This window comes from Bacillus sp. FJAT-25509 (genome assembly GCF_001420605.1).
Classification (GTDB): Bacteria; Bacillota; Bacilli; order Bacillales; family Bacillaceae_G; genus Gottfriedia.
Window position 1 is genome coordinate 115,344 of the sequence record NZ_LJIZ01000003.1, and the last position, 230,686, is coordinate 346,029.

Consider the following 230,686-nt stretch of genomic DNA (forward strand, 5'->3'; position numbering starts at 1 on the left):
AATACTAAACTTTCTTTTCGTCAAGCAGTACTTATAGAAGTATTAAACCCTAAAACAGCACTCTTTTTCTTAGCCCTTTTACCTCAATTTGTTCAACATAATGGACATCCGGTATTCTACCAACTTTTAACGCTTGGGTTGACTTTTGTATTACTTAGTATTTTGTACACAACTTTACTTGTGCTTTTATCAAGTGTAATCGGCAAAAAAATCTTTAGCAAGAAAACCAAAGGACCAAAATGGATGGGGAAAGCGATCGGTTTAGTTTATATTGGGTTAGGTTTAAGAGTCGCTCTTCAAACACAATCATAACAGTTTAATACTATGCAATTTAAAAAAGGAGGCCGACTGGCTTCCTTTTTTGCATAGAAATTTAATCAATTCGTTAAAAATATCATTTTAAAATAACGTACTAAAAAAGAATGGAAAGAAAGAAGAAAAGTCCGATAAGATAACAGAAGAAGAAGCAACAATGGTTAAAGAAATAAACTAAAATAGCTAGAATTTACATTAAACTTAAAAAAAGGAGCTGTACACTCAGCTCCTATTACATATTTACTCAAAATACAAATGGTAATGGTTTTTACACCCTGGATTAAAATCGGATTCACATTTCGGACATTTGTAGTGACAATCTTGATATTCTTGAATTGTTAATTCCTCATGACAGTTACCACAAAGAATTGCTTTTGTTTGCCATTCATCTTTGCCCCAGACTTTTGGTTCATGGTTTGTACTTTCCTCATGGCAAAAATAACATCCAAAGTATGTATCACAGCACTTGAATTTGATGGCAATGATATCTCTTGCTGTATGGTAATGTTTACAGCGTGTATGCAGGTCGATTGAACCGATTACTTTCATATTTTTACCTCTCTTTATACTTCTTACTACATTATGATTTGTTATTTTTGTTTTACGATTTCGAATAAGACAGCTAATCCAATTCCACCACCACTTCCTATTGCAGCCAATACATAATTTGATTCTAAGTTTTTTCTTCTTTGAACTTCATAAAAAAGTCTAGTGACCATGATGCTTCCAGATGCTCCATACGGATGGCCGATCGTTAATGCTCCACCACAATTATTTAACTTGGAAGTAGGAATGGAAAGCTCCTTAGAACAGGCTAGTACTTTTGAAGAAAAAGCCTCATTTATTTCAAAAAGTTCAATATCTGCAACTGTTAGATTGTTTCTAATTAGTAATTCTTGTATAGCAGGGATAGGTGCTGCACCTGGAAAATTAGGATGAACACCAGAAACTTGACTATCCACAAATCGTAAAACTGGTTTAAAACCGTTTTTTATCGCTTCATTTTCTTCCATGATGAGAACAGCGGAGGCTCCATCATGAATTCCACAACTATTTGCAGCTGTGACTGTACCGTTCTTTTTAAATACAGGTTTTGCTCTTTTTAAAAGTTCTTCCATTTTTCTTTTTTTGAAAAATACTTCATCTTGGTCGAAATTTCCAACTGGAATAATCTCTTCATTGAAGTATCCATTATGATAAGATTCCCAGCTTCGTGTATAACTTAATAATGCATATTGATCTTGAGCTTCTTTTGAGATACCGTATTTTTCAGCTACATTTTCCGCTGCAACCCCCATATCTGGATCACCAATTTTGTCAGGAGCAAATCTCGCTCTTGCAGGAAATGGGGAGGTACTAGTACTCTCAACGCCTCCAGCGAGATAGCAATTCCCAGCACCACCCTGGACTAGGTAACAAGCCATTCGAATCGCTTCTAATCCAGCGCTACATTGTCGATCAATTGTGATACCTGGGACTGTGAGAGGAAGATCCGCTTCTAATGCAGAAACTCGAGCGACATTTCCACCTGGTCCTACAACATTTCCTAAAATGATGTCCTTAATTTTGTCTTCTAACCCAATTGCCAAATGCTTGAGCAATGGGGCAGCAAGCTCATTTGGTTGAATGTCTCGTAATATTCCACCTTTTTTTCCGATAGGTGTTCGCTTTGCTTTGACAATGACAGCTCGTTTAATTGTTAGTCACCTGCATTTCGATTTGTTTAATTAATTCTGCGCGTGCGATCTTTCCGCTCGTCGTATACGGCATTTCATTTTGAAAAAACCATTTACGAGGTATTTTAAAAGCTGATAAGTGTGTCTTACAAAATCTTTTTAGCTCAAAAGAATTACTATTACCTTTGATAACTGCAGCAACAATCTGACCCCAATACGGATTTGAAAGACCAACTACTGCAACTTCCTCGACATCCGGATGAAGAGATATAACCTTTTCGATTTCTTCAGGGAATATATTAATCCCTCCGTATAGAATCATATTTTTTTCACGACCGTTTATTGTTAAAAACCCATCTTCATCAATAAAGCCCATATCATGTACAGTAGCCCAACCGTCATTATCTTGAATTGAATGAATAGTTCTTTCATTTTCTTCAAAATATCCATCTATTAAATACTTACTTTTCACATATATTTTTCCAGTTTCATTCGGTTTAGCTAACTCTTGGTCTGGAAGGCGAATTTGTAACTCGACACCATAACAAGGTTTCCCAACAGTTTTTGCCTTATGGTCACCGTCTCGATCAGACAAAACGGTAATAAAGCTTAATTCACTAGCGCCAAAAAATTCGTAAATCGTCATAGCAGGAAACAAATGTCGAAATTCGATTTTGGATTTTTCGGTCCACTTAGCACCGGACGAAAGGATTTTCATCGATTGATCGACTTGAATACCTTCTTTTATTAATGCTTCAATCATTGTCGGAACAACATAAATTGTAGTAATCGGAAAAGAATTGATTCGCGATATTACGTTTAAAGGAGAAAATTTTTCTAAAAGAATAACTGTTCCTCCTAAATATAAAGTACTTATCACACCATATAGAAAATGTGAATGGATTAAAGCTCCAGGTATAAGAGTTTGATCCGATTCATCTAATCCAAAGTCAAAGCGATTGCAATCAAAACTAGCAACCCATGAATCTTGTGAACGAATAAATGCTTTCGGGCTACCGGTTGTACCTGAAGTAAATCCCACATAGAAAGGTAGGTTCTCATTTATTTCGATTGAAGATAAGGAATCAAATTTAGCAATTTCTAGTAAGATATCATCTAAAACCTTAACATTTGGAATGATCGGATTTATCTTATTGTACATTTCTTTTGTTGTAACAATGATAGAAGGATTCGAAAGCTTTACCCTTTTTTCTAAATCCGCTAGATTCCATTTCATATCATACGGAACAGCGATCCAACCCGCTTTAGAAGCTCCTGCAAACATCTGCAAAAACGGGATACCATTTGGTAAAAGGATACCTATTGTTTTAGATTGGTGAGAGTGAAGCCAATTAGCTGTTTGATTAATTAATTGATTCCATTCCTTATAACTGATTTGTTGATTACTCGTATGTATCGCAATTTTGTCAGGCGACAATATAGCGTTTTTTTGATATGATTCTGTAATATTTGCCATTTAAAATCACCCCTATAAAAAAGAGACACAACAAGAGTGTCCCAAAAGATTTACATATTTTTAGCTGATTGATTTGAATAGTTTTTTGTCAATGAGCTTGAAAAAACTGGTTGCTGTCTTAGTTTGAATACTAAAATTGAAGCAAGAATAGCTTTTAAAATATCTCCTGGAATATAAACTAAACTTAATTTAACCGCTGTCATAACTGGAATTCCCATAATAACCGCTTGAATTGGGATACCGATTAAATAGATTAATAGAATTCCAACAGTCAAGTTAATCAATAAGACATGCTTTAATTTTAACGTTTTAAATCGAGATAATAAATACCCAATTACAAAAGCCGTAATTGGCCATGAAATTAAATAACCAACACTTGGTCCCGCAAATACACTAAAACCACCACGACCACCGGATAGAAGCGGCATTCCTACTGCAACTAGTAATAAAAAGATGGTTTGGCTTAGTGCACCTAATCTAGCACCTAAAACACCACCAGTTAAAATAACGCCAAGTGTTTGTAATGTAATAGGAACTGGTGTAAAGGATAACATAATCGGAGGAACTTGTCCAAGGACACCCATAACTGCTGCAAACATTGCTACAAATGTAATTTCTTTGATTTTCATTTTAATTCTCCTACTGTCAATTTTCTGATAACTATTATCATATTAATGAAACTTAAATTATATGTCAACTAAATATTTATTTTAGTTAACATATATTATATTAAGATAAAAAACTAAAAAAATCTAATAAGAGGAAAGATTTAAAGACAATAGTAGGAATAGTAAGATTTTATAAATTGGTGGCCTAGGTTTAATTTTAAAAAATTAAAAGTTAATGATAGAGGGAAATCATGAGGATAATCGTAGTATAGGTACAGGTGGAGCATCATGTTTTTAAACGATGTATTCAATATAGGAACCATGACAGACCGGATATGAGAGAAGGATGCGAAAATAGATTTGAATTAAACGATTTTTAGAGGAAAGTAGATAATTAACGTAATGATGATTATGGGGCGCATTTGTGGCTCACTATTTATTTTAGTAAGGACATGCATAATAGTTTATCAACAAATCACAATATAACTTTTACAAATTTTCTACAATTCATATAAAAATATTCCAAATTTGTAATAAAATGTTAAAATTTGAAGTGTTAAGTTATATAAACAAAATGATAGGTTATTTGGCATTCTAAAAAATAATTATATATATTTATAAACGTTCAAAAAAATACCGTTTGATTTGAAGGAGATACACTTATATGGAAAAGGCATTTTTTTTTAATGGTTGGATTATGTATGGATTCATAATTATATTTTTAATGATATTATTTGTTTTAAAGATAAAATTCAAAAAGGATATTGTATATTTACTTTTTTTCTCTATTATGTATATTTATTTATGTACTGTTTTAAACTATACTCAATTTCCAATCTATGTATCTCAAACTTATAAAGATATCATCGGATTACATTTATCGATTAATCTAGTTCCTCTTATAAATCTTACAATGGAGGATTTTGAGACTTCTTTACTAAATGTTTTGATGACAATACCATTTGGTTTTGGACTTCCTTTTATTACAAAAAGTACATTTAAAAAAATAGTCCTATCTGGATTATTAATAGGAGTCACAATTGAGTCTTTACAAGGAATTATTGGACTACTTAATGGTTTCACTTTTAGAGTTGTTGATATTAATGACGTCCTATTTAATTTTACAGGAACGTTAATTGGATATAGTATATTTAAATTGTTTTCTTATTTATTTAAGTTATCAATTAAAAAAGCTAATGTAAAAGTAAACTCACTATTAAAACATATATATGATGCTTAAGAAATGATTTAATTTGAAGACCGCCAAGAATGTTTTTACTAAGATTCTAAGTCGTTTATTTTAAATGTCGACTCTCTAAAGAAATTTAGATGAAATCAAAAAGACAGTTAGCTAGTAATAGCCAACTGTCTTTTAATTTTTTATTACATTCATTATTTTTTAATTGAGTTATTCGATCGGTCAATATCCTGGAATATTTACTTTCTGACCAATTCGCTCAATTACATCATCCAATTCGTCCGGCTTCAGAAACTCAATCGGAGAAAATCCCTTCTCAAATTGCAATGTATCTGCTTCTAAAATAACGACATATCGACCGTTTACTTTCGCTATATGGAGGTTATCACCAAAATCAGCTAGTAATCCTTTAACAGAAAAGTGATCCGCTTTAAATGATAATTCAATTTCTGGTGTATGTTCCACGATTTGTGCCGCTGCTTCGATTACTTCATTGGGTGTAAAATGCTCTTGAATTTCACGTTTAGGACTTGCTGCCCAAACTTCCATTGCTGCATCGAATTGTTGTCTTTCAACACTTTCCTCTTCAAAAACGTCCTCAATTTTGTCGTAAACCATTTCCATTACTTGAGATTTTACAATTGTAGGCATTGATTCGGAATAGGAAACAAATTTTAAAAAGTCTTCAAAATATCTTGCGTGAGATGCTTGGTGTATTTTCAATTCACTCTCTGAGATCATCCCTAATTCTTCCATATAAGGGTATTGAATCGATTTCATATTTTTCGTTGTAATCGCCATTTCAACTGTTTTAATGAGAGTAGATTCATCTGCAATGGATGCAACTTTCGGTTCAAAATCACATTTTAGTACAAATAAGAATGGATCATCAAAATATTTTCTTAGCTTTGCCTGAATCACTAAAAATGCTCCTCCGCGAACTGCACTTGTATCAATGTAATTTATGACTAAAGTCTCATTTTCTGCTTTAAAATCTTCAATCGATTTAGCATCACGTATTCGCTGGAATAAATTATAATTTGGATTTGAATCTAAAGAGTGGCCTTCTTCGACGATAAAATGACCTAACTTTGTTGGTACAGAATCAGATTTTGGATGTCTTTCAACTTTTCGATTTACAATTCGTTCAAGTTCCCCTTCTAAAAAGCCTTTCAATGCGCTTTCTTCAAACATTGATTCATCTAATGTTTGGAAATGTTTATATCGTTTATCGGATTGTTCACCTTTACCTTCAACAGTAACAACATAAAACGATAAATATGTAATTTCAAAATCCATCCAATCACCTTTTCCTATTTTTCTGTATTTAAGTATATGGATGAGGATTCGTTGAGTCAATCATAAACAAATCAAGTTTTGGACAAAATTTCCATTAAAACTATCATAAGATAGAGAAATTTTACAGTTATAAGACAAATTCATTACACACTATGATAAAATAAAAATATAATTTAATGTGGAACCTATAAAATTTAAAGTACTTGGATGTGTAAATATCACATCTTTTTTTAGGTTAAGTGGGAATAAATTGGCAACAATGAAGTGATTTCAAAGTAGTTGTCAATTAAACTCGTCAATCAACGAGTTTTCTTTACTTCCAATTTTATGGTACCAACTATATGGAGAGGGGATGAGAGACCTGAGAATAGATAGAATAGCTACCATCTCATTAATTATCGTAACATTACTTTGGGGCACAACATTTGTAGTAGTCCAAAATGCGATTGCATACGTTGAACCGTTTGCATTTAACGCATTTCGATTTATCCTCGCAACTTTAGTCCTTTTACCATTTCTAGTAAAAAGAAAACAAAAAACTAAAGTAACGGTAAAGCAAATCGTTATTACTAGTGGTATTGGATTCATGTTGTTTTTAGGATATTTACTTCAAACATTTGGATTGAAGTATACAACTTCATCAAAATCAGGTTTTATTACTGGTCTATGTGTTGTATTAGTACCTGTTCTTTTATATTTAGTCTATAAAGAACGGTCAAACTGGTCTACTGTCATTGCATGTTTAATTGCATTACTAGGACTAAGTTTCTTAACTTTAGGTGATTCATTCTCTATTAATCTTGGAGATGTACTAACACTAATTGGGTCGATTGCGTTTGCATTCCATATTATTTTATCAGGTAAATATACGAAGCAAATGGATCCGCTCACCTTTACAACGATTCAACTAGCAACAGTTGGCATTAGTAGTACGATTTTCTCTCTAATTTTTGAAGATACTTCCGTTTCTTTTTCAAAAGAACTTTGGGTCAATCCGACATTCATCTTTGCAGTGGTTGTCACTGCAATCTTCTGTACGAGTATCGCGTTTTGGGTTCAAATGTTTGCTCAGCAACATATTTCTTCTACGAAAGCAGCACTAATTTTTATTTTCGAACCTGTTTTTGCAGCATTTACAGCAGTACTTTTTGCCAATGAAACATTATCGATCCAAACAATTATCGGTGGGACTTTTATTGTAGGCGGGATGCTGCTATCTGAAGTTCCCTTACCCAAGAAACGAACAAAAGAAGTAAAAAATGAGGCAATATAGTAAGAAATGTAAGAAATTTTAAAAAAATGGGTATAATACACATTGACAGATATAATTTGTTCACGTATTATAACTTTAAATTAATAAACGACTTAGAAAAGGAATAGTAAGTTTATAAGCTTTTTAGAGAGGGAATGGTCGGTGCAAATTCCTAAAGCAAGTATTCTGAACCAGCCTTGGAGTCTCTGTACCGAAATAAAAGTAGGCTACAGCGGTTTTCCCGTTAAAGATGTTAAGAGATTATGTAGAGCTTTTACATAATAAGTAGGGTGGTAACGCCATGAATGGTCCCTTTTGATCATTCATGGCGTTTTTTGTTTATCATTCGCTTATTTCGTATTTTCTATATAGTAATTAGGGTGGTAACGCCGAGAATGGTCCCTTCTAGATTATTCTCGCGCGTTTTTTATTTTCTAAAAAATGATTAGGAGTAGAGAAAATGACTACAAAAAAATTTGTTGAAGCAATTACTGATATGGATGTTGATTTTGCACAATGGTACACAGATATCGTAAAAAAAGCAGAATTAGTCGATTACTCAAGTGTTAAAGGCTGTATGATTATAAGACCTTATGGTTATGCATTATGGGAAAATATCCAAAAAGAATTAGATTTTCAATTTAAACAAACAGATCATGAAAATGTATATATGCCATTATTTATCCCTAAATCTTTATTACAAAAAGAAGCTGATCATGTAGAAGGATTTGCACCTGAAGTGGCTTGGGTAACGCACGGTGGTCACGATGAATTAGCTGAACCATTAGCAGTTCGTCCTACATCAGAAACACTATTTTGTGAGCATTTTTCAAAAACAGTTGAAAGCTATAATGACTTACCAAAATTATATAATCAATGGTGCTCAGTTGTACGTTGGGAAAAAACAACAAGACCATTTTTAAGAACGACTGAATTCTTATGGCAAGAAGGTCATACAGCACATGCAACCGCTGAAGAAGCACAAGCAGAAACAATCCAAATGCTAAATGTTTATGCTAATTTCTTAGAAGACTTCTTAGCAATTCCTGTTATTAAAGGTCAAAAAACAGAAAAAGAAAAATTCGCTGGTGCAAAAGCTACTTATACAATTGAAAGCTTAATGCACGATGGGAAAGCATTACAAAGTGGTACATCTCATAACTTTGGAGATGGATTTGCAAAAGCATTTGATATTCAATACACAGATAAAAACTCTAAAAGACAATATGTACACCAAACTTCTTGGGGTATGACAACAAGAGTAATCGGCGCATTAATTATGGTTCACGGTGATAACAGCGGATTAGTATTACCTCCAAAAGTTGCTCCAACTCAAGTAATGGTCATTCCAATTGCTCAACATAAAGAAGGCGTTATTGAAAAAGCAACTGAATTAAAAAACCGTATTTCAAAAATTGCTCGAGTAAAAATTGATACTTCTGATAAGATGCCAGGCTGGAAATTTAACGAATATGAAATGAAAGGAATTCCAGTTCGTGTTGAAATTGGCCCAAAAGATATCGAAAAGAATCAAGCAGTTTTAGTAAGACGTGACACGCGAGAAAAAACGATCGTTTCATTAGACGCTTTAGAAGAAAATATTACAAAATTACTTGAAGAAATCCAAATAGCTCTATACGAAAAAGCATTAAACAACCGTACAGAAAAAACATTTGAAGCTACATCTATGGATGAGTTAAAACAAATCAGTGAAGAAAAACAAGGCTTTATTAAGGCAATGTGGTGCGGGGATCTTGCATGTGAAGAACAAATTAAAGAAGAAGCTGGGTTAACATCTAGATGTATACCATTTGAACAAGAACAAATTTCTGATACATGTGTATGCTGTGCAAAGAAAACGGATGTAATGGTTTATTGGGGTAAAGCTTACTAATTAAAAATCAATCTATATAAAACGAAGAAGGTGAATGAATGATGGAAGGTTTACATTTTTTAAAAGAGCATCTATGTATGTTAGAAGAAAAATTGCTTAAACCAGAGATTCGCACTTCACAAACTGAATTAAAAAATTTACTAGCTGATGAATTTTTTGAATTCGGGAGTTCAGGAAGAGTTTTATATAAAGATGATCAATTAGAAAATGGCATTGGAATCGTAAAAATGACATTAAGTGATTTTGAAATTCATCCATTATCAGAAGAAATTACCTTAGTGACTTATCGAATATTTAATGAAGTAAAAAAACAACATTCCTTACGTAATTCAATTTGGAAGTTTAAAGATGGTCAATGGAAGATGTATTTCCATCAGGGTACACCAACAGAGTTTTAGGTAAATTTATAAGTAAAATAATCAAAAGAGCACGAATCCTTCGATTTGTGTTCTTTTTGTTAGATAGATCATTTAATTTTCTCTAATTTCTCAATATCAAATTATTTCCAAGTTTGTGGTAAGATAATGTAAGAATGATTAGGTAAGGAGAACAAAATGTATTTAACAATTAAAGAAACAGCGGAATACTTAGATCTTGAAGAATCCTATATAAACCAATTAATTCAAGAACGAAAAATAAGAGCAGTCCATGATGGTGAGCAATATTTAATCTACAAAGAGCAATTTAATAATCATTTAGAACAAATGGAAAAAGCAAAAAAAATGATTGCTGATTACTATAACGAACCAATTCCTGAAGACCCAGACGTAAAAGACGAAGACTAACATAAATTCAGATTGTAAGAGGGTTGCTATTACAAGTTACTTTTTTCGATCTGATTTTTTGCGTTTTTATGTTTTAAATGAAATTCAACAAAAATTTATTAACTGGAAATAATTCACAATTGATTACTTCATACAAATTGTATACATTATTATCATAAGTATTTTTTAAAACTTTCTGACTTATATTTAATGAAAAATTCAAAAGTTACTTTAAGGAGTGTTATACAGTGAAAAAGGGAGTAATGATGATTGTCCCCATCCTTATAACAATATCGATCGGTTTAAGTATGAATAATGCTTATCACGAAATGATCTATTCAGGAGTAGGAGAAGGTTTTACTGATTTTGTTAAATATTTAGTACATGGACTTTTCTAGTAGTTATTCTATATTGATTTTAGTAAATAAATTCCCTGTCTCCATAATGGATACAGGGATATTTTTTTGTATTTAGTTGTTCTAAATTTGTAACATTTATAGACGTCCAAAAAAATAAATCAATGTTATTATACAAATGAAAGGACCTCGTTCAAGTCTTTTCCCTTTTGTTTAGCCCTATTGTACTTGCTCGTAAATATTAGTGCGCTTTTTTCTCATTATTTTATTTTTCCTTAATAAAAAAAAATTTTATTAAAAAAGTGTTGTAAAATTAAATGTATCATGAAGCGAGTTTTAATAATTAAGTATAGAACTTTTTATTTGTTGGACAAAATTCAACCTAAGATTTTAAAAAGTTGTCACAAATTACTTTTTAACATTGTGTACAATAAATACACGATACCCTTATGCACTACATAGCTGAACTCTTTATTCAGAAATAAAAGGAGTGTTTAATATGTCCAATCTGTTTGACGATTTTTTTAGAGGCGGTTTTAAAGAGAGTGATTTTGGCAATATATTTTCAAAAGTTATGATACTTGAAGATGTTCATCAAAATTCAGAAGATGAGGATTTCTTCAAATTAAATAACTACGTAGATAAATCTCTTTTTACTCAAGAAGTCTATGACAAGTTGAATCATAACGAAGTAGAATGTAAACCTATAGACCTTTCTCCAAGATTTGGAAAAGATCTTATTTGGGCAAAATGGCTATTGAGAAAGTTAAGGGAAATAAATCAAAAAGAGTATAAGAATATTTAATACTAATGCCCCTGAATTCATAATTGGATCAGGGGCATTTTCATTTAAGCGATTAAACAACAATAAGCTTACTAGTTTTGACCAAATTACATGTGAGAAAGTAATTAAAGTGTATTTACAAACTTAAAAATTTGTTATTCAACTGTCGCATGCATTATTTCAACAAGAAATAGCTTAGAGTGATGAATTTCGAGGTACTTAAAAAGCAGTGTGAATTCGTATTTGAATTCCACTGCTTATTTTATAGGTAGAAAACAGCTACATCAAGCTTTAGAATTATTTGCTTCTATGTACAGAAAATGATTTACCAACTGCTTCAAGAAGTTATTAAAAGAATGTCTTCAGGAAGTGAAAAAACTGGGTTTAATTCAATCAATGTCTAGACGTGGAAACTGTTGGGATAACGCACCACAAGAATTATTCTTTGGCCATTTTAAAGATGATGCCTCTATTAAGTCATGTCAAAAATTTGATGAGCTCAATAAAGAAATAAAACATTATATGAAGTATTACAATCATTATAGATATCAGTGGAAATTAAAGAAGATCACCCCTGTACAATACAGAAATCATCTCCTTAAAACAGCATAAACTTTTTTTCAATGTCCTTTACAAAGGGTACATTTTAAAATTTAGATATCCTTTATTTATAGTGATGAATTATTTTTGGACTTTACATCAACGTTTATTCAAATTCTCCTGAGCCATCCTAACTAATTCCTTCACCATACTCCCACCAATACGCCCGCCAACTTTACCATTTTCATGAGACGTTAAATTACCATTATATCCTTTCGTTAAAGGAACCCCTACTTCTTCAGCAGCTTCGAACTTAGCATCTTCAGGATTAGATGTATGCATCACTTTAGCTTTTAAAGCATCTAATGCTTTTCTAGATTCAGGAACTAAGATTTTATTTTTTCTACTCATCAAACCCACTCCTTTTAGTTGTAGATTTCCCGTTTATTGATTTTTTTAATTATGGAAATAATTGCTATAAAATAGGGAATGTTACATAATGAAGACATGCGTTGATTAATCGATCTAAAAGGAGAATGATGATGAAATCTTTTAATGTAACTTTTCACAAAGAAGATAATGTAGATAATATGTTAATCCAAAAATTGAATGATGAGGAATACCATAAGTCTACTGAAGGTGGAACTAGACATTTATTCGAAATCGATACGAATATAGGCTTTTTTGTGTTTCTAGATTCAGAGGATACTGAAGGAAATGTATCTCATTTAGTCCTTCAATATAATGAAGAAGATGAAGAACCAGTTGCTTGCTATTCTTTTGCGATGAAAGATTTTTATGAATTCATGGCTTTATATTTAAATGATTTAGAATTCGTTGATGAAACTTCTGAAGAAGAAGAAGTTGAACTGGATGCTTCTAGTTCAATTCATCATTTAGTTCATCTTTTATTCCATGTAATTGAAGAAGGCGAAGATTTAGAAGTATAAACTTCCAAATAAATGTATATCCTTCCAAAAAATACCGTATTTGTATATTTGTAATTGAGTATTTATGCAAAAAAATGGAAGTTTCACGATTTTCAATTGGTTATTAATTTAAGACAATCGTTTTAACAAAAAGCTCTTGATATTTTTATCAAGAGCTTTTTTTATTTTAAAGATTCTACTCAATCTATCATAAATAACTTTCGACTCAAGTAGAATTTATACAAGGATATTTACAGAGGAACTTGTTTAAAAAATAAAAAGTAGAATAGGAGTCGATCATATTGAACCTACCACAGTCTGTATTTATAAAAGAAATTGGACCTCGTATTAATTTTCAATATGGATCACGATTATCTATTGACCAAAAATTACAATGGATTAATTATCTTATTGATAGTGGATTAAATCACATCGAAGTATCCACTCTAATGAATTTTCCGAATAAACAACAGTTTAGTGAAGCTACCGAATTAGTATTGAAGCTAAAAAGAGATCATCATATTACATATGGAGTATTAGTACCAAATAAAAGAAGTTTAATGAGAGCATTTGTAGTAGATGCAGATGAAATAAACTTTTTTATATCAACAAGTGAAACATATAATGTTAATATTAAAAACTGCTCGATCAATCAATCACTGAAAGATATAAAAGAGATGACTAAAGTAACAAAAGATTATGAAAAGCTTACTCGAGCTTATATTACAACGGTATTTGGCTATCACGATGAAAAAGTAAGTCATCAAAAAGCAATCGACTTGGCATTGCGATTATTAGATGATGGAGTGGAAATGATATCGTTTGTTGATACTGCAGGCAAAGCAACACCTCTTCAAGTTAAGTTGTTTTTGGAGGATTTATTAATAAAAATACCGAAAGATCGTTGTTCGATGCAATTTTATAATACTTTTGGGAATGGCATTTCTAACATTTATACTTCTCTTTCATATGGGATTCAGCGGTTTGAATCAGCAAATGGAGGGTTCGGAGGGTGTTTTCCATCTAATGAACAAAATAGAATGATTGAAACGGAAGATTTAATATCATTTTTACATCGACTTGAGATAACGACTGATGTTGACGAAGTAAAACTATTAGACGCTACAAACTATATTTCAAACGAATTAAAAGAAGAGCCTACTAGTAAGTTATTTTCAAGATTACCATCCAAAAAGCATCTAACATGATGCTTTTTTATTTTGTTTTTAATAATTAGGACAAGAATTGAAATTTTTTCGCATATAATTTACTAATTTGAATGAAAGGAGAATTGATTATGTCTAACATTGAAGCAATTATATTAGGCATCATTCAAGGGCTAACTGAATTTCTCCCGATCAGTAGTACAGGTCATTTATATATTGGTAGACATTTATTCGGGTTAGATGAGGCGGGCTTATTATTAGATACTCTAATGCATATTGGTACTTTATTAGCGGTGTTTGTTTTTTACAGTAAAGAATGGAAAGGTTTAATAAAAAAACCTTTTTCAAAATTAACTTTATTACTTTTTGTAGGAACATTACCCGCTGTAATAGTAGGCTTATTATTTAAAGATTTTTTTGATGAAATATCTGTTTCAGGTAAAACGATTGGGTGGGAGTTCATTTTTACTGGTATTATTTTGTTTATTGCTGATAAAAGGAGAAAAGGGAAGAAAACAATGGAGGAGTTAACATGGGTTGATGCCTTATTCATCGGTTCATTTCAAGCACTTGCTATTTTCCCAGCGGTTTCTCGTTCAGGATTAACAATTGCTGCTGCATTATTTAAAGGAATGGAACGTAAAAGCGCTGCTTATTTTTCGTTCTTACTATCTACCCCTGCAATCTTAGGTGGAATCATCTTCCAAGGAAAAGATCTACTTGGCGGAAACGCGGAGCAAATTCCGTTTTTCCCTCTATTTCTTGGAACATTGGCTGCCGCTATATTCGGTTATTTAGCAATCAGTTGGATGATCAATTTATTAAAAAAACAATCACTGAATATTTTTGGCTATTATGTTATTTTTTTAGGGGTTAGTATTGTAGTGCTTCAGTATTTGAAGATATTTTAATACAAGTTATTGATACATAAAAGAGCAGAATCTTCTGCTTTTTTTTATTAAATTTGTGCCTTATTTATTCTGTTTATATTATTGGATACTTTTAATAATTATTAGATTTCAAGTTACCAACTATTCGACTAAAATTAAAGTATCACCTTATAGGAGAAAAGACATATGCAGATTTTTATTACTTTAAAAAGTTTATCTAGACGAAAAGGATTTTTAGAAAAAACACCATTTGAAATTGAAAATAAACCAATAAACCTAGAAAAATTAATTGAGGAACTAATCTCAATTAATGTAAATTCATTTAATCAAAAAGAAATTGGAATTCCTTTTCTTCCTTATCTAACTGAGGACGAAATTAATTTGAAATCAACAGTCGGTAAGATTGGATTTAATACGATCAATAATGATACGAATGCGAATGTCATTGAAGCAATTTCTACTGCATTACTAGCATTCCAAGACAGCCTATTTAAAGTATTCTTAAATGATAAAGAAATAGAAAGCCTTCAAGAAAACATTGACTTACATGAAAATGACGAGTTTACATTTATAAAACTAACGATGCTGTCAGGCCGTATGTGGTAGAAAGGAATTTAACATGAATCAATATAAAGAATATTATCAAAGATTAGAAGAAAAATTACATTTACTTGATGAAGATCATTTAAAAATTGCTAGATTAATGATTAATGGTGCAAAAAATAGTTCTTATTACAATCGTGATTATGTTAGACCAATCGAAAAACTGATTTCCGCAAATCCAAACTTAACTAATAATCAATGCTTTGAACCGATTCGATTCATTATAAAATCCTTATTAGGTGAACAAGAATTAAACAAATTTGATTATATTCTAGCTCATGTTATTGATTATCCATATTCAGAAAGTTACTATAGAAGACCTTTTCGAACGAAGGATCTGACAGTACATACGAAAAGAGTGATCGAAAAATCATTTGAATTAGTACGATGGAATGAGCACGATGTAACCTTAAATACGCTTCTAACCTCATCCTCTGAACTAAAAGAAGACTATGATTACCATTCTATATTAAGTGATTTGATTGCTTATGAACTTGACCATGAAAATGAAGAAATAAAAAATACACTAAAAGAAATTATATACGGTGAAAATAATACAGCTTTGCTAAGTAGATGGATGATTAAAGGGATGTTTAAATCTCATAAACAGGAAAGCTATGAAGATTTGGGTAAGCTGCTTTTAGCTGCGGGTCTGCAAGAAGGCTTAAGACAAAATATAGTTGAAACAATGGATGAAGGTACCATCGATGGAATGAAGTTTTTGCTTCAAATAATCATAGAGAATAATCTAACACGTTTTAGTTCGATTGTAAGAGCACTAGGTGTTTGGACCGGTGTTGAATTGGAGTCGAATAATAAAAGAATCGTGAATCAAATTATTACCTATATCTCTTTAGCATTAAATAACGAAGATTTACGAAATGATTGGACTTCTCAAAATAATGTAGATAAGCTGTATATTTCTTTATGGGCTAAAGGTGTATATGAGGAAGCTGATTTAATCAATGAAATTAGTCTTATTTTAACGAATGGCTTACATTATCAAAAAGTAGTTGTACATTATTTAATTGGCCAATTAGAAAATAAACCACTTATTTATTCTCTACTATCTAATCATTTCGAACAGACAGATATAGAATTGCAAGCCTGGACGATTAAAAATTATCCCTATCATTGTTCAACAAGTTATAACATTTTAAGTGAGAAAGAAAATAAATTTTCATATTATAAAGAACCGCTTTTACAAGATAAAGATGTCCGAAAAAAGCAATTCATTTATTTTAGTAATATGCTAGAACATGGTCCTAAGACAAATAAAGTGATAAATTCCAACGTTTTTAAACAAATGGAAATAACTTTTTCACCTGATACGATTATTCAAATTTTAATCTATTTAACAGCGTATGATTTAGATCATAATTGGATTGCTCAACTAATGGAGTACAAAAAATATATGACCGCTGAAACTAGGTCTCAGTTTTTAGAATATTTTATCGTAAATATTGATGATCCAACTCAGAAGGAATATCTTTTTAATGCGTTGGCAGAAAGAAGTGTATTAATTAGAGAAGAAGCTATAGCTAAAATAAAAAAAATAACTTCTTTAAACGACTCTGATATTCCACGAATTGAGGCATTGCTTATGCTTAAAACACCATTAATTAGACAAGAAGCAATCCATTTACTTTTAAAGCTTAAGCACGAACAGTTAACAGAATCGCTAAAACGATTATTGAGTAGTAAGAAAGCTCAACAACGACTTGGGGCATTGGATATTGTAAACCAAACGAAAGAACATAAAGTACATAAATCCAACTTTGATCAATATATGGAATTACTCCATTTAATCTCTAATCCTACGGAAAATGAGCGGTTGCAGATTGATAAATTAACAAAGCAAGAGTGGAATGAAAAAAATGGATTTGGTTTATATGACCCTAGTAAAATTAGGCCAGTTCGTAAACTTGAAATTGAAAAATCTTACCAACAAAAAGAATGGTATACACTTAACAAGGCTAAAATTCCAGCTTTTTTAAATGGTTTATCTGAACTAGTACATGAAAATAAAGATTATGAATTTGAAATAGAATACTGGAATGGAGAGAAAGAATCTGTTTTATTAGGTAGTCAGATAGAAATGATAAGGCATTATAAATCAGATGACTTAAAGATGGTTGACCAATTACCTTTACCAGATGTTTGGAAAAACTATTTAATTTCTAGTGGGCTTCAGACGAACCAAATAATTGAATTATGGTTTTATTTGAATAGCTACTACTTAGTAAATTACTACGAAAATACAATTAGTCCTTGGGATTATAAGTATCGAAATTATGATTTAACTGATGAAGAAAGTCTTACTTCATTAAATGACTGTCAGAAAGACTTACTCATTTCATTTTTCCCAATCTCAAGCCTAAAAGAAGTAAGCAAAATGATAGTTGACCAGAAGTATAAACAGCAAATTAGAAGTATCATCGAAGCATATTTTGATGATCTTCCAAAAGAAGATAAATTCCATTATCTATTAAATCAATTAAAGTCGTTTTCAATACTCATTGCCGATGGATCAAATTGGCTTAAGATTTATGTTTATTTGTCGGAGACTTTAATTGAATGGTTAGAACAATCAATCTATGACGATGAATCATTTATCGAGTACTTTGAATATAAAAATTATCTTTATCATTACTGTAAAAAGCGCTTGTTTAAACACTCACCAGAGGAATTAATACGTGCTTACACGTTAAATGTAATAGATGAAAATGAGCTTCTTAAAGAAACTCTGAGTGATTCAAAACGAAATAAATTCTTTAGAGAACTCTATATTGAAAACAGTGAATTAGTAAAGGAATACCCTGAAATTACTCAAATAGCACAAAAAATACTACACAGGGTTTTAGAAATTGAATTAAAGCGTGGAGATTTACCTACAAATGTATCTAATTTTGCTAGTGGGATTAATTATTTTGAAGGTACTTCTTACTTTGTTCAAATTCTTGAGAGAATTGGCGATGAAGGGTTTATTCGAGGATATTTTTACGCAAGTGGAGAAGATATTTCAAAGAAAGAATCGTTTAGTTCATTGTTAAAAGCCTGTTATCCGAATGAAAATGATCATGTTAAAATCTTATCTAACTTATTAAATGAAAAAGAGATATCAGAAAAGCGTTTACTTGAAGCTGCAATGTATGCTCCGCAATGGCTTGATCTTGTTTCTGATTATTTAAATTGGAGCGGGTTAAATAGTGCTGCATGGTATTTCCATGCACATATTAACGAGGATTTTGAGGATAAAAAGGCTGCGATCGTCGCACATTACTCTCCAATTGAGCCGAATCAATTTAATGATGGTGCATTTGATATTAATTGGTTTACAGAGGCGTATAAAGAGCTAGGATCAGAACGGTTTGAGATCCTTTACGAATGTGCCAAATATATTTCAGGTGGAGCAAACCACCGTAGATCACAATTATTTGCTGATGCTGTATTAGGCAAGTTGAAAATAGATAAACTGAAGAGCTCTGTAGTCGATAAGCGAAATAAAGAGCATTTATTATGCTATAGTTTAGTTCCTTTAGATCATTCAACTAAGAAAGACTTAGTAACTCGCTATGAATTTATTCAGCAATTTTTAAAGGAAAGCACACAGTATGGAGCCCAAAGAAGAGCAAGTGAAGCGAAAGTAGTCGAAATTGCATTAGGAAATCTAGCTAGAAATGCAGGCTATTCAGATACGATTCGAATGACATGGGATTTGGAATCTAAAAAGGCAGAGGAATTTAACACTTATTTTGAGCTCAAAATGATTGATGATCTAATGATTAGACTTGAATTAAATGAAAAAGGAACAGTTCATTTCCTCATTCATAAAAATGACAAAGTTTTAAAATCCGTTCCAACTAGGTATAAAAAGAATGAGTATATTTTGAAATTGACTGAAGTAAAAAAAGAAATTAAAAATCAATTAAGAAGAGCAAGAATAGAGTTAGAAAAATCGATGGTTTTAGAAACGGTATTTACAGTTAAAGAGATAGACAATTTGACTAAAAATATGATCGTAAATCAACTACTCAGTAAGCTTTTATTTGTTTCTGAAAATAAAGTTGGATTTTTTGAAGATAACAAGCTGATTAGTCCGAATGGTCAAGAATATCAACTAAATGATTCTGACCTCTTAAAAATTGCACATCCTACACACTTATATGAGAGTGGTACGTGGAGTGAATGTCAAAGATTTATTTTTGAAAATAAAATCATTCAACCTTTTAAACAAGTTTTTCGAGAATTATATTTACCAAATATTGATGAATTAGCAAATGGAAAAATTTCTAGAAGATATGAAGGGCATCAGGTACAACCAAGAAAAACCGTGTCGTTATTAAAGAGCCGTTTATGGACAGCAAGTTACGAAGAGGGATTACAGAAGGTTTATTATAATGAGAATATTATTGTTAAGATTTATGCTGCAGCGGATTGGTTTTCGCCATCTGATGTTGAAGCACCTACTTTAGAGACTATTGAATTTATTAATCGTAAAACATATGAAAACATTTCAATTGAGCAAATACCACCTATTATTTACTCTGAGGTCATGAGGGATGTTGATTTGGTTGTAAGTATAGCGCATGTTGGAGGAGTCGATCCTGAGGCAAGTTTATCAACTATTGAGATGCGAAAAGCAATCATTCACGAGTCAATTAGATTAATGAAAATCTCTAATGTTGATTTCTCTCAAAATCATGCAAAAATTTATGGGAAACTCGGTGAATATAACGTACATCTTGGAAGTGGAAACACTTATAAGAATGCGAAGGGAGCATTACATATTATCCCAGTTCATTCACAGCATAGAGGGAAAATCTTTTTACCGTTTATTGATGAAGATCCAAAAACAGCAGAAATTTTATCAAAAATTGTTTTATTAGCTCAAGATCAAAAAATTAAAGATCCGAACATATTAATGCAATTACATTAAATCGTTTTTAACACAAAAAAGCACAGGAAGTAATAAACCTGTGCTTTTTATGCTATTACTTAAAGTTTTTTAACTTTTTCTTCATCACCAGTCGTTGCATTTATAAAGATATCATATGTATCGTGATTATATGTACCTAAAAATTCATAAGTGAGAACTTCTTTATTAAAATCATTTAAGATGACAGCTAATCGTTCTTCTTCTACTTTAACATTTTTATTAAGCTTTGCTTTTGCTTGCTCAAGTGTCAGCTTAGGAGTAGGGACTTTACGTACATGGTTAGATGTAATATAGTTTTTAGCATTAAATCCGATTATTTGACCGTTATCTAATGCAACCTTTAACTGAATTGCTTCTGGATAGATGCGCACGTCATCAATTGCTTTTACCATTTGAAGTACACCAATCGTATCGTATTGTGAACTATCATATAATTCCATGTTCTTATAGTTTTTTGAATTTAAATAACTTAACCCTTTTTTCACTGCATCGTCTAAACTGATTTGCTGTTTAGCTATGGGTCTATTTGTAATAAAGAAGATCGGCAAACCTGCAGTTTCTGTTACTTCCATATACGTATCAGCTGTTGGGTTAGTGTGTGCCATTGTAACTGAGTAAAAAGGTTCAAATCGATCATTATCGCTTTTACTTCTAGTAACTGTTATTTTAGTAACATTTTTGAGCGGTACAGCGTCTTCAGCTATTTTTTTTGCTTCATTTTGATCAATTTTTTTACCAGTTAGCTTCTTTAAGCCTTTAGATTCTTCTTGGCCATTCGAAAACGTAGGACCAAAATCATTGTCTGTAGTTGCTTTTACTTGTTCAATATGTTTAAAACCATCCACGATACTATTGTCTCGTGGTGCTTTTTTTTCTTCGGACATTTGGCCAACATCCATCCAAGTTAAGTTTTTATTCATGATGTTTGTTTGTACATTCCGTAGTCCATCTTGAATTTTTTCAGCAGTTGAATACATATTACGTAAATTACTATATTCCTTTGCAGTTAGTGGTTCTTTATTTAAATCCCGAACCGCTGTTTTATAGCTAAAGTTTCCAACTCCAGTTAAAAAGGCCTGCGTTTTATCAAATGGCACAAATTTTAATGGAAGCTGTGCAATATCCGATTTAGATTGAATCGAAAGACGCCATACATCTGCTAAAGCAGGGGAGAGAGACGTTCTTGAATTCATTGCTAAAGTCGTACCGATTTTATCGTGTAATAAATCCATATCAAATGTTAGTTCATTAAAAGCTCTTTGATAATTATTTTCGGCTTTTAAATTCATTTCTTTCAGATCGCGATTTTGCGTATATCCCCAATAACCAGTACCGATTAGAGCGGCTGTTAAAGCACCTACAACAATCCAACTACCTTTCATCATTACACCTCACTACAATTATTTACAAAAAATATGTTGTCCTATTGTAAGAATAATAGGGCGGCCACGAATCCATTGGTTTGTTGCTGTTTTAGGATTGTAGTAATAAATACATCCTGTGGTTGGATCCCAGCCATTTATTGCATCAATTACTGCTTTTTTAGCCTGAGCATTAGGGGTTAAATTAATTTGACCGTCAGCTACTGCCGTAAAAGCACCTGGTTGATATATGACACCAGCTATTGAATTTGGGAAAGATGCATTTGTTAAACGGTTTAATATAACGGCAGCAACTGCAACTTGCCCAATATATGGCTCACCACGTGATTCTCCATATACTGCATTTGCCATTAATTTAATGTCATTATCTGTATAACCATTTGGTGCGTTTGCAATTGGTTTATTATTTGGTTTTGAATTCGAATTATTAGGTTTATTTGTATCCGGTTTAGCCGGCGTATTGTTTGAAGTATTATTATTTGCTGTACTACCTTTATAATTCTTAGTTGCTTTTGTCAACTTTTCCTTTAATTTTGTTCCTGCGATACCATCAACCTTCATACCAAATTCCTTTTGAAAATTACGAAGAGCCCAGTATGTATTCCAGCCAAAAACTCCATCAGCTTTGTCGTCAAGAAACCCTATAAATATAAGGCGCTCTTGAAGCTCCTTAACATCATCGCCCGTTGAACCACGGCTGAGTACTTGACTACTAAAGGCATCAACTTCTTTTTTAGGTAAGTTGATATTTAAAGTAATTAGTGAAATACATATTATGCATAAGATAATAAATGCAGTTTTAAAATGAAAATTTTTTTGCAAAATAAATCCTCCTTAATCAAATACATATAGGATTACTATTTGTAAAAAATTTCTTTTTATTAGTAAAAAGCGTAAAAACTGATATAAATTGCACAAACAAGTAACGGATAGATAGAGTAGAGGGGTCGAATAGTAAGGATAGAAGCAAAAAGGAGGAGGTATTATGAAAAGAACATACAGAGCAATTTTCATTTTCTCATTCTTATTTTGTATTTTTTGCAAAGTAAACCCAACTGCTGCAAAACCAGTTTATGAGCCTCCATATGCTAAATGGGGGAAAATTGCAGTTGAAAAAACAATCCAAAGATACCCACAATCGGATGTTATAGATTACTTACACATTGGGAGAGAACAAAAAACACCAACAGTCTCAGTAGAAAAATTCAAGTTATGGTTAAGATTAAAAGATGGAAGTAAGGAATTCGGGGTATTTGTAAATGTAGAATTTGATCCAAGAACAGAAAGATACTTAGGAATGACCTTTACTGAGACGGATCGATAATAAATAACTTTAAAAAACATCGCTTAAATTGTGATGTTTTTTATTGAAACACATATTGTGAGGGAAATCACATGAAAAAATTTTAAAAGAAAGTATTAGTTTAAATAAGGGATTTATGATTTTTAAAATAGAGAAAATTGATTATTTCAAAATTAATTTTTAATGTTGGAATGGTAATTGAAATCAAATAAAAAACTAAACACAATCAATGAGTGCAAATAAACAATAAACAGATTGAATTGTTGTATAAAATAAAATTACTAACAATTTAAGATTTTATTTTTTATTGAAGAATTTTTAATTAATTTTTTTACTCAAGTTTTAAATGATTAAATTACTATGTAAATTTGAGTTTTAATAAATTAGTTGGTTTTTACATCAATTGGATTATTTGATCTGATTAACTAAATTAGATGATTTTTTCGCTTCATCTCAAAACACTAAGAATACTTTTCAATTGAGATGGATTATAGTGTTTTTACCTCAACTTCCTATAATATATATTATGTAAACTAGCAGAAAAATCAATAACAAGGATGAAAATTTTTTCTAACCTACTTTTTAAAGAAAACACTTTGTTTACTTCTATAACTTCAATTGATTACCTGAAAATATTAAACCTCAAAAATAAGATTACTTTAAAGATAACTTCGACACGCATATATATCCTCTCTAGGTTTTTACGACACGAATTTAATTACTTCACTAGTTTAGTACTTCAATTGATGATATAATTCTCAAATCATGAAAAAAGCTCCCAAAATTGGGAGCTTTACTAAACAACAAAAATCTTTCACGTCAACTTTACAAACAACACAAGCCAAAGCATTAATTCTCTTCAGCCAAATAAAAATACTCCCGATCTAGCACTTTAAAATAAATCCAATAAGGAATCTGCCGATGCCCTGGAAGCAATGCATCTACCGCCTGCTGCTGTGTTTTGTATCCCTTTGCTAACTTATCTATCTGCTTACCATATGCTTTAACAATCACAGCATTAGTTGGTTCCGGTGGACTTTGATTCTCCCTAAGCGGATATTTTTCCTGAAGTTTCTTTCCAAACTTCAAAATACCATCCCAGACTTTCGGGGGCAGTGTCACCATGTATAATCTTTTAGCAGAAAAAGACGAATCGTCCTTATGCTCACGAAACACTTCTCGAACTATTTTTGCAGCAAAAATATGATCTGGGTGCCCATAATATCCCACAACATCATCGTAAGTGAGAATCGTCGTCGGTTTATATTTTTTTATTTGTTGATAAATGTAGTTTTTCAACTCAATTGGATTGACTTCAGAAAGCTTGGAATCTGGGAAAGTTGCTTGAACAGGTGTTACGCCTAGCGTTTTTGCTGCAAACTCCCCTTCTTTCTCGCGTGCTTTTCCGAGCTCATCTTTCGAGACTACACCACCTGTTTTTCCCGCTTCTCCTTCCGTCAAAACAACCATCGTTACCTTGGCGTTTTCTTCGTGAATCTCACGAAAAACTTCTCCAGAAACGGTAATCTCGTCATCTGGATGCGGAAAGATCAGCATCATTCGTTTTGGTGAATCTTTCGGAAGCAGAGAATTTGTCACAACTGAATTTTTATCTAAAATTAGGTTATGTACGAACCCGAGTCCGACAGTCAGTATTATTAAAATAGTGAACAACACAATCAAAATACGTCCAATGAATTTTTTTAGCATATAACTGTTACCTTTCTTTCGACTTTGAAACATTAATTCAGCGCACTTTTCCATAGAAATAAGCGAATCGTCTAGCTTGATTCGCCTAATTCATAAAAATTTTTAATCATAGTATTCTGAATGATTTTACGTTTTGCTAACTTTTTGACGTTTCTTTGTTTTTTCAAATACCCACTCGTTTTGAATTTTGAAACTACTGAAAGAAAGCAATAAGTCCACAACTATTTTTAATATACTCGCTCCCCCGTGGAAGGCATTTTGTAGGAAAGTAACTCCATACGCTGAAACGATCATTTGAATCCCTGATAAAATATAATAGCGTACGACAGACCTTGCAGAAGAATGTTTAAAAACTGTTTTTGCATTTAATATGTAATTAACGATTGATGAAATGACACGTGAGATAATGCCAGCCCATAACACAGCTGCATTTGTGCCAATCCTATGTTCTAATAAAAAAATAAATAGCACAAATAACCCATAGTCAACGACAAAAGAAATAAGAGATGATGATAAAAACTTAAAGAACACAAAATAAATTTTAATAGAATCCACTAGAGGATTAAAGTGTGAACTGCTGTTTTTATCTAAATAGATTGTTTCAATCATTGTCTCCTTGATGTCAATCCCCTGCTGTTTACAGGCCAGGAGCATATTCAACTCATATTCAAACCGCGCACCAGACAAATTAAGTAAAAATTTCATATATGAAACGGGAATTCCACGTAAGCCCGTTTGTGTATCCGTAATAGACAAACCTGTTAGATATTTAAAAATTGAGCGGGTTAATGTGTTTCCAAATCGACTACGGAATGGTATGTTTTCTTCAGAAAAATTTCGCACCCCTAAGATTAAATTATCTGGCGATGCCATCAAAGCTCTTGCCACTTGATCAATATCCTTCGGTGTATGCTGTCCGTCACAGTCTGCTGTCACAAGACCAGCCGAATTCGAGAAATTTTTTAAAAAATATGAAATCCCTGTCTTGAGCGCCATCCCTTTTCCTAAATTGTGAGGGTGGTCAAGAACGGTACATTGGTCTATTTGACGTAAATTCTGAAAAATTCCATTGTACTGTGGATCGCTACCATCGTTAACGACTATAATATGTGGATTAAATTTAGACTTCAATTCCTTAACCAAATGGATCAATCGTTCATCTGGACTAAGTGCTGGTATTAAAATAACAGGAAAGTGATACTGCATTGATTCGCGTCCTCTCAATCATTTCCATTAGTAATTCTAGTATCTCACACATTTATACTGAATTGAACATTAATTTTATATTGTAAATAAGTTTAACCAATCGCAAAACATATAATTAAAAATTTAATGGGTATAAATAGCAAATTTGTGTCTCACTTTTATCGATTAAACACATTTTTGTCACAAATCAATGACAAAAATATGTTACCATCCCTTGTCATATCAACGTTATTAGATAATTAAGAGTAAATAGAAATATGAGGATGGACATTTATGCGATAAACATCACACACATATCTTTCCAAAATCAATGGCAAAAATATGTTACCACCCCTTGATATATCAACGTTATTAGATAATTAAGATAAATAGAAATGTGTGGATGGACATTTATTCGATAAACATCACACACATATCTTTCCAAAATCAAAAACAGCCTATCTTAAAATAGGCTGTTAATAGATTGTTGAAATATTGATGAATCACTACATAAAAATAAGGTTGGTTTGTGACCTTGGCTTTATAAGAGATAAATGTGGTTCGATTTGTGTTATAAAAGCTTAAAAGTTGATATACTTTGCTGGATTAACTGCGTTTGATTTTGCTTGATTCCATTGTCCATCATGCAATTCAAAGTGAAGATGCTTACCAAAAGAATGCCCCGTATTTCCCATCATTCCAATTTTTTGTCCTTTTGAAACAGTTTGCCCTGCTGAGACTTGATAATTTTGCATATGAGCATAAACTGATGTAAATACTTTTCCATTAATATTATGTGTAATAAAGACAACATTACCATAACTAGATGAATGGTAAGCTCGTATTACAACGCCATTTGCTACTGAGACAATCGGTGTAGTTCCTTTTTTAGCAATATCTACGCCATAATGCGTTTCATGATCAAATGATCGATAGCCAAAACCTGAAGATACATACCCTTCCGCTGGTCGAGTAAATTTACCACCTGAAATACTTGAAGCGACTTTTATAGCTTTTTCCTGTTCTTTTAAACTCAAAATATCCTGTTCCTTATCAGAAACATCATCCTTAAGTTTGCTTAGAATAGCATTCATTTGAGTTTCTTGATTAACAAGTGAACCTTCTAAATTTTGAAGTTCTTTTTTATCATTTTCCAACTTATATTGAGTTGTCATTATGTCTTTCTTTTTAAATTCAACTTTTACAATATCGTTCTGTTGTTCCTTAACTATGTCTTGATCAGTATTCATAAATTTACCAATAGCGTTTATTCGTTGTACTAAATCACCAATACCTTTTGCATCAAAAATAACGTCTAAATATGAATTATTTCCACCCGATTTTTGTATTGTAATTAAACGATTATTTATGATTACTTGACGTTGATCTAAACGTTTTTGAAATTCTTCTATTTCAGCTTGTAAATTTTCTATTTCTTTTTGGCCATTTATTAATTCTGCCTCTTTTTGGCTCTTCTTTATTTTTGTATTCTCAATTGATGTGTTAATTGTATCTAAAGAATTTAATAACAATTTTTTCTGATCTTTTAATTGATCCATCTCATTTTTTGCTTTTTGTGTTTCTTCTTGAACTTTTACTCGTTTATCTTGTATACTCTTAATCTTTGAATTTCCTATATTCTCTGCAAATACACCATTTGGAAGTATAGTAAATGATAAACCTGCAGCTACTAATATTAATTTATGAATAATTCGTTTCATCGTTATCTCCCTAAGTTTGACATATACTTATATATGTTAACTTAGAAATGTAACAATTTTATGCAAATTAGACTACACTCTTTTTACAAGTTTTTTACAAGATCTTTGCAACACTATAAAAAATAAGCAGTAAACTAATACTTATTTAACTTTTGATTTGATTGTGTTTTATGAATATGCTTTTGCTTTCATGTAGGTTTACTTCTTATAATTTATAAAAAATTTCACAATTTATTTGCTGGAAAATGAGGTATTACCTCTTCTCCCAACTCTTGAATGACTTCATCAGCAGGTCTTATACTATCAAATAAAGCAAAAAACAAATGATTGACACCTGCTTCTTTATAAATATTTAGTAATTGAATTAGATAGTTTCTTCCTAGTCTAAACCCTAATCGAATAGGTTTTGGCATTTCATTTGGATCATCGGATAAATCTAAATGCATTGGTTGACTAAATGGTTTAAAAACACCAGGATGATGAATAGCGACCATTTCTCTCCATCTTTTTATCGTTTCTTCTTGATCATGTGGATGACGTGGATAATACATCCATCCATCACCATTCTTAGCAAACCATTCCATATCTTGCTGTGCATACCCGGTAATGAAGGTTGGAATATGTTTAGTTGGTTTTGGAACTAAATTTGCACCAGATATAATACCGTTTGAAGATTTAATTATAGGAAAATCTTCATATAAAACTTTATTTAAAAATTCGAATGCTTCAACAAATGCTTTCCCTCTATTTGGATGAGAAATATTTAATCCATCAAAATCAGCTAGACGATCCCCTGAAGAAACCCCTAATAAAAGACGCTCAGGAAACAATTGATGAATAGTTGCTATTTCTTTGGCTAATTGTAATGGATGTCTTAAAGGTAAAACTGCTGCAGCTGTACCCAAACCAATTTCTTTGGTTTGGCTCGCTAAATATGTTAAGTAAATCATCATGTCATATATTTGCCCTACCGCTGGATCACCAAAATTTGGATCCTCTAAAATTACATCTCTTAACCAAAGTGCTGTGAATCCATAGTTTTCAGCCATTTGCGATAGTTCAACTTGTTTTTTCATTGTCGGTGAATCGAATTGAAAATTCTCAAGAGGAATATGAAGACCTAATGTCATCTCGCCCTCTTTGTAAACACGATTGTATGTTTTATGATTATTAAAATTGTTCATATGATTTAATTCCCTCCCTTAGACAAACTAAAATTACCATTGAATTTTTACTTGTTTTTGCGCTAACTTTAAAATTTGAATTTTTGGTGTGCCCTTTTGAACAATAACATTTGTTAAATAGTGTTTACCTTTATAATTAATGTTCACTGTGACCTCAAGCATGTTTTCCCCTCCCTCTTTTGCATATAATAAATGCTAGTAATTTTATACTAAAATATTTCTAATTCAAGATATTTTACAGTTAACATAGTGACTATCATCAGTTCTCATATATAAATTATTGTCCTCTTCAGATAGAAGAAAAGTTAACGAATAAATAGTGTTGTCCCCAAATTTTATATAGTCCTTTTTTTGGAAATGAAATCATAAACTTCGCATCAGGACCTGTAATATTTTCTTCCATAGGATGAACATGTAATAGGTTTCTGTGTCACCACTAATTGCTACTAGATGACCAATTGTACCTAAATAGGTTGTAGGTTCGTAATGGGTTTCTTCGTTTTTACATCTTTTATCGTAAATGTCATAGTGATATCATTATTTTCAATTAACAATTTCGCAAATTCTGAGTTTAGTATTGCGGTGGAATTTAAGAATTTATGAATGTATACGTACTATCCTTGGCTACCATTTTTAATATTATTTGGTGAATCGCTAACTTAGCTGATAAATTATCCCTTGATTTCCCATCGGAATAGTATGATAATTAATTTGTCATACTAGTTTCATAATTTTTCTTTGTTTTCTTTAAAGCTAATGCAAAGAAAGATTTCATCTAGTCAATATACACAAAGGGGAATATGAAGATGAATCAAAAAGTAGGATATACGGCCTTATCTGTACTACTAACTACCAGCTTATTTACTACAGCCTGCAGCAACAAAACGGAAGAAACGCAAACAGCTGCTTTATCAAAAGCATCGAAACAGATTGTAAATGTAACTCAAACAGCGGAAATTTCCACTTTAGACACTACGTTAGCAACAGATTCTGTATCGATTTCTGCCATGAATAACGTATTCGAGGGCTTGTATCGCGTGGACAAGAATAATCGACCGGAACCAGCCTTAGCAAAGTCCTATACTCTTGCCCCAGATAAAAAGACCTATACTTTTAAACTTCAGGATGCAAAGTGGTCCAATGGCGATCCGATTACGGCCGAAGATTTTGTTTACGCTTGGAAGCGTGCTGTAAATCCAGAAACAGGTGCAGAATACGCATATTTACTAGATGATGTGAAAAATGCGAAAAAAATTAACGAAAATCAGCTGTCTGTTGATGAACTAGGTGTCAAAGCAATTGATGATCATACATTTCAAGTTGAGTTGGAGAATCCTGTTCCATATTTTATTGATTTAGTTTCTTCTTCAACTTTCTTTCCATTGAACCAAAAGTTCGTTGAAGGACAAGGGAAAAAATATGGTTTAGAAGCAAATGCTGTATTATATGATGGTCCATTCATCATCAAAAAATGGACTCATGAAGAGAAGCTTCAACTTGTAAAAAATCCTAATTATTGGGATAAAGATAAAGTGAAACTGCAGGAAGTTAATATTAATGTCGTAAAAGATGCATCCACCGCTCTAAACTTATACACAACAAAGCAAATTGACCGTGTGGACTTAACTGGTGAATTTGTGAATAAATATAAAAATGATGCAACCCTGAAAACTTATTTGAATGGCAGAACAAACTTCTTACGTTTGAATGAAAAAAATAAAATGTTAGCAAATCCTAATGCCAGAAAAGCAATTAGCTTAAGCATCGACAAAAAAGGAATTGCAGATGAAATTCTTAACAACGGCTCTGTACCTGCTGATTACTTAGTCCCTAAGGAGTTAGCTTTCGGTCCAAACGGAAAAGATTTCCAAGAATCAACTTCTACATATGAACATCTTGATCTAAAAAAAGCAAAAGATTATTGGGAAAAAGCAAAAAAGGAACTTGGTGTCACAAATGTAACGTTAGAGATGTTAAATTACGATGATGACAGCTCTAAACTGATTGCAGAATATATAAAAGAGCAACTCGAGAAAAACTTAAGTGGATTAACGATTAATATTAAACAACAACCTAATGCTCAGAAATTGAAGCTAGAATCGGCTATGGATTATGATATCTCTCTTTCCAGTTGGGGAGCGGATTACCCAGATCCAATGACTTACTTGGATATGTTCCTTACAAACGGTGCATTTAATCAAACTGGATACTCCAATCCGAAATATGATGATTTAATTAAACACGCTAAAACAGATTTGCTATATAATTTACCAAAACGTTGGGAAGCGTTGAAAGAAGCCGAGAGGATCTTGTTGAATGATGCTGCAGTTGTGCCTCTATATCAAAAAGGGACTTCTTATCTTCAACGTCCATATTTAAAAGACTTCTATGTATACGGTCCTAATACTTATAAATATGCCTATATTAAAAAATAATCTCATCTGATGCCAGAAAGAAAATCGAAACAGTAAATAATGTCCTCCCCTCGTTTTAAAAAAGAAACTTACTCGCGTAAGCTTCTTTTTTTTATGAGGTCATAAATTAATTGTGATAACTTCGATCCTCTTTTGACATCCCTATATTTTTGGTGCATTTCCCACAAATTTTTTCCATTGAGACACCACCTACTCTATTAATAACGTAAATATCCTTTTATTTCATGCTATTCTATTTTGCGCCTTAATTCTAAGGTTACATTTTATAGTTCGGAATCTCGACAAAAGTTTTTTCTTTTTCGTAGACTTTCTTCTTATATAGTCTCTCCCTAATATTCTTCTAGCACTTTTCACTACAATACTTTTTGTGGAACTTATGTATAACTTCTTCCCGCACTCCATACAAGTTAATTTTATACGAATTAGAAGTCATATGTTAATAGTTACATTCATCTCTGTCAGAGTTTCATTTATAACAGGAAAATTCCGAAAGTAGTTAATGTGAATATGATGTAACGTTGAAAATAATAGTTAAAAATTCATATTCATCGTTTAAAAATCATATTTAGTAATGATTAATGGAAAATGAATTTTGGAGGCCATGATAATGAATGAAAAAGATTCAAAACTGAAACGAACTTTTTCAGAAAAAGACTATAATGATAGAAAAAAGTTAGATAGAGCCCTCTCCAAATGGACTAATGATGAGTCAGCTGAACTTCATTCACAAACAGTAGGCCCTAGTGGACCTGTATTGGAACAAGATAGTGTACTTCATGAGTCCTTACAAGAGTTGATTCATGAGAAAATATTAGAAAGACCGCTTCATGTGAAAGGATTTGGTGCATTTGGTTATTTTCAAACGATACATTCGATGTCCGAATTCACAAAACTGAACTTTTTACAGAACCCTGGTCATAAAGTACCTGTTATGGTTCGCTATTCATTGGCTGTCGGTACGAAAGGAACACCTGATACTTCCAGAAACGTACGTGGTTTCGCTACAAAATTTTATACAGAAGAAGGTGTTTTTGACCTTTTATGTAATCACATCCCTGTCTTTTCTGTTCGTGATGCGATGCGTTTCCCAGAATTTATTAAAGCATTATCACCTTCACCTAAAAATAACTTAATTGACCCTGATCGATTTTGGAGCTTCGTAGCAAGAGCACCTGAATCTATTCATTTTGTTGTACGTCTATACTCAGACGAAGGTACAGTAAAAAGTCTTCGTCACATTCTAGGTCATAGTGTTAGTACATATGTTTGGAGAAATGATCAAGGTATTAGAAAGTATGTTAAGTACCTTTGGTATCCATTAGAGGGTGTACAATACATTGGTAGCGAGGAAGCAAATAGACTTGCAGCTGAAAACCCTGATTATGCTGGTAAAGATCTATTCGATGCTATTGAGGGTGGTAAACCAGTAGAATATGGCTTATATGTTCAGCTCATGGATCCTGCAGACGGAGGACATCTTCCTTATGATCCCTTAGACGATACAAAAGTATGGGATGAGAAAGAATATCCTTTTATACCAGTAGGTAAGATGGTATTAAATACGAATCCTGATAATTATATGGAACAAGTAGAAAAAGTCGCCTTCTCTCCTTCAAATTTACTTGATGGTGCAGAATTATCGAATGATAAAATACTGCAGGGCCGAGCCAATATTTATTACGATTCTCAAAGAAGAAGACTTGGGCCAGGATTTCGTAAAGTTCCTATCAATCAACAGCAAAACTGGACTCCAGCTAACCAAATTACAAGTGGTGATGGAAGTTATGCTGAAGGACAACTCGAAAGAACTTCAATAACAAAACATGATGATTTTGTGCAGGCTAGTGAATTCTATATGAACTTAACTCCTTTAGAAAAAGAACATCTAGTAGAAAATTTAAGTAGCGACTTGATCGTCATATCCCAAGATATAAGAATGAAAGTTATGGAGTATTTAAATAAGGTATCATCTGACTTGGCAAAAAGAATAGAGATCCAACTAAAAAAACAATAAAGATATAATAATCAAAAGCATAAAAAGGTCTAAAGTATAATCTATAAATTGTAAAAAGGGTGAAATCTTTTCTACTTGCTAAAGAACATGTAGAAGATTTTTCACCCATTATCAGTATCCTATTTAATTTGAGACATTCCTTAGGGAATTATTTCAAATACTCTCCAAGGATCAATGTAATCTAATAGTTTCAACTCATTTTCCGGTATCCTGCCAACTATATTTTTGCGACCATCATTTGGCATGTCCTTTAAAATAATATGGAGTTCACCTTTATAACGACCATATTCATTATTAATAATAACGATGTCGCCACGTTTTAACTCATGAGTATGATGAGGTTCTATGTTTGCATCTTTATATGAAATACGTGACATCGTTGATCTTGCCATGTATTCACTCATGTCTCCACGAACAAAATGAGGGAAATTAAAAATAATTTCTTTTTCCACATCGGTCACTTTGTCCGTTAAATCGATCTTGAAAGATAACTTCGCTGGATTGATCTTACTAAGTGATTTTAGTTCTTCTTCGCTTGCATAGGCATTTGCTACGATCACATCATCTACCAAACCAGTTGCGAATAGGTGACGCGCAGCTACATCAATTGGAAGAAAACGATGCTCCTCTAACGTACAAAGTCCCTCATTCACTGGCCAAGGTCCAAATGTTGAATCACTCTGAGTAGAAACAAACACAGCAACCTTTAAACCGAGCTCTTTTACATCCTTACTACATTTTTCAAAATGCTTGAAGCTTAATCCTGAATACATTTGGGGGTAAAAATTATGACAAGTAATAATATTATCTTTATTTGCATTAAAACTTAAAATATTATCGATATATTTCGTACCAAGACTGGCATTAATTTCAATTTTAAGATTATATGGGTTAAACGTCATGAAAGCTTCTTTTGCACCGTCAAAACCTTCATCCAATCGAATACCTGCAGCACCTAGTTCAGCAAAGAAACTTAAGTCTTCGTAAGTGATTCCAAGATTCGAAAAAATACTCGGTGCGACATCTAAAATAACTTCCATGCCTAATGAATTCGCATGACTAATGATTTCTTTGAATTCGCCTTTAATTTCGTCTACATTTTTCCCTTCAACACTTAACAAACAAGTAAACACTCGTTTAAACCCATATTTTGCAGCAAGCGATAAATACGCCAGATCTTTTTCTTTTGTGGAGTGTTCTGGATAAATTGAGACACCTAATCTTGGCATCATATCACCTCTCTTTGACTGGATAGGTTTTCGTTTTTGATTACTTCTTCGAGATAAACGAATTGCTTTCGCATATTCTTTTTGCTTTTTCGAGCAAAAAAAATGGAGGCTAAAATGTAATTCCAATTTTGTAGTGCTGTTGCAGCCTGGTAGCCTTCTTTATAATGGATTTCAACGCCATTTTCATTATCGGTTAAAGTATATGCCATTGTATTGATTCCTTTTAAATGTTCAATCGTAGCTCGATATTCTTTCGATGGAATCAGCTCATCGATGTGAACTTTCACTGGTGTATCATAACCCATGCGGTTTTTGATATTCTTTTGATAGGAAAAATTCTTCGCTAATTGTTCTTTCGAAATCGTCTGGCCTGTACTCTGTTTGAAATCTTGTATAATGGAACGAAGCAATTGCTCGAAAACCTCTTCTGCGCGAACTTGCAACTGTACGTTTAATTCCATTAGTTTGCACACTCAAAAGCAGCTAGTTTCTTATATAAACCAATAAACTCTTCTGCCATAATTTTGATCGTCTCTGCGCTCATCATTTGATCTTCAGCGTGAACCAACAGTAAGTTAATGTCTGTTTTTTCACCACTTGCTTCTTGTTGGATTAATTTTGCGTGATAGTGATGTCCATTTTTAAACAGATCGAGTCCTTCTTCTATTAAGGAAGCAGCTTTTTCAAAATCGCCATTTTTTGCTTCGACCATCGCTTCTAAATACATGGATTTTGCAGAACCAACTGCTGAAATGATTTGAAAACAAATTAATTCGTTATTTTCCATTTTCAATTCCCCCTACTTGTTTTTTAACAAATAGAGAAAAGAAGGCTTTCTTCTTTTCTCTATTATAGTTTGTTATGAAACTTATTTTGCTTCGTGACGGTTTGCTAATTTAATGAATGGGTAATAAATGACAACCGCAATCGCTAAGTTGACAATCGCCACTAAAGCGGCTTTGATGTCTCCGGATGTTGATAAGAATGCACTTAGACCAACTGGTGTAACCCACGGTACAACAACGTTCGTATAACCAATGAAACCTGTTATAGTCGCTACATAAGCTGTAAGGGTTAGGACAACTGGCACGATCAAGAACGGAATGATTAAAATCGGGCTTAACACGACTGGTAATCCAAACATGATTGGTTCGTTAATTTGGAAGAGCGAGGCTGCTCCACCAATTTTCGAAATTTCGCGATAATCGCGACGCTTCGAAGCGATAAAGATCGCGATGACAAGAGATAGTGTCGCACCGGCACCGCCTAGGTGAACAAATGAATCAAAGAAAACAGATGTGAAGACGTTGTGTCCCCCGCTTGCATTGGCTGCAACTTGTGGCAGATAAATCGCGTTTGTAATCGCGCCCATCATGTTACCGCCATGTAAACCGAAGAACCATAGTACTTGAATCATTAAGACGTAGATAATAGCTGAGAATGGATTTTGTGATAAATGCATGAATGGATCAGTGATGAATTTTGTGATTAAGTCAAATAGATTTGTTTCAACTAAGATTTTTGCTTCATTTAAGATTGAGAATAAAACTGGTACAAGCGCACCAACGAGAATCGCTACTAAACCAGGGATGATTGCCGCGAATGCACGTCCAACTGCTGGTGGTACATTATCTGGTAATTTAATTGTTAGATTTTTCTTCATTAAAAAGATAAATATTTGTGTGATGACTAATGTGACGATGATCGCTGTTAATAAAGCTCCGAAGTTAAAGTATTGCCAACCAAAGTTCCCCCATGTTCCTTGTGTCGTTTTGCCATCTGCTAAAGTAACCGTTACTCCTTGGGGAGTTAATGCCAGAAAACCTGCTACAGCAACGACGGCAGCTGATAAAGGGTTCACTTCGTACGATTTTGCTAAACTATAAGCGACTGTAAATACTAATACTAGTGCTAGTACGGCGAATGTTCCCCACCAAATATTTCCCATCAGAGGCTGAAGGTATTTTGTTGTAAATTGCAGATATCCACTTGTTTCTGGTTTTAAGTTAAACCAGTCTGCCATCAATGAAGCTGGTGTAAAGAAAACGTTGTTTAATAAGACTGCTAATGATCCTGCCATGACTAGTGGCATTAATGCAACGAATCCATCGCGGATTGCGACTAAATGACGCTGTCCACCAATTTTAGCGGCAATTGGTACAAAGTGCTCTTCCATCCATTTAATGAAACGATTCATTTATTGAATCCTCCCTCATTTGTTTTTTCTTTTTACACGAAACTATTAGCCTAATCGAGCAAGTGCATCCTCTAAAACTTTTTTTCCATTCATAGTGCCATAAGACACCATATCGATTACTGATACGGGAATTTTGTGTTGAACCATTTCGTTGATTTTTCCTTCAAGGTATTTCACTTGTGGTCCAAGAAGAATAATATCTGCTTTCTCCCAAACGGATTTTGCTTCAGCTTCCGCATTTGCCCAGATATTTACTTCGATTCCTTCCTTAGCTGCATGATCCTTCATTTTGTTGACCAGTAAACTCGTTGACATACCTGCTGAACAAACTAACATGATATTAACCATTCTTTATCTCCTCCTAATGATTTTATAAATTAACACTCGAATTTGGGCTCAAACTGACCGAAAACAGTTTTAGCTTTTCCCCTCCTTTTTGTGAAGCGCTTTCTTATAGGTCAAATATACTATATTAACTAGCAGGTAGGCCTAAAGAAATATGTACACTTTGTGTACAATTTCACAAAAGAATCCAAATCATGTTTTTTGAACTTCTCGATCACTTGCTAAATGTCAAAAAACACCCTGCTCTACTCGAACAAGGTGTTTTTCATTTTACTAAACTGTCAGTCGAAATCTATTTTTAAGTACCGAAAATTTCATACACGTACTGTTATCGTTCCATGTCCACCATCTCCAAAGAGCAGGAAATACGTCATAGAAATAAATTACAGAGACGACGAGGTTTGGCAATGCGAGAATCGCAAACATTTTCGTCACGATTTTGTTTCAATTATGTCCAAAAATTCGTTTTCATTTGGACTCCATTGACGGTGGATGCGTGGAAGATCATTGATAAAATTTAGCACCACCTATTTGACGCTTTATTCAAAAATAAATATGCAATGGGCTAACCTTTGATTATATTATTGGAACTTCCAATAGCCATCAAACATTTCAAAAAATTGACTCTGATTCGTGTCAGTAAGGTTAACTAAAAAAGGAGTCTCACCTTTTTCTTTTAATATGGAAGCAGCGGGACCATCTCCCATTGGTGTACAAAATAATAAATTAGTTCCGTTTAATTTTAATATTTCACACCGAGCATTGATTTCCGTATCAATATACTGCTCGCTTTGTTTAAGTCCAAATAAATTCTTCCAAATTTCTAATGTCTCATCCAAATTATTTACCACAATCCCTACACTTTCCAATTTTGGTACACCTATTATATGTGATCCTATAAGTCCTTGGTCTTCCAGTTGCGAATACCTTTCTTCATCTGATTTTTCCCATTCAATAAAAAATGGTAAAATAACCTTTTTTTCCGGGTATTTAGGGAATAGCAATGACCACCTGATTAATTGACCATCAGCACGAACTCTCTCCCCACTAAGAGGTCCATATACTGTCAGCCCTTCTGATTTAAGTTTTACTGCTAGTTCTTTAATTTGATTAGTTCGAATCGCTACTGTCGCAGGACCTTCCCGACTTTCTTTTGCTAGTTGTTCAACGATTTGCGTAATCAATCGATTTTCATCATGTTTTTCAGCTATTAATAAATTTTCAATTCCTAAAAATTCAATATAACTTAAGCCGAAATAGGATAGGGTATTATATGTTCCCCAAGACTCATGTCGGCCTCCATTAACAACATGAATTCCTCTTTGTTTTAAGGGTAAAATTGCTTCCTCTGGTTTCTTAAAGAACCATACAAGATGATCAAAGAATAAATCCATTATCGTACTCCTTTCACTCGATATTATGTATTTCTTGAAGAGATTATTAAGCCACTTAAACCCGCACCTACAATGATTACAGGATTGTTTATATTTTGTTCTCCATCTGAACGTATCTATGTTGTATACCTGAATCATAAAAGAGTAAATGCTTTTTCTAATTCACTATGCAATACTTCTCCCATAATCTTCATACCTTTATGAATTTGTTCTTTAGACATATTTGAGTAATTTAAACGTAAAGTATTTTTCTTTGTTCCATTTGGAAAAAATGGGGCACCAGGAACAAAAGCAACATTATTTTCCAAACATTTAGAGAATAATTCCCCGGAATCAACAAACTCAGGTAGCTCAATCCAAATAAATAATCCACCTTCTGGCAAACTATAGTTTATATTTTTTGGGAAAAATTCTTTGATACAAGATAACATAGTTGTGCATCTTTCTTTATATACAGCTTTTATTTTATTAATGTGTTCATCGATATTGTAAAGTTCCAAATACTTAGCAGTAATTCTTTGAGCAAAGCTATCAGTATGTAAATCGGCAGTTTGCTTAAAAGCAACGTACTTTTCAATGAAAGATTCGTCTGCACAAATCCAGCCAAGACGCAGACCTGGAGTAAAAATCTTAGAAAAGGTACTTATATAAATAACTCTACCTTCTGTGTCAAAATGTTTCACAGGAGGTAGTGCGTCTCCAGCAAATCTTATAGCTCCATATGGATTATCCTCTACAATTAATACATCGTATTGCGTAGCAAGCTCAATCATTCTCTTTCGTCTTTCGAGCTTTAATGTGCGCCCTGTAGGATTTTGGAAAACTGGAATAGTATAGATAAATTTCGTGTTTGGATTCTCTTGCAGTTTTTTCTCTAGCTGCTCCATAACCATTCCTTCATCATCCATAGCTACCTCAACAAATTTGGGATTGTATGACATAAATGCATTAATTGCCGCAAGATAGGTTGGGCTTTCGCAAATAATAGTGTCTCCATCATTGATGAATAATCTTCCAGTGAGGTCGATTGCTTGTTGGGATCCTGATGTGATAAGAACATTTTCAATATTAGAGTTTATTCCTATTAATTCCATCCTTTGACAAATAGCATGTCTTAAAGGAATGTATCCTTCGGTCGTACTATATTGAAGAGAAGCTGCACCTTGTTCATTCAATACTGTATTGCATGCATCCTTAAGAGCTTCCACAGGAAATAACTCTGGCGCTGGTAGGCCTCCCGCAAAAGAGATGATTTCTGGTCTTTCTGTTACTTTCAATATTTCACGTGTCTCAGAAGATTTCACTAAATGAGTTCTATCAGAAAATCTATTTTTCAAAATAAAACCCTCCCTTTTTTTATAGTAATTGATTCATAGTTTTCAAACATCTTAACACGCACAAAAAAACCATACAACGTTATAATTGTGTGGCAAACAATTTTATAAGTGTATGGTAAATAATATTATTAAAGATTTTTTAGTAAACTTTTTAGGATCATCAATCCCTGCTCGAGCTCTTCAATCGTTTCTGGAGCACAGACAGAAACCCTAACAGCTCGCTCTGGAGCACTTTTTCCAACCACAAAACGTTCCGCTGCATACACTTGTATTCCATGTTGAGCAGCCAACTTTTCAAATTCATCACCCGTGACTTTTCCTGGTAATAGTAACCAACGAAATATACCTCTTTCACTACCTAAACATGTATAATCTGATAAATATTTATTTACGACTTGGTTTCTACGAATAGTTTGTTCACGATGAACCTTAATAATGTTCTCAAATTGATTCGATACTATAGTCCGTGCCGCTAGTTCTGAAAATAATGGGGAAACTGATATATTTAGATTATAAAGTGCCTTTGAAATTGACTCCTTGAATCGACTCGGCACAGCTACATAAGCTAACCGTAAACCTGGTGCAATTGATTTTGATAAACTTGCAATATAGATAGTTTGTTCTGATGCAAATGATGCTACTGCTGGAATTGGTTTTTCGTTGAGTAGATTATATGTCGCATCTTCAATAATGAACTGATTATACTTTTTTGCAATTGCTGAAATCTTTTTACGATTCTCTACAGACAAACAAGATGCTGTTGGATTATGATAATCTGGATTTAAATAGATCCCTTTAATGTTGTCATTTTTACACGCATATTCAAAGGCATTTGGACACATTTCATAATTCTCTGACTTAATTGGTATTATTTGCACACTAAGCATCGCTGCAATCGTTTTTAAACCAGGATAGGTATGTTCGTCAGCACCAATGCGATCCCCAGGCTTACAAATACTAGCCAGTGTAGCAGCAATCGCATTTTGTCCCCCATTTGCAAATAAAATATGATCGACTGTTGTTTCAAACCCGCCTCTTCGGATGAGTTTTATAGCTGCATCCTTTTGCCATAAGCTTTCTCCTGCTCTACCGTACCCAAACCATTTCTCATAATCTGTCTCTTGCAACATATTTCTCAGTTGAAGTAGTAATGGCTCGTATGAAGCTTTATCGGGAAGTGTCGCACCCATTTCAATTAGATGCTTCGGTTTAGTATCTTCAAGTAAATACGAATTTGATAAAGCATCATACGATACAAATGTCCCACTTCCCACTGATGCACTTAACAATCCCTTCAATTCACACATTTTAAACGCTTTTGAAATGGTACTAAGATTTAAATCTAAATAATCGGCTAGTTCTCGCTGTGGGGGAAGTTTTGTCCCAGGTAATAAAACTCCGTTTAAAATATCATTTTCCAATTGCCCTGCGATAGCCTGATAGATGGGCTTTTTATTTTTATCAATCGATGGCTTCCAGCTCATCGGATAGTTTTCGAAAGAATTAATCGACATAATTTGCATCCTTTTTTCACACAATTATATAATTGTGTGGTTTATTAAACAAATATATATTCGATCGACTAAAGTAACAAATTTTTAAGTCATATGAATTGACCATCATAAAAACTCCTCAACAAGGCAAGGAGTTTTTTCTTCATTTATTTCGTTCCAGAAAATCCTTAACACCTTCGAAATGATTCTTCATTTTTCCATCGATTTTTTCAAAGATATAATGACCGTCTTTAGCAAACGAACTATTTGGTGTTGGGTGTGGATCAATCGAAGCAATATAGTGTCCCGAACTGAAATTCGTTGATGATACGTAGTGAATATGTTGCGTAATAAAATGATGCACCCAATCAATTGCATGATAGTAAGCTTTCCCAATTATCATGTGTTCTGGATACAGGAAAAGTTTACTAGTTGGAATCATTAATCCGACTACACCTACTCCTAATCCGACAAGTACCATTTTCTTTCCTATTTCTTTGGAACGTAGATTTTTCGTTTCCTCCTGAATGTGTTTGAAATCACCTTCGATTAATAATTTTTTTTCATATGGATAATACGTTGCAAATCGTTTCATCATCCTGCATCCTCTCTCCCATATGACACTATTATTCATCACGTGTCCGTCTATTAAACGATATGAGACAACTGGTAAAGTATTCTAACAAATAGATGTACAATCATTATTAAAAAACATGATCCTCAACTATCACCACATGATTCCGCTGATTCTACTAATTGAGACGCTCCTCACTCGTTTAAATTCAACTACGAGAAAGGATGTTCCGCTGCTGCTTCAAAACCCGAATTTCCTCTAGCAAACTCATTACTTTATATGTTTTTAAATAAATAAATAAATGAACAAATTCTAATACTAACCTCAAGAGGTGATATTAATGACTAAATGGAATGAACAAGCCGCAGCAAATAATAATTTGCCATCTAGCACAATTCGTACATCTGAGCTTATGTTAGGTAAAAAAGCCGACCATGAATTTTCAGAAGATCTTTCTGATGGCGGAGAAAGAAATAAAAATATTGAGACGCTAAATAAAAATAGTAAGCAGTAATTGTTAGTATCCCTTAATTAACAAAAAAGAGCTAATCGAATACTTGTCGATTAGCTCTTTACATTTTAGAAGTAATATTTAGTTGATAAATTGTCGCTTTAATTAGTTTTTAATATTGTTTGGATTATAAATTGAATAATGGTCTAAAATTAAATTTTTATTCTTTAAAGGAAAAACAAGTTTAAGCTTATTTGATCCAATTGAATAAGTTACTATTTTTTCATTATTTGAGGTAGTAACTTCTGAGCTAGGAGTTCCAAAATAATTTTTTATATTATTAATAGTTAAAGATTTTAATTGAGGATCAAAAGAGCGTAATTCAAATATTAAATGGCTTTTTTGATAGCCAACTACTACGTTTCTCACTGAGTATGTGTTATATGTTCCTTTAGCAGCGGCCACATATACACTACTGTCTTCTTTACCCCATTTTCCCTTTATAGAGTCAATTGTCGAATTCAATACATTAAATTCTGCATTGATTATTTTTCCTTCATTTGCTTTTGTTGAGATATTTTTTAAAAGTAAGTACTGTTTATTACTAGTTACATTGTTATAAGTAACAGCTTTCTTAATTTGTTGATTTAAATTTGTAACATTTACAGGTTGAACTTTATTATTGTTAAGTTTATATTTTTGTTTTAAAGAAAGTATCTTATAAACACTTTTATTTATTGTGTCTTCTGATATTTTGTGATTTTGAACGGCTGTGTATATGCTATTGTAAATGGTTTTAACATTTTCATTTCCATGTCCTATCAAAATAATATTACTTCCGGCATTAATAGAGGTAACTGCTGCATTACTTAAGTTATAGTGTTTAGCTATAGCTCCCATTGACATATCATCAGTTATGACAACTCCATTATAGCCATATTGTTTTCGCAACAGGTCAGTTATCACCGCTTTTGACATAGAAGCTGGATACTTAGAATCTACTTTTTTTACTAATATATGAGCTACCATCATCATATCCGCATGATTTTTAATTGCATTATTAAATGGAACTAACTCAAATTTTTTTAAACTCGATAGGTCTTTATTCACTATAGGAAGTTCTAAATGAGAATCTACTGAAGTATCTCCATGACCTGGAAAATGTTTAATAACAGGAATTGTGTTTCCTTTATGAATTCCATCCATCATTCCCACACCAATATTTGAAACGATACTTGCATTTGTACCAAATGAACGATCTCCAATTACCGTATTTTTAGGATTACTTTGTATATCGAATACTGGCGAAAAATCAGTATTGAATCCAAAGGATGATAGCTCTTTTGAAATCATATTACCTATATTATAAGCGTATTGCATATTATTTTTATTTCCAATTGCTCTGGCAGAAGGTGTATTTAAAACCGCTGATGGCATTCTATTTACTCTACCGCCTTCTTGATCAACAGAGATAAACAAAGGTACCTTGTTATTTTTATTGTATGTTTTTATGTCATTTGTTAAATTTACTAATTGACTTGGACTTTTTATATTTGTTCCAAAGAGTATTACGCCGCCTAATTTATAATTTTTTAAAAGAGTATCTGCATTACTTGATGTTGTTCCATCAAAACCTGCGATAATCATTTGCCCAATTTTTTCTTTAAGCGTTAGTTTATTTAGTTCAACAAGGATTGGGTCAGTTTTTGAAACACTTTCATTTTTCTGAGCCTTTGCTTCTATACAACCAGTTAATAATATGAAACTACTAATTGCAATCATTGATAATTTTTTAATATTGCTTTTCATATTTTCACCTCTAAATTCAATATGATGTATAAGTCATTATTGACCTATATCAAATCATAGCAAATAAATGTTTCTAAATTATAAATTTTATGTAACAAATTAACGATTTAATTAAAATATAATCTTTGCTCTTGAAATGTTGTAAAAAAGTTTCACCACTTCAACACCATTAACTGTAGTTATTTGAAAAAAGTCTATTCTAAGCCTAGAAAATCCCACTAACTCTCTACAAAAAAATCTCTATTTTTTCTATATGCTATAAACAAGTACAATTATTCCGTACTTATGAATCTCTACAAATTATTTACTCTTACAATAGTATAATTTCTTTATTTTTGACTCAATAACAAATTGATAACAAAACTCTAACAGATTAATTTAATGTTTATTTAGTAATGAATTTGAATTACTCTTTATTTTTTTAAAGTTACTAATCTAGTTCCTGCTTTTTCCCTTATTAGAAGACACAATAAATAATCAATTATCTTTACAAATTAGTTGCATATGATATACTCGTTTTTGGTTTAACTAGATTAGTTTTCAAAGGAGTAACTTCATGAGTATTCAAAACGTGTATCTTTCTATAAAACAAGGAGAAATAGCCACAAATCAGAATAGATTTCCTATTACCTTTAATGAAACATTGCTAGGACGTACGTGGGGGGATGATTTCCCAGATATTCCTTTTACAAGTCAATATATTTCAAGAAAACATGCTTTAATTAGCTTCGATAAAGAAGGAAATTACACCATCGTTGATCTCATGAGTAAACATGGAACACAAGTAAATCATATTTTAATAGAAAAAAATAAACCATTTTTCCTTCGTGATGGCGATTGTATAAGTCTTGCAAGTGGTGCCGCTGTACTTATTTTTCATAATCTATCAGAGCAGAATCTCGGAGACACACTTGATATGCCATTGGTTTTAGATAAATACATAAACGATCTCAATGGTCTAACTGTGAATGTAGTTAAGAGAGAAATTTTAATTGATGGTGTAAGAATCCATCTAACTAGTAAAGATACAGAATTATTTTTGTTGTTATATCAAAGAGCCAATAGCGCAGTTAGCTATAGCGAAATTAAAATAAATGTTTGGCCGGAACGAATTACTAAAGATATTGAGCAGCCTGATGTCGGACGGGAAGAAATTAATACCCTATTATATAGATTACGTAAGAAATTAGGTAAATACGGTCATAAGATTGTTTCTGTTCCTCGATATGGATATATGTTTGATCTAGATGATATGTAAATGAAAAAGAGTGTAGAATTTTTTAGAAATTCTACACTCTTTTTTGCAAATAATTATATTTCCTTTTTAGTTATAATCATTAACTAAAAACATTTATTTTTCTATTAATTATATAGCTTATAATAAATTGGCTCTTACTTTTTTCTCTAAAATAGTTAATTCAATATAAATTGCAACAAAAGAACCCAATGAAACCACAAAAAGAATTATTGCGCATACATACACAGGTAGAATAAATAGAATGCACCCTAATATAGTTCCAACAACTAATAATAAATAAAACATTACAATTCACCCTTTTTCACATTAATCAAATTAAATCAAAGTCGTCTATAAAAAATTTATGTACTCATGTAAAGGTATAACTTAATGCTTTCTTACTCAATATCACATTGGTAACAAAACACTAACATTTAAAACCGAATCATTAATTCTTTCTATATTGCAAATTGATCTCTAAAATCTAAAAAACATATTTAAAAGCAAATAAAATAGCAGAGCAATTCACATATGAATTAGCTCTGCTATTTTATTTGATCAGCTTTTTTAAAGACTTGAAAAATGAGAACAATCAAAAACAATATTGGTATGTAAAAATAAAGAAAACTAGAAGTGACATATGTCATGAAAGTCCCTATTTTCTCCACATCCAATTTACTTTTGACACTGATCACCATGAGATGAACAATAATGATTGAGAACCATAACGACTTTTTAGTTTTAAATTTAAACGATTCTTTTAAAATTCGGTACGATCCCCACAATGCCATACAGCAAGGAGGAAGTATTACTAAGAGCCATAAAAATATATATACATATTCAAATCTTTCTATAAAAGGATATCGAATAATTTTTGACATCATAAGGGTTGGCCAAGTTATATGTCTAAGTTGTCCATGACTAAAATAAGCAAATGAAACGAATGTAATAAATAAGTATAAAATGATTGTATACGCTTGAGAAATATGTGCCCATTTTTGAGATTTTTGATTATTTTTAATAAATGGAAAGTAAATAAGCAAAAATTCTGGTCCAGAGTACATCAGAATACAATTCTTTGCTGAAACATAATAGTCACCTATACTATGATTAAAAACTGGTAATAAATTCGTCCAATAAGCATATTTCATTGGAAAGTAAAATGTTAACAATAACATAGAAGGAATGATTACTCCCCAAAAACAGATTCCTGTAATGACTCTAAATCCCCCAACGACCAAATATGTGATAACAAAAAGCATAATAAGTGATAAGAGCCAAATTGGAAAATATGGAAAAACCCAAGTAATAATAACTGCTATATAGGATCTAATGATCGTAGTTATGACTAAAAGCATGTAAAGATAAAAAAATATATTTAGTAAATTTCCTATCCATTTCCCAAATAATTGTTGGTGCAATGACATAATATCTCCATTATTAGATTTCTTTAACAAGTAATACATTAACCAAATAATGATATGTAAGGAGATACCAACTACTAAAATCGAAACCCATGCATCTTGTCCGGCTCCTTTTACGATATTACTTTGAAAATTCAGCAAGCCAACACCTGTTTGAGTACTATGAATAAGAAATAATAAAAAAAAGGGAGATACAGTCAGACTTTCTTTTAATTGTTTACTCATAGACGATCTCCTTCACTTTTTACTCACCAATCCCAGATTGAAATAGTACTACTTTTACATTCACATCATATTCAATAGCTGGATACACGTTTTCATAAAATTCTTTTTCGTTCCATTTTTTTGAATGTGCTCTTACTAAATCACCAATACCTATAGGATCGACTTGATTTTTTTGAAAGGTTATTAACAGTTTTTCAAAATCTTTTTTCATCTGGTTTTCCAATTGCTTGTTTAAAAATAGATTATTTTTTCTTTTCATTAAATCTAGCCAAACTGGATAATCTTTTACCATCCCATTTAGAGTAATATCAAATGTCACTTTTGTTTTTCCTTTTTTAGTTTTAATTAATTTTTTTTCTTCCCCATTTAAAATCGTTAATATTGCAGAATCAATTTTTTGCCCCTTCTTTATATTAAATTCTGTTTGTCCTCTAATTACTCTTCCTCTTAATATTTTATATAGTAAGCTTTCTTTTGGATTTAAGATAAGAGCAAGTTTATCTTTCTTAAATACAGCTAGCCCGCTTACTTCAATATTCTTGTTTTGATTTATCTTAATATATGGTATTGAAGCATCTCTACCTTCTCCATAGTAATCAAATAAAAAACTATGAAAAGTTGGAAGCGGTACAAATTGGTTCTTAAAATTTTGTTCAATTAATTTATAGATATAGTTGCTGTCTTTCTCTTTGTTTTTTATTAACAAATCTCCTGCTGGTTCTTCTGAAACAGCCAATAGTGCATTGCTTCCAATCAATGGATCCCTACAAACCGCCTTAACAAAATACGATACTCCATTTTCAGCTAGTTCTTTTCCAAAAATTAGAAGGTTTAACTTTCCAATTTCTATTGGTTTTGGGGATTGTTCATTTAAAGCTTGTTTAATTAATAAGGATTTCTTACCACTCCCCTGTAGGATAGAGCTCCCTTTGTTTGATACATCGGTAAAATCAGAATAAAGTGCGGTTCCAACAAAATGATTATCAACCTTATCAAAACCGTATACTGATAGAATTTGCACTTCATCAATAATTTTTTGTCGAGGTAAAGAGCAACCTGATAGGAACAAGGATAATAGAAAAAAAGCACAAAAAGAGCATATATTTTTTCGATTTATACTATTCATCTTCATTATTACGATCATCCTTAACTTGATTAGGATTATATCTTTTTAGTGAAAGTGGTCTTAAAAATCTACTTCGAGTCGTTGTAAACTGATAGGATGAACGAATAAAACTATCGCTAAAGCTTTTTATTCTAAAAGGATACAAAGGAACCATATATGGATTTCCCAATGATTTGAGTTTTAATAAATGCCCTAATAGAAGAACAAATCCTATTATTATTCCAAAACCGCCTATAAATGCTGAAAGCAAAATTAGTGGAAACCGCAAAAGTCGAATTGCATTTGACATTTTAAAAATAGGTGTTGTGAAAGAAGCAAGTGCAGACAGTGATACTATGATAAGTAAAATATTGCTTGTTAGTGCTGCTTGGACAGATGCCTGTCCGATTACAATACCGCCTACAATACCTAGTGTTTGTCCAATTTTTGTAGGTAAGCGCGCTCCCGCTTCTCTTAACAATTCAATTGTAGTTTCCAAAAAAATGGCTTCCCATATCGGGGGAAATGGAACATGAGCTCTTGAACTAATAAGGGGTTGCAATAAATCATCAGGTAAAACTTCATAATGAAATGTTAGTATTGCTACATATATTGGTGTAGCAAACAATGAGAAAATTACACTTATAATGCGAATGATTCGAAAAAACGATCCAAGTACCCAATTTAGATAATAATCTTCAGGAGAAATGAAAAAATCTAATATAGTAGTTGGTCCAGTAATAATATAAGGCGATCCATTCGAAAGTATAGCAACTTGCCCATTAACCATTGCATATACAACCCGATCAGTCCGTTCAGTAGATAAAAAAATTGGAAAAGGCGTATTTGAGTTATCTGAAATAATTTGATCAATTTGAGAATTATCAAAAATAACATCGAAGTCGATATCTTCTAAACGTTGACGAACAGTTTGAACATATTCTGGATTCGTAATTCCATCCAAATATGCAATAACTACTTCAGTTTTAGACATTGAACCTATTTTGATTTCCTCAAAAACTAACTCAGGTACTGCTATTTGTTTTCGAAGTAAATGAAGATTAGTACTTAGGTTTTCAACAAATCCAACTTTTGGACCAATAACACTAAATTCATTTTCTGTATCATTATTCTCGCGATAACCAAGATTTGTATTTTCTACACTTATCGTCAAAAAGCGCTTGAAATACTTGAATTCAAGAATAACGTATCCTTTTATTAATCTTTTTTCGATATCTAGTGGGTCATTTGTAAATTGAACATCTTCAAAAGGAATGGACTTCTTCACATCATTAATTGTACTAATTTTCTTAATATGCTCTTGTAATGCCGGAAGTAAAAGGTTATTTATTTTATCCGCATCTACCATACTTTTAAAGTAACTAATGGTTATATCCTGCTCTTCAGAAAATGAAAATTGGTAGAAATCACTCGATTTAGCAGCCTGTTGAAAGATGGACGTTATTGACTTCGTTTCTTTCTCGGACTTTTGTTCATTAGATTTTAAACGCATTTAGACCACCCAATAGATTGAATTATTTTGATTTTACTTAGATTTCTCTATATAAGTGAGGCATTGCCAAATATATTTAAAATATATTCTGCCTAGAATTTCCATCTGTTCTCTTACTTTATTTTTGCGTTCTTACCAATTTATATACAATAAAAGTATTAAATTTATATTTTAATAAAATCTCTTATACATCCTTCCTATGCTTTAAATCCTAAATCCCATAGATTTTTGAATAAATAAAATTATTATTTGAATCCAATTTAGTATTTCAGGTTGAATTACAAAGAATTGTTTTTCTTTTAATGATTACTTTTTTTAATCAAATGTGAATACAATTAGACTTATTCTGTTCTGTTCCCTGCTACTCATCATTCTTCAAGAAATCTATACACTGAGTTTACTAGGTTTTAATATTCAGGTGATATGATGGGATTAACTTCAAATGAGGGGGCAGAATAAATGAATATACGTGCAGTATTTATTGATATGGATGGTACACTCCTTACAGTCTCAAACTACATTTCACGTCGAAATATGGAAGCTCTTAATAAGTTCATTGATCAAGGGGTTATGGTTTTTCTAGCAACTGGTCGACATTATGAAGTAACCGCTCCCTACCATAAAGAAATTGGATTACAAACTCCGATGATCTGTTTGAACGGTGCCGCCATTCATGATGGAGAAACAGGAAGAATGATGCAAATGGAAACAGTCAGAGTGAACGAAGGATTACTTCATCATCTAACTGCTGAAAACTCTTGGAATGTTATTATCCATACAGCTAATGGACTTTACTGTAAGGAAACTAATGAAGAAATTGATTATTGGACAAAGGTTGGGCAAATTTCACCACGATACATTGGTGACTTAAGACAGACTAATTATAATGATGTTCTTAAATATAGTGTTCGAACTGGTACACAAAATACTGAATTATCTGCTTTGTTTAAAAAGGAAGCTGAAGTCATAGATTGGAATGACGGTTTTGAAATGGTTGCTCCTAGTGTTTCAAAATGGTCTGCTATCAAAAAAATACTTCATGCATATCGAATTAATCCAAATGAAGTTGTAGCTATAGGAGACGGACCAAATGATATTGAAATGCTTCGTCAAGTTGGTACAGGTGTCGCTATGGGGAACGCTAGCGAAGAAGTTAAAGCAGCATCTGACTTTGTAACAGGACATCATGAAAATGATGGATTAGCTGAATTTATCGAACGTTATCTTCTTAAATCAAAAGAAACATTTGCGATTTAATGCTTTTTGAAAATGTAATTCTAACAAGTTCAGTGAATTGGCGTAAATCCTAAAAAGGCTCAGAAAAAAATCTGTGCCTTTTTTGCTTTGGTGTAGAATTTTATTAAATTAGTATTTTCTAAATTTCAATTTGCCGTTTTAGCGTTCTCCATAACTCTCCATTACTACTATCTAAAATCTTTTTACTGTTTTTGAACGAAAAGTTCTTCTCTTATCATCAATTTAATAAAAATTTTATTGTATCCAAAATTCATTTAATAATATTTCTTCTGTTTGTGGCATCGTGATCCCGATATGCCAGCACCCCAATCCAGCTAATTTAAATTCTTTTGCTAAATGAAATTTTGCAATTAAACTTCGAGGGTCTTCAAACCATACTTCATGCTGTGTTCCTTTTTTATCTATATAACGAAACGCTGGTGCTGACGCCTCTTGATCATAGTTAACTTGGCTTTCATTTTTCTGATATATATTTATCGCGTTTTGTGTAGAAATAGCGCTCCCTGTTCGGATATCACCCGTTATTGGCCAATCATATGCATATTGAGGACGATTTCAAAAAAAAGATTCGGTTGACATCCCCTGATATTTTTTTTTTTGCAATGAGATAACTAACAAATATCATTTTTTACTAAAATCATACATTATGAAAGGATTGATTCCTTTGTTTGACTTTTTGAATTGAAGGTTTTGATTTCAATAAATTAAATAAATTGCCGACCATCAAGCCTGTAAATAAATAGGTTAAACCTCCAAATAAAGTATAAATTGTCACTCCTATTAGTGCACAAATAAAACCGAAAATAACTTGTTGTTTGTCTTTGGCTGGTGATGTAGGAGGATCAGTGAGCATAAAAAATGCAAAGAAAAGAGAAGCATTTATAAATGGACTACGAAAAGCATCTGATGCATCTCCAATATTAAAAAATTCAGTCAGTAATAAAAGAATAAAATAGGTTCCTAAAAATGAAAATACCATTGGAAATTTATTTACACGACTTACAACTACATACCCAGCGATTAATAAAAATATATTTGTCCAACCTTGAAGATCTCCAAATGCTCCCCACCAACTTTGTTCAGTATGAAAAAGAATGATAGATATTAATAGACCAAAAACTGCTGGATTAAATATTTGTTTCCTTTTAAAAACAATTAAATATTTTGATAAAATTGAAATGATTGTAGTGAAAACAATCACATACCATGATGTGGATGTACTTAAAATCATCGCGACAATAATTCCAGTTATAACTGCTCCGTATGGCTTAATATTTTTCCTTTTTAAAATTAACATACATAATATATCTGTGATTGTTGCCACAAAAACGGCAATCAAACAGTTAATTGTTCCATTACTAGTTTGATAATCAATTGTAGCAATTAAAAGTAAACTTATTAAGGACAGAATCACATATCCTTTTGGTGATTTCATCCATTTTTTAATAGTCAATATTATCAACTCCTTTATGATAAATTTGTAAATCGGATGAAATTAAAATGCTCTCTAATCCAACTTCTTCTAATAGAGCTAGTCCCTTTTTTCTACCCATTAAAAAACATGTAGTTGAAAATGCGTCCGCCATCATTGCATACGGTGCGATGATGCTACAACTTATCAACTCAGTTGGTGATTTTTTATTTTTTGGATTAATAATATGATGAATTCCTGGGTTTAAATCACTTTTACGTTCATAACTTCCAGAAGTACAAATAGCCATATTAGATATTTCTATTGTGTGAATGATTTCTTCTTTATTTTGTGGGTGTTGAATTCCTATTTTCCATTTATCCCCTAAATTATCTAATCCACCTGCATAAAGATCCCCACCTGCATTAACAATGAATCCTTCAAATTGTCTCAATTCATTTACAGCAAGATCAATGGCAAAACCTTTGGCAACTGCACCTAAATCAATCACTAATGGCTTTTTTAATAACAATGTTTTATCTTCTTCATTTAAGAAAATATCAGAGTAAGTAACTATTTCAGATGTATTATTTTGTAGGAACTCTTCTGTTAAATAATGTTGATTGAAACCAGCATTTTCCATTATTTGGCCAACCGTTGGATCAAATATTCCATTTGTCCATTTAGCCACCTCTAACGCGAATTTTAATGGTTCAAATAATAATGGACTAACAGTTACTGGTGTATTAGTTTGTTTACACGCCTTCATTAATTCACTTTCCAAACTAAATCGGCTACATGTCTTTTCAACTTCTCGGAAAAAACCAAATGCACGATTAATTGAAGCTTCCGTTTCATCATACGATTTTGACGTGACTACCTTAATATCAACAACTGTATCCATGAATAATTTCGTTTTTCTTATGATTTTCTTCATTATATGTTCCTTGCCTTTAATAGAGCATCTTGAATAGCATCTTTAAAGGCCTGTGTACTATATGTCGCTCCTGATACGTTCCGAACTTGTGAACTTTGAACATTTACTACTTCATTTGGTAAATTCACTATGTCATCCTCAGAATAATGCATACCATAATTACTTATCTCTACATCTTTAATTTTATCTTCATTTATCTTTAAGGCAATTTGAATCGATCCGCGACGATTAGACCCCATCCCATAAAAAGTTCCATTTTTATAAAAACTTTTTTTTACAATATTATTTTTATTTAAAGTAACATTGACCTGTTCAGTTTTTGGCGATACTGCATTCGAATCTTGAATATCAGTTGTAAAATAGCCAGTAGCATAAACCGCTCCAATGGCAGTTGAACAGATAGTGACCCATTTTTTACTCATTTTGCCCATTTATATTCCTCCAGTTCTTATTATCCCTTGTATTATAATAAGTAAATCTTAAAATTCTTTTAATTGTTTAGCATATATAATCAAAAATTTTAGAGTTTTTTTGAACACATTTCTTTTCAGAGAGTTTCGTTTTTATTAGCTCAATAAGATAAATTTAGATTACTCTTTTCTTATATTCAAAGTTCCTTTTTTATAAATTGGTACCAATTTAAATTTTGTTTCTATTAAAAACTACACCTTAAAGGTGAAAGCTTAATGAAAATTATCTACTTTTTTTATTAAATTGCAGAAAATTTGTATACAAGTTGGGAAGATTTTAATAAATGCTATTTATTTAAATAAGTAGCAAATTGTCTTTATTAAATTTAACTTCTAAATTGAACAAACTAATTTGCTATGCAACTCAATTTATTTAGCAATTTAATCCTCTTTAATTACGAGATTACATAAATACTTTATTGTTAATAATAACTAAAAATAAATTAAGGTTAATGGTAAAAGGAGAAATTGCCCATGCCTGAACATTTTGAAATTATTACAAGAACAATGTTAGCGTTCTTGATATTGTTCATCGGTGCTAAACTATTAGGAAAACAAATCATTGCTGAGATGAATACCTTTGATTTTATTGGAGCTATTTCAATAGGAAGCATTATTGCTAATTTAGCTTTCAATTTAAATATAAAAATCCACCATGCAGTATTAGCTTTTTTAATTTTGGTTATAGTCATTTTACTCGTTAGTTATATTTCCTTAAAAAGTAGAATAGGGAGAAATTTACTTGCAGGGAATCCAACTGTCATAGTTGAAGATGGAAAAATATTAGAGGCCAATATGAGAAAAATGCGCTATTCTCTGGACTATTTAAATCAACAACTAAGGGAAAAAGGAATTTTTAACATAGAAGAAGTTCTCTATGTAGTAGTTGAAACAAATGGTAGAGTATCTTTTTTACAAAAACCTCAATACCGAAACGTAACAAAACAAGATTTAAATATACCGACAATACAGGAAAGTAAATTACCTATTGAGTTAATTATGGATGGGGAAATTATCTCAAAAAATTTAAGAGAAAATAATCTATCAGAATTAAGGGTACAAGAAGAGCTAAAAAAACGTAATCTTCAAACGAAAGAAGTAGTATATGCTGTGCTGGCAGCAAATGGAAATATTTATATCGATACCTACAAAGATCAGATTGCTTCTCCAATTGATCAAGAATGAGCTATTTATTTTTTTGATACGATTATTGAATAGAGTTCAAATAAAAAAGAGCCAATTTAGGCTCATATATTATAAAGTCATCATTTAAATATTCAACCAGCATAACTGGTGCAGTAGTAGGTCGCCTTTGCACTAGTTCCTGATCATACCTACCACCAATTTTAATCGATTAACAATTGTTTTTCTTATTCATTTTGTACTACGTTAAAAAGTAAGAGGTAATATTATTTAGGAGGATTTACTAATTTATTATGAACTTTAACATTGATACCATCAGTATAAACCATTTTCCCACCATAATATCCTACTGATAATACTAGAATAAGTGAAGCCAGTCAAAAGAATAAATATAAAAACTTAAGCTTATTAAATAGTTCTTTTTTCTTAAAATAAGTAGAATAAATCCGAAATGCTGCGACAATTGTCACAATCCAACTTGTAAGTATTGCTAATTGATCGTGTATATGCAAGAAAGTAGTATTCCCTCTAGCCATCTCTTCTGGCCCAGTGGAAACAGAAAGCCAAGCGCTAAGTGCTGCAAAAATCCAAAGCCACATACCATGATCTGCTTGAAAGTTAACTTTCTTGAAAAATGCACTCCAAAAATCTTTTAAAACTGCTAAAGTAATAAATGCAATTGGGAAATGAACAAGAATAGGATGAAGATGAGAAGTTACTTCGTTAATCATGTGAAATCCTCCCATTTAAAAAAGTTGTGTATTCCCTTTACGATTACTTTTAATGAGTTTGATTAAAGTGTAAACAATAATTATGAAAATAATATGAAAAATAAATTAAATTTCCCGAAAAAATATTCCAGTGATTATTGCAATTTTTAGGAGGAGAGAATCACTTATTCCAAAAAATTATTTATTTTTGACCTTGCTCATTAATAGATGGCTGTTCATTTAATCATAAAGAACTCCATTCAATATTTATTTAGGAGGTTTCTTCAAAAAGTTGTCTAATGCATTTATGGAATAAAATGATAAAGATCTTCTAAAATTTAGAAGATCTTCCTTTTGTATTTTCATTTAAATCCATGTTGCTAAAATAGTAATCCAAATCTTTAAAGCTGTTATCCCAATTAATATAGCAAGAATTAGTTGCAACATTTTTACGTTCAGTTTTTTTCCAATTTTTGCTCCAAGAGGAGAAGCAACAAGACTTGCAATCACAACTATAATCGTTGGGATTATATCTACCTGACCTGTTGTGACCTTACCAATCGTTACTCCTATAGATGAAATTAACGTAATCGCAAGTGATGATGCAATCGTTACACGTGTTGGAATTTTTAATATGGTCAACATAATTGGAACTAATAAGAATGCTCCTCCAGCACCAACAACACCAGCACTTCCTCCAACAATGAATGCTAGTGAAGCTGCAATCCATTTATTAAAAGTCAGATCTTTTTCAATATTTATGTCAATTTCCTTTTTTGGTACAAACATCAATACAATAGCAATCAATGCTAGAAAACCATAAACTAAATTAATCCCTTCTTCAGAAAGAAGGTTTGATCCAAATCCTCCTATAAAACTTCCGACTAATACACTAATTCCCATATATAAAATAATTGTTTTATTTAGATATCCACTTTTACGATAACTTAAAACGCTACCAATCGTAGCAAAAAAAACTTGAATAGCAACAATTCCTGATACTTGATGCGCTGTAAAGGGTGAAAAACCTAATATTGGCGGAACATATAATAGCATAGGGAAGTTTATTATGGCTCCTCCAATTCCAACCATCCCCGAAATGAAAGAACCGATAAAACCAATGAGTAATAATAAAAGAACAAAAGTCCACTCCATTTTTTAGCCTCCCTTAATAAAGAAAGAAAGGCGCCTTTTTCTATGCGCCTTTTTAATTATTTTAATTAACACTTCTTAATCCAAAATTTAAAAATATCATTATCTTCTTCATATTTAAGCAACTCATGACCTCCAGATTTTGCCCATGCTGAAAGATCATTTTTCGCTCCTTTATCCGTAGCATGAATTTCTATTACCTCACCAGATTCAATTACATTAATCGCCTTTTTTGTTTTTACGATTGGCATAGGACATGCTAAGCCTTTTGCATCTAATACTTTTGTAATTTTCATTTTCTATATCCTCCTAAAAAATATTATTATCGAACTGCGCAACGATTTGGTCCAATTTCCATTTCACGTTGTTTCTCAACATCTGGAGTAATTTTCCCCATATTCGTTTCACGAATTTCTTGATATGCATTTGGTTGTGGTGGTAAGTTTTCAGTTACAATTTTTCTAAATTCATTTTCATCTGCAATGTTTAAACCGTGATTTTTTGCAAACAAATTACCTAATTTTTCTGAAACACTTCCATCGTCATTTAGCTCATCAATAATCATAAAGTGAGCAGGAAGTACAATTAATTCCTCTGATAATTCTCTATAACGTGTATATAAGCTTTCTCTTAAATCACCAACCCAATCTTCAGCCATACCAGCTAAATCAGGGCGTCCAATTGAATCAATGAATAAAATATCTCCAGATAATAAGAACTTTTCATCTACTACAAATGAAGTTGACCCAATAGTATGACCTGGTGAGTAGATTGCATGGATGTTAATTGATGTATTACCTATCATCACATTGTTACCACCTTCTAATGGTGAGTATTCGAATGTAACTTCTGTTGCATCTTTTGGCGGTAACCAATATGTTGCATTCGTTTTTTCTGCAATAACACGTCCACCTGAGATGTGATCCGCATGTAGATGAGTATCAAATACATGTGTAATTTTTACACCTTTGTTTTCAGCAAAATTTAGATAAACATCAGCCATTCTTGTTGAGTCAATAATAGCTGCCTCTCCATTTGAGACAACCATATAAGAAAGACATCCTTTACCGATTCGAACAAACTGATATATTTCACCACCATCATTTAAGTTCCCAATTTTTACAGGCTCTAAATACTCACTCCACTCTTTCATGCCACCTTTTAAATATGAAACAGTTAAACCTGCATCTGATAGCATATCTGCAACCATAATTGATGAACCTTCTTTTGCGCATACAACTAAAACATTTTTATTAGAAGGAATTTTATTCAAAATTTCTTCAACACCATCTAGTAAATCAAAATATGGTACATTTAAATGGTCAAAATTCTCTCCTTCAATTTTCCAGTCATGAAAATCTGTTTCATTTCGCACATCAAGAATAAATAGTTCTTCCTTATTAAAAACTTTTTTCGTTACTTCTTTTGCTGTCATTGTATTTACAGTCACTTCATTACCCCCTACGGTATATTTTAATTTAAAAAAATATAACAAATCTTCATTGTCTAAATAATAATTAGTTTGTGATTGAATTTGTCTCACCAGTCCACTGACTCATACCTGGTAATACATTCGATACATTTGAAAAACCATTTTCTGTTAACTTTTGTGCTGCTAGATCACTCCTACTTCCAGTTCGACAAATAACATAAATTTCAGTTTCTTTCTTTAATTCATGTAATCTTTCCTCTAGTTCACCTAATGGAATTGAAATAGCATTATGAATATGATTAAAAGCATATTCCGCTGTTTCTCTTACATCTAAAATGATCATGTTTTCATTACTTTTTAATCTCTTATCTAATTCTTCATTCGTTACAACAATTGGATGCTGTTTTTCAATTGTTTCAGTACTTGATAACTTTCTTAAATAATGTTTTAGAACTTCTCCTTCTTCAATTGTACCTAGATATTGATGTCCTGCACTTTCAGCCCATGCTTTTAAATCAGCCTTTGATCCTTTATCCGTTGCCTGAATTTCTAACACTAAACCTTCCTCAAGCTCTTTCATCGCTTTCTTTGTCTTAACGATTGGCATAGGACATGCGAATCCCTTTGCATCTAATAACATATTCACTCTAATATTCATCGTTTAATCTCCTCAATTTAATAAAATTATAATGAAATCTTTTATTTCCAAAGACTCATGCCGCCTTTTACATTTGTAACTTGATTAAATCCTTGTTTCTTAAGCTTTTTACTTGCCTTACTACTTCTCATACCACTTTGACAGATCAATACAACTTCTTTTTCTTTTGAAAGTTGATTTAGTTTTTCATCTAATACATGCAGGGGTATGTTTTTAAATCCACGAATACTTTTCGCACGATACTCAGCAGGTGTTCGTACATCGATAAATTGTTTATTTTTATCATTTAATTCTTTTCTTAACTCAGTTGTAGAAATTTGTCTAACTCCTTTTACCGATAGAAAACTTCTAACGATCAATACAATTAGAAGACTTGGGATGATATATTTTAAATATTCCATCTAACTCCCCCTTTTTAAATAAATAAATTGACATTTCCTTCTTCTGCATCAGCCAAATAAGCTGCTACACCTGCATACTCAATATGATCTAATAGTTCTTTTTGTTGTAGCCCTAACAAATCCATTGTCATCGTACAAGCTACAAGCTTTACATCTTGTTCTTGTGCCATTTCAATTAGCTGAGGAAGAGATAGGGCATTATGTTTTTTCATTACATTTTTTATTAGCTTTGGACCGATTCCAGAAAAATGCATTTTAGAAAGTCCCATTTTATCTGCACCTTTTGGCATCATTTTACTGAACAATTTTTCCATAAATCCTTTTTCTACTGCAATATTTTCATCTTTTCGCAAAGCATTTAATCCCCAAAAGGTATGGAAAATCGTTACCTCATGGTCATAAGCAGCTGCTCCATTTGCAATAATATAAGCTGCCATTGCTTTATCGTAATCTCCACTGAATAATACAATTGTTGTTCTTTTCTTTGCTGACATTTGATTACCTCCAAAAATATTTATATACCCATAAGGGTATTAAATTAAACAAAAAAATATACCATATACCCCTATAGGTATAATATAAGCTAAAAAAATTTAAAGTCAATAATTATTTTTTATCTACTTTTTACTAGCATGTTGACTGCATCTGTAATAACTTCTTTCGTCTTAACCCCATTTTTTTCTGCGACTAACATACATTCAACCAAGTTAGAACTTACTAATACTCCAACCGTACGATCGACTGCTGAGCGAACAGCTGATAATTGAGTTACGACTTCATTACAGTCTTTATTTTCTTCTATCATCCTCAATATTCCTCGTATTTGTCCTTCAATTCGCTTAATTCTATTTTTCATCTTATCGTCATATCTCATATATTTCCTCCTTCCTAACATTTTATATTACTTACAATCACATGTAGTCAATGAATACCCTATAATTTTAAATCCTTTTTTTCTAAGAAATCGAATACTTATATTTTTTTCAAGTTTATTTGAAGCGACAATATGAATTTCATTAATTGAAATATCTACATATGATCTTTTTAAATAGCCGATAGGAATATTCAATGCATTAATAATAGGCATTTTATTAGATTCATTATAATCTCTTACATCTATAATTTGAGTTGATTTTTTACTTAAAATAGAAGATAAATTTGTACATTTAATATGCCAAATTGGAAAATACCTAATATACAGTTTTCTTATGATTAGACCAATTATTAATGTAAAAATAACAATCAATTTGATACCTCATTTTCAAAAAAAATATATTACAAAAATGATTATATACCCCGTAGGGTATTAAATCAATTATTTATTATTAAACATAAAAAAATCTTTTTTAAAGTAAGCATCGCACAATAAAAATGAAACTTCATGACGCTCCTTTTTAATTCTAATGGTGAATTTTTTTACTTATCCTTTTTTATCATTAAGTGCAGAAGTGAAACAATTCAATATTCTCAAACGCTTTTACAAATCAATAAAACATATTCTGCAAAAATTAGGTAAACTTATAAAATGAAGCAAAACTTATTAGGAGAATGTTTATGAAAGCATATGAAATAATGATTGAAGATGTTTTTAAAGTAAACGGAAATGACACGGTTAGATCAATCATTGAAATATTTATTAACAACCGGATTAGCGGCCTTCCTGTAGTCAATGATCGGAACGAAATTATAGGGTATGTAAGTGATGGTGATATACTTAGATATATTGGAAAGCATGAGGATCGTATTATTAATGTTTTCGCCTACATGGCATATGTTCAAGGAGATAATGAGGAATTTGAGGATAGAATACAAACATTGTTAAATATGAACGTTCTTGAAATCGCTAAAAAAAAGGTTATCAAAGTTTCATGGGACGAAGAAATAGAGAATATTGCGGCTATTTCAGGAGAAAAAAGAATAAAAAAATTGCCAGTAGAACGTAATGGACTTTTAGTCGGGATTATTAGCCGTGGAGATGTTATTAGGCATTCATTCAAATCACTTATGTAACATTCATTTAAGAAAAAGAAACAACGAAAAATCTATTTACATAGTTTTTGCATTAAAAGGAAGGTTAGTATTACAAATGTAGGAGTTGATGCTGACTGACATGCATCAGCGGCCTCTCAGTAGGCTCAATCCCTACTTTCTTCATAGAAAATTGTGTTCTTATCTACCAAAATTTCCAAATAAAATAAAAGGGGAAATCCTCCCCTTTTTTTCACCTATTTTTTCAATTATAATGCCTGATCCTTTACTCCTCTAATATCTTGAGTGATTTTTCTACTCTTCTTCCCTATCCACCTATAAGAAACAAAACTACTTATTAGTAATACGAATGCTCCAAACAGGTAAGGAAGATTGATATGTATATCGAATAAAAAACCAGCAAGTATTGGCCCAAAAATTTGGCCAAGGCTCATATAGGCATTGTTTAATCCTGCTACAAATCCTTGTTCATTTCCAGCCTCTCTAGAGAGCAATGTGTTAATCGTTGGACGTAAAATGTTATTAAATGTGAAATACAACATTGTTATGACCATTACATAAAAGAAATTTCCCGAAAATAGCAAGCACACAAGTGAAATGCCTGATAATAAGAGCATGCTGCTAATAATCGGCTTTTCTCCAAACCTTTTTGAAAGACGGTTCGTCAATACTAATTGGTTGAATGTACCAATCAATGAACAAACCATAAACAAGATAGATATTTCTCTAGTCGAAAATCCATAGCTTTGAGTTACGAACAATGGATAGATTGCTTCAAAGTGAGTTAGTCCGAAACTAAGTGCGAATATCAATAACAATAAGATAAAATAACGAGATTTAACCGATTGTGCAAGTTGACGAAAAATATTTTCTTTCTTCGTTTTTGATTTTAAATGCATTAGACGTTCCTCTGCAGTTTTGGATTCCGATAATAATCGTAAGCAGCTAATTACCGCTAAAGAACCAATCGTTGCAGAAGCAAAAAAAGGAGTCCTCGTGCCAAACTCAGCAAGTAATCCTCCTAAACCTGGACCAACAATAAAACCAGATGACATGGAAGCACCTAAAAATGACATTGCTCTTGGCCTCTGTTCTTCTGTCGTGATATCAACGACATAAGCCATGATGGATGGAATCAATGCAGCAGCGCCCATCCCTCCTATTAATCTTGAAACAAGAAAAATTGAAAAATGATCTGCAGTAGCGGCCAATATGTTTGAAATAACGAATAGACATAGTCCAACGACAATCATCGGCTTCCGTCCGTATTTGTCCGAGAAATCGCCTGCAATTGGCGAGAACAAAAACTGTGTTAGGCCAAAGGCAGATACTAAGTATCCTGCTGCTTTTCCGCCTGCTCCAAAATCTATTAGAAGCTCAGGAAGGATTGGAATGACAAGACCAATCCCAAGCATTGCAAGAAACATATAAGTTAGCAAAAACGGTAACGCAGATTTTGTTGACATGTTTTTTTCCCTCTTTTACTTGTATTACTAAAAAACAAATATAATAGTCTTTGTCTTTGTGAAGAACTCCGAATTCAGCTACATTTGGTTTGATCTAATTAATTTGAAACCGAAATATCGGCATTTGCATAATGTAAAACCGCTTCTTCTAAAACATCGATACCAATTAAAATATCATCAATATCAGTAAATTCGTCAGGATGATGGCTTAGACCATCCTCAGATGGAACAAAAATGAGACCAACTGGGGCAAGTCTAGTCATATTCATTGCATCATGTCCTGCACCGCTTTGCATCACTTGAAAAGGAAGATCCTTTTTAACACAAATGGATTGTAGACCATCAATCAGTTCAGGCGAAAGCAAGACAGGCTCTTCAGAACTAATAATGTTCTTTTCTATTTCTAACATTCTATTTTTTTCAACATTTTCAATTGTTTTTAATAAATGATCCAAAACGAACTTTCTTGATTGTACTGAGGAAGATCGAATGTCGATTTTCATTAGTACTTCTCCTGGAACTACATTCATTGCACCAGAATGGATATCCAAAACACCAACTGTAGCAACAGTACCATGTTCTTGTTCATGAATTGCAACTTTCTCAAGCTCTAATGCAATTTCAGAAGCACCAAGAAGAGCATCTTTTCTCATATTCATTGGAGTCGTACCAGAATGAGACGCTTTTCCGTTTATTTTTACAAGTAATCTAATAGGTGCTGCAATTCCAGTAACAACCCCAATTTTTTTATCATTATTGATTAATATTGGACCCTGCTCAACATGAAGTTCAAAAAACGCCTTAAATTCTTCATTTACTCTACTTGCTTCATCAATACTATTAAAGTCAAGGGCACAGTGAGCAAATGCTTTTTCCATTGTAATACCATTACGATCTTCTAAATGACGGTACTTCTCTTTTTCAATAAGCCCAGCCATCGCTTTACTCCCTACAGTTGATACCCCAAAACGAGATGATTCTTCACAAGCAAATGAGATAATTTCAATTGGATGATCAGTCACAATATTTTTTTCATTTAATCGACTAATAACTTCGAGTGCCGCAATGACGCCTACTACTCCGTCATATTTCCCACCTTCGTATACCGAATCTAGATGAGACCCCATAGCAACCGGTGCTAGACCCTCTACTTTACCTTCTCTTCTTGCTATAACATTTCCACATTGATCCATTCGTATATCTAATTTTTCTGCTTTACACATACGAATAAATGCGTGTGTACAAGTTTGTTCCATATTCGAATAAGCCAGTCTTGTAATTCCTTTTTCCCCAGTGTTATATTGACTAATTTTATTAAAAAGTGTTAAATATCTTTCTTTACGATCCATGAGATATCTCCTGTCCTGTTATTTATCTTTTTTCCTTCACTTAACGGGAAGTAACCCTCCACAAATAGAAATTTCATTTTATTAAAGGGATATTGGTTGCAAGATGTCCCTCATGAAAAGTTTAATTTTGAAATGGTAAAATCCGACTCCAATATCGAAAGAGCCGGACCGTGGTTTTTTTTGTAAATGAACCAGTAGTAAAGCTCTCATAATGCCAGCTTTACTTAAACAGGTAGTGTATAAAAAGATTATTTATTTATTTTGTGAAAATGTTCAAATAAATTATCACATTCTTCTCTCTTCTCAACTTTAATCATGTCAAGAACGCTTTTATCTTCACCAGTTAAATATTTGCGAAGATGTAAATCAGAGAAGCCGTGAACATCAGCATCTTCTGAAGTGTTGCAATAGTATACTTTCTTAATGCCAGACCAAATAATTGCAGCTACACACATTGGGCATGGCTCACATGTTGCATAAATTTCACAATCAGATAAGTCCATCGTATCTAACTTCTTGCAAGCTTCTCTGATTGCAACCATTTCTGCGTGTGCAGATGGGTCAGTATCTCTCATCATCGTGTTACTAACAACTGCGATAATTTCATCGCCTCTAACAATTGTTGCGCCAAAAGGTCCTCCAACTTTATTATTCATTCCTTCGATTGTTGCTTCTGCTGCCATTTTCATGTAATCCATTAGTAAATTCCTCCTATTATAAATGGATATAGATGTGTCATTTGTTGCCTATCAACCTATGAATCTATACTACTCAACTATTTCAATTTGTTCTTTTTTCCAACTATCGAATATAAAATAAACGAGACAATTAATCCACTAAAGAAAGCGAATTCGTTCATTTTCACTAAAAAAGGAACATTCTTAAGAAAAGCACCTGACATTGGAAGGATAAAACTAATGGCCAAAACAATCATCGCACTAGTATTGTAACCATTCTTATATTCCCCATTACTGCCATTTGGTATATAAATATGATTTAGATTCATCTTTCTTTTTCGGTGAATATAGAAGTTTGAAAGCATAATACCTGTTATAGGTCCGAAGATCGAACCAATAAAGCTATAAAAGTAAAATAATGTCGTTGGGCTAGATACGAGCTTCCAAGGTAAAATTAGTGTTCCAATAATAGCTGTTAAAATTCCCGCTGATTTTACTGTAAACACTTTTGGGAAAAGCGCTGTCATTTGTAAACCAGATGGTAAAAGGTTAGCAAACACAACAAACGCTATAGCACCAACGTTTAATGCTAATATTAAAACAAGCACAGAGAAAGTATTTTCAATTTTATCAATCGCATGAACAATATTGAAAATTGGTTCACCAAAAGCAATTTCAGTTCCTGCAATTAATGAAACACAAGTGATGGCAAAAAGAATATAGGATAATATAAATCCTAATGGTAGTCCAATAATGAAATCCTTTGGACTTTTCGCTCGATGGGTAAAATCTGAAATATTTACAATCGGACCCGCCCAGTTAGATACTAAGGCACTCACACAGGCAATAAATACTAATGGGCTACTTGTTGGATGCTTTGGAACATAATCAAAAATTGGTCCAAATCCCCCAGCCATATTAATCGCCCAAACAGCTGCACCAATGATAAAGATGTAAACAATAGGTGAAGACCAGCTACCAAATTTGTTAAGAACATTCATCCCACCTAAGAAAAGCAGAACCGTAACTGTCCATAATATTACGTATGAAATCATCGTTGGAACCGTTAATCCAAGTAGATTAAAGTCGCCACCTATCGTCATATAGTTTGGGAAAAATCTTGCAAAAATGACATTCAATGATTCCGCTCCGACAACAGTTGTCGTACCAAAAAATACGATCCCCGCGATCAGACCACGACATAATGCTGGGATTATAGCTCCTTTTTCCCCAAACGTTTCTCGAAGTAACATTGTAAATGGCATGCCATACTTGGATGCAGCATAACCATTAAGACAATATAATGTTGCAACGATAATCGCTGATAATAAAACAGCTGATATAACTTGCTTCGTATTTAGGCCGAGAACAAAAAATCCTGCTACTGTCATATATGACATAATATTATGAACTGCACCCATCCAAACGGTTATATAGTTGGACATTCCCCAATCTCTTTGATTTGGCAATTTAGGTAACAGTTCTTCAGAATATCCATAAGATTTATAGATTTCATGATCACTGGTTGCTAATTTAGCTTCTTCCATCATTAACACCCCTAATTCACAATATGTGTACCTGCTTGCTCATTCATTGCTTCTTTCAAGCTTTCAGGATTCGTAATAATTACTCTTTTTCCATTATTTTGTAAGAAACTTAAACTAGCCTCAATTTTTGGTAACATACTTCCTGGGGGAAAATGATTTTCAAGGACATATTGTTTTGTCTCTTCTACTGTAATTTTTTCAAGTGCTTTTTGATTTGGTTTACCAAAATTGATACATACCCTTGGAACTCCAGTTGTGACAATTAACGTCTCCGCATGAATTTGTTCTGCTAAAAGGCTTGTAGCAAAATCTTTATCAATTACTGCGTCAATACCTTCGTATGTTTTATCATCTTTTTTCACGACCGGTATTCCACCGCCACCTACTGCAATTACCACGTAACCATCTTCAATTAATGAATAAATTACCTCTTTTTCAACGATATCAGTTGGTCTCGGTGATGGAACTACTCTTCTATATCCGCGACCAGAATCTTCAACAAAAAACCAGTTTGGATGATCCTTTTTCATTTCTTCAGATTGTTCTAATGTAAAGAATGAGCCAACAGGTTTCGTAGGATTTTTGAAATTAGGATCATCTGCACTTACTTCAACTTGTGTTATAACAGTAGCTACTTTCTTATTGATCCCTCTTTTTGCGAATTCGTTCGTTAACGCCTGTTGTATTTGGTATCCAATACCACCTTGTGTATCTGCTACGTTGTTAACAAGAGGAACCGTTGGCATACCTGCTACCTCACTAGCAATCTCAGATCTTTGTAAAGCAAATCCAACTTGTGGACCATTACCATGAGTTACGACAATTTCATAGCCTTCTTCTACCATATCTGCGATGTTGACAACCGTTTCTTGAACGGCTTCATATTGGTCTTGGGTTGTGTTGCGGCCATTTTCTCTAACTAGAGCATTGCCTCCGATCGCAACGATCACTAATTTCCCCATTATTTACCCCCTAAATGTTTAAATTCTTTAATACTTAGCAAATTGAGAGATTGCTCTTTATGAAGATGATATAAAGAATTAGTTGGATCATTTTCAATAGCATTTTCAATTGCTTCTACAGCTTCTTCATGTCTCTCTAGCGATCTAAGACTATTCGCTTTATGAAACGAAAAATCATATCGATTTGGTTGAAGTGCAAGAAGTTTATTCATTTCTTGTACAGCTTCTTCATGTCTTCCAAGTTCTCTTAAATAATTTGATTTATGGTAAAGATAGAAAGTTTCGCTAGGATCGAGTTGGACAGCTTTATCATATTCGCCTAAAGCTTCATCCGGTTTATTCATTAATCTTAAGCAATTTGCAGTGTAAAAATAAAAATCAAGATTTTTTGGATCAAGAGCTAGGACATTGTTGTATTGTTCAAGTGCTTCTTCGTATCGTTTTAATTCTTGTAAGAAATACCCTTTGTAGTAGAGTAAATCAAAGTTTTTACTGTCTAATTCAAGCGCACTATTTATTTCTAAAATGGCTTCCTCATATCGATTTGCCTTTGCCAGTACTTTTGCTTTCTTAATCGACTCATTCGTTTCGACGTATTCTTTATTAAAAATTTTTACAACCTTTTGCTGATTCAGGTCAATAGCATGTTGTAAAGATGATTTTCCGTCTCGATCTGCTAAGTTACAATCTGCACCAGCATCAACAAGTAATTCGATTACGTCAGAATATAAACGGCCTCCATTACCTAAAATAACTGCCTCAAGTAATGCCGACCAGCCTAATTTATTGGCATGATTAACAGGAACTCCTGCATCTAAACAAATTTGTACAGTCTTTAAGTAGCCTTTTTCACTGGATGGTAATAAAGCAGTTCCACCAAATCGATTTACGCTATTTAAATCTGCCCCATACTTTAACATCATGCTTACTATTTCATGGAATCCATTTGCTCCAGAACAAATAAAAGGTGTTAATTGGGTGATATCTCTCGTATTAACGTCACTACCAGCTTCCAATAACCGTTTTACAATTTCGATCTGATTTTTTTGGGTAGCCGCCATTAATGCTGTACGACCATCAGAATCCTTATACTCAACACTTACTCCTTTTGATAAAAGCAGTTCGACTGCCTCTAAATCTCCTCGTTGACTTGCGAGAATTAATTCTGAATTTAAGGATTGATTTTCCATAACATTTCTCTCCCTCTGTTGTTTTCTTATATGAAATGGCTGGCAACATTTAAAATCCAAGGATTGAATTTTAGGGCCTGACACTTATTTTTTTGGTCAGACCCTAAGAATTAACTAAGACAATCTGCATGGACTACTCCCCTAAAGACAACAGTTGGAGAGTTGTTTAAAATTCGAATGATTCCAAGTACGTTTTCGTAAAATCACTCGAATAACAGGTTATTATTGGATGTTTTCACTTAAAGTTAATAAAGCCTTTTCAAACGCTTCAACTGGTGGATACGTGATCCCTGCACCAATCATGCCAATACCTGCTTCCTTATGTGCAATAGCCGTGTTGATGACTGGCATAATACCTGTTTGAATTACTTTTCTTACATCTATTCCTGTTGAGATCCCCATGAAATCTAATAAAGGAATCGTTACATTTGGATTTTCATCCGTTGTGATTTCTTTCATTTTTGTAGAAAAGCCAATTGCTTCATCAACTGTTCCACCTACTAGTGCGACAATCGCAGGAGCTGTCGCCATCGCAAAACCACCGATTCCGTATGTTTCTGTAATCGCACTATCTCCAATATCTAAACCTGAATCTTCTGGTTTATATCCTGCAAACATTGGTCCTACAACCTTTTGTGCTGGTCCAGTAAACCAAGTGTTTCCAGGCATACCACTTACACGAATACCGAATTCTACCCCATTACGTGCCATCGTTGTGACAATCGTACTATTTTCAATACCATGAGCAGCATCAAGAGCACATTTACAAAGCGCCATCCAAGTTGGACCTGAGAAATAATCACTGCTAGCAACGAAATCAAATACTTCACGCTTTTGTTCTGTTGTAAAATCTGTTTCCAAAATATATGGCGTCAAAGCTTGAATTAACAAAGCTGTACCTGCATTGTTTCGATTATGACACTCATCTCCCATATGAAGAGCTTGTGCAAGCATTAATCGTAAATCAATTCCATTTTTATTTAATTTCATCGCATCTCTTAAAATAGGTCCAAATACATCGCGCATCCAGATTAAACGATCAACAACACTTTGATCATTTGCACCCATTCTTAAGATTTTTGCCATCTGTTCACTTAAGTTTGTATAAGCGATATTTCCGTATGTTTTATTCTCAACAATGTGCATGAACATGGAAGCGGATGTTACACCGGCCATAGAACCTACACAATTGTGTTCATGGCATGGTGAGAAAGTAATTGCACCTGAAGCTGCAACTTCGTAAGCTTCCTCTAAATCTTTTGCTAATCCTTCATACACAATTGCTCCTGTAACCGCCCCTTTCATCGGGCCGCTCATCTTATCCCAAGTAATTGGTGGACCAGCATGAAGAATCGTATGCTTTGTCATTCCTGGAACACAATTAATTGCTTGGTCGAAGCCAATTAATACTGGTTGTGAATTAATAATACGTTCTACTGCTAATTTATTTGCTGCTTCAATTTTTTCCATTACGCTTGGATCTTCTAATTTATCTAAAGCTGCAATTAGTTGAGGGTTTCCTCCACCTGGTGGTGTCCATTCTAAATGAGTTGCACTAGCATTTTGCTTTAAAATATCATCTTTAAAAAATTCAATTCCAACGTTTATAGCAGAAATTTTACTATTAAAAAGTTCGTTAATTTTATTCATGACTATTCTCCTTTCACTACGAATTCTCTTGCTAACAACCCAGCGTTAGTACTGCTACTAGCGTGTGTAACCCCTGCAGCTAATAACTTGTTCACTTGTTCATCGAAGTTTTGAGGGTCTAAATCTGTTCCAAGTACGTATCCAATAATCTCTAAGTGTCTACCTTCTTTTTCAGCTAAGTCCTTCGCTTCGATTATTGCAGGAAGCATTACACCAACTGGATCCTCGTGAGAACCATAGCCTAAAACAAAGTCCATTACGATAACACCAACTGATGGATCCTTCGCTTCTTGTAAAAATCTAGCGATACGAGTGGACGGATCAATCATTGGATGAGGTTTTCCTTGTGTAAAATCATCATCACCTAAGTCAATAAAAGTATGTTCCTGACTAACATTAATGTCTTTTAAAAGGTAATCAGGATTTTTTTGGATATTGCTATATACATTGTCAAATTTATCAATCGCTGCATACATCGCTTCGTCACATAATGTACCGCCACAAAATAATCCACGAATATATTTTTGTTCTGGCGTTAATTTTGCACGAACCTCTTCAATTAGAGGAATATTTAAAGCACGTTTGTTCAAACTGCTTTCATCAGCTCCAGCTAAAAGTACTGCCTTAAGCGCTGCTTCTTTAGACATTTTCGCAAAATGTCCTCCAGCTTGAACTACTTTTTCTTCATCTCCACCAATGAACCAAACGACAACTGGCTTTTTGCATTGCTTAATTTGGGCTAACACTTTCTCTTCTACACTTGGTGCTGGTGGCTTAGAAACTAGTACGATTACTTTAGTAGACTCATCTTCGTCTAACGCTTTAATCGCATCTAACATCATAATTCCGCCAACTTCTTCGCTTAAATCACGACCACCAGTTCCAATTAACTGGGTAATTCCACCACCGAAATCATGGATTCGAACACTAACCTCTTGACTACCAGTTCCAGATGCACCGACGATTCCGATATTTCCTTTTCTTACAGCATTAGAGAATGCTAATCCCACATTACTAATAATCGCTGTTCCACAATCAGGACCCATCATTAATAAACCTTTTTCATGAGCAAGCTTTTTCAATTCGATTTCTTCTTCAACGCTTACATTATCGCTAAATAGCATGACATGTAGATCATTTTCAAGTGCTTTTCTTGCTTCTCTAGCAGCAAATGCACCATTAACAGAAATCACTGCTAGATTTGCTTCGGGAATACTTGTTGCAGCAGAAGTAATCGTTGAATAAATGATCTCGCTTTTCGATTTTGATGTATTTTTTTTCGTTAATAATTCTTCAATTTCCACGAAAGCGTTTTCACACAATTCGTCAGTTTCAGCTTTTACAACAATGATCAAATCACTGTTTTTTGCTTCTTCAACTTCAGGAGTATTCAGACCTACATTTTTAATTACTCCTTTATTCATTTCAGTACCCATCGCAATGATCGCTTGGTCAATACCTTCTATTTGGTTCGCTTTCGTTGATAAAGACATTAAAGATACTGAATCAAAAAATGTATTTGGCTTTACCACAACTTGTACAGTCATACTCTACCTCCAACTTTCATTTTTGCTTCTAACCCACAGATAAGTCCTAAGGCTATATCTGTTCCGGATGAAGACCCGATATTTAATACTTTAGTTAATGCGAGAATCAAATCTCTTTCTGTTCCGTTTAGTAAGGAATGAATTAAAAGAATAATAGACTCTCTCACTTTACCGATTGATGCTTTTTTAATAGCCATATAACTTATTTCATTTGTTAAGCTTTTCGCTTTTTTAACCACTTCTTCACAAAATGCTTTATGTGAAAAGCAAGGGCTCGTATTAAAAATGGTTAATAATCCAACTAGAAAATCATCACCAGATGGAGTTAAGCCAGGACCGAGGCCAATTAGTGAAACGGCATGCTGTAAGGTACTAGTCGTCTGGTTGTTTACTAAATCATTCATTAGCAAACCCGTTCTTTCTTGAAGCAATTTCGACATTTGCTTTTCAAAAGAAGTCTGAAAAATAGATGCTTCTTTTATTCCGCCGCTTTTACCATGGTGGTCGATGAAATTCTTCATGAATTCGAAATTACCTTTCAAACCTTCGATATTATCTGGTAATAACGGAAGGATGCTCTCCCATTGTTCAACATTCACAATGTGGATCGATAATTTATTAGCGATGTGTAGAATTTGATTTTCTACATAAACAGTGTCGTTTATTTCTAAATCCAGCTTGTCAAAACATTCGACATCAATAACTAGTGTATTTGGCCCGTTATCAATTTCGTTGCATGCGACGGTGTACAATTCACCATCTTCTATGCAATGAAAATTGAATGTCCGTTTAAATAAACTGTGAACAAAACCACTCATATTTGAATTTTTAATTTTTTGGATAAAATCGACATCGCCAGATTTTGCTGTAAATATCATTGAAGTCACCCCATCATTCTGGAAGAAATCTTATTTTTAAACCTGTACACCACTCTTCATTTCTTGTAAAATCCATAAGCGGCTTGCATATGATAAAATTCGCTAAATTGTTACAAAATAAGCTAGAAAAAAACATCTTTTAGTCAATTTGTAGTAATTTGATTATTAAACTTCTTTGCTTTTTAGTAAAAAAAACAAAGATTTTCTACAAAATAATTGACGATTAGCTAACCTTACGTGATTATTTTAGTATGCAAACCTCATATCGTCATCGTTTAGAAAAACCAAAAAACAAGGATGTCATTTAGGCATATTGCACAAATATATGTGAGTAAATTTTGTCGAAGGAGTTGAAAAAAGATGTTGACAATAAAAAATCTATTAGAGATAAAAGCACTTGCTGGAATTAAAATTGTTGGAGGAGAAAAGGGCATTAATAACGTTATTTCTCTCGTTAATATTATGGAAAACCCTGATGCGTTTGACTGGTTGTCGTCGAATGAATTACTTCTATCAACTGGTTATATATTTAAAGATCAGGAAGAACTTCAAAATAAAATTATTAAAGAGTTATCAGAAATAAACTGTTCTGGGCTCATTATTAAAATGAAACGATACTTTGATCAAATTCCCCAAAATATGATTGATCAAGCAAATAAGTATGGTTTACCTCTTTTAGAGCTACCATTCGAATATACATTATCAAATGTAATATCGATTATTAATGAAAAAGCATCAGGTAGATATGATTTGTTGAATCGAAAAACGTTAGACATGCATAATACACTCTTTAGTATTGCGTTAGAAGGTGGAGGAATTAACAGAATTGCTTCTACATTGTCTGAAACTGTAAACAATCCAATTCTGATTGTAGACGAAAATTGGGATTTGATTCACTCCTCAGAACACAAAGATAATCCGATCTATTTAGACTATTGTCTTAATCTCGTAAAAGATCGCCAAGTGTTCCATAAAGAGTTTATCGATTCAATTCCGCATAGTATTAGTCAAATGAAAAAGCTAATAAAGCGGATCTATTATCTAGAGGATTTAGAAATTAAATGTAGAATCCTGCCTATTGGGGTTGCTAATGATATTTTTGGATATATCGTTGTTTGGCAAACTGTACATGAATTAACAGAATTTGACTATATTGCTTTAGAGCAGGCATCTACGATTATAGCACTTGAGATGATCAAGCAAAGAGAAATAGAAGGTGTGAAACAAAAAATTAGAAATGATTTCTTTGATGATTTATTAAATGGAAAAATAACATCAAAAGAATCGATTAAAACTCTTAGCGACTTACATGGACTAAATCCAAACTATATGTATTACTGTATGGTAATTAATATAGAATCTGATGAACTCACAAAAATTGAAGACATGGTTGACAGAAGATATAAACTAGAAAATACAGCAAGAAAATGTGTGGATCTTGTTTATGAGAATTCGAGTCTTACAAATGGAGAAATTACATGCTTTCATCGAAATAACCGAATCATTATTTTGATTGGACAAAGCGAATACAAACCTTCTATTTCCTTAAATGAAGCAAAATTATATGCTAATTCTATTCTGGAAGTCCTTCATAAAAACATTAACAAAACGACTTTTTTAATTGGAATAGGTCGCCAGTTTAAGACGATTAGTTCACTTCACAAAAGTTTTTCCGAAGCTCATGAAGCCATTAGACTAATGCAAAAATTTGATAAAAATGAAGGAATATCCCATTTTGAGGATTATGCTGTTTATCACTTTCTAGATTCAAATATAAAAGATTTGCAGTTAGAAAATTTTTTTATGAAATCACTGGGAAAGGTACTAGAACATGATAATCTTCACGAAACTGGTTATATTCAAACACTAGAAAACTATTTCAATCACAACCAAAATTTAAGTGAAACAGCAAAGGCAATGTTTTTGCATAGAAACACTCTTATTTACAGAATTGAAAAAATCAAGGAAATCTTAAATACAGATTTAAAGAATCCAGATGATTTGCTTCAAATACAGTTAGCTTTAAAAATTTATCAACTTTTACAAAAAAATCTTCCACATATTAACAATGACATATAATTTATTTTAAAACTTTTAGTTGGACGTGAACGTATGAAAAAAACAGTTATTTACAAAAAAAATGATCAATTTTCACTTAAGGCAGACTTTTATGAAACGAATCATGAAAACGCTCCTGTGGTTATTTATATCCATGGAGGCGGCCTTATTTGGGGAACGAGAGAAGACATTGCAAATGAAATGATACAGCTATACACAAGCAACGGGTTTTCGGTGTTTTCGATTGATTATAGGCTTGCACCGGAATCTAAACTACCAGACATACTTGAAGATATTCAAGATGCACTGCTTTGGATTGTAACTGAAGGACCAAATCATTTTTCGATCGATCCAAAAAAAATCGCTGTAATAGGAGGTTCTGCTGGTGGTTTTCTTGCCCTTTGCACTGGAACATTTAAACTTAAGCCGCGTGCAATCGTTTCCTTCTATGGGTATGGAGATATTAGTGCTAGTTGGGCGACAAATCCAAGCTCTCATTATTTGCAATATGATTTAGTTCCGAATGACATTGCTGCAATGCTTCAATCTAATAGGGTCATCTCAGAAGGTTCGATTGAAAAGCGCTTTTTAATCTATTTACATGCAAGACAACAAGGAGTTTGGGTTCAAAAATTAACAGCGGTTGATCTAAATACAAATAGAAATCAACTTCTTAATTTTTGTCCCATTAATCACATCACAAAAGATTACCCACCTACTTTATTTTTACACGGCACGAATGATAAAGATGTTCCGTACGAACAATCTGTATTCATGAGAGGTGCCCTTTTAAAAAATGGAGTGAAAACAAAGCTCATTACTATTCCAAACGGAGAACACGTATTTGAAAAAGATTTCCATCTCCCAATCGTTCAAGATGCATTAAAACAGATGATTGAATTTCTCAAACTGACTTTACTAGAAAAAGCTCAATAAGAGTCCTAAGTTTACTTTCGGGCATTAAAACGTAAAAAGGATGTCTCATTGTCAAAAAATTCGACTATGAGGCACCTCTTTTCTTTACTCATGCGATTGAAATTCCATAAGAACGGGCAATTTTCCCATTCGAAATTGGAGAATTTGCAATAATGACTGTTGTCCCTACGTTAACTTGTTCAAAAAGCCATTGGATTTCACTATTATGCATTCGAACACAGCCTGAACTTACTGATTGTCCAATTGAAGTTTCTTTATTGTTTCCGTGAATACCATATGCAGCACCAACGCTTAATCCTAGCCAGCGGTTACCAAGTGGATTCCTAGGATCGCCTCCAGGGATATTTCCCTTGTACCATGGGCGGTTTTTCACTTTGTTTGAGATTACAAATTTCCCAGTAGGTGTAGGTGTTGATGACTTACCTGTTGCAACAGTAAAGGTTTTTACAAGGTTACCATTACGATAGAAAGTTAGTTTATTCGTCTTTGAATTGATAATAATCAATTGGCCAGTTGATAACGATGGATTATTTTTAATCGTACTTACCTCTGGTGTAATATAATGTGATACGCGCAAAGTAAATGCTTTACTCTGATTGTTACTTTGATCCAAAACGATTACCTTGAGAATTGAATTTGCTTTTTGTTTACTAATTTTAACAGTGAACTTTCCAGTTGAGCTAACTGTATTATTAGCGATTAGATTTTCATTCATATATACTTTAACAGTTGCGAAAGGCTCAGATCTTCCTGTTACATTCTGTGATTGATCAGTTATAGTAGAAAGAGAAGTAATGGATGGTGCAATCGAATCTTTTACAATTACAGTAATTGGTTTACTTTTTATTCCTTCACTAACCCCAATGATGCTTATTTTAGTAAATTCTTTCAATGGTTTTATAGGATCATTAAATTCACCTTTATCATTTGTTATCACGGTATTAATTAATCTAGAATCTTCATATATTTCAACCTGACTATTCGAAAGAAATAACCCCTTTATAGTTGTTGATTGATTTGTTACTTGATCAATAGTTGGTGTCGGTAAATCTAAAATTGTGAAACTGATTTTTTTATCAGGCATTACTAGATTTTGATGATCAAATCTAATTGAATCAAGTTTATATTCCCCTCTTATAAATGAACTTGTAATCTTAATTTTTCCAGAAAAAGAGTTCTTAGATGTTTTTATTAAAGAAATATCTTTTCGATTTGTACCATTTAAAAATGATAATGAAACTTTTTCACCTCTTTTTTTCGTTGTTAAACCAATCTCAATTGTCTGACCATATGTAGACTTTGTCGTGCTTAAGTTCACATGATCTATATAATTAGAGAACTCATTATTGTTAAAATTAAGCTTAAATGTAGTGGCATTCGCTTTCGGTATGAGGATGAGAATTAATAACATTCCCAGAAGCATCCATATAATTTTGTTAGGCATTAGCTCTCTCCTTATTTATATTAAATTACTTAACTAAAAGCATTTTAAGATTCCAAAATTCACTTTTGTTAAGTGTAGAAACGTAAAATTTCAGCAATTTATATTTTCATGTATCACACTGCTGAAAACTTATATATGTATCATAGTTTTTAAATGTATCAATTTTTGTCATCGGTTGTTTCAAAGTTGTAAACATTTCGCTTTTGGCTTAAAAGAAAATTAAAAATAAAAAAGCCCAGAAAAGATTCTTGGCTTTTTTATTGACGTATTCTTTTTTGGGGGCATATGTAAAAAAGAAACATTATTAAGTCTTTTCTTTTTTTTACAAGTTACTTACTATAAATGGGATCGTGATTACTGTTATTAACATTAAAATCCAATTGTGTTTTTTAAGTTTATCTTCAAATTTTTGCATCTCATCTGCTGAAATTGTTTTAATGGGCTTCAATTAATCCGCCTTCTTTCTGTTTAATTAATATTTAAGGATAAAGTGATTATAATCTATTGATGTGAACTTAATGTGAATTTGTGATAATTTTTTTAATATTAATTTACTTCTTTTATCTGTTCCCACATAAAGAATGTGAGGAATGATAAAAAACCTGTTGCCTCTTTAGTGGGCATCAGGTTTTTTGATTCTATATAATGATCAATCTCTGACTAAATCATATTTTCTGGTTTTATCATTCGATCGAATTCTTCTTCCGATAAATAACCGGTTTTTAATGCAGCTTCTTTAAGTGTCAAATTTTCGTTATATGCTAACTTCGCTATTGTTGCTGCTTTTTCATAACCAATATGAGGATTTAATGCAGTTACGAGCATAAGTGATCGATTTAGATTTTGTTCAATCACTTCTATATTTGCTTCTATGCCTTTTGCACAATGATCGTCAAATGAACTGATTACGTCTGAAAGTAATTTAACTGACTGTAGAAAATTATAAATAATGACTGGTTTGAACACATTCAATTCAAAGTTTCCTTGACTAGCAGCAAAGCTTATTGTCACATCATTTCCCATAATTTGAGTTACAACCATTGTTAGCGCTTCAGATTGGGTTGGATTTACTTTTCCTGGCATAATTGAACTTCCAGGTTCGTTTGATGGAATAGTTATTTCACCTATACCACTTCTAGGACCGCTTGCCATCCAGCGGACATCATTCGCAATTTTCATTAAATCTGCCGCCAATGCTTTTAAAGCACCATGAGTATAAACGATTTCATCATGACTAGTTAATGCTTGGAATTTATTTTCAGCAGAAATAAAATGAATTCCAGTTAGCGAACTAATTTCCTCAGCCATCATCTTTCCAAAATCCGGATGAGCATTGATTCCTGTACCAACAGCAGTCCCACCAATAGCTAACTCTGCAATAAATTTCAAACTATCTACGATCATTTTTTCACTTTTTTCAAGCATACGATACCAACCACTTATTTCTTGACCTAGAGTTATTGGTGTTGCATCTTGCAAATGTGTTCGGCCTATTTTAATAATCTGTTTAAATTTATTCATCTTTTCATTAAATGTAATTTGTAAGTTTTTTAATGCAGGAAGCAACTGTTCATTTACTGCAAGTGCACTTGAAATATGCATTGCTGTAGGGAAGGTATCATTCGAACTTTGAGACATATTAACATCATCATTTGGATGAATATTTTCATTGTTTCCTTTTTCTGCTAAAAGCTCGTTCCCACGGTGAGCGATCACTTCATTAACATTCATATTTGTTTGTGTACCACTTCCCGTTTGCCAAACAACAAGTGGAAAATGATTGTCAAGCTTACCTTTTAATATGTCATCTGCGGCACCAATGATTGCATCTGCTTTTTCACTATCCAATTTTCCTAGTTTTTTATTTGTAATTGCTGCACTCTTTTTAATTAGAGCTAAAGCATAAATTAATTGAATAGGCATTTTTTCAGTACCAATTTTAAAATTCTCAAAACTTCGCTGCGTTTGAGCTCCCCATAGTTTATTTACGGGTACTTTTATTTCACCAATTGAATCTTTTTCAATTCGATAATCCAATTTTTTACCTCCTAGTTTATAATCAGTAAATCATATGTAAAAAGATGGATTCCAAGTAATCATTTTGACAATGGTTACAGTAATGTTATGTAAGAATCGAATGATTTTTACTATTATTCGAAAGTATTAAGATGTATAGTGACTTCAATTTTGAAATTTAGCTTTTAAATTTTAGTGAATTTAAAACTATAATTAACTATATAAATTATGTATTTCAAAATATAAGTAAAAGCTAATCGAAAAAATCTCGATTAGCTTACTCATATTTATTGATTTGCTTTTTTTACCATTTCAGCTATTGTAACTGTACGTTTTGCCTGATGTTTTACAGCGGCTTCTACATTCTCAATCATTTTTCCATCTTGACCAACAGTAACACTAGTTCCATATGGATTTCCACCTGCTCCAAATGTTACTGGATCTGTATATCCAGGAGTAGCTACAATTGCACCCCAATGATACATAGTTGTATAAATCGATAGAATTGTTGCTTCTTGGCCTCCATGAGGATTTTGAGCAGAAGTCATTGCACTAACCACTTTATTTACAAGTTTTCCATTAAACCATAGACCACCAGTTGTGTCTAAAAACTGTTTCATTTGTGCTGGCATACCACCAAATCGTGTAGGTACACTAAAAATAATTGCATCTGCCCATTCTAAATCTGCTAAAGTAACTTCCGGAACTTCCTTTGTAGCTTCTAAATGTCCTTTCCAAACCGGATTACCTTCGATCACTGATTGTGGGGCAAGTTCCGGTACTTTAAGCACCTTTACTTCTGCTCCAAGTTCTTTCGCTCCATCTTCAGCCCATTTTGAAAGCTGATAATTTGTTCCACCCATACTATAATAAATCACTGCTAATTTTACATTTGTCATCTTTTCCGTCTCCTTACCAAATAATTTGGATAAAAATCCCATTTAGTACACCACCTATTATTACTCTTTTTTATAATCTAGATTCATTTTTAAATAAAATATAATTAATTTGATTTATTTTTGTAAAATCAATGTTGCTACTGAGTTAAATTAGAATAAAAATGCATCTAAAGCATATTTACCAGGACCGATTAAAGCTATACCAATCGCAACTGATAGCAATGTTAAGTTGTATTCATATCCGTTAGCTGTTACCCATAAACCATTTCGCCCATGAACTTTAATAATTGCCATCACCATTGTTCCAGCAATCATGATTCCTGCAAGTGGCGTTAATAACCCTAAAGCCAACAATAATCCCCCAATTAATTCTGCTAAACCTGCGAAAAGTGCAACAACTACACCCGGTTTCATGCCAATTGATTCAAACCATCCTCCTGTACCTTTTAAACCATGACCACCGAACCAGCCAAATAATTTTTGAGCACCATGACCCACAAAAAGTAAACCGATTACTAAACGAATAATTAATAAACCAATATTTATCATATTAAAATCCTCCTATTTTTATCTCTAATTCGAGATATTATATTAAAAAAAATGATAGCTTAAACACATTATTACTTACTTTTTTAAGTTGCACTATCTTTAGCTCATCAGAATAAAAGAATCAAACAATTTTTGAGCAGACTCATCCTATATTCAATACAATCGCTTCAACTGTTAATGTCACATGTATTACACAAATGACTTTAAGAACAGTAATTCCTTATAATAAACCTCTTTGTCTTTATTATTTATGTGCACCTCCTGAAAATTATTTCGAATTAAAATATCTTGAATCTGAGATAATAATAATACGTATAAACTTGATTGTCAATATGATTAATCTAATTTGAATTATTTAAAATAATTTATTTTATGAAATGAACTCAAGTTTACCTATTTATAGGTTATCCTAATACAATGAACTGATACATATTAAGGAAATCGCTTTGTTCTCCCCTTTTCTATAAATAACTATTTTTGTACAAGTTTAGAGTGATCATTCTAGGTTCTTTCTAAAATTTTTTTGAATAAATCATTAATAGGTGTTGATTACTTGATGTTTTTAGTTTGATCGCTTAATGATACGTTTTTTGCCGGACGAATTACAATTAAAAGTAATGGGGGTAAATCGCGTTGAAAACAAGTGTATTTTACTACATGAAGGATAGTATAGTTCAATGACCTTTCAAATGTGGAGTCCATTCCATTTTTTATTTATGGCAAGTCCATTTCTATTTGTCACTTTGTTTTATTTTCTATTTAGGCGCTGTAACCATCAGACGTTACGTTTGATTGGGATGGGGTTCTCTTTTATTGGGATCGCTCTTTTAGTTGGTCGGAATATAGAAATTTATCACAAAATGAATCAGATCTCACCTGAAGAAATCCCATTACAAATTTGTCATTTCGCTAATTTTATTTTATTTTTTGCTTTTTTATTTGAAAGTGAATTGCTATTTTCAATTGCATTTTGTTTCAACTTTCCCGCTGCTTTAGTAAGCATAATATTTGCTAACGGTCTTTCAAACTATCATACTCTCCTTACATGGCAAGGAATGGCGTATCTTTGGGGGCATATGCTAATCGTAGGAATTGTTTTGTGGGCGTTCTTCAATAATATGGTTGTAATTAATTTGAAAATTTTGCGAAAAACAATGACGCTCATCATTGCATTGTACATTTTATTAATCTTTGTAAATAATTTGTTTATGAAATGGATGGAGCCTTTTACATCTAATTACTTTTATACAATCGCTCCTGAAAAAGGAACACCATTAGAATATTTTTACAATCTAGGTAAAGAAACAACAACTTTCGGACTTCACTATAACCTAGTGTATTTATTGCTCCTACTTCTAGTTGGGCTTTTTGTTGTTTTTTTCTTTTATTTAAACTATCTATTTTTGAATTTATTAAAAAACAGTAAAATGAAGAATCTTAATGAGCAGCATTATATGAAGTAGGCATAGAATTATGGTCTATTTAAAAAGCAAAAATTTTTGTTGTATTTTTTCACTAATATAAAGCCTCTTACTTATAAGAGGCTTTTAGACTGTTGATAAATAGAAACTACAATTTAACTTAAACGTACTTTTTCAATACAATGGCAGAATTATGACCACCGAAGCCGAATGAGTTTGAAATACCAATGTTTAATTCTTTTTTCCTTGGCCCTTTTGATACATAGTCTAAATCACAAACAGGATCTGGCTTGGTTAAGTTGATTGTAGGAGGAATAATCCCTTCTTGAAGACTTTTTACTAAAGCTATTGCCTCTACTCCTCCTGCTGCGCCAAGCATATGTCCTAGCATTGATTTGTTTGCTGTAACTGGAATATTATAAGCATGTTCGCCAAACAGTTTTTTTATTGCCAGCGTTTCAGAATGATCACCGAGTGGGGTACTTGTTGCATGTGCACTAATGACATCCACATCTTGTAATGCTATTTCCGCTCTATTTAAAGCATTTCTCATCGCTAAAAACGCTCCTCGACCTTCTGGGTGAGTTGCAACCATATGATATGCATCTGAACTTGCTCCATAACCAATTACCTCACATAAGATTGGCGCATTTCTATTTACTGCGTGTTCCAATGATTCTAACACTAAAACCCCCGCACCTTCACTCATTACAAATCCATCTCTATTGGCATCAAAAGGTCGACTTGATGAAGCAGGTTCTGTATTAGTTGATAATGCCTTAGCGTTTCCAAAACTAGCTAAAGATAATTGAGTTATAGCAGCTTCTGTACCACCCGCAAAAATAACATCTGCTTCTCCGTTACGAATTGTATTGAATGCTTCTCCAATTGATGAATTTCCTATAGAACATGCAGTTACTGGTGATAAAGATGGACCAAGTGCACCTAATCTTATACTTATTTGAGCTGCTGCCGCGTTTGATATCATCATCGGTACTAAACTTGGACTAACTCTCCCTGGTCCTCTCTCATTTAATAAATTTACATTTTCGATAAATGTATTAATCCCACCAATTCCGGATCCTACATATACTCCTAAACGTTCAAGGTCCATTTTTTCTAATTGTAATTGTGAACTTTCCAAAGCTTGTTCAGCGGCTGCTAAGGCAAATTGACAAAAACGATCTAATTTTCTTGCTTCCTTTCTTCCCCATCTTTCTTCAGCATCAAAGTCACGGACAATACCTGCTACTTTCGTTTTAATATTTGATACATCAATCGTATCAATCGTAGTGATACCTGATTTTCCGTTAATTAAGTTATTCCAAACTGTATCTACATCATTTCCTAGAGGAGAGATAACACCCATACCTGTAATAACAATTCTTCTCATCATAAGATCTCCAATCGTTTTTTCTTTATTTTAACGTGTATTTATCCTATTACAAGTTGTAGTTTATCCTAGTATAATTTATACTACGTTCAGAAAGGAGTTATGAAATGAATCGAGAAACACGACTTGAAGCACTGTCAGAATTTCTAAAAACTCAGCGTTCAAAATTAAATCCGCAAATGGTAGGATTACCAGTTGGAACTCGCAGAAGAACCCCTGGTCTTCGTAGAGAAGAGGTTGCCGGGTTAGCAGGAGTAAGTACCACATGGTATACATGGCTAGAACAAGGAAGAGATATAACAGTATCTAATTCCGTATTAGACGCCATTTCTGATGCATTACAATTAAATAAAGATGAACGAAATTATTTATATGCACTTGCATTACCTGAAGCTGAAAAACGCTCATTTTCAAATGAAGAAGATACAGCCATTAGTCCAGCTTTGACTAAAATATTAAATGAGCTTCGGAACTGTCCGATCATTATTTCAGATCGAAGGTGCCATATTGTTGGTTGGAATCCAGCAGCTGCTCACGTATTTTTAGATTTCGAACAAATTCCAAAAGAGGAACGAAATCTTATACAATTGCTCTTCTCCAGAAAAGAATTTAAAAGTTTAGCAGTGAATTGGGAGCATTTTGTGAAAGGCTTTTTAGCAATTTTCCGCACTTATTACGGACAATATGTAGGGGATCAATGGTACACTTCCTTTATTAATGAAATGGAACAAAATTTCCCAGAATTTCATGAACTCTGGAATGAGAGCGAAGTAAGTTCGGCGCCAGATGTATTAATTGAGTTTCGACACGCAAAAGCAGGAAAAATGCTTTTTAACTTAACATCCTTACAAGTCCAAGGAAACATTGATTTAAGATGTAGTGTTTATACTCCTGTTGAAGATACAAATACAGAATCTAAATTAAGAAAAATGATGGGTAATGAGTAGATTTTTAATGTACAAGAGTTTTGGAGATTTCCAATGTCTTTTTTACTTACACATGAAGCTCTTATGAGTCACTTTATTTCGTATTTTTGCTTTTTTACTTACTCATGAAGCTCTTATGAGTTACTACTTTTAAATTTTTTGCCTTTTTACTTACTTATAAAGGCCTTATGAGTCACTTTATTTCATCATTTGCCTTGTCACTACAAATCAGTTTTAAAAAAATAGTAATAAAGATCATATAAAAACAAAAAAAAAGGGTAACTAATTTTAGTCACCCTTTTGCTTTAATATGCATTCATTTGATCTGGAGTTCCGTATTCTGCTTTACGACGAAGAACAACAATTGCTCTTTCAGTTTTACCATTAAAATCAGCAAGTCCTTTTTGGCCAATACCTTTTTCAACTTTTGGATAGAAATCTTTTTTGGATTCCTTTTTAGCATCATTTAAGTTTATATACCTAGTCATACAGAAACACCTCCAAAAAGTTCGTTTATTGTTTTCATTAATCTTTTATTTCTTCCTAATAGGAAGTCTTTTTCATCTTCAGTTAGATCGATTGCTTCATACTCTTCACTTGAAAAAGTGACAGTTAGTACCATACTATTTTCAATAGGATAGCATATTAAGTATGTATTGTAAAATTCACTTTTTTTAATAAAAATAATTTCGCTATTTAGATAACTATCGATCACAAAGATTCGATCATCAACAATATCTTCATTGACATCAAAATAATAAAAATCGATTCTGGATTTTTTACCAGCAACATGTTTTAAACCGTCAGACCCTTCTACTTTCCATACACCTACATCAGCAATTTCATAACCTTCGGGTACACTATGCGCCCTTTTCAAATTATCTGATAAGAAGATCGCAACTTTATTTCGGTCTGATTTTAAAAGTTCTAATGTTAGAAGTGTACTAAATTTAGCAACAACTTCACTTTCTTTTTTTTGTACGATTAAATCATCAATTTTATTTTGAAGATCAGGAAATATGCCTTTTTCTCTAATCTTTCTCTTTATTTTAATACAAGCTCCAGCCACTTCTTGAACTATATCCTTATCATCACGTATATCATATTTTAATGAATTAAGACCGGTTAAATCCGAAAGCAAATGGTAGTTTAGCGGTTCTATAGAGTTTTTATGTACTATGCCTTTAGTATCGTTTGGCATAATGTAAAAAACCCGTCCTCTTTTTAAACGCCCCCAAAAAAGTCCCATCTCAAACATTGTATTATCTCTTGTTGCTAAATATTTCTCATTTCGAATTTCCATAATATCGTCTGGAGTAAATATGAATACTGCAAAGTCATTTGTATCTAGTTGCTTTTCTAAATCATCCATTGTGTACTCTAGTTCTTCAAAAGCATTCATCCACATTGTGACTTCCGTATCTCTTTTTAGTCCTTCAAATACGGCTTCAACATACTGAATAGCTTCAGCTGAAGAACCAATAAACACTCTTGGTTTCCTCACCATAAATACTAGATCCTCCACTTTTCAATCACTAATTATTACATAATAAATAGGTTGGCCAATGAAATGACCAACTTATTTTTGTTTAATTTTACCAAATTAATAGATAAAACGTCTATATTATTCAAAATATTTCACAAAATTTGTTGCCTTTTTTCCCTTAGTAATGATAATTAAACAAATCTAAGTTCAAAAAAAATCCCGATATACTCAAAAGAGCAATCAGGATTTTTGTTTTGCTAAAGATTATTATTTAACTAAAGAAAACTGAGTTAATTTAAATGAATCTACATTTATTAACTTGTTTGTTGCAGCTTGAGATTTTGTACCAGTAGCAACGATTTTAATTGTGTGAGCTTTATTTGCTAGATTTTGTAGATTAAAAACATTTACTTTATATTTACGGCTAGAAGAGTAAAGGTCAATTTGCTTTATTTTTTTACCATCAATATAAATATCAGCTTTACCCATATTCTTATCTTTTAAAGCGAATACAGTAATACCTGTACCACTAAAATTGTATTGAAGCGATCCAGTAGATCCTTTTGTTTGATTAATAGAGCCGCCAGAAGCGCTCTTATAATTTAACTTACTCCAAGTTCCAGAGTATTTTACATTAGAATCATTGTTTTCTACTGATTTCGTTGTTTGCACTGAAATATTTATACTATATTGGCCAGAGCCTGTTATAGCAGAAGGAACGATATAGTACATTCCATTTTTTGTTGGTTTAAAGACAATTTTTTCAGTAGACGTGCTACTAGCAGACTTTTTCAATTCTTTCGTACCATAAATAGTTGATGTTCCAATGTTGTATAATGAAAGATCAAAGTTTGCATTAGTAGGGCCTGTTAACGTAATTTCATATGTTTTGCCCGCGACTAAGTTTTTAGCCCAAACATCTTTAAAGTCGTTTGCGGCAGTATTAAGACTTCCTTTTGCAGTACCTGTTATATATTGTCTTCCATTAATATCATCATCGTAAACGTACGAAATTGGTGATGAAAAAGGTGTTTCTTTATTATTTGTATTAATAGTTACGACATAGTCGTATTTTCTGCCTGGTTTTGCAGTCTTATCCATATAAGGTGCTGTCTTGGTGTTATTTATTTTTGTATAGTTTTTTTCCGTAGACTCTTTGCGGTAAATATTATATGAGTCAGCCCAGCTCTTAGCTGTCCATGAAATAACAGGATATTTCATTTTAGTGTCAAAAGATGTTTTCAATGTAATAGGATTTTCTTTTACAACAAATTTATCCAAATTGATCCCAGTAGCTGATTTTCTTGCCGCTGGATCACTTTTTCCAGTCCACACTATTCTTATAGAGTGATTGCCAAAAGTATTAAATTCATACTTCAATAAACTTTGCTTCGATTTGAAGGTGCTATCATAAAGCGATTTTGATGCAAACTTATTGCCGTCTATATATACATCGGCAATTCCTTGCGAAGGATCTTTAAAACCTTGCCATTCAATGCTAGACCCGACAAAAGAAAACCTAACTTCTCCTTTAGAATTAAGTACCCCTGCCATTTCTTCTGAGAATTGTGGATTCATTTTTGGCATCCAATCTCCATCTAAAGTCACAAAGCTAGAATCATCTTCATACGATCCATCGAAATTACCAGTGTAAAGTTTATAGTTTCCTGTACCTTTGTAATCGTGGACATTTAGAAAATAAATGCCAGTTCTAGGAGCTATAAAGTTTATCTTTTCATTCGATGAATTGACGTTCTCTGAGTATGCAACCATTCCATTTTTATTATTTACGCTAGTTGTGGATTCATTGTAAACATACAAATCAAAATCGGTTCCTGCTTCACCATTTAATGAGAATGTGATTCCTTGTCCTTCTTTTAATGACAATGCATAAACATCGTCTTTATCACCAGCGTTATTAGGTGTTTTTTCTTCTAATCTGCCATCTTTAACAAATTTATCTAATTGAACACCTGGTGTATCATTGTCATCAAATTTATCAAGATCCGATGCTCTAATAATATTTCCAGTACCTACAAGTCCTTTTAGGTTTTCTAGCTTCTTTCCTTTTGCACTAGTATATAGTTTAAGCATCTCTGGTGACATGTTCGGATTTAAACCTAATAAAATAGCAGCAGCACCCGTAGTATGTGGAGTTGCCATAGATGTTCCACTATAATAATCATATGCTTGTGAATAATCAGAAACATATTCTGAATTTATGACTGCCTTTGAATTATTAGATTGAAGAAAATCAGCGAAATAGTATGGAAAATCATACCTATTTACATTTAAATTAGTATTTTCATAGATTCCACCAGATAATCCTTTTACATTCAAACTTGGACCCATATCTGGGTATACATTTAAACCTAAAGTATCCTTAACAAATGGTGATTTTTCTTGTCCTGATAAGGCGTTAACACCTGATAATAATAATTTACCACCATTTGAAAGATAATTTTTTAACATGTCTGTATCAGATTTAGTTAAAGTTGTACCTTCATCAGATATTATTCCAAGCCCGTTACCAGTATACCAAACTACAGCTTCGTAGGAGGATAACTCGGTACTGCTCTTGTAATCTGAAAGAGAGGATTCAGAACTTATTGTTACCTTATCCACGTTAGGCAACAGTTCATTATATATTGGTGAATAGTCTTTAAATATCTTTGAAAGTTCTGGTTCGTTGAATAATTGAGCAAGATCATGTTCATCATCTTGAACAAGTAAAATTTTCTTTTTATCCGTTATATCTAAATAACTTAAAGCTTTGTCAAAAGCAGCTTGTCTTTCTGAGTCTGTAGTTTCTTCGGACCCTATTTTTTCGTAGCCTATTCCATCAAATATTGCCTTGTAATTATCTCCAGAAATTTGTGCCGATGCTCCAGCTCCACCTTTAATATTCAATTTTGCTATAATTTCATCGATTGGGTATTTAGGAACTGAGCTTAAAATGTCAACTCCAGGAGCAGCAACATCAACAGATTCCGCACCATAATTTGAGAAAGGTGCTAAGTTACCTTTGTTATCAACAGCAGCTACAGATAAGATATTAGAACTTTCATAGCTTGCAGGATAAGCTCCCTCTTCATCATTATCCATTCCATCATTACCTGCAGCAGCTACAAATAAGCTATTGGAATTTTCAATTGCTTCTTCAAGTAATGGATCGTATTCTCCGCCACCCCAGCTGTTATTTGTGATTTTAACTCCCATATTCTTAGCATATTCGATCGCATCAATAGCATCTGCCGTTGTTCCACCATCAGGACCAATGAACTTTAATGGTACTATTTTTACGTTTGGAGCTACACCAACGATCCCTTTATTATCTTTTGTTAATTCTGCAGCAATTGTACCTGAAACATGTGTACCATGCTCATCACCATCAAGTGCATCATAAACAGAATTATCGTCGTGATAAAAATCCCAGCCATTTACATCATCAACATAACCGTTATGGTCATCATCAATACCATTACCAGGAATTTCCTTTGTGTTTGTCCAAATTTTTCCTTTTAAATCTGGGTGGTTAATATCCACGCCCGTATCAATTACACCTACTAATACTTCCGGTAACTTAGAACCATATTGTTTCCAGCTTTCAGGTGCGTTTACATCAATATCCTTTATTCCTTTGCTGCCATTAATCGTCTGTTCGTGATTATCCAGTCCCCATAATTTACCTTCTTCATAATAGTTAACCGTATCTTTAAAGTCAGAAGCATAATATTTGTAGTTCGGTTGTACAGATTCAACGTTTGGATCCTTTTTTAGTTTAGTTATGTAATCACTATTGCTTTCACCAGTTGGAATATGTACTACTTCAGCGTTTAAATTCTTTAATTTCTTTGAAGACTTTAAAGAATATTTTTTCTGAAGTGAAGTGATTTCACTTGAAGTCACTTTCTTTTTATATTTAACAATTAATTCACCTGGTTGTTCATTATGTTTATTTACTGACGATTTTTTTAATTTATCTCTTAATTTTGTTTCAATTTTAGATTCTGCCTTCTTAGGGAGTACCTTACCACTTACTTTTGGTACTTCCTTCATTTGGCTTTTTCTAAGGTTTTTACCAGAGGTTACCTGATTAGTAACTGTACTATTAGCTCCTGTTACTGAAGCAGCTTGAACTGTTCCAGAATAAATACTTGAAAATAAAAGAATTGTTGATACAGGTAAAGCTAAATAATTTTTTTTCTTCATAGTTGAGCCCCTTTATTTAATAGATTCAAAGAAAATAAACTATACACAAATCTGTAACTATTAAATATTAATCCATTCGTTTAAATGATGGATTTAATTTTAAATGTAGTTACATTAGTTCCAAATCAATACGATCAACCCCCTCCTTTCCCTTGGAATTATTTTCTAGTAATCACTTAATAATACCTTTTTGTTTAATCAAAAATAGAACTTTTGAATTTGATAATTGATGGTTTTGGGAATTTTCAAGGTCTAATTACCTGTTAATTAATTAACGTAGCAAGCGTTTTTACTCACTATTAATAGAATAAGAGATATAATTGTAACAAACTCTTATTAATTGTAAGTTATTTAAAATAAAATTAACATATAATTAATTATTTTTATATATAAATAGGAAAATTTTCCTTAACATTTTTTACCTTAGAACTTTTTTATAATTTGTTTTCATCATTCTCATTCCCCTTTTCGATCGATTGAAAACTTATATAAAAATTTCAAACTCACCTCCTATTCCTTTCACCACGATTTTTAGAATGCTTTGTCATTCTAAATTTTATATTTATTTCACTACTACAATAAGATTAGTAATATTTAACTAACCAATCTTCTAAGTAAATAAATATAATTAAAATTTTACATACACCAGAATTTAGAGTAAATTGGGGGAATAATGCAGGGTACAAAGAACATAAAAAATGGGCATTTCGATTAAAAATATTGTCATTTAAACAATATTTAAATAGAATTACTAGATAATTTGAGGGAATATATCTATTTTTTATTGAAAACACTTAGTTTTTTGCTTTGATTATTACTTATATTTGGGGAAATTACTAAATTAAATGATATTTTGTGAAGCAGCTAAAATAATGTGTCGAAATGTTTTTTTAAATTCTTTGTTCTAAAATAAAAAAATAGGTAACAAGATAGTAACGGGTTCTCTTCTGGGGGACAAAAGATAAAAAAAGTAAATAAAATAGAATAATTTAACACAATAAAAAGCATTGGTATTCGCACCAATGCTTTGTTTTTTTATTTACCTATCTACAAAAAAATAGTATAAATTTTCGGCTACTATTTTTTAAATTTAAAATTAGCAATTTCTTTTCCGCCTGATGTTACGATTAAAGAACCATCTAAAGCATTTTCTTTTAGTTTTTCTAGTTTGTTTGATGACGGAACTCTCACAGGAATTTCAGTAGTTTCCTCGGTTACACCTAAGTCAAATGTAAGAATGTATTTTCCAATCTTATTAGATTTAATTCCCCCATCAAACTGAACACCATAACCTAAGCCCGTTTCATCATACGACGAAGGATTAAATATATTAAATCCTATTATATCTTTGGAAATAGTAGCTAATTTTTTGCTAGGAACAAACTTTACCTTTAAAGTCGTATCTGCTGTACCTCCGATTTGTCGATTTCCATTATTTTTAATTTTAAATTCGTAGAGTAAAGCTGTTGGAATAACCTCTTGTCCCTTTTTATCACCCTCTGTTAAAATGGTTGAGCCAACATATTTTTTATCATTAACAATGTCAATTTTTTTACTTACAAGGTCTAAAGATGGTTTAGATGAGCAAGCAGTTAAGAGAACAAGTAGCAATGTTGTACTTAAAAGTTTAATAAACAATTTCATATTCCATCCCCCCATTTAATACCATTCACGCTTATTTTATCATATAAAAATTTCCATTTTTTAGAAAAAATCATCTTAAATATAAAATATCCTCATTTGTAAATATTTTATTCGCTATACCTAAACGATGGGTTGGTGTTGGCTTTTGCTTATATTCTGTATTATAAGTCAAACAAAAGTTGTAATAAGTTCAAGTTCTAAGGAAGGATTGCACAATAAATTGGTTCTATAAAACGCATTATTTTAAGGATAAATAATGCGTTTTTTAGCACCAATTTTAACTATAAAAATCGTTTTAATTACACAATGTACAATAACTATTGTACATTGTCATTTTAGTGCTATTTGATGAACCATTTATACTGAATTAATTAAACAAAAAGCGTAATATCAATAAAAATAGACCATTCCGATACTGTGAAATGGTCTGCGATTTTAAATGCGATTTCTATATTTTGTCTCCGTAAAGAGAACCAGTTAGCAAAATAGCTACTATCTTTTTTTAGTTATGAAACCGAACATGTACTTCTAAAAAAATTTACTTCTTAATACAAATTAAAAAGAGTCTCCTAAAAATGGAGACTCTCGCTTTTTAATATTGATCACTAAAAATTTTTTGGTCCAAGATGGAATGAAAAAACGATTCAATTTCTTTAATGTCTTCAGCTGCAATTCCCAGCTTTTGGTCCCAGTGTTCTGGATGGTCAATATCTTCTCTGCAAAGTAATACCATTCTTCCACTTTGAATAGAGACAACCATTGCTTTCCCTAGAAACTTTTCCGAAAAGATAACAGCAAAGTCGTAGCGATGGCTACCTGCAGCGATACAGTAATAATGAATGTTTTGGTTTTCTTTCTCTTCCGATATAATGTAGAAATTCATCCCTACCACTCCTTTTTTTTTCACTATAGTTTTTACTTTGAGCATCTTACAATTAAATCGATCTACTGCATCGATTTTTTAAAAGAAAAGAGAATAAAAACTCTCTTTCTTAATTAATTAGATAAAATTTGCCAATTTTCCTTTATTTTTATTGAAAAAATTTATGACAAAGTAAAAATTATGTCATAAATGCTTCTAAATTATTTTCAAACCAGAGTAAAATTGATCTTTATTATAGAATTATTTTTCAAAAAAAAGATAAACAGTAAACTGTCTATCTTAAATTAAACAAAATATTAATTTAACAAATTAATTTTGCACAACCTTCTCTGCAAATTCTTCTTCTAAAATTGCCAAACAAACATGATCATACCACTGATCTCTAATCTTTAAGTTTTTTCGATAGTATCCTTCCTTCACAAATCCAACTTTCTCAAGGACGCGTAAAGACCCTAAATTTTCAGGATTAACTTCTGAAGTCACTCGATGGAATTTCAAATCATCAAATGCAATTTTTAAAGCAATTTTCAAAGCTTTCGTCATATATCCATGGCCATTAAATTTTTCTCCAATTTGGTAACCAACCATACAACTTTGTTTAGGTCCTCGTGTAACAAAAATGAACTGTACTTCTCCTATTAAAGTTAAATTATCGTCTTCTTTAACAAAGATCGCAAAATCATATCTACTATCTTCTGCACTTTTTTCCATATACTCTTTTATACTATTCATTTGTCCTTCAACAGTGTAAAAGTCCTCTTTCCTTAACGTAGGAGACCATTTTTCAAAATGTTCTTTATTTTCTACATGTAATTGTAACTTAGCCTCTGCATCCTCAAATATATATGGGCGTACGATAATTTCTTTCAAAAAAACCCCTCCAATAAACTATTCTATATCTACTGTTAGTAATCCATCTACTCTTGTTATAAAGGGAATATTTAATTATGAAAATTTTTAATAATTAAATTTTACCATAAAATTTTATAAAAATGTTATTTCTTAAACATTAATGGACAAATTAAAAAGGGGTGATACCATGGAAACTAAACCACTTTTAGAAGTTGAAAAATTGGCTTTAAAGAAATTAAAAATATTTGAACAAAGCCATCTCCGCTACGTATTAAGAAGTATGCTTGCAAGTATGTTTATAGGATTCGGTGTAATGGTAGCTTTCAAGACAGGAAACGGCTTTTTCTTAGTTAATTCTCCTGTTGCTTACCCAATCGCAGCATTAACATTTGGTTCAGCAATTGTGTTAATTTGGTATGGTGGTGGAGATCTCTTCACCGGGAATACATTTTATTACACATATGCTGCATTGAGAGATAAAATGAAGTGGCCTAAAGTTTTTGAGTTATTGATATATAGTTATATAGGGAATGTTTTGGGGGCTTGTCTTTTTGCTTTTATCATTTATACTACTGGACTTTTTGACGCTCCTGACTCAAGTGCATTTCTATTATCAGTTGTCGAACATAAAATAGATAATTCAATTTTTCATTTATTCGCAAGGGGCATCTTATGTAATTGGCTCGTGTGTCTTGCCTTTTTCATCCCAATGTCTTTTGGTGAAACTGAAAATCTAACAAAAATTACTGCGATGATGTTGTTTGTGTTTTGTTTTTTTATGTCCGGTTATGAGCATAGTATTGCCAATATGTGCTCCTTTGCAATAGCACTTGTAATTGATCATCCTTCCACTATTTCTTTTTCAGGTATTATACGAAATCTAATTCCTGTTACGATTGGAAATCTAATTGGTGGAGAATTTATGATGGCAGTTATGTATTATTTTGCTAACAAACCATTTTTTGATGAAGTAAATTCAAAATAAGGTTTTTAATGAGCTGAATTTTGAACTTTGTCTAAATATTTATTAACTAACCAATTTTTATAGCTTCATTAAATCAAAAAGTACGCTGGTCAATCAGCGTACTTTTCATATTTTATTCTTAATATGCTCTTTCATAAGGTTTTGGAGTCAAAGGTTTCCCTTCAAGAAGGATAGAAGCTTCATTCGCCCAATAAGGATTGCTTAACATCCCACGACCAACAGCGATTAAATCCGCTTCTTCATTTCCAAGTATAGATTCTGCAAGATTTGCATCATCTAATTTACCTACTGCAATTACAGGGATTTCTACTTCTTTTTTAATCTGTTCAGCCAATTTGACTTGATATCCAGGATGAGATCCAGGTCTACCTCCTGAACCGATTGGCCCTTCACCACCAGATGAAACGTGGAATAGATCGACACCTGCATCACGGAATGCCTTAGCCATTTCGACAGAATAATCTAGTCCATAGCCTCCATCCACGTATTCTAACGCAGAAATTCGCATAATAAGTGGCATGTCAGCTGGCATTACACTTTTAGCTGCTTTAATGACTTCTTTTCCAAATAAAAATTTATCTTGACCATATTCATCTGTTCTTTGATTCGTATATGCAGATGCAAATTGATGGATAAGATATCCATGTGCTCCGTGAAGCTCAATCGTATCAACCCCTGCAAGAACCGCGCGCTCTACACCTTTTTTGAACTTTTCAACCATTTCTTTCACTTCTAGAGTTGTTAACTCATGTGGAGTTTTTGATTTCTCGTTAAAAGGTTTTGGTGAAGAGGACACTGGAATTGGAGCATCTTCTGCTTTACGTCCTGCATGAGCAATTTGAATCGCAACTTTTGCACCATATTTATGACATTCATCGATAATGCGCTTAAATGCTGGTATATGATCATCACTCCAAATTCCTAGGCAATAATCTGAAATGCGCCCTCGATCTTCAACATTTGTCATTTCGATAATGATTAAACCCGTACCTCCGATTGCACGACTAGTATAGTGAACGAAATGCCAATCTGTTGGAATCCCATCTTTTAAATGGACTGAATATTGACACATAGGTGGCATTACAACACGATTTTTTAATTCTAATCCTTTGTATTTGAATGGTTTGAATAAATTAGACATAGTCAACGTCCTCTCACATACTTTTTATTTAAGCTACAATCCCATATTATCCCAATCAATTCAAAAGTTCTATTTAATTGCTCAACTCATTCATTTATCTTACCCAAGAAATATAAAATAAAAGGTAGAAAACGAAGTACCTTCTATTATTTAGTATTGGTTGAATTATTATAAAAGAAATTGACAAAAAAGAGGATTAAGTCCTAAATACTATAGGATTCAATCCTCAACTTTTATTTTTAAAAATCTTTAACTTTTTGATTACTATTAATATAGTTTATATACTTCAATTGATCTTAAAAGAAAGTGGCTTTGATTTGTTTCCAGCGAGATCTTTTGCTATTATGGTAACGATTTGTCCTTTCTTTTGTGGAGGAATGTATAAATCAAACCCTGCATCTCTAACACTTGACCAATTGTGTGCAATTAATTTTGTACCTTTTCTCACTTCAATTTCCACATGGTGTTGAGTTTTTCCTGAAAGCATATACCATTTTTTTGTTTTTACAATTTTTTTACTCATTGTAAAAGTTGGAGGTGTTTTATCGATCACGGTCAGATATGTTTGACCCGAATAATTTCCGCCTTTATCTTTAAATTTCACATACAGTTCTGTCCCTGCTTTTTGCTTCGGAATGTGAATTATAAAACTACCGTCCGATGAGACAGTGCCTGAGCCAATTAGTTTACTAGGATGCATCGAGTAAACAAGAACTGCAACCCCTGGTTCTCCTTTTCCAGTTACTTTCCCTTCATAATCAGTTGCATAAGGTTTTAATGGATTCGCAGGAGGTGTTTTATCTTTCACAGTTAATTTAATTGGTGGCGAAACATTCCCACTATGATCCTTCGCCTGAATAGAGACTATTGTCCCCGCTTTTTGTATCGGATAATTGATAAAATATGTTCCATCTTCTTTAACGGTCGTTGTGGCGATGATTTTACTATTTGCCGTAAATGTAATGGTTGAATAAGGTTCTCCTTTTCCAAGCATCCCATTTGTTCGGTCTGACATTTCTTCTACCTCTTTGATTGTTGGAATTGTAACGTCTTTAATAGGGATAAATAGTTCGTTTTCACCTGTATTACCATTTAGCACTTGTAATTCATCTATTCGCATCCTGAGATAGGTGCTGTACACATGCCCCTGTATTGGGACAGAGAAATGCCCGTTTTCGTCACTTTCACCAACTCCAGCAAGTTTCTCTTGGGCTTCGAGTGGATTAAACGTATAAAAATGAATATGAACGTTTGGTAGAGTCTGCCCACTTACTATTTTTCCATTATTGTATATCTGATCAACCGTTGCATAAGGTTGAAAGGTTGCTTTTAAATTATAGTCTTGATTACGACCATACTCTCCGTTTGGCGATTGAACGGTCAACTTATAAGGATAGATATTTTCATTAATCAAATAGGTATAAACAGTCTCGTCCCCTTCTTCTCTCACAAACGTTGGTTGTAAATAATAAGTCATTCGAAGATCAAGTTGTTCATTAAAATTAGAACGAAATCGTAGTTGAAGAATCCCTTTTCGATCAACTTTAGGAATCGAATAAAAATCAAGATCATGTAAATAGTCCATTTTCCCGTCATAGACTTGATCAAAATTAATAAATGAAGGATTTTTTCCATTCGTCCACTCGTCTGACTCTGGGACATCAGTTCGTCGAATCGTATACATCCCGTTTTTCATTGCATCGTTTTTTCTTTTGACTTTCACATAATACGTACCCGGCAATAAATAACCATCGTACGGATAGTTTTCATCCGTCGATACACTAGAATAAAAATTTGAATTGACGATTTCGACATCCGCACTCTGAGTGTCTAAAACGACTCGAGTACGTTCAGGTACACTCACTTTGTACCAGTCAACGTCAAATGAATTGGTAAAGGATGCGTGATACTCAACATCGGGTAATAATTCAGTTGCTTGCTGTCTTATATTATTTGGTTCACCCTCGGCGTTTTGAGAAAATTCATCATTTGTCGGAAACGAGACTTCTAGCTTGTAGTCAACTTCTTTTGAATGATTGGTATTCGGTGGTGTAACGGTTATAAAATATGTACCTGGTTCAACGAGTTCATCGATTGAATTACCATAAGTCGTTTGGTCATCTAAATACCACTTGCTTCCATCTTCATTTTCCAACCAGATTCCATAATCGAGTGTCTGTGAAACACCGGATATTGCAGCGAATAATTCACCTGATTTTTCTACTGTTATTTTATACACATCACGATCGTAAGCGTCTTCGATATAGCCTGAAATGGTTTCTCCGCTTTGAAGAGGATAAGCAAGGCCTTTTACATCATTTGGTTCGTAGACTTGATTCCAAGTCGGTTGATCAGTAGGTAGAATGATTTTATACTGATACGAAATCGGATAATCGATATTGATAGGACCACGGATTTCTAACGCATACGTTTTTCCCTTTGAGACCTTAAAAACGGACGGATTTCGAACCGCATCAACAAGTTTGCCATTTTCATCGTAAAAGTACGCACTAGTCTTCGCTATCGGTGAAATAGAATAAACTGCTATTTCACCAGAGGCATCCGGTGTAATCTCATACCGATGAATCTCATTGAATGAATTAAGTTGTCCATCTATTTCATTTGTGTCACTTCCCGTGTAAACGTAAACTTTTTTGTCCACCGCTTCAGCTACAGCATTGTTTGGTAATTGTGCTGCAAATAATATAATCAGGACGAATAAGTAAAATCGAGTTTTCATGTTTGCTCAGCTCCCCATTTCATAGTATAGCAATAAATTTGACTGAATTATATAACTTCTAGAATCCAATGGTAAAAAGTAATTATTTATTTAAAACGTGAAATTATCTTTATTTCTTTAGAAGTAAACTCGTTAAATATGGAGTTTTCCAAGATGATTTACTCATTCTTCTCATTAGGCTCACTTGAATTAAAGTTCATAGTTTGAATATTAAAAAGGACTGTCATTTTTTTTTGACAGTCCTTTTAATATTATTAGATTGATTGATAAGTTCTTCTTAAATAGTTCCATAATAATTAAGAACTGCATATAAAAAGAATTACTTTTTCATTACATTTTTACTGTTCAAATAAATCACATTTAATTGAACAAAAAAATCATAATTAGAAACTATAATAACTATTAATCTTTAATTTCTTCGTTTCAAAAATTCCAAATCGTTTTATAAGCATGTTTCCATGAAAAGAACGTTACAATAATTAACAATACTAAATAAATCAATACACCAAATGGAATAAACGTTATTCCCCAGTGAATTAAGGCCAAAATCCCCCCTAAAACTAAGGCAATCAATATTTTAATACCAGAATTTTGTTGAGCATCCTCAAACGACTCTGAAAATGGGAGCGATCCTTTAAGATAATTTGAGCAAATAACGGTATATAAAATTGAGCTTACAAAAACAACTAATATATCAGGAATTATTTTAATACCAAAGATTCCGATAAAAATTATACTTAAAATAAAATAGACAGGAAAATATAGATTTGCAATAAATATTTTTAAAGTTGCACTATATAATGGTGCGAGGTTTGATACTGGCGCTGTTTTATAGATCCAAGCTCCTTTATATTTCCCGGAATATTTTAGCATGGCGATTGCATTCGGAATGATTAAGCAAGACATATAAATCGTTAAATAACTCTTGCTTAATACTAAATGATGATAAGAATAAATTTGTAGTTGATTAAATAAGAAAACGAATGGGAGAACGATTGATAATCCTAATGATGGATAAACCTTTAGTCTAAATTCTCTTTCATTTCGCATCATATTATCTGCGAATTTAAAAAATACCTTTTCTTCATTATTATTGCAAATAACTCTAGACAGCCAATTCTTCCACTTACTGTCTTTTTTTCGATTAATACCACTATTATTTGATAATTTTTGAAGATTTTTCTCAAAGGATGGGATCAATAAACTATAGAACATGATCGCAATAATAGGGATTATTACTGCTAAAATAGAAAATCCAATAAGATATGTACTCGTGTTACGATTTAAAATTAACTCAAATGGCGCCCCAAACCAAATAGGGGGAATAAGAAAATGATACCAAGTTGGCGAAAATGACATATCTAGATTTACTAAACTAAATGCTCTACCAACAAGTTGATAACCTACAGCAATTGAAATTGATAGTCCGATTTGGACGTAATTGATAATATCTTTTAACTTTTCACCATCAAAAAATCTTAAAATGAAATAATAGATAATCGACGTTAAGACAACTATAAATAAATTAACGAGAAGAAGCTCTACAATTGCCAAAATTAAGAATAATAATCCGTGTCTAAATGTCCCAACTATTACTGGCAAAGCTGTAATTGATGTTGTTATTAATATAAGATAGATTGATATATGTACCATTTTTGCAGCAGTAATCGTCTTTTTTCCAATTGGTTTTGTATGTAGAATCCCCTTATCTTTCACATCAAGTAAGACATTTGAAAAATCCGAGATCATTGATGTCATGATGAGGAACATAATAATGCCAAAAAAAGCGCTCATTTCATATACATAACTTTTTCCAAAAAGCACTAAAGGAATGAGCATCAAACTAAGTAAAGCATACACTCCTAATGATTTTATGATTCCATTTTCTTCGTCTTTCTTTGTTTTCTTGTTATTTTGATTAAAAATGGTCGGTGTCCTACGACTATCCATTGTTAATTTTACGGCTAAAATTTTACGCATGATTGGATACTCAACACCAAACAATTCAAATAGCGGTCGAAAAAAGTCTAAGATTTTTAACATAGGGAAATCCTTCATCGTTATCCCCCCTTAACAATGGATACGAATTCCTCAGCTAAAGCTTGATGTTCATTAAATCCTGTAAGCTGATTAAAAATCTGTTCCAATGATCCTTCTTCATTTTGCTCCTTTAATTCTTTAAAACTACCATCTGCTACGATTTTTCCATCATTGATCAATATAATTCGATTACTTATTTTCTCTACTACATCCATAATATGTGATGAATAAAAAATCGTTTTTCCATTAGCAGCTAGAATGTCTAGAATTTCTTTAAATACCATTACACTATTTGCGTCAAGCCCACTAAGTGGCTCATCCAAAAACAATAGGTCAGGATTATGTATCAAACTTGAAATGATAAGGACTTTTTGCCTCATTCCCTTTGAAAAAGAAGCAATTCGCGATAAGTAAACTTCATCCAAACCAAATACCTTCATTAACTTCATTGCCTTCTCATCAGCTTCGTCAAAATCCATCCCGTATAACTCGCCAACAAATGTTAAATACTCCCTTGCTGTAAGATTATCGTAAAGTTCAGCAATTTCAGGAACATAACCAATTCTCTTCTTGTATTCAACATGCTGATCCGAAATTTCCTCCCCAAAAATCTCAACCTTTCCAGAGTAATTCCCTTCTAGACCTAATAAAATTTTAATCGTCGTACTTTTTCCTGCTCCGTTTGGTCCAATATAGCCAATAATTTGTCCTCGATGAACAGTTAAATCAATTCCTTTTAATACCGATTTTGCACCATAGTCCTTCTTTAGATCCTTTAAGCATAATACGACTTCTTGTTTTGTATCGATGATGGTCACCTACTTTTTATTTAATACTTCCATATTAATAGACTACTAATCTTATTGAAAAGAGTAGGATTTACCATATTTTAGGAGATTCTTTACGATAATAGAAGAATTATATGTCTGTTTTAAGGAAATTGAAAATGATTCAATAGTTTTAGAAAATTCATATGAGTCAATATAAAAAAGCATCGATCTGCAAAATCGATGCTCTTTAATATTGTATTAAATAATTGAAAATGCTGTTTAATTTTAGCGCTTAGTTAAAATAATGAGTATTGTAATTAAACAGTCTGAATTGGTGGTTTTTCAATTAATGGAGATTTGTTTCCAGAATATAATACAGTCAAATTGTGAAGTGCTCGAGTACATCCAACATAAAGTAACTTAGCGTCTTGTTTCGTTTCTTCATAATGCACGTCATCTACATCGACAAGTAGTACCGCATCAAATTCAAGTCCTTTAGAAAGATACACCGGTACTACCGAAATTCCACCTTCGTATTTTCTCTGTTTTGAATGGATAAAAGATATTTCTTCTCCAGCTACGGATAATTCACTATGTAAAATTGCACACTCATCTTCAGTACGGCCAATAATTGCAATTGTATCCATTTTATCCTTTTTTAATTGTTGGATAGAATTAATTATGACTTGAATCCGATTTGTATGATCTACTTCTTGTATTTTAACTTTTTCTCCACTTCGAAATACTGGATTTGCTAAGCTAACAGGAATATTTGCTTTTTTTATAATCTCATTCGCAAAATGAATGATTTCCATTGTTGAACGATAGCTTCTATTTAACTCGTAATAGGTTACTTCTTTTTCATTGAATACATCTAAAAATTCATCCCAAGTATTGATCCCTTGGTACTCGTGAATGGCTTGGGATAAATCGCCTAGAATGGTGAACGAATTTCCAATCGTCATCTGCTTTAATAATGCAATTTGAAACGGTGAAAAATCTTGCGCTTCGTCTACTATTACATGATGAAACTTTTGATTTGACTCAATTCCAAACAGTCGATTGTGAATATATACTAGTGGAGCCAAATCCTCCTGATCCATCTCTTTCTTTTTACAATTTAAAGATGTAGATTTAATAATATCTGCCGGTATTTCGTCTACAATCGAAGCATCCTTTGTTGTAGTGAATAGAGATTTATAGAAAGTAAGTGCAGTATGCTTTGGCCATTGTTTCATATAAGAATTTAAATATTGAGTTGCTTTTTTCTTTTTTTCTTTTCTTATGTTAGTTTCTTCAATAACCTTTAGCTCATTATCTATCCATTTCTTAAGCCTTGCAACAATCCGTTCTCTCCGTTTAGCAAGTGGATAATGTTTATACTCAAAACTAAACCAATGTTTAAGCGTTTCTTTATCAATCATTCTCTTTTTCCATGGTTTGAAATCATTTTCAGGAACCGCTGAGGCTTCATATCTATCCATACATCGATCAATATATGACATAAAATGAGTTGAGCCTTTCCATTTACCTGGACTATTTTGATTAATTTCAAGGCGGTTCGCACCAGTTGCGAACCATTTGTTTAGGTTTTCTGATGAATCCTTTTGTTTTACTTCATGGTCGAGAGTATTTAATGCCCAATCAGAAAATGTTGTTTGTTGAATGCCACCTACCCCTAGCTCAGGAAGAACGTTTGAAATATAGTCTAGAAACATATTATTAGGTGCAAAAATAATCATTTTATCTGCCCTTAATGTTTCGCGGTATTGGTAAATTAGAAATGCAAGTCGATGAAGAGCAACAGTTGTTTTTCCACTTCCTGCTACTCCTTGAATGACTAATGGTGTATTTTTAGATGAACGAATAATATCATTTTGTTCAGATTGAATAGTAGATACAATATCCTTTAAGCGATTATCTTTGTTTTCACTTAATCGATATAGAAGAAAATCATCAGTAGTTGATACATCTTGATCGCCTTTTACATATGTATCTACAACGCGTTGGAGATTTTTTTTGCGGATTACTATATTTCGTTTTAAATAGATGATCCCTTCGATAATTCCTTCAGGAGATTCATAATAAGCAAGTTCGTCTCCTCCTGTAAATGAATAAAACATACTTGCAATTGGAGCACGCCAATCAATTATCAATGGATTTTCTGTCGCTTGTTCTGAAATCCCTACTTTTCCTATGTAAACTGGTACCGACTGTTTATGCTCCTCTTGAAAATCCATTCGACCAAAATAAGGTTCATTTTTAGCTAAGCGAAGATTTCTTCGATTTGTTTCTCGAATTCCTTCAAGTACTTGTTCGGTTACATCACTTCCAGTGTAAACGGGAATCCCTTCAAGTTTCGTTAACTGCTTTTCCATTTCGGTTAAAATAGTGTTTAAATATTGAAGTTCTTCATTATATTGTTGTGTAGACATTTTTCTACCCCCTTTATGTAAATAAATAGCCGAATTTTCAGACGGAAAGCTATTGTATCAAGAAGTATATTAAAAAGTAAAGAGATTTAAAAAATAAAATATTTGTTTATCATTTGGTTTTACTTCAAAAAATTTACAAAAGCTCATATACGTAAGCAGTGTAAAATAAAAAAGATGAACCTGTAGTAAACAGAAATCATCTTTTTTCTGAGACTTAACGTTTTCTTAGGTTCTTCTCTAAAGGGCATATTCTACAATCGAGACTTTTTTTATTTTTAATAGCCAAAATATCATGTTTTATTTATCTTATTCCTCATCAAATGAATTTTTCATATTTCAATCTTTAATTCCTTTACATTGATAACCCTTTATCAACCAAAATAATTTTAACCTTAACCTTAATTTTTGATTGTTGAAATGCACCAACCCAATTATCTTCTACTTTTTTCCATTCTGAGTATTTAAATGATCTAGCAAAAAGACCGAGGCCAATTGGGTCCAACTTGTCATTTTGGAAGGATTTAACAAGTTGATTTAGTTCTTTTTGTAATTCATTTTCTATTTCCTTTTTTAACTTTCCTTGCGAATTGTCATTTAATTTTATTGGAGATTCTGTTATTGCTACCGGTAATTTGAGATTTATAGTAAATTGGTATTTACCACCATCATATTTTTTTTTTACATTCCTTTTTATATCAGTAATATAAAAACTGATTCTGCTATTTGGGATTGTATTTTCATTTTTGTTGTGTTGTTTCGCATTTAACCACATTGCTAATTGTCCTTCATTATGCCGCTTCATCTGGTCTTTCTGTCGTTAATATTTGCGGAAATGGTGAAAATTGATTTCTCTCCATTAATTGAGCCAGTTGATTTGCATTTAACACTGAATCTACTTTTATTTCTGAAATTCTATTTTCTACAGATAATAGGAGATTCTCATCAACTACACGATCTAAATAAGCAATTGACACAATGCTTCTATTCTCATTTCCAATTTCAGTTTGTTTTGTTCGAAAATCTTTATTTTGAATAAATCTACGGAGCAAGGCAATGTTAGCTTGATATGTTTCAACAAAAGAAATTCTTGAACCTTTCAGCGAATTATCGATATTTGGTGGCATGAATGTTCTATGAGGTGGATTCTCTGTAGAATAAATAAAAGCAGATGAGATGCCGTCTAAAAATAAAATACTCTTACCATCTAATATAGATTTTTCGATTTTAGGAATTCGAATCGTACTTTCCGTATTATTATTTACGAATATCTCGAAATCTTTTTTTTGCGAAATATTATTAATAAATGAATCAATTTTTTGGTCATTTACTAGTCCAGATAAATAAATTAAAAGTGCAGGCTTTTCATCAATCATTAGAATTTTTTTTACAAGGTCAGATGTAGGGAAAATTGATTCTATGATTTCGAAGTTTTCATTAAGATTTCCTTTGGGATTTATTGTGAAATTATGGATATTATTTTTCTTATTTTTTTCGTTTCTTCCATTTAAATGATCCACTTAATATTTCATCCCTTTACTAAAAACTAGAACTATTTTAGATAAATCAACCTGTCAATTACGACTCTAAAATTATCCTAATTAGTATGCGCATCTTTGCTGCATTTCATGATTGAGAGTTTAAATAATGTGTATAAAGAAATTTTTATTAAATTGTTTGTGAAATAAATACTAATTTAACGATAAGAATTCGATCGTTTTGTACGATAAATTAGAATTAGATCATAAACCTCAAACAAATAAAAAGGCATGAATCAGATTAATTTTCGGATTCATGCCTAAGATACTGCAATATATTATATTTTTTTATTAAAGTTAGTTGCCTCAAATTATTTTTTGTGAAGTTTCCCTTTTTGTTGGAGAAACTAGAATTTCTTTATTTTTCACATCATATAATCCACTCGGAGTTAATCGAATAAATGGTAAATGGGTTGCAGAAAAGAATAATAGCGTAAAAGCAGGATCATCGTATTTATATCCTTTTTCTTTTAACAATTCAATCATTTTTTTCTCAATTTGGATTAAGCTGTCCATTTCTAATTCAGACATGCTACCTTTTAAAGCTAAAGCTATTTCATGAACAACTTTGTCCTCTTCTACAAGTACCATACCACCACCAATTTCTTTCATTCTTTCAAAAGCTTTCAACATATCTGATTTTCTTTTGCCTAAGATTAAAATGTCTCCAGTACCAGAATAAGAACTTGCAAATCCACCCATATGCCTAGCAAATCCTTTCACTAGCGTGTTTAATCTCCAAGAACCATCTCTTCCAACCATTAAAAGAAAACATTCATCATGTTCGTATGATAACTCATCACTTTCTAACTCAATCATACTTTCATATGGTTTTGTAATAACATTATTTATCAAGTTTATACCGTATGAATTTGAAAGACACAGATCCTCTTTTTGTAAATTCCATTTTAAATCTAGTTTAGAGAATTGATATTTCTCCCAATCGATCGGCAAATATCGATTGTTAGGGTTCCCGTCTTTCTTGATCCATTGACCTTTTGCTAAAACACTTCGAGGTGTTGGGTTTTCTTTACTATCTAGTAGATTAATATTTGCAATTCTTCCTGTGGCGATTGATCCATGTAAATGTTCCATATTATAATAGCAAGCTACATTATAACTTGCCATATTATATGCATCAATTAATGGTATTTCGTGACGTATTGCTATTTTGATTAATTCATCAGTCATCCCCTTTTCATAGAAATAAGGATGTGAACCGTCAGTCGTAAAGAAAAAACGATCAAATTTTTGAATACCAAGCTCTTTAATTTCCTTTAAAAGCACTTCTAAATCAGGTCGTATCGAGGAATGTCTTAATGAAACCATATAGCCCTGCATTAACCGCGAAAGTACTTCTTTTCCTGTCATTGCTTCATGATCGCAATCTGCACCTAATAACATTAATTTAGCTAAAGTGCGTTCTGAAGCTCCAGGAAAATGTCCTTCGACTTTCTTATTTAATTTTTTAGTCTCCTGGATCCAGGTTAGCATCTGATCGTCACCATTTAGGAGCTTTGGCCACGCAGTTAGCTCTCCACCTTGTAAAACTAATTCATTTTCGAGCCAAGTCATCACATCTTGCGAATTAAATAGCTCATCATTTTTCAGTAATTCAGTTTGTGCGTCGAAACGGCACCACCAATACATGCTTGTTGGTATATTTTTAAAATCATTCAATAATTCAAAAGCAGCTTGACTAGGCAATTCTAGGAAAAATTTCAGATTATCGTTTATTAATGTTGTTGTACCGAATTGTCCAGCATTTTTTGCTAATGTTAGAGGATTATAGAGTTGATATGGATGAGCATGAGGTTCAATATATCCTGGCACTAAATATTGCCCTTCACAATCTACCACTTCAATTTCATCTAAATTTTCTGGAAGATTTTCTCCAACATAAACAATCCGATCTTGATAAACCCATATATTCGCATGTAACCATTGGTTCAAATATGAATTTAAATACGTTGCATTTTTTAAGACGATCTGCGGATTAATTACTCCATCAAGAACATTTACTTGGTTTCTAATTTGCTCATTACTCCATCTATAATTTTTCATCATTTCACCCCAATTTTGTTAAAAAACTAATTGTACAAGAATCATATAAACAATCGTACCACCTGCGATCGAAAGAAGCATCATTCTCTTCCATAAATGGAGAATCGCAACAACAAATACTGAAATAAACTCTGGAATACCGTGTGTACCTGAAAATACATTTACATTCTTAAAACAATAGATGACCAATAGTCCAATTACCGCAGACGGTAGAACTTTACCTAGATACTGTACATACTTCGGTGTAGCTTTCCCCGGTGGAAAAATGATAAATGGCAGAAATCTTGTAAGCATTGTACCTAAAACAACCATTGATACTGTGATAATTTGCTGTGTTATATTCATCGTCATACGGATACCTCGACTTTCTTAGATGGTTTAGATGGTTTTCTAAGCACACTAAGTGTAATAAGAATTGAAAGCATCGCAGGAATAATGAAGTTATTTCCACCAAAAATAATAAGACAAATGGTTGAAAGACCAACTCCTGTTATTGCACTAATGTGTTTTGTCTCTTTTTTCCATTGCTCAATGAAAATAACAACAAAAAGGGCAGTCATTACAAATTCAAGACCTTTAGTATTGAATTTTACAAGTGATCCAAAAATTCCTCCAATTGCTGCGCCAATTACCCAATATAAATGATTAAGGAATGTAACAAAAAACTTAAACCAATTCTTATCCACGTTATCTGGTATATCAGCGGTATAATTTATCGAAAAAGTCTCATCGCAAAGTCCGAAAATTAAATAGATTTTTTTCTTACCAGTGCCTTTATATTTATCTAACATTGAGATTCCATAAAACAAATGTCGCGCGTTTACCATTAAAGTTAGTAATAGTGCGTTAAGTGGATTAAAGCTCATCAGTAATAAGTTTGCTGCAATAAATTCCATGGATCCTGCAAAAATTGTTAGCCCCATCAATATCGGATAAATCGCACTGAATCCTAATGAATTCATAAAAATCCCATATGCGATACCTAAAAATAAAAATCCTGCAAAAATGGGAATAGTGTGTGGAAAAGCAGAGCGAAATGCCATCCAAAGTTTGTTTCCTTTTTTCATACTTTCACATCCTGTATCGTTAAATTTATTATAATTTAACATACAGAATCCATACAAAAAATGAAATAATTGTATGGATTACAATTTTCTAAAAATTAAATCAAGTACAAATTAAAGAGTATTTACCAACTATCTGCTCAGTTATGAATAGATTTGTATTTTTAGATTTCCATACAAAAATGATATAATTGTATGGAATTAAAGATTAGAGGTGAACTATGCTAGTATGCCAGTAAATTCATTTGATAATTACCCAATGTCTTGGAAACCCGACAAAATGACTTTAAAACGTCCTTTTTATAATTCCATTGCGCTACAACTTGAACAAGATATTATTAATGGCTTTCTAGCTCCCGGTACAAAGTTACCACCGCAACGAGAATTAGCGGATTTTCTTGACTTAAATTTTACGACAATTACTAGGGCCTATAAAATATGTGAAATAAAAGGTTTAATCTATGCGATTACAGGAAGTGGAACTTTTGTTGCTCCAAATGCTGCCCATTCAATAACCATTTCAACAGATAAAACAGCAAATAGTATTGATCTTGGCTTTGTGGCTTCTTTTGAACAAACGAATAGTATTGTAACTGAAGCAATTCAGAAAGTAGTCAGTAAAAGTTATTTAGATCAATTATTAAATTACAATGATCCTACCGGAATCCCACATCACAAGGCAGCTGCACTAAACTGGATGGAACCTTTCGGCATTAAAGCTGCTCAAGATAATTTAGCGATTGTATCTGGTACTCAAAACGCTTTGGTCATTGCTTTAGCTAGTTTATTTGAGCCAGGTAATCGTATTGCAACAGACTTTTACACCTTTTCGAATTTTATAGAGTTAGCAAAAACGCTTCACATTCAATTAATCCCTATTCATTCCGACCAATTTGGCATGTTGCCAGATGAACTTGAAAAGCAATGTAGCCAATTAAATATACATGGCATATTCCTAATGCCTTCTTGTAGTAACCCAACCACTATAATGATATCTGACTTTCGAAAACTTGAATTAGCTTCTGTAATAAGGAAGCATCGTTTAATTTTAATCGAAGATGATATACATGCATTTATCACTGCGGGAGTAATATCTGATTACAAACAACCAATGTATAACCTACTTCCTGAACAAAGCATATATATTTGTGGTACATCAAAGTCCATCTGTTCTGGATTAAGAGTTGCTTACATGGTTTTTGGGGATACATTACGTGAAAAAATTCTAAAAGCTATTTTTAATCTTAACGTAAAAACATCATCTCTTGATGTTGAAGTAATTACTGAACTGATCTTATCAGGAAAAGCGCATGAAATCGTTCAACAAAAGAAACAGTTAGCTGAAACTGTAAACAAAATTTATACATCCTATTTCCCTGTAAATAAGTTTGGTCATCCGCTTAGTTTTTACCGTTGGCTTCCTATTCATGGAAATAGTAATGGGGTAAACTTAGAAGCGGATTTAAAAAAACTAGGTGTACGTGTATTTCATTCTGATCGTTTTCTAAGTGGACAATCTTCTTCTGAAAAGTATTTACGTATTGCACTTTCATCTACCCATTCATTAGATGATTTAGATTCTGGATTGAATGTTCTAGCTCAATATCTCGATAAACAGATGAAATAATTGCGATAAAACAAATGCGTTTGAAAAAAAGGAGCTGAATGACAATCAGCTCCTTTCAGACTATTAATTTATACTTTTATATTTATTTAAAGCGAGAAGAACTAACCTTTAAGTTATAATCAGTAATCTCAAATCCAAGTTGTTGATAGAGGTTCAATGCTCCTTGATTATGACCAAAAACGTGTAGACATACGTCATCTACTCCTAATTCATTAATTTCTTTTATACACTTACTCATCGATTCTTTACCGAATCCCTGACCTCTATATTCTGGATAAATAAGAATTTCATATAAATAAGCATAATTTGCCTCTTGTTTTAAATTAATAGAATACCAAATATAGCCAATCGTTTCTTCGTTTAAAACGATGTTTTTCAAATAGTTATTTTCAGTATTTTCACCTTCTGGCAATAAAGATTGAAAAGCTGCCTTAGATTGTCCTAAAGCTGTTTCTTCTTTCCAACTTCCATTTTTCACTTTATCATTCGCAAAATTCACGGTTGCTATTTCTAGGAACCTCTGAAAATCTTGATTATTCATAAGTGTTAAATTTAAAGTCAAATTAGATCATCCTTTTCATTTGAATAATTTTTAAGCTTAAAGTCCCCATTAAGTATTCAATTTCATATCAGAAATATCCTTTTTTGATCGTCAGACTATGAAAATAGGACGATACTTTTGTTGCACAATTAGAAAACGCATTTAGATGAAATGAAATAAGCTGGAATAAATTTTTCTCACTAAGTTCCATTCTTTTATCAAGGTTCTGTTAAAGTAAAATCTTGAAATTTAATATTTGAAAAAGGACTGTCTAAATTTTGACAGTCCTTTTACGATCTTATTGAAATAATGCTAGCGTTAGCTCGATAAGAAAAGCTATGTTTGAACACTGAGAAATACCTATTCTAGTATAAATTAATTAAGAAAAGATGGTAATAAAATCACCTCATTAAACAAAAACGAATACAAATTAATTGTAAAAAACAGGGGGAACTCGATCACTAGTTTTATTATTTAATAGATTGTTACTGGTATATGATCTCTTGCTACACATTCACCATTTTTTACAATATAGCACTCTACATAATGATCACAATGAAATTCATGCAAGTTTGTTGTTGTTGTGAATTCAGCCAACTTCGCTTTAAATTATGAACGCTTTATTTTTTTATTATTTCTGTTTTTTCTTGTTTACTTTAGATAATCTTCCTAATGTAAAGGCACCGACCGCTAAGCCAATCATGGTGTTGTTTTTTTTATTAAAGACCTGTTTTGCTACAAGGTTTAAGTTTTGTGGTCTTTCCGCAAGCCGACGCATAAAGTAACCGTACCAATCTTTTCCAAATGGCACATAAGTGCAGAAATTGCAGCCTTCACTTGCTAGTTTCAACTGAAGGTCTTTTCTGAAGCCGTACAGCATTTGGATTTCAAATTTATCGTTCGGAATATTATTTCTTTTTACAAAATCTTTAACATGTTGGATGATTTTGTGGTCATGTGTTGCAATAGAAGTGAATTTTCCATTTAACAAGTGCCATTCTATCAACTTTATAAAGTTTTTATCAATATCTTTCTTGTCCTGGTACGCATATTCCTCAGGCTCTTTATATGCACCTTTTACAATACGAAGGCGAAAATCTTTATACTTTTCGAGATTTTCTTGTGATTGATAGAAGTATGCCTGGATAACGGTCCCTACATTATCATACTCCAAAGAAAGCTCATCTAAAAGATCAAACGAAGGCTTTAAGTGTCCATAATCTTCCATATCAATATTAACAAAAATCCCATATTGATGTGCCTGGTGAACAATTTCCTTTAAATTACTCAAACAAAAAGAGTACTCAATGTCCAAGCCCAATTGAGTCGGTTTTAACGAGATATGTGCATCTACTTTATTCTTATGAATAGCTTCGATGACTTTCAGAATTTGTTCTCTAGCCTGAATTGCTTCTTCCTTTTTAAAGACAAATTCCCCTAAGTTATCGACCGTACATGAGATCCCATGTTTATTTAGCTCTTTAATGCTTTTAATTACTTCTTCAATATTTGTACCAGCTACAACACTTTGCGCCCCCATTTTTAAACCATACTTTTTAGCGGCACTGTTAAGAATTTGGTTTTGTGATAGAGCCATAAAAAAATCTTTCAATATCATATTGATTCCTCCTATATTTTCCTGCTACCTAAATCTTTATTAGCAGGGTTAAATGATGTTATTTTGTGATCCGTTATAATTTTTTCCCCGCCAATTATTAGGGGATATTCTTTCCTAAGCTGTGAGTTTACAAGATTTAATGCTTGATTAAACGCGTTTATATTCTCCTCTTTTGAAAAGTCTGTAAAAGGTTCGTGTTTATAAGATAGCATGTTTTTCCCCCCTCAAATCCTTTGTTGCTTTATTTAAATGCAATTTTTGTGCCAACTTAAAAAACTACTTTATACTTGATTTTTTCGAAAATTGTGTAAACCAAATGTTTACAAAAGTGTAAACAGAGTGTAAAATATAAACACTTTTGTAAACCATTAAACAATGATAAGGTGATTGGTTATGTTAAAAGAAAAAGTTTCACTTCTGTCCATCTCCCTACCTTTAGACGCGGAGATTCATACAGAAAAAATAAAACAATTCTCTGTCGACACCTTGCTCTCAGAGGTTGAAGAAATAGTTCTAGACCAAGATATTGTTCTTGTTGATGAAGCTGGAAGGCAAGTGCGCAGGGTCCCCTTTACTACATTAATAAATGCTATTTTTCAAGAGTGGCAAAAGCTTTCAGGTGTTTATCAGACGCTTCTGCGTGCGGTAGATAATGCCATTACAATAGTAGACAGCGATGGAAAAGTTGTTGCATGGAATCCTAAGGCAGAAGATTTGTACAAAACTTCTGCTGAAGAAATGATTGGCTCTAAAATTACGAATCGCTTTAAAGAGGATTCTGTAGTTTTAATGTCCACAATGAAGGAAGGAAAAGGGGTTATTCGGCATTATAACCAGCCGCAGGAAGATGTCCATGTATTAATTAACACCTTACCAATATTCATCAGGGATAAGGTGGTAGGGGGGATTTCCGTTGAAAGTGATATTACAGAAATTGTAAAACTAAATAATGAACTTACATCTACTACTGCGTATATTCAAGATTTGGAAAATCAGATTGGGTACAAGGATATTATCGATCCTTTCCACAAAATAAAGGGAAGAAGCCAAGCGATAAAAACTTCCATCTCTTTGTCCAAGAAAGTCGCCCATACAGATGCAACCGTCGTGATTACTGGTGAGAGCGGTGTTGGTAAGGAATTGTTTGCACAGGCTATTCACAAAGCAAGTCCCCGTTCAAATGGACCATTTGTTGATCTTAACTGCGGGGCCATTCCCTCGGCGCTTTTTGAAAGTGAATTATTTGGTTATGAAAAAGGTGCATTTACAGGGGCAATAAAAGAAGGGAAGCTAGGAAAAATAGGGACAGCAAAGGGTGGAACATTATTTCTCGATGAAATTGGAGAAATGCCATTAGAGCTTCAAGTAAAATTGCTGCGTGTCTTGCAGGAGAAACAATACTATCGAGTTGGCGGAAACCAACCTATTCCAATAGATGTACGAATTCTTTCAGCAACTAACCGGGATTTGGAGAAAATGGTGGAAGAAGGTTTATTTCGTGAAGATTTATATTATCGGTTAAATGTGGTTACGATCCCTATCCCGCCCCTCAGAGACAGAAAGGAAGACCTTCCCGAACTTGTCCAATTATTTTTAAAAGAGTTTTCCATCAAATACCGGAAGCCGGTTCCAGTCATTTCTCCGGAAGTGATGGTAACATTCATGCATTTTCCTTGGAACGGCAATATCAGGCAGCTAAGAAATATAATTGAGCGAGTAATGATATTTACAGATGATAATATAATCAAATCTGAACAATTGCCAAATGAATTTTTTAAAAGACACATAAATTCTCAATCGCCTATTCTCGGAGAAGCAGAATTACACGAAGGGGATGAAAAGTCACTAATAATACATGCCCTAAAAGTAACATATGGAAATAAATCAGCTGCTGCAAAAATGCTTGGTATTTCCAGGGTGACACTTTATAACAAAATGAAGAAATATGGGCAGTTATAATGAGATGTAATTTTTAACAAAAAAGTGACGTAGCACTTCCACCTCTACCCTATTAAATTGAAGATCCTTTAAATCACTATGCTATCTTTTTGTACAAATTATTGTTGTGATAACAAATATTGAGCGTCTCTAAGTAAATATTCTGCAGACTCAGTTATGATGTGTTTACCACTTTGAGCCCTAACTTCATTCAAGAAGCCTTTCAAATTGTTATTTCCTAACTTTTCCTGTATCATCTTAATTCTTTTTGCCAAAATAGAAAAAAACGAGCTACAGTAATAGCTCGTTTTTGCACGCGTTAATACACAAACTTTTATATATTTTGTGAACTCTTCAACTACACAGACTGACTTTGACTTGTCGCTATTTCCATTTCCACATTGTTTTTTGATTTCCATAATATAAAAAGTGAACAAATTACAAACAATATACAAAGTAAATAAACATTTCGAAACCCTGCTAATTGTGCAAACAGACCTCCGCCTAAATTTCCTACTAAACTTCCGATCGTCGAGCAATTCGCATAAATCGATGCAGAAAAGCCGGGTGAATTAGGTAGTAGGTCGTTAAAATAGCTTATACCATTACCCATAACAATCGCAATGTATGTTGCTTGTAGAAGCTGTGCAACGATTAACTCCCAAGTATGAGTTGATATGCTTAAGATTAAATAATAGAGTAACCCAATAAAGCAACCGTAGATCATCAAAGCATGATTCGATATTTTTTTAGAAAGTACACCCAACACTAACATGATTGGAATTTCCAAGCCTGCACATATACTTACGACTAATCCAACATCAGTATTAGTACCATGTAGCTCATTGACGATAAAAAGAGGTGTGTTGATCCAATTAATCGAACTAACTGCAAATAATAAGATAAAAGCAATAACTGGTAGTCTAAGCTGTTTACGTTTAGCTGATGTGACTTTAGTCTTACTTTTCTTTTTTAGATTGTTCTGAACTGGCTTTCTCTTTTCTAAAAAGAAGAATACTAGAATTGTAATCATTACATAAATGCTAGATGTTCCCCAAAAAAGTCCATGATAACCTTTTGCTCTTAGAATTATTGTTCCTATTAATGGTCCAATTAAAAATCCTAAAGAAACGAGCGAGCGTAAAGTTGATAAGGCTAAAGTCTTATCCTTAGATAAACTTGCATTTGCTGATTCCTGTGCGGATGCAAAAATTTGTGGCATGGCCGCTGCGCCTAATCCATTAAATAAAGCAACGAAAACTAATAATAAAAAGTAGTTATGAAATATTAAATAAGATGCATAACCTATTGCTGATGAAATCATCGCAATCATTATAATCCATTTTCTGTCAATTCCTCGATCAGAACGTTCAGCAATAAATGTATTTACTAAAACACCACTTAATGAAATCACTGCCATGAAGATACCAAATGCTCCAGAACTCATCCCGATATATTTTGTACTATACAGTGATAAATAAGGAGTTGTAATTGAAAGTCCAATCCCTACAAATAATAAACATATGACAAACAAACTATACCCTTTAATAGCAAATAGATCTTTTATCCGTCTAACCAATATTCACTCCCCCTTACCATTCTATATTTTAATCGATTAGTTAAAATAGACAAATAAAAACACCCTTGGATAAATTAAGATGCACCATTAATTTAACCAAGGAAAACGTTGCTTATTTGGATGTATTAAGATTCCTTAACTATTATAGTACATTCGACTTATTAAAAATATATTTTTCGAATGCATATGCAACACCATTTTCATCATTGCTTAATGTGACAAGATCACATGCGAGCTTTACTTCTTCTTCAGCATTCCCCATGGCTATTGATAAGCCGGCTATATTAAACATCGGTAGATCATTTTTTTCATCTCCAATAGCTACTGTATTCTCTAATGGTATCTGAAAATAGGATGCCATCGCTTTTAAACCATACCCTTTATTTCCATTCATATGTGTAATCTCGAGATTAAAAGGAGAAGAACTAGTAACAAAAGTCTCATCTATGAATCTTAATTTTTTTTCAATTCGCTCCATTTGTTTTGGATCAAGGGTTAAAATAAGAAACTTTTGAATCGTATAATCCTCATTATCAATTATTTCTTGAACTTTGTTAAAAAACGAATGTCCATATACATTTGGTGGTGTGGTAAACATTTTGTAGTGTCTATTTGTGAAGTAATCTTTAGGAACTCGCCCGGATGAAACAACTTGTTCAAATCGTTTATCCCAATTACTTGGGGCAAATATTCCCTTATTTGTAGAAACATTGTACGGTAATTCTTCTCTCTCAACTTCTAAGGCAATTTTTTGTATTTGAGATTTCCCAATTGAATTTAGTTCAATTAATTCTCCGTTCACATATAATGCCGTCCCGTTATGCCCCCCAACTGGACAATTTAAGCCATACTTTGAAAGCTCATCGCTTACTGAACTTGGTGAACGACCTGATAAAATCATAACGATATGTCCTGCTGCCTCAGCTCTTTTAATCGCGCTTAACGTTTCCTCACTTATTATTTTATTTGAGTTGAGTGTAGTACCATCCAAATCTAAAGCAATTAGTTTCATATGAATCTCTCCCTTTATGGGTTCTATATTTTGATATTGTTATAGTTTTGATGATATGTTTGATATAATTAAGTATGCATTAAAATAAGCAGAGTTCGTTAACTCATTCCTCCTAAATGATTGCCTAATCCTCTCACTTTTACATATCCTATGGAAAATTTTTATGTTTTTTTAATATAAAATCAGCAAGGAGGACTATATGTCTGAAATTAACGTTTCTTATCTAAGCGAACTAATCCAAATTATTGATCGCAATACTAGTCGTGAAGGTGTTAATGAGACCTCAATTAACTCGTTATTTTTCATACGAGAGTCAAATATTACTGATCCAAAATACAGGATCTATAAGCCATCTCTCTGTATTGTTGTTTCTGGTGTAAAGGAATTGTTACTAGGAAATGAAAGTTTTAAGTATGGCCCTGGAAATTTTTTAGTTGCATCCGTTGATTTACCTGTTACAGGCCAAGTTATTGAAGCTACACCAACCACTCCATATCTAGCTTTAAAAATTGAATTTAATCCAAATCAAATTTTAGAAATTTTAACTGATACTGAAATCCCCACTAATTCAAAGGAAAATGCAAAACGAGCGATATTTGTCAATGAATTAGAGGGTTCGATCCTAGATGCAGTGATTAGATTGGCCCGTTTAATAGATTCGCCTGAAGATATTCCAATACTTGCACCTATTTTTACAAAAGAAATTCTATATAGAGTATTGCGTGGACACAATGGGAGTATATTGCAACAAATCGCCATCGAAGGTAGCACTACTAATCGAATAAGGGAAGTTATTGAACAAATTAAAGCGAATTTTTACAAGTCTTTACGAATTGAAGAACTTGCAGAAATAGCAAATATGAGTGTTTCTTCCCTACATAGACACTTTAAAGATGTAACTGCAATGAGTCCTCTACAATTTCAGAAACATTTAAGATTGCAGGAAGCACGGCTTTTATTACTATCCGAGTCTTCGGATGCAGCAGAAGTAGCATTCCGAGTAGGGTACGAGAGTCCATCCCAGTTTAGTAGAGAATACTCTCGATTATTTGGTTTGCCTCCAAAAGAAGATCTTAAACGCCTGAGAGCGAAATAATTGATTCATATTTTTACAATTTTAAAAAGATCTTCTGTAATTCTAAAAAATGTAAAAGCCTGCGTTTTTATTAACGTAGGCTTTTTTAATACACTAATCATTATTCATAAAATTGTATTGGTCTTGCCGTTCGTTGTTCTCCGTTTATATCATTTCCTACATATCTTTTTCCAGTATCTTCTATAAACCGATTCGATCCCCTTTTTCAAGTCTTTGAATCTGCTTAGAACCGACTTCGGCTAATTCTTGAAATTGTAGGATTGTTTGACGCATTTTTGGCAAAGCTTCTTGTTTAAATGTACTAATTGATTCAAATGCGGATATGACGTTAGTGAAAGAGGTTTTTAGTGTTTCAACAGAAACCGCTGACTCCATCGCTTGCTTTTGGATTGCAACTCCTTGTTCCTTTAATAATCGAGAAGTACCTTCAATAATAGTATTTGTTGTTTGATTTAAAGCAGTGATTTTTTGCAAAACAATTTTTTGATTATATAGAGCACTTGCTACAGTTACTGCTGTATTCAGTGCTGAAATCGTTACCGTTTTTGCACGTTCCACACCTCGAATTAATTCACGATTATTCCGAATCACAACCTCATAAGACATATCTCCTTGGTGATTGACGACTAACATTTGCTGTAGGTCCATGACTCGTTGTCTTAACGGATAAAGAACTTCCTCTGAGATGAATTTAATTTTTTCTTGATCTTCCCCTTCAACTTTTGCTTTTTCAATTTGATTTTCAATTGACTCATCCATTAATGTTCCAAGTTGGATTTCCTTTTCTAGCGTTTTTGAAAGCATACGAAGTGATAGTTGTTCATGCTCTAATGTCGTGTTATCATTTTCAAGAATTTTTTTCCCCTTATCAAGTGAATTTACGATATCTGCGATTGCTACATCTGCTTTTTCAAATCTCTGAAAATATGAACGAATCGGATTAAATAACTTACCAAAAAAACCAGACTTGGTAAAATTAATTACACTTGGATCTAAATCCTTTAATTGAACTTGGAGGTCTGCTAATCCTTTTGCAACTTGCCCTCCCTCGTCTCCACTTTTAGCAAGTTGACCAAGTGAAACCTTTAGAAGAGAATTTTTATTCGAAGAAGATTTCATCGTCTGTAATCCAAATGATTCAATTGATTGAAGAATTTCCTTTCGTTTTTCGTACGTTTCCTTTGAAACAGTGTCTAACTCCATAATCATCGCTACATTTGCATCCGCTGTTGCCTTTAATTTGATTAATTCCTCAGGTACAGGCTTTACTTGCTCTTCTATTACTGCCTTAATTTCCTCTTCATTTACAACTTGCATAGAAAATGACATTCTTAAATCCTCCTACTAATTAAAGTTGAACATTAAATAGATTACGAATTTTATAGATTACGTCATCTGAATCTGCATTAATATTTGCAGCTTCGTTTATATTCGAAATACTTTCAAGCGCTTTAATATTAGCGTTATAACCAATCGTATAAATTGGAATTTTATATGCTTTTATGATTCCTTTTACATTCTTCAATGAATTCCCATGATTGGTCTCGCCATCGGTAAGGACAAAAATGAGCGGTCTTACATTTGGATTTTTTTTCATTTCTTCTTTTAGCATATTTATTGCAACAAGGATTCCATCATTTGTTGCTGTATCTCCGCTTGCATCGAGGCTAGATACCGCACCAACAAATTTTGACTGTTGATTTGCATCATATTTCGCTATTGGAAGATTGATCGTCACATCCGCAGAGTATGAGATTAAGCCAATACTATTATCTCTTCCTAAATATTTTTGACCTTTAAGTAATGATTCTTTTAGCTCATTTAAAGGTTTACCATCCATACTACCTGAAACATCTGCAACAAAAACCGCAGCAATTGGATTTGAAGTATTTTTCTTTCCTTTCCAAAGTTTCTGTGCAGCAGTTAAAGTATCCCCATCAATCGTTTTAAGCTCTGATTTGTAATTGTTCAACCCATTAAACCCATCCTGTTTCGCAAGTGATTGAAGGTTATTTTGACCAGTAAATTCAGCAAATTTTTTCAAAATATCCATTTTCTCTTTTGATAAATTCCCTAAAGCATAAAGTGGACTGTCGTGGCGCACCCCAAATGGAATAAATTCATAACTATTTTTTAAATCAGGTGAATTAACAAAGGTTTGATATTCAAGGACAAAGGCATCTAGTACGCCAGATTCCGCTGCATCACTCATTTGTAGAGTCGTAGATGCTGTGAACGGTACATTTGCTTGAAAGCTTTCAAATCCTTTTACAGCAGTAGCACTAAGTACATCATTTGAATCAAATGAATTTAAAGTCGTTACTAAAAAATTTAATCCAGTTGAACTCGTAAATGGGTCAGTATATCCCATTGATAGTTCATTTTTTGTCATTGCTTCAATAACGGTTTTCGGATCGACTTTACTATACTTTTTCATTAACTCATTATATTTTGACCGTGAAATGACAATTCCAGGAACATTTCCAACTAATCGCGACGATACCGTTTCTGTTTTAACACCACTTGCTGTAATCATTTGACCCCAAAGTTCATTTGAAGGTGTAAAGGCATCAGGAACATATTTACCAGATTTAATAAAATCCGTTGCAGTACCAGATGCAATGTTTCTAATTTTGACAGATACTTGCTGACCATTTAGATTGAATTTTGCATCATTAAACTTATTTGCAACTTCGTTTAACCAACCATTTTTCCCGTCACTTGATTTTTCAGTAGATGAAAAAATTTCAACAAAACGATCAGTCGTATTGTCTACAGATACAGGAAATTTAGAAATATCAGGGAGTTCACTTGCGACATCAGCGGTACTTAAGTCAATTTGACCTTTAATTGGTTTTGCTTTTGATATATTTATTTTTGAAATCATTTTAGCTAATTGCTGATTTTTATTTTTATCAGTAATTTTCACAACTTTATGCCCTGAAGTCATATTGATTCCAATATAGACAAGAAGAAAAACTACAACAATTACTGCAATAGATGCAAAAAGAAACTTCCTCATTTTTATCATCCTTTCATTCATTGCCTATAATATTTTGTCTGTTGAATTAACGTATCGATTTCTTTCATACATTCCATTTTTTCAATATCATCGATTCCTATTTCATCTAGTCTTGAAATTTCTAAAATTAATTTATCAATATTGACAAGAATCTCTTCATTCATTTCAATTGCTCTTTTTATGAATTTGAAATATTCATTATAAAGATTTGTTTTCTCTTGAATTAATGACTTAGAGTATCGTGATCCGTCTTTCCCCTTTATTTTTTTATAATCAAATTCATCAAAAGTACTGATTTTGTTTATGATGTTTCTTATTCTTAAATAAAATAATGTTTCAACCTCGTCCACAACAGATGCAAACTTGTTGTATGTAATTTCTGTTGGAGAAAATCGATCTGTTAATAAGTTATAAAATACGCCTTTTTTCTTTTTCATTCTCTCGATTTGCTCAATTGAAGTAATAATATCTTCTTTTAGTACTTTACTATTTTTATATCGACTTAAAGCAAAAACGAAATCTTCATTTGTTTTTAGCTGCTTAATTGACTTTTCTTTAACTGGCTTGAAATAAAGTTGAAACAGATTAAATAGAAGTACTAACAAACTCGCTATTATGAACGATACCCCAAATGCAGTTTGAAATGCACTCGCATTAATTAATTGAATTCCGATTAAACCTGGAGAGAATAAAATCACATTTAAAATCGCAATAAAAGCGACTAGCCCCACTAATTTTAATCCTTTTGTCATTCTTCACTCCTCCGCTATACTCTATTTATGCTCTATTACTCATTTATATTTATCATTCTGATTTTTTAGTTTATAAAATTGCAGAAATAATGACTTGACTTCTTTTTACTTATGATACTTTTCAACAAACAAAAAAAGACCGCTAAACGGTCTTTTTGATCGATTAATAAAGTTAAACACCTTTTCTCTTCATTTCTCCCCAACCTTTTTTTTGCCCTAAGAATATGCAGATTATTGCTACTACACGCCAATAGGTCAAAATTGGACGATACCAAATTGCTTCTGTCAACGAATAGAAAAATAAACGGTTTAACTCACTAATTTTTTTATATTTTTCTAAGCGCCATTCTTCTAATAAAACTGCACTAACGGAGAAGAATGAGCCATAGATGATCATGAGGATTAAAAACGCAAAGGAGTACAAAATATTTATATTGTGCATAGTGATGTTTATGATTAATGAAACATAACCTAAAAACTCAATAATTGGGCCTAAAAATTCAACGAAGAAAAAATATGGCATTGCAATAAATCCGATTGAACGGTAATTTTTATTAAAAATCATTTTACGATGAGCCCACAAACTTTCAAATAATCCACGGTGCCATCTTACTCTTTGGTTTTTTAAATATTTGAATGAATCTGGTGCTTCAGTATAACAAACTGGATCGGCTACATACTCGATTTTTGCTCCCCAATTTTCTTCAATGTTTTTACGGTGAAGACGAACTACGAGTTCCATATCTTCACCAATCGTATTCGTTAAATAGCCTCCTACTTGAATGACTCTTGACTTTTTAAATACACCAAATGCTCCAGATATTATCAATAATAAATTCTTATTACTAAGTCCAATTCGTCCAATTAAAAAAGCTCTCATATATTCGATAACCTGCATTACTACAAGTGGATTTTTCGATAGAAGCATTTCATTTACTTTTCCAAGCGAGGTTTTACTTCCATTTGCAATTAACACGTTCCCACCAGTAGCAAGTATTTCGTCATCTGAATTTTCAATAATCGGTTTCATAATTTTAATGAATGAGTCAGAATCAAGGATTGTATCGCCATCAATAGAAGCAAAATAAGGATACTTACTAAAATTAATTCCAGCATTTAATGCATCAGCTTTTCCACCATTTTCTTTATCAATTAGAAATACGAAGGGATAAATTTCTGATTGATATACATTTTTAATCGGTTTCGTTTCAATCCCTTTATGTTTATGAAATACTTTGTTTTTTACCACTTTCATCTCGAATCGCTCGATCGTTTTTTGAAGAGTAGAATCTTTTGATCCATCATTAATAACGATTACTTCAAATTCTGGATAATCTAACCTACCACTTCCTGTCACTAAGGATAAAATCGTATTAATTACCCCTACTTCTTCATTATAGGCAGGGACTAGTATCGAAATTGGTGCAGTAAAGGCAGAATCTTTTAATCTTTTATATTGTTCAATTTGATGTAGACCTTTTTCTCTCTTTAATCGCATAAATGCTAATAAAAATAGGATTAAATAAGTTGAACAAAGGAGCAACACGTAAATGATAATCACTTTATTAAGAATTAAAAAGAATATATTAATCATATTCCGGAGTCCTCTCCAACCATTCTTCTGCTATATTTCTTGCATATGCATCGGTATGCTCTTCGATAATTTTATTAAGAATTTCCATACCATTCTTATATTTTTTAATCGATTTAGCAGCTTCAGACCTTATCATATAAGTCTTATCTGAAATTAACTCATTTAAATAAGACAAAAATAAATCATTGCGAATACTTCCCATTAATCGCACAATCATTAACTTTTCCTCATTGCTTAGTTGATTCTCTTTCCCATTTGATTCCAAAAGTTGAACAATTAAATTTGGTGAAGAAATATATCCTAAAGATGCGATTGTTTTCGAGGACCGTATTCTTAATTCCATATTTTCTGAAGTAATTAATTTCTCAAGAAATAAATGGATTTTATCAGATCGCAAATTTTTAATTCGGATCAAATCCAAAATAGGGTTTTTAAAATGCTCCGGTAAATTATCAAAATCTATTAGTAATTCATGAATATTCTCTTCATTAACATGTCGATACAATATTTCCGTTAGTAAAAATGAAGGTATTTTTTTCTGTTCTACTAACAACTGCATTAATTTCTCATATTTAAAACTCGCCAAAATAAGAAAAATATTAAATTTTTCTTCGAGTGAGCATTGTTTTTTTGATAAATGTTGAATTAAATCGTCTTGCATCATTTTTATTTTAAATTGATTGATAAATAATAAAGAATTAATGCGTTCGCTCCAATTACCATGTTTAAGTTTATCTTTATATCTAGGGATAAAATACAAATTTACAATTGGCCTAATTGGATCAAATCCTTCTTCAAATTTGATAATATTTATAAAACTGCTGAATATATTTTCTAACGCTTCAAACTCAAATTCCTTTCTTGGAAGAAACGAAGCAGATAATTTTCCTTTTATTAAATAATTTTCAATAGATAAGATATTTTTATTTAACCATTCTTCTTTTTGCTTATTTTTTTGTTGTCTAATGATTTTCCTAAAAACTAAATAAATATAGATAAAAAGTATTAATAGAAAAAATATTCCTGTTATATAAGAGATAATAAATATGTTCATTTTGCAGTAATTCCTAACATTCGATTTAAACGAAGACGAAGTTCTTTCAAGCTAAACGGTTTTTCCAAGTAATCATTCGCTCCGCTTTGTAATGCGATTGCTACGTCATTATCAGAGCTTTTACTACCAATCATTAAGCATAAATATTTTCTACGATCGTAGCTAGTACGCATTTTTCGTATGATTTCAAAGCCACCCATTTTAGGTAAAATACGGTCGATTATTAAAAGATATCTTTCATTCTGCTTGTGCCAAGGATCATTTAAAAATTCTTCTCCATCTACAAACACTTTTATTTCAACGTCATATAATTTTCCACCTAAATCTGACAATTGATGTTTTAACATTTCACGTATAAGGCGATCTTCATTGATTACCGCTACTTTTAGCCTACGAATCATATTTTCATTCTTACTTGCAGAAGAATCAAATTGATTCATTGAATCCATTTCATTAGAAGTGAGTAGTGTTAAACATTCGTCAGCGCTAATACTTGGATCAGGAAATTCAAGTAAATTAAAATGAAATGACGCATAGTGAATGCGATTATCAAAAGAGATAGGTACCTCCGAAAATGATATGGATAAACGATTCATTAATTTAATGCCATCTTCTTTAACAGTTTTTGGCAGCAATAGTGCAAATCCATTATTCTTATAATGAGCTAGCAAATCGGACGATCTTAAACTTCTTTTTAAAAATTGAATAAAACTTTTTTCGGTTAAATTATTCAAAGAATAATCTTGTTTTTGGTCAATTTTTACGTATACCATCGAAAATGATTCGTAGCTACGTTTTAAATCCTCTAATTGTTTTGTTACCTTATTTTTTAAATATCTAAAATTGTAAACACCACTAATTGGATCAATTAAAACTTGTTCCTGTATTTGATTTCTACGCTGAAGGAATTTGTTAATATATTTTTGAAGTTCAATACTAGCAACTGATTCACTAAGTACTACATCAGGCATTAGTGCACTCATAGTCATTTGATCAACTGTAATACATATACATATTGTTGAAATATATCTTCTTTCACAAAAGTCTCTTAATTGATTGAATCTCTCTATATTAAATGTGTTTAGTATTTCTTCGATAAAAATAATTAGTACATCAGGATTAAATAAATCTATTTCTTCAAACAAACCTAAAATATTCTGATTGGGCTTAACTAATTTATATTGATAGTTATTTACATCACAAAAGTTTTGATAATTAAATTTCTCTTCACTACCTATAAACATTACTGTTGGATATTCAGTTTGAATATCAATCACGTCTATCACCCGCTCGCTTTAATCTAGTTGGTTTTAATCGGTGAACATTAAAATACTTTTCTATGACTTAACTTGATAAACTTCAAACTAAACGTTAAAAATTAAAATAAACTCCAAAATCAAGTTTACTTTATCTAATATTAACTTTGAATTAACATACAATCAACGTTATCTTTATTGGTAATTTAAGTCATCATTTCCAATATCAAATAACTGCCAAATATAAAACAAAAACCGCAATTCGGCTATTTTCGAATTGCGGTTTTATATTTTTAAATTTAACTCTAAACAAACCTTTCTTAACTTCAACAAAATGATCCTAAATGTCGTCATCTTTAGTTAAATCATTACATCTTTTCAATTAATTTATCTACGATTGTGGTTATTCTCTTATTTTGTTCCTCAATCATTGTTTGCTGTTTTTTTAAAGTTTCTCTATTCTCGTCAATTTTCTTCCTATTTTCATCTATTTTTTCTAGTGCATGATTCAAAAGCTCAGTTCTTATATCTAAAATTTCAAATAAACGGTCCAAACTAGTTTTGATATCATGTAGTAATTGTACTTCAACTGGCTGTGATAATGCTGTATTTCCATTCATTCCTCTACTTTTTTGGAATTTATAAATCGAAGCAGACACATTTACTTCTTTGTTTTCTTCAATTACATTGCTTTCTAACCATTGAAGTTTAATCATTATTACACCATCTTTTAAATAGCGATCTAATACCTTAAATTTCCCACTAGCAGTCTCGTGTTCAGTACCATTAGCATATTTCCTTGAAGGTTTGATTCCATCATTACTATTCATCATTTTTTCCTCTCATTATTAAAAAGATAACGATTTTCATTAAAACCATTTTTCTTAACGTTAATTTAACCGTATTTTACTTTTTTAACTAGCATTTGCTATAAATACATAGTTTATTTTTAATAATAATTTCGTTCTTAATTTGAACTATTCAATCATTCTAACTGAATTGAACTTAATTCACTCCTAACGAATATAGGAAATTACCTTACAGCATACTAAATGAATAAGTTTTAAATGTTTTGGAGGATCTAAATGATGAAGGAAAATAAAAAACTGATAATTTTACTGATGCTTTGTCTAATGATTGGTGTGGCATTTATAATATTCCATCAGAAAAAGACTAGTAAAGTAAAAGTAATTAGGAAAGTTAACACTTACACATATAAAACAAATAACATTACAATTCCAGCTCAAATCGGTAAAAACTATTTTCAACTTTTTGATAAAACAAAAACACCACACGATCTCTTACTAAAAGGTGTAAATCTTGGAATTGCCAATCCAGGACATTTTCCAGGCGAAACAGCTATCACAAAAGCCGAATATTTAAGATGGTTCAAATCGATTGGAAAGATGCATTCAAATGTTATTCGAGTATATACCCTTCATCCTCCTGCTTTTTATGATGCACTTTTTGAGTACAATCAAGAAGCTAAACAGCCACTCTATTTAATTCACGGTGTTTGGGTTAACGAGGAAAAAATGAATTCATTAGGGGATATTTACAATGAGAGCCTAACTAAAGAGTTTAAAAATGATATAAGGCAAACTGTTGATGTAATTCATGGGAAAGCTAAAATCCCTCATAAACTAGGTCACGCTTCCGGTCAATATCATTCAAATATTTCAGAATACGTTATTGGATGGATTTTAGGTATTGAGTGGGACCCAAATATGATGAAATCAACAAATGATAAACATAAAGATAATGTTGACTTTAATGGCCAGTACTTTCAAACAAATAATGCGACTCCATTTGAAGTTTGGCTTGCAGGTATATTAGATGATACCGTGAAATATGAAACAGAAAAATATGCATGGCAACGTCCAATTAGTTTTGCGAATTGGGTAACTACCGATCCAATTCATCATCCAAATGAACCAATGGAAAATGAAGATATGGTTTCATTAGATCCGAATCATGTCATTCCAAAGTCAACATTATATCCTGGATATTTTGCTTCATATCATGTATACCCATATTACCCGGAATTTTTAAATTATGAACTAGCTTATACGAATTATATTGATTCCCGAGGTAAGAAGAATAGTTATGCTGGATATTTAAATAATCTAAGGAAAGTACATACTATGCCAGTTTTAATTTCAGAATTTGGGGTACCATCTTCTAGAGGTATGACTCATCGAAATCGTTATGGATGGAACCAAGGGTTTCATAATGAAACAGAGCAAGGACAAATTACTGCTAATCTTTTCGAAGATATTCAATTTGAGGGAATGGCAGGTGGAATTGTATTTTCGTGGCAAGATGAATGGTTTAAACGAACATGGAATAATATGGAATTAGATGATCCTGAACGCCGACCATTTTGGTCAAATGTACAAACAAGCGAACAGCAATTTGGTTTACTATCTTTTGATCCTAACAGTTCAAAACATGTCATTTCTGTAGATGGTGACTCTAGTGATTGGAAAAAAAATAAAATCAAATCAGCTAATATGAAAAATGCTAATTTTATTAATACTTTTGATCAAAACGACAACGAACGGAAATTAAAGAATTGGTCAATGTCTAGCGACGAGCGATCAATTAATTTCCTCTTAAATTTTGAAAAAACTAAACAACCTTTTGATTGGTCTAAAACAGGAGTTATGCTTTTACTTGATACTATTCAAGGACAAGGTCAACATCAACTTCCAAATAACAAGTCGGTTAAAACTGAAAATGGAATTGATTTTGTAATTGACTTAAATGGACCTAATGATTCTCGTGTTCTTGTGGATAGCTATTATGATCCATTTTATTATGAATACGCCAATCTTTTACATTACGAGCCAATTGAACCGAATGTAAATGTGAAAGATAATGGCCTCTATCATAAAGTCATGCTTGGATTAAATCGACCACTTGTTATTCCAAATTTAAACGGGAAATCTGTAAATTTGCCTTTGGAGTTTTATGAAACAGGTAAATTAATGTTCGGAGATGGAAACCCACTTCATAAAGATTTTAACTCTTTAACTGATGTATCCCTCAACAAGAAAGATCATGTATTAGAAATCCGTATCCCTTGGCAATTATTAAATGTAAGAGATCCAAGTACACGTGAAATAATGGGGGATATATGGAAAGGTGGATTAGAAAGCAAGAAAAACACAAAAAAAATTCAAGTAGCTATTGTTACTTATCGTCCAACTGAATCAAATAAGGAACTATCCTATTCAACTGTTAGACAAAAAAATGGAAAACTTTTAATGGATGATTTTTATTCTTATACTTGGAAAAAATGGGATAAGCCTAGATATCATGAACGTCTAAAAAAATCATACTTCATCTTGAAAGATACTTTTCTAAAAGCAGATCCAATTAAATAACCAAATCAAATTAATGCCCCCGATTTTTTTTCGGGGGCATTAGCATTCTTATTTTTTGTAAATATTTGCTTGAAGAATGTTCTTACATTTTTTAATCTTTTGTTTGATTTGCAAGTTTTCAAAGAAATATACTTCTGTACCTGACCAAATAAAAACCCAACATACAATGCTTAATATTCCTCCAATATAGGCATGACTTTTTTGAAGCTTTAAGTAGAACAATCCAATGATAATACCAAGCACAAATAAAATAATGGACTTTTTAATATTTCTAGCATAAATCCGTTCATCAGTTTTCATAAGATTAGTAAAAGAGTTCACAGTCGCTGTTTTTAATGAATTTTCATCAAATTCAGTTTGACCATCAAATAATAGCTCTATATTTTTTCTTTTAGCATTATGTAATTTAGATAATATAAACTCTTCTAATTCAGAGCTTAAGTGTAAATAGTCATGGCTATAATAACTTGCAAATGGATTATCCGACTCTTTTAAAAAAATATTAATACTTAATTTATCTTCCATTTTAAAACTCCTTTAACACTATTCACTTGAAAAAACGCATTGATCCATTCTCAATGCGTTTTAAATTTAAATTTAATGTGGATTAGTTGGATTAGGAACAATTGGATTAACAGTATTATCTCCACTTTCGTTTCCTGTACCCGGCGTTTGTTCACCTGGCTTCGTACCTTCTCCTGTACCTGTCCCGGTTCCAGTTCCATTCCCTTGCTCATTTCCAGTTCCCTGTCCATTTCCTGTTCCAGTTCCAGTTCCTTGTCCACCTTCATTTGCTGGTGGTATCGTTGGTTGTTCAGTTGAAGATAAATCAACGGTAACTGTAACAGGTCCACTCTTACCTTCAGCATTCGCAGCAATAATTGTTATTTTCACAATATCTCCAGGGACAATTCCATTAATACTTGTTGCTGTACCCTGAATTTTTTGAGTTTGTCCCGCTGCTCCATTTACAGTATAACTTACTTCAAAAGACGTTTTTTGAAGCAGATTTGCTGGATACGTCCAATTTAATGAGATATTACTTGTAACTGGGTCATAGTTTGCCTTAACATTTTTTGCAGACTCAATCACAATATCTTTAGGAATATCATCTACTTTTTCTCCACGAATGTATAATTCATTTCGAATTTCTTCAACTGATGAAGGCTTTCTAAATATTGCGTTTCGATCTCCATTAGCAGCTAACATATCCCTTGCAATGAATTTTGCGATATTCGTTGAACCTTTACCAAGAAAATTATTCTTTTTATTTTTTTCATACCCTGTCCAAACAGCCATTGTAACATCAGAAGAATATCCTATAAACCAACTATCACGAGTTGCGTTATCCGGAAATCCGTATTTTTGTTTTACTTCATCAGAGTAGTTTGTCGTACCTGTTTTACCTGCCATATCAAGACCTGGTACATTAGCTCTTTTACCAGTACCAAGTGGTGTTTTTACTACATCTCGAAGCATATCTGTTATCATATATGCAGTATAATCACTCATTACTTGTTTAGGCTCAGTTGAAAATACTTTTTCAGTATTATCAGGGTAAATAATTTTCTTAACAGAGTGAGGCTTATTATAGATTCCACCATTACCAAAAGCAGCATATGCTCCTGCCATCTCCATCGCTGATACACCTGTGAATCCACCTATCGAATAAGATTCATAATATGTATTTTTCGAAAAATTAAACCCTAAACCATTCCCAAATTCTCTAGAACGATCGGCTCCTACTGCCTGGAAAGTCTTTAATGCAGGAATATTTCGTGAATCAACTAATGCTAATCGAATTGAAATATCACCTTTATATTTTCGATCCCAGTTTCTAATAGGCGTACCATTCGAATAACTATAAGGCTCGTCAAGAATTTGATGATAAGTTGACCATTTTAAATATTGAATAGCTGGGCCGTAATCAAGTACAGGTTTAATTGAAGATCCCGGCTGTCTTTTTATATCAGTAGCGAAGTTTAAACCACCAGTACTTGTATTTCTACCAGCACCGACTGCTCGAATTTCACCGGTTTTCGTATCTAATAATACAAACCCAGTTTGAAATTCATCACTAGGATAGAAGCTTTTTCCTCTACTTAATATTTCATCTGCTGTATCTTGGGCTTTAGGATCTAATGTTGTTTCAATTGTTAGTCCATCTGTATAAACATTTGCATCACTGTTTTTTTCTACTTCATTTACGACTACATCAATAAATGAATTGTATTTTGTACCACCAGATTCATGAACTTTTACTAATGATTTCATTGAAATTGCTTTTGCATTTGTATATTGTGCCTCTGTAATATAACCATATTTTTTCATTTGACTTAAAACAGTATTTCTACGGTTTTGTGACTCAATAGGGTGCCTTGCAGGATTATAGTTATTTGGACTTTTCACCATACCTGCTAATGTAGCTGCTTCTGGTAGTGTAATTTTAGATAAATCTTTACTAAAATAAGTTTCACAAGCTTTGGCTACACCATAAACCCCTCGCCCTTTTAGACCATTCGAAAAGTATACTTTATTTAAATACATTTCTAATATTTGATGTTTTGAGTATCTTTGTTCTAATTTAAAAGCCAAGTACATTTCTTGAACTTTCCGCTTTATGGTTTTTTGAGAAGATAAAAATGAGTTTTTTACTACTTGCTGGGTGATTGTACTTCCACCTTGCGAGCCAAAACCTCCAGTTATATTCGCTAAAACAGCACCGAATACCCGTCGGATGTCAACTCCTTTATGCTTATAAAACCGCACATCTTCAGTAGCAATAAATGCGTCTTCTACAACCTTAGGAATTTCATTATAGGACACCTTTGTTCGTTGTTCTCTACCTAATTCGGCTACAACTTTACCATCTTTATCAACAATAGTAGAAGATAACGGTACTTTGAGTTTTGATTCATCTAGAGCAGGTGCTCCACTAACTAAATATGAAAATATTCCTACACCAATCAGTATGAAAACAATTACGATTGATAATAATGTTACAGTAATTTTTTTCCACAAGCCTTCAGACTTATCGGAAATTTTTGAAGGCTTTTCCAGCCGTTTACGTTCCTCTCGCGAACGGTATTCATCTGCCATCTTAGTTCGCCTGCCTTTTTAGTAAAATAGAGCTTTTTAGGGCAAAAATTATACTTTTTATTTAAATCATTTTATAAATAGTAGTATTTTCTACACGCTCAACTTTCATGTACTGAAGAATATCTTTCTAAATAAAAAAACAGATAAACCGCTTTTTAAGGTTCATCTGTTTCGTAAAATCTAATTAATTATTCAACTTCCATTAGACGAAAACGTCTTTTCAATAAAATCAATTACTTTCTTAGTATATGGTTCCGGTTCTTCAATAAATGTTGTAATATGTCCATGTTCTGTCAGCCATAATGTTTTTTCATTTTCATTAGGGATTTGATCATAGATCATTTCACTACTACTAAATGGTACTTTCAAATCATTCTTTCCATGAATTAATAAATAATTTGTTGAATTTCCTTTTTGAACTGAAATGACCGGAGACACTTCTTTTGGGTCAATCTTTAATAAATGTTTCATCGAACGTAAAATGATTGAAGTAAAAGGTTTTTTAGGTAATTTAGACCAGACACTTAAATTATCTTCCAAATAAGTCTGTAAATCATGGAATGGACTGTCTGCTATAACTCCTTTAATTTGCGGATGAAGGCTACCAACGAGTAAACATGTCGCCCCTCCCATACTCCATCCAAGCAAAACAATTTCTTGTTGATTTCGTTCGTTAATCACATATTCTACTGCCGATGATAAATCATGCTGTTCATAATAGCCAATTCCAGTTGTTCGTCCACCTGATTTTCCACTATTACGGAAGTCAAACATCAATACATTATACCCACGATCATGAATTGATTGCACAATTCGGAGACCGTTAATCTTTTTTTGACTTCGTTCATCTGTGTACCCGTGTGCAGTTATGACAGTTTTACCTGTAGGATTTTTTGCTGGTATCCACCATCCTCTTATCACAACTTGATCTAGATTACTCTTAAATTCAACCTCTTCAAATTGCAAATTGTAATCGGCAGGTGTTTGTTCAGTTTTTCGTCTAAATGGATGCGTTAAGATTAAACCGACTAGTATCGGTATGAGGAAGAACAAAACCGGAGACAAAATTACCATCCAAATTAAAAGCTTATTTATTTTTTTCCGTTCCATCTTGCACACTCCTTTTGTCTGTTAGCCAAATAGAAGTTCTTCTATTTAAATTATGAAATATGTTAGACTTTGTTAGTCTTAATGAACTCTTATTTATGTATTTATTGTATCTTGTTAAGTTCCTGCTTATCAATAGATACGATAAGGGGTGCCAAAATTTCAGTTTAACCGAATTTTTAGGCACCCCAATTAAAGAACTCTATATTTTTAAAATTTACTTATGCGCTAATTTTGTGATTTCTTCCATTATACAATCTTGTAGTTCTTGTTTACATGTTAATATAACTAATGCTGTGATAGCGACTAAATAAATTTAAAGTAACATATAAGGTTTAGAGTAAATTCTCGATATTATGTATTTTTTGTGATTAAATTCACAATAATAGGTTTTGAGAAACTTCGTTTTAAGTTATTAAAACGAGCCTTCCTATTTCTTTTTATCAGTTCGGACAATCAAACCATTACTAGTCATAATTTTGATATTAATATGGAAAATCCAATTAGTTTACTGCTAGAAAGTGTAATAGCAACGATCGCGCTAATTAGCTTAATCGTTGCCATCATCAACATTACTTCTAATAAGAAGTAATCGTCCTTCCCCAAGGACATAGTTGTCAACCGTATCACTACGGATGTAGTACTTAAGTTTGGTGTTACCAGCACCAAACTCTTTTTTATTATACCCATATTACATCATAATTTATAATCAATTCTAAGAACTTATTAAGCAATCGCATAGCAAATTGCTAATCCTAATCCAGTTCCATTTTCTTTTGATGTCTCATTTCCCCTATGAACTATAGGATAAATATAGAAGGACATAGTTTTATCTTTTATAATTTACTCCTTCTTATATATTTAATGATTAATTCATTTGATACCTACTCACTAATATTTTTTGAACAGTACATGATCTACACCTGCCGATTTCACAAAATTAACAACTCCTTTTCTAATTTCCAAATTGTTCATTTTCCTTCGCTACTTCATACGCTTCTTTTGTATCGATATCGAAAAAGTCCCACTTATTCTCAAATTCCACTAATAAACCTTCTAAGTTAGCATGATTCCGAATAATAGCTCTTGCCCCTTCATCTCCATTTAACATGAATAGATCAGTTAGCGTATTAGGTGACAGTATGATTGGAGGTCTAGGAACACCTCGGAAGCTTGCTGCTAAAAAAGGAATTGTTGAATTCTCACTTACACGCTTTAAATAATTTTGATGCAATATATTAATAGTTTGAATCGATAAAAAAGGTTGATCAGCAAGGAGGATCATTATCCCTAAAGGCTTTGTTTTTAGAGCTTGAGTTAAACCACATTTCAAAGAGTATGATTGTCCCTTGTTAGCACTGGTACATGGTACATGCGTCCAAAAATTTTTATTGGGTTTTTTAAAAAGATCTTTGCTAATCCAATTTAGTGAATCATTTTCTTTTGTAACGACAAAAACATGGTCAATATTAGAATTGATAAATTTACGCAAACCAAAACTCCCAATTGTAGAATTACCTAATGGAAGAGAAATTTTATTCTGACCCATTCTTTTACTACTACCTGCAGCAAGTAAAATTGCAATGATCCTACTATTGTTCATGCTTAGTCTTCTTTATTCTTTGTCTCTGAATTAATTCACTAACAATACTGATTGCAATCTCTTCTGGGCCCTCAGCACCAATTTTTAGTCCAGCTGGACTATTTATTTCTGATTCTACTTGTTTACCATCTAAAAGTCGTTGTATTCTTTTTTTTCCACCAAGAACTCCTAAATACTTAAGATTAATATTTAAAATATGATTTAATATTTCTTTGTCTTTTTGGAATTGATGGGTAATGATTATGGCAGAATCTGATGTAGACAATTGAAGTCTCGGTATAATTTCGCTCGGAAAGCCCACAAGTATTTGATCTGCGTCTGGAAAGTATTCTTTAGAACATTGATCAGCTCGCCAATCGGTTATAGTGACAAAGAATCCAGCTAATGTTGCAAGTTTTACTAAAGGAATCGCATCCTTACCAGCTCCAAACACAAATAAGCGGGGCTTAGGATGAAAAGTATGTAAATACACATTTGTTTCAAGCGGTTCGATCGTTTGGAGTCCACTTTTTTGATTAGTATCATGTAATTCATTTAGTACACTTTTAAGCTGAACTGTATTTTGCTCATTACAATTGCCAAAAAAGGTTTTTTCATCCACTAGGAACAAAGTTTCAACGTTATTATTATCATCCGATAAAATTTTCATCATCGACACACTCGTACCATTTAATAGGAATGTTTTTAATTCAGTAAGTAAATTAAACATCCTTTCATCAATTGGCTCTATAAGCACAGTTATAATACCGTTACATCCTGCTCCGTTTCCCCAAGATAAATCATCCTCTGCACTCATATCATAAGTAACAGTTTGAGGTGTTTTTCTTACTCTTGTTTCTTGAACTCGATATGACAAATCTGCTTCAAGGCAACCGGCACTTAGTAAGCCAACCTCTTTCCCATTTCCTTTAAATAACATGGAAGTTCCTTCTTTCCGGTATGCTGAGCCTTCTACATGAATAATTGTAGCTAATACATCACCCTCTTTAGATGATGTAATCTCATTTAGTATCTCATGGATACTTTCCATTAGATCCCTCCTAAATAAAATCACGATACAGGCATTTTTAGTAAATATTAATATATAGTTCTATGATGAAAGGGTTATGTCTAGATTCAAATTTAATTAACATAAGAAATAACTACAAAAAAAGATTAACCATAATCTATGGTTAACCGATTATTTAAGTTAAAGTGAAAACTAAAACTTAATACAATATTTTTTATTGTTTTATACCTAGCGCATTCATTCCAATAGTAGCTAGTACAGTTTGTCCATCAATAGTTGGATGTATATCTCCCTTTCTTACATAAGTTGCTTGTTTCTCATCAAATGCAGAAAAAGCATCAGCTATTTTTACATTCTTGTATTTACCTGCAATGCTCGAAATTTTTGGATTAATAATGAGCGATAATAACTGATTTGATAAGTTATGCATCGGTTGATTACTTACTTGAAATGGATTATAAAAATTGTACAAAACAATCTGAGCATCACTAAGTCCACGAATTTCCTTAATTATTTCATTTAAATTATCTGCTAACTTTGGCATCATCGTAGCAATTTTTCCAGTAAGTTGTTCTATATTATTACTTTTTTTCAATGTATGTAATAAATCATTATTTCCTATATCTAAAGTAATATAGTCTGCATGTTTAACTGATTGTCTGAAATTGGTATCATATTTTATTGCTTGCAAAAGATTGTCTGTTGTCCAACCTGGTACGCCTAAATCACGTACTTCAAGGTTTGCGTTTTCACCAATAAGAAAAGGGAACGCATAATTTGATGGTATATTATTAGTAGTTCCTAAATTGAAACCAAATGTTATGGAGTCTCCAAGACCTACAAGTTCAATCTTTTCAAAAGTATAAACATTATTATCATTATACTCTTTTGCAAGTGCAGTAGTTGAAAATAAAGAACTTGCTAAAGCAAGAGTAAGAAACGTTATACCAATTTTTCTTCTTCTCAACATATACGCCCCCTTAAATAAGTGTAATAAGTAGACTCTTATTACCTTTTTTATAGATAGTATGTTTTATTAAATTATTTGTCTAAAAGTACAAAATCATGTAACCATTTCCTTAGATTTGATAATAATGGAAGGATTTGAGAAATAAAAAAAGCTAACTGTATTAGTTAGCCTTTTTTTTGATTTAGCTTGACCCATTATAAATTAATTTAAAACTTCTTTTCTCGAACTAAATTTAAATCTCAGCAACCTTTGAAGGGTTATTTAATTTATATTTAACCTCTTTGTTTAATTTCTTATCAACTACTTTACCATCAAATTGATATGATTTACCTACCTCTAACTCGGCTGCCTTTAGAGTTTTACTTAATGAACACCAAGCATTTCCAATTAATAGATCTTGATCTCCTTTGACAGCCACATTTTCCCATATAACAATCTCTTCTTCGCTATCATTAAAATGATTATATTTAGTGCTAAATTCTTTAACCGTGCCATTAAAATGTGACTTATCAGTTGGTAATGTGATTAATACTTCCTCTTTCTTTTCTTCTTTTTTCTTTGTAGTAGCTTTGGAAGTACTTTCTTTTGACTTTGTTTCTGTTTTCTTCTCCTCACTGTTTTTCGTATCATTTTCACCAACAGTGTAGACTTTCTTAAAGCTTGGGGACTGCATTTCTTTTAAATAAGCAGGATGAATACATGATAAATTGCCATCTTCAAATTCAATGATAATTGTATGATACTCATCCGTAACCCCATAAGTTTCATAGCCAACAAGCTTTACATTTACTTGAAAATCTTGACCTTTGAATAAAAAATCATGTTTTGGATTTTTATTAAATAAGCCCCATGAACGTCCTTTTTCTAAATAATCCTCATCTGACAAAAATTTTGTAAATTCTCCTTTTGGAGGTATGTATTTTATTAACTCAGTCTTCTCATTTTGAACTATATTTTCTGTCATTTTATTTACTCCTTTGGTGAACCTTTTTTATTTCCATTATTTAGTAGTAGTTTTATTAGTTATATGTAGAAATTATAGTTTAGTTTGGAACTTCTTGTCCATCTTATCGTCTAAAGAATTAAATTTTGGATATATATTACGGTACGTGAAATTATTAAAATTGAATTGCTGTTTATTAAGAATATTGATTTTTAAAATATAAAATGTTTTGACTATAAATTACGGTGAGTGAAATTTCTTTTTTAAACTACATTACTCTCAAGTAACTAAAATACAAAAAACGCCGATTTTTTAACCGGCGTTTTTAAAAACTAAAATTCCACCTTATCGAAATGATAACAATTTGTTAAATAGGACGATTTTGAGTTTACGACTAACTTTTGGCAATAATCTTCTAAAACTTTTGGTCCTGTAACAAATTTACTCATCGCAAATGTACCTTTTCGATATTGGTCTGTTCGATCCCTTGAACTATCAAATCGATAATAAATTAGTTTTCCATTATATTGATATTCGGTAATCACTGGATCACCTTTTGAAGTAAATTCAACAAATCGAATAAAGTCAGGCTTCTTTTTTTTCACATTATTAATAAATTTTTGTATCCGTTCATTATGATTAGTCGTTCTTCCTATTATTAATATATCTCCATTTTTTAGCGCTTCTTCTTTACTATAGGATGCCGGGATTTTGTTAGTTGCTTTTTCTCCATAATTCTCGATTTCTTTTTTTAACATTTCTTTCGTATATACACTAGCCTCTGCTACCATGAAATGATCAAAGGAAAAACCAAGAAATATTAAAAGCATAAACGATATGATTGATTTATACATTTTGCCCTCCAATATTACAATTAATAATATTGGTTAGTTTTTCCATTCTATTATAACTTATGCAATTGGCAAAAAAGTCCACCTTTCGTATAAAGGTGGTATTTTTTTTTATGAAGAGTATGAGCTATAAGAACTTGAATGTCTACGATGGTGACGTCTGGATGATGAAGAGTGTCTGTAATGATGCCTTGAAGATGAGTGATCATGACGTCTTTTATGTTTTCGATGACGGCGATGAGAACTTCCAAACAATGATTTAAAAAATCCTAACTGGAGAGTTTCTTCTTCAAGTGAAAATCGACCGACGTCAACAATTCGAACTTCACCATCATTCGATAACATTAAATTATGATTATGCAAGTCGAATGCATTTAAACCAGCGTTTTGAGCATCAAAGATCGCTTGATTAATTTCTATTTCATATTGTATACGTAAATTTTTACTGTGGCCATCTAATTGATAAAAAGTTTCACCAAATACTCGATCACTTACCATAAAATCATTCGTAAATGCATGAACTTTTGGATAGTATATACTTCGCTCTAGAAGGTGAAGTTTCATTCCGTCATCTCGACTTTTTCCATCTTCCTTAAATACTTTTATTACATAATTGTCTCTAGTGTAAACATCTCCATCTTTTCCACTTGCTAAGTATTCAAAGTGATCTGCATATTCACCGAATAAAGTAAAATCATGAATTTCTTGTAGAAGTGATTGTTTCATTCATAAGCCCCTTTCAGCTTGTATATATTCTAAAAGTTAAGTCATCAAGATTAGAATTTTCTATACAAATATATTCTTTAAAAACATTCTTTTTACCTACCAACCATTTGATTTATAAAAAAAGTTTTCTTTAATGTAGTAATTTGTATTAGCTATGATTTTTGGGGATAATACCCTATTAACAGAGAAGATGGCTATACGTAAATACAAAAAAAGTGTTTTAGCAAAAGGAGTTAGTAAATATGCATGAAATAATTATGAGCTTAATCGCAGGTTTAATTGTTGGAGTTGTATTTACACTCATTAAATTACCAATTCCAGCACCACCTGTATTTTCATCAATTTGTGGAATTATAGGTGTATGGGGTGGGATGAAGTTAGTTCAGCTATTTATATAAATAAACCTTTCTTTATTTAATGATATTTTTAAACTGATTGGAAACAATAAGATTGCAAATTAGAAATTATTCTACGTTTTTGTAGTTTGGAGGAAAATAAATGTCATATATTTTCGCAATCATTGGCATTATCTTGATATTTGCTATTTGTTGGTTAATGTCTAATGATAAAAAGAACATTAATTATAAAGCTGTTGCAATTATGTTAGTAGTTCAATTGATTTTAGCTTGGTTTATGCTAAAAACCTCAATTGGAAGAACAGTTTTACAAAAGATCGTCTCATTCTTTAATAAAGTTTTATCTTTTGGTAACGAAGGTATTTCATTTGTATTCGGCGATTTATCGACAAAGGGTTATTTCTGGATTAACGTTTTAATGATGATCATATTCGTATCTTCATTATTATCAATTTTGACTTACACAAGAATACTACCTTTAGCAATTAAATATATCGGTGGTGCCGTTGCAAAAGTTACGGGATTACCAAAGATTGAGTCATTCGTTGCTGTAAATAGTATGGTATTCGGTGATACAACAGCAATTCTTTCTGTTAAAACGGAATTACATAAACTTACACCTAACCGATTATTTGTTGTTGTTACATCTTCGTTAGTAGCGGTATCATGTTCGATCTTAGGTGCATATATGCAAATGATTCCTCCTGAATATGTACTAGTTGCACTCCCTATCAACGTGTTCTCTGGTTTAATTCTTTCTTCAATGGCATGTCCTGTTACATCAGAACAAGATGAAGATATTAACGTCAAAGAAATGATTAAAGAAAAGTCATTATTTGAAGCCATCGGTAACGGTGCACTTGATGGTGGTAAAGTTGCCTTAATTGTAGGGGCAATGTTAATTACTTACATTGGATTACTTGCAATGATTAATTTCGTATTCAATTCGATTATCGGAATGACATTTACTGAAATTTTAGGATATGTTTTTGCACCTGTTGCTTTCATTATGGGTATCCCAACAGATGAATTAGTACGTTCAGGATCAATTATGGGTACAAAAGTTGCTGCAAATGAGTTTGTTGCGATGCTTGATTTCCAAAAAATCATTCCTAATTTATCAACAAAAACGGTTGCAATCGTGTCATCATTCTTAGTATCATTTGCTAACTTTTCATCAATTGGAATTATCTATGGTGCAATTGCTGCGATTGATAAAAAGCAATCAGAGCTTTTTGCTAAATTTGGTTTAAAAGTATTATTAGTTGCTACACTAGGTTCAGTTTTAACAGGAACGATTGTAGGATTATTTGTTAGATAATACTTTAGTTCATTAAAAATTTTAAAAAACACAACAGCCGAATCTATTTATTAAGTTTTCGGCTGTTTTATTTTATTTCATCTTTTTAACTTCACGAATTGTAATTGGATACACAAAACAATTACCTTACCAATCGAATTATTAAAAAATACTTTATTAAAGATACATTTCTTGGTAGAGCCCATTCTATTGATCCGCTTCCCCCTTCTGATAAATATCCGTTGTTTTCTATAATGGCAGAGTAATTCCTGCAGAATAACGGTTATTGTTGCAGATTTGATTAACGTTCAAATATTGTTTTCAATCATCCAAGCTTAATAAAAGTAGATTTTTTATCCATTTAAAAAAGCGCAATGTTTTTTGTCACTCAATTTAAGGAAATACATTTACATTATCTTCATATCATAATTCCCCCTAAAGAATAGTGTTTTTACCTTTCTTTTTCTTAATAAGTAAACAAAGTTTTTTTAAAAAAAATTATATTACGGTACGTGAAATTTCTAAAAATACGAAGACATTTTAATATTTGTATTGTTAGTATTCATTTTGAAATAAATTGTTCAAAGAATAACATATTAAACAACCTAAAATCTCGTTAATATAATCTTATGTTTATTTAGTAAAAATCTATATTTGTACTGATTGATTATTGTCTTTCATACTTAGATATTGAAAGTACTTAACCATACCAGTTTTAAGGAGCTTTTTAATTATGCAATTTGTTACAATTCTCACCCTTTTCTTATGTACCTTTTTCCCACTCTTACATATGATAAATGCACTTCCAATCTTTTCTAATCGAAAGAAACGAAAACAAAGCCTATTACGAACAAATAAAAGTATCAGCATACTTATACCATGCTATAACGAGGAAAGTATTATCGAAACAGCTATAAAAGGTATAAATAGATTAGATTACTCAACAAAAGAAGTTATTTATATTAATGATGGATCACAAGATGGAACCATGAAAGTTTTACATAAACTCCTTGGTCTTACACCGGAAAATCGAAAAATAGCAAATCAGTTAAATAGTAATAAAATCAAAAACTTTTATAAATCGACTATTTACCCTAATGTATTCGTAATAGACAAAGAGAATGGTGGAAAACATGATGCCTTAAACGCTGGAATCGAATACTCAAAAAATGAATTAGTCGTAACTTTAGATGCAGATAGTATTCTTGCAAACGACGCATTGCATATTCTAAATGAAGTTTTTCAAGATCCTGATGTATTAGCAGCAGGCGGAATGGTACACCCCCTTCAAGGTGTCCAGTTTAATCAAAAAAATATCGAGCGTACTTTATCCGTAAAGCATGTCATTCGATTTCAAATTTTTGAATTCATAAAAGGATTCTATATTAATAGAGTATCTCTTGCGAAATTCGATGCACTCTCCGTTATTTCTGGGGCATTCGGGGTTTTTAATAAAGAAATTTTATTTAAAGTTGGTGGATACAGAAAGACTTTAGGAGAAGATATCGACATTACATTAAAATTCCAGCAATACATTTTAAAAAATCCTGGTAAAAAAATGGTTTTTGTCCCAAATGCTGTATGTTATACAGAGTGTCCGGAAACCTGGAAGGATTTATTTAAGCAAAGAATTCGTTGGCAAAAGGCCTTTATTGATTGTGTCATTTATTATTTTCCGATGCTTATAAAGACATTTTTATTTCGCACTGTTTCCTTCTTTATGCTAGTTGATTCTTTTATTTTAGGTACTGTTGCTATTTATTTTACAATCATTAATTTTGGCTATATATTGTTTACAAATATAGGACATGCTCAAAATCTACTATTATTCTATTTGCTTGGTGTCGTATCTTTAAATTTAGTCTATAGTATATTTGCTATGTATTTGGCTAATTATTATGGCGTTAAATTTAAAGGCAAAGAAAAGATAAGATTATCGGTCACTATTATTTTAGACTTATTTGTCTATCGTTTTGTAACATTATTTTTTGTACTAATTGGAACTGTTTCCTATTTTATAAACCGTAATGATTGGAACAAAGTGTCACGATCTGGAAGAATTTATGAGTTAGATAAGGATAAAGGAATGATGAACGTTGGATAAAAAACTTGTTATTGTATATGCTGTTCTAATTTCATCATTTTTGATAGCATATCCGTTTATGAAAAGTAGTGCATCTTATTTGTCAGTGCCTAAACCACAAAATGATTTGATGCAAACTACAAATTGTAAAACTTTGCAAAGTAAAGTACAAACACCACAAGAAATTAAAAAAAACCAAAATAAAGCAAACATTATTTTTACAATGGATGATGGATGGGAAACGCAATTTACGAAAGGTTTTCAAATCTTAAAAGATAATGATATAAAAGGAAGCATTGCTGTCATACCTTCAAAAATAGGTACTGAAGGGTATATGTCATTACGTCAATTAAATACTTTATATCGTTCTGGTTGGGATTTGATGAATCATACAAAAACACATCGACATTTAGCAAGCTTAAATAAACAAGAGCAAAAAAGTGAATTAAACGATGCACGCCAATGGCTAGATCAACGCTGTTTTACAAGAGCAAGTAATATCGCTGTTTATCCATATGGGTCTTATAATCAAGATACATTGAAAATCTTACAGGAAGAACATTATCGAAGTGCTCGTACCATAAAGGACGGAATACAAACAAACAATATTAAAAAATATGAAGTTCGTACGGTAAATTTACTTCCTAGTACTGACATTTCATGGGTCAAAGATCAAATCGACTTAGCAATTAAGACGAAACAATCAATTGTATTTACAAACCATCGATTTGAAAAAAAAGCCGATAAAGCTCAAATGAATTTTGATCCAGAAAAATATAAAACGATTGTTAATTATGTCGTAAGTAAAAAAGATGAATTAAACATTTTGACCTATTCTGAATGGCTAGATTTAAAAGAAATCAATTAACTTTGTCTCTTTTTACTGGAACAAACAAAAAAAGCTGCATTGGCAGCTTTTTTTCTTATAAATAATAATAAAATAGGAGAGTGGGAATCAGTTAACTTACTTTCCTCCCTCTCTCAAATTAATAAACCTGAATGATTTTAACTTACTTGAATATCTGATTCATCCATTTTCATTTTATTTAATTTTGATTTATTTATGATATACTCGATGATTATACAAACTATAAGAACACCTAATAAAATTGCAGATGCGATTTGTGTTCCATTCGCTAATCCTAATCCGCCTTTTTCTTGAGGTTTAATTAGGAAATCTCCGAATGTTGCTCCGAACGGTCGTGTCAGTACGAACGCTGCCCAAAATAAAAATACTCTATTTAAATTTGTAAATCTGTATGCTAAAAGAATTAATAAAATTAATCCGCCTGTAAGCATAGCCCCTTGTGCAATAGTTAGGCCTAATCCTTGTTCTAGGTAATTGCCACCACTTGCTAATGTACCTACACCTTCTGATTTATGCGATAAAAAATCGCCTGCTGCAGTCCCTAATGTATTAGATACGAGAATGGCAATCCAATATAATACCTCTACCCTTTTCGTCGCAATATATTTCACGTTTAACGTTGGCTCTGTAAAATACCAAAAAATAAAAATGATAGCAAGTATACTTATTAGTATAAGTGAGCCCTTCATATAACCTAATCCTAATGAACGATCCATATAATCAGAAAACGCTGTTCCCGCAAGACTAGTGGATAGTATAACAGTCCAATAGACTGATGGTACATATCTCTTCACAAACAATTGAATTGTTAAAAAGACTGCGAAAACACCTACGAAGAACAAAAAAGGAGTTAAATAATTATCTTCCGTTCCAGGAACAGTTACTAAATCACTCCCCGTTTCTCCTAACGTTGTCGCTGCAATCTTCATGATCCAAAACAATAGTGTCAATTGAGGAATTTTACTAACAGACGACTTTACAATTTTTTTTGCAGATGACATTTAAATATCATTTCCCTTCATATGTAATTTTAAAGACAGTTTATAATCCCATACAATTATGAAAGGTAAATGAAAATATAGTATATTTTTTTAAAATTTTCCCAAGATTTTTTTACTGTTTTTTAATAAAAAAATTCAAAGTCTATCCAGCAATACCTCAAACAATCCCAATAACTTTTAAGGCAAATCCACGCTTTTCTTCATTATAGTCTCTTTCTAGAACTACAACTATGCAAATCGCAAACAGTCCTAAAAAATTGGGTAAAGCGTCCTTTTAAGTTCTTATTCTACTAAAATAGAAGTAATTATAATAGTTTAGCCATATAAAACTCATCGAAGCTTTTACCATCTATTAGTAAGGAACCTCTTTTTGTTCCTTCAATTTCATAACCCATTTTTTTATATAAACCTACTCCCGCTTCATTCTGCTTTACAACAGTTAATTCTAATCTGAATATACTATGATTAATTGCCCATTCCTCTAATGCTTGAAATAATTTTGTCCCTATTCCCTTACCTGTATATTCCTCTAAAATTCCAACGACAAGATAGACGGAATGTTTCTTTCTTTTTGCGGTACTACCAATTGCAAACGCATAACCAACTAATATTCCAAAAGTCTCTTCCGCTACAAATATCGTAGAATTTGGTGATTTTTCAATAACTTCTAACTGTTTTCGTTGTTTTTCAGTTGTTAAATTCCTTTCTCCTGCTCCATAAAGCATAAAATCCGCCTGGTTTTCAACTTCTATAATTAGTTTCGCAAAACTTTCTGCATCCTCTACTTTGATTTCTCTAATTTTCACTGTTTACCCACCTTATGTATTGATTTTTTTCACAATTAAATTGCGATTGTACGATTAAGAAAGTGAAGATTCTAATGATCTATGATAGACGAATATCTTCGTTTGTTATAGGATTCTCGTAAAGTTTTGTTCGTACGAATAGCTCTTTAATATTCGATATGTTGGCATTGAATCCCTTTATTTCAAGAAACTGAAACCTTACCAATTCGTGTTGATCGTGACCCATTTAAAAATGGCTTTGTTAAATAGTATTATAGTTTTTCAGGCAAAAAAAATGGGAACGTCTGATTTGGACGTTCCCCGTTCTTATTTCCGTAAAGCACCCGATCATGAAATAAGGTAATTTATTTATTATAACCTTACCAGTGTACTTGAAGTTTATTACCATTTGGGTCATAAAAGTGGAAAAAGGCGTGACCATTATCTTCTTTTATATCCTCGACCTTAACTTGATGATCAATTAAGTGTTGATGAAATTTAGTTAATTCTGGACTTGTAAAGCCAATGCTAAATTCTTGTTTATTATCAATTGTAAAATGTGCAAATGTTTTATCTTCGGTAGGAACTAAGATAAGTAAGAAAGGTCCTTCATTTACTTTTAAAATCGCAAGTTTCTCAGTATTATTTAATAACTGGAGCCCTAATACATCTCTATACCATTGAGCAGAAAGTTCTAAATCATTTACAGGAATTCTTATATAATGTACTTGTTCAATAAATGATTTACTCATAGCCTTGTCTCCTTTATTTAATCTGACATATCAAATAATTCCCTTTCTATCTACCTTTTTCCTCCCGTTAATTGAATTAACCTGCTATTGATTTGGTAAATTATGTCTGCTAACATCATTAAAACTAACTCGCTCTCAGTAAATTTTACAACTGTGCAAGCAAAACAAATAACACATTATTCTTTAATTATGCTTTAAAATTAAATCCTTTTATTTAGGAATTTGGCTAATGCCTCAACTATCAAGTTATGATCATCCTCCTGAGCTAAACCCGAAACTGTAATAACACCAATTACGCCCGATCCTATAATTTTAATAGGAAATGCCCCACCATGTGCAGCAAACTCATATGGACTGGCTGCGTAAAATTCATTATATGATCTATTTTTCATTTCGTTGTAAAGTCTCATATAATAAGAACTGCAATGATGACGGAGAACAATATTAGATTTTCGCTTGATCCATAAATCTTGGTCTGGCGATGTATGATCCATTGCAAAATGGAATATACTTTGACCATTTTTCAAGATATTTATAGCAACTGGTTTATCAAACCTTTTAGCTGCTTCAATAATTAACAAACCAATTTCTAAAGCATCCTTATTTGAAAAACTTTTAAATAGTAGATTTTCTTCTTGTTTCCTTACCTCTTCAAGTTTTTGTTGAATTGTTTTCTCTTCCATACAACCTCCAATTATAGATCGATCACTTTCTTTTCTTCGCTACTTTTAAGTGCTGCTTCAATGATTTTAATAACTGATAAGCCTTCTACACCTGTAACGGGAGGATTTGAACCATTTAAAATACTTTCAGCAATTTTCTTGTAATAAGTTGTATATGAGCCTGGTATTGTTTCAATCGTGTCTTCCACTTCTTTTTCACCGTTAATAGAATAGAGCTTTCCATAGAATTGTGCTTCATCAGTTCCCCATGTTTGTTCAGTTGGTTTTTTACCTTCTTTTAGTGCAGCTTCTTGTCCATCTATTCCATACTTAATAAAGCTACCTTTGTTTCCATGTACTTGAAAACGTGGTCCATTACTTGGGATGATGGAACCAGAATGTAAGATTACACGTAGCTTGTCATATCCTAAAATAATATGGAAATAATCATCTATTTCTGCATTTTCTCTTTGTGCAAATACATCCGCAAAAATGGATTGAGGCTGTCCAAAAAGGGTTAAAGCTTGATCAATTAAATGTGAACCTAAATCATATAACATGCCAGAACCAGGACCTTGCTTTTCTCTCCATCTATTTCTTACTTCCGGTCTATAACGGTCAAAATGAACTTGATAAGTATTGATTTCTCCTAGCACACCTTCATTTATTAACTTTTTAACTGTTAAAAAGTCGTTATCCCATCTTCTGTTATGATAAACGCTTAGTACTCGATTCTTTTCTTCAGCAATCTTAATTAGCTCTTCTGCTTCCCATGTTTCCACTACCATCGGTTTTTCTAAAATGACATGTTTACCCGCTTCTAAACTTTGTTTTGCCATTTTATAATGCATACCACTTGGCGTAGTAATGACAACTAAGTCAATCAATTCATCATTTAGAACCTCATCTAAACTGCTTACTACCTCTACATCTCCTAAATCTTTTTGGACATCTTCCTTTTTTGAACTAACAACTTTTATCAATTCAAATTCTTCTAATTCACTAATAAATGGTGCATGGAACGTAGCTCCGGAAAAACCATATCCAACTAAACCAACCTTAATTTTTTTCATCCGAAATCCTCTCTCTTTCCTCTTCTTCTAAACTAATTAAATGAATATTGTATTCGGTTATTTTTCTTTTAAATTCTTCATCTGGATCTTTGTCTGTAATAATGATGTCTATCCCCTTAATATCACATACCTTGTGCAGAAAGACTTTTTCAAACTTTGTATGATCTGCCAATAAAACTACTTGTTTTGCACAACTAATCATTTTTTTCTTTAAAAACGCTTCCTCTTCATCAGGTGAAGTTAGTCCGTCAGTGTTAATTCCACATGCACCAAGAAATAGCTGATCAACTTTGTAGTCATTAAGTGTCTCAATTGTTCTAGGGCCAACTAAATTTCTATTTTTCCGATTAAATTTTCCTGGTAGCATAAAGGTTTGAATTTCTTCATACTCACCTAATAAATCAACTATATCAATTGAATTTGTAATCACATTAACTTGTTTACCTGACATAAATTTAGACATGAGTGCACAAGTTGATGATGTATCCATCAATAAGTCACTAGTTTCACGAATAAGTAATGCGGCTCTTTGCGCAATTTTCTCCTTGTCCTCTGTTGTATTTCGTTCTTTATATTCGATTAAATTTCGATTAGAGGTTGGAAGTGTTGCTCCACCCTTTATTCTCAGAATTTCCCCGCGTTCTTCTAGTTTGACGAGATCTCTTCTTGCTGTATCCCTTGAAACGCTAAGCATTTCACATATTTCTTCTAAAGTAATCTCACCATTTGAAGCCAAATACTTTATTATCAAAGCTAATCTTTGTTCTTGATACATAGTTTAAAGCCCCTTTGTGTATGTCCTTAAGTTTGAATTCTAAAGATATTATATATAATTATTTTAAGTATTTCCATAAAAAACTTAAAAAACTTAATTTAATTACGTTATATAAGTTTTCGAGGATTATATATACATAAAAAAGACGGTAATGAAACTTACCGTCTTTAAAAACTAATTATAAAAATTTAATTTGGTGGAATAGATGATTTTTGCCATTCCATTCGATGATAAATTCTTCAATCCCTAAAACTGCAGTTTCTGGTTTTGACACTTGATGATCAATCCATTTCTTAAGTTTAGGTAATACATCATTATGAAATTGAGATTTCGCCTTCTCTGGATAAATAGTTTGTGAGATTGGATAGAAATAAATTCTAATATCCTTATCTCTATTACAAGTAACCGATGCAACAACAGTACCGCTGATTTGTGGCGGTCTTGCACAACGATTATCAAATTCGAATTTTCTTGTCAGGCCAAATATAACACTGGCCTCATCTTTACTAGGAAGATTTAACTTTATTTGTTTTCTATTTGCAGCATACGTTTCAATTTTATTGAGATTTCTAAAAAAAACGATCTTCAATTTCGCACCTCCTAATAATGGTCGCAACAATATAATTTCTACTTCATTTAATTTATGCCCCTACTAATAATCATATTGACCTACTTTGAAATAATCACAATAAAAAAAATCGACAAAAATGTCGATTATGATAAAAGCTATTAAACTATTTGAGTTATGATTGCATTTAGTCATAAAAGAATTAATTAATATAGTATACTAGTCCACCGATACAAATAAAAAAAATACCAATAACTCCTGACCATAATGAGAATAGATCCTTATTTAAGTGTCCTAACTTAAAAAAATCATCTTTCACAACTCTTTGTTGTTCTGGAGTTTGAAATGCACCTATGAGTATTCCAGAAATGAATATAAAAATTGCACCAATAATAAAACAAATTTTCACCAAATTTATTCCACTCTCCTTTAAGAGTTATATTCTAAGGAGAATTAGTAAATCCCTTTATTATTTGATCCACTTATATAATCGAGTTAACGATTAAACTCCAAAGAAAATTTCCAACTAACAACGATATTCCAATATATAGAACAAAAATGAGAAGTACTACTAAGAACCTTTTAAACTTATTCAACATAGTATTCCCCCCATTATGTAATAAGATTAGGTGTCAATATAAGACAATTAATATAATTGTATACTGAGAATGTGGAGAAAGAACTTAAGTGGTTAATTTTTCCTTTTCAATTACTATAGACGTCATATCTTTCTAAATTAGCTAAGTGTCCTAATGTATTTTCTTTGTCAGATTGTTTTCTGATTTTGGGTGAAATTTACAATCAAATTGTTTAGAATTTGTTTTAGTATTAATTCGTATGTTTTGAAATCGTGAAATAACCTCTCTAAACAGAGAGGTTATTTGTCGGCTTTTAGATTGTAAACTGGTTTCATAAAGAAATCGATGTCAATTTGTTCAGTAATATTTTCTAATATTAATTTTGGTTTTTTATATACCATTGGTGATTCATCGACTGTATGTTTGTTGACTGAAGTTGTAAATACGCCTTTCATTGCTTTTTGATAAACATCTAAATCGACTTTATAAGCTGCGTCAGTTCGACTCATAATTCGTCCTGCTCCATGTGGTGCTGAATAATTGTAGTCTCCTGAACTTTTACCTTTTCCTACAACACATCCATATGCCATATTAAATGGGATGATTATCTCTTCACCTTCACTAGCTGAAATTGCGCCTTTTCTTAGAATATTGTTTTGAAGGTCGATATAATTATGTACCGATTCAATTTTTTTAATTGATTCAAAATCGAGTTTAAAATATTTTTCAATGATGATTTTAGCAATCATTTCTCTATTTAGCGAAGCGAAATGCTGAGCAATTGATAGATCTCTTAAATATGCATCTTTGTCTTCCTGTTTAGATAAATATTCGTATCCTTTATAATTTTCTCCGAATAATTGTTTCATATTTTCTTTAGCGACATTCATATGATGTTTTGCTATTTCAAATCCAAAATTTCTTGAACCCGTGTGGATTACAAGCCAAAAGTGGTTATTCTCATCTTTATCAATTTCAATAAAATGATTTCCCGAACCTAGCGTTGCAATACTGTTCATTACATACATGTAGTTAAGATTAAGTCTTTCAATCGCTTCAGCAATCTCTACCGGTTCGATTACAGGTTCCTCGTGAATATTTGAACCAATCGGGATATTTTTTCGGATGAACTTATCAAGTTTTTCACTCTTAACTGTTTTCATTCGCCCTAGATGGTATGCGCTGACTCCACATCCAATATCTACACCGACGATCGAAGGAATAATAAAGTCATTCAATGTCATCGTAAAACCTACCATGACGCCTCCACTAGATATATGGCAGTCTGGCATGACAACAATATTTGAATTTGCAAAGCATTCTGTATCCAAAATTGTTTTTAACTGTGTAATAACATTTGTATCAACATAATCAAGTAGTATTTTCCCATTATTGTGTTTTCCGTTAAATTCGATCATTTATGTCCTCACTAGTATTTTTCTAAAACAAATCTACTTTTTCATTCAGTCACGTCCAATAACCATTAAGTAGAAATAACTTATAAATATTATACCATCTCTTATTCTATGATTCTGCAATTTCTACCATATTCAAATACAACATGTATTAGAAGATAACAAAAAAAGAAATTTCGAAATTGAAATTCCTTTTAATTAGAAAATTCTATTTTTCTATCTACGCGAATGGACCATTTCATTAACGCCATATTCTATTCACTTCAATTAATGCCTCACCTTCAAAAATTAATTTATAAATATCTGGCATCGCAAGCTCGTTCCAAAAATTAAAATCGTATTTTTCATCAAAAAAATTCATAATTAGTACCATCATATTGCCATGTGTACCAATAGCAATGTTTTTACCAGAATAATTTTTTAATAGATTATTTATTGCTTTTATTCCTCTTTTTTGAGCTGTATAATTTGATTCTCCACCATTCCATGATCGATTAAAGTCCATCCATACTTCTCTTATTGCATCATCAAAATTCACAACAGGCTCTTGTGATAGAAGTCGCTCTTTAAAATTTTCTTCAATCATTATTTCTAAATTTAATAATTTGGCGAACTCTTCAACTGTTTGAATTGCACGTTTAAAAGGACTTGAAATAACGTAATCGATTTTTTCGTTTAATAGTAATTCAGTAACAATCTTTGTATCAGAAAATCCTCTTTTAGATAATGGTCGGCCCAATTCATCAGCCGTATAAGTTGAATGCGCATGTCTTACTAAGTATAATTTTGTTATCATTAGAGTGCTCCCTTTTTATCTATTATTCTATTAATAATTTTAATTGAACAGAAATATTCATATCTTCTCCTAGCAATAAAATATAACAATTATCTTTTATAGTTATCCGACTTCGAATATTTTTTAAAGTATAGTTTTGAATAATTCAACTCAAACTAAATGAAAAATGATTATACAAGGTTTGGTGTAAATGGATGAAAAAAATTTGCATGACTACTTTATTAATTATTTTCATTTTTTTTAGCTCTTCACAGTTAGCGCTATCAGAAAAGTTGAATGAAGTTTCTGCAATACTTACAGTTCAAGTAGGTCCCACAGCAGACTCCTCAGGAGAATCTGGTCAACCTATTAAAGGTGCTAGGGTTATTGTAATCAATTCATTCGGTAAAGTTTTAGGTACTGAATTAACAGATTCAAAAGGAATTGCAAAGATAAATGTAATAGTAAACAAGAATCCTCTTTTTCCGAAAAAACAAATGGGTGAGGTTACGATTATTACTGTAGCAAACGGATATAATGAACAGATTGACTTTAGTGTACCAATCAATGAATTCAATGACCATACTGCTAAAGATTCGGTGTCACTGTTGATTGTGGATCCAAAAAGAAGAAATGAACCACGATTTATCAATGGTTCTTATCATCGGTTAACCGTATATGAAATGTTAGATGGTTATGCAAAGCAAGTCGGATTAACGAAACAAAATATTACGATGGATGCAGGGGCAGAGCCGCCTTGGGGACCAAATTTGAAAAAACAGCAAGATTGAACAATTCAAAGTGATTTACAGTTCGTTATAAAACCACAAAATAGACTGTTGCAAATTAACAGTCTATTTCAGGTATAACTCAACATTCTCGAATGTTATAAAACTTCATTCAAGAACTAAATCTGTATAACAGAATCTAGTTTCTCCTGTATAAACATCTGCAGTTAGCTTCTTTTCTCCAATACTAAACTGAATTGGCTGATTAAAAATAGGACCATCAAATACAAATGAATGGTATTCTCCATTCTCACCGCAAGGATCAACCTCTTTTGGAAGTTCGTTGATTAAATGATAATCTATTTCTTTACCAGAAAATTCTTCTGTTAATCTAGTTAAATCAACACAAGTAATAATCGTTTTATAGCCTAAGGAAATAAAGCGTTCAATCACATTTGTCGTACCTTCACCCCATAAAGGAAAAATTGCATTAATTCCTAATGGTTTAAGCATTTCCTCTCGATACTTTCGTACGTCTTCAAGAAATAAATCTCCAAATGCAATATATTCAATCCCTTGTTCCTTTAACTCTAAATTAACCTTTGTCATAATTTCTTGATATTTTTGATTAGAACAATTTTCTGGAATCCAAATTTTCTTTAATGGTAGACCGATTGAGTTTGCTTGTGCCTCCAATAATTCAACCCTAACCCCATGAATGCTTGTACGATAAAATCCTTCAGTTACTGATGCGATTAGTACCTCTACTTCATATTCATCTGAATGCAAAAGATCATGCAATGCCAAAGTTGAATCTTTACCACTAAAAGATACTGCTATTTTTTTCTTATTAATTGCTATTACCACCTTTTTTATATACTTTTCTAATAAAAATTTTAAGTCTCCTATTTGACATAGGTTCCATCATCTTCCATAAAAAATTATAGCATTTTTCAATTAATTAATATCATTTAAATAACATAAGGGCGGTAAAATGATTAATCTTCATAAATAGATAATAAATTTTTATAAAATAGCTAATAAATAACGAAGTGTGACTAACAGAAAAATAAAATTGACATACAACCATAAGGTGTTATAATTTAAATAACACCTTATGGTTGTATAAATACTATTTAGGAGGCAACAAGAATGGACAAGCAAGGTCAAGAAATGTTTTTAAATTTTATTTTACAAAGAGTTCAAGAAGGTAAAGAAGATGAAGCAAGGGAAATTCTTTTAGAAAACTTCAGAAAACAAGATGAAGGTACATTTTCATTAGAAGAAGTTCAACAATTTGTTCCTAAGATGATTTCTTTATTAAAGCCTGAGAAACTTGAAGAAGTTAAAGCAGTTGTAATGCAATTTTCTGGAAATTTTGGTAAATAACATGAAAAAAAACTCTGTCTATCAGAGTTTTTTACTTTATATTACATTTTTTAAAACTCCCTACCGAAATTCAACGCTCTATACGCTTCTAATAAATCGATTAGGGTTTTCACCTTCGATCAATCTTTCTACTTTTCTAAATGTCTTTCAAAAATAAAAAATGAATATAATCTATACATTATTGCGATCAGCGCTAAAATTAGCAAATAGATCATCGAATGGTCATCAATAAAAAATGTCGCCATACAAATCGCAAATGCTAAAAATGTTAAAAAGTTCCCAGAAAAACCATTAATTGGTTGATTGTTTAGAAAAAGTGTTTTAACACCCTTTAAATCTTTTGCGTAGCAATCTTCATGATAAGGAACGACTTGAAAAAACATCGTAGCAGTAACGAGATCTCCTCTAATCCTAATTTCTTTTAAACACCGATCGCAATAGACAGTTTTAGCCAATTAACTCACCCCATACTTTTCAATATTTTTTTTAATCGATTCCTTGTAAACTATGAGTATTTCATCAATTAAAAATAGGAACCATCAACGACCTATTTTATTTCATTATATATACAAACTGTTGAATTTCCCTTTTTGTTTTATTAGCTAATTGCCGTTGGAGCATTCATACCCCAATTTCGGGTAAAATGTAAGAACAAAATCTTCACCAGAGTCCTCACCTGATTTATGGAGAATAGAAGCACTTGTGTATTCTCTTATATTTGTTTCATTTTTCAATAATCGATTTCCATCCGATGCGTCACCATATAAAACTACTCCAACAACTTTTTCATCTTTCACTATTATTTTTTTGTAAAGGCCAGCAAATTGGTCATTTACTATGATCGCCTGCATATTTTCTTCTTCATGAATTAATCCACCAGAGAATAAATCACAACCAGATACTTTTAACTGAGTTGATAAAATGCTTCCTTTATATCCGTTTGTTAAATTACCAGTCATATGATTAGCAAGCACAATCCCTTGTTCATACAACGGTGCTACTAATCCATAAGTAGTTCCGTTATGCTCAGCACATTCACCTACTGCATAAATGGATGGTTCAGATGTTTGCATAAAATCGTTTACAACTATTGCACGGTTTGCATCGATTCCTGCTTCTTTTGCTAAAGAAATATTAGGTCTAATTCCTACTGCCATAACGACTAAATCACAATCTAATGAAGTTCCATCCGAAAAACTAATCCCTTCTACACGATACGTTCCATTTATTGAAATCGTTTGTTTCTCCATTAAGAAGTTCATGCCTTGTTCTTCTAAATCTTTTTTTAGCATTTTCGAAGCAGTTTCATCTAATTGTTGTTCCATTAATGTAGGTAGTAAATGAACAACATGAACTTCCATTCCTCGATTAATTAAGCCTCTTGCTGCCTCTAAGCGTAATAGGCCTCCCCCAATTACTACTGCTTTTTTATATTTTTTTGCATAATCAATCATAAATTCAGTATCTTGAATTGTACGGAAACCGAATACACCTTGTAGATCATTTCCTGGAATAGGGAGTATAAAGGCACTAGATCCAGTTGCTAAAATAAGTTCATCATATAAAAGCGTTTTCCCTTTTTCTGTTTCAACTTTTTTTTCTGTAGTATGTATTTTTGACACTTTTTCATTTGTGAGTAATGTAATTTGATTCTCTTTATACCAATTCCAATCATTAATATTGATTTCATCGAAGTTCGTTTTTCCTTGTAATACATTAGATAACATGATTCGGTTATAGTTTGGATAAGGTTCATCACCTATTATCGTAATTTCAAATAAATCTTTATTTCTTTTTAAAATCTCTTCTATACATCGAACTCCTGCCATACCATTACCAATCATCAATAATTTTCTTTTCATCACTATTATCCCCAAAGTATAAATTGTGAAATTATTCACAAGTTTTACTAAAAAAAATCAACTTCATCATTTATTAATTGTTTTTCCTATAAAAATACAAGTTTAGTATAACGGATAAAGTAATGTTTTAACTAAAATTTTTATGGCAAAATTTTGAACAAAAGGTCAATCCTTTTTACTAAAAAACCTCCAAAGCTAAAATTAGCCTCAGAGGTCCCGAACTTATTTATTCTTTTTTAATTTCTCTTCTGCTTTTTTAATATCCTCAACTTCTCTATACTTTACAATCTTTTTTATTAGATCAAATGGAAGTGGATCGTTTAAAGGAAATTGTACAGATCCTTTAGCACCTTTATAAACCGATAGTTCTAGTTTAAATGCTGCAATTCCACTTGCTCCAGGGTAAAATCCAATATGATTTTTAAATGCTGCAAAATGTACTAAATTTTTATTAAGCGCAAATGTAGGCATTTGGTAACTAATTCTCTCAACAGCATTTGGCACAACTTCTTTTACAGTTTTTCTTAAGGCTTGTAACTTTTCCTGAACATCTGGCTGAAATTGTGAAATATATTCATCAATCGTTTCAAAGGTTTTTTTAGTATTTTCCATAAATTCTCCTTTAGCAAATTATCCTGCTTTTTCTGTTTTGTCTCCAGAAAGTGAATTAATTCTTCTAAGTGAAGGGAATAAATACATCCAAAGTCCTGCAACTAATATCGTTCCAAGTCCACCCACAAATACAGCTGGTACCGCACCAATTAATCCAGCCATCGTTCCAGATTCAAATTCCCCGAGCTGATTTGAAGTTCCAATAAATAGTGAATTTACAGCATTTACTCTGCCTCTCATATCATCCGGTGTCTGTAGCTGAACTAGCGAAGAACGTATTACTACGCTGACTACATCCGAGGCTCCGATGATAAATAATGCAATTAATGAGATGACTAAGTTTGTTGAGATTGCAAATAGCATAGTTGCCAGCCCAAAAATACCTAACGCTCCAAATAATATTGGACCATATGATCTTTTAAGTGGAAAATAAGCTAAAATTAAAGACATGATTAATGCTCCAACAGCTGGTGCAGTACGCATTAGCCCTAAGCCCCAAGCACCTGTATGTAAAATATCTTGCGCATAAATTGGTAAAAGTGCTGTAGCTCCTCCGAGTAAAACGGCAAATAAATCAAGTGATATCGTTCCTAAAATGATTGGGTGCTTATAGACAAATTCTAACCCCATAAGCATTGTACGTAAAGTTACTGGTTCTGATTTTCGAATAAATTGACTGTCTAATTTTATAAAAAATGTTAGGATTGATGAAAGTAATAAAGCAATTGCTGACGTTGCATATACGTATGCTGGTCCTACCGAAAATAATACCCCACCAAGAGATGGCCCTAGTATTTGTGCTGTTTGACCTGCAGATGTACTCCAAGAAATGGCTTGCTGTAAAATAGACTTTGGCACAACTTGAGGTAATAATGCAGAAGAAGCAGGCCCTTCAAATGAACGGCACGCACCGAGTATAAAAGCAGCAATTAATATTTCCTCTCTACTTAGCCAATTAGCAAAATTACCATATAAAAGAAGCCCTGCTATTATAGCTTCTATCATTTGGCAGATGAAAACAATCTTCCGACGATCAACTCTGTCAGCAACTTGACCAACTACTAAAGTAAGTAAGACCATTGGAATAAATTGCGCCAAACCAACTAGCCCCAGACTAAACGCGTCATGTGTCAAATCATACATTTGCCATCCAATTGCTACCGATAGCATCTGAAATGAAGTCGAAGTAAACATACGAGAGACCCAAAAATTCGTAAATGAGGTCCCTTTAAAGATAGATTTTTTTGATGCAGACAAATTAAAACTCTCCCCTTTTTAACTCTAACAAATAGCAAATTGAATATTTATACTATTAATGAAATTTAAATACATATCATTATACTATTTTTACTCTGAATTTGTGGATTAATTCAACTTACATTAAATGAATTTTAATAATTGGAGAGATCTATTATATTTACACTCCAACTAACCAACTAATTATAAGTAAGTTATATTCATCTTTTTGCTGTTTTAGTTACTCATGAACTACTTATGTACAATATTCTTGATATCTATATGAATCTTTTTCCCGTTCGAAATGCTTATTTATTTAGATATTCTCCTTTTGGATTTTTAGGTGAAGGCATTATTTTGATTTCATATGATGGATTATCACATATACGAGAAATAAGAGATGATATTCGTTCGCTCCCAATCATCTTTTCAGCAATTTGTGAGCGAAAAGCAAAGTTTTGTTCAGGGATTGAATACTTAAAACAAACGAGTAGTAAATATATCTTCCCTTCTAGTGTTAACTCTATGATTGTTGTGCCAATCTGTTTCGGTTCAGTAGTTGTTGGATATATTTGTTCAACGGAATTTAAAGATGATTTTATTAATATGGATGATAAACTACTCTCTTCATTTACATACTATGGTAAGTTAATTGGTAAATTTTTAGAAAATACAACTGGGGCTTATCATTCAATCATTTTAAGTAAAAGAGAATTAGAGGTAATGAAACGCATTGCTTGGGGAGAAAGCACAAAAGAGATGGCAGATTCCATGAATATTAGTGAACTTACAGTAAAACAATATGTGAAATCTGCTATTAAAAAACTTGGTGCTAACAATCGCTCTCATGCTGTTGGTGAATTAATTCGAAAAGGAATTATTTCTTAAATTTTGAAAGCGCTTTAAAAATAAAAAAAGCACTAATCCTTTTATGCAAGAGATTAGTGTCAGTCTGTTGAAGTATAAAAGGTCTATAAGGAAAACAAAATTTAGGGGAAATGAATTGATGTTAAAATTCATTTTTTTATATTTAGTAACGATTTTAAATGTTAAAGTGTTTCAACAATTTTAATATACCAACAAACTATAGTAATTGTTTTTTCAAATTTTAGATATATCGTTTTAAATGATTAGTTTATTAGTTAATGTTCAATCCCAATTTACCTAAAAATTGATTATTAAACTGTTACACTAAGTAAAGGATACTTAATTAGTATTTTTTCCGTAAACTTTTATTGATGGATTAGTTGATTGGAATGGAGGGATGCTCGACTCCTATGGGATTAGCGGGAAGGCTGAGACCCCGCAGGCGCGCCGAGGAGGCTCAGGTCTCGCCCCATGAAAAGCGAGAGTCCTGTAATGGAAATCAACAACACTCTACTTCTTTTACGAAAATTTGATAATTATAATTTACAAGATGGTTTTACAAAAGCGTGACACTAATCCTTTTATGTAAAAGAATAGTGTCATTTTTTTCTTAATCAAGCGAAATCCAATTATTTTTCATTGCAAAAATCACAGCGTTTAGTCTGTCAGATACTTGTAATTTTTGGATTATATTTGAAACATGGTTTTTAACAGTTTTACTCGAAATAAATAATTCAGATCCTATTTGGATATTAGAATATCCTTGAGCTAGAAGTTGTAAAATTTCTATTTCTCTTTTTGTTAAAAGACTATTCATAGCCTCAGAATCTAGTTCTTTCTTTTTCTTTCCATTCTCAAGAAGTCGTGTATTTTCTTCAATAATTAAATTTGTTAATCGAGAATCTAAGAAAAATTGGCCATTTTGAACTTGTTTTACAATATAAAGTAAATATTCTTCATCAATGTCAGTTAAGCAAATTCCATTTACCCCAATTTCTAGTAAACTCTTTATTTCTTTATAATCTATATTATTTTTTATGATTACTATATTAATGTTCTTATCAATTAACTTTAAAAGCTGAGATTTTACTCCCATCTCTTCATTTTTCACATGACAAATAAAAAATGTTTCATTTAAATCACTTGTATTAATTTCATGGAAATCTATTTTTCTAGCATCTAGATTATGATGTATTAAAATTGTACATATACCAGATACGAAAAGAGTATTTTCAACAAAAATAAATGTTTTATTTTCGTGGTGATTAAACTCATTGTTAGTAAACATTTTTATTCCCAACTTTCAACAGTAATTAGACTCAATTACTGATATTTCATTACTTAATCCTAATTAATCCTATAAAATTAAATGGAATTAAGTAGTATTTTACATCGTTTACGGAAGAAATTATATTTCATATATGTTAAGCTATAGTTAAGTAATACTTAACAATGTAAAACACTTAAATATATTAAACTATTGATAGGATAAGTTAGTTTTTATATTAGGAGGATAAAATGAACTTTGAACAACTAGAATATGTTGTAAGTATCGCAAAAGAGAAGTCGATTTCAAGGGCAGCGAAAAAATTGCATATTTCTCCTTCTGGGGTTAGTCAAGCCATAACTCAACTTGAAAGAGAATTAGAAATAAATATATTTAATCGTTCTAGAGGCGGAATTACGTTAACTTTTGAGGGAGAGTTAGTATTATCTAGGTCAATTGATATTTTAAATAATTTAAAAGAATTAAAAGATCAACTTTCGACTTTTAAGGAAACTAGAGTAAAACATATGAAAATTGCATGTGCACCTACGTTCACTTTTACAATTCACGATGTTTTAAAAAAATACTCTGGGAAAAACAATGGCGCTACAATTGAATTAATTGAACAAGGTTCACCTCAGATCATTAACAATTTAACAAAAGAGGACTATGATTTAGCGTTAGTTGTTTCTTCAAAAGCGGAATTAGAAAAGGAAAATAATATTAATTTCGAATTTTTAAGTAAAGGAAATGTTTGTATTATAGTAGGTAAAAATTCTCCTTTATATGATTTAGATTTTGTTACAGCTGAAGAACTACTTTATCAAAAAGTTGTAATGTATAATTTTTCAAATAAACATTTTCTGCAATTAGTTAAAAAATTTAAAAATGAGATTGTTCTTAAATCAAATCGGACGATGACACTAATTGAAATTATTAAAGAAGGAAGCGTATTTACATTTGTGCATAATACAACTTTAAAATATTTTCCTGATGTATTAAATGGCGAATTAAAAGTAATTCCCATTAAAGAAACAGATTATGTTTATGAGGACTTTTGGGTGATCTCTCCAAATACTAAAGAAAATACAAGTGACAAAAATGAATTTATTAAGTGTGTAAGAGATCTTTTAAATGGTATTTCTTAATAAAAAACGCTAAATGATACAAAACAAACTTGTATAATTAGCGTTTTTTATTTTTATTTAAGCATTAGGAAAAATCTTTTTTAAAGATTCCTTCATATCAGGATTCGATTTAATTGTTGGACGTATTGATCTAGCCATTTTTTCAGCTTCTTCAATTGTTTCTGCTTTGTTTAGTGCAATTAATGCTCCTATTGCCACTGTACCTGCACGAGTATTCCCCCCACCACAATGGAAATACACTTTTTGATCATTTTGATAAGCTTCTACGACATGATCAATCGCTTTTTTAAGTGTTTCTGCTTGTTCTTCTTTATCATCAACAATCGGACTATGTACACGGTTAATTTGAGGGTCAACCTCATAATTTTTTACCCTTAAATCAAAAACAATATCTGCATTTTCGTTTTCCATCATGTCTTTAACGTCATCTGCCCCACCGAAAAAGACACGATCTTTTATTAATTCTTGATAATTCTTGTTACTCATCTTTTTGCCTCCAAAACGTTTCTTTACTATTTTTATTGAATGATTTCACTTAATCTTTCTTTTACATTCCCCTCAAATAATCCACCATGATAACAGATTACTTTTTCAATATCGAATGATAATAAAGCCTCAAGTGATTTGATTGATTGTTCAATATCATAAGTGTACCCCGGGTTTGAAGGGTTTAATTGACCATTTTCAATCATTAGTGCATCTCCTGCAACTAATGTTTTCGACTCTTTATGATAAAAGCTTATATGTCCTGGTGTATGTCCAGCACTGTCAATTACAGTAATACCACCACAAATTGCCAAATCATTTCCTGGTGTAACAATATGGTCAACTTTACCTTTTGGGGGATTTTCTAATCTGTTTTTAAATGCTTTTCGGAATTCATCTGTTGTATCTGCTGGCAATGCCGCTACAGCATTCGCAATTTTTTCTGGCGTAATTTTAATAAGTAACTTTTCACCTTGAATATAAGGTTTTTCTATTTCACTCGCATAGACTTCAATTTTATTAGTAGACTCTTCTACGATTACAGAAAGACTGCCAATATGATCAATATCTTAATGAGTAATCAGTATTTTATTAAGTTTTTCAAATGGTACTCCTACAGTTTCAAAGCAATTTTGAAATTCGTTTAATTGTCCTGGATAGCCTGTATCAATTAAAACCACATCTTCGTCATCCCAAATTAGCGTTGGATGAATTGTATTTGTCATTCCATTTGAATTCATCGTAATGTTTAACATTTGAATCTTACTACTACCAAGCATAAAATCACTCCCGAACTATATTGTGAATCATTTCCAAGTACTATCGTAACGATTAAAGCCCACAGAGTCAACACGAAAATATTTTATTATAACATAAAAATTTTTATTTGTCAATATATCAATTAATTTAATAAAATGTAATTTTTAACATTTTCTCACAAAAAAACTAGATATACTAATCTTGAAGTATATCTAGTCACTTTAGTTTTATTAAGGACATGTTAAATCTACCAAAATTTTCACAGTAGAGGTAGTTTAGTGAGGATTATTTCCATACCTAATATACTCCTCAATTCCCTAATCTTTAAAGCGGTATATTTCCATGTTTCTTGTTAGGTCTTGTTTCACTTTTTGTTCTTAACATTTCTAAGGATTGTTTTAAGACTTTACGTGTTTCTCGTGGATCAATAACATCATCGACCATACCATGAGAAGCTGCAACATATGGGTTTGCAAACATTTCTCTGTATTCTGAAATTTTTTCAGCACGAGTTGCAATTGGGTCGATACTTTGATTGATTTCTTTTGCAAAGATAATATTTGCTGCTCCTTCTGGTCCCATTACGGCGATTTCTGCATTTGGCCAAGCGTATACTACATCTGCACCAATTGCTTTTGAATTCATTGCTACGTATGCACCGCCATATGCTTTTCTTAAGATTACAGTAATTTTTGGAACTGTAGCTTCTGAATATGCATATAAAATTTTAGCTCCGTGACGGATAATTCCACCATGCTCCTGGTTTACTCCTGGGAAGAAACCTGTTACATCTTCAAATGTAATTAAAGGTATATTAAATGAATCACAGAAACGGATAAATCTTGATAGTTTATCAGATGAATTAATGTCAAGACCGCCTGCCATTACTTTTGGCTGATTTGCTATGATTCCTACGCTTTGTCCATCAATTCGACCAAAACCGATCACAATATTTTTTGCAAAGTTTGGTTGAACTTCCATGAAATCTCCAGAATCAAGTATTTGCTCAATGACTTTTCTTACATCGTAAACTTTCGTAGATTCAATTGGAACTAAGTCAATTAACTCTTCTCTCCAATCATCATTTTCAAAGAAAGGAACGCCTTCTGGTTTTTCATTATTATTTTGAGGTAAAAAGCTAATAAGTCTACGCACCTGCTCTAAAATTTCAGGTTCTGATTCTTCAGTGAAATGTGCTACACCGCTAATCGAAGAATGAACTTTTGCTCCTCCTAGATTTTCTGAAGTAATTTTTTCACCAGTTATTGTCTCAATTACTTTTGGACCAGTAATAAACATTTGGCTCGTCTTCTCAACCATAAAAACAAAATCAGTAATTGCTGGTGAATAGACTGCTCCTCCTGCACATGGGCCCATTATGACAGAAATTTGTGGTATAACGCCTGAATAAATCGAATTGCGATAAAATACATGACCGTAACCGTCTAAAGAAACTACTCCTTCTTGTATTCTTGCACCGCCCGAATCATTTAACCCTATAATCGGAGCGCCAACTTTTGCTGCTAAGTCCATAACTTTCGCAATTTTTAAAGCGTGCATTTCACCTAATGCTCCACCAAAAACTGTAAAGTCTTGCGCAAATACATAAATTAGACGTCCATGTACTTTACCGTAACCAGTGACAACGCCTTCACCCGGACTATCCATTTTATCCATTCCAAAATTCGTAGCGCGATGTTTAATAAAGGGATTTAATTCGACAAAAGTATCTTCATCTAATAAAAGATTTATACGTTCTCTAGCAGTTAATTTTCCTCTATTATGCTGTGAATCTATTCGTTCGTCTCCACCGCCCAATTCAATTACTCTCTTTCGATCCATTAATTCATTAATTTTCTCATAAGCTGTTGTCATGACTTTATTCAACTTCCTTTCTGGTTAAACTAGATGATGGTTGGCATAGCTCGAACAATACTTTATTCGTTGAATTTGGATGAAGGAAAGCAACTAGGCTATCGTGCGCACCCTTTTTTGGAACTTCATTAATTAGTTTAATTCCGTGTTCTTTCACAACTTCAAGCTGTTTCTCACAGTTTTCTGTTTCTAAAGCAATATGATGAATTCCTTCGCCTTTTTTCTCAATAAACTTTGCAATTGGGCTTTCTGGACTAGTTGCTTCTAAAAGCTCAATTTTCACTTCACCGATTTCGATAAATGCTACTCGTACTTTTTCACTTTCAACAGTTTCAATTCCTTTAAGTTTTAAACCAAGCACATTCGTATACAATTGAATAGAAGTCTCTAAATCTCTTACTGCAATTCCAATATGATTAATTTTTTTAGGACTAGTCTCTTGCATTACAATGTCTCCTTCCTATTGCCTTCAAAAATGGATAATAAATAGTTTGCAGCTGAAGTTGCTGTTAATTCTCCATTTACAATTGAACTTTCAATCGTTTTTAAATTTAGTTTCACACTTTCATGATTCATAAAACTTAGTTTCAACTGTTCAAAAACCATATTGTACATCCAATCAATCATTTGTTTTTGACGTCGCAAAGAAAAATAGCCTGACTCAGTTGTTAGATCTTTAAAAGCATTAATTTCATTCCATATTTCTTCAATACCTTCACCAAGTAACGCAGAAGCGGTATATGCTTTACTTGTCCAGCCAGGAGTTGAAGGCTGTAATAAGTGGAGTATTCGATTAAATTCAGCCTTAGCCGCATTAGCTTTTAATTTGTTTTGTCCATCAGCTTTATTGATGATAATTGAATCTGCAAGTTCCATGATGCCTTTTTTAATTCCTTGTAGCTCATCTCCTGCTCCAGTTAGCATGACTAAAAGAAAAAAATCTACCATTGAACGAACCTGTACTTCACTTTGTCCAACACCGACAGTTTCGATTAAAATCACATCATAGCCTGCTGCCTCGCATACTAGCATTGATTCCCTTGTTTTACGTGCAATCCCACCAAGAGAACCGCCTGATGCAGAAGGTCTAATAAATGCATTCGGATTCTTTGAAAGTGAATCCATTCTTGTTTTGTCTCCTAAAATACTACCTTTTGTAATTGTGCTACTTGGATCGATTGTTAAAACGGCTACTTTATGCCCTTGTTCACACAAATAAGTTCCAAAGCTTTCTATTAAACTACTTTTACCGGCTCCTGGAACCCCAGTTATTCCAATCCGGATCGAACGACCTGAATGAGGAAGTAACCTCGTCAACACATTTTGTGCAGAATACATATGTGCTGACGAATTACTTTCTATAAGGGTAATTGTTTGGGCTAAAATAGTTCGATTGCCTTCAAGTACTCCATTTACATAGTCGTCTTCAGAAAGCTTTTTCTTTCTCTTGTTTTCTTGATCCATTTAAATCGAATCCTCAAGTCGGCGATTAATTTCTTCAATAACCTTTTGTGCCGCAACTGGGATAACAGTACCTGGTCCGAAGATTGCTGCTGCTCCGTTTTTCAATAAAAACTCATAATCCCCTGCTGGTATTACCCCTCCAGCTACAAGAACAATGTCCTGTCGACCTAGTTTTTTTAACTCTTCCATCAATTGTGGAAGTAGCGTTTTGTGACCACCTGCTAAAGAGCTCATTCCGATAACATGAACATCATTTTCAACTGCTTGAAGTGCCGTTTCCGCTGGTGTTTGGAATAAAGGACCGATATCTACATCAAATCCTAAATCCGCAAATGCTGTTGCGATTACTTTCGCTCCACGATCATGACCATCTTGTCCGAGTTTAGCTATCATAATTCGAGGACGACGACCTTCTTTCTCTTCAAAATCATCAGCCATTTTACGTACAATCTCTATTTCATCTTTTTCACCGTATTCCGCACTATAAACACCCATAATTGAACGAATAACAGCTTTATGTCTACCTACTACTTTTTCATAGGCATCCGAAATTTCACCTAATGTTGCACGAGCTCTAGCAGCCTCAATTGCAAGCGCTAACAAATTACCTTCCCCAGACTCCGCAGCCTCAGTAATCGCGGTTAATGCTGCCTGCACTTTAGCTTCTTCTCTAGATGCTCGAAGCTCTTGTAATCGCATAATTTGCGCTTCACGAACTGCAGTATTGTCGACTTCTAAAACATCTAATGGATCTTCTTTTTCAAGGCGATATTTATTAACGCCAATAATTGTTTCTTTACCTGAATCGATGTGAGCTTGACGTCTTGCCGCAGCTTCTTCGATTCTCATCTTTGGTAAACCAGTTTCAATCGCTTTTGCCATACCACCTAATGATTCAACCTCTTGAATATGTGCCCATGCTTTTTGTACTAATTCATTTGTTAACGATTCAATGTAATATGAACCTCCCCAAGGGTCCACTACATTACAAATTCCAGTTTCTTCTTGTAAATAAAGCTGCGTATTACGGGCAATACGAGCAGAGAAATCCGTTGGTAATGCAATTGCTTCATCTAAAGCATTCGTATGAAGTGATTGAGTATGCCCTAACACAGCGGCCATCGCTTCAATACAAGTACGAGTCACATTATTAAATGGATCTTGTTCTGTTAAACTCCAACCAGATGTTTGTGAATGCGTTCTAAGCGCCATCGATTTTTCTTTCTTTGGATCAAATGATTTTATCAATTTAGCCCAAAGCATGCGTCCTGCTCTCATTTTTGCGATTTCCATGAAATAGTTCATTCCGATTCCCCAGAAAAATGATAAACGAGGAGCAAACGAATCAATATCGATTCCCGCTTTTAAACCAGTTCGAACATATTCCAATCCATTTGCTAGAGTATAGCCTAGCTCGATATCAGCAGTTGCCCCTGCTTCTTGCATATGGTAACCAGATATACTGATGCTGTTGAATTTAGGCATATTTTGTGAAGTATAAGAAAAAATATCAGCAATAATACGCATTGATGCTTCTGGCGGGTAAATATAAGTATTTCTCACCATATATTCTTTTAAAATATCGTTTTGAATTGTTCCTGTAAGTTGTGATTGATGTACGCCTTGTTCTTCAGCAGCAACAATATAAAATGCTAAAACCGGAAGTACAGCTCCATTCATTGTCATTGAAACTGACATTTTATCTAACGGAATACCATCAAATAAAATTTTCATATCAAGGATTGAATCAATTGCAACCCCTGCTTTTCCAACATCCCCTTCAACACGAGGATGATCCGAATCATACCCACGGTGAGTAGCTAAATCAAAAGCAATCGATAAACCTTTTTGACCAGCAGCTAAATTTCTTCGATAAAATGCATTACTCTCTTCCGCTGTTGAAAAGCCTGCGTATTGGCGAATTGTCCAAGGTTTGTTAATATACATCGCAGGGTAAGGTCCACGTAAAAACGGAGCAATTCCAGAAACATATCCTAAGTGTTCCATCTGATTAAGATCAGTCGAATCATATAATGGTTTTACATCTATTTGTTCTAAAGTTTTCCAATCATCTTGTTTAACTTGCATCTGTTTAGGAGGTGCTATATTTGGTGCTGAAAATGTTGTATTAAATGGCATCTTTGTAAAGTCTGTTAGTTTGTTCATTTCAAAATCCCTCCATCCTTTTGAAGATTTTCTAACTTCTCGAAATTATTTACATTGATATGAATGAAATCATCAATTCCAACTTGATTGTATAAATTCATATCATCAAATGACGGCTTTCCTGCTAAAAGTACTTTGGCATTCGGATTAATTGTTTTAATCTGATTTGTTATAGAAGGTACAACTTCTGAATATTGATCATCAGTTGAACAAATGACAACAATAGTCGATTCTGATTTTTTAAATGATTCGATTACTTCATCAATGGATGTAAAGCCTTTATTTTGTAGCACCTTAAATCCTCCAACTTCAAAGAAATCAGTAACAAAGTCAGTTCGAGGCTTGTATGCTGCAACTTGTCCAAAATTTGCTACAAATATAGTTGGGAATTCACCAGTACTATTTTTATAACTTTGAGAATTTTGGCGTAATGATTCATAAGGTTGTGCACCACGATGTATGTCTAATTGATTAACTCTAGGAAGTTCTGAATCTATTAAATTCATTTCATTTAAAATATTCGAAATTGTTGCACCATTATTTACTGCATCAATTATATCTTCAATTGAACAACCAGTTTGTAATACTAAATTTTCGGATCCGCCATCAATGTTTTCTTTATTCACTTCAATTTCTGAACGATTCAATTCTTTTTTCTCTATTCTTGTTTCATTCAGATTCGGATAAATATTAGTCCCAATAAATTTAGCTTTTCTATTTTTTATGTTGTTCGATTTTTCTTCTGCAACCTGTTTAACTAATGCTTGAGGAAAACCTTCTTGTATTGCCTTAACCATTCCACCTTTTTCTTCAATCTTTTGGAATAGTTCCCATGCCTTTTCAGCCAAAGAGTAAGTAAGTGATTCAATATACCAAGAACCACCAGCTGGATCAGAGACTTTTGATAAATTTGATTCTTTTTCAAGAATTAAATGTGTATTTCTCGCAATACGTCTAGAAAACTCATCAGATGATTTTATCGATTCATCGAATGGCGAAACATGAAGTGAGTCAGATCCTCCAATTACTCCTGCAAAAGCTTCAACAGTTCCTCTAAGTATATTTACATAAGGATCATAAATCGTTTTTGTCCATGCAGATGTACGTGAATGAATGTTCATTTTTTGTGCAGCTTCATTGCCACCTAATTCTTTTATAATTCTTGCCCAAATCATTCTAGCTGCTCTTAATTTTGCGATTTCCATAAAGAAGTTCGATCCGACAGAAAACGAGAATAGTATTTTAGCCGCTGCATCATCAAGCGGGATTTGTCGATTATCCATTTCACGTAGATACTCTAATCCAGTTGAAATAGCAAATGCTAATTCTTGAACTGCATTTCCTCCTGCATCGTGATAAGGATGTGACTGTACTAAAATATTTCTTAAATTTGCAGTATGATTAACTGACCATTTTGTGATCTCTGCCATCATTTTGTAAGCATTTTCAAGAGAATACGGAAGTGTCCCTTCTTTCACTAAATTACTGATCGGATCCATTCCAATAAAGCCATTTATTTTATTAAAATCGTAATTTTGTTGTTGTAAATATGCGATAAATGAACCAAAAAATGCTTGCCCACCGTTAACTGTTTCAATATATAAAGGAACTTCCTCTAAATTTATATTTTGAAAGGCTATTCTAAAATCTTTAATAGATGTTAGGATTAACCCTTTATTTGAATTATTATTTTGACTAGTTGTTTCTAAAGATTCGTTTAGTTGAATCTTTAACATCGTTTGACCTTTGTCTAAATCATGTTTTGCAACACGGTTGAACTCTATTGGAGAAGAACAATCTAGTTCCTGACTAATTTCCCATGGCTGTTCTAGATAACCTTGTTCACTTGTTCCTCTAACGAAAGGAAATTCTCCTGGTTGTGCGTTTAGATAAGGATAGTTAGCGATATCTTCTTCCCCATACATCGGCTTCAAAATTATTTCTTCATATGTTTTTGTTACAAGCTTTTCCTCAATAGTGGCTCCTTTTAAGGATTTTTCAACAACATCTCTCCACTCTTGTACAGTAGGCTTTGGAAATTCAGCAAATAAATTCTCTTCCAAGTTAAGGTTCGAAGTTTTAGTATTTTCTGACATGTATAAAGCCACTCCTTTCTTTATCTCTTAATTTAATAAGATGTAAATATAAATTGGATCGTCGAATTTACCTATGTAATAAACTCGATTTTTCTTTTCATTAAGAATATAAATGCAAAGAATAATTAAAATTTCGACAAAGACTTTCAAAAATCCTCCAAAATTATGAAAATTACGTATTTTTTAAATGCTCCCATTTGTAAATATATTTCGACATTAGTTTTTTTAAAAGCCGCTGTTAAATTATTTGAACTAAAAAAGGTTGTCTAATTAGACAACCTTTATGTAACTAACGCATGTCCATTAATTAAACAAGAAAACAAGTCTTTTTGTATAAACAAAAGAACTGAGGGTTAAGATCCGCTCAGTTCTTCTTTCTAATATAAGTTTGAATTCTTCAATTCCGTACCATCTCATTGTAAACTTCTGTAATTCTGTGTCCACTAGCTTACCTTTTCTCCATTTTTCGTATTTTAAATAAGATAAGGTATATTGGTCGACCCAGTTGATTTCTATTGATTTACTTTCTAATGATATGCCTTCTTCGTTAGAAAGAGGAAAGGTTGCTGTAGTAATTTCACCTGTACGCCAATTGCTTGGTAATTCCAAATCAACTATTAGGCGCCCTCCTGGCATTAGATGATTATAAAAACATTTCAGTGCATCTTTAGCATCCGTTAAATTGTCTATCAAGCAAAAGGAGCCAGTAGGTATAACGACAGCTTCATATTTTGATTCCAAAGAAAAACTACGTAAGTTACCTTCATAAAGCTTCGGATTTAAGCCTCTTTCTTCGCATCGTTTTTGACAAGAATCTAACATTTCAGTTGAATAATCTATGCCATCAACAATAAATCCATTTTCAAGTAAGAGAATTAAGAATCGGCCAGAACCGACAGCTGCTTCAAGTATTTTCCCTTTAGTCCCTTTTAGTCTTTCAAAATAATATTCAATATCACCATCAATTGAATACCCCTCTGGTTTGGTAAAATCATATACTTCCGTACTTAATGCACCATAATAACTAAACATTTCATTTCCTCCAATATTATATGCGGAAGAATTTTAATTGAAATATGAAAACTTCTGCACCTCAAGTTTGTTAGATGTAGGTAAAGAGCTGACTATCATATTAAATCACTCACTTTCTATAATATTGTTACAATTATACATTTTTTGTAGAATCAATCCAGTTATTTCAATCATATTTCCACTCCCGCTTTAATGCTGGTACCATTAAAATAGTCGCATCTGGTACTTTTGATTTTACTAGATTGTGATTGAATAAAGGTAAATGAGCTGAATAAAATGGTTAAAACACTTAAGTTCTGCACGCCTTCCAACTAAACTGTAGTAAAAAATAAATAAAATGTGGTGATTAAATGAATCAGAGAATAAACAAATACAACCAGCCAATTGGTGAGGAGTTGTCCAATTGGGAGATAAGAGAATTCCCTTCTGATATGTATTATGTTGGAAAACATACTATTGTCACTAGATTATCTCGTACTCATACTAAAGATCTCTATAATGCATTTAAAATTTCTAATCCTAGTAATTGGACTTATTTAACCGACGAACCACCTCTCAACTATGAAAATTTTGAACAAACATTACTAGAAAAAATAGAAAGTAGGACTCAGATCTATTATGCTGTGATAAATAAAGAGACTAATAAACCACTTGGAATATTTAGTTTAATGAGGATCGATCAGACAAATGGGGTAATTGAAGTTGGAAGTATAAATTTTTCAGATGCTTTAAGAAGAACAATAATCTCGACCGAAGCACACTATTTATTAGCTAAGTATGTTTTCGAAGAACTCCAATACCGACGTTATGAATGGAAATGTGATTCTCTTAATGCTCCCTCCATTAAAACAGCAAAACGTTTAGGGTTTAAGTATGAAGGCCTCTTTAGAAATAACATTATCTATAAAAACCGCTCACGAAGCACCACCTGGTTTTCAATGCTAATAGAAGAATGGCCTCTACATAAACAGGCATTAACTCAATGGTTGGCAGAGGAGAACTTTGATGACGAAGGAATTCAAGTTAAAAGATTAGAATCATTTAAGCAATAAGAACAAAAAATATGGTTCATCATCAGCTTATAGAAAATCAACTTTACACTTTAACAGAGACTTCTAAAAAAAGCATAAAAATAAAACAGCTAGTCTATCAATTAAATAGGTTAGCTGTTTTAATAAAATCGAACTCTATATTTCTAGGATTATTTGATTTGATTTTGCCCTAGAGACACAAGTTAAAATCATATTATTACTTTTTCTTTGATCCTCGTCCAATAAAAAGTCGTGATGCTCAATTTGGCCATCGATTACGTTTACCTCACATGTCCCACATCTTCCAACTCTACAGGAATATGGTACTTTTATGCCTTCGTCGAGTAAAACATCTAATAAAGTTTTATCAACGGGAACTTGTTTTGTAGTTCCATTCGCCAGTCTAACCTCAAATGGTCTTGAATTAGCCAATATTTGTGGTGTGAAAATCTCAATATGGACACTTGATTTTGGATAGCCAAATGCAAATGCCGATTCATTAAATTGAGAAATAAACCGATTAGGACCACAAAAATAGACATGAGTTCCGATTGAATGGTCTAAAAGAGTTTCAACTTTTATTCGACTAGAATTATGCTCTTTCGTAAAGTAAAAAGTAGTCACTTCCTTATAATATTCATTTAAAAAGTCATAATATGCACTACTTGATTTAGTTGCCGAAGTATAATGAAGTTCAAAAGATTTATTTTTACTTTTTAATTCTTTCATCATCGATAAAAATGGCGTTATGCCAATACCCGCTGCATAAAACACATGATGTTTTGCTCTTGCACTTAATGGAAAATGATTTTTTGGATAGCTAATCCGTAGTCGATCACCTACTTTAATTCGTTCATGCCAATATTTTGAACCGCCCTTTGATTCCGAATTTAAATGAATGGCAATTTTATAAGTGTTATCAATAAGTGAATGATGAACTAATGAATAAGGTCTGCAAATAATCTCATTTTCTGCAGCAACATATGTATTAATATGAGAACCTCCACTAAAAGTTGGAAGATTAAATTCATCAATTGGAATAAAACTAAATTCTTTAACCTGTTGTGTTATTTGCTTTATTTCATTAACACGAACTAGTATCGTATTCTCAATCAATCCATTCACTCCCATCTACAATTTAGCGATGTTTCCTAAATATGCGTCATAATGGACCGAATAATGGTCAGAAACTGAAAGTAATAAATGACAGTTTTGACACTGAATTTCTTTACCAATTTCTAAATTTTTTAATTCAGTTAAACTATGACAACGACAACAAAAAACGTTCGAATTCAGTTCACCATACCCAACATATTGTACTTCATCTTCAAAAAATCCAACATCCTCTATAATTGACCGTAAATTTTTAAGTTCTTCTTTACTAAGTGCTATATATAAATAGCTACCCATTTTCTGGCTTTGCAACCAAGTTTTAATATTATTTTGCAATTGTTCTGGACTTGAATCAAATCCGATGAATACAAAATCAAAAGAATAGTTTTTCTCAAGTAACTTTTCTAAAATTGGCTGAATTAGCGGCCTACCTCTATGATTCGAACAGATTAAATATTTTCTTTTTCCATCTATAAAACTAGCTTCTTCTACTATTAATTTATTCATCACATTCTACCCAACTTCATCAAGTTTATTTTTTAAATATGTTATTACTTCTTTTTTATATGAAGAGATTCCTTTATAATCTGAAATGAAATCCGGCAATTCACTTAGAATTTTATAAAATTGCTCTAACCATTCCTTATTTAAGGTTAATTGCTCTAGTGGTAATAAGTGAGTATGAATCGTAAATAGGAGCCCATTACTAGCAGCCAACCTAAATAACTTTTGAACTTCAACGCGTAAGTGAACGAATTTCCCGACATTATCTGTAGTAACTTTTTTTCTATCTTTACCCCATTGATCAAATGTTTCTAATGAAGTATCTAGTCTTTTTCCTGCCATTAATGACCAATTTTTACGAGCCCAAGGTGTTCCTTGTTCAATATTTTTTAAGAAACGAAGAATTCGATCATCCAATGATTTTTCATTAAACATAGGGATTGGCTGATGAATCTCTTTAAATCTCATTCCTAGTTTAAAAGTAAGTGACCAATTTGAAGGAAAACAAAGATGTCCAGCATCTAAAAATAAATCGCCATCTCGTTGACTCATATAAATTAAATCCTCTTGTACATGTCTACCTATGAAATTCAATGGCTTTCCTAAAACAGATGTTAGATCCCTAAAGCTAAATTGTTCCTCCTCCATTAGAAGCTTATTAAATATAGTCCAATATTCATGACCCTTATGAACTTCAAAATAATTTGGATAATACTTTATTAAATGATCTAAAACTAATTCTACAATTTCCCATTGACCTTCTAAACTAGTAGGAAGTGCTTGATAACAATGGCTAGGTGTCTTGTGTAACAAGCTTCTTTTTAATTTTATTTCATTCTCATATTTAGGTGTAATCTCGATGCTTGCAGGTGGATCTAATAGAATAGAATTATTTGAGTAACGATAAATCTCATCTTTAAACGGATACGGAAAACATTCTAATTCATTAACTTGATTCATCTGAACACCCTTTATAGTAGATTAAAAGTAAACCGTACAAATTAGTTAAACTAGATAAAGATAAACTCATTACTAATTTCTGTGTTTTTGTTACATTAGATTTTAATTAATTATAAGAATATTCTGTTTTTTATGTCAATAGTTAGTCCGATTTATTGTGCATTTTAATTGAATGTTTACAAAAGAATTATATATGAGTAGGTTATTTTCATTTTTTGCTTTTTAACTTACTTATGAACCATTTATATAGTACTAAAACTGAGTTTTTTGCCTTTTTACTTACTCATGAACACCTTATGAGGTACTAAATCTCAGCTTCTTTCTATTTTACTTCCTCATGAACCCTTTATGAGGTATTATATTTCAGCCTTTTGACTTTTTACTTACTCATGAACTCTTTATGAGGTACTAATTTACAGCTTTTTGACTTTTTACTTCCTCATGAACCATTTATGAGGTACTATATCTCAGCTTTTTGACTTTTTACTTCCTCATGAACAACTTTTAAGGTACTAAATCTCATCTTCTAGCTTTTTTTACTTACTCATGATCCCTTTTTTTCTGTTTTCTCTACTAATAAACCTGAAAATATTGTGACCTTTCAATACATAAAAAAATTGCTTATATTCTTTTATAAGCAATTTTGGCATTTTGTTTATTCAATTTCGCCTGTCCATGCAAGCATACCGCCAGACATATTCACAACATTGAATCCATGACTTTCTAAAAACTGTACTGCTCGGCTACTTCTGCCGCCAGCATGACAAACAACGATGTATTCATTATTTTTATCTAGATCAGCCATGCGAAATTCGATTAAACCAAGTGGAATATGCGTCGCACCCGGGATTATTCCGTTTGCTACTTCATCAGCCTCGCGAACATCAATAATATTAAGTTTATCTCCGTTTTTTAGTAGATCTTCAAGTTTTTCTGCTGTAATTTCTCTCATTTATTATTCTCCTTTATTAAGACCAAGTACTCATTCCGCCTTTTACATTTGTAATATTGGTATAGCCCATTTTTTTAAGAACTTTACATGCTTTTTTACTTCTCATTCCACTTTGGCAAATAATAATTGTTTCTTGATCTTTTGATAAATGATTTATATTTTGTTTTAACAAATGTAATGGAATATTTTTGAATTCTTTAATATGTCTTCCTTTATATTCTGCAGAAGTTCTAACATCAATGAATTGTTTTTCCTTACTTTTCAATTCATTTTTTAATTCATTTGTTGAAATTTGCTTAACTCCTTTAATTGGAAGAAAAGTTTGTACTAGAAAATAAGCAATTAATACGATGATTAGAATATTTAACATTTCCAATTAGTCTCACTTTCAAGAAGTTGATGTTAAGTAATATTTGGCCAATGATAGGGTTTTACAAATGTTTATTATCTACTTTTTACTAATAAGTTAACTGCTTCTTTTACAAGCTCTTCTGCACTTTCTCCATTTTCATCAGCTAGTCTTACACATTCAATTAGATTCGTACTTACGATGACTCCAATTGTACGATCCATTGCCGCTCTTACTGCTGATAATTGAGTTATAACTTCTTTACATCCTTTATCCTCATCCATCATTTTTAAAATGCCTCTAAGCTGCCCTTCAATTCTTTTTACTCTATTTTTTATTTGATCATCATAAGACATAGAAATCTTTCCTTTCTAAGTAAAATTTTTACATTAGTTAAAATGAACTATATACCCAGATAGGTATGAAGTCAAATAAATTGTTGTCCTTTTTAGATTTATAGAAGAAGTAGAGCTAATGGCATATACGAGTTAAAAAAACACGAAACTACCTATTTAATAGACAATTTCTTTTTAAACAGCATAAAAGCCTGGTATCTAACTATTCCAGGCTTTACTACTTTACATATTTATTACTAAGAAAGGTATGGTGATGATCGCTATGATCATTAATAACCAATTGTTCTTCTTAATTTGAGTAATTTCTTCCTCTAATAAAAGTTCTTCACTTTTTTTCATTATATATTCCTACTTTCAGTTTTGATTAATTTATTCTTATATTTAAGATTTATTGCCTTAAATACAGCTTAAAATACCTGTAAGTATCAATTTTATTGCTTTTTTACTTTATATAATGAAAATGAAAATTTAATGAAAAATCTTTTACTAATTTTTTATACTATTTAATCCATTTTACTTTTCCTTTTAGTGTATTATTCTTACTCGATCAAACGGAAAAAAAACTCCTTCAACTTTGCCGACTATTTCAGACTGCTTTATATACCCTAAACCATTTCTACTATCTTTACTATTCAAACGATTATCTCCCATTACTAAATATGACCCGTTAGGTACTTTCACTTGATTAAATTGGAGAAATTCTCTATAGACATTTTTCAAATGGTCATTTAAATAGTTTTCAGATATATGTTTTCCATTAATATAAAGGCGTCCATTCGTTAAATTAACATAGTCACTTGGCAAACCAATTATTCTTTTGACATAATACTTAGGGTCATTTTCTTTTTTTATAATGACAACTTCGCCTCTATTTATTGATGAAATATGAAATGAGGCTTTGTTAACAAACAAATAATCATGATTATGTAGGGTCGGTTGCATCGAAGCACCTTCAACAATAAAGGGAGAAAAAATAAAAATCTTAACAATTAATGCGATCGTAAATGAATAGACTATTAGTTTAAAAGTTTGCCTTGTAGATTCCTTTTTTCGTATTTTCAACTTTTTATCCCCTTTAAGTGTTTTGTGTCCACATTTTAACATAATAGGATTAAATGTTTTCCTTATAAATATTTAATTAAAAAATAGCAATGAATGTTTTCTGTTTCACTTTGCTATTTCTTTAATGATTAAACCAGAGCAATTAAACTTGTTTTTGAGCAGTTTCTACAGCTTGCTCTCTAAGTCGGAATTTCTGTATTTTTCCCGAGGCAGTCATCGGGTACGCTTCTACAAATTCTATATATCGTGGAATTTTATGTTTTGAGATTTTTCCTTTACAGTACAATCGAATATCCTCTGGTGTAATTTTTATACCTTCTTTAAGAATAATCCAAGCCATTACTTCTTCCCCATACACATCATCTGGTACTCCAACAACTTGTATATCTAACACATCTGGGTGAGTATATAAAAATTCTTCTATTTCACGAGGATAAATATTTTCCCCACCACGGATAATCATGTCTTTTAGCCTACCAGTAACTTTGCAATAGCCATTTTCATCCATGATCGCTAAATCCCCAGTATGTAACCACTCATCTTCGTCAATTGCAACACGAGTAGCTTCTTCATTTTTGTAGTAGCCCTTCATGACATGATAACCTCTAGTACAAAGTTCTCCTTGTACTCCACGAGGTACTTCAATAGATGTGCCTGGTTCTACAATTTTCACTTCAACATTTGGTAATGCCTTACCAACCGTTTCAACTCGTACCTCAATTGGGTCATTCGTTCTAGTTTGTGTAATAACTGGAGAAGACTCCGTTTGACCATATGCAATTGTAATCTCTGTAATTCCCATTTTTTCGATTACGGCCTTCATAACTTCAATTGGACAATTTGATCCTGCCATAATTCCAGTTCGTAAAGTTGATAAATCATATTTAGAAAATTCAGGTTCATTTAATTCAGCGATAAACATTGTCGGAACTCCATGTAATCCCGTACATTTTTCATCTTGTACTGTTTGAAGTACTCTTTTTGGACTAAAGTCTTGTACAGGTACGATCGTTGCTCCAACAGTAACACAAGCCATGGTTCCTAAAACACATCCAAAGCAATGGAAAAATGGCACAGGAATGCATAAACGATCAGCCTTTGTTAATTCCATACAATTCGCGATATTAAACCCATTATTGACGATATTTGAGTGTGTAAGCATTACACCTTTTGGGAAACCAGTCGTTCCAGATGTATATTGCATATTTATAACATCATACGGACTCATTGATGCAATTCGCTTATCCAACTCTAAGTCTGATGTATTTTTTGCCATGGAAATAAGCTCATTCCATGAGAATGTTCCAGGGTATTTTTTCTCACCAAGAACAATTACGTTCCGTAAAAATGGCAGTCGACTACTATGAAGTTCTCCAGGAACAGCATCCTTTAATTCTGGAATAATTTCATAAAGCATTTCAATATATGAAGAATCTTTATACTGATCCATTAAAATAATCGTTGTTGAATCAGATTGCTTTAACAAATATTCTAGCTCAGCTGTACGATAATTTGTATTTACTGTAACAAGAACTCCACCCATTTTGCCCGTTGCAAATTGTGACGTAAGCCATTCAGGTGTATTTGAAGACCATATAGCAATATGATCACCTTTTTGAATTCTTAGACTCATCAAACCTTTTGCTACTTCTCTGCAGTGTTTTTCAAATTGTTCGTAATTCATCCTTAAACCTCGATCCGCATAGACAACAGCCTCATGAGTAGGATGTAATTTCGCTTTTTCTTCTAATAGTTTCCCTATCGTAATATCTAGTAAATTTGTCATCTTATCCTCCTTAATTGGTTCCCTTCCAAAAGGACGCGTTATTAAAAATTAAACCAAACATAATTAAGAATATTCTATGTTTTTAGACTTTTACCTTTAAAAAAACTTCTGTAAAATAAGAAAAGCCACAAGGAAATTCTTATTCCTTGTGGCTACTCTTTTAGATAATTCATTTGAGAGTCAAAATTAAACTATTTTTTCTATATTATACGTTACATAGCAACGTTATTATCATTCTTCACCACTTCTGGTTTAAAAGCACCTTCCCATTTAGCAATTACAACTGCTGCTAAAGAGTTACCTACTACGTTTACTGCAGTTCTAGCCATATCTAGAATACGGTCAATACCAGCAATAAATGCTAAACCTTCAACTGGAATACCTGCAGTACCTAATGTTGCTAATAATACAACAAACGAAACGCCTGGTACACCTGCGATACCTTTTGAAGTGACCATTAGAACTAACATTAGTGAAATTTGAGCAGTGATTGATAAATGAATACCATACATTTGAGCGATGAAAATTGCTGCTAATGCTTGATATAAAGTTGATCCATCAAGATTGAATGAGTAACCAGTCGGAATAACGAATGAAGAAATTGATCTTGGTACTCCGAATTTTTCTACTTTTTCCATAATTCTTGGTAAAACTGTTTCAGAACTCGCAGTAGAATATGCCAAGATTAATTCATCTTTAATTAATTTAATAAACTTAAAGATATTAACTCCTACCATTTTAGCTACTAAACCTAATACTACAACGATAAAGAATGCCATTGTTAAATACACAGTTATGACTAATTTTCCTAATGGAATTAAAGATTCTAATCCAAATTTTGAAACTGTAACACCGATTAATGCAAAAACACCAAATGGAGCAAATTTCATAATTTGATTTGTAATGTAAAACATTGTATCAGCTGTTCCTTGGAAAAATGCTAATACAGGCTTTCCTCTTTCTCCCACAGCTGTAATACCAAGACCGAATAGCACTGAGAAAAAGATAATTGCTAACATATTTCCTTCAACAAACGCTGAAAAAATATTCGGCGGTACGATATTTACAAATGTATCTGCAAAACCATGACTTTTCACTTCTTTAGCTGTTTCAACATAAGTATTTATATCAGTTTTGTGAAGAATACTCATATCTACACCAGCGCCTGGTTTAACGATATTCGCTACTAGTAATCCGATTAAAATCGCAACTGTTGTAATAATCTCAAAGTAAAGAATCGTTTTTCCGCCTAAACGGCCAAGTTTTTTCGTGTCACCAACACTAGCAACACCTACAATGATACTTGAAACAACGATTGGTATTACAATCATTTTAATCAGACGTAAAAAGATATCTCCAATTGGTTGTAAATAATCTGCAACCTTTGGATTACCATAAAAAATTGCGCCTACAATGATCCCGATAACAAGACCAATTAATATTTGCCAAGCTAAGCCAATTTTTTTCATAATAAAAGTCCCCCTTGTAGTTGAATTTTGCCAAGTTTTTTAATTTACTAAAAATAACAAAACCATTTAAATTTTTATTAAATGGTTTTAAGCACTACTTGGCTTATTAAGATATCGATGGAACTCTCATAAATTACCCATCATTTCCATAATTTAGTTTTTGATTATATTCAGAATTTACAATCAAAAAAAGTTATAAAAAACAGTATAACAGAAATCATTACGATTTCAATTTTACTATATTTTCCAAATGTCGATAAAGGTACATTACAATTCTACTAAAAAACTGAGATTTTGACAAATTCTCCTTGCTGTTTTTTAATTATTTTTTAATTTTTAACCAAATAATTACATATTACTATTTAAAAGAAGAAAAATGTTGCATTATCTATTTCATTTAAAACCTCTTTGTTTACAGGGAATAATAAGAAAAAAGTTAAATATTATCAAGACACTTATTTACGAATCTGTTCGTTTTGTTTATGATATAAGATGAATAATTTGGAAATTTAACTTATTTTTTAATAATTAATGAAAATGCTTTCAAAATATTTTTTTGAAAGTGACTTTACATAATTTGTATAATCAGCCTTGATTATTACTAAAATAAGTTAGAATTTATGTTTAAGAAGTGAGGTAAATTAATTGAAAACTAAAGTAAACCCAAAAGCAGTTATTGTCATTTTTGGAGCAACGGGAGACCTAGCAAAAAGAAAGCTTTTTATTTCAATATATAGATTATTTTTAAGTAAAAAAATTGATGAAGGTTTTGCGGTTGTAGGTGTTGGTAGAAGACCTTGGTCAAACGACGAGTTTCGTGAAACAGTTAAAAAATCAATACAATCTATTGCTTCATCTGACTCTGAAATTGAAAGCTTTTTATCTCATTTTTACTACCATCAATTTGAAGTATTAGAATCGTCTTCATATATAGAATTAGGAAATTTACTAACAAACTTGGATAACCATTATTTAATTCCTGGTAACCGAGTTTTCTTCCTAGCTATGGCACCAGAATTTTTCGGAACAATTGCTAAGCAGTTAAAACAGAATGGTTTGGCTGATACAGAAGGTTGGAGCCGAATTGTAATTGAAAAACCATTTGGACATGATCTACCGAGTGCAATTGAATTAAATGATGAAATTCGTGAAGCATTTTCAGAAAGTCAAATCTACCGTATCGACCATTACTTAGGTAAAGAAATGGTTCAAAATATTGAAGTGATCCGTTTTGCGAATGCAATGTTTGAACCACTTTGGAATAATCGATTTATTTCGAATATCCAAATTACATCTAGTGAAATTCTTGGTGTTGAAGACCGTGGTAAGTACTATGAGAATTCTGGAGCTTTAAAGGATATGGTTCAGAATCATATCCTTCAAGTGGCGGCACTACTTGCTATGGAGCCTCCGATTAAATTAACAACTGAAGAAATTCGTAGTGAAAAAGTTAAAGTATTTAAAGCTCTTCGTAAAATTGATGAAAACGAAGTAAAAGATTATTTTGTTCGCGGACAATATGATGCTGGTGTAATTAACGGTGAAGAAGTTCCAGCATATAGAAATGAAAACAATGTTGACCCTGAGTCTCAAACTGAAACATTTGTTGCTGGGAAACTTTTTATCGATAATTTCAGATGGGCTGGTGTACCATTCTATATTCGAACTGGAAAAAGAATGGCTACGAAGTCTACTAAGATTATTGTTCAGTTTTCAGATATACCAATGAACCTTTATTACAATACAAAAGAGACAATGTCTCCAAATTTATTAATTATCCATATTCAACCCGATGAAGGTATTACATTACAATTAAATGCAAAAAGATCTGGCTCAGAAGATGGCTACACAAAGCCAATTCAACTAACATTTAATAATAATTGCGTTGATTGTATTAATACACCAGAAGCATACGAGCGATTAATTTATGATTGTATGTTAGGTGATGGAACAAACTTTACGCATTGGGATGAAGTTAAATATTCTTGGAGCTTTGTAGATGTCATTTCAAAAGCTTGGGATCAAAAATTAGCACCACTCACAAATTATGATTCTGGCTCGATGGGACCAAGTGAGGCTGATACTTTATTGACAGTTGATGGTCATAAATGGTGGCCTGTTTCTGAACGATTAAATGAACATTAAGAACGTTTATATAAAAAAGTTACCCCCACATAATCGAGGGGGTAACTTTTTTATTTTTCGAAAATAAAATTATGTCCACTGAGTATGGAACTTACCTTCTTTATCAATTCGTTCATAAGTATGTGCACCAAAATAATCTCTTTGTGCTTGAATTAAATTAGCAGGAAGTGTTTCAGTACGATAGCTATCAAAATAAGCTAATGCTGCTGAGAAACATGGAATTGGAACACCAGCTTCAATTGCTACAACGCTAATTTTTCTTAATGCACCTTGATAGCTTTCTACGATTTCTTTGAAATATGGATCAAGTAATAAGTTAGAAAGATTAGCATCTAGATCATAAGCTTCTTTAATTTTTTGTAAGAAAGCCGCGCGAATAATACATCCGCCTCTGAAGATCATTGCAATATCTCCGTATTGTAAATCCCATTTATACTCATCAGATGCAGCTCTTAATTGAGCAAATCCTTGCGCATATGAACAAATTTTGCTCATATAAAGGGCTTTACGCACATCTTCAATAAGTTGCTCTTTATCACCATTATATGTACTTGTTGACGGACCAGATAATAATTTACTTGCTTTTACTCTTTCATCCTTCATTGCAGAAATGAAACGTGCAAATACAGACTCAGTAATAATAGAAGTTGGAACACCTAAATCTAGTGTGCTTTGACTAGTCCATTTTCCAGTACCTTTTTGTCCTGCTTTATCTAAAATAACATCTACAAGTGGTTTACCTGTTTCTTCGTCTGTTTTAGTGAAGATATCAGCTGTTATTTCAATTAAATAGCTATCAAGCTCGCCCTTATTCCAATCACTAAATACATGGTGCAATTCGTCAGCACTTAAGCCAAGTACATTTTTTAATAAAAAGTATGCTTCTGAGATTAATTGCATATCACCATATTCAATTCCATTATGAACCATTTTTACGTAATGACCAGCACCATCTGGGCCTATATATGTTGTACAAGGCTCATTATTTACTTTTGCAGCAATCGCTTCAAAAATAGGTTTTACTAGTTCAAAAGCTTCTTTCTGTCCACCAGGCATAATGGAAGGTCCTTTTAAAGCTCCCTCTTCTCCACCTGAAACACCTGTTCCAATAAAATGAATTCCGCTATCAGATAACATTTTGTTTCGTCTTTGAGTGTCTTTATAGTATGTATTTCCACCATCAATTAAAATATCACCTTTATCAAGATGAGGTAATAATTGTTCAATTGTTGAATCAGTTGGTGCTCCTGCTTTTACCATAATCAATATTTTTCTAGGTATTTCAAGAGAATTTACAAATTCTTCAATTGAAAATGTTCCAACTACATTTTTCCCTTCTGCTTCTTTTAAAAATTCTTCTGTTTTTTCAACTGATCGGTTATATACAGAAATTGAGAAACCTCTACTTTCAATATTTAAAGCTAGGTTTTTTCCCATTACTGCTAATCCAATGACGCCTATTTGTTGTTTAGCCAATTCAATTAGTCCTTTCTAATTAAAATTTGCAAGGGTTTTCAAATTAAAAATTGTAAAATATTTACTATCTTTAATATATCCTCTGATTAGTTTTGCTATCCTGTTAAATATTCTAAAGACTAACCGAGCAAAATCCTTGCATACCATAAACTTAAGGTCAATAATGATATTAACATAACGAGCGCGATGAATAAATGTAAACATGATCTATATATTAAAATTTTATAATTTGAAAAGAAGTGAAACGATGGTAATAAATTACAACAATAATAAATGGACACAGCTTTTATTAACTTTAATTATTGCAATTATTGGTGGATTTTTATTTCAATTAATTAAACTACCAATACCTTGGCTCCTTGGACCAATGTTTTTTGTCCTTATATTTTCTAAAATTAAAGGGATAAAATTGTATTGGCCAAATAAAATCCGAGATACAGCCATGATCATAATCGGCTACACAATTGGGCTATCATTTACATCTTCTACGTTTATTCAAATCGGACATCAATTAACTTCTATGATATTGATGACCTTTCTACTCATCCTTTTTACAATTACAATTTCAATCATAATTTCTAAAGTATTTAAAATACATTATCCAACTGTTTTGTTAGGTAGTATTCCTGGGGGACTAAGTCAAATGATTGCTCTGGCTGAAGAGATTAAAGATATTGACTTTACAATTGTCACTTTCTTACAAATTTCCAGGCTTATGATGATTATTTTTATGGTCCCATTATTAATTTTCAGTCCATTTTTTAATGTACATAAAAGTTCGATTTCAGAAGCTATTCACCATTCTTCGGCAAGCTGGCATGGCTTATTTCCAAACATCATTATTTTTGCTATTTTCTGTACACTACTTGGTGTTTTAGGGAAGAAAATAAATTTTCCAACAGCATTACTTTTAGGTCCAATGATCGCTACCATCATCCTTAATTTATCAGGACTACATGGACCTGCCTTACCTTCTGTTATATTAGACTGTTCCCAGTTAATGATGGGAAGTTATATTGGCATATTATTAAAACCAGAAAACTTAAATAACAAATTAAAAATTGTTTTAGTTTCAGCCTTAAGTGGCGTTGTTTTATTAACGTTTTCGCTTTTATCTAGTATATTTTTAACACATATTCACACCATTGATCATATTAGTGCCTTACTAAGTTTAGCCCCTGGTGGAATGGATCAAATGGCCTTAATTGCTAAAGAAGTAGACGCAGATATAACTGTCATTATGTGTTACCAACTATTTAGAACGCTATTTATATTTATTGTTGTACCATATTTATTAAGATATATTTTTAGAGCAAGAATACAAGAAAGTAAGGTTAAGCGAGTAAGTAATGAATAAGAAAAAGAAAACCTTTCCTTGCTTTTCTATTCTTCATAGATTATTTTTCTAGTCATTCCACCATCAATTATGATATTTTGACCATTAATAAAGTTATTTTCTGGATCAGCTAAATAAATACAAGCTTTAGCTATATCTTCAGGCTTGCCTACTCGATTTGACCAATGTTGAAGATGATCAGTTTCTTTTAATTCTTCTTTCTGGTCAACATGTATCCATCCAGGGCTAATGCAGTTTACTGTTATACCATTTGGCTGAAGCGATGCTGCTAATGAATGGGTAATTGATACAATTCCACCCTTTGAGGCTGCATACGCTTCTGAATTCGGCTCCGACATGATCGCTCTAGTTGATGCCATATTTATTATTCTTCCATTATTATTCATGACTTTAGCAGCTTCTCTTGATGAAATAAAAACGCTTCTCAAATTAGTATTTATTACTTGATCCCATTCATCTGTTGATAAACTTAAAAATGGCTTAAAAGCGGAAATTCCAGCATTATTTATTAAAATATCAAGTCTACCAATTTTGTCAAAGACGGTGCGAATAAGATTTATGATGTCTTCCTCTTTACTAACATCAGTCTTATAGAATATTGCTCTTCCACCATTTTCCTCAATTTGCTTTACAACTCTATTACCTTTTTGTTCATTGATATCAGCTATAAAAACAATTGCTCCTAATTTTCCAAATGCAATTGCAATACCCTCTCCAATTCCATTCGCACCACCTGTAATAATAATTGATTTCCCTTTAAACTTTTCTTCCATATTTTTATACCTCTTCTTACAATTAGTCTATTTTTATTATTTCCAGCCTTAACAAAAAAAGCCGTCAAATGACAGCTTTTAATTCGAATTAAGTTATCTCAATCTTGAGGTTGATTTTTGCTTAATCCAATCTTTTTTAATAAATAGATTAACATATCTTTTTCAACTGAATTTAGTTGAGAAAATAAGTTATCAATCATTTCGCTATGAGCTGGAAAGATACAACTAATTACTCTTCTCCCCTCTTCAGTCAAAGCTGCATAGATAACCCGTCGATCTTTTGGACAATGAATGCGTTTAATATATCGCCTTGCCTCTAATTTATCTAAAACATATGTCATATTTCCACTTGAGATTAATATCCTTTTTCCAATTTGTTGGATTGGCTGATCTCCTTTATGATAAAGCAATTCTAAGACTGCAAATTCAGTTAAATTCAAACCAAAACATTTAATATTATTAATAGAAGCATCATTCAAAAATCGATTTGCTTTACAAATTTCAGAAAATAATTGGAGCGAATTAGTTGAAATTTCATTTTGATTCATTTCATTTCAACTCCTTTCAACTATCTTGAATTAAAGATAATTTTAAAGTATTTTTTGAAAGTAGTCAATGTCCTAAAATATGATTAAATACATAATGAAGATTTGTGAGTGTTTTCAGTTTACATAATATTATTATGAAATACAGGTTTTATTCCTTATGAATCTCTTATGAGTAACTACATTTCAGATTCTCGCTGTTTTACTTCCTCATGAACCTTTTATGAGTAACTACATTTCAGATTCTCGCTGTTTTACTTCCTCATGAACCTCTTATGAGTAATCACATTTCAGATTCTCACTGTTTTACTTCCTCATGAACCTCTTATGAGTAACTACATTTCAGATTCTCGCTGTTTTACTTCCTCATGAACCTTTTATGAGTAACTACAATTCAGATTCTCGCTGTTTTACTTCCTCATGAACCTCTTATGAGTAACTATATTTCACGTTTTTGTTTATTTACTTACTCATACCTTTCCAATTACTCCAATAAGAAGAAAAAAAGTAATTCGATCGCTCCATACAAAAGCAATACAAATAAAAAGGACATTTTGATTAAAAAATGTCCTTTCTACCTCTATCTTTTACCGATCAATCTCTCAGATTTTACTTTGATTAGCAAGGGCCATTTCTTTAACTTGTTCTTCTGATAAGTCATAGAACTTAAGGAAGATAAATAATGCAATTATACATCCTACTGCTCCACCTAGATTAAATGTCGCCCATAAGGATTTTAGAGTAGTAGCAGTTTGAGTTATGGCATGTCCATTTGTTGCGGCTTTATAGCCTGCAATACCTATGATCCACATACCAAGTCCTCCGGAAATTGCTCCAATAATTTTAGAACTGAATGTTTGTGTAGCAAATATAACTGCTTCAAAACGTGTACCATTTTTATAGCAATCATATTCAACTGAATCAGCAAAGAACATTGGATAAATAACAAGCTGTGGTGCGATTAACATTGCTTTAAGAACTGAAACTCCTAAAAATAATCCGAAATTTTCATATGCAACAAAGTATGTGACAATTGATAGTAATGCATTTGCCCCTAAAGCAAAAGACATAAGTTTAATTTTTCCATATTTGTTTACTAACTTTGGAACAAAAGGAGCAACAAGAACTACTGGTAGAATACCAATTCCAAGAATCAGTGAAACTTTAGTTGCATCTTTATAGATATCAGTCGCTACAAATGGTGCTAAAGTGTTTGTAAAGTTAACTCCATTTGCAATGATATTTACAATTACGATTGTTTTTAAATATTTATTATTTAAAAGTGAATGTAAGATTTCTTTAATTGCTGGTTCTTTTTTATTTGATTTTACTCGTTCTTTTACAAATCTCGTCATTGACATAACTAGAAATGCAATGATTGAAAAGATTAACACAGAAATCATGTAATTATTATTAGTAGCCTTTAAAACGCTTGGGAATGCAGCTACTGCTACAAGTATACCGACAATCCCTGTAATTTGATTGTTTGCTAGTAGAACTGTTCGTTCTTCAGGATTAGGAGTGATAACCGTCGAAAATGCGAAAGCAGGAGCATCTGCTGCAGCATAAAGTGTACCCCATATTAAATAAGTGACTGCTGCATAGCCAATACGTACACCTTCAGAAGCTGCAAGTAAATGATCACTAAATCCGAAACAAAGAAAAGTCATAATAGGCACAGTAATTGAAGCTATATTTACCCAAGGTTTAAATTTACCACTCTTTAAATTTAATCGTTCGATAATTGTAGCGAGCGTTGGATCAACAAATGCATCCCAAATTCTTGCTAGTAAAAGTATACTTCCTACAGTTGTTGCACTAATTCCTAAAACACTTGTATAATAAACTGCTAAAAATGAAGATACAATGAAGAAAATTATATTTTGACCAAAGAAATATGAGCTGTACATGAAACGCTCTGATTTTTTTGTAACAAAAGTATTTTTTGGTTTCGCATTTTTTTCTATAACGATTCGTTCATTTAAAACTGAATTTTTCCCCATAATTCCGCTCCCCATATCCTAATGATTACAATGTTTGCTTTAATAGTTCCGTTGCTGTTTCTTCGTCAAAAATATTATTTAAAAACTTAGACATCATTACTTGTTTTTCTTTTTCATCTAACCCCATGTCAATATCGCTATTTTGAAGAAATTGAAACATCATCATTAAGAATTGCTTAGCCTCTTCCTGAGCAGCCGTTCCGTTAATTGTTGCTGCTTCAAATGGGGCATGATTTAAAGTAATTAAGTTTAACTCTTCCATATATGCTTTTAAACGAATTAAGAAATCCTCATAATTTCGTTCAATTGTCCAACTTGATTCTGCAAGTGCATTGATTCTAGGTGAAATCATATATTCTAATATTTCGGGAGTGGTAACTCTTTCAGTCCAAATTGCTCCTTCAATCCCTAACACGTTTGAAGCATTTAAGGCAGGATTTGGATGATAATCATAAGTTTTTTGTAAAGTTACAATTGAATATGGATAATCGAAATAACAATTAAATAAGTCAGAGAAAATGACTTCTTGTCCATTTTCAAAGTATGGTTTGCAATAGCTTTCCTCAGTAAATTCAACCCAGTATTGTGTCGCCATTTTGTTTTCAACATCTTTAGCTCTTAATGTTTCATTCCAACAAATGACTTGTTTACCATGTTGAGTTAAATGATCGGTTATTCGTTTACTAAATGCATATTGTAGATCATCAAAATTATCGATGTTATTTTTTTTCATAAGTGCTAAACAATGAGGACAGGTTTTCCAATTTGTTTTTGGAACTTCATCTCCACCTATGTGGAATTTAGATGAAGGGAAAAGCTGAACGATTTCATCTAATAGAGCAAATATCCAAGTATATGTTGATTCTTTTCCCGGACAAAGAACTGTCTTATACACACCAGCACTACTTGCTAATTCTACATTTTCTTCAATACAGCTAAGACTTGGGTTGGCAATTAACATGGCAGTAACATGTCCTGGCATATCTATTTCTGGTATAACTTCAACACCTCTTGCTTCGGCATATTTGATTACATCTTTTATCTCATCTTGCGTATAATATTCTTGATTTTCAGTTAATTTAGGATATACTTTTGATTCAATTCTCCAGCCTTGGTCATCGGATAAATGCCAATGAAGCACATTTAATTTATTTAACGACATTTCTTCGATTATCTTTTTCAGTACATCTACGTCGAAGAAATTTCTACTAACATCTACAAGTAATCCTCGATGCTTATATTTCGGATAATCTGAAAAAATAACGCCGTCTAGTTTTCGATTAGAAGTTTTGACTGCCTCGACAATCAATACATATAGAGTCGTAAGAGCATTTTTTATACCAGCTTCATCATTTGAGAATAATTTAATTTGCTCTTGAGAAATATCAATCTTATAACCATTTTTATCAACTGTAGGATCTTTTATTAACTCAATATCGGTCTCTGTATTTAAATTTGTTTGCGAAACAAAAATGTCACATTTAGATTTTAATCTGTCCGAAAATACCTCAATTCCAGCATCAATGAATTCACTATTTCTAATAGAAAGAGCTTCTTTTATAGCGAAACAATTTTTTTCTTTCTTTTCGATTTTACCGTTGATTTTTGGTATTAAATTCATATAGATCCCTACTCTCATCATTTTTTAAAACTTTTGGGAAGTTCACCATATTTTAATAATCCATTTTTAAAATATTTAGATTATTAAACTTAATGAAAACCCTTACATATTGTTGTGACTAAAATATATAATAATTGAAAAGAGTATTTTGATATTTTTTTGTTCATTTTGATAAAAAACGCTTAAAATTGTGAGGATCTATCTTTGAAAAATTATAAACACATCAATATACAAGAAATAAAAATCAAGATTAACAGTTTCCAGATTGTTTCTGGATTAGACATTATAGGAATTGATCTTGATTTCAATATCGTTTTTTCTTTTTCTTCACCTCTTATTAAAAATGACCATCAGAATTTTCTCATGGAAACGCTTGAAACAATTAAAGTGAAATTAGATTCTATATTAGAATCTAAACATAATTATTTTAAACTCTATTGGCAAGAAACTCTCTTATATCATGTTTTTTTAATCAAAAACAAAGATGAAAATTTGCTAATTATGTTTGGTTCAAATATGGGATTAAATCGTTTAGACGCAACATCCGAATCAGATCTTAATAATAAATCGGATCATTTTTTGAAATTATTTCAATGGATGATTGAGCCGTATTCAAATAATGCCTTCACTGAACCAGAACACTATCAACTTGAAAGTAAAGAAAATCAATCTTCTTTCGTTCCTGAAGTATCTTTAATTGAACTTTATTATGAGAATGAATCTTTACATGCTACTTACGAGGAATTTGAAGAATTTAAAGCGATTTTAATAGAAGGAAAATTTGGGGAATTAGAAAAAAAATTTGATTTTACTAAGATGCTTCAATCATTCGATCAAATTGAGTTGGCAAAAGGAGATTCTTTAAGATCAATGAAAAATCACTTTATAGCTGCCTGTGGAATAATCTCTCAATACGCAATTGATTCTGGTACAGATAATGAATATGCAAGAACATTAGCAGATAAATATATAAATTTAGTAGAAAGTTTAACTTCGAAGCTTGATATTTTTAAACTAATGAAAGAAATGATTGTAAAGTTTTCTGAATGCATCATCCATTTTTCAAATCCGAGTTACTCTAATTTTATAAAAAAAATTATTCATTATATAAATACAAACTTTTATGAAAGTATTACATTACAAGATGTAGCTCAAAAATTTAATATAAGCCCTTCTCATCTTTCCAAAAAATTAAAAAAAGAAACAGGTATGTCTTTTAATGATAATTTAAATAAAATAAGAATAAACGAAAGTAAAAAATTACTACTTCAAAGTGATAAGTCTATTTTAGAAATAGCGGTCGCAGTTGGGTTTAACTATCAAAATCATTTTGGTAAAGTTTTTAAGCAAATTGTAGGTGTTACTCCGAATGCATTTCGAAATAATCGTACTAAGTAAAACAATTCTATGTAATTAATAAAGGAGCCAATAAATATGGCTTTTTTTATTTTCATAAAAAATCTGTTGTAAATAGAAATCTCTTTTTTAGATCATATTGAAAAGGTAAATTGTGGGTATCCTAACTGTAAGAATCGGAAATGCCATAGACCATTTATGTTGGACCCTTAGTAAGTGAGACATTTATATTTAGGACGTGAGATTATGTCAGAGACAGATATGTCAAAATACGAAAAGAAAATTGAAGTTCGAAATATACGGATGGAAGATATTAGTGAAATTATGAAGTTATCAAACCGTTGTTTTCCTGGCATGGAAGGATGGAAACGCGAACAGTTAGAAAGTCATATTCGCATTTTTCCTGAAGGTCAGTTTTGCGTTGAGTATGAGGATAAAATTATTGGTTCTTGTTCAAGTTTAATGGTTGATTTTGACGAATATGATGATCAGCACACTTGGAACGTCATAACTGATAATGGTTATATTACAAATCATGATCCGAATGGGTTTAATTTATATGGAATTGAAGTAATGGTTGATCCTGAATACCGTCGTATGAAAATTGGCCATCGTCTTTACGAAGCACGAAAGGAATTGGCTCGACAGCTAAATCTTCAAAGCATTATCATTGGTGGTCGAATCCCAAATTATCATAAACATAGAGATGAAATGTCACCACGTGAGTATGTATCAGCAGTAGAGAAACATAGTATTTATGATCCTGTTTTGTCATTCCAGTTGATGGAAGGTTTTACAATTAAACGAATTAATACACGTTACCTTCCGGATGATAAAGCGTCAGATTCCTTTGCCACTTTGATGGAATGGAGTAATATTGACTATCTGCCAAAATCTAAACGTGTTTATCGAGCTTCATTCCCAGTTCGAATATGCGCAATACAATACATGATGAAAAAAATCGATTCATTCTCTGATTTTACAAAGCAAATCGAGTATTATGTTGACGTCGCCGCTGACTTCGGTTCGGACTTTGCTGTTTTCCCAGAGTTGTTTACAACACAATTGATGTCCTTTCTAGAAGAAAAACGCCCCGATCAGGCTGTTCGTAGGCTTGCAACATATACTGAGCAATACATCGAACTTTTTACAGAACTTGCTGTACGTTACAATGTCAATATTATCGGGGGATCTCATTTCGTTGAGGAAGATGGCAATATATACAATGTTGCGTATTTATTTAGACGCGATGGTACGATTGAAAAGCAATTAAAAATTCACGCAACTCCTAATGAGCGAAAATGGTGGGGAATTTCAGAAGGTAACGAAATCCATGTGTTTGATACAGATTGTGGAAAAATCGCTATTCAAATATGCTATGATATCGAGTTTCCAGAACTTGCTCGTATTGCCGTTGATCAAGGAGCAAATATTATTTTCGTTCCATTTTGTACGGATGATCGTCAAGGGTATCTTCGTGTTCGTTATTGTGCTCAAGCAAGAGCGATTGAGAACCAAGTATATACTTGTATCGCAGGAACAGTTGGAAACTTAACACATGTAGAGAACATGGACATTCAATATGCACAATCTGGTATTTTCTCCCCTTCTGATTTTGGGTTTGCAAGAGATGGTATTGTTGGTGAATGTGATGCAAATGTTGATACTGTCGTAGTCGGAGATGTTGACCTTGAAAAATTAAGACGTTCTCGAAATACGGGATCAGTTCGTCAATTACGTGATCGACGTCGTGATTTATATCGAATTGAATTTAAGAATTTAAAGTTAGAATAATAAACTTAGTTGATAAGTAGACACTAAAAACTTAAATAAAAAAGAAAATTAAGCTCAGTCTAAAATAGGATGCTGAGCTTAATTTATTTTTTATTTATATTCAATTTATATGTGCTAGAAATAGGCTACCAATTGTAAAGATTGATGAAATGTAAAACGAAAATGAAACTTTAAATATTTCCGTTTTATTATCTATTCCTGCTATGATACCTGTTTTCCCCTGAACTGTAGATTTATCTAATCTCCCAATCAATCCATCCCCACTAGTATTAAAAAAAACGATAATAGCTGTAATGAACAACGAACTAACAAAAAGCCAATCCGTCCAAGAAGAACCCATTGCATAGGAAAATCCAAAAGGTGTCAGAATCAAGATTATAAACGTAATACTTCCCGAGAGTAAATTTTTCACTATTTCACCTCTTTGACTCCCTGTTTTTAGTCTCGCCTTTTACTATATTCTACCAATTTTGTTAGATTCATTTATTTTTAACAACTACTACTCTGTAATTTTTTGACATTTTTAGACAATATACTATTCTAAAATAATATCAAACTGAGTAATTTTCCCTAAAATTTATTAAAAAGTACAAATTTGTGTACGGTAACGTTTTTTTATGATATGTTTACTTTATAATTTGATTATTCAGAAATAATTACAAATTTAAATAATATGTCGACTTTTGTATGTTTCTTATTATTTCTAATGAAATCTTTTTAATATGAGGAGTGAAAGTTTTGGAATTTAACGATGTTTTACACGGGCACAGATCAATTCGAGAATACGAGGATAAGGAAGTAAGTCAAGAACTGCTAGATCAAATATTAGATGCAGGTATTCGTGCTTCATCAAGTGGCAATATGCAATCTTATTCGATTATTGTCACAAAAGACAAAGAGATTAGAAAAAAATTATATTCTGCTCATATGGAGCAATCAATGGTTATTGATGCCCCTATTCTTTTAACTTTTTGTGTGGATTTTAATCGAATGAGAAAATGGCTTACGCTTAATGATGCACCTGTACATTTTGATAATTTTATGAGCTTTATGATTGGTGCCATTGATGCTACATTGGCATCACAAAACTGTGCATTAGCAGCTGAGAATGCTGGCCTTGGTCTATGTTATATGGGCTCTACACTTGCAAATTGTAATCAAATTGGAGAGATTCTTAACTTACCACCAAATGTCGTTCCAATTGTAGGTTATTCATTAGGCTATCCTAAAGAAAACCCTGCATTACGTGACCGACTTCCAAGAAATGGTCTAGTTCATTATGAACAATATAATGATTATTCAGATGAAGATATTCTTGAAATCTATAAAGAAAGAAATGAAAAAGGTTGGCAACGTTATATGGACGTTCCAAAGCTTAAAGAAATGACTGAAAAACTAGGATTAAAGAATTTAGCTCAAATTTATACAATCGCAAAGTATACACAAGAATCTCACCATGAATATTCTCAAACAGTTCTAGAATATTTAGAGAAACAAAATTTTATGAATAATAAATGATTATTAACAATAAAAAAGTCGATTTCCTTTGAGGAATCGACTTTTTATATTGTTCACTATTAAAACGGAATCATTATAATAACCATTAGTAAGATTAAGTTAATAATTGATCCTTTATTGGTTGTAATCTTTTGAATTTTTTATTGTAAGATTGTCTCTCTAACAATTCCTCAACTAATTTTATGGCATCTTCTTTTCGGTTTGCTTTTACATAACATTCAATTATTACTTTATATTGTTCATCATAAGGAATTTTCTCTTGTTTAACTAGCTCAAAAGCTTGATCGAAGCTGTTGGTAGCATTTTTATAATCATTTAAATAAGAATAAGTTCCACCATTACCCACAAGTAATTCTGCACGTTGTAAATCAGTTAGTGATTGTAAATTCAGACCTTCTGTTCTTACTTGAAGAGCTTTTTCATATTCTTTTCTTTCATCATAATTAAAAGCCTCGTTATGGAAGTGCTCAAATTTTGTTAATTTTTTTCTAGACTTTTTTATTTTTAGTATAATCACAATTATAAATAAATCGATGAATATTGAAATAGAATCAAAAACTAGATTTTGTGGTGTATACGTTCCCCAAGCCTTATATACTAAATGAATGAGATCCCATATTAGCTTGAAATACAAAATATATAGAAGAAATTTTCTCAAACAGGTCCCAACTTTCTATAATTATCTATATTTATTATAACAATCTAGAATTTAAATGGGGAATTTTAACAAAAATTCTTCAACTTACATGCCAAAATATTCTTTAAGATTAATAGTCTTGAAACTCGAATACTTATATAATTCAATTAATAAACATTATCATTTATAAAGATAAACATATAAACTGATACCTTCTTGCTTAATGTTATAATTCTTAAATTCAGTTTCATTTATTAACATCTCAAAATTTTCTTTTGTATACGCACCTTTTTTCAAGAAAGTTTTAAATGCAAATTTTACAAAATACTTATCAAAACCCTTCATTTCAGTTTTTCTTATTTCACCTTCAATATCTTCAGCAGTTGCATTATAATTCATATCGATAATAAGCGACGTTCCACCCGGTTTTAATACCCTATACATTTCTGATAGTGCTTTGACTGGATCCATAAAGTTCTTAAATGCTGCACTGCAAACAATAAAATCAAATGTGTTATCATCACAAGGTAGATTTGATGCATTACCTTCTTTAAAATCTACTAAAACATTTGCTTCCTTCGCATTATTTTTTTCGATGCTAACAAAATCTGGACTTAACTCTACTCCTGTAACATCAAAGCCCATTTTCGCTAGTTCAATAGACAAATATCCTGGTCCAGGTGCTACTTCTAAAATTCTTGCTCCCTCTTTAACTAAAGATTTAATTTCGTTTGCGTATTCTTTCATTTGTGTTAAACGACTTTTTCGTGAGTTTTTGTCATACCATTTTGCTGTATATCCGTAAATTCCAATATCTTTTTTCTTACGCTTATTTTTCATCATCATATCCACCCGATCTCTTTTTTTATGTTATCACTCATTGTTCAAGTCTTATATTTAAATTTATTTGATTTAACTAGTAGGTAATTTGTTTGAACTTTAAACTAATTTATATTTTTAGTACAATAAGAGAACAAAACGTCTAACAACGTTAGTTATCTAACATCGTTAGATTAACATCTAACACTGTTAGAGTCAATGGCAATTATTAAATTTTTGGAGAGATTTTATGGCTATAACGAAAGAAGCAATTGTAAAAGCATCCCTTGATATTTTAAATCGTGACGGAATCAGTAATTTATCGATGCGCACATTGGCAAAGGAACTTGAGATCAAAGCCGCATCCTTATATTGGCATATTAAAGATAAACAAGCTTTGTATGATTTAATTGCTGAGCACTTAAATAATGAAATTGTCCTACCTGAAGAATTGGATGATGCCAAGGAAGCTTTAACAGCTCTAGCATTTGAAGTTCGAAGAGTTCTATTAAAGACACGAGATGCAGTAGATGTTTTTGCGCAGTCTATGCCAACTACACCAAGCAGATTAAAAGCAGTCAAATTCACTTTAGAAAATTTGACTAAATACGGGGTATCTGATCAAAACTGTCTTGTTGCGGGTAACCTATTTAACAATTATGTATTATCTTTTGTAGCAGACGAACATCGTGCAAAACAGTTCACATACACTCATGAAGAAATAACTGCATTTACTTCATTTTTTGGTGAACAGTATCATTATAGTTTTGACTTTGAAGAACAATTTCTATATGGATTAAAGGTAATATTCGCTGGATTACATACTGAATAAATTCAAAAAATCACATCATACTTTCGATGTGACTTTTTGAAATAGTATTTAGAATTGACATCAAATTTTAATACGATAACTTTCTTTGAAAACGTTGATAAACTAATATGCACTCCTTTGAAATGAAAAAGAGCTGATTCATAATCAGCTCTTACTCCTCTTCGCTCTTTTCCTTTATAACCGGTTGCCCGTTCTTATCCAATAATGGAGTGAGCCCTCCAGCATAGCCATGCCAACTAAATAAATATTGTATTCCTGTCTCTTTATCTTCTATTATTTTTACGCCAGAGGTCATTTTCGCTTCTTTATAAGTTACATTAAATCTAGTATCCAAATCTTTTTCGGACATATGTATTCCTCCTTAATCAAAGCGTACTGTATCAAAACCGTCCATTATATCTTCTAATTCAGTTAGAAAATTTAATTGGACTGGACCAGGAATTTGTTCCAACCACTTTTTAACTTCAGGTAACTCTTCTGCATCTTCAATATTTGTTGGTTTTGGATCAAGCGTTTCCCACCATTTCTTCAATTCATCAATAAATTCATAGAAATAGCGTTCAAATCTTTCTGCCCATTCTGCTCCTTCATCATCAGTCGTTTTTTGCATCATGCTCCAAGCTTCCATTGCTGTTTCAAAGTATTCATCAATCTTTTTCATGCTATTTTCCTTTCTTGGTAAAAAAACTACTTTCTCTATTATATTAACTTTTTCAAGCTTTAACTTCATTTGGAAATAGAATTAATTGGGTGTATTTTTTTTCCATACAACAACCACACTTGTGATTTAAAATCTTGGTCGATCATTGTTATGTGTCTGTCTAGTAATTTCTTCATGCAATTTTTGACTTTCCGTTTTATCTGGTGCTTTAGTTCCGAATTTTTTTTGCATAAAGAAACCAAATGCAATTGCGACAACTATAAATCCCCAAAATAAATAACCAAAAAGTGTCAATTCAACCCCTCCAATAATTTAAAGATATTTTCTTCTACTTTCTTGGTAATTTACTCATGAACCATTTTTTAATTAGATCTTTTATCTTCTTGATTTTTAAATAAAAAAATCGACGAGAAGTCGATCTTTTTATATAGCTAATCAAATAATTTTGTTTCTGATTATTTTACAAACCTATTAAATAATTCAATTAATCCAGGAAGTAACATCAATACTATTGAGCAATAAACTAAAAGTCCAGTGACTTTATTCGTTAATTTCTCCTTACCTTTCCCATTGTACCATCCACTGAATTGGAATTTGTTTCGATATAAGACAAATATTAAAATAAGGATTCCAAACGAACTCCACCATCCCGAATTAGATAGATTCACACCTATTTTTGTGTATACTACTGATAAAACTGTTGATAATAAAGCACCTAATACCCCAAAGATTACTATAATTCTAATCAATTCTAATATTAATCCCATTGAAGCTGATATTGTCTTCATTTAAAGCCTCCATAAATGATTTAATTGCTTTTTAGAATAGTTCCCATCTAATAAATATTCGATATTTGGTAATTTTCACCTTTTTTATTCTATTTAAGAGACCAATATCTTAACGTTTTCGGTAAAAATTAAATGTAACATACGAAGTATACCCGAATAATAACTCCATTTTAGCATTAGCTTTAAATTTTCAAAACTTGCAATATGAATTTTCAGTGGAAATTTACTAAAGGACGTTTTACCATCCTTTTTATTTGTACGCACTTTTCAAATCACAAGGTTAATGCTTCTTTTAAGGAATAAAGTGTAAATAGATAGAAAATACTATTGAAAGGTTTTTAATGTTCTGGGGTGATTCTTTGTTTAGTCAGGTCGTAAAATCTATACCTAATTTACTTACAATCGGAAATTTATTATGCGGTGTTCTCTCGATTACGTTTAATATGAGTGGTTTAATAATGATTTCTTCAATTTTTATTTTCATTGCTGCTTTTTTTGATCTTCTTGACGGAAGAGTTGCAAGGAAATTAAAAGTGAATAGTGAATTCGGGGTAGAATTAGATTCTTTAGCGGATATAGTAAGTTTCGGAGTTGCCCCTGCTCTTTTGTTTCATTCCATTTCGGCACCATCCATCTTAACATCACTTGCATTTATCCTTTTTCCTACAATGGGGGCATTAAGATTAGCAAAATTTAGTGCTAAACCAACGATAGGTTATTTTAAGGGCTTGCCGATCCCTGCCGCTGGATTACCACTAGCTGGTATGGGAATGTTTTTTTATAGTAATGCATGGATTACTTTAATCCTTGCATTCTTAATGGTTAGTCCAATCAGGTTTAAAAAGCTTTAATAACTTCAATATAAAATGCTATTACCTTTTGTAAAGGAAATAGCATTTTTAATTTTTAATGAAATATTTTTGTCGCATAAATTATTTATTATTAAATGAAATGATTGAATTTTTTAAAGTGTAGAGTTTTGCTGTGAAAATATAAAGTTCATTATAATTATTTTCCACATATTCATCAATAACGCTTATTCCTTTTATAAAGTTCTCGATCAATAAATATGTATATTTTCCATCCCATGCGAACCGATTAATTCTGAATAGTTCATCTGCCAATACTTGGAATCTAAATTCTTCAATTAATAGTTTTATTTGATATATTTTGTCTTTATTATTTGTAGATGTGTATTTACTATTTTCATAACTATTATGTACTAATTTGACAAAATCATTTATATCTTCAGCCAACATATTCGCTTTTTGCATTTCAAATTTCATTTCTCCATCCCCTAAAGTGTTAAAAATATACATCACTAGAGTGTATGTTTTTATTTTAAATCATATCACAAACAATCCAATTAATCCTGTATCCTACACCTTAATGGAAAAAGCATTTCAAATAAAATAAGGTCCACTATTGTAACTCTTTAGTCCACCCGCCAAACGCTCGTTTCGTTACTTCACCTGCCTTCGCAGTGCTTATTACCCTTTATAGAAACTTCGCGCCTCTAAAAAATCAAGTTTTTGAGTGGAAGAGTTACTTACTTTTAAGTCCACTCTTTACCATATATTCTTCGTATGCTTTATCTATTTTCTTTTTACAAATCTCACTTCACATTGTTTTAAGATCATTAACTTTTTCTTCACTAGCATGTTCTGGCTCCATCTCACCGCCAAAACCTATATGCGAATCAACATGCGCAACTAGACCCAATTCATCTGTTTAGGCAATCTCATTTGGAACATATGTTAAGCCTTATGTTGACAATATTTTCGATACAATGAAAACCTGGTTTTTTAACTTGTTTACTAAATCCTGGAATTATTGAACTTTCTTCATTTTTACTACTATGTAAACAATAGATTTCTACTAATAATTGGTTATAAGAAATAATAATCTACTCCTTTCATCGTTCCTAATCTATTAATTAATCAATCTGTTTTCCATGTTCATCATAATACCGATTTTCTATACTAAATGCATTTGATGCTTTGTACAAAGTAATGATTTTAGCGCTCGGTCTACCAACTTTTATCTCAACTTTTTCAGTGCTTCCAGTAGCATTCACAAGGCAAACACTCAATTTAGAGACAGTATTATAATGATTTGAAATGACTAGTATTTTCAATGGTAAAAGCTTGTCATCTTTATATTTGATAGGCAAAGCAAAGTCTTGTAAGTTTGAATTTACTGTATTTTCATTATTACTGTCACCTTCATAGTTCGATTCATATTCAGCATTTAGAAATCTATAGTTTCCTATTTTGTCTTTTTTAAAGTGAATGTATGACGGAGTATCGTTTTGCAAATAGGCAACATATCGATCATTTCCAAAATCAAAAGTTTTAATAATATCAGTAGTATTTACCCCATTGGATACTGAATGGATTGTTGATATGATATTTTTTTTATTGTTTCCATTCATTTAAATAGTAGGCTTAAGAATATTGCAATTGATGGAGACAAAACTCAACAAAAGCAATAGTTTGTATTTTATTTTCTGATTGAAAACAGTCGACCTCCATTGACTTTTTTTTGCTTCTATTGTTCTTAATTATCCAATATACATAATTTTCCGTCAATTGGGTTATTTTTTCTTCTAACTATATTTATTCCACTCTTCTGTTCATATAAAAAACTAACCAACAAATTTTGTTACAAATACCTCATCTCGAAATATGGTAATTCGTTCAAATTAATGGAAATTTTACTATCAGCAGCTTTCATTTGAATATATAATATAAAGTGCGGAAGTGTTCAATTTGAACTTTCGCTCCATCAAATCGTAATACCTTACTGTTCTGCCTTTTTGAAAAGGGAGGAAGTAAAATGCAAAAATTGATTTATATGATTGGAATTCCTGGTAGTGGAAAAAGTGAAATGGCTAAACAAATCGCCAAAAAAGAAAAAGCTATTATTTTATCCACCGATGAGTTACGTCAAACACTATTCTTTAATATGAATAAGCAAAAAAGAACGAATCTTTTGTATATGGAATTATACAAAAGAGCCAATCGTTTACTTGCTGAAGGGAAAAGTGTTCTCATTGATGCAACAAATATTGAACGTGAAAGACGAATGAAAGCATTAAATAAATTTGTTAACGTTCACAAAGAGTGTTATTACATGGATGTGCCGTATGAGGTTTGTGTAGATCGTAATAACAAGAGAAAACGAGTAGTAGAAGATCGAATACTTGTTAAGATGAGGAAGAACCTAGATTTTCCTTTAAAGAATGAAGGATGGGATGTCATCCACACAATTCATGAGCCATTTTCTTATGAAATGACGAAAGAAGAATTAACAAATCTATTAGTAAGTGAAGTTTCGTACGAAGAGTTATTCGAAAAGCTCAAAACTGTACCGTTTTTTAAAGAAATGAAGGGTTTTGACCAAGAGAATCCATTTCATTCAATGACGTTATGTCAACACACATACGGACTCATTGAGTACATTAATGAAATGTACGAAGAGAAAGATAAACTCCTTCTGCAAATGGCGGCCCTGTTTCATGATGTTGGGAAGGTATTTTGTAAGACGTATAAAGTTACCAAAGGGTATTATTCTTACTTTGGTCATGAAAAAGTTTCTTCACAAATTGCATTTCATTTTTTAACAGAGCTAGGTTTTGAAGATGAGATGATTCAAGCTGTTGTTGGGATCATCGAAATGCACATGTTAATTAACTACGGTGGGAACGTCGGAGCGACTGAAATTTATCATTTACTTGGGGATGAATTACTCGCAAAACTTTATTTCTTTCGTGAAGCAGATACGTTTGCGAAGTGAGGTATTAGAATATGAAAATTAAGTATCCAAAGACATTTCACTTACCTTGGTCAGAATCTAAAACTTTTGATGATAAAACACTTCATAATGTTGACAATTTTATTGGAAAAGAAGTTGTTGTAACGGAAAAAATAGATGGTGAAAATTGCTCGATTTATCGAGATTCGATTCATGCAAGGTCAACTGATAGCCAAGACCATCCGTCCAGGCATTGGGTTAAAATGCTACAAGCTACGATTGGTTATCAAATCCCTGAAAATTGGCGAGTTTGTGGGGAAAATGTATTTGCAATGCATTCGATCCTTTATGAGGAACTAGAAAGTTATTTTTATGTCTTTTCGATATGGGACGAACAAAATAAGTGTCTATCCTGGGAAGATACCATTATATGGTCCGAATTATTAGGACTAAAAACAGCACCGGTTTTATACAAGGATGTATTTAATGAAGAAGCTATAAAAGCTTGCTATACAAAGAAGTCTAATTTAGGCGGAGAACAAGAAGGATACGTTATACGATTAACTGATGGATTTCAATACAATGATTTTAAACATTCGGTTGCAAAGTTTGTTCGAGAAAATCATGTTCAGACAGATAAACACTGGATGACCAAACAGATTCAAGCAAATCGACTTAAAAAAGAATAGAAGCGAATACTTTTCACTTTTAAAACAATAAATTAAGAGAAAGGAATGAGAACAATGTAATTTGCTAATTGTATTAAAAAAAATGATGTAAGCCATAAGAATTAATGTTAAAGAGTTGATTTTTATATGTAAGGGTAGTTTAACGGTAGAACAACCAATTTAAATTGGCAGGAATGGGTTCGACTCCCAACCATTACACCAACATTTGTATTTGCAATTACCCCCTCTCTTTTTTTTTGATTCTAAAATAGACATAATCATTAAAAAGAGACGCTAATCCATCAAAGAATCGCATCTCAAAAAATATTCTTCTTTTGTAATCATTCAAGATCCTTATTTAATCTTAAACCTACTTAATATAAGTTAATCCGATTCGATTATTAAAAATTTGATTCCGATTTTTGAAAACAAATGATCCATCAACATAATCAATTACTAGTTGGTCTTCATATACATCTTCAAAATTTTTATTTACCATAAATTCAAATTGGTCTCCAATTATCATTTTTTCATTAGGACCACATTCTCTTTTATCAATAACTTTTATCTCATAAATATTATTAACGACATCACAGCTCCCACGGTCAAATTCTAATTGAAGTATTTTATTTTGATCTACTGCACCAAGTATTTCTTTAGCTGCATCAGTTATTTTAAAATCCATCTTAAAAGTCTCCTAATTTAGATTATGCGTTTAAAAATTTCACACATACTGCTTCTGGTACTTGTACGTCTGATTGAATCACTGTTAATTTTCCAGTCGTTTTATTTCTTGTATATAAAACTAAATTCCCTGACATTTCATTTGAACCAACTAAATAGTTCTCAGATGGATCTAAAACGAAATCTCTTGGCCAATTACCTTCACTTGAAGTGATTTCCACTAATTCAAGCTTACCAGTATCTTGATTTACACTAAATACTGCGATACTGTTATGACCACGATTTCCTGCGTAGACGAATTGACCGTCTTTTGAAATATGGATGGCGCTACCTTGATTGTTTTCAGTAAAATCACTAGGAATTGTAGAAATGTACTGTAAATCTGTAAAGCTTCCGTCCTCATTTAATTGAAGAGCAATTACTTCTGAACTAAGTTCAGTCATTATATAAGCGAACTTTCCATTTGGATGGAATGTGATATGGCGTGGCCCACTTCCAGGTTTAACAGAAAGACTGCTTACTTCAATTAAAGAATTATTTTCGATTTTATATGTAATTAATTGATCGATTCCTAAATCAATTGCAACTACATATTTTTCATTTAGTGTATAGCCAGAATAATGGGCATGAGGTTTTTCTTGGCGCTCTTTATTTGGACCAGTACCTTCATGTTGCATAATTGATTTAACCTCACTAGCAAAACCATTTTCTTGATTAATTTTATATAATTCGATTGTACCTTTATGATAATTTGCTGTAACAATATTTTGCTTTCCTGTATCAATGCTAATATGACAAGGTGAAGCGCCTTCATTAAGCTGTTCATTTAATTTTTTAAGCTCACCACTGTTTTCATCAATCACATAAACAGCAATTCCACCTAAGTTTCCTTCTTTTGCAACAGCATATAGATTCTTATTGTCTTCACTAATTGTTAAATAAGTAGGATTTCCTAGTTCAGCAACCGCTTTAACATCAGTTATTCTTTGTTTTTCTGTATCAAGCGTAAATTGATAAATACCTTTACTTTCACTTTTTGTATATGTACCTACATAACCAACAAATTTCTGATTCGAATTCATTCCTATTTCCTCCTCTATTCCTTGTTTTTATGTAAATACCCCCATTTCATAGCTACAAACCTAGGTTTCAATGAAGATGGGGGCTTTATACTTATTTAATTTAAAGTTTCTTACAAATTATAATGAAGTTTTTGCCCAGTCAGCAGCAAATTTTTCAATACCTTGATCTGTTAATGGGTGTTTAGATAATTGCTCAATAACACTGTAAGGAATTGTTGCGATATGAGCTCCAGCTAATGCTACACGAGTAACATGGTCTGGGTGACGAACTGACGCAGCAATAATTTGAGCATCCATATTATGAACTTTGAATAATTCAGCAATTTTAGCAACTAATAATACGCCATCTTCAGAAATATCGTCTAAACGACCTAAGAATGGAGATACATAAGTAGCACCGGCTCTAGCTGCTAATAATGCTTGGTTAACGGTAAAGATTAATGTTACGTTTGTTTTAACACCTTTTTTCGTTAAGTAGCGGCAAGCTTCTAAACCAGCAAGTGTCATTGGTAATTTAATTGTAATATTTTTATCTCCACCGTTTATTTTAATTAGCTCGTCCGCTTCAGCGATCATTTCTTCAGCAGAAACAGCGTTTGGCGTTACTTCTGCAGAAACTGATTCTACTTCAGGAACTAATTTTAAAATTTCTTCAATACGGTCTTCGAATTTAACGCCTTCTTTAGCTACTAAAGATGGATTTGTTGTTACTCCAGATAATACGCCCATTTTATAAGCTTTTTGGATGTCTTCTACATTAGCTGTGTCAATAAAAAATTTCATTTTTAAATTCCTCCATTTTTTAGGGATATTTCCTATTTTATACTTTATTTATTTCTTTTCAACTGCATGTCCACCAAATTCATTACGAAGAGCCGCAACAACTTTACCAGTGAACGTGTCGTTATCTAATGAACGGTAACGCATTAATAATGACATTGCAATAACTGGTGTAGCAGCTTGAAGGTCTAGAGCTGTTTCAATTGTCCATTTTCCTTCACCAGATGAATGCATTACGCCTCTAATTTCATCAAGCTTAGCATCTTTTGAGAATGCATTTTCAGTTAATTCCATTAACCAAGAACGAATTACAGAACCATTATTCCATACTTTCGCAACTTTTTCATAATCATAATCAAAGTCACTTTTTTCTAATACTTCAAATCCTTCACCAATTGCAGCCATCATACCATATTCGATTCCATTATGAACCATTTTTAGGAAATGTCCACTACCAATTTTTCCAGCGTATAGGAAACCATTTTCAACTGAAGTATCTTTAAAGATTGGTTCAACGATTTCCCAAGCTTCTTGGTCTCCACCAACCATATAACAAGCACCATTACGAGCGCCTTCCATACCGCCTGAAGTACCAGCATCCATGAAGCGGATACCATGTTCTTTTAATTCATCATAACGTCTAATAGACTCTTTATAATGTGAGTTTCCTGCTTCAATGATAATATCCCCTTCTGATAAGAATGGTTTTACTTCACTAATAACAGAATCTACTACACCATGTGGTACCATAATCCAAAGAACTCTTGGAGTATCAAGATTTTTAACTAATTCTTCTAAGCTTGAAGTACCAATAGCACCTAAGCCTTTCATTTCTTCAACTGCAGCAGTATTTAAATCAAATGCTACTACTTCGTGATTATGATCCATTAAATTTTGACCTAAGTTTAGTCCCATTTTTCCTAATCCAATTAAACCAACTTTCATTACGTTATCCTCCCATATTATCTACATATTAATGTTTTTCTCTAAGAAAAAATTTTTATGATAAAAAAATAAATTAAATATTATTTAATCAAGAATTTAATAAAGTTTTACTTACGTTTACTACATTTTCAGTACTAAAACCAAATAATTCCATTACTTCATTACCTGTTCCAGATGCTCCAAAAGTCTCAATTGAGATTTTTTTACCTTTGAAACCAACAAAGCGTTCCCATCCAAGTGAAATCCCCATTTCAATTGAAACACGGTTTAATATATGTGATGGTAAAACAGACTCTTTATATTCATCTGATTGCTTATCAAATAATTCCCAACTTGGCATTGCTACTACACGAACAGATAAGTTTTCTTTTTCTAACTCATTTTTACTGTTCACTGCAAGCGATACTTCTGAACCAGTAGCGATTAAAATTAAGTCTGGTTGATCGTTCGTTTCAGTTAAAACATATCCACCTTTTGAAAGATTATCTATTCTAGATGCTGTTTCTTCAAATACTGGTAAATTTTGACGACTTAATACTAAAGCGATTGGTCCATTTGTATTTTGTAACGCATATGCCCAAGCGTTAGCTGTTTCATTTGCGTCTGATGGACGAATAACTGTTAAACCAGGGATCGCACGTAAAGCAGCTAAATGTTCAACTGGCTCATGTGTAGGACCGTCTTCACCTACTGCAATTGAGTCATGTGTGAATACATATGTTACTGGTAATTTTTGTAATGCTGCTAATCGAATTGATGGACGTAAATAATCATTAAATACGAAGAATGTACTTACGAAAGGCTTAACTCCACCATGTAATGCCATACCATTTGCAGCAGCACCCATAGCATGCTCACGTACACCAAAATAAATATTACGTCCAGCAAATGATTCTACAGCAAATTTACTTTCATCTTTAATATCTGTCATTGTTGAATGAGATAAATCTGCGCTTCCACCGAAAATTTCAGGAACTGTTTTAATGTAGTGATTAATCGCTTCTCCACTTGCAACACGTGTAGAAATTGTTTTATTTTCGTCAAAAGTTAATAATTCTTCAGTTTCGATTAAAACTTCACCTTTAATTGCTTTTTCAAGCTGAGCTGCTAATTCTGGGAAAGCTTCACGGTAAGCATTAAATAATTGGTTCCACTCAGCTTCTTTTTCACTGCCTTTTTCTTGTATATCTTTGAAATGTAACTTAACTTCTTCTGGCACAAAGAAATCTTCTTCGTAGTTCCAAGCATATGCTTTTTTCGTTTCTTTTGCTTCTTCAAGACCTAGTGGATTACCATGGGCTTTATTAGTACCAGCCACTTTTGGACTTCCGTATCCAATAATTGTTCTAACTTCAATAATTGTCGGTTGGTCTGTATTTTGTTTAGCTAATTCGATCGCTTTAGAAATTTCTACATGATCGTTTCCATCTTCAACTCTTAAATATTGCCAGTTAAATGATTCAGCTCTCTTTTTCATATCTTCTGAATAAGAAAGATTTAATGTTCCATCTAATGAAATATCGTTTGAATCGTATAATACAACTAACTTTCCAAGTTTCATATGGCCAGCAAGTGACATAGCTTCGTATGCAACACCTTCCATTAAATCGCCATCACCTACTAATGCATAAGTAAAGTGATCAATAATAGAAAGGTTATCTTTGTTAAATTTACCTGCTAAATGAGCTTCAGCCATTGCCATACCAACAGCAGTAGCAATACCTTGACCTAATGGGCCAGTCGTAGCTTCAACACCATCAGTGTGGCCAAATTCAGGATGTCCAGGTGTTTTACTATTTAGTTTACGGAAATCTTTAAGGTCTTCGATTGAAACATCGTAGCCTGCAAGGTGTAGTAAACTATATAACATACTTGAACCATGACCAGCTGATAAAACAAAACGGTCACGGTCAAACCATTTTGAACTTTTTGGATTATGCTTTAAATGATCTGCCCATAATGCATATGCCATTGGCGCTGCACCCATCGGTAAACCAGGATGACCAGAATTAGCCTTATTTATAGCATCAATAGAAAGTGTACGGATTGTATTAATTGATAATGTAGAAATCGAACTCATAATTTAAATACTCCTTTTTAGATCTGTTTTGTTGTTTTCATTTTCTTGTACAAATTCTGTATCTAACCACCATTTGAAACCATCTTCTGCTAATAATTGATCAGCAGCTTCTGGACCAAATGAACCGGATTTATAAGTGTGAAGTGGTACTAAATTTTCTTCAAATGCTTCTAAAATTGGTTGAACCCATTGCCATGACAATTCTACTTCATTCCAATGAGCAAAAAATTTCGAATCGCCTCGTAAAGCATCGTATACTAATAACTCATACGCTTCTGGACGATCTTCTTTATTTGCGAAATACTCAGCTTGTACAGGTTCAATATTGCCATCTACGTTTTTGCTATTTAAATAGAAAGAAACTCTTTCATTAGGATTAATTTCAATAACCAATAAATTTGGTCCATTATTTGTACTGTTCTTTGTTGAAAGGTTTTGAATCGGGCTTTTAAATTCAAATACGATTCGAGTCGATTTTTCTTTCATTCTTTTACCTGTACGGATATAGAATGGAATTCCCTTCCAAAAATCATTTTCGATTAAAACTCTAGCTGCTACATAAGTATCATTTTGTGATGAAAACTCAATTCCTGGTTCTTGTCTATATGCAACTACTTTCTTACCATTTTGTTCACCAGAACCATATTGACCTCGAATAACATGAGAAACTACTTCTTCTTTTGATAATGGTCGAAGAGATTCAAGAACCTTTTTCTTCTCAGCTCTAACATCACTTGCAGAATTTTGGTTAGTTAAATGCATAGCTGACATCATTAGCATTTGTAACATATGATTTTGGAACATATCTCGGATAGCTCCAGATTTATCGTAATAACCCGCTCGTTCTTCAACGCCGACTGTTTCACTTGCCGTAATTTGAACATTTGCGATATATTGATTGTTCCATAATGCTTGTAAAACTGGATTAGCAAACTCTAAAGCTTCTAAGTTTTGAACCATTGGTTTACCTAAGTAATGATCAATTCGGAAGATCTCATCTTCTTTAAAAGACTTACTTAATTTTTCATTTAAATCTCTAGCAGTCTTTAAGTCACGTCCAAAAGGTTTTTCAATGATTAGACGCTTCCAACCTTTTGTCGTACCTAGTCCACTTTCTTTAATATTTGATGCAATAACTTCAAAAAATTCTGGTGCTACTGATAAATAAAATAATCTGTTTTCAGGAATCTGTAATTCTTGTTCTCTTTCTTTAACTAAATCTAATAAATCAACGAATCCTTCTTTATTCGTGATATCTAGCTGTTGATAACGAATTGAATCTAGAAATTCTTGGACCATTTTTTGATCTTCTAAAGAACTTCTTGAAAAAGTAATTAGTGATTGCATTACTTGATTCTGAAATTCGTCATTTGAAAAATCTTTTCTACCAATCCCAATGATTGAAAAAGACTCAGGCATCTTTTGGTCAATATATAAATTATATAAAGCAGGAAAGATTTTTCGTTTTGCTAAATCGCCTGTGGCTCCGAACAAAACAAATGACATAGAATCCATTAACTTAACCTCCTCTTAGTCGAGCTTTTAAATAGTTGTTAATAAAAAATATATTTTCAAACGATCTTTAATTTTTATTTAGAGCTATAGTTAGTTCAAATAATTCATTCCAATTATTCATTCGGAAAATATTTTTTACCCAAACCTATAATACATGAAAAAAATTTTTCTTTCCAATAAAATGCTTATGTTTCTATTTATTGGATTTTTTTAATTTATTGGCGACACTTCAGGCGAAGACAGAAAAGTAGTTGCACTTATAATTAATTCCAAAAGTTGGAAACTACGTCGTTTTTTCTTCCCTGCTGCCAATTTATCCTTTCATAATGTAAAAAAACCTTAATTAACTTTTTACGTTAATTAAGGCTTTTGTAGGAAGTATGTTTAAATATTATGTAAAAATTAATCTTAGACTTGTCAGAACTAAACCAATAATAAATCCACAAACAGCTCCATTGACACGAATCCAAGTAATATCCTTACCAATTTTATTCTCCAATAGATCAGTTATTTCTTCAGTAGATAATTTTTCAATATTGTATCTTACTAAATCACTAATTTTATGATGATATTTTTCAACTGTATTCGTTAATAGTTTCTTAAAACTTTGCTCAACAGTATCAATCCAATTAGAATTTTTAATGAAGCTGATTATTTTTTGGATCGCATTAAAAATAAACTCTTCATCATTAATTTTTGTTCTAAACATTTTAATGGCTTGATCTACAATATATTCATAGCCTTTATTTTTCCATTCATCTAATTGACGAATAATATTTTCATTCGATTTATTTTTTTCTGCTTCCAATCGAATAAACGATAAAATGAAATTCCTCCTGTCACTATTCGGGTGTTTTAATTCCGATAGTAAATCGATTAATCCACTATGTATAAATTCTGTTATTTTCTCTTCTCCAATCATTGGGAGAAAAGCTTTAATCATAAAAAACTTTCGCTCGATAAACTGAATTACCTCTTTGCCGATTAATTCCTTAATATGTGGTAAGCTAACAGTTTCTTCGATTTTATTAATTAAAAATTCATAGGTCTTTGCATCCCATTCTTTTTCAATAACCGTATCGACAGCCTTACTTAATAAGTTCTGAGATGAAATGGACTCAATTGTCGGCTTGAAAGTTTTTAATAAATAGTTTTTGATTGTATCATCCTCAATAGATGCACCAAATTGCTTGATTGAATAAACCATTTTATTTCTTGATTCTTCATTTTCAAGCATTTTTTCAAAAGAATTTATACCTTGATTAATCCAATCACGTTCTTCTACCTTTTCAATTAAACTTTCCTTACTTAACCATTGATTATTAAGTGTAGTTAAAATCCCCTCAGTAATCTTCTTTCTATTTTTAGGCAATAAAGCTGTATGTGGGATCGGTATGCCAAGAGGATGACGAAACATTGCAGTGACAGCAAACCAATCCGCAAGACCCCCTACTAAAGCTGCCTCAAATCCACCAGAAAGGATTTGAAATAATTTAGATTGAAACGGTATTGTTGCAGCGAAACCACAAGTTGCCACTATTAGTGAAATATTGGCTAGCCGTTTTGAATTCTTTTCTTTCATTTACTAAAAGCCTCCTGTATCTATTTGAAAATAGTATATCATTCCTTTAATCTATTTCTGAAATCAAATTTAGTAAAATCTGTTTTTTTATTGGTTTACAACTCTAGCGTTTTAATACATATTTTTACAGTGGTTTTAAACTTACGAACAAAAAAAAGACTGTTTTCACAGCCTCGTATCAATTCGATCACAATGATTATTTAAAAATTCAATTGAAAATGGTGACAAGTAATATTCAACCTATTTTTAAGATAAAACCTATGAGCATCTTAACGTTGTACCCCTGAATCTAAATGGAATTGTTCACAATTATTTTGTTTTGCTTCTTTTATTAACCAATTCCACAAAAGTTGTGCATAGCCTTTTTTTCGATGATTTTCACTTGTTATTAAATCATCAACATAAAAATATTTTCCCCATGCTAATGATTCTGTTATACGATAACCTGCAACGGCTGTTACTTCTTCATTTTCGATCACAGCCACAAGATGATAATTATTTGTGTTGATTTATCTTTTAATCGTGTTAACAAATTCATCTTCACTTAAATGAGGGCGTAATTGACTTACTGTTTGAAACGTTTTCAAAATATCTGAATTACTTTCCATTGTTTTTACTTCTACCATCTTTTATCTCTCTATTCACAAAAAACGTTCTACTATAAAAATACCATAATTTTCTATCGTTTTTTATGAATTGATGTTTTTTAATTTTTTGTTTATGGTTCGAAACCTTTTTGACTAATGAAAAGCTGGTCATCTGAAAAATATTTTTTAAACCGTTGATAAACTAATTGATAAGCTTCTGGGCCATACCATTCTTCTAAACCTAGTTCGGTATATTTTTTTTCAATACCAAGACGCCCTGTTCGTTTCCCTCCGCTTCCATCACCCATGAAAAAATCATCGATACAGATTCTATCGACAATTTCCGATAGCTTTTTTGGGAAATCCTCGCTACTAGGCAAAATAGGAGCAATTGTAGCTTGGGCTGGTATACCCGCTTCTACAAGGTCTTTTAACGTTTTAAGTCGAGCATTAATAGGAGGTGCAATTGGTGAGAAAGCATTTCTTATTTCATCCAAGTCGGTTTCAATCGTCATGCTTACACGTACTTTCTCTTTAAATTTCTTTAAAAGATCGATATCTCTTTTTACTAGCGGACTCCGAGTTTGAACAAATAAAAAATCAGGCTGATCATGAACCATGACTTCTAATAAACTTCTAGTCAATCTTTCTTTAAATTCAATCGGTTGATATGGATCTGTGCTAGATGACATAAAAATGGTCACTTTATCTTTACTTTTTGCCCTTTTCAATTCTTTCTCTAGTATTGTAGGTGCACTTTGTTTAATATCAACCCAACTACCCCATTCTTTTTTCCGAAAAAGTGAAACAGGCATTTGTCTTACATAGCAATATGAACAGGCAAATGTGCAACCAGTATATGGATTTAAAGAGTGAGTATATCCAGATAGATAACCTGTACCTTTATTTAGAATGGTTTTTGGATTTTTATAAACTATTTCACTTTTCATCCAAACACCTCCTAATTAATATCTTCATCTTTAGTTTCTAGTTTCAATTTTTAAAAGAATTTTCTTCATATCTAATCCACCACGATAGCCAGTTAATGATCCATTCTTTCCAATTACTCGGTGACAAGGAATTATGATCAATATTGGATTTGCACCTATTGCTCTCGCAACTGCTCGAACAGATTTTGGCTTATTTAAGTGAATCGCAATGTCGGAATAAGTTTTAGTTTCTCCATAATCAATCGAGCATAGTGCATTCCAAACTGAATTTTGAAAATCAGTACCACGAAAATCAAGACTACTATTAAAATTAGTCCGCTCGCCCTCTAAAAATTCAATAATCTCTTTTTTATAATCTTCTAATATTGTTGCATCTTCTTCCATTTCAAGTCCAGGAAAGTATTTATCCTTAAATAAAAGTAATTCTTGAATGGTTCCACACTGTGAGCCTACGAAACATAGCCCTTTTATTGTTGCAGAAATATGAATCTTCCAGTCTTTATGTTCAATTAAAGTCCAATATAATTTTTCAGTTGAATGCAATTTAAATCACCCTTTGCCACTAATTTCTTCTTAGTCATATTTAAATACTATTATAGACTTAAATAAGAAAAATGGACTGTTATGAGAATGAAAGAGCAAGAATTTAAAATTATTTAAGGATGCACTATTAATATGTCCCCGAGAACTGCAAATAGATGAGTCTATTTATGCAAATAAAATCTGAAAATCGAATTTTAAAAATATCAAATCTTCAATTAAAATTAGAGAATAGCAATTAAAACTAGCAAAACCGCAATTAAATTCCTGAGAATCGCAATCAGCTAATAACTTGTAAGGAAGAGAGAAGGTCAATCAATCATCCCTTAATACCTACCTCATACAATCTATTAAACATCAGAGGGGCCAATTTATATCATTTGACCGTACAAATGAAACAGCCCCTCACTCATCGACAACGTTCAAAGATTAATTTTATTTCTGCTTCTCAATCATTTCCATTACTAATTTTTCAGCTGCATTTTTATATAAATTACTCATATTAACGAAAGAAGTAATTAAGAGCAATTGTTCAATATATTCTTTACTTTCATCATCTAACTGATTAATTTCTTTGTTTACTGTTTCACCAGATTGTTGAAGATCAGTTTTAAACTTTTCGAGGTTTAGTTCATTTAAATGTAAAAAACTTGAATAAATATCATCAATATTTATTTCATTGTTTTCAAGGATTCTTTGATTTAGTCCATTTAAAGTTTCTTTTATATCATTAATCGAAAGTGCACCTTTTAAATGATAAATTAAACTGATTAAAATGATATGATTCTTTGTGTATTTCTTATTTTTGATTGGGAAAAGCAATTTAGCTTTAGCATAATTATTAATCATTGTTTTTGTCATGACTTTTTCATTCGAATTCGATTTTGCAAATTTATTATCAAATAGTTGGATTACCTGATCCATATATAGATCAAGATTAGGAATATCATCTAATACTATTTTTTTATCTAAATCGATTTGTTCAATTAATTCATTAATCTTTTTCATTTTTCGTCCTCTTTATATAAAATTTACAGACTAATTTTATCATAAAAAAATTGTTCTTAAAACACTTGACTATATAACATCGTTGGTGATAACTTTATATGTAGTTATCAAAACTACATAACATAGTTGGAGGAGATTATAATGGGGAACTTAATGCGTGAGCCTATTAATTCCATGACACATTTAGTTGGAGCGGTATTATCACTATTTGGGTTAATAGCAATGGTTTTTAAATCTACTTTTTCTGGTGGAAGTATCTTACAAACATCTGCAGTTATTGCATTCGGTGTAAGTATGATTCTTCTCTATTCAGCTTCAACTACCTATCATATGGCAAAAGCTAGCGATAAAATAATCGCTTTTTTAAGGCGGATGGATCATTCAATGATATTTGTCTTAATCGCTGGTACATATACTCCTTTTTGTATCATTAGTCTAAAAGGTACATTAGGATGGATTATCTTTTCTATTGTTTCTTTTATTGCATTTTGTGGTGTTTTGTTCAAATTGATTTGGTTTAGTTGTCCAAGATGGTTATCTACAGCCCTTTATATAGCTTTAGGATGGGTCATTATACTTGCTTCGGCACCTTTATCTGATGCGATTAGTATGAAAGGAATGTTCGCACTAATCTTAGGTGGAATTTTCTACACAGTTGGTGGCGTGATTTATGGAATTAAGCCTAAATTTTTATCTTTTAAAAATTGGGGTTTCCATGAAATTTTTCATATTTTTATCATGCTTGGAACACTTTGTCATTTCTTCTGCGTCTATTACTTTGTAATTTAAAATATAAAAAAAACTTGTAGACAAGTAGAGAAATACCACTTTGTCTACAAGCTAAAAACCATCCTCAAGTGGATGGTTTTTTATTATTTTAAGATACCTGTTCCGACAATATTTACTTCAACTTTTGGTTTAATTGTAATTTTAGCGTAGTCTTTGTTCCAATCCAGTTTTTTCCACACATCTGGATGAAATGAAATTAACTGTCTGCCAATTCCTAAAGCATCACAATTTGATTCTTGAACTGTTTTAATGATTTTTTCAGCTTTTATGGTTAACTCCTTTGAAATTTTTTTATTTAACATATCAATTTCTTTTTGGGAAGCTAAATCATCATGTGCGTACTCAAGTGTATCAACGTCCAGTTTAAGATTTAAATTTACGGTTATTTTATTGTCTTTTGAAACTTTAATTTTCATTTTTGGCTTGTTTTTTTTCACTTGAATCGTTATATATCGTTCCCTAATATCTTTTTCTTTCGGAATAACTTCTAAATTAAATCTTGCGTACTTCTTCATTTGATCTTTAAATAAAAGTAACATAGTAGGTTCATCACCTATTAGATTAAACCCTGTATATTTTTGATCGTTAAATAATGCTACCCCAGAAATATCAATCAATTTATCATCATCTTTTTCAATTAGCGGTAAAAAAATATCTTCACCTGGGTCGAACATAATTGTACAAATCGTTTGGACATTTTCAATAGGAATCATCGTATGGCTTTCTGCGTTAGTTATTAGATCTAAAATTTCTTCACTTACAAGGGTTTCCTCTACTTTGCTTAATTTTAACACATCTACCGCTCGGCCCTTAGTAATAATAACTTTTGCCCCTAATGAACTTCTTGGGTCTCTATATATAACATCGAATATAGGATAAATATCCTGTTTAGACAATTCATCTCCAAGTAATAAAACCCTTGTTTTATTAGTAGCATAATCTCCCGCTACTTTTCGAGTAAATTTTATTCTTGAAGCACTTGTTGTTTTTCCGGTAGCAGTAATAATGACATTTGTTGTTTTAACTTGTGTAGGATCACTTCCACCTTGGCTATTTGTTTTAATAACTGCAGTTACTAGCATATTATTATCCTCAACTAAATCAAATCCAGCACTATAAACTAGCTTAGACTCCTTCAGTAATCTTTGATCCCAACAACTAGTTAAAGGCAAAATACAAATTAAAGAGATCAATACCATTTTATATTTCATATGAATTACCGAGTTCTTTCTTTTTTCTAATAAGCGAAACAATTAATAAAAATAAAGGTAATACAAAGATAAAAACATAACTTGTAAAATTAAGAATTGTCCCAAATTTCATTATAAATTCTTCACTATTTGGTAAAAAAGTACAGATAATCGCGATGACAATTCCTATAAAAATAGTTGATTTACTATGGCTTTTTAACTTTAAGAGTTTGCTGATTCCGAAACTAGTTAAATATAAGTAGGTCACAAATGAAGTTAAGATTGGTACAACCCAAATAGATAGAAAGACAAGGTCTAATCTTTCAATCACTTCATATGATAATGATTTTAGTAAATATAAGATTGGCTCAGGTATGATTTCAATTTCTACTTTGCTAAAACTCATATAACTTGTAATTAAAAAAAATGTATATAAAAGGCTAACAAAACTAATTGCGATCGTTCCAGCTTTTAATATTTTATTTGGCTTTCCTTTTACATACGGAAATAATACTAAAATAAATTCAAATCCCATCATGGAGATTAGTGCATCATGTGCTCCAAGAAGGATGTTTTTAACACCCGCCTGTCCAATTGGAAATAAATAGCGGTAATTTACATTATTGTAAGAACAAAATTCAAAGAAAATCAAAAATAAAATTAAAATACAAACGAAAGTAAAAAATCGTGCGATTACTTTCATATTTTCTTTTGCTAAATAAATCCCTGTACCAACTATAAATAGGATTAATACAAAAGGTGGAGTAAATGTAAGAATCCATTTTTTAAGTACAGAAATGGTGATAATCACACAAAAAATCGCAACAATAAAGAAAAATAAAATATAAAGATACGAAATTACAGTCCCAATATATTTACCAACTATTTTCGTTGTATATTCATAGATCGTATCTTTTGGAAATCTCGTACCAAGTAACCACATTATTAGTAAAAGTAAAAACACTCCTACCCCAGCAACTAATGTTGAAAACCAACCGTCGTGCCCTGCATGTTTATGGACTACATAAGGTAGTGAAAGTAATCCCACACCAATTTGAGCTTGAATGATGACGAATGTGAATTGCGTTATTGAAAGCATCTTTTCATTTTTCATCATTTTTCCATCCTCTAGAATTATTTTCTCGTTTAAAATTCTTTGGTAAAGGTGCAAACGGTCGTTTTTTCATTTTCCATGATGGCGCACGAACAACTGTATCTTTTAGGTCTGATTTTCTAAATGGAGCAAATGGCGCAAAATATGGAGACCCAAACGATTCAAGTTTACATAGATGGATTAGGATAAAACTGAGTCCAAAAACAATTCCTATTAATCCAATTAACGATGCTGCAAACATTAGTGGAAATCCAAGCAATCGGACAGAGGTTCCCATTTCATTGTCCGGTACAACAAATGATGCAATTGCAGTAAGTGAAATAACGACAATCATCGTATTTGAAACTAAATTTGCCTGTACAACAGCAGTTCCAATAACTAAACCTCCTACAACACCTATTGTTTGTGCAATTGGATTAGGTAACCGTATTGCTGATTCTCTAAGCAATTCTAACGTTATTTGCATTCCTAGAGCTTCAATTAACGGTGGGTATGGAACGTTTTCTAATGAACTTTTTACATTAAATACTAAATCTATTGGAATAATTTCAAAGTGAAAAGAAACTAATGCAATATATAAAGCAGGCAATGATATAGAAATTAAAAAACTAACCAATCTTAAAATACGTGCAAATGAAGCGACCATCCATCGGCTATTATAGTCATCTGGTGATTGATAAAAAGTGAAAAAAGTAATTGGTAAAACAAGTGCTGAAGGGCTACCATCTGTTAGGATGGCAATCTTTCCTTCCATTAAATTACCAGCTATTCGGTCAGATCTCTCAGTTGTTAATACTTGCGGAAAAGGTGAATATGGGTCATCTTCAATAAATTCCTCAAGATTACCCGGTGAATATACATAATCAACATTTATATATGAAAGTCTTCTATGGACTTCCTTAACTAACTCCTCATTTGCAATTGTATCAATATATAAGACTGCTAATCGTGTGTCAGATTCTACACCTAATGATAAAGTTTTAACAACAAGATTAGGACTACTGATTCTTCGTCTTATTTGATTAATATTTGTCAGTATACATTCTACTAATCCGTCGTGGGAGCCCCTGATTGTTTGTTCACTACTAGGCTGTTGAATTGATCTATTTTGAAATGAAGTCGTTTCTAAAATAAATACATTTTTTTCAAATTCTGTGAAAATGAGCGTGTAGCCTTTTACAATACTGAGAATACATTCATCAAATGAATCCGAACTTTTAACATCATTAATTGATACTGTATTTGGAATCGTATCTTTTGGATTATTAATAATTTGTTGAATGATTTGGACTTCAAGAGCTTCTCTACCTACAATTGTACTAATATAGACAACTACAATCTTTTTATTTTGAAACATTAAATGTCTAACCGTTAAATCACTCGTATTTATTAATGATTTCTTTACATACTCTACATTACGATCCAAATCACCACTAATTTCAATTTTTGAATTCTGATTACTTTGGGTATGTTTATTTGAACGCATTATGCATTTCACCTAATTTCCAAACTCATACAATAAATTAGATTTATTTTGTGTTAAATTAGGGTTATTATTCATTGCGAAATTCCAGTATTTGTATAAATGTTAACATTCGAATAAAAAAAGGCGAACCTAGAAGTCAAAATGTTGACTAATAGGTCGCCTTTTTATTGTTCTTGATTATTCATTTACTCTCTTTTTCCAAATTCCAAGCATGATCGCTGTAATGAATGCGCCAATTAATATTGCTAGTAAATACAATATCGGTTTATTTACTAACGGAATAACAAATATTCCACCATGCGGTGCTGGTAATGTAATACCAAATGCCATTGCAAGTCCACCTGCGATTGAAGAACCTACAACAGAACTTACAATTACCCTTACTGGGTCTGCAGCAGCAAATGGTATCGCTCCTTCTGTTATAAAAGAAATCCCCATAACATAGTTTGTAATACCTGATTTACGTTCCATTTCAGTAAACTTTGACTTGAATAGTGTAGTAGCTAATGCAATACCTAATGGAGGGACCATTCCACCTGCCATTACCGCTGCATGTGGTGCAAAATTATTTGCTGCAATTGCTGCTATACCAAATGTGAATGCAGCTTTATTTATAGGTCCACCCATATCTACTGCCATCATTCCACCAAGAATGATTCCTAATAATATAGCGTTTCCACCACTTAAACTACTTAACCAATGTGTTAAAGCTGAATTTAAATAAGTTACAGGAGGATTTACGACTACTTCCATTAAAATACCAGTAATTAATAATCCAAATACAGGATATAAGAGAACCGGCTTAATACCTTCTAATGATTTAGGTAACTTAGAAAACACTTTCTTTAATCCAAGTACAACATAACCAGCTAAGAAACCGGCAATTAAACCACCTAAGAATCCCGCGCCAGCACTTGAAGCTAAAAATCCACCAACTACCCCGGGTACAAATCCAGGTCGATCTGCAATCGAACTTGCAATAAAACCGGCTAATATCGGAACTAAATAACTAAAAGCACCAGTTCCACCAATTTTCATTAGTAATTCAGCTACTGGACCTTTTGTATGAATTCCTCCAAAAGCAAATGCTAACGCAATTAGAATTCCTCCACCTACTACAAAAGGTAACATATTACTAACACCGTTCATTAAGTGCTTGTATATACCAGATCCTTGATTAGTTGAAGAACTTCCGCCACCATTATGATTAGCATGAAAAATTGGTGCCTCTTGTTTAACGGCTCTTTCAAGTAATTCTTTTGACTTACGAATTCCATCTGCTACTGGTACTTGGATGACATGTTTTCCATCAAAACGATTTACTTCTACTTGTTTATCCGCTGCTACGATAATAGCTGATGCTCTACTAATCTCGTCTTTTGTTAATTCATTTTTTATCCCTGTTGATCCATTTGTTTCAACTTTTAAATCAATATTTAATTCCCTTGCTTTTGCTTTTAAAGCATCTGCCGCCATATAAGTATGAGCGATACCTGTTGGACATGCAGTTACTGCAAGGACTAGTGGACGTGAAGTATCTGCTATCACTGTTTCTTCATTTTCATCATTTAACGATTTTTCTTTTTGATCGATTAATTGAATAATTTCATTTGCATCTTTTGCACTTAATAAAGAGGCACGGAATTCTTCATCCATTAATAATGAAGATAATCTAGATAATGTTTCTAAATGCGTATTATTTGCTCCCTCACTAGCTGCAATCATAAAAAATAAATGAGCCGGTTGACCATCAAGTGATTCATAATCAATCCCATCTTTTGATCGACCAAATGCAATTGCAGGAGTCTTAACAGCTGCAGTCTTAGCATGTGGAATTGAAATACCTTCTCCAATTCCTGTTGTACTTTGACCTTCACGTGTTAAAATCGCTTCTTTAAATTGTTGTTTATCGTTTAATTTCCCTGCATGATCTAAAACTTGTATTAATTCATCAATTACTGACATTTTTGATGATGAATTCAAATCAATGAGAACTGTATCTATTTTTAATAATTCTGTGATTCTCATAATTCGCCCCCCTAATCCTTTACAATCTTTACTTGATTAAGTAATTCTTCAATTTTCTCTCTTTTTGTTAAATCCTCTGAAAAAGCGGTAGCACTACCTGATGCTACACCTACTTTAAAGGCAGTTTCGATATTATTTGTTTTTACATAAGTACCAATAAAACCAGCCACAAGCGAATCACCTGCACCGACTGAATTAATTACTTCTCCCTTTGGAACATTTGAAACATAAACAGAATTCTCAGTTATTAGAATCGCCCCATCTCCTGCAAACGATATTCCTACATTTTGAGCACCCATTTCAACTAACTTTTTACCGTACGGGATTGCTTGTTCAATTGATGTAATTTTGACATCAAATAAGTCACCTAATTCATGATGATTTGGTTTGATAAAAAATGGGCGATGTTTAACTACATCTAAAAGTACTTTTCCACTTGCATCTACAATGATATGAATCCCATTTTCTTGTCCCCATAATGTCAATTGTTCATATAAATCAGAAGGTAATGTATTAGGGATATTACCAGCTAATACAACATAATCACCTTTTTTAATTTGTTTTAGTTTATAAAAAAATTGATCTAGTTTTTCCTCGGAAATAGCAGGGCCTTGTCCGTTTATTTCAGTTTCTAATTGAGATTTTAATTTTATGTTAATTCGTGAATCGCCTTCCACTTGAACAAAGTCAGATGACACTCTTTCATTACCCAAGACATTTTTAATAAAATCTCCAGTAAACCCTCCGACAAAACCAAGTGCTATGCTTTCAACATCTAATCTTTTTAAAACCCTAGAAACATTAATTCCTTTACCGCCAGGAAATTTATTTTCCCTTTTCATTCGATTAATTTTTCCTAACCCTATATCATCTACTTCAACGATGTAATCGATTGAAGGATTAAGTGTTACTGTATAAATCATGATTTCACTACCTTTATCAAAGATGTTTTTTCCTCAAATTGTTTAGCTAGTACATCATCTATTTCGTCCGTTAAAATAATCGCATCTTCAATTTCACCAATCTTTGCAAAACTTGTTTCGCCAAATTTACTATAATCAGCAATTATAAATACTTTCTCTGACATAGAGATTGCTGTTTTCTTTACAAACGCCTCTTCAGGATCTGGCGTAGTATAGCCAAATTGAGGATGGATTCCATTCGCTCCAATAAAACATTTATCAAACCGATAATTCTTTAAACTTTCAGAAGCCATACTCCCAATCAACGCTTTTGTATGCCCTTTCATTTTTCCACCTATAAGATATGCGGACACTTCATTTTCGAAAAGTGCTTCAACATGCATTAATCCATTCGTAACGACTGTTACATCTAATCCCTTTAATAAAGGAATCATTTCGAAAGTAGTACTACCAGCATCTAAATATATACAATCGCCTTCATTAATTTGAGTTACTGCAAGCCCAGCGATTAATTTTTTACTTTGAACGTTTTTGGATGTTTTTTCAGTCATACTTAATTCAGTGGCTTTGCTATTGATTGAAGCTGCTCCACCATGAACTCTTTTTAAGAGATTAAGAGACTCAAGCTCAACTAAATCACGACGGATTGTTGACTCAGAAGTATTTGTAGCTTCTACGATATCCCTTAATTTCACAATACCCATTCTTTTGATCATATCGATAATGAATTGTTGTCTTTCCGGAGTTAACATAAAATTCATCCCCTTCATAAAACCAAGTATAAGACACAAAAAATAAAAAATCAATCATTTTCTTCCAAAAACATTCAAAAACAATCTTAGGCATTCAAAACCGTTCAAACCCATTCAAATTTGTAAAAATTCACACCGTACATTAAACTAAAAATAAGAATTTATATTTGTTTTTTTATAGTATTTCTTATGATTACCCATAATATTTATCTAAATAAGTTGAACTCATTTAGATTCATAGAGTTGGTAAAAAGAGTTTTGGTTTACAATTATTAAATTAGAAATGGGGAATATCTTTTGAAAGAGAATATCCAAATTCGTGAAGAACTCATGGAAGTTATTGATTCATTAACAGATGAACAGTTAAATAAGAAGGTAAATAAAGAAAAATGGTCTATTATGCAAGTACTTGAACATTTATACTTAATGGAATCTAAATTAGTAAAGCTAATGACTCGTACATTTAATGAAGCACCAAGTGAAGTTACCCAAGATAAACCAATACATCTAGCAACTGATCGTACTAAAAAAGTAACCTCTCCACCTCATTTTGAACCAACTGATCAATTCATTACTAAAGTGGAAATGACTGAAAAATTGAATCAATCTAGAAAATCTTTAATTCATTTTGTTGAACTAACAAAAGGGCAAAATTTAGAAGAAAAAGGCATGCCACATCCATTATTCGGACAAATCAATTTAAAACAGTGGATCCCTTTTATTGGTATACATGAAAAACGTCATATTGAACAAATTAGAGAATTAAAAAACGAATTATGAAATATTTAACTCAATATAGAAATTTTGAAATTTTGGAATATGTATTCGATTTCCTTTTATTTTGTACAAATTGTTTTTTGATTATATTGTTTTCTGTTAAAATCTTTTTGGTTTTACTAAAAACCTCTCAACAATATAAAAAAGAGCTTACAAATTGTAAGCTCTTTTTTATATTGAAGAAATTGCCTCTAGTTCTTTTTTGTAAAGGCTTAGTATTTGATCTTTATGTACTTCTAACTGATTTGACACTTGAGAAATTGAATAGCCGATAAATAATGGAGATACAACAAACCTTGGAATAACTTTACAAATAATTTTCCCCTTCCATTTATAAAAGAATAAATTATAGCTTTGAAGTCCTTTATAAAAATGGTTAAGTAAATAATGTGTAACCGTTTGTAAGTAAACGGCCATTTCTGGAGTAAATTTCTGATCATCAATTAGAATATTGAATTCTCTAAATCCCATAATTGGATGAGTAGATATGTTTAATTCATAACCATGACCCGACGAAATCGTAATCCCCTCGAAATATACATCTGTTACCTTTTTGTTGTAATCAATATTTTTTAAGCCAACTATTTGCATATGTGGATGGCTGAGTGTTCCCCCTGATAATGGGCCATGATTTTTATATAAAATAACAGATTTGAATTCCCCTGTCGATTCCATTTCATCCCATTTATCAATTGCAAAGGCTAATAATTCACTCAGATGCGTTAAAGAATATTTTGAAGGGTCTCCTTCACAATCATCGCTTTCAATAATAACAGTTTGAAAAGTATCTTCTAATGTTGGAAATTTATTTTTCAAATAAATGATTGAGCCAGATGTATCAATAATATCAGTTAAGTTTTCTCGATCACAGAATGGGCATTTAACTTCTTTATTTTTAATACTATCAGGTTTTTTAACGCCAATATCCATTTTAAATTGTAAAACCTCATTTTGAATATCCATCACGGTTTCCCCTTTGAATAAAGTATATTAACAATGTCTTTAAATTAATAACGCCTCTAATTCTTTCCCTCTTTTTAAATAATAATCTAAATGGGGTTTTAAATTATTTTCATTTGTTTTGATTAAATTTGAAGTTTTTCGATAGAATCCCCAATTTATGCAACCAGATAGCCAAAGTAATAAAGAAAGTCGTTCAATATGCTCTGTTCCAATCTGAAAATGGTCACAATATTTATTCATAAATTTTTCCACTAACTGCTTTGACATGGCGATTGATGTATTCTCGCTTGTTTTTGAATACCATTTAATTAACCAAGCTAACCCCTCAATTCGATCAACATAAGTAATCGATTCAAAATCAACGATTCCTTTTATAGATAGATCCTCATTATCCCAAATAATATTTAGCGGATTCAAATCTGACTGAATGATAAATTCAAACTGTTCTGTTTGTGCATTGTTTATATGCAGTTTAGACAATTCTAAGTAATCACTTAGTAATGATTTATTTTCTTTCAAAATATCTTTTGAATTTAATTCATTAATAAGCCTATTCACAAAACCTTCGTAAGCAATTAAATGTGATTTTTTAGGAAAAGAATTACATTCAAACCCAGCAGCAGTCTCATGAAAGCTAGCAGCCATCATTCCAACTTTTTCGGTTATCAAATGATTAAATTTAGTAATATGTACTCCATCTATCCATTTAAATAATATAAAACGATACGATTGATTTTCAATTAAAACGCTCAAAAAACGTTCATTCTTTCTAGATTTAACAACCTGCATAAATGGAATTCTATTTTCGAATAAAAACTCTGTGAATTTTATTTGCTCTTCAATTATTTCATCTGAAAGCTCACCAAAAAATTCATTATTTGAGCGATGGGTACTAATAAATCTAGCTGAATAAGGACAGTTGTTAACTAAAATTTTAAAGTGCTGATCGTTATGCCAATTTTGTGTGTTCAAGTCTTTTATAATTTCAATTGATTTAACTGATAATGGATATTGTTTTAGTAAATTTTTTAATAATTTTTCCATATTTAAAATCCTTTCAATTCAAAAATGTTTATTTTGAACTTAAAAGAATTCAATAAAATATATACAAATCCTTCAAAAAATTAACTATTTTAAAATTTATTGTTTTACTATTAACAATGGTATCTTAAATAAACAATCCCTAAGTTTCAAAATACTAAATCGAAATTTAATTTAATGTTTTTAAATAGTATCTTTTTCAACTTATTTTCAAATACTAACTACGATATTCAATTGAATATCTAAAATATCCTATAAATATCTAAGAGGTGAATCAAACATGAACTCCAAAAATCATTTAGATCCACATTCTCAGAAATTTGTTCATAATTGGACAAGGGCTAAGCGTTCAGCGTCTCAAGTGAACGGTAATACGATGATGTCTCAGCCAAACCTTATCTTGAAAACTAACACAAAGGCCCACAGTCTGTAACTGAAAGGATATATTAAAATATAAGAAAGAAGACATTGTGTCTTCTTTCTTATTTAATTTTGCTGATTTAATTTATTAATGACAATAATTATATTTTATAATTTGAGCATCGTTATTATTTTTAAATAGCATTTTAAATGAACGCAAATTATTTATTATATTTAATATATTAAAAAAAGCCATGACTATAGCCACGGCTTCATGCTTTTTTAAATTTTATTTATTTGTTCCATGCTGTTTAGTAGGTAATTTTTCGTTTGGTGTTCCATTACCTTGATGTTCTTTATTTTTTTGGTCTTTTCTTTGTTTTTCGTGTAATTTTTCGACAAATTCATGTGTATCTTCCATTTTTTAATCCTCCTTAGTAAAGAATCTAAATGTTACTTTAACCAACTAGAGAGGAAAAAATTCATAATAGCAGATATAGAATTTACATAAGAATTTTTATCAAAAATAGAACAGACTTTACAATCAATATTGTTTGAGCAATTCCAAATAAGAATCCTGTTATGAAACGGAATAAATTATTACTTTCTCTCCATTTCCATTTCTGTGTATACCCATCAATTAATAACGGAATCATTAAAATCGGAATATACCACCAAAATATAAATGATGAGATCAAAAATACAAATGGAAGAAACAAATAACCAGTAAGTATGGCTGTACATCTTGCACAAAGTGGGAAAGTATAAGAGCCTATATGAAATGACCTTTCTACCTTACGATGACATGGAATCCAATTTAAAATCAAATATAATCCCCCTGTTAGCTTGGACAATCTGGGCTACAATCACAATCTGGTGTGCAATCAGGCATGTGATGATGACAATCAGGGAGATCACAATCTGGTATAAAACCAAAATCACCGCAATCACACCAATCGAATCCCCTATTCTGTCTTCTCCGCTCATAGTAAATAATCATTATAATTCCAAAAACGATACTTGCACTAATCAATATTAGTCCTTTTACTAAAAAACCCTTTATAATTAAAACAATTCCTAGAATAAGAAGTATAAAAAAACCACTGATTAAGAAAAAGACCAATTTTACCACTCTTTCTTAAAAATAATGAAAGACTAACCTAAAGTTAGTCTTGTGCTTTTCAAAAACATAAACTTAAAAATCTGTCTGTTTTGAACGTTGAGTCGCCGCACCAATTAAAATAAAGATGGCTGATAGAATATGCATAATCATACCTAATATAGGAATCCATGCAAGACAAGAAGTAACAATCCCAAAAATATTTCCACTAGCAGAGACACCAGCTTTTTTCGCTAAAACGAGCGTAATGATATGGAGGATTAAAGCTATAAATAATGGCGTATAACCAAAGCCAATAACGATCGAACCACCTAAAACAGGTATACCGAGTAATGCTTCAAAACCACCCGAAATCCATTTCATATTTTTAACGTTAGATCCCATAAAATCTCCTTTTCAACATTAAAATGTTAATTTTTTCTAATAAATACTATTGTATTCGATATATTCTTTTACGGATAGTTTTTATTAAAAATTACAATTAAATTCAGTCTAAAGGATGAGAATTTCGGATAGTGTAAAATTTAAATAGGAAGAGACAAGAACTCTCACTTACATTTTATCAATTATATTGTTGTAAAAACGCTCTAACCGAATTTGCAATTGATTGCGCATCTTTAAGTTGCTCATTTTTAAAGCTAAGTGATGTTTTCTTTTCATCTAGTCCTAATGATTCTTGTAGTAAACCACTTAAACCACGATGGGAACCAGCTTTATCGACTGCTACCACCATAAACAAACCATCTTTATTCGGTTCAATCATACATTCAATTTCATCAAATCGCCATTCTCTTTTAGAGCTTGGGACAAACTCCCACTCTTGATAGAATCGACCATTTTGAGCTTCTACCTCAACTTGGCGTAAACGGAAACCAAGAATTTTAAATGCTTCTACAAAGTTTGCTAATTCTTCATGTGCATGAACCTTTAAAAAATCAGTATCTGTTGGGTCTATACTTAAATCGATATCTAAATCAGTCTCAATCCAAACCTGGCCATGTCTTATTGTAATCGGTGTGTAAAATGGCAATTGGAACGAAAAAGGAATTACTTTTTGTTCATTTGCTTCAATTTTCATTTTGCCGGATACACGTTCTTCATGTAATTGGATTTTAACGTTTACTTCATCGTCTCCACTTTTCTTTTTAGCATAAGACTTCAATTTAAGCCCAATATGATTAATTTCTTGTACAACTGAACCACCCTTAATTTCAACTACACCTTCAACAATTTTTCCTGGATATAAATCTTTAGTATGAATAATTGTATCTACCGAAGCTGCTCCAATTCCTAGTCTAGCTAGTACTTTTTTAAACATCAGATCCCCTCCAAAAAATTACTACTTTTCCATTATATAGTAGATTATCAGTCTTGAATAATCTAAATTTAGTAATTATTCCCTTCTATACATTATGAATAAAAGAAATAATTATGTAACTAGTGAAAGTTGAATTAGTAGACAAGTTATTAATAGGATAAGCATATTTTATAATATGAAATTAATTTTGGAGGTGTCTTATGCACTTTATTTTTATTAAGAAAAAATGGTTATTAATTTGCTTTCTCCTTGTTGTTATTGGATTAAGTGGTTGGTATTACTTAACACCAAATTCAGTTCAAACTGCAGTAGAGCAGCAACACGTAAAAATAATAGACATCGATATGATTACAGCAGAATTTAGTACAAAGTTAGATGATGGAACGGAAATTGAAGCCTATAGATGGGATCCAGGTACGATCGTTATTGAAAAAAACCAAAAAGTAAATTTAAAAATTCATGGAATAAACGGGAAAGAACATAGTTTTCATATCGAAGGAACGAATATCTCGGGTGTAGTGACCAAAGGTAAAACTACTGAAGTACCTTTATTCTTTAAAAAAGAAGGTACATACCGATTAATTTGTGATACTCATTCACATGATGGAGCACCAATGATTGGTTATATTGTTGTAGATTAATTATTTAATAACTGCAGTAGATAAACAAAACTGACCTAGATGAAAAACCAATTAATTGTATGGCATGAAAAAGATAGTAAAAATAGTCTAGTTTACTAAATTTACTATCTTTTTTCTTATTCATCTTTATCTAATTGATACTTTACGTTCATTTTTACCCTTTTTTAAAGTAATTTGTTTACTCCAAGTACCTTCCATTGGGAGTTCTAAGCTCACTTCATATATACCTGTATTTATTTTCTTCATACTCGCTTCAACATGATGATTCATACTTTTCATTTCCATTTTAAAATTAACCGAATCCACATCGACTTCTTTTCCATCTGAATTTACTAAATTAACTTGATACACATGAGTCTGGTCTTTATTTGTTAATTTTTTTTCGTTAATTGATAATTGAATTTGATCTAAAAAAGGGCTCGATTTAAATTCAGCCTTCTTTCCACAGCCAGAACAAACTAGTAAAATACATAACATGGTTATGAATATGTATCGTAATTTCTTCAATAACATCACTCCTATTCAGATAAATCCTCACCCTAACTTTACTAAAAAAGGTTACATTAAATTTGTGATATAAATGATAAAACATAAATAAAAATAAATTTATTCTTATCTCATTCATACATGCTAGCTTATTAAACATATAATTGAACGTTATAACTCAACATCAATGGTTCCAACATAGGGAGGAGTTTAACTTAATGTTTTTAGAATGGGCTAGCATTGTATTAACTGTTCTACTTTCATCATATGTCATCCTAATCGCAAATAGAAAAAAAGAAAAACTTTCTTGTACAGTCGGAAAAATGATCAGTATGACAAATTCAATGATGACAAGTGTCACTGTGGGTACTATCTTTGGTATTTTATTTCGGAATACAGATTTAGCGATTCCTACAATTATTTCAATGACTGTAGGCATATTAATAGGATATTTAACAGGTAAACCTTTATCATTAATGGCTATATTAGAAGGAATAACTGCGGGAATTATGGGTGGAATGATGGGAGCAATGCTTGGCATTATGCTACAGGAAACTTATTTAAACATATTAAT

At 31.9% G+C, this 230,686-nt stretch carries 215 protein-coding genes, 4 pseudogenes and 1 other annotated feature (2 of these 220 only partly in view); of the genes and pseudogenes, 54 read left to right on the plus strand and 165 right to left on the minus strand.

Translation table 11 applies throughout. From position 1 onward, the window contains the following. Positions 1–312 carry the 3' portion of a LysE family translocator gene (locus AN960_RS00960; RefSeq protein ID WP_056465581.1) on the plus strand. It extends 306 nt beyond the left edge of the window, so only the last 312 of its 618 coding nucleotides appear in the window; its start codon lies off the left edge, out of view; it ends in the stop codon at positions 310–312. A gap of 243 nt (positions 313–555) precedes the next feature. Here AN960_RS00960 and AN960_RS00965 read toward each other — a convergent pair whose 3' ends face one another. Genes AN960_RS00965 through AN960_RS00980 form a run of 4 tightly spaced genes read right to left on the minus strand, consistent with a single transcriptional unit; the run spans position 556 to position 4,097 of the window. Continuing rightward, positions 556–864, minus strand: a complete 309-nt coding sequence (locus AN960_RS00965; RefSeq protein WP_056465583.1) for a CHY zinc finger protein — start codon at positions 862–864, stop codon at positions 556–558. A 41-nt stretch (positions 865–905) separates the two neighbouring features. Next, entirely contained in the window at positions 906–2,012 is a 1,107-nt protein-coding gene (locus tag AN960_RS00970) for an acetyl-CoA C-acyltransferase (RefSeq protein ID WP_056465585.1), read from the minus strand. Next, on the minus strand, positions 2,008–3,468 hold the full coding sequence (locus AN960_RS00975) for an AMP-binding protein (RefSeq protein ID WP_056465587.1): 1,461 nt from the start codon (positions 3,466–3,468) through the stop codon (positions 2,008–2,010). Before AN960_RS00975 ends, AN960_RS00970 begins: the two co-directional genes overlap by 5 nt. A 50-nt stretch (positions 3,469–3,518) precedes the next feature. Beyond that, on the minus strand, positions 3,519–4,097 hold the full coding sequence (locus AN960_RS00980; protein WP_056465588.1) for a biotin transporter BioY: 579 nt from the start codon (positions 4,095–4,097) through the stop codon (positions 3,519–3,521). A gap of 643 nt (positions 4,098–4,740) precedes the next feature. On the opposite strand from AN960_RS00980, the gene AN960_RS00985 reads away from it, so the two are divergent. Next, positions 4,741–5,316: a VanZ family protein gene (locus AN960_RS00985; protein WP_286131535.1), complete on the plus strand. Its 576-nt coding sequence runs from the start codon at positions 4,741–4,743 to the stop codon at positions 5,314–5,316. A 180-nt stretch (positions 5,317–5,496) separates the two neighbouring features. Here the strand turns inward: AN960_RS00985 and AN960_RS00990 are convergent, their stop codons facing one another. Beyond that, positions 5,497–6,573 carry a DUF3900 domain-containing protein gene (locus tag AN960_RS00990; protein WP_056465590.1) on the minus strand — a complete coding sequence of 359 codons (1,077 nt, stop codon included), beginning with the start codon at positions 6,571–6,573 and terminating at the stop codon, positions 5,497–5,499. 352 nt (positions 6,574–6,925) lie between these two features. Here AN960_RS00990 and AN960_RS00995 point away from each other — a divergent pair, with 352 nt between their 5' ends. From AN960_RS00995 to AN960_RS01020, 7 genes and pseudogenes are all read left to right on the plus strand, one after another. Further along, the gene (locus AN960_RS00995) at positions 6,926–7,846 is read left to right on the plus strand and encodes a DMT family transporter (protein ID WP_056465592.1); all 921 of its coding nucleotides are present in this window, start codon (positions 6,926–6,928) and stop codon (positions 7,844–7,846) included. Between the two features lie 84 nt (positions 7,847–7,930). Beyond that, positions 7,931–8,142, plus strand: a binding site (T-box leader). A gap of 143 nt (positions 8,143–8,285) precedes the next feature. Continuing rightward, the gene (proS, locus tag AN960_RS01000) at positions 8,286–9,719 is read left to right on the plus strand and encodes a proline--tRNA ligase (protein ID WP_056465594.1); all 1,434 of its coding nucleotides are present in this window, start codon (positions 8,286–8,288) and stop codon (positions 9,717–9,719) included. A gap of 41 nt (positions 9,720–9,760) precedes the next feature. Beyond that, a complete protein-coding gene (locus tag AN960_RS01005; protein WP_056465596.1) occupies positions 9,761–10,117 on the plus strand; it encodes a nuclear transport factor 2 family protein in 357 nt (118 codons plus the stop codon). Positions 10,118–10,273: 156 nt separating this feature from the next. Then, the gene (locus AN960_RS01010; RefSeq protein WP_056465597.1) at positions 10,274–10,504 is read left to right on the plus strand and encodes an excisionase family DNA-binding protein; all 231 of its coding nucleotides are present in this window, start codon (positions 10,274–10,276) and stop codon (positions 10,502–10,504) included. 227 nt (positions 10,505–10,731) lie between these two features. After that, the gene (locus AN960_RS24275; RefSeq protein ID WP_156339580.1) at positions 10,732–10,881 is read left to right on the plus strand and encodes a hypothetical protein; all 150 of its coding nucleotides are present in this window, start codon (positions 10,732–10,734) and stop codon (positions 10,879–10,881) included. 457 nt (positions 10,882–11,338) lie between these two features. Next, positions 11,339–11,644 (plus strand): hypothetical protein, encoded by a 306-nt coding sequence (locus AN960_RS01015; RefSeq protein WP_056465599.1) that lies wholly within the window; start codon positions 11,339–11,341, stop codon positions 11,642–11,644. Between the two features lie 348 nt (positions 11,645–11,992). Continuing rightward, positions 11,993–12,235, plus strand: a pseudogene (locus AN960_RS01020) (IS3 family transposase); the annotation flags it as partial. A gap of 87 nt (positions 12,236–12,322) precedes the next feature. Here the strand turns inward: AN960_RS01020 and AN960_RS01025 are convergent. Then, a complete protein-coding gene (locus AN960_RS01025; protein ID WP_056465603.1) occupies positions 12,323–12,574 on the minus strand; it encodes an alpha/beta-type small acid-soluble spore protein in 252 nt (83 codons plus the stop codon). 131 nt (positions 12,575–12,705) lie between these two features. Here AN960_RS01025 and AN960_RS01030 point away from each other — a divergent pair, with 131 nt between their 5' ends. From AN960_RS01030 to AN960_RS01050, 5 genes are all read left to right on the plus strand, one after another. Next, a complete protein-coding gene (locus tag AN960_RS01030) occupies positions 12,706–13,113 on the plus strand; it encodes a hypothetical protein (protein WP_056465605.1) in 408 nt (135 codons plus the stop codon). Between the two features lie 281 nt (positions 13,114–13,394). Next, positions 13,395–14,300: a hydroxymethylglutaryl-CoA lyase-like TIM-barrel protein gene (locus tag AN960_RS01035; protein WP_056465607.1), complete on the plus strand. Its 906-nt coding sequence runs from the start codon at positions 13,395–13,397 to the stop codon at positions 14,298–14,300. A gap of 89 nt (positions 14,301–14,389) precedes the next feature. Then, the gene (locus tag AN960_RS01040; RefSeq protein WP_056465609.1) at positions 14,390–15,169 is read left to right on the plus strand and encodes an undecaprenyl-diphosphate phosphatase; all 780 of its coding nucleotides are present in this window, start codon (positions 14,390–14,392) and stop codon (positions 15,167–15,169) included. A gap of 165 nt (positions 15,170–15,334) precedes the next feature. After that, positions 15,335–15,754: a hypothetical protein gene (locus tag AN960_RS01045; RefSeq protein WP_056465610.1), complete on the plus strand. Its 420-nt coding sequence runs from the start codon at positions 15,335–15,337 to the stop codon at positions 15,752–15,754. 13 nt (positions 15,755–15,767) lie between these two features. Then, positions 15,768–20,690 (plus strand): DUF4132 domain-containing protein, encoded by a 4,923-nt coding sequence (locus tag AN960_RS01050; RefSeq protein WP_056465613.1) that lies wholly within the window; start codon positions 15,768–15,770, stop codon positions 20,688–20,690. Positions 20,691–20,749: 59 nt separating this feature from the next. Here the strand turns inward: AN960_RS01050 and ypeB are convergent, their stop codons facing one another. Continuing rightward, positions 20,750–22,075, minus strand: a complete 1,326-nt coding sequence (gene ypeB, locus AN960_RS01055; RefSeq protein ID WP_056465615.1) for a germination protein YpeB — start codon at positions 22,073–22,075, stop codon at positions 20,750–20,752. A gap of 15 nt (positions 22,076–22,090) precedes the next feature. Beyond that, on the minus strand, positions 22,091–22,894 hold the full coding sequence (gene sleB, locus AN960_RS01060; RefSeq protein ID WP_056465617.1) for a spore cortex-lytic enzyme: 804 nt from the start codon (positions 22,892–22,894) through the stop codon (positions 22,091–22,093). A gap of 163 nt (positions 22,895–23,057) precedes the next feature. On the opposite strand from sleB, the gene AN960_RS01065 reads away from it, so the two are divergent. Next, positions 23,058–23,396: a DUF3889 domain-containing protein gene (locus tag AN960_RS01065; protein ID WP_056465619.1), complete on the plus strand. Its 339-nt coding sequence runs from the start codon at positions 23,058–23,060 to the stop codon at positions 23,394–23,396. Positions 23,397–24,224: 828 nt separating this feature from the next. Here the strand turns inward: AN960_RS01065 and AN960_RS01070 are convergent. From AN960_RS01070 to AN960_RS25415, 6 genes are all read right to left on the minus strand, one after another. Continuing rightward, positions 24,225–25,085 carry a PIG-L deacetylase family protein gene (locus tag AN960_RS01070; RefSeq protein WP_172795380.1) on the minus strand — a complete coding sequence of 287 codons (861 nt, stop codon included), beginning with the start codon at positions 25,083–25,085 and terminating at the stop codon, positions 24,225–24,227. A 126-nt stretch (positions 25,086–25,211) separates the two neighbouring features. After that, the gene (locus tag AN960_RS01075; protein ID WP_056465623.1) at positions 25,212–26,291 is read right to left on the minus strand and encodes a bifunctional glycosyltransferase family 2/GtrA family protein; all 1,080 of its coding nucleotides are present in this window, start codon (positions 26,289–26,291) and stop codon (positions 25,212–25,214) included. A 560-nt stretch (positions 26,292–26,851) separates the two neighbouring features. Further along, positions 26,852–27,991 (minus strand): murein hydrolase activator EnvC family protein, encoded by a 1,140-nt coding sequence (locus AN960_RS01080; protein ID WP_056465625.1) that lies wholly within the window; start codon positions 27,989–27,991, stop codon positions 26,852–26,854. Between the two features lie 224 nt (positions 27,992–28,215). Next, the gene (locus AN960_RS01085) at positions 28,216–29,175 is read right to left on the minus strand and encodes an LLM class oxidoreductase (RefSeq protein ID WP_056465627.1); all 960 of its coding nucleotides are present in this window, start codon (positions 29,173–29,175) and stop codon (positions 28,216–28,218) included. Between the two features lie 33 nt (positions 29,176–29,208). Beyond that, a complete protein-coding gene (locus AN960_RS01090) occupies positions 29,209–29,337 on the minus strand; it encodes a BA3454 family stress response protein (RefSeq protein WP_056465629.1) in 129 nt (42 codons plus the stop codon). 127 nt (positions 29,338–29,464) lie between these two features. After that, positions 29,465–29,578: a hypothetical protein gene (locus AN960_RS25415; RefSeq protein WP_502692483.1), complete on the minus strand. Its 114-nt coding sequence runs from the start codon at positions 29,576–29,578 to the stop codon at positions 29,465–29,467. Positions 29,579–29,975: 397 nt separating this feature from the next. On the opposite strand from AN960_RS25415, the gene AN960_RS01095 reads away from it, so the two are divergent. Both AN960_RS01095 and AN960_RS01100 read left to right on the plus strand, forming a co-directional pair. Further along, positions 29,976–31,610, plus strand: a complete 1,635-nt coding sequence (locus AN960_RS01095; RefSeq protein WP_156339581.1) for a peptide ABC transporter substrate-binding protein — start codon at positions 29,976–29,978, stop codon at positions 31,608–31,610. A gap of 607 nt (positions 31,611–32,217) precedes the next feature. Next, positions 32,218–33,624 carry a catalase gene (locus AN960_RS01100; protein ID WP_056465631.1) on the plus strand — a complete coding sequence of 469 codons (1,407 nt, stop codon included), beginning with the start codon at positions 32,218–32,220 and terminating at the stop codon, positions 33,622–33,624. 140 nt (positions 33,625–33,764) lie between these two features. Here the strand turns inward: AN960_RS01100 and AN960_RS01105 are convergent, their stop codons facing one another. The 9 genes from AN960_RS01105 to AN960_RS01145 form a co-directional block, all read right to left on the minus strand. Then, positions 33,765–34,853: a DUF871 domain-containing protein gene (locus AN960_RS01105; RefSeq protein WP_056465633.1), complete on the minus strand. Its 1,089-nt coding sequence runs from the start codon at positions 34,851–34,853 to the stop codon at positions 33,765–33,767. After that, a complete protein-coding gene (locus AN960_RS01110; RefSeq protein ID WP_156339582.1) occupies positions 34,853–35,326 on the minus strand; it encodes a DUF3284 domain-containing protein in 474 nt (157 codons plus the stop codon). Before AN960_RS01110 ends, AN960_RS01105 begins: the two co-directional genes overlap by 1 nt. Continuing rightward, positions 35,314–35,640, minus strand: coding sequence for a PTS sugar transporter subunit IIA (locus tag AN960_RS01115; RefSeq protein WP_056465636.1), 327 nt, complete (start codon positions 35,638–35,640; stop codon positions 35,314–35,316). Before AN960_RS01115 ends, AN960_RS01110 begins: the two co-directional genes overlap by 13 nt. Before the next feature lie 81 nt (positions 35,641–35,721). Then, positions 35,722–37,050, minus strand: coding sequence for a PTS sugar transporter subunit IIC (locus AN960_RS01120; protein WP_056465638.1), 1,329 nt, complete (start codon positions 37,048–37,050; stop codon positions 35,722–35,724). A gap of 45 nt (positions 37,051–37,095) precedes the next feature. After that, positions 37,096–37,398 (minus strand): PTS sugar transporter subunit IIB, encoded by a 303-nt coding sequence (locus AN960_RS01125; RefSeq protein WP_056465641.1) that lies wholly within the window; start codon positions 37,396–37,398, stop codon positions 37,096–37,098. Positions 37,399–37,976: 578 nt separating this feature from the next. After that, complete coding sequence (locus AN960_RS01130) at positions 37,977–38,789, minus strand: VOC family protein (RefSeq protein ID WP_056465643.1); 813 nt, start codon at positions 38,787–38,789, stop codon at positions 37,977–37,979. A gap of 134 nt (positions 38,790–38,923) precedes the next feature. Then, positions 38,924–40,129, minus strand: coding sequence for an aminotransferase-like domain-containing protein (locus AN960_RS01135; RefSeq protein WP_502692492.1), 1,206 nt, complete (start codon positions 40,127–40,129; stop codon positions 38,924–38,926). A gap of 125 nt (positions 40,130–40,254) precedes the next feature. Next, on the minus strand, positions 40,255–41,640 hold the full coding sequence (locus AN960_RS01140; protein WP_056465648.1) for an aminotransferase-like domain-containing protein: 1,386 nt from the start codon (positions 41,638–41,640) through the stop codon (positions 40,255–40,257). Between the two features lie 142 nt (positions 41,641–41,782). Next, complete coding sequence (locus tag AN960_RS01145; protein ID WP_056465650.1) at positions 41,783–42,217, minus strand: hypothetical protein; 435 nt, start codon at positions 42,215–42,217, stop codon at positions 41,783–41,785. 316 nt (positions 42,218–42,533) lie between these two features. Between AN960_RS01145 and AN960_RS24730 the strand changes: the two genes are divergently transcribed. Further along, positions 42,534–42,707 carry a hypothetical protein gene (locus AN960_RS24730; RefSeq protein ID WP_172795381.1) on the plus strand — a complete coding sequence of 58 codons (174 nt, stop codon included), beginning with the start codon at positions 42,534–42,536 and terminating at the stop codon, positions 42,705–42,707. Between the two features lie 102 nt (positions 42,708–42,809). Here AN960_RS24730 and nagZ read toward each other — a convergent pair whose 3' ends face one another. After that, entirely contained in the window at positions 42,810–44,453 is a 1,644-nt protein-coding gene (gene nagZ, locus AN960_RS01150) for a beta-N-acetylhexosaminidase (protein WP_082459309.1), read from the minus strand. Positions 44,454–45,009: 556 nt separating this feature from the next. Here nagZ and AN960_RS01155 point away from each other — a divergent pair. Beyond that, positions 45,010–45,711 carry an FHA domain-containing protein gene (locus tag AN960_RS01155; RefSeq protein ID WP_056465652.1) on the plus strand — a complete coding sequence of 234 codons (702 nt, stop codon included), beginning with the start codon at positions 45,010–45,012 and terminating at the stop codon, positions 45,709–45,711. A gap of 524 nt (positions 45,712–46,235) precedes the next feature. Here the strand turns inward: AN960_RS01155 and AN960_RS01160 are convergent. Genes AN960_RS01160 through AN960_RS01170 form a run of 3 tightly spaced genes read right to left on the minus strand, consistent with a single transcriptional unit; the run spans position 46,236 to position 49,957 of the window. After that, positions 46,236–47,339 (minus strand): GerAB/ArcD/ProY family transporter, encoded by a 1,104-nt coding sequence (locus AN960_RS01160; RefSeq protein WP_056465654.1) that lies wholly within the window; start codon positions 47,337–47,339, stop codon positions 46,236–46,238. Between the two features lie 19 nt (positions 47,340–47,358). Next, positions 47,359–48,471, minus strand: a complete 1,113-nt coding sequence (locus AN960_RS01165) for a Ger(x)C family spore germination protein (RefSeq protein WP_056465656.1) — start codon at positions 48,469–48,471, stop codon at positions 47,359–47,361. Next, positions 48,458–49,957, minus strand: coding sequence for a spore germination protein (locus AN960_RS01170; RefSeq protein ID WP_056465659.1), 1,500 nt, complete (start codon positions 49,955–49,957; stop codon positions 48,458–48,460). Before AN960_RS01170 ends, AN960_RS01165 begins: the two co-directional genes overlap by 14 nt. 459 nt (positions 49,958–50,416) lie before the next feature. Here AN960_RS01170 and AN960_RS01175 point away from each other — a divergent pair, with 459 nt between their 5' ends. Continuing rightward, positions 50,417–51,214 (plus strand): Cof-type HAD-IIB family hydrolase, encoded by a 798-nt coding sequence (locus AN960_RS01175; RefSeq protein WP_056465661.1) that lies wholly within the window; start codon positions 50,417–50,419, stop codon positions 51,212–51,214. Between the two features lie 637 nt (positions 51,215–51,851). Here AN960_RS01175 and AN960_RS01180 read toward each other — a convergent pair. The 3 genes from AN960_RS01180 to AN960_RS01190 are packed head-to-tail and all read right to left on the minus strand — an operon-like array spanning position 51,852 to position 53,993. Then, positions 51,852–52,667 (minus strand): RnfABCDGE type electron transport complex subunit D, encoded by an 816-nt coding sequence (locus AN960_RS01180; protein ID WP_056465663.1) that lies wholly within the window; start codon positions 52,665–52,667, stop codon positions 51,852–51,854. Beyond that, the gene (locus AN960_RS01185) at positions 52,657–53,562 is read right to left on the minus strand and encodes an FAD:protein FMN transferase (RefSeq protein WP_286131538.1); all 906 of its coding nucleotides are present in this window, start codon (positions 53,560–53,562) and stop codon (positions 52,657–52,659) included. The genes AN960_RS01180 and AN960_RS01185 overlap by 11 nt, the downstream gene beginning before the upstream one ends. Next, positions 53,562–53,993 carry an FMN-binding protein gene (locus tag AN960_RS01190; RefSeq protein ID WP_056465665.1) on the minus strand — a complete coding sequence of 144 codons (432 nt, stop codon included), beginning with the start codon at positions 53,991–53,993 and terminating at the stop codon, positions 53,562–53,564. The genes AN960_RS01185 and AN960_RS01190 overlap by 1 nt, the downstream gene beginning before the upstream one ends. Before the next feature lie 513 nt (positions 53,994–54,506). Here AN960_RS01190 and AN960_RS01195 point away from each other — a divergent pair. After that, complete coding sequence (locus tag AN960_RS01195; RefSeq protein WP_056465667.1) at positions 54,507–55,217, plus strand: DUF421 domain-containing protein; 711 nt, start codon at positions 54,507–54,509, stop codon at positions 55,215–55,217. 335 nt (positions 55,218–55,552) lie between these two features. On the opposite strand, the gene AN960_RS01200 is transcribed toward AN960_RS01195, so the two are convergent. From AN960_RS01200 to AN960_RS01240, 9 genes and pseudogenes are all read right to left on the minus strand, one after another. Then, complete coding sequence (locus AN960_RS01200; protein ID WP_056465668.1) at positions 55,553–55,906, minus strand: DUF2231 domain-containing protein; 354 nt, start codon at positions 55,904–55,906, stop codon at positions 55,553–55,555. 345 nt (positions 55,907–56,251) lie between these two features. Beyond that, positions 56,252–57,040, minus strand: coding sequence for a sulfite exporter TauE/SafE family protein (locus AN960_RS01205; RefSeq protein ID WP_056465671.1), 789 nt, complete (start codon positions 57,038–57,040; stop codon positions 56,252–56,254). 65 nt (positions 57,041–57,105) lie between these two features. Then, complete coding sequence (locus AN960_RS01210) at positions 57,106–57,333, minus strand: sulfurtransferase TusA family protein (RefSeq protein ID WP_056465673.1); 228 nt, start codon at positions 57,331–57,333, stop codon at positions 57,106–57,108. Between the two features lie 26 nt (positions 57,334–57,359). Then, positions 57,360–58,485, minus strand: a pseudogene (locus tag AN960_RS01215) (MBL fold metallo-hydrolase); the annotation flags it as partial. 69 nt (positions 58,486–58,554) lie between these two features. Next, on the minus strand, positions 58,555–59,127 hold the full coding sequence (locus AN960_RS01220) for a sulfurtransferase TusA family protein (RefSeq protein WP_056465677.1): 573 nt from the start codon (positions 59,125–59,127) through the stop codon (positions 58,555–58,557). A gap of 41 nt (positions 59,128–59,168) precedes the next feature. Next, complete coding sequence (locus tag AN960_RS01225) at positions 59,169–59,528, minus strand: rhodanese-like domain-containing protein (RefSeq protein WP_056465679.1); 360 nt, start codon at positions 59,526–59,528, stop codon at positions 59,169–59,171. Positions 59,529–59,542: 14 nt separating this feature from the next. Then, the gene (locus tag AN960_RS01230) at positions 59,543–60,022 is read right to left on the minus strand and encodes a DsrE/DsrF/DrsH-like family protein (protein ID WP_056465681.1); all 480 of its coding nucleotides are present in this window, start codon (positions 60,020–60,022) and stop codon (positions 59,543–59,545) included. A gap of 119 nt (positions 60,023–60,141) precedes the next feature. Continuing rightward, on the minus strand, positions 60,142–60,402 hold the full coding sequence (locus AN960_RS01235; protein ID WP_056465683.1) for a metal-sensitive transcriptional regulator: 261 nt from the start codon (positions 60,400–60,402) through the stop codon (positions 60,142–60,144). 27 nt (positions 60,403–60,429) lie between these two features. Continuing rightward, positions 60,430–60,774, minus strand: a complete 345-nt coding sequence (locus tag AN960_RS01240; protein WP_082459311.1) for a rhodanese-like domain-containing protein — start codon at positions 60,772–60,774, stop codon at positions 60,430–60,432. Positions 60,775–61,082: 308 nt separating this feature from the next. Here AN960_RS01240 and AN960_RS01245 point away from each other — a divergent pair, with 308 nt between their 5' ends. Then, positions 61,083–61,538: a CBS domain-containing protein gene (locus AN960_RS01245; protein ID WP_056465687.1), complete on the plus strand. Its 456-nt coding sequence runs from the start codon at positions 61,083–61,085 to the stop codon at positions 61,536–61,538. A 227-nt stretch (positions 61,539–61,765) separates the two neighbouring features. On the opposite strand, the gene AN960_RS01250 is transcribed toward AN960_RS01245, so the two are convergent. The 9 genes from AN960_RS01250 to AN960_RS01290 form a co-directional block, all read right to left on the minus strand. Further along, on the minus strand, positions 61,766–62,983 hold the full coding sequence (locus AN960_RS01250; RefSeq protein WP_056465689.1) for an MFS transporter: 1,218 nt from the start codon (positions 62,981–62,983) through the stop codon (positions 61,766–61,768). A gap of 98 nt (positions 62,984–63,081) precedes the next feature. Next, positions 63,082–64,332, minus strand: a complete 1,251-nt coding sequence (locus AN960_RS01255; RefSeq protein ID WP_056465691.1) for a Zn-dependent hydrolase — start codon at positions 64,330–64,332, stop codon at positions 63,082–63,084. A 248-nt stretch (positions 64,333–64,580) separates the two neighbouring features. Next, a complete protein-coding gene (locus tag AN960_RS01260; RefSeq protein WP_056465692.1) occupies positions 64,581–65,030 on the minus strand; it encodes a nucleoside deaminase in 450 nt (149 codons plus the stop codon). 77 nt (positions 65,031–65,107) lie between these two features. Continuing rightward, positions 65,108–66,556 carry a cytosine permease gene (locus AN960_RS01265; RefSeq protein ID WP_056465694.1) on the minus strand — a complete coding sequence of 483 codons (1,449 nt, stop codon included), beginning with the start codon at positions 66,554–66,556 and terminating at the stop codon, positions 65,108–65,110. Between the two features lie 11 nt (positions 66,557–66,567). Beyond that, entirely contained in the window at positions 66,568–67,518 is a 951-nt protein-coding gene (gene arcC / locus AN960_RS01270) for a carbamate kinase (RefSeq protein ID WP_056465696.1), read from the minus strand. Next, positions 67,518–68,708 (minus strand): ankyrin repeat domain-containing protein, encoded by a 1,191-nt coding sequence (locus AN960_RS01275; RefSeq protein WP_056465700.1) that lies wholly within the window; start codon positions 68,706–68,708, stop codon positions 67,518–67,520. Before AN960_RS01275 ends, arcC begins: the two co-directional genes overlap by 1 nt. A gap of 222 nt (positions 68,709–68,930) precedes the next feature. Beyond that, complete coding sequence (locus AN960_RS01280) at positions 68,931–70,358, minus strand: YlbE family protein (protein ID WP_056465702.1); 1,428 nt, start codon at positions 70,356–70,358, stop codon at positions 68,931–68,933. Positions 70,359–70,360: 2 nt separating this feature from the next. Beyond that, complete coding sequence (fdrA, locus tag AN960_RS01285; RefSeq protein ID WP_056465704.1) at positions 70,361–71,905, minus strand: acyl-CoA synthetase FdrA; 1,545 nt, start codon at positions 71,903–71,905, stop codon at positions 70,361–70,363. Further along, positions 71,902–72,783 carry an oxamate carbamoyltransferase subunit AllH family protein gene (locus AN960_RS01290; RefSeq protein ID WP_056465706.1) on the minus strand — a complete coding sequence of 294 codons (882 nt, stop codon included), beginning with the start codon at positions 72,781–72,783 and terminating at the stop codon, positions 71,902–71,904. The genes fdrA and AN960_RS01290 overlap by 4 nt, the downstream gene beginning before the upstream one ends. A gap of 360 nt (positions 72,784–73,143) precedes the next feature. Between AN960_RS01290 and AN960_RS01295 the strand changes: the two genes are divergently transcribed. Together AN960_RS01295 and AN960_RS01300 are read left to right on the plus strand one after the other, a co-directional pair. After that, entirely contained in the window at positions 73,144–74,862 is a 1,719-nt protein-coding gene (locus AN960_RS01295) for a PucR family transcriptional regulator (protein ID WP_056465708.1), read from the plus strand. A 33-nt stretch (positions 74,863–74,895) separates the two neighbouring features. Continuing rightward, positions 74,896–75,777 carry an alpha/beta hydrolase gene (locus tag AN960_RS01300; protein WP_056465710.1) on the plus strand — a complete coding sequence of 294 codons (882 nt, stop codon included), beginning with the start codon at positions 74,896–74,898 and terminating at the stop codon, positions 75,775–75,777. 88 nt (positions 75,778–75,865) lie between these two features. Here AN960_RS01300 and AN960_RS24960 read toward each other — a convergent pair whose 3' ends face one another. The 4 genes from AN960_RS24960 to AN960_RS01320 all read right to left on the minus strand — a co-directional run bounded on the left by AN960_RS24960 (position 75,866) and on the right by AN960_RS01320 (position 80,685). Further along, entirely contained in the window at positions 75,866–77,221 is a 1,356-nt protein-coding gene (locus tag AN960_RS24960) for a L,D-transpeptidase family protein (RefSeq protein WP_056465712.1), read from the minus strand. 660 nt (positions 77,222–77,881) lie between these two features. After that, positions 77,882–79,258 (minus strand): class II fumarate hydratase, encoded by a 1,377-nt coding sequence (gene fumC / locus AN960_RS01310; RefSeq protein WP_056465714.1) that lies wholly within the window; start codon positions 79,256–79,258, stop codon positions 77,882–77,884. A gap of 266 nt (positions 79,259–79,524) precedes the next feature. After that, on the minus strand, positions 79,525–80,178 hold the full coding sequence (gene wrbA / locus AN960_RS01315; protein WP_056465716.1) for an NAD(P)H:quinone oxidoreductase: 654 nt from the start codon (positions 80,176–80,178) through the stop codon (positions 79,525–79,527). 108 nt (positions 80,179–80,286) lie between these two features. Continuing rightward, entirely contained in the window at positions 80,287–80,685 is a 399-nt protein-coding gene (locus AN960_RS01320) for a DoxX family protein (protein WP_056465717.1), read from the minus strand. A 677-nt stretch (positions 80,686–81,362) separates the two neighbouring features. On the opposite strand from AN960_RS01320, the gene AN960_RS01325 reads away from it, so the two are divergent. Next, positions 81,363–82,148: a TMEM164 family acyltransferase gene (locus AN960_RS01325; protein ID WP_056465720.1), complete on the plus strand. Its 786-nt coding sequence runs from the start codon at positions 81,363–81,365 to the stop codon at positions 82,146–82,148. A 118-nt stretch (positions 82,149–82,266) separates the two neighbouring features. Here AN960_RS01325 and fabF read toward each other — a convergent pair whose 3' ends face one another. Next, positions 82,267–83,499: a beta-ketoacyl-ACP synthase II gene (gene fabF / locus AN960_RS01330; RefSeq protein WP_056465722.1), complete on the minus strand. Its 1,233-nt coding sequence runs from the start codon at positions 83,497–83,499 to the stop codon at positions 82,267–82,269. 107 nt (positions 83,500–83,606) lie between these two features. Between fabF and AN960_RS01335 the strand changes: the two genes are divergently transcribed. After that, positions 83,607–84,446: a helix-turn-helix transcriptional regulator gene (locus tag AN960_RS01335; protein WP_056465724.1), complete on the plus strand. Its 840-nt coding sequence runs from the start codon at positions 83,607–83,609 to the stop codon at positions 84,444–84,446. Positions 84,447–84,730: 284 nt separating this feature from the next. Here the strand turns inward: AN960_RS01335 and AN960_RS01340 are convergent, their stop codons facing one another. The 6 genes from AN960_RS01340 to AN960_RS01365 form a co-directional block, all read right to left on the minus strand. Next, positions 84,731–84,913 carry a hypothetical protein gene (locus AN960_RS01340; protein ID WP_056465726.1) on the minus strand — a complete coding sequence of 61 codons (183 nt, stop codon included), beginning with the start codon at positions 84,911–84,913 and terminating at the stop codon, positions 84,731–84,733. Next, the gene (locus AN960_RS01345) at positions 84,910–85,932 is read right to left on the minus strand and encodes a TIR domain-containing protein (RefSeq protein WP_056465728.1); all 1,023 of its coding nucleotides are present in this window, start codon (positions 85,930–85,932) and stop codon (positions 84,910–84,912) included. Before AN960_RS01345 ends, AN960_RS01340 begins: the two co-directional genes overlap by 4 nt. A gap of 246 nt (positions 85,933–86,178) precedes the next feature. Further along, the gene (locus AN960_RS01350; protein WP_056465731.1) at positions 86,179–90,123 is read right to left on the minus strand and encodes a S8 family serine peptidase; all 3,945 of its coding nucleotides are present in this window, start codon (positions 90,121–90,123) and stop codon (positions 86,179–86,181) included. A gap of 1,077 nt (positions 90,124–91,200) precedes the next feature. Continuing rightward, positions 91,201–91,767: a hypothetical protein gene (locus AN960_RS01355; protein WP_056465732.1), complete on the minus strand. Its 567-nt coding sequence runs from the start codon at positions 91,765–91,767 to the stop codon at positions 91,201–91,203. 592 nt (positions 91,768–92,359) lie between these two features. Further along, positions 92,360–92,650, minus strand: coding sequence for an SAV0927 family protein (locus AN960_RS01360; RefSeq protein WP_056465735.1), 291 nt, complete (start codon positions 92,648–92,650; stop codon positions 92,360–92,362). Positions 92,651–92,959: 309 nt separating this feature from the next. After that, a complete protein-coding gene (locus AN960_RS01365; protein ID WP_056465736.1) occupies positions 92,960–93,520 on the minus strand; it encodes a GNAT family N-acetyltransferase in 561 nt (186 codons plus the stop codon). 169 nt (positions 93,521–93,689) lie between these two features. Here AN960_RS01365 and AN960_RS01370 point away from each other — a divergent pair, with 169 nt between their 5' ends. Further along, positions 93,690–94,487 (plus strand): formate/nitrite transporter family protein, encoded by a 798-nt coding sequence (locus tag AN960_RS01370; protein ID WP_056465738.1) that lies wholly within the window; start codon positions 93,690–93,692, stop codon positions 94,485–94,487. A gap of 118 nt (positions 94,488–94,605) precedes the next feature. On the opposite strand, the gene AN960_RS01375 is transcribed toward AN960_RS01370, so the two are convergent. The 10 genes from AN960_RS01375 to azlC form a co-directional block, all read right to left on the minus strand. After that, positions 94,606–95,628, minus strand: coding sequence for an NADH:flavin oxidoreductase/NADH oxidase (locus tag AN960_RS01375; RefSeq protein WP_056465740.1), 1,023 nt, complete (start codon positions 95,626–95,628; stop codon positions 94,606–94,608). A 286-nt stretch (positions 95,629–95,914) separates the two neighbouring features. Continuing rightward, entirely contained in the window at positions 95,915–98,368 is a 2,454-nt protein-coding gene (locus tag AN960_RS01380) for an Ig-like domain-containing protein (protein ID WP_056465741.1), read from the minus strand. Positions 98,369–98,791: 423 nt separating this feature from the next. Continuing rightward, entirely contained in the window at positions 98,792–100,426 is a 1,635-nt protein-coding gene (locus tag AN960_RS01385; protein WP_056465743.1) for a hypothetical protein, read from the minus strand. A gap of 2 nt (positions 100,427–100,428) precedes the next feature. Next, on the minus strand, positions 100,429–101,226 hold the full coding sequence (locus tag AN960_RS01390; RefSeq protein ID WP_286131541.1) for an ABC transporter ATP-binding protein: 798 nt from the start codon (positions 101,224–101,226) through the stop codon (positions 100,429–100,431). Positions 101,227–101,495: 269 nt separating this feature from the next. Further along, positions 101,496–103,613, minus strand: coding sequence for a HelD family protein (locus tag AN960_RS01395; protein ID WP_056465745.1), 2,118 nt, complete (start codon positions 103,611–103,613; stop codon positions 101,496–101,498). Between the two features lie 352 nt (positions 103,614–103,965). Beyond that, positions 103,966–104,415: a Ger(x)C family spore germination C-terminal domain-containing protein gene (locus AN960_RS01400; RefSeq protein WP_056465747.1), complete on the minus strand. Its 450-nt coding sequence runs from the start codon at positions 104,413–104,415 to the stop codon at positions 103,966–103,968. Further along, on the minus strand, positions 104,402–105,130 hold the full coding sequence (locus AN960_RS01405) for a spore germination protein (RefSeq protein WP_056465749.1): 729 nt from the start codon (positions 105,128–105,130) through the stop codon (positions 104,402–104,404). The genes AN960_RS01400 and AN960_RS01405 overlap by 14 nt, the downstream gene beginning before the upstream one ends. A gap of 324 nt (positions 105,131–105,454) precedes the next feature. After that, on the minus strand, positions 105,455–107,212 hold the full coding sequence (locus AN960_RS01410) for an adenine deaminase C-terminal domain-containing protein (protein ID WP_502692484.1): 1,758 nt from the start codon (positions 107,210–107,212) through the stop codon (positions 105,455–105,457). Positions 107,213–107,230: 18 nt separating this feature from the next. Next, positions 107,231–107,563, minus strand: a complete 333-nt coding sequence (locus tag AN960_RS01415; protein WP_056465752.1) for a branched-chain amino acid transporter permease — start codon at positions 107,561–107,563, stop codon at positions 107,231–107,233. After that, the gene (azlC, locus tag AN960_RS01420) at positions 107,560–108,279 is read right to left on the minus strand and encodes an azaleucine resistance protein AzlC (protein ID WP_056465754.1); all 720 of its coding nucleotides are present in this window, start codon (positions 108,277–108,279) and stop codon (positions 107,560–107,562) included. The genes AN960_RS01415 and azlC overlap by 4 nt, the downstream gene beginning before the upstream one ends. Before the next feature lie 226 nt (positions 108,280–108,505). Between azlC and AN960_RS01425 the strand changes: the two genes are divergently transcribed. Next, positions 108,506–109,903: an aminotransferase-like domain-containing protein gene (locus AN960_RS01425; protein ID WP_056465755.1), complete on the plus strand. Its 1,398-nt coding sequence runs from the start codon at positions 108,506–108,508 to the stop codon at positions 109,901–109,903. An 82-nt stretch (positions 109,904–109,985) separates the two neighbouring features. Here AN960_RS01425 and AN960_RS01430 read toward each other — a convergent pair whose 3' ends face one another. From AN960_RS01430 to AN960_RS01440, 4 genes and pseudogenes are all read right to left on the minus strand, one after another. Beyond that, positions 109,986–110,465, minus strand: coding sequence for a GNAT family N-acetyltransferase (locus AN960_RS01430; RefSeq protein ID WP_056465758.1), 480 nt, complete (start codon positions 110,463–110,465; stop codon positions 109,986–109,988). A 453-nt stretch (positions 110,466–110,918) separates the two neighbouring features. Continuing rightward, on the minus strand, positions 110,919–111,041 hold the full coding sequence (locus tag AN960_RS25260; protein ID WP_172795382.1) for a nucleotide-binding domain-containing protein: 123 nt from the start codon (positions 111,039–111,041) through the stop codon (positions 110,919–110,921). A gap of 34 nt (positions 111,042–111,075) precedes the next feature. Next, positions 111,076–112,062: a proline dehydrogenase family protein gene (locus tag AN960_RS01435; protein WP_056465760.1), complete on the minus strand. Its 987-nt coding sequence runs from the start codon at positions 112,060–112,062 to the stop codon at positions 111,076–111,078. A gap of 32 nt (positions 112,063–112,094) precedes the next feature. Continuing rightward, a pseudogene (locus tag AN960_RS01440) lies at positions 112,095–112,274 on the minus strand (L-glutamate gamma-semialdehyde dehydrogenase); the annotation flags it as partial. Positions 112,275–112,455: 181 nt separating this feature from the next. On the opposite strand from AN960_RS01440, the gene AN960_RS01445 reads away from it, so the two are divergent. Next, entirely contained in the window at positions 112,456–114,021 is a 1,566-nt protein-coding gene (locus tag AN960_RS01445; protein WP_056465764.1) for a sigma-54 interaction domain-containing protein, read from the plus strand. A gap of 337 nt (positions 114,022–114,358) precedes the next feature. Here AN960_RS01445 and AN960_RS01450 read toward each other — a convergent pair whose 3' ends face one another. Both AN960_RS01450 and AN960_RS01455 read right to left on the minus strand, forming a co-directional pair. Beyond that, complete coding sequence (locus AN960_RS01450; protein ID WP_056465766.1) at positions 114,359–115,579, minus strand: sugar efflux transporter; 1,221 nt, start codon at positions 115,577–115,579, stop codon at positions 114,359–114,361. A gap of 142 nt (positions 115,580–115,721) precedes the next feature. Beyond that, complete coding sequence (locus AN960_RS01455; RefSeq protein WP_056465768.1) at positions 115,722–116,591, minus strand: Cof-type HAD-IIB family hydrolase; 870 nt, start codon at positions 116,589–116,591, stop codon at positions 115,722–115,724. A 199-nt stretch (positions 116,592–116,790) separates the two neighbouring features. On the opposite strand from AN960_RS01455, the gene AN960_RS01460 reads away from it, so the two are divergent. Next, complete coding sequence (locus AN960_RS01460; protein ID WP_056465770.1) at positions 116,791–117,687, plus strand: AraC family transcriptional regulator; 897 nt, start codon at positions 116,791–116,793, stop codon at positions 117,685–117,687. Between the two features lie 180 nt (positions 117,688–117,867). On the opposite strand, the gene AN960_RS01465 is transcribed toward AN960_RS01460, so the two are convergent. From AN960_RS01465 to AN960_RS01495, 7 genes are all read right to left on the minus strand, one after another. Beyond that, on the minus strand, positions 117,868–119,016 hold the full coding sequence (locus AN960_RS01465; protein ID WP_056465772.1) for a toxic anion resistance protein: 1,149 nt from the start codon (positions 119,014–119,016) through the stop codon (positions 117,868–117,870). Between the two features lie 19 nt (positions 119,017–119,035). Beyond that, a complete protein-coding gene (locus AN960_RS01470) occupies positions 119,036–120,718 on the minus strand; it encodes a vWA domain-containing protein (protein WP_156339583.1) in 1,683 nt (560 codons plus the stop codon). A gap of 8 nt (positions 120,719–120,726) precedes the next feature. Further along, the gene (locus AN960_RS01475; protein WP_056465775.1) at positions 120,727–121,461 is read right to left on the minus strand and encodes a hypothetical protein; all 735 of its coding nucleotides are present in this window, start codon (positions 121,459–121,461) and stop codon (positions 120,727–120,729) included. A 172-nt stretch (positions 121,462–121,633) separates the two neighbouring features. Then, the gene (locus AN960_RS01480) at positions 121,634–123,055 is read right to left on the minus strand and encodes a glycosyltransferase family 2 protein (protein ID WP_056465777.1); all 1,422 of its coding nucleotides are present in this window, start codon (positions 123,053–123,055) and stop codon (positions 121,634–121,636) included. Then, on the minus strand, positions 123,048–124,109 hold the full coding sequence (locus AN960_RS01485; RefSeq protein WP_056465779.1) for a hypothetical protein: 1,062 nt from the start codon (positions 124,107–124,109) through the stop codon (positions 123,048–123,050). Before AN960_RS01485 ends, AN960_RS01480 begins: the two co-directional genes overlap by 8 nt. After that, complete coding sequence (locus AN960_RS01490) at positions 124,106–125,386, minus strand: GGDEF domain-containing response regulator (RefSeq protein ID WP_056465781.1); 1,281 nt, start codon at positions 125,384–125,386, stop codon at positions 124,106–124,108. Before AN960_RS01490 ends, AN960_RS01485 begins: the two co-directional genes overlap by 4 nt. Positions 125,387–125,733: 347 nt before the next feature. After that, positions 125,734–126,198, minus strand: coding sequence for a hypothetical protein (locus AN960_RS01495; protein ID WP_156339584.1), 465 nt, complete (start codon positions 126,196–126,198; stop codon positions 125,734–125,736). A gap of 252 nt (positions 126,199–126,450) precedes the next feature. On the opposite strand from AN960_RS01495, the gene AN960_RS01500 reads away from it, so the two are divergent. Continuing rightward, the gene (locus AN960_RS01500; RefSeq protein ID WP_056465784.1) at positions 126,451–128,754 is read left to right on the plus strand and encodes a hypothetical protein; all 2,304 of its coding nucleotides are present in this window, start codon (positions 126,451–126,453) and stop codon (positions 128,752–128,754) included. Between the two features lie 48 nt (positions 128,755–128,802). On the opposite strand, the gene AN960_RS01505 is transcribed toward AN960_RS01500, so the two are convergent. From AN960_RS01505 to AN960_RS01545, 10 genes are all read right to left on the minus strand, one after another. Next, positions 128,803–129,279, minus strand: a complete 477-nt coding sequence (locus AN960_RS01505) for a hypothetical protein (RefSeq protein ID WP_056465787.1) — start codon at positions 129,277–129,279, stop codon at positions 128,803–128,805. Positions 129,280–129,351: 72 nt separating this feature from the next. Then, complete coding sequence (locus AN960_RS01510; protein ID WP_056465789.1) at positions 129,352–131,853, minus strand: transglycosylase domain-containing protein; 2,502 nt, start codon at positions 131,851–131,853, stop codon at positions 129,352–129,354. Between the two features lie 192 nt (positions 131,854–132,045). Then, positions 132,046–132,963 (minus strand): alpha/beta hydrolase, encoded by a 918-nt coding sequence (locus AN960_RS01515; RefSeq protein WP_056465791.1) that lies wholly within the window; start codon positions 132,961–132,963, stop codon positions 132,046–132,048. A gap of 468 nt (positions 132,964–133,431) precedes the next feature. Continuing rightward, complete coding sequence (locus tag AN960_RS24280) at positions 133,432–133,572, minus strand: hypothetical protein (RefSeq protein WP_156339585.1); 141 nt, start codon at positions 133,570–133,572, stop codon at positions 133,432–133,434. Between the two features lie 343 nt (positions 133,573–133,915). Then, positions 133,916–134,563, minus strand: a complete 648-nt coding sequence (locus AN960_RS01520; protein WP_056465793.1) for an NTP transferase domain-containing protein — start codon at positions 134,561–134,563, stop codon at positions 133,916–133,918. Continuing rightward, on the minus strand, positions 134,553–135,593 hold the full coding sequence (locus tag AN960_RS01525; protein WP_056465795.1) for an XdhC family protein: 1,041 nt from the start codon (positions 135,591–135,593) through the stop codon (positions 134,553–134,555). The genes AN960_RS01520 and AN960_RS01525 overlap by 11 nt, the downstream gene beginning before the upstream one ends. 193 nt (positions 135,594–135,786) lie before the next feature. Beyond that, positions 135,787–136,539 (minus strand): GDSL-type esterase/lipase family protein, encoded by a 753-nt coding sequence (locus tag AN960_RS01530; protein WP_172795383.1) that lies wholly within the window; start codon positions 136,537–136,539, stop codon positions 135,787–135,789. A gap of 235 nt (positions 136,540–136,774) precedes the next feature. Then, positions 136,775–137,506, minus strand: coding sequence for a hypothetical protein (locus AN960_RS01535; RefSeq protein ID WP_082459313.1), 732 nt, complete (start codon positions 137,504–137,506; stop codon positions 136,775–136,777). 311 nt (positions 137,507–137,817) lie between these two features. Further along, positions 137,818–138,339, minus strand: a complete 522-nt coding sequence (locus AN960_RS01540) for a DUF4362 domain-containing protein (protein ID WP_056465799.1) — start codon at positions 138,337–138,339, stop codon at positions 137,818–137,820. Between the two features lie 108 nt (positions 138,340–138,447). After that, the gene (locus AN960_RS01545) at positions 138,448–139,062 is read right to left on the minus strand and encodes a protein kinase family protein (RefSeq protein ID WP_056465801.1); all 615 of its coding nucleotides are present in this window, start codon (positions 139,060–139,062) and stop codon (positions 138,448–138,450) included. A 242-nt stretch (positions 139,063–139,304) separates the two neighbouring features. On the opposite strand from AN960_RS01545, the gene AN960_RS01550 reads away from it, so the two are divergent. The 4 genes from AN960_RS01550 (at position 139,305) to AN960_RS01565 (ending at position 143,669) form a co-directional block, all read left to right on the plus strand. Then, positions 139,305–139,460: a XapX domain-containing protein gene (locus AN960_RS01550; protein ID WP_056465803.1), complete on the plus strand. Its 156-nt coding sequence runs from the start codon at positions 139,305–139,307 to the stop codon at positions 139,458–139,460. A gap of 100 nt (positions 139,461–139,560) precedes the next feature. Next, complete coding sequence (locus tag AN960_RS01555) at positions 139,561–140,739, plus strand: NupC/NupG family nucleoside CNT transporter (protein ID WP_056465804.1); 1,179 nt, start codon at positions 139,561–139,563, stop codon at positions 140,737–140,739. A gap of 712 nt (positions 140,740–141,451) precedes the next feature. After that, entirely contained in the window at positions 141,452–142,822 is a 1,371-nt protein-coding gene (locus AN960_RS01560; protein WP_056465807.1) for a glycosyltransferase family 2 protein, read from the plus strand. Then, positions 142,815–143,669, plus strand: a complete 855-nt coding sequence (locus tag AN960_RS01565) for a polysaccharide deacetylase family protein (protein WP_056465809.1) — start codon at positions 142,815–142,817, stop codon at positions 143,667–143,669. The genes AN960_RS01560 and AN960_RS01565 overlap by 8 nt, the downstream gene beginning before the upstream one ends. Before the next feature lie 137 nt (positions 143,670–143,806). On the opposite strand, the gene AN960_RS01570 is transcribed toward AN960_RS01565, so the two are convergent. The 10 genes from AN960_RS01570 to AN960_RS01615 all read right to left on the minus strand — a co-directional run bounded on the left by AN960_RS01570 (position 143,807) and on the right by AN960_RS01615 (position 152,074). Next, positions 143,807–144,670, minus strand: a complete 864-nt coding sequence (locus AN960_RS01570; RefSeq protein ID WP_056465810.1) for a COG4705 family protein — start codon at positions 144,668–144,670, stop codon at positions 143,807–143,809. Positions 144,671–144,975: 305 nt separating this feature from the next. After that, positions 144,976–145,476, minus strand: a complete 501-nt coding sequence (locus tag AN960_RS01575; RefSeq protein ID WP_056465812.1) for a GNAT family N-acetyltransferase — start codon at positions 145,474–145,476, stop codon at positions 144,976–144,978. Positions 145,477–145,835: 359 nt separating this feature from the next. Beyond that, positions 145,836–146,207, minus strand: a complete 372-nt coding sequence (locus AN960_RS01580) for a VOC family protein (RefSeq protein ID WP_056465813.1) — start codon at positions 146,205–146,207, stop codon at positions 145,836–145,838. 200 nt (positions 146,208–146,407) lie between these two features. Next, a complete protein-coding gene (locus tag AN960_RS01585; RefSeq protein ID WP_056465815.1) occupies positions 146,408–146,890 on the minus strand; it encodes a heme-degrading domain-containing protein in 483 nt (160 codons plus the stop codon). Positions 146,891–146,901: 11 nt separating this feature from the next. Next, positions 146,902–147,942 carry an oxidoreductase gene (locus AN960_RS01590; RefSeq protein ID WP_056465816.1) on the minus strand — a complete coding sequence of 347 codons (1,041 nt, stop codon included), beginning with the start codon at positions 147,940–147,942 and terminating at the stop codon, positions 146,902–146,904. Further along, on the minus strand, positions 147,929–148,717 hold the full coding sequence (locus AN960_RS01595; RefSeq protein WP_056465817.1) for a DeoR/GlpR family DNA-binding transcription regulator: 789 nt from the start codon (positions 148,715–148,717) through the stop codon (positions 147,929–147,931). The genes AN960_RS01590 and AN960_RS01595 overlap by 14 nt, the downstream gene beginning before the upstream one ends. A 178-nt stretch (positions 148,718–148,895) precedes the next feature. After that, complete coding sequence (locus AN960_RS01600; protein WP_056465819.1) at positions 148,896–149,306, minus strand: hypothetical protein; 411 nt, start codon at positions 149,304–149,306, stop codon at positions 148,896–148,898. 181 nt (positions 149,307–149,487) lie between these two features. Further along, positions 149,488–149,697: a hypothetical protein gene (locus tag AN960_RS01605; protein ID WP_056465822.1), complete on the minus strand. Its 210-nt coding sequence runs from the start codon at positions 149,695–149,697 to the stop codon at positions 149,488–149,490. 465 nt (positions 149,698–150,162) lie between these two features. Continuing rightward, the gene (locus AN960_RS01610; RefSeq protein WP_056465825.1) at positions 150,163–151,281 is read right to left on the minus strand and encodes an RtcB family protein; all 1,119 of its coding nucleotides are present in this window, start codon (positions 151,279–151,281) and stop codon (positions 150,163–150,165) included. 238 nt (positions 151,282–151,519) lie between these two features. Further along, on the minus strand, positions 151,520–152,074 hold the full coding sequence (locus AN960_RS01615) for a histidine phosphatase family protein (RefSeq protein WP_056465826.1): 555 nt from the start codon (positions 152,072–152,074) through the stop codon (positions 151,520–151,522). 194 nt (positions 152,075–152,268) lie between these two features. Between AN960_RS01615 and AN960_RS01620 the strand changes: the two genes are divergently transcribed. Next, positions 152,269–152,844, plus strand: coding sequence for a hypothetical protein (locus tag AN960_RS01620; RefSeq protein ID WP_056465829.1), 576 nt, complete (start codon positions 152,269–152,271; stop codon positions 152,842–152,844). Between the two features lie 105 nt (positions 152,845–152,949). On the opposite strand, the gene AN960_RS01625 is transcribed toward AN960_RS01620, so the two are convergent. Continuing rightward, entirely contained in the window at positions 152,950–153,648 is a 699-nt protein-coding gene (locus tag AN960_RS01625; protein ID WP_056465831.1) for a Dph6-related ATP pyrophosphatase, read from the minus strand. 285 nt (positions 153,649–153,933) lie between these two features. Here AN960_RS01625 and AN960_RS01630 point away from each other — a divergent pair, with 285 nt between their 5' ends. Next, entirely contained in the window at positions 153,934–154,170 is a 237-nt protein-coding gene (locus AN960_RS01630; RefSeq protein ID WP_056465834.1) for a hypothetical protein, read from the plus strand. 128 nt (positions 154,171–154,298) lie between these two features. On the opposite strand, the gene AN960_RS01635 is transcribed toward AN960_RS01630, so the two are convergent. The 4 genes and pseudogenes from AN960_RS01635 to AN960_RS01650 all read right to left on the minus strand — a co-directional run bounded on the left by AN960_RS01635 (position 154,299) and on the right by AN960_RS01650 (position 157,901). Then, complete coding sequence (locus AN960_RS01635) at positions 154,299–154,625, minus strand: hypothetical protein (RefSeq protein WP_056465838.1); 327 nt, start codon at positions 154,623–154,625, stop codon at positions 154,299–154,301. A gap of 201 nt (positions 154,626–154,826) precedes the next feature. After that, positions 154,827–156,032 (minus strand): annotated as a pseudogene (locus AN960_RS01640) (FAD-dependent oxidoreductase); the annotation flags it as partial. A gap of 222 nt (positions 156,033–156,254) precedes the next feature. Further along, complete coding sequence (locus tag AN960_RS01645) at positions 156,255–156,644, minus strand: iron chaperone (RefSeq protein ID WP_056465841.1); 390 nt, start codon at positions 156,642–156,644, stop codon at positions 156,255–156,257. Positions 156,645–156,662: 18 nt separating this feature from the next. After that, the gene (locus tag AN960_RS01650) at positions 156,663–157,901 is read right to left on the minus strand and encodes an MFS transporter (protein ID WP_056465843.1); all 1,239 of its coding nucleotides are present in this window, start codon (positions 157,899–157,901) and stop codon (positions 156,663–156,665) included. A 336-nt stretch (positions 157,902–158,237) separates the two neighbouring features. On the opposite strand from AN960_RS01650, the gene AN960_RS01655 reads away from it, so the two are divergent. Next, on the plus strand, positions 158,238–158,768 hold the full coding sequence (locus AN960_RS01655) for a helix-turn-helix transcriptional regulator (protein WP_353611565.1): 531 nt from the start codon (positions 158,238–158,240) through the stop codon (positions 158,766–158,768). A gap of 589 nt (positions 158,769–159,357) precedes the next feature. On the opposite strand, the gene AN960_RS24850 is transcribed toward AN960_RS01655, so the two are convergent. After that, positions 159,358–160,035, minus strand: a complete 678-nt coding sequence (locus AN960_RS24850; protein WP_056465849.1) for a response regulator transcription factor — start codon at positions 160,033–160,035, stop codon at positions 159,358–159,360. Between the two features lie 230 nt (positions 160,036–160,265). On the opposite strand from AN960_RS24850, the gene AN960_RS01665 reads away from it, so the two are divergent. Continuing rightward, positions 160,266–161,162, plus strand: a complete 897-nt coding sequence (locus AN960_RS01665) for a LysR family transcriptional regulator (protein ID WP_056465851.1) — start codon at positions 160,266–160,268, stop codon at positions 161,160–161,162. Positions 161,163–161,219: 57 nt separating this feature from the next. Here AN960_RS01665 and AN960_RS01670 read toward each other — a convergent pair whose 3' ends face one another. The 9 genes from AN960_RS01670 to AN960_RS01705 all read right to left on the minus strand — a co-directional run bounded on the left by AN960_RS01670 (position 161,220) and on the right by AN960_RS01705 (position 171,040). Next, positions 161,220–161,648 carry a protein-tyrosine phosphatase family protein gene (locus AN960_RS01670; protein WP_056465853.1) on the minus strand — a complete coding sequence of 143 codons (429 nt, stop codon included), beginning with the start codon at positions 161,646–161,648 and terminating at the stop codon, positions 161,220–161,222. A 32-nt stretch (positions 161,649–161,680) separates the two neighbouring features. Next, positions 161,681–162,214 carry an MBL fold metallo-hydrolase gene (locus tag AN960_RS01675; protein WP_353611569.1) on the minus strand — a complete coding sequence of 178 codons (534 nt, stop codon included), beginning with the start codon at positions 162,212–162,214 and terminating at the stop codon, positions 161,681–161,683. A 3-nt stretch (positions 162,215–162,217) separates the two neighbouring features. Beyond that, positions 162,218–162,427, minus strand: coding sequence for an MBL fold metallo-hydrolase (locus AN960_RS24965; protein WP_286131545.1), 210 nt, complete (start codon positions 162,425–162,427; stop codon positions 162,218–162,220). 304 nt (positions 162,428–162,731) lie between these two features. Next, positions 162,732–164,282 (minus strand): acyl-CoA carboxylase subunit beta, encoded by a 1,551-nt coding sequence (locus AN960_RS01680; protein WP_056465856.1) that lies wholly within the window; start codon positions 164,280–164,282, stop codon positions 162,732–162,734. 4 nt (positions 164,283–164,286) lie between these two features. Then, positions 164,287–164,727 carry a methylmalonyl-CoA epimerase gene (gene mce / locus AN960_RS01685; protein ID WP_056465859.1) on the minus strand — a complete coding sequence of 147 codons (441 nt, stop codon included), beginning with the start codon at positions 164,725–164,727 and terminating at the stop codon, positions 164,287–164,289. Continuing rightward, entirely contained in the window at positions 164,727–165,746 is a 1,020-nt protein-coding gene (gene meaB / locus AN960_RS01690) for a methylmalonyl Co-A mutase-associated GTPase MeaB (protein WP_056465862.1), read from the minus strand. Before meaB ends, mce begins: the two co-directional genes overlap by 1 nt. Then, on the minus strand, positions 165,747–167,912 hold the full coding sequence (gene scpA / locus AN960_RS01695) for a methylmalonyl-CoA mutase (protein ID WP_056465866.1): 2,166 nt from the start codon (positions 167,910–167,912) through the stop codon (positions 165,747–165,749). Beyond that, positions 167,909–170,008: a methylmalonyl-CoA mutase family protein gene (locus tag AN960_RS01700; protein ID WP_056465868.1), complete on the minus strand. Its 2,100-nt coding sequence runs from the start codon at positions 170,006–170,008 to the stop codon at positions 167,909–167,911. The genes scpA and AN960_RS01700 overlap by 4 nt, the downstream gene beginning before the upstream one ends. Before the next feature lie 303 nt (positions 170,009–170,311). Next, complete coding sequence (locus AN960_RS01705; RefSeq protein WP_056465872.1) at positions 170,312–171,040, minus strand: class I SAM-dependent methyltransferase; 729 nt, start codon at positions 171,038–171,040, stop codon at positions 170,312–170,314. Between the two features lie 350 nt (positions 171,041–171,390). On the opposite strand from AN960_RS01705, the gene AN960_RS01710 reads away from it, so the two are divergent. After that, positions 171,391–172,092 carry a GNAT family N-acetyltransferase gene (locus tag AN960_RS01710; protein WP_056465875.1) on the plus strand — a complete coding sequence of 234 codons (702 nt, stop codon included), beginning with the start codon at positions 171,391–171,393 and terminating at the stop codon, positions 172,090–172,092. A 135-nt stretch (positions 172,093–172,227) separates the two neighbouring features. Here the strand turns inward: AN960_RS01710 and AN960_RS01715 are convergent, their stop codons facing one another. The 9 genes from AN960_RS01715 to AN960_RS01755 form a co-directional block, all read right to left on the minus strand. Further along, positions 172,228–173,187, minus strand: a complete 960-nt coding sequence (locus tag AN960_RS01715; RefSeq protein WP_156339586.1) for a PDR/VanB family oxidoreductase — start codon at positions 173,185–173,187, stop codon at positions 172,228–172,230. Positions 173,188–173,202: 15 nt separating this feature from the next. Further along, complete coding sequence (locus tag AN960_RS01720; protein WP_056465881.1) at positions 173,203–173,691, minus strand: dimethylamine monooxygenase subunit DmmA family protein; 489 nt, start codon at positions 173,689–173,691, stop codon at positions 173,203–173,205. A 6-nt stretch (positions 173,692–173,697) separates the two neighbouring features. Next, the gene (locus AN960_RS01725; RefSeq protein WP_056465884.1) at positions 173,698–174,648 is read right to left on the minus strand and encodes a heme-dependent oxidative N-demethylase family protein; all 951 of its coding nucleotides are present in this window, start codon (positions 174,646–174,648) and stop codon (positions 173,698–173,700) included. Positions 174,649–175,303: 655 nt separating this feature from the next. Then, positions 175,304–175,600 carry a rhodanese-like domain-containing protein gene (locus AN960_RS01730; protein ID WP_056465887.1) on the minus strand — a complete coding sequence of 99 codons (297 nt, stop codon included), beginning with the start codon at positions 175,598–175,600 and terminating at the stop codon, positions 175,304–175,306. Between the two features lie 16 nt (positions 175,601–175,616). Beyond that, the gene (locus AN960_RS01735) at positions 175,617–175,970 is read right to left on the minus strand and encodes a rhodanese-like domain-containing protein (protein WP_390312262.1); all 354 of its coding nucleotides are present in this window, start codon (positions 175,968–175,970) and stop codon (positions 175,617–175,619) included. A 74-nt stretch (positions 175,971–176,044) separates the two neighbouring features. After that, a complete protein-coding gene (locus tag AN960_RS01740) occupies positions 176,045–176,305 on the minus strand; it encodes a metal-sensitive transcriptional regulator (RefSeq protein WP_056465893.1) in 261 nt (86 codons plus the stop codon). A 525-nt stretch (positions 176,306–176,830) separates the two neighbouring features. After that, the gene (lepB, locus tag AN960_RS01745) at positions 176,831–177,409 is read right to left on the minus strand and encodes a signal peptidase I (protein WP_056465896.1); all 579 of its coding nucleotides are present in this window, start codon (positions 177,407–177,409) and stop codon (positions 176,831–176,833) included. Positions 177,410–177,509: 100 nt separating this feature from the next. Beyond that, positions 177,510–179,153: an AMP-binding protein gene (locus tag AN960_RS01750; protein ID WP_056465898.1), complete on the minus strand. Its 1,644-nt coding sequence runs from the start codon at positions 179,151–179,153 to the stop codon at positions 177,510–177,512. Between the two features lie 212 nt (positions 179,154–179,365). Further along, entirely contained in the window at positions 179,366–180,622 is a 1,257-nt protein-coding gene (locus AN960_RS01755) for a cation:dicarboxylate symporter family transporter (protein WP_056465901.1), read from the minus strand. A 645-nt stretch (positions 180,623–181,267) separates the two neighbouring features. Between AN960_RS01755 and zwf (AN960_RS01760) the strand changes: the two genes are divergently transcribed. Next, the gene (gene zwf / locus AN960_RS01760) at positions 181,268–182,767 is read left to right on the plus strand and encodes a glucose-6-phosphate dehydrogenase (protein ID WP_056465904.1); all 1,500 of its coding nucleotides are present in this window, start codon (positions 181,268–181,270) and stop codon (positions 182,765–182,767) included. Between the two features lie 69 nt (positions 182,768–182,836). On the opposite strand, the gene gnd (AN960_RS01765) is transcribed toward zwf (AN960_RS01760), so the two are convergent. Continuing rightward, positions 182,837–184,243 (minus strand): NADP-dependent phosphogluconate dehydrogenase, encoded by a 1,407-nt coding sequence (gene gnd, locus AN960_RS01765; protein WP_056465907.1) that lies wholly within the window; start codon positions 184,241–184,243, stop codon positions 182,837–182,839. Positions 184,244–184,490: 247 nt separating this feature from the next. Between gnd (AN960_RS01765) and AN960_RS01770 the strand changes: the two genes are divergently transcribed. Next, positions 184,491–185,600, plus strand: a complete 1,110-nt coding sequence (locus tag AN960_RS01770) for an AbrB family transcriptional regulator (RefSeq protein WP_056465910.1) — start codon at positions 184,491–184,493, stop codon at positions 185,598–185,600. A gap of 26 nt (positions 185,601–185,626) precedes the next feature. Here the strand turns inward: AN960_RS01770 and AN960_RS01775 are convergent, their stop codons facing one another. The 4 genes from AN960_RS01775 to AN960_RS01790 form a co-directional block, all read right to left on the minus strand. After that, positions 185,627–186,373, minus strand: coding sequence for an SDR family NAD(P)-dependent oxidoreductase (locus AN960_RS01775; RefSeq protein WP_056465912.1), 747 nt, complete (start codon positions 186,371–186,373; stop codon positions 185,627–185,629). A 98-nt stretch (positions 186,374–186,471) separates the two neighbouring features. Further along, positions 186,472–186,921, minus strand: a complete 450-nt coding sequence (locus AN960_RS01780) for a MarR family winged helix-turn-helix transcriptional regulator (RefSeq protein ID WP_056465915.1) — start codon at positions 186,919–186,921, stop codon at positions 186,472–186,474. 599 nt (positions 186,922–187,520) lie between these two features. Next, a complete protein-coding gene (locus AN960_RS01785) occupies positions 187,521–188,921 on the minus strand; it encodes an MFS transporter (RefSeq protein WP_056465918.1) in 1,401 nt (466 codons plus the stop codon). Between the two features lie 25 nt (positions 188,922–188,946). Beyond that, on the minus strand, positions 188,947–190,542 hold the full coding sequence (locus AN960_RS01790; protein ID WP_056465921.1) for a beta-N-acetylhexosaminidase: 1,596 nt from the start codon (positions 190,540–190,542) through the stop codon (positions 188,947–188,949). A gap of 204 nt (positions 190,543–190,746) precedes the next feature. Between AN960_RS01790 and AN960_RS01795 the strand changes: the two genes are divergently transcribed. Further along, positions 190,747–191,940: a helix-turn-helix domain-containing protein gene (locus tag AN960_RS01795; RefSeq protein ID WP_056465924.1), complete on the plus strand. Its 1,194-nt coding sequence runs from the start codon at positions 190,747–190,749 to the stop codon at positions 191,938–191,940. A 204-nt stretch (positions 191,941–192,144) separates the two neighbouring features. Beyond that, a complete protein-coding gene (locus tag AN960_RS01800) occupies positions 192,145–193,692 on the plus strand; it encodes a bifunctional GNAT family N-acetyltransferase/carbon-nitrogen hydrolase family protein (RefSeq protein ID WP_056465927.1) in 1,548 nt (515 codons plus the stop codon). 100 nt (positions 193,693–193,792) lie between these two features. Here the strand turns inward: AN960_RS01800 and AN960_RS01805 are convergent, their stop codons facing one another. After that, positions 193,793–194,104 carry a hypothetical protein gene (locus tag AN960_RS01805; protein ID WP_056465930.1) on the minus strand — a complete coding sequence of 104 codons (312 nt, stop codon included), beginning with the start codon at positions 194,102–194,104 and terminating at the stop codon, positions 193,793–193,795. Between the two features lie 326 nt (positions 194,105–194,430). Here AN960_RS01805 and AN960_RS01810 point away from each other — a divergent pair, with 326 nt between their 5' ends. Next, positions 194,431–195,210, plus strand: a complete 780-nt coding sequence (locus AN960_RS01810) for a nitroreductase family protein (protein ID WP_056465933.1) — start codon at positions 194,431–194,433, stop codon at positions 195,208–195,210. 94 nt (positions 195,211–195,304) lie between these two features. Here the strand turns inward: AN960_RS01810 and AN960_RS01815 are convergent, their stop codons facing one another. Both AN960_RS01815 and AN960_RS01820 read right to left on the minus strand, forming a co-directional pair. After that, entirely contained in the window at positions 195,305–195,868 is a 564-nt protein-coding gene (locus AN960_RS01815) for a tetratricopeptide repeat protein (RefSeq protein WP_056465936.1), read from the minus strand. Positions 195,869–196,027: 159 nt separating this feature from the next. Further along, entirely contained in the window at positions 196,028–196,687 is a 660-nt protein-coding gene (locus tag AN960_RS01820) for a class I SAM-dependent methyltransferase (RefSeq protein ID WP_286131547.1), read from the minus strand. Positions 196,688–196,916: 229 nt separating this feature from the next. Between AN960_RS01820 and AN960_RS01825 the strand changes: the two genes are divergently transcribed. Next, entirely contained in the window at positions 196,917–197,498 is a 582-nt protein-coding gene (locus tag AN960_RS01825) for a TetR/AcrR family transcriptional regulator C-terminal domain-containing protein (RefSeq protein ID WP_056465940.1), read from the plus strand. 151 nt (positions 197,499–197,649) lie between these two features. On the opposite strand, the gene AN960_RS01830 is transcribed toward AN960_RS01825, so the two are convergent. The 4 genes from AN960_RS01830 to AN960_RS01840 all read right to left on the minus strand — a co-directional run bounded on the left by AN960_RS01830 (position 197,650) and on the right by AN960_RS01840 (position 198,947). After that, the gene (locus AN960_RS01830) at positions 197,650–197,847 is read right to left on the minus strand and encodes a DUF6440 family protein (protein ID WP_056465943.1); all 198 of its coding nucleotides are present in this window, start codon (positions 197,845–197,847) and stop codon (positions 197,650–197,652) included. A gap of 12 nt (positions 197,848–197,859) precedes the next feature. After that, positions 197,860–198,159 (minus strand): hypothetical protein, encoded by a 300-nt coding sequence (locus AN960_RS01835; RefSeq protein ID WP_056467032.1) that lies wholly within the window; start codon positions 198,157–198,159, stop codon positions 197,860–197,862. Positions 198,160–198,285: 126 nt separating this feature from the next. Continuing rightward, positions 198,286–198,453, minus strand: coding sequence for a hypothetical protein (locus AN960_RS24285; protein WP_156339587.1), 168 nt, complete (start codon positions 198,451–198,453; stop codon positions 198,286–198,288). Positions 198,454–198,614: 161 nt separating this feature from the next. Further along, entirely contained in the window at positions 198,615–198,947 is a 333-nt protein-coding gene (locus AN960_RS01840) for a hypothetical protein (protein WP_286131549.1), read from the minus strand. A 359-nt stretch (positions 198,948–199,306) separates the two neighbouring features. On the opposite strand from AN960_RS01840, the gene pssA reads away from it, so the two are divergent. Then, the gene (gene pssA / locus AN960_RS01845; RefSeq protein WP_056465946.1) at positions 199,307–199,798 is read left to right on the plus strand and encodes a CDP-diacylglycerol--serine O-phosphatidyltransferase; all 492 of its coding nucleotides are present in this window, start codon (positions 199,307–199,309) and stop codon (positions 199,796–199,798) included. An 81-nt stretch (positions 199,799–199,879) separates the two neighbouring features. On the opposite strand, the gene AN960_RS01850 is transcribed toward pssA, so the two are convergent. Together AN960_RS01850 and AN960_RS01855 are read right to left on the minus strand one after the other, a co-directional pair. Beyond that, positions 199,880–200,233, minus strand: a complete 354-nt coding sequence (locus tag AN960_RS01850) for a hypothetical protein (protein ID WP_056465949.1) — start codon at positions 200,231–200,233, stop codon at positions 199,880–199,882. A 650-nt stretch (positions 200,234–200,883) separates the two neighbouring features. Next, complete coding sequence (locus tag AN960_RS01855; protein ID WP_056465952.1) at positions 200,884–201,381, minus strand: hypothetical protein; 498 nt, start codon at positions 201,379–201,381, stop codon at positions 200,884–200,886. Between the two features lie 404 nt (positions 201,382–201,785). Here AN960_RS01855 and AN960_RS01860 point away from each other — a divergent pair, with 404 nt between their 5' ends. Together AN960_RS01860 and AN960_RS01865 are read left to right on the plus strand one after the other, a co-directional pair. Further along, entirely contained in the window at positions 201,786–202,745 is a 960-nt protein-coding gene (locus tag AN960_RS01860; protein ID WP_056465955.1) for an AAA family ATPase, read from the plus strand. An 11-nt stretch (positions 202,746–202,756) separates the two neighbouring features. Beyond that, positions 202,757–203,392: an RNA ligase family protein gene (locus AN960_RS01865; protein WP_056465958.1), complete on the plus strand. Its 636-nt coding sequence runs from the start codon at positions 202,757–202,759 to the stop codon at positions 203,390–203,392. 349 nt (positions 203,393–203,741) lie between these two features. On the opposite strand, the gene AN960_RS01875 is transcribed toward AN960_RS01865, so the two are convergent. From AN960_RS01875 to AN960_RS01925, 11 genes are all read right to left on the minus strand, one after another. Continuing rightward, positions 203,742–204,056, minus strand: a complete 315-nt coding sequence (locus tag AN960_RS01875; protein ID WP_056465961.1) for an iron-sulfur cluster biosynthesis family protein — start codon at positions 204,054–204,056, stop codon at positions 203,742–203,744. 22 nt (positions 204,057–204,078) lie between these two features. Further along, a complete protein-coding gene (locus tag AN960_RS01880) occupies positions 204,079–205,137 on the minus strand; it encodes a lactonase family protein (RefSeq protein WP_056465964.1) in 1,059 nt (352 codons plus the stop codon). Between the two features lie 117 nt (positions 205,138–205,254). Beyond that, positions 205,255–205,920: a fructose-6-phosphate aldolase gene (fsa, locus tag AN960_RS01885; protein ID WP_056465967.1), complete on the minus strand. Its 666-nt coding sequence runs from the start codon at positions 205,918–205,920 to the stop codon at positions 205,255–205,257. Positions 205,921–205,968: 48 nt separating this feature from the next. Then, positions 205,969–206,862: a phosphogluconate dehydrogenase (NAD(+)-dependent, decarboxylating) gene (gnd, locus tag AN960_RS01890; protein WP_056465970.1), complete on the minus strand. Its 894-nt coding sequence runs from the start codon at positions 206,860–206,862 to the stop codon at positions 205,969–205,971. 88 nt (positions 206,863–206,950) lie between these two features. Beyond that, positions 206,951–208,945, minus strand: coding sequence for a transketolase (gene tkt, locus AN960_RS01895; RefSeq protein ID WP_156339588.1), 1,995 nt, complete (start codon positions 208,943–208,945; stop codon positions 206,951–206,953). After that, a complete protein-coding gene (zwf, locus tag AN960_RS01900) occupies positions 208,946–210,457 on the minus strand; it encodes a glucose-6-phosphate dehydrogenase (protein WP_056465975.1) in 1,512 nt (503 codons plus the stop codon). It lies immediately after the preceding gene. Positions 210,458–210,848: 391 nt separating this feature from the next. Next, the gene (locus AN960_RS01905; RefSeq protein WP_056465978.1) at positions 210,849–212,039 is read right to left on the minus strand and encodes a DUF445 domain-containing protein; all 1,191 of its coding nucleotides are present in this window, start codon (positions 212,037–212,039) and stop codon (positions 210,849–210,851) included. A gap of 269 nt (positions 212,040–212,308) precedes the next feature. After that, on the minus strand, positions 212,309–212,548 hold the full coding sequence (locus AN960_RS01910; protein ID WP_082459318.1) for a GNAT family N-acetyltransferase: 240 nt from the start codon (positions 212,546–212,548) through the stop codon (positions 212,309–212,311). Between the two features lie 209 nt (positions 212,549–212,757). Further along, positions 212,758–213,576, minus strand: a complete 819-nt coding sequence (locus AN960_RS01915) for an SPL family radical SAM protein (RefSeq protein ID WP_056465981.1) — start codon at positions 213,574–213,576, stop codon at positions 212,758–212,760. 30 nt (positions 213,577–213,606) lie between these two features. Beyond that, positions 213,607–214,119, minus strand: coding sequence for a methylated-DNA--[protein]-cysteine S-methyltransferase (locus AN960_RS01920; RefSeq protein WP_056465984.1), 513 nt, complete (start codon positions 214,117–214,119; stop codon positions 213,607–213,609). A 432-nt stretch (positions 214,120–214,551) separates the two neighbouring features. Further along, positions 214,552–215,124: a DUF1836 domain-containing protein gene (locus AN960_RS01925; protein ID WP_056465986.1), complete on the minus strand. Its 573-nt coding sequence runs from the start codon at positions 215,122–215,124 to the stop codon at positions 214,552–214,554. 141 nt (positions 215,125–215,265) lie between these two features. Between AN960_RS01925 and trhA the strand changes: the two genes are divergently transcribed. Beyond that, a complete protein-coding gene (gene trhA / locus AN960_RS01930) occupies positions 215,266–215,913 on the plus strand; it encodes a PAQR family membrane homeostasis protein TrhA (protein ID WP_056465989.1) in 648 nt (215 codons plus the stop codon). 83 nt (positions 215,914–215,996) lie between these two features. Here the strand turns inward: trhA and AN960_RS01935 are convergent, their stop codons facing one another. The 6 genes from AN960_RS01935 to AN960_RS01960 form a co-directional block, all read right to left on the minus strand. After that, entirely contained in the window at positions 215,997–217,124 is a 1,128-nt protein-coding gene (locus AN960_RS01935) for a Ger(x)C family spore germination protein (protein WP_056465992.1), read from the minus strand. Continuing rightward, positions 217,114–218,217 carry a GerAB/ArcD/ProY family transporter gene (locus tag AN960_RS01940; RefSeq protein WP_056465995.1) on the minus strand — a complete coding sequence of 368 codons (1,104 nt, stop codon included), beginning with the start codon at positions 218,215–218,217 and terminating at the stop codon, positions 217,114–217,116. The genes AN960_RS01935 and AN960_RS01940 overlap by 11 nt, the downstream gene beginning before the upstream one ends. Continuing rightward, positions 218,207–219,703, minus strand: coding sequence for a spore germination protein (locus AN960_RS01945; protein ID WP_082459320.1), 1,497 nt, complete (start codon positions 219,701–219,703; stop codon positions 218,207–218,209). The genes AN960_RS01940 and AN960_RS01945 overlap by 11 nt, the downstream gene beginning before the upstream one ends. Positions 219,704–219,880: 177 nt before the next feature. Next, positions 219,881–221,731: a PTS fructose transporter subunit IIABC gene (locus AN960_RS01950; protein ID WP_056466002.1), complete on the minus strand. Its 1,851-nt coding sequence runs from the start codon at positions 221,729–221,731 to the stop codon at positions 219,881–219,883. An 11-nt stretch (positions 221,732–221,742) separates the two neighbouring features. Next, positions 221,743–222,654 (minus strand): 1-phosphofructokinase, encoded by a 912-nt coding sequence (gene pfkB, locus AN960_RS01955; protein ID WP_056466005.1) that lies wholly within the window; start codon positions 222,652–222,654, stop codon positions 221,743–221,745. Then, the gene (locus AN960_RS01960) at positions 222,651–223,406 is read right to left on the minus strand and encodes a DeoR/GlpR family DNA-binding transcription regulator (protein WP_056466008.1); all 756 of its coding nucleotides are present in this window, start codon (positions 223,404–223,406) and stop codon (positions 222,651–222,653) included. Before AN960_RS01960 ends, pfkB begins: the two co-directional genes overlap by 4 nt. Before the next feature lie 297 nt (positions 223,407–223,703). Between AN960_RS01960 and AN960_RS01965 the strand changes: the two genes are divergently transcribed. Beyond that, positions 223,704–224,186 carry a DinB family protein gene (locus AN960_RS01965; protein WP_056466011.1) on the plus strand — a complete coding sequence of 161 codons (483 nt, stop codon included), beginning with the start codon at positions 223,704–223,706 and terminating at the stop codon, positions 224,184–224,186. Between the two features lie 168 nt (positions 224,187–224,354). Here AN960_RS01965 and AN960_RS01970 read toward each other — a convergent pair whose 3' ends face one another. Both AN960_RS01970 and AN960_RS01975 read right to left on the minus strand, forming a co-directional pair. Beyond that, the gene (locus AN960_RS01970) at positions 224,355–225,140 is read right to left on the minus strand and encodes a DUF4931 domain-containing protein (protein ID WP_483867273.1); all 786 of its coding nucleotides are present in this window, start codon (positions 225,138–225,140) and stop codon (positions 224,355–224,357) included. A gap of 45 nt (positions 225,141–225,185) precedes the next feature. Next, positions 225,186–226,190 carry a phosphotransferase gene (locus AN960_RS01975; RefSeq protein ID WP_056466014.1) on the minus strand — a complete coding sequence of 335 codons (1,005 nt, stop codon included), beginning with the start codon at positions 226,188–226,190 and terminating at the stop codon, positions 225,186–225,188. Between the two features lie 277 nt (positions 226,191–226,467). Here AN960_RS01975 and AN960_RS23825 point away from each other — a divergent pair, with 277 nt between their 5' ends. Further along, positions 226,468–226,620, plus strand: a complete 153-nt coding sequence (locus AN960_RS23825; RefSeq protein WP_082459321.1) for a YpzG family protein — start codon at positions 226,468–226,470, stop codon at positions 226,618–226,620. 216 nt (positions 226,621–226,836) lie between these two features. Here the strand turns inward: AN960_RS23825 and AN960_RS01980 are convergent, their stop codons facing one another. The 5 genes from AN960_RS01980 to AN960_RS02000 form a co-directional block, all read right to left on the minus strand. Then, positions 226,837–226,968, minus strand: coding sequence for a DUF4023 domain-containing protein (locus AN960_RS01980; RefSeq protein ID WP_056466015.1), 132 nt, complete (start codon positions 226,966–226,968; stop codon positions 226,837–226,839). A gap of 82 nt (positions 226,969–227,050) precedes the next feature. Then, entirely contained in the window at positions 227,051–227,374 is a 324-nt protein-coding gene (locus AN960_RS01985) for a DUF2085 domain-containing protein (protein ID WP_056466016.1), read from the minus strand. Between the two features lie 14 nt (positions 227,375–227,388). Then, positions 227,389–227,580, minus strand: a complete 192-nt coding sequence (locus tag AN960_RS01990) for a hypothetical protein (RefSeq protein WP_156339589.1) — start codon at positions 227,578–227,580, stop codon at positions 227,389–227,391. A 162-nt stretch (positions 227,581–227,742) separates the two neighbouring features. After that, positions 227,743–228,051, minus strand: a complete 309-nt coding sequence (locus AN960_RS01995) for a hypothetical protein (protein ID WP_056466018.1) — start codon at positions 228,049–228,051, stop codon at positions 227,743–227,745. Positions 228,052–228,229: 178 nt separating this feature from the next. After that, positions 228,230–228,985, minus strand: a complete 756-nt coding sequence (locus AN960_RS02000) for a sporulation protein (RefSeq protein WP_056466027.1) — start codon at positions 228,983–228,985, stop codon at positions 228,230–228,232. 200 nt (positions 228,986–229,185) lie between these two features. Here AN960_RS02000 and AN960_RS02005 point away from each other — a divergent pair, with 200 nt between their 5' ends. Then, positions 229,186–229,626 carry a cupredoxin domain-containing protein gene (locus AN960_RS02005; RefSeq protein WP_056466029.1) on the plus strand — a complete coding sequence of 147 codons (441 nt, stop codon included), beginning with the start codon at positions 229,186–229,188 and terminating at the stop codon, positions 229,624–229,626. 126 nt (positions 229,627–229,752) lie between these two features. On the opposite strand, the gene AN960_RS02010 is transcribed toward AN960_RS02005, so the two are convergent. Continuing rightward, entirely contained in the window at positions 229,753–230,133 is a 381-nt protein-coding gene (locus tag AN960_RS02010; protein ID WP_056466034.1) for a FixH family protein, read from the minus strand. 197 nt (positions 230,134–230,330) lie between these two features. Here AN960_RS02010 and AN960_RS02015 point away from each other — a divergent pair, with 197 nt between their 5' ends. Continuing rightward, a protein-coding gene (locus AN960_RS02015) for a hypothetical protein (protein WP_056466041.1) crosses the window boundary here: on the plus strand, positions 230,331–230,686 show its 5' portion. Its footprint extends 109 nt past the window's final position; only the first 356 of its 465 coding nucleotides appear in the window; it begins with the start codon at positions 230,331–230,333; the stop codon falls past the right edge of the window.

Bases quoted from the DNA above. Each gene is read 5' to 3' on its own strand.
- AN960_RS01850 (WP_056465949.1), bottom strand. From the start codon at position 200,233: ATGAAATTTGAAATGCAAAAAGCGAATATGTTGGCTGAAGATATAAAT.
- AN960_RS01485 (WP_056465779.1), bottom strand. From the start codon at position 124,109: ATGAACATATTTATTATCTCTTATATAACAGGAATATTTTTTCTATTA.
- meaB (WP_056465862.1), bottom strand. From the start codon at position 165,746: ATGGATCAAGAAAACAAGAGAAAGAAAAAGCTTTCTGAAGACGACTAT.
- AN960_RS01250 (WP_056465689.1), bottom strand. From the start codon at position 62,983: ATGTCAACAAAATCTGCGTTACCGTTTTTGCTAACTTATATGTTTCTT.
- AN960_RS24730 (WP_172795381.1), top strand. From the start codon at position 42,534: ATGACTAAATGGAATGAACAAGCCGCAGCAAATAATAATTTGCCATCT.
- AN960_RS00985 (WP_286131535.1), top strand. From the start codon at position 4,741: ATGGAAAAGGCATTTTTTTTTAATGGTTGGATTATGTATGGATTCATA.
- AN960_RS01130 (WP_056465643.1), bottom strand. From the start codon at position 38,789: ATGGATTTATTCTTTGATCATCTTGTATGGTTCTTTAAGAAACCAGAG.
- AN960_RS01320 (WP_056465717.1), bottom strand. From the start codon at position 80,685: ATGATAAATATTGGTTTATTAATTATTCGTTTAGTAATCGGTTTACTT.
- AN960_RS01455 (WP_056465768.1), bottom strand. From the start codon at position 116,591: ATGAAACTAATTGCTTTAGATTTGGATGGTACTACACTCAACTCAAAT.
- AN960_RS01740 (WP_056465893.1), bottom strand. From the start codon at position 176,305: ATGTCTTATGATGATCAAATAAAAAATAGAGTAAAAAGAATTGAAGGG.
- AN960_RS24960 (WP_056465712.1), bottom strand. From the start codon at position 77,221: ATGCCTAACAAAATTATATGGATGCTTCTGGGAATGTTATTAATTCTC.
- azlC (WP_056465754.1), bottom strand. From the start codon at position 108,279: ATGAAAAAAGGAAACAAACTTTGGATGGCATTTCGCTCTGCTTTTCCA.
- AN960_RS24850 (WP_056465849.1), bottom strand. From the start codon at position 160,035: ATGTTTACTAACAATGAGTTTAATCACCACGAAAATAAAACATTTATT.
- AN960_RS01050 (WP_056465613.1), top strand. From the start codon at position 15,768: ATGAATCAATATAAAGAATATTATCAAAGATTAGAAGAAAAATTACAT.
- wrbA (WP_056465716.1), bottom strand. From the start codon at position 80,178: ATGGGATTTTTATCCAAATTATTTGGTAAGGAGACGGAAAAGATGACA.
- AN960_RS00980 (WP_056465588.1), bottom strand. From the start codon at position 4,097: ATGAAAATCAAAGAAATTACATTTGTAGCAATGTTTGCAGCAGTTATG.
- AN960_RS01755 (WP_056465901.1), bottom strand. From the start codon at position 180,622: ATGAAAAAAATTGGCTTAGCTTGGCAAATATTAATTGGTCTTGTTATC.
- AN960_RS01495 (WP_156339584.1), bottom strand. From the start codon at position 126,198: ATGATGAATAGTAATGATGGAATCAAACCTTCAAGGAAATATGCTAAT.
- AN960_RS01785 (WP_056465918.1), bottom strand. From the start codon at position 188,921: ATGGGGAAAAATTCAGTTTTAAATGAACGAATCGTTATAGAAAAAAAT.
- AN960_RS01790 (WP_056465921.1), bottom strand. From the start codon at position 190,542: ATGAATTTAATACCAAAAATCAACGGTAAAATCGAAAAGAAAGAAAAA.
- AN960_RS01840 (WP_286131549.1), bottom strand. From the start codon at position 198,947: ATGAAGACAATATCAGCTTCAATGGGATTAATATTAGAATTGATTAGA.
- AN960_RS01245 (WP_056465687.1), top strand. From the start codon at position 61,083: ATGAAAGCATATGAAATAATGATTGAAGATGTTTTTAAAGTAAACGGA.
- AN960_RS24965 (WP_286131545.1), bottom strand. From the start codon at position 162,427: ATGCTTGGTAGTAGTAAGATTCAAATGTTAAACATTACGATGAATTCA.
- AN960_RS01190 (WP_056465665.1), bottom strand. From the start codon at position 53,993: ATGGGCAAAATGAGTAAAAAATGGGTCACTATCTGTTCAACTGCCATT.
- AN960_RS00990 (WP_056465590.1), bottom strand. From the start codon at position 6,573: ATGGATTTTGAAATTACATATTTATCGTTTTATGTTGTTACTGTTGAA.
- AN960_RS01705 (WP_056465872.1), bottom strand. From the start codon at position 171,040: ATGTTTAGTTATTATGGTGCATTAAGTACGGAAGTATATGATTTTACC.
- AN960_RS00965 (WP_056465583.1), bottom strand. From the start codon at position 864: ATGAAAGTAATCGGTTCAATCGACCTGCATACACGCTGTAAACATTAC.
- AN960_RS01210 (WP_056465673.1), bottom strand. From the start codon at position 57,333: ATGAAAATTACAAAAGTATTAGATGCAAAAGGCTTAGCATGTCCTATG.
- pfkB (WP_056466005.1), bottom strand. From the start codon at position 222,654: ATGATTTATACAGTAACACTTAATCCTTCAATCGATTACATCGTTGAA.
- zwf (WP_056465975.1), bottom strand. From the start codon at position 210,457: ATGGATTCTATGTCATTTGTTTTGTTCGGAGCCACAGGCGATTTAGCA.
- AN960_RS01375 (WP_056465740.1), bottom strand. From the start codon at position 95,628: ATGTCTAATTTATTCAAACCATTCAAATACAAAGGATTAGAATTAAAA.
- AN960_RS01425 (WP_056465755.1), top strand. From the start codon at position 108,506: ATGCCAGTAAATTCATTTGATAATTACCCAATGTCTTGGAAACCCGAC.
- AN960_RS01160 (WP_056465654.1), bottom strand. From the start codon at position 47,339: ATGAGTAAACAATTAAAAGAAAGTCTGACTGTATCTCCCTTTTTTTTA.
- AN960_RS01460 (WP_056465770.1), top strand. From the start codon at position 116,791: ATGTCTGAAATTAACGTTTCTTATCTAAGCGAACTAATCCAAATTATT.
- AN960_RS01940 (WP_056465995.1), bottom strand. From the start codon at position 218,217: ATGAAAAATGAAAAGATGCTTTCAATAACGCAATTCACATTCGTCATC.
- AN960_RS01680 (WP_056465856.1), bottom strand. From the start codon at position 164,282: ATGACAACAGCTTATGAGAAAATTAATGAATTAATGGATCGAAAGAGA.
- AN960_RS00995 (WP_056465592.1), top strand. From the start codon at position 6,926: ATGAGAGACCTGAGAATAGATAGAATAGCTACCATCTCATTAATTATC.
- AN960_RS01385 (WP_056465743.1), bottom strand. From the start codon at position 100,426: ATGAAGGATTTCCCTATGTTAAAAATCTTAGACTTTTTTCGACCGCTA.
- AN960_RS01670 (WP_056465853.1), bottom strand. From the start codon at position 161,648: ATGAGTAACAAGAATTATCAAGAATTAATAAAAGATCGTGTCTTTTTC.
- AN960_RS01225 (WP_056465679.1), bottom strand. From the start codon at position 59,528: ATGGAATATTTAAAATATATCATCCCAAGTCTTCTAATTGTATTGATC.
- fabF (WP_056465722.1), bottom strand. From the start codon at position 83,499: ATGAGAAGAATTGTTATTACAGGTATGGGTGTTATCTCTCCTCTAGGA.
- AN960_RS01350 (WP_056465731.1), bottom strand. From the start codon at position 90,123: ATGAAGAAAAAAAATTATTTAGCTTTACCTGTATCAACAATTCTTTTA.
- nagZ (WP_082459309.1), bottom strand. From the start codon at position 44,453: ATGAAAAGCAATATTAAAAAATTATCAATGATTGCAATTAGTAGTTTC.
- AN960_RS01865 (WP_056465958.1), top strand. From the start codon at position 202,757: ATGAAAATTAAGTATCCAAAGACATTTCACTTACCTTGGTCAGAATCT.
- AN960_RS01520 (WP_056465793.1), bottom strand. From the start codon at position 134,563: ATGAACAATAGTAGGATCATTGCAATTTTACTTGCTGCAGGTAGTAGT.
- AN960_RS01195 (WP_056465667.1), top strand. From the start codon at position 54,507: ATGCCTGAACATTTTGAAATTATTACAAGAACAATGTTAGCGTTCTTG.
- AN960_RS01325 (WP_056465720.1), top strand. From the start codon at position 81,363: ATGACCTTTCAAATGTGGAGTCCATTCCATTTTTTATTTATGGCAAGT.
- scpA (WP_056465866.1), bottom strand. From the start codon at position 167,912: ATGAACAAACTAACAGACTTTACAAAGATGCCATTTAATACAACATTT.
- AN960_RS01105 (WP_056465633.1), bottom strand. From the start codon at position 34,853: ATGCCAAGATTAGGTGTCTCAATTTATCCAGAACACTCCACAAAAGAA.
- AN960_RS01400 (WP_056465747.1), bottom strand. From the start codon at position 104,415: ATGAAGCGGCATAATGAAGGACAATTAGCAATGTGGTTAAATGCGAAA.
- trhA (WP_056465989.1), top strand. From the start codon at position 215,266: ATGGGGAACTTAATGCGTGAGCCTATTAATTCCATGACACATTTAGTT.
- AN960_RS01820 (WP_286131547.1), bottom strand. From the start codon at position 196,687: ATGAAAAATAAGCGTAAGAAAAAAGATATTGGAATTTACGGATATACA.
- fsa (WP_056465967.1), bottom strand. From the start codon at position 205,920: ATGAAATTTTTTATTGACACAGCTAATGTAGAAGACATCCAAAAAGCT.
- AN960_RS01205 (WP_056465671.1), bottom strand. From the start codon at position 57,040: ATGGAGTGGACTTTTGTTCTTTTATTATTACTCATTGGTTTTATCGGT.
- AN960_RS00975 (WP_056465587.1), bottom strand. From the start codon at position 3,468: ATGGCAAATATTACAGAATCATATCAAAAAAACGCTATATTGTCGCCT.
- AN960_RS01825 (WP_056465940.1), top strand. From the start codon at position 196,917: ATGGCTATAACGAAAGAAGCAATTGTAAAAGCATCCCTTGATATTTTA.
- AN960_RS01290 (WP_056465706.1), bottom strand. From the start codon at position 72,783: ATGATATTTACAGCAAAATCTGGCGATGTCGATTTTATCCAAAAAATT.
- AN960_RS01010 (WP_056465597.1), top strand. From the start codon at position 10,274: ATGTATTTAACAATTAAAGAAACAGCGGAATACTTAGATCTTGAAGAA.
- AN960_RS01200 (WP_056465668.1), bottom strand. From the start codon at position 55,906: ATGATTAACGAAGTAACTTCTCATCTTCATCCTATTCTTGTTCATTTC.
- AN960_RS01170 (WP_056465659.1), bottom strand. From the start codon at position 49,957: ATGCGTTTAAAATCTAATGAACAAAAGTCCGAGAAAGAAACGAAGTCA.
- AN960_RS01615 (WP_056465826.1), bottom strand. From the start codon at position 152,074: ATGATAACAAAATTATACTTAGTAAGACATGCGCATTCAACTTATACG.
- AN960_RS01265 (WP_056465694.1), bottom strand. From the start codon at position 66,556: ATGGAAGAAGCTAAATTAGCAACCAGTGATCATGAAATCTATAAATCT.
- ypeB (WP_056465615.1), bottom strand. From the start codon at position 22,075: ATGATGAAAGGTAGTTGGATTGTTGTAGGTGCTTTAACAGCCGCTCTA.
- AN960_RS01275 (WP_056465700.1), bottom strand. From the start codon at position 68,708: ATGGAAAATCAATCCTTAAATTCAGAATTAATTCTCGCAAGTCAACGA.
- AN960_RS01545 (WP_056465801.1), bottom strand. From the start codon at position 139,062: ATGAAACAATCACTTCTACAAGAAATTCATGATTTTACTTTATTCGGT.
- AN960_RS01095 (WP_156339581.1), top strand. From the start codon at position 29,976: ATGAAGATGAATCAAAAAGTAGGATATACGGCCTTATCTGTACTACTA.
- AN960_RS01380 (WP_056465741.1), bottom strand. From the start codon at position 98,368: ATGAAAACTCGATTTTACTTATTCGTCCTGATTATATTATTTGCAGCA.
- AN960_RS01235 (WP_056465683.1), bottom strand. From the start codon at position 60,402: ATGAGATATGACGATAAGATGAAAAATAGAATTAAGCGAATTGAAGGA.
- AN960_RS01975 (WP_056466014.1), bottom strand. From the start codon at position 226,190: ATGGAAAAATTATTAAAAAATTTACTAAAACAATATCCATTATCAGTT.
- AN960_RS01555 (WP_056465804.1), top strand. From the start codon at position 139,561: ATGTCATATATTTTCGCAATCATTGGCATTATCTTGATATTTGCTATT.
- AN960_RS01415 (WP_056465752.1), bottom strand. From the start codon at position 107,563: ATGACGATGAATATAACACAGCAAATTATCACAGTATCAATGGTTGTT.
- AN960_RS24280 (WP_156339585.1), bottom strand. From the start codon at position 133,572: ATGTCCTTGGGGAAGGACGATTACTTCTTATTAGAAGTAATGTTGATG.
- AN960_RS01175 (WP_056465661.1), top strand. From the start codon at position 50,417: ATGAATATACGTGCAGTATTTATTGATATGGATGGTACACTCCTTACA.
- AN960_RS01510 (WP_056465789.1), bottom strand. From the start codon at position 131,853: ATGGCAGATGAATACCGTTCGCGAGAGGAACGTAAACGGCTGGAAAAG.
- AN960_RS01595 (WP_056465817.1), bottom strand. From the start codon at position 148,717: ATGTATCAAGAACAAAGATTAGCTTTGATAATAAAGTATTTGGCTTCA.
- AN960_RS01860 (WP_056465955.1), top strand. From the start codon at position 201,786: ATGCAAAAATTGATTTATATGATTGGAATTCCTGGTAGTGGAAAAAGT.
- AN960_RS01835 (WP_056467032.1), bottom strand. From the start codon at position 198,159: ATGAAAAAGATTGATGAATACTTTGAAACAGCAATGGAAGCTTGGAGC.
- AN960_RS01070 (WP_172795380.1), bottom strand. From the start codon at position 25,085: ATGCTAAAAAAATTCATTGGACGTATTTTGATTGTGTTGTTCACTATT.
- AN960_RS23825 (WP_082459321.1), top strand. From the start codon at position 226,468: ATGAACTCCAAAAATCATTTAGATCCACATTCTCAGAAATTTGTTCAT.
- AN960_RS01115 (WP_056465636.1), bottom strand. From the start codon at position 35,640: ATGGAAAATAACGAATTAATTTGTTTTCAAATCATTTCAGCAGTTGGT.
- AN960_RS01480 (WP_056465777.1), bottom strand. From the start codon at position 123,055: ATGATTAATATATTCTTTTTAATTCTTAATAAAGTGATTATCATTTAC.
- AN960_RS01040 (WP_056465609.1), top strand. From the start codon at position 14,390: ATGTCTAACATTGAAGCAATTATATTAGGCATCATTCAAGGGCTAACT.
- AN960_RS01395 (WP_056465745.1), bottom strand. From the start codon at position 103,613: ATGTCTACACAACAATATAATGAAGAACTTCAATATTTAAACACTATT.
- mce (WP_056465859.1), bottom strand. From the start codon at position 164,727: ATGCAAGAGACTAGTCCTAAAAAAATTAATCATATTGGAATTGCAGTA.
- AN960_RS01065 (WP_056465619.1), top strand. From the start codon at position 23,058: ATGAAAAGAACATACAGAGCAATTTTCATTTTCTCATTCTTATTTTGT.
- AN960_RS01710 (WP_056465875.1), top strand. From the start codon at position 171,391: ATGAATCAGAGAATAAACAAATACAACCAGCCAATTGGTGAGGAGTTG.
- AN960_RS01960 (WP_056466008.1), bottom strand. From the start codon at position 223,406: ATGTTAACTCCGGAAAGACAACAATTCATTATCGATATGATCAAAAGA.
- lepB (WP_056465896.1), bottom strand. From the start codon at position 177,409: ATGTTAAAATGTGGACACAAAACACTTAAAGGGGATAAAAAGTTGAAA.
- AN960_RS01220 (WP_056465677.1), bottom strand. From the start codon at position 59,127: ATGAATATTAGAGTGAATATGTTATTAGATGCAAAGGGATTCGCATGT.
- AN960_RS01620 (WP_056465829.1), top strand. From the start codon at position 152,269: ATGAAAAAAATTTGCATGACTACTTTATTAATTATTTTCATTTTTTTT.
- AN960_RS01570 (WP_056465810.1), bottom strand. From the start codon at position 144,670: ATGTCATCTGCAAAAAAAATTGTAAAGTCGTCTGTTAGTAAAATTCCT.
- AN960_RS01950 (WP_056466002.1), bottom strand. From the start codon at position 221,731: ATGAGAATCACAGAATTATTAAAAATAGATACAGTTCTCATTGATTTG.
- AN960_RS01295 (WP_056465708.1), top strand. From the start codon at position 73,144: ATGTTGACAATAAAAAATCTATTAGAGATAAAAGCACTTGCTGGAATT.
- AN960_RS01335 (WP_056465724.1), top strand. From the start codon at position 83,607: ATGAATCGAGAAACACGACTTGAAGCACTGTCAGAATTTCTAAAAACT.
- AN960_RS01165 (WP_056465656.1), bottom strand. From the start codon at position 48,471: ATGAAGATGAATAGTATAAATCGAAAAAATATATGCTCTTTTTGTGCT.
- AN960_RS01230 (WP_056465681.1), bottom strand. From the start codon at position 60,022: ATGTCAGCAAAGAAAAGAACAACAATTGTATTATTCAGTGGAGATTAC.
- AN960_RS01370 (WP_056465738.1), top strand. From the start codon at position 93,690: ATGGAAACTAAACCACTTTTAGAAGTTGAAAAATTGGCTTTAAAGAAA.
- AN960_RS01935 (WP_056465992.1), bottom strand. From the start codon at position 217,124: ATGAAATATAAAATGGTATTGATCTCTTTAATTTGTATTTTGCCTTTA.
- AN960_RS01500 (WP_056465784.1), top strand. From the start codon at position 126,451: ATGATGAAGGAAAATAAAAAACTGATAATTTTACTGATGCTTTGTCTA.
- AN960_RS01030 (WP_056465605.1), top strand. From the start codon at position 12,706: ATGAAATCTTTTAATGTAACTTTTCACAAAGAAGATAATGTAGATAAT.
- AN960_RS01905 (WP_056465978.1), bottom strand. From the start codon at position 212,039: ATGAAAGAAAAGAATTCAAAACGGCTAGCCAATATTTCACTAATAGTG.
- AN960_RS01550 (WP_056465803.1), top strand. From the start codon at position 139,305: ATGCATGAAATAATTATGAGCTTAATCGCAGGTTTAATTGTTGGAGTT.
- AN960_RS01925 (WP_056465986.1), bottom strand. From the start codon at position 215,124: ATGAAAAAGATTAATGAATTAATTGAACAAATCGATTTAGATAAAAAA.
- AN960_RS01355 (WP_056465732.1), bottom strand. From the start codon at position 91,767: ATGAAATTGTTTATTAAACTTTTAAGTACAACATTGCTACTTGTTCTC.
- AN960_RS01185 (WP_286131538.1), bottom strand. From the start codon at position 53,562: ATGAAGAAAATCATAAGAAAAACGAAATTATTCATGGATACAGTTGTT.
- AN960_RS01800 (WP_056465927.1), top strand. From the start codon at position 192,145: ATGTCAGAGACAGATATGTCAAAATACGAAAAGAAAATTGAAGTTCGA.
- AN960_RS01995 (WP_056466018.1), bottom strand. From the start codon at position 228,051: ATGGGATCTAACGTTAAAAATATGAAATGGATTTCGGGTGGTTTTGAA.
- AN960_RS01915 (WP_056465981.1), bottom strand. From the start codon at position 213,576: ATGAAAAGTGAAATAGTTTATAAAAATCCAAAAACCATTCTAAATAAA.
- arcC (WP_056465696.1), bottom strand. From the start codon at position 67,518: ATGGGGAAATTAGTGATCGTTGCGATCGGAGGCAATGCTCTAGTTAGA.
- AN960_RS01980 (WP_056466015.1), bottom strand. From the start codon at position 226,968: ATGGAAGATACACATGAATTTGTCGAAAAATTACACGAAAAACAAAGA.
- AN960_RS01580 (WP_056465813.1), bottom strand. From the start codon at position 146,207: ATGAGTAAATCATTTATTGAACAAGTACATTATATAAGAATTCCTGTA.
- AN960_RS01535 (WP_082459313.1), bottom strand. From the start codon at position 137,506: ATGACAGAAAATATAGTTCAAAATGAGAAGACTGAGTTAATAAAATAC.
- AN960_RS01945 (WP_082459320.1), bottom strand. From the start codon at position 219,703: ATGCGTTCAAATAAACATACCCAAAGTAATCAGAATTCAAAAATTGAA.
- AN960_RS01855 (WP_056465952.1), bottom strand. From the start codon at position 201,381: ATGAATGGAAACAATAAAAAAAATATCATATCAACAATCCATTCAGTA.
- AN960_RS02000 (WP_056466027.1), bottom strand. From the start codon at position 228,985: ATGTTTAAAAAAGTACTAGCTAGACTAGGAATTGGAGCAGCTTCGGTA.
- AN960_RS01080 (WP_056465625.1), bottom strand. From the start codon at position 27,991: ATGAAACGAATTATTCATAAATTAATATTAGTAGCTGCAGGTTTATCA.
- AN960_RS01830 (WP_056465943.1), bottom strand. From the start codon at position 197,847: ATGTCCGAAAAAGATTTGGATACTAGATTTAATGTAACTTATAAAGAA.
- AN960_RS01665 (WP_056465851.1), top strand. From the start codon at position 160,266: ATGAACTTTGAACAACTAGAATATGTTGTAAGTATCGCAAAAGAGAAG.
- AN960_RS01475 (WP_056465775.1), bottom strand. From the start codon at position 121,461: ATGACAAAAGGATTAAAATTAGTGGGGCTAGTCGCTTTTATTGCGATT.
- AN960_RS01280 (WP_056465702.1), bottom strand. From the start codon at position 70,358: ATGAATAAAATTAACGAACTTTTTAATAGTAAAATTTCTGCTATAAAC.
- AN960_RS01100 (WP_056465631.1), top strand. From the start codon at position 32,218: ATGAATGAAAAAGATTCAAAACTGAAACGAACTTTTTCAGAAAAAGAC.
- AN960_RS01410 (WP_502692484.1), bottom strand. From the start codon at position 107,212: ATGAAAAATTATAGATGGAGTAATGAGCAAATTAGAAACCAAGTAAAT.
- AN960_RS02005 (WP_056466029.1), top strand. From the start codon at position 229,186: ATGCACTTTATTTTTATTAAGAAAAAATGGTTATTAATTTGCTTTCTC.
- AN960_RS01730 (WP_056465887.1), bottom strand. From the start codon at position 175,600: ATGAGAGAAATTACAGCAGAAAAACTTGAAGATCTACTAAAAAACGGA.
- AN960_RS01720 (WP_056465881.1), bottom strand. From the start codon at position 173,691: ATGAATAAATTAATAGTAGAAGAAGCTAGTTTTATAGATGGAAAAAGA.
- AN960_RS01140 (WP_056465648.1), bottom strand. From the start codon at position 41,640: ATGTCGATTAATTCTTTCGAAAACTATCCGATGAGCTGGAAGCCATCG.
- AN960_RS01875 (WP_056465961.1), bottom strand. From the start codon at position 204,056: ATGGATTTTAAAATAACTGATGCAGCTAAAGAAATACTTGGTGCAGTA.
- gnd (WP_056465970.1), bottom strand. From the start codon at position 206,862: ATGAAAGTTGGTTTAATTGGATTAGGAAAAATGGGACTAAACTTAGGT.
- AN960_RS01260 (WP_056465692.1), bottom strand. From the start codon at position 65,030: ATGGATTACATGAAAATGGCAGCAGAAGCAACAATCGAAGGAATGAAT.
- AN960_RS01145 (WP_056465650.1), bottom strand. From the start codon at position 42,217: ATGATGAAACGATTTGCAACGTATTATCCATATGAAAAAAAATTATTA.
- AN960_RS01465 (WP_056465772.1), bottom strand. From the start codon at position 119,016: ATGTCATTTTCTATGCAAGTTGTAAATGAAGAGGAAATTAAGGCAGTA.
- AN960_RS01540 (WP_056465799.1), bottom strand. From the start codon at position 138,339: ATGTATAAATCAATCATATCGTTTATGCTTTTAATATTTCTTGGTTTT.
- AN960_RS01120 (WP_056465638.1), bottom strand. From the start codon at position 37,050: ATGAATCGTTTCATTAAATGGATGGAAGAGCACTTTGTACCAATTGCC.
- AN960_RS01645 (WP_056465841.1), bottom strand. From the start codon at position 156,644: ATGGAAAATACTAAAAAAACCTTTGAAACGATTGATGAATATATTTCA.
- AN960_RS01090 (WP_056465629.1), bottom strand. From the start codon at position 29,337: ATGCTTGAGGTCACAGTGAACATTAATTATAAAGGTAAACACTATTTA.
- AN960_RS01340 (WP_056465726.1), bottom strand. From the start codon at position 84,913: ATGACTAGGTATATAAACTTAAATGATGCTAAAAAGGAATCCAAAAAA.
- AN960_RS01045 (WP_056465610.1), top strand. From the start codon at position 15,335: ATGCAGATTTTTATTACTTTAAAAAGTTTATCTAGACGAAAAGGATTT.
- AN960_RS01770 (WP_056465910.1), top strand. From the start codon at position 184,491: ATGGTAATAAATTACAACAATAATAAATGGACACAGCTTTTATTAACT.
- AN960_RS01700 (WP_056465868.1), bottom strand. From the start codon at position 170,008: ATGTCAGAAAATACTAAAACTTCGAACCTTAACTTGGAAGAGAATTTA.
- AN960_RS01015 (WP_056465599.1), top strand. From the start codon at position 11,339: ATGTCCAATCTGTTTGACGATTTTTTTAGAGGCGGTTTTAAAGAGAGT.
- proS (WP_056465594.1), top strand. From the start codon at position 8,286: ATGACTACAAAAAAATTTGTTGAAGCAATTACTGATATGGATGTTGAT.
- AN960_RS01300 (WP_056465710.1), top strand. From the start codon at position 74,896: ATGAAAAAAACAGTTATTTACAAAAAAAATGATCAATTTTCACTTAAG.
- AN960_RS01345 (WP_056465728.1), bottom strand. From the start codon at position 85,932: ATGGTGAGGAAACCAAGAGTGTTTATTGGTTCTTCAGCTGAAGCTATT.
- AN960_RS01155 (WP_056465652.1), top strand. From the start codon at position 45,010: ATGAGTATTCAAAACGTGTATCTTTCTATAAAACAAGGAGAAATAGCC.
- AN960_RS01025 (WP_056465603.1), bottom strand. From the start codon at position 12,574: ATGAGTAGAAAAAATAAAATCTTAGTTCCTGAATCTAGAAAAGCATTA.
- AN960_RS01590 (WP_056465816.1), bottom strand. From the start codon at position 147,942: ATGAAAAAAATTAAGGTTGGTTTAGTTGGATATGGTTTTTCCGGAGCT.
- AN960_RS01610 (WP_056465825.1), bottom strand. From the start codon at position 151,281: ATGATCGAATTTAACGGAAAACACAATAATGGGAAAATACTACTTGAT.
- AN960_RS01505 (WP_056465787.1), bottom strand. From the start codon at position 129,279: ATGGAAGATAAATTAAGTATTAATATTTTTTTAAAAGAGTCGGATAAT.
- AN960_RS01005 (WP_056465596.1), top strand. From the start codon at position 9,761: ATGGAAGGTTTACATTTTTTAAAAGAGCATCTATGTATGTTAGAAGAA.
- AN960_RS01780 (WP_056465915.1), bottom strand. From the start codon at position 186,921: ATGAATCAAAATGAAATTTCAACTAATTCGCTCCAATTATTTTCTGAA.
- AN960_RS01880 (WP_056465964.1), bottom strand. From the start codon at position 205,137: ATGAATTCGAATCAGAAATTTGTTGGTTATGTAGGTACATATACAAAA.
- AN960_RS25415 (WP_502692483.1), bottom strand. From the start codon at position 29,578: ATGGAAGAAAATATTACAGGTCCTGATGCGAAGTTTATGATTTCATTT.
- AN960_RS01585 (WP_056465815.1), bottom strand. From the start codon at position 146,890: ATGGAAGAGAAAACAATTCAACAAAAACTTGAAGAGGTAAGGAAACAA.
- AN960_RS01125 (WP_056465641.1), bottom strand. From the start codon at position 37,398: ATGGTTAATATCATGTTAGTTTGTTCAGCAGGTATGTCAACGAGTTTA.
- AN960_RS01775 (WP_056465912.1), bottom strand. From the start codon at position 186,373: ATGGAAGAAAAGTTTAAAGGGAAATCAATTATTATTACAGGTGGTGCG.
- AN960_RS01515 (WP_056465791.1), bottom strand. From the start codon at position 132,963: ATGGAACGGAAAAAAATAAATAAGCTTTTAATTTGGATGGTAATTTTG.
- AN960_RS01560 (WP_056465807.1), top strand. From the start codon at position 141,452: ATGCAATTTGTTACAATTCTCACCCTTTTCTTATGTACCTTTTTCCCA.
- AN960_RS01750 (WP_056465898.1), bottom strand. From the start codon at position 179,153: ATGACAAATTTACTAGATATTACGATAGGGAAACTATTAGAAGAAAAA.
- AN960_RS01255 (WP_056465691.1), bottom strand. From the start codon at position 64,332: ATGGATCGTAAAGAAAGATATTTAACACTTTTTAATAAAATTAGTCAA.
- AN960_RS01445 (WP_056465764.1), top strand. From the start codon at position 112,456: ATGTTAAAAGAAAAAGTTTCACTTCTGTCCATCTCCCTACCTTTAGAC.
- AN960_RS01725 (WP_056465884.1), bottom strand. From the start codon at position 174,648: ATGAATCAAGTTAATGAATTAGAATGTTTTCCGTATCCGTTTAAAGAT.
- AN960_RS01630 (WP_056465834.1), top strand. From the start codon at position 153,934: ATGGACAAGCAAGGTCAAGAAATGTTTTTAAATTTTATTTTACAAAGA.
- AN960_RS01360 (WP_056465735.1), bottom strand. From the start codon at position 92,650: ATGAATTTCTACATTATATCGGAAGAGAAAGAAAACCAAAACATTCAT.
- AN960_RS01470 (WP_156339583.1), bottom strand. From the start codon at position 120,718: ATGATAAAAATGAGGAAGTTTCTTTTTGCATCTATTGCAGTAATTGTT.
- AN960_RS01085 (WP_056465627.1), bottom strand. From the start codon at position 29,175: ATGAACAATTTTAATAATCATAAAACATACAATCGTGTTTACAAAGAG.
- fdrA (WP_056465704.1), bottom strand. From the start codon at position 71,905: ATGACTGTACAAGTTGTGGTAAAGCCAAATACATTTTTTGATTCAGTA.
- AN960_RS01435 (WP_056465760.1), bottom strand. From the start codon at position 112,062: ATGATATTGAAAGATTTTTTTATGGCTCTATCACAAAACCAAATTCTT.
- AN960_RS01075 (WP_056465623.1), bottom strand. From the start codon at position 26,291: ATGCAGTATCACTTTCCTGTTATTTTAATACCAGCACTTAGTCCAGAT.
- AN960_RS01525 (WP_056465795.1), bottom strand. From the start codon at position 135,593: ATGGAAAGTATCCATGAGATACTAAATGAGATTACATCATCTAAAGAG.
- AN960_RS01735 (WP_390312262.1), bottom strand. From the start codon at position 175,970: ATGTTAAATATTCTAATCATCGTATTAATTGCTTATTTTCTAGTACAA.